At 62.1% G+C, this 229,730-nt stretch carries 216 protein-coding genes and 6 pseudogenes (2 of these 222 cut by a window edge); 116 read left to right on the top strand and 106 right to left on the bottom strand.

Going from position 1 to position 229,730, the window contains the following annotated elements:
• Positions 1-46: the 5' portion of an NAD(P)/FAD-dependent oxidoreductase gene (locus tag EHW12_RS27665; protein ID WP_003942969.1), read on the bottom strand. The gene continues 1,322 nt to the left of window position 1, outside the view; only the first 46 of its 1,368 coding nucleotides appear in the window; its start codon is at positions 44-46; the stop codon falls past the left edge of the window.
• Positions 47-170: 124 nt separating this feature from the next.
• On the opposite strand from EHW12_RS27665, the gene EHW12_RS27670 reads away from it, so the two are divergent.
• The 3 genes from EHW12_RS27670 to EHW12_RS27680 all read left to right on the top strand — a co-directional run bounded on the left by EHW12_RS27670 (position 171) and on the right by EHW12_RS27680 (position 4,269).
• A complete protein-coding gene (locus EHW12_RS27670; RefSeq protein WP_003943104.1) occupies positions 171-1,061 on the top strand; it encodes a LysR family transcriptional regulator in 891 nt (296 codons plus the stop codon).
• Between the two features lie 93 nt (positions 1,062-1,154).
• Complete coding sequence (locus EHW12_RS27675) at positions 1,155-2,618, top strand: benzaldehyde dehydrogenase (protein WP_007730539.1); 1,464 nt, start codon at positions 1,155-1,157, stop codon at positions 2,616-2,618.
• Between the two features lie 154 nt (positions 2,619-2,772).
• Entirely contained in the window at positions 2,773-4,269 is a 1,497-nt protein-coding gene (locus EHW12_RS27680) for an MFS transporter (RefSeq protein ID WP_202426560.1), read from the top strand.
• A gap of 27 nt (positions 4,270-4,296) precedes the next feature.
• Here the strand turns inward: EHW12_RS27680 and EHW12_RS27685 are convergent, their stop codons facing one another.
• Together EHW12_RS27685 and EHW12_RS27690 are read right to left on the bottom strand one after the other, a co-directional pair.
• Positions 4,297-5,160, bottom strand: coding sequence for an SDR family NAD(P)-dependent oxidoreductase (locus EHW12_RS27685; RefSeq protein WP_007730535.1), 864 nt, complete (start codon positions 5,158-5,160; stop codon positions 4,297-4,299).
• Positions 5,161-5,207: 47 nt separating this feature from the next.
• Complete coding sequence (locus tag EHW12_RS27690) at positions 5,208-6,095, bottom strand: SDR family NAD(P)-dependent oxidoreductase (RefSeq protein ID WP_042921616.1); 888 nt, start codon at positions 6,093-6,095, stop codon at positions 5,208-5,210.
• Positions 6,096-6,336: 241 nt separating this feature from the next.
• Here EHW12_RS27690 and EHW12_RS27695 point away from each other — a divergent pair, with 241 nt between their 5' ends.
• A complete protein-coding gene (locus EHW12_RS27695) occupies positions 6,337-6,684 on the top strand; it encodes a hypothetical protein (protein WP_007730530.1) in 348 nt (115 codons plus the stop codon).
• On the top strand, positions 6,677-7,327 hold the full coding sequence (locus tag EHW12_RS27700) for a Dabb family protein (protein ID WP_030536113.1): 651 nt from the start codon (positions 6,677-6,679) through the stop codon (positions 7,325-7,327). Before EHW12_RS27695 ends, EHW12_RS27700 begins: the two co-directional genes overlap by 8 nt.
• Positions 7,328-7,332: 5 nt before the next feature.
• Here EHW12_RS27700 and EHW12_RS27705 read toward each other — a convergent pair whose 3' ends face one another.
• Complete coding sequence (locus EHW12_RS27705; RefSeq protein ID WP_007730522.1) at positions 7,333-8,259, bottom strand: alpha/beta hydrolase; 927 nt, start codon at positions 8,257-8,259, stop codon at positions 7,333-7,335.
• 280 nt (positions 8,260-8,539) lie between these two features.
• Between EHW12_RS27705 and EHW12_RS27710 the strand changes: the two genes are divergently transcribed.
• The gene (locus tag EHW12_RS27710; protein ID WP_007730520.1) at positions 8,540-9,262 is read left to right on the top strand and encodes a helix-turn-helix domain-containing protein; all 723 of its coding nucleotides are present in this window, start codon (positions 8,540-8,542) and stop codon (positions 9,260-9,262) included.
• 121 nt (positions 9,263-9,383) lie between these two features.
• Here EHW12_RS27710 and EHW12_RS27715 read toward each other — a convergent pair whose 3' ends face one another.
• Both EHW12_RS27715 and EHW12_RS27720 read right to left on the bottom strand, forming a co-directional pair.
• A complete protein-coding gene (locus EHW12_RS27715; RefSeq protein WP_081604840.1) occupies positions 9,384-9,965 on the bottom strand; it encodes a PadR family transcriptional regulator in 582 nt (193 codons plus the stop codon).
• Between the two features lie 138 nt (positions 9,966-10,103).
• Positions 10,104-11,369, bottom strand: a complete 1,266-nt coding sequence (locus EHW12_RS27720) for a cytochrome P450 (protein WP_007730518.1) — start codon at positions 11,367-11,369, stop codon at positions 10,104-10,106.
• A 368-nt stretch (positions 11,370-11,737) separates the two neighbouring features.
• Between EHW12_RS27720 and EHW12_RS27725 the strand changes: the two genes are divergently transcribed.
• Positions 11,738-12,784: an NADP-dependent oxidoreductase gene (locus EHW12_RS27725; RefSeq protein WP_030536117.1), complete on the top strand. Its 1,047-nt coding sequence runs from the start codon at positions 11,738-11,740 to the stop codon at positions 12,782-12,784.
• Between the two features lie 61 nt (positions 12,785-12,845).
• Here the strand turns inward: EHW12_RS27725 and EHW12_RS27730 are convergent, their stop codons facing one another.
• Positions 12,846-13,931 carry a TerC family protein gene (locus EHW12_RS27730; protein WP_003942925.1) on the bottom strand — a complete coding sequence of 362 codons (1,086 nt, stop codon included), beginning with the start codon at positions 13,929-13,931 and terminating at the stop codon, positions 12,846-12,848.
• A gap of 225 nt (positions 13,932-14,156) precedes the next feature.
• On the opposite strand from EHW12_RS27730, the gene EHW12_RS27735 reads away from it, so the two are divergent.
• Complete coding sequence (locus EHW12_RS27735) at positions 14,157-14,504, top strand: hypothetical protein (RefSeq protein WP_003943172.1); 348 nt, start codon at positions 14,157-14,159, stop codon at positions 14,502-14,504.
• 4 nt (positions 14,505-14,508) lie between these two features.
• On the opposite strand, the gene EHW12_RS27740 is transcribed toward EHW12_RS27735, so the two are convergent.
• On the bottom strand, positions 14,509-15,741 hold the full coding sequence (locus tag EHW12_RS27740; protein ID WP_042451555.1) for a helix-turn-helix domain-containing protein: 1,233 nt from the start codon (positions 15,739-15,741) through the stop codon (positions 14,509-14,511).
• 148 nt (positions 15,742-15,889) lie between these two features.
• On the opposite strand from EHW12_RS27740, the gene EHW12_RS27745 reads away from it, so the two are divergent.
• Complete coding sequence (locus EHW12_RS27745) at positions 15,890-16,717, top strand: SDR family oxidoreductase (protein WP_003942902.1); 828 nt, start codon at positions 15,890-15,892, stop codon at positions 16,715-16,717.
• On the opposite strand, the gene EHW12_RS27750 is transcribed toward EHW12_RS27745, so the two are convergent.
• From EHW12_RS27750 to EHW12_RS27770, 5 genes are all read right to left on the bottom strand, one after another.
• On the bottom strand, positions 16,718-17,929 hold the full coding sequence (locus EHW12_RS27750; protein ID WP_042921490.1) for a helix-turn-helix domain-containing protein: 1,212 nt from the start codon (positions 17,927-17,929) through the stop codon (positions 16,718-16,720).
• A 37-nt stretch (positions 17,930-17,966) separates the two neighbouring features.
• Positions 17,967-19,520, bottom strand: a complete 1,554-nt coding sequence (locus EHW12_RS27755) for an acetyl-CoA hydrolase/transferase family protein (protein ID WP_007730514.1) — start codon at positions 19,518-19,520, stop codon at positions 17,967-17,969.
• Positions 19,521-19,602: 82 nt separating this feature from the next.
• Positions 19,603-21,246 carry an AMP-binding protein gene (locus EHW12_RS27760; RefSeq protein ID WP_050656917.1) on the bottom strand — a complete coding sequence of 548 codons (1,644 nt, stop codon included), beginning with the start codon at positions 21,244-21,246 and terminating at the stop codon, positions 19,603-19,605.
• A 14-nt stretch (positions 21,247-21,260) separates the two neighbouring features.
• On the bottom strand, positions 21,261-22,139 hold the full coding sequence (locus EHW12_RS27765) for a crotonase/enoyl-CoA hydratase family protein (RefSeq protein WP_241199060.1): 879 nt from the start codon (positions 22,137-22,139) through the stop codon (positions 21,261-21,263).
• Positions 22,140-22,184: 45 nt separating this feature from the next.
• Positions 22,185-22,778 carry a TetR/AcrR family transcriptional regulator gene (locus EHW12_RS27770; RefSeq protein ID WP_007730510.1) on the bottom strand — a complete coding sequence of 198 codons (594 nt, stop codon included), beginning with the start codon at positions 22,776-22,778 and terminating at the stop codon, positions 22,185-22,187.
• Positions 22,779-22,902: 124 nt separating this feature from the next.
• Between EHW12_RS27770 and EHW12_RS27775 the strand changes: the two genes are divergently transcribed.
• The gene (locus EHW12_RS27775; protein ID WP_125052232.1) at positions 22,903-23,556 is read left to right on the top strand and encodes a nucleoside/nucleotide kinase family protein; all 654 of its coding nucleotides are present in this window, start codon (positions 22,903-22,905) and stop codon (positions 23,554-23,556) included.
• A 14-nt stretch (positions 23,557-23,570) separates the two neighbouring features.
• Here the strand turns inward: EHW12_RS27775 and EHW12_RS35935 are convergent, their stop codons facing one another.
• The 5 genes from EHW12_RS35935 to EHW12_RS27795 form a co-directional block, all read right to left on the bottom strand.
• Positions 23,571-23,705 (bottom strand): hypothetical protein, encoded by a 135-nt coding sequence (locus EHW12_RS35935; RefSeq protein ID WP_003942853.1) that lies wholly within the window; start codon positions 23,703-23,705, stop codon positions 23,571-23,573.
• Positions 23,706-23,932: 227 nt separating this feature from the next.
• Positions 23,933-25,378: an aminobutyraldehyde dehydrogenase gene (locus tag EHW12_RS27780; RefSeq protein WP_125052233.1), complete on the bottom strand. Its 1,446-nt coding sequence runs from the start codon at positions 25,376-25,378 to the stop codon at positions 23,933-23,935.
• On the bottom strand, positions 25,375-25,737 hold the full coding sequence (locus tag EHW12_RS27785) for a cupin domain-containing protein (RefSeq protein ID WP_125052235.1): 363 nt from the start codon (positions 25,735-25,737) through the stop codon (positions 25,375-25,377). Before EHW12_RS27785 ends, EHW12_RS27780 begins: the two co-directional genes overlap by 4 nt.
• Before the next feature lies 1 nt (position 25,738).
• The gene (locus tag EHW12_RS27790) at positions 25,739-27,343 is read right to left on the bottom strand and encodes a N,N-dimethylformamidase beta subunit family domain-containing protein (protein ID WP_125052237.1); all 1,605 of its coding nucleotides are present in this window, start codon (positions 27,341-27,343) and stop codon (positions 25,739-25,741) included.
• The gene (locus EHW12_RS27795; protein WP_125052239.1) at positions 27,340-28,794 is read right to left on the bottom strand and encodes an APC family permease; all 1,455 of its coding nucleotides are present in this window, start codon (positions 28,792-28,794) and stop codon (positions 27,340-27,342) included. The genes EHW12_RS27790 and EHW12_RS27795 overlap by 4 nt, the downstream gene beginning before the upstream one ends.
• 248 nt (positions 28,795-29,042) lie before the next feature.
• Between EHW12_RS27795 and EHW12_RS27800 the strand changes: the two genes are divergently transcribed.
• The 3 genes from EHW12_RS27800 to EHW12_RS27810 all read left to right on the top strand — a co-directional run bounded on the left by EHW12_RS27800 (position 29,043) and on the right by EHW12_RS27810 (position 31,748).
• Positions 29,043-30,089 (top strand): LacI family DNA-binding transcriptional regulator, encoded by a 1,047-nt coding sequence (locus EHW12_RS27800; RefSeq protein ID WP_125052241.1) that lies wholly within the window; start codon positions 29,043-29,045, stop codon positions 30,087-30,089.
• Positions 30,090-30,179: 90 nt separating this feature from the next.
• A complete protein-coding gene (locus tag EHW12_RS27805; protein WP_030536126.1) occupies positions 30,180-31,046 on the top strand; it encodes an alpha/beta fold hydrolase in 867 nt (288 codons plus the stop codon).
• 336 nt (positions 31,047-31,382) lie between these two features.
• Positions 31,383-31,748, top strand: coding sequence for a hypothetical protein (locus EHW12_RS27810; RefSeq protein ID WP_007730475.1), 366 nt, complete (start codon positions 31,383-31,385; stop codon positions 31,746-31,748).
• 137 nt (positions 31,749-31,885) lie between these two features.
• Here the strand turns inward: EHW12_RS27810 and EHW12_RS27815 are convergent, their stop codons facing one another.
• Together EHW12_RS27815 and EHW12_RS27820 are read right to left on the bottom strand one after the other, a co-directional pair.
• Positions 31,886-33,220, bottom strand: a complete 1,335-nt coding sequence (locus EHW12_RS27815; protein ID WP_050656991.1) for an MFS transporter — start codon at positions 33,218-33,220, stop codon at positions 31,886-31,888.
• Positions 33,220-34,935, bottom strand: a complete 1,716-nt coding sequence (locus EHW12_RS27820) for an amidohydrolase (RefSeq protein WP_030536127.1) — start codon at positions 34,933-34,935, stop codon at positions 33,220-33,222. Before EHW12_RS27820 ends, EHW12_RS27815 begins: the two co-directional genes overlap by 1 nt.
• A 224-nt stretch (positions 34,936-35,159) precedes the next feature.
• Between EHW12_RS27820 and EHW12_RS27825 the strand changes: the two genes are divergently transcribed.
• From EHW12_RS27825 to EHW12_RS27855, 7 genes and pseudogenes are all read left to right on the top strand, one after another.
• A complete protein-coding gene (locus EHW12_RS27825) occupies positions 35,160-36,062 on the top strand; it encodes an Lrp/AsnC family transcriptional regulator (RefSeq protein ID WP_125052243.1) in 903 nt (300 codons plus the stop codon).
• A 78-nt stretch (positions 36,063-36,140) separates the two neighbouring features.
• Positions 36,141-36,797 (top strand): FadR/GntR family transcriptional regulator, encoded by a 657-nt coding sequence (locus tag EHW12_RS27830; protein ID WP_125052245.1) that lies wholly within the window; start codon positions 36,141-36,143, stop codon positions 36,795-36,797.
• Positions 36,794-37,597, top strand: coding sequence for a class I SAM-dependent methyltransferase (locus EHW12_RS27835; RefSeq protein WP_047269371.1), 804 nt, complete (start codon positions 36,794-36,796; stop codon positions 37,595-37,597). Before EHW12_RS27830 ends, EHW12_RS27835 begins: the two co-directional genes overlap by 4 nt.
• Before the next feature lie 125 nt (positions 37,598-37,722).
• Positions 37,723-38,205 carry an acyl-CoA thioesterase gene (locus EHW12_RS27840; protein WP_030536130.1) on the top strand — a complete coding sequence of 161 codons (483 nt, stop codon included), beginning with the start codon at positions 37,723-37,725 and terminating at the stop codon, positions 38,203-38,205.
• Positions 38,206-38,250: 45 nt separating this feature from the next.
• Positions 38,251-39,531 carry an NAD(P)/FAD-dependent oxidoreductase gene (locus tag EHW12_RS27845; RefSeq protein ID WP_241199061.1) on the top strand — a complete coding sequence of 427 codons (1,281 nt, stop codon included), beginning with the start codon at positions 38,251-38,253 and terminating at the stop codon, positions 39,529-39,531.
• A 69-nt stretch (positions 39,532-39,600) separates the two neighbouring features.
• The gene (locus EHW12_RS27850) at positions 39,601-39,924 is read left to right on the top strand and encodes a DUF6292 family protein (protein WP_125052249.1); all 324 of its coding nucleotides are present in this window, start codon (positions 39,601-39,603) and stop codon (positions 39,922-39,924) included.
• 80 nt (positions 39,925-40,004) lie between these two features.
• Positions 40,005-41,425: pseudogene (locus tag EHW12_RS27855) on the top strand (DUF2252 domain-containing protein).
• Between the two features lie 4 nt (positions 41,426-41,429).
• Here EHW12_RS27855 and EHW12_RS27860 read toward each other — a convergent pair.
• Positions 41,430-41,687, bottom strand: a complete 258-nt coding sequence (locus EHW12_RS27860; protein WP_007730463.1) for a WhiB family transcriptional regulator — start codon at positions 41,685-41,687, stop codon at positions 41,430-41,432.
• 19 nt (positions 41,688-41,706) lie between these two features.
• Positions 41,707-42,237, bottom strand: coding sequence for an HNH endonuclease (locus tag EHW12_RS27865; protein ID WP_125052251.1), 531 nt, complete (start codon positions 42,235-42,237; stop codon positions 41,707-41,709).
• A gap of 335 nt (positions 42,238-42,572) precedes the next feature.
• On the opposite strand from EHW12_RS27865, the gene EHW12_RS27870 reads away from it, so the two are divergent.
• The gene (locus EHW12_RS27870) at positions 42,573-43,583 is read left to right on the top strand and encodes a GntG family PLP-dependent aldolase (protein ID WP_007730456.1); all 1,011 of its coding nucleotides are present in this window, start codon (positions 42,573-42,575) and stop codon (positions 43,581-43,583) included.
• A gap of 1 nt (position 43,584) precedes the next feature.
• Here the strand turns inward: EHW12_RS27870 and EHW12_RS27875 are convergent, their stop codons facing one another.
• Both EHW12_RS27875 and EHW12_RS27880 read right to left on the bottom strand, forming a co-directional pair.
• A complete protein-coding gene (locus EHW12_RS27875) occupies positions 43,585-44,439 on the bottom strand; it encodes an LLM class flavin-dependent oxidoreductase (protein WP_125052253.1) in 855 nt (284 codons plus the stop codon).
• On the bottom strand, positions 44,436-45,299 hold the full coding sequence (locus EHW12_RS27880) for a patatin-like phospholipase family protein (RefSeq protein ID WP_125052255.1): 864 nt from the start codon (positions 45,297-45,299) through the stop codon (positions 44,436-44,438). Before EHW12_RS27880 ends, EHW12_RS27875 begins: the two co-directional genes overlap by 4 nt.
• 54 nt (positions 45,300-45,353) lie before the next feature.
• Here EHW12_RS27880 and EHW12_RS27885 point away from each other — a divergent pair, with 54 nt between their 5' ends.
• Positions 45,354-47,039: a dihydroxyacetone kinase family protein gene (locus EHW12_RS27885; RefSeq protein WP_164490603.1), complete on the top strand. Its 1,686-nt coding sequence runs from the start codon at positions 45,354-45,356 to the stop codon at positions 47,037-47,039.
• 101 nt (positions 47,040-47,140) lie between these two features.
• Positions 47,141-48,763, top strand: coding sequence for a long-chain fatty acid--CoA ligase (locus tag EHW12_RS27890; RefSeq protein WP_042451581.1), 1,623 nt, complete (start codon positions 47,141-47,143; stop codon positions 48,761-48,763).
• 86 nt (positions 48,764-48,849) lie between these two features.
• On the opposite strand, the gene EHW12_RS27895 is transcribed toward EHW12_RS27890, so the two are convergent.
• Genes EHW12_RS27895 through EHW12_RS27905 form a run of 3 tightly spaced genes read right to left on the bottom strand, consistent with a single transcriptional unit; the run spans position 48,850 to position 51,473 of the window.
• Entirely contained in the window at positions 48,850-49,476 is a 627-nt protein-coding gene (locus tag EHW12_RS27895) for a TetR/AcrR family transcriptional regulator (RefSeq protein WP_064443586.1), read from the bottom strand.
• 13 nt (positions 49,477-49,489) lie between these two features.
• Positions 49,490-50,251 (bottom strand): 3-hydroxyacyl-CoA dehydrogenase, encoded by a 762-nt coding sequence (locus EHW12_RS27900; RefSeq protein WP_125052259.1) that lies wholly within the window; start codon positions 50,249-50,251, stop codon positions 49,490-49,492.
• A gap of 28 nt (positions 50,252-50,279) precedes the next feature.
• Complete coding sequence (locus tag EHW12_RS27905; protein ID WP_125052261.1) at positions 50,280-51,473, bottom strand: acetyl-CoA C-acyltransferase; 1,194 nt, start codon at positions 51,471-51,473, stop codon at positions 50,280-50,282.
• A 368-nt stretch (positions 51,474-51,841) separates the two neighbouring features.
• On the opposite strand from EHW12_RS27905, the gene lanKC reads away from it, so the two are divergent.
• Entirely contained in the window at positions 51,842-54,424 is a 2,583-nt protein-coding gene (lanKC, locus tag EHW12_RS27910; protein WP_125052263.1) for a class III lanthionine synthetase LanKC, read from the top strand.
• Here lanKC and EHW12_RS27915 read toward each other — a convergent pair.
• Both EHW12_RS27915 and EHW12_RS35940 read right to left on the bottom strand, forming a co-directional pair.
• Entirely contained in the window at positions 54,421-55,428 is a 1,008-nt protein-coding gene (locus tag EHW12_RS27915) for an IS481 family transposase (RefSeq protein ID WP_125050654.1), read from the bottom strand. The two genes, lanKC and EHW12_RS27915, sit on opposite strands and share 4 nt — an antisense overlap.
• A gap of 751 nt (positions 55,429-56,179) precedes the next feature.
• Positions 56,180-56,314: a hypothetical protein gene (locus EHW12_RS35940; protein ID WP_256082940.1), complete on the bottom strand. Its 135-nt coding sequence runs from the start codon at positions 56,312-56,314 to the stop codon at positions 56,180-56,182.
• Between the two features lie 484 nt (positions 56,315-56,798).
• Between EHW12_RS35940 and EHW12_RS27920 the strand changes: the two genes are divergently transcribed.
• On the top strand, positions 56,799-57,785 hold the full coding sequence (locus tag EHW12_RS27920) for a hypothetical protein (RefSeq protein WP_125052265.1): 987 nt from the start codon (positions 56,799-56,801) through the stop codon (positions 57,783-57,785).
• A 62-nt stretch (positions 57,786-57,847) separates the two neighbouring features.
• A complete protein-coding gene (locus EHW12_RS27925) occupies positions 57,848-59,086 on the top strand; it encodes an HNH endonuclease signature motif containing protein (protein WP_125052267.1) in 1,239 nt (412 codons plus the stop codon).
• 141 nt (positions 59,087-59,227) lie between these two features.
• Here EHW12_RS27925 and EHW12_RS27935 read toward each other — a convergent pair whose 3' ends face one another.
• Positions 59,228-60,130 carry an SDR family oxidoreductase gene (locus EHW12_RS27935; protein ID WP_081305497.1) on the bottom strand — a complete coding sequence of 301 codons (903 nt, stop codon included), beginning with the start codon at positions 60,128-60,130 and terminating at the stop codon, positions 59,228-59,230.
• A 217-nt stretch (positions 60,131-60,347) separates the two neighbouring features.
• On the opposite strand from EHW12_RS27935, the gene EHW12_RS27940 reads away from it, so the two are divergent.
• From EHW12_RS27940 to EHW12_RS27955, 4 genes are all read left to right on the top strand, one after another.
• The gene (locus EHW12_RS27940; protein ID WP_003943163.1) at positions 60,348-61,355 is read left to right on the top strand and encodes a diiron oxygenase; all 1,008 of its coding nucleotides are present in this window, start codon (positions 60,348-60,350) and stop codon (positions 61,353-61,355) included.
• Between the two features lie 33 nt (positions 61,356-61,388).
• Positions 61,389-63,116, top strand: a complete 1,728-nt coding sequence (locus EHW12_RS27945; protein WP_125052269.1) for an FAD-dependent oxidoreductase — start codon at positions 61,389-61,391, stop codon at positions 63,114-63,116.
• A 212-nt stretch (positions 63,117-63,328) separates the two neighbouring features.
• Positions 63,329-63,805, top strand: a complete 477-nt coding sequence (locus EHW12_RS27950) for an OB-fold domain-containing protein (RefSeq protein ID WP_037126255.1) — start codon at positions 63,329-63,331, stop codon at positions 63,803-63,805.
• On the top strand, positions 63,802-64,992 hold the full coding sequence (locus tag EHW12_RS27955) for a lipid-transfer protein (RefSeq protein WP_125052271.1): 1,191 nt from the start codon (positions 63,802-63,804) through the stop codon (positions 64,990-64,992). The genes EHW12_RS27950 and EHW12_RS27955 overlap by 4 nt, the downstream gene beginning before the upstream one ends.
• 30 nt (positions 64,993-65,022) lie before the next feature.
• On the opposite strand, the gene EHW12_RS27960 is transcribed toward EHW12_RS27955, so the two are convergent.
• On the bottom strand, positions 65,023-65,829 hold the full coding sequence (locus EHW12_RS27960; protein WP_125052273.1) for an alpha/beta hydrolase: 807 nt from the start codon (positions 65,827-65,829) through the stop codon (positions 65,023-65,025).
• Between the two features lie 99 nt (positions 65,830-65,928).
• Between EHW12_RS27960 and EHW12_RS27965 the strand changes: the two genes are divergently transcribed.
• Positions 65,929-66,945 carry a helix-turn-helix domain-containing protein gene (locus EHW12_RS27965; RefSeq protein ID WP_231915874.1) on the top strand — a complete coding sequence of 339 codons (1,017 nt, stop codon included), beginning with the start codon at positions 65,929-65,931 and terminating at the stop codon, positions 66,943-66,945.
• Here the strand turns inward: EHW12_RS27965 and EHW12_RS27970 are convergent.
• Both EHW12_RS27970 and EHW12_RS27975 read right to left on the bottom strand, forming a co-directional pair.
• Positions 66,930-67,688, bottom strand: coding sequence for an ankyrin repeat domain-containing protein (locus tag EHW12_RS27970; protein ID WP_007730406.1), 759 nt, complete (start codon positions 67,686-67,688; stop codon positions 66,930-66,932). The two genes, EHW12_RS27965 and EHW12_RS27970, sit on opposite strands and share 16 nt — an antisense overlap.
• Positions 67,688-68,398 (bottom strand): FadR/GntR family transcriptional regulator, encoded by a 711-nt coding sequence (locus EHW12_RS27975; RefSeq protein WP_039973154.1) that lies wholly within the window; start codon positions 68,396-68,398, stop codon positions 67,688-67,690. The genes EHW12_RS27970 and EHW12_RS27975 overlap by 1 nt, the downstream gene beginning before the upstream one ends.
• A gap of 216 nt (positions 68,399-68,614) precedes the next feature.
• On the opposite strand from EHW12_RS27975, the gene EHW12_RS27980 reads away from it, so the two are divergent.
• From EHW12_RS27980 to EHW12_RS35500, 6 genes are all read left to right on the top strand, one after another.
• The gene (locus tag EHW12_RS27980; protein WP_125052275.1) at positions 68,615-70,057 is read left to right on the top strand and encodes an aspartate ammonia-lyase; all 1,443 of its coding nucleotides are present in this window, start codon (positions 68,615-68,617) and stop codon (positions 70,055-70,057) included.
• Complete coding sequence (locus EHW12_RS27985; protein ID WP_030536152.1) at positions 70,054-71,499, top strand: amino acid permease; 1,446 nt, start codon at positions 70,054-70,056, stop codon at positions 71,497-71,499. The genes EHW12_RS27980 and EHW12_RS27985 overlap by 4 nt, the downstream gene beginning before the upstream one ends.
• Positions 71,500-71,514: 15 nt before the next feature.
• Positions 71,515-72,477 carry an asparaginase gene (locus tag EHW12_RS27990; protein WP_125052277.1) on the top strand — a complete coding sequence of 321 codons (963 nt, stop codon included), beginning with the start codon at positions 71,515-71,517 and terminating at the stop codon, positions 72,475-72,477.
• A gap of 175 nt (positions 72,478-72,652) precedes the next feature.
• Entirely contained in the window at positions 72,653-75,352 is a 2,700-nt protein-coding gene (locus EHW12_RS27995) for a LuxR C-terminal-related transcriptional regulator (protein ID WP_083056301.1), read from the top strand.
• 14 nt (positions 75,353-75,366) lie between these two features.
• Positions 75,367-76,026, top strand: a complete 660-nt coding sequence (locus tag EHW12_RS28000; RefSeq protein WP_241199062.1) for a hypothetical protein — start codon at positions 75,367-75,369, stop codon at positions 76,024-76,026.
• Positions 76,023-76,187 (top strand): hypothetical protein, encoded by a 165-nt coding sequence (locus EHW12_RS35500; RefSeq protein WP_241199063.1) that lies wholly within the window; start codon positions 76,023-76,025, stop codon positions 76,185-76,187. The genes EHW12_RS28000 and EHW12_RS35500 overlap by 4 nt, the downstream gene beginning before the upstream one ends.
• Here the strand turns inward: EHW12_RS35500 and EHW12_RS28005 are convergent.
• Genes EHW12_RS28005 through EHW12_RS28015 form a run of 3 tightly spaced genes read right to left on the bottom strand, consistent with a single transcriptional unit; the run spans position 76,179 to position 79,264 of the window.
• Positions 76,179-77,879, bottom strand: a complete 1,701-nt coding sequence (locus EHW12_RS28005) for a SulP family inorganic anion transporter (protein WP_003942854.1) — start codon at positions 77,877-77,879, stop codon at positions 76,179-76,181. The two genes, EHW12_RS35500 and EHW12_RS28005, sit on opposite strands and share 9 nt — an antisense overlap.
• The gene (locus tag EHW12_RS28010; protein WP_058226844.1) at positions 77,876-78,589 is read right to left on the bottom strand and encodes a GAP family protein; all 714 of its coding nucleotides are present in this window, start codon (positions 78,587-78,589) and stop codon (positions 77,876-77,878) included. Before EHW12_RS28010 ends, EHW12_RS28005 begins: the two co-directional genes overlap by 4 nt.
• Before the next feature lie 15 nt (positions 78,590-78,604).
• Entirely contained in the window at positions 78,605-79,264 is a 660-nt protein-coding gene (locus EHW12_RS28015) for a GAP family protein (protein WP_007730384.1), read from the bottom strand.
• Between the two features lie 258 nt (positions 79,265-79,522).
• On the opposite strand from EHW12_RS28015, the gene EHW12_RS28020 reads away from it, so the two are divergent.
• Complete coding sequence (locus EHW12_RS28020) at positions 79,523-79,735, top strand: hypothetical protein (protein ID WP_003943015.1); 213 nt, start codon at positions 79,523-79,525, stop codon at positions 79,733-79,735.
• A gap of 95 nt (positions 79,736-79,830) precedes the next feature.
• On the opposite strand, the gene EHW12_RS28025 is transcribed toward EHW12_RS28020, so the two are convergent.
• Positions 79,831-80,247 (bottom strand): hypothetical protein, encoded by a 417-nt coding sequence (locus EHW12_RS28025; protein WP_003943077.1) that lies wholly within the window; start codon positions 80,245-80,247, stop codon positions 79,831-79,833.
• Positions 80,248-80,392: 145 nt separating this feature from the next.
• Here EHW12_RS28025 and EHW12_RS28030 point away from each other — a divergent pair, with 145 nt between their 5' ends.
• A complete protein-coding gene (locus EHW12_RS28030) occupies positions 80,393-80,866 on the top strand; it encodes an SRPBCC family protein (protein ID WP_051649717.1) in 474 nt (157 codons plus the stop codon).
• 54 nt (positions 80,867-80,920) lie between these two features.
• On the opposite strand, the gene EHW12_RS28035 is transcribed toward EHW12_RS28030, so the two are convergent.
• Entirely contained in the window at positions 80,921-81,592 is a 672-nt protein-coding gene (locus EHW12_RS28035) for a cation transporter (RefSeq protein ID WP_238704792.1), read from the bottom strand.
• Entirely contained in the window at positions 81,592-81,936 is a 345-nt protein-coding gene (locus tag EHW12_RS28040; RefSeq protein ID WP_063315505.1) for a metalloregulator ArsR/SmtB family transcription factor, read from the bottom strand. The genes EHW12_RS28035 and EHW12_RS28040 overlap by 1 nt, the downstream gene beginning before the upstream one ends.
• A gap of 124 nt (positions 81,937-82,060) precedes the next feature.
• Between EHW12_RS28040 and EHW12_RS28045 the strand changes: the two genes are divergently transcribed.
• Positions 82,061-82,831 carry an acyl-ACP thioesterase domain-containing protein gene (locus EHW12_RS28045; protein WP_003943026.1) on the top strand — a complete coding sequence of 257 codons (771 nt, stop codon included), beginning with the start codon at positions 82,061-82,063 and terminating at the stop codon, positions 82,829-82,831.
• Here the strand turns inward: EHW12_RS28045 and EHW12_RS28050 are convergent.
• Positions 82,822-83,418, bottom strand: coding sequence for a CHAP domain-containing protein (locus tag EHW12_RS28050; protein ID WP_030536161.1), 597 nt, complete (start codon positions 83,416-83,418; stop codon positions 82,822-82,824). The two genes, EHW12_RS28045 and EHW12_RS28050, sit on opposite strands and share 10 nt — an antisense overlap.
• A 131-nt stretch (positions 83,419-83,549) precedes the next feature.
• Here EHW12_RS28050 and EHW12_RS28055 point away from each other — a divergent pair, with 131 nt between their 5' ends.
• From EHW12_RS28055 to EHW12_RS28070, 4 genes are all read left to right on the top strand, one after another.
• A complete protein-coding gene (locus tag EHW12_RS28055; protein ID WP_007730367.1) occupies positions 83,550-84,065 on the top strand; it encodes a toxin-antitoxin system HicB family antitoxin in 516 nt (171 codons plus the stop codon).
• A gap of 65 nt (positions 84,066-84,130) precedes the next feature.
• Complete coding sequence (locus EHW12_RS28060; protein WP_075834742.1) at positions 84,131-85,006, top strand: DUF4097 family beta strand repeat-containing protein; 876 nt, start codon at positions 84,131-84,133, stop codon at positions 85,004-85,006.
• 14 nt (positions 85,007-85,020) lie between these two features.
• Positions 85,021-85,962, top strand: coding sequence for a daunorubicin resistance protein DrrA family ABC transporter ATP-binding protein (locus tag EHW12_RS28065; protein WP_007730361.1), 942 nt, complete (start codon positions 85,021-85,023; stop codon positions 85,960-85,962).
• Positions 85,959-86,750 carry an ABC transporter permease gene (locus EHW12_RS28070; RefSeq protein ID WP_054780764.1) on the top strand — a complete coding sequence of 264 codons (792 nt, stop codon included), beginning with the start codon at positions 85,959-85,961 and terminating at the stop codon, positions 86,748-86,750. The genes EHW12_RS28065 and EHW12_RS28070 overlap by 4 nt, the downstream gene beginning before the upstream one ends.
• On the opposite strand, the gene EHW12_RS28075 is transcribed toward EHW12_RS28070, so the two are convergent.
• The 3 genes from EHW12_RS28075 to EHW12_RS35510 all read right to left on the bottom strand — a co-directional run bounded on the left by EHW12_RS28075 (position 86,705) and on the right by EHW12_RS35510 (position 88,339).
• Positions 86,705-87,499, bottom strand: a complete 795-nt coding sequence (locus EHW12_RS28075) for a 2-phosphosulfolactate phosphatase (RefSeq protein ID WP_125052282.1) — start codon at positions 87,497-87,499, stop codon at positions 86,705-86,707. The genes EHW12_RS28070 and EHW12_RS28075 overlap by 46 nt on opposite strands.
• A gap of 12 nt (positions 87,500-87,511) precedes the next feature.
• On the bottom strand, positions 87,512-88,099 hold the full coding sequence (locus tag EHW12_RS35505) for a transglutaminase domain-containing protein (protein ID WP_265154287.1): 588 nt from the start codon (positions 88,097-88,099) through the stop codon (positions 87,512-87,514).
• Positions 88,100-88,168: 69 nt separating this feature from the next.
• Positions 88,169-88,339, bottom strand: a complete 171-nt coding sequence (locus EHW12_RS35510; RefSeq protein WP_241199065.1) for a hypothetical protein — start codon at positions 88,337-88,339, stop codon at positions 88,169-88,171.
• A gap of 88 nt (positions 88,340-88,427) precedes the next feature.
• Here EHW12_RS35510 and EHW12_RS28085 point away from each other — a divergent pair, with 88 nt between their 5' ends.
• Complete coding sequence (locus tag EHW12_RS28085) at positions 88,428-89,441, top strand: ABC transporter substrate-binding protein (protein ID WP_231917411.1); 1,014 nt, start codon at positions 88,428-88,430, stop codon at positions 89,439-89,441.
• On the opposite strand, the gene EHW12_RS28090 is transcribed toward EHW12_RS28085, so the two are convergent.
• A complete protein-coding gene (locus tag EHW12_RS28090) occupies positions 89,416-90,708 on the bottom strand; it encodes an MFS transporter (protein ID WP_007730351.1) in 1,293 nt (430 codons plus the stop codon). The two genes, EHW12_RS28085 and EHW12_RS28090, sit on opposite strands and share 26 nt — an antisense overlap.
• A gap of 132 nt (positions 90,709-90,840) precedes the next feature.
• On the opposite strand from EHW12_RS28090, the gene EHW12_RS28095 reads away from it, so the two are divergent.
• On the top strand, positions 90,841-91,962 hold the full coding sequence (locus EHW12_RS28095) for an endonuclease/exonuclease/phosphatase family protein (protein ID WP_125052284.1): 1,122 nt from the start codon (positions 90,841-90,843) through the stop codon (positions 91,960-91,962).
• Here EHW12_RS28095 and EHW12_RS28100 read toward each other — a convergent pair.
• On the bottom strand, positions 91,933-93,012 hold the full coding sequence (locus EHW12_RS28100) for an alpha/beta fold hydrolase (protein ID WP_125052286.1): 1,080 nt from the start codon (positions 93,010-93,012) through the stop codon (positions 91,933-91,935). The genes EHW12_RS28095 and EHW12_RS28100 overlap by 30 nt on opposite strands.
• A 106-nt stretch (positions 93,013-93,118) precedes the next feature.
• Here EHW12_RS28100 and EHW12_RS28105 point away from each other — a divergent pair, with 106 nt between their 5' ends.
• A complete protein-coding gene (locus tag EHW12_RS28105) occupies positions 93,119-93,721 on the top strand; it encodes a TetR/AcrR family transcriptional regulator (protein WP_241199066.1) in 603 nt (200 codons plus the stop codon).
• Here EHW12_RS28105 and pip read toward each other — a convergent pair.
• Positions 93,709-94,668, bottom strand: a complete 960-nt coding sequence (gene pip / locus EHW12_RS28110) for a prolyl aminopeptidase (RefSeq protein WP_007730337.1) — start codon at positions 94,666-94,668, stop codon at positions 93,709-93,711. The genes EHW12_RS28105 and pip overlap by 13 nt on opposite strands.
• A gap of 101 nt (positions 94,669-94,769) precedes the next feature.
• Between pip and EHW12_RS28115 the strand changes: the two genes are divergently transcribed.
• The 10 genes and pseudogenes from EHW12_RS28115 to EHW12_RS28160 all read left to right on the top strand — a co-directional run bounded on the left by EHW12_RS28115 (position 94,770) and on the right by EHW12_RS28160 (position 110,360).
• A complete protein-coding gene (locus tag EHW12_RS28115; RefSeq protein ID WP_003942982.1) occupies positions 94,770-95,228 on the top strand; it encodes a hypothetical protein in 459 nt (152 codons plus the stop codon).
• A gap of 4 nt (positions 95,229-95,232) precedes the next feature.
• Complete coding sequence (locus EHW12_RS28120; protein ID WP_125052288.1) at positions 95,233-95,829, top strand: hypothetical protein; 597 nt, start codon at positions 95,233-95,235, stop codon at positions 95,827-95,829.
• A gap of 84 nt (positions 95,830-95,913) precedes the next feature.
• Positions 95,914-96,528, top strand: coding sequence for a TetR/AcrR family transcriptional regulator (locus tag EHW12_RS28125; protein WP_030536169.1), 615 nt, complete (start codon positions 95,914-95,916; stop codon positions 96,526-96,528).
• A gap of 15 nt (positions 96,529-96,543) precedes the next feature.
• A complete protein-coding gene (locus EHW12_RS28130; RefSeq protein WP_125052290.1) occupies positions 96,544-97,404 on the top strand; it encodes a 3-hydroxyacyl-CoA dehydrogenase in 861 nt (286 codons plus the stop codon).
• Positions 97,405-97,588: 184 nt separating this feature from the next.
• The gene (locus tag EHW12_RS28135) at positions 97,589-98,632 is read left to right on the top strand and encodes a ParB/Srx family N-terminal domain-containing protein (RefSeq protein WP_081558593.1); all 1,044 of its coding nucleotides are present in this window, start codon (positions 97,589-97,591) and stop codon (positions 98,630-98,632) included.
• 182 nt (positions 98,633-98,814) lie between these two features.
• Positions 98,815-104,282: pseudogene (locus EHW12_RS28140) on the top strand (glutamate synthase-related protein).
• Between the two features lie 33 nt (positions 104,283-104,315).
• A complete protein-coding gene (locus tag EHW12_RS28145; protein ID WP_125052292.1) occupies positions 104,316-106,112 on the top strand; it encodes a sulfite reductase subunit alpha in 1,797 nt (598 codons plus the stop codon).
• Between the two features lie 46 nt (positions 106,113-106,158).
• Positions 106,159-107,052 (top strand): hypothetical protein, encoded by an 894-nt coding sequence (locus EHW12_RS28150; protein WP_125052294.1) that lies wholly within the window; start codon positions 106,159-106,161, stop codon positions 107,050-107,052.
• Positions 107,053-107,181: 129 nt separating this feature from the next.
• Entirely contained in the window at positions 107,182-108,813 is a 1,632-nt protein-coding gene (locus EHW12_RS28155) for an ABC transporter ATP-binding protein (RefSeq protein ID WP_125052296.1), read from the top strand.
• Entirely contained in the window at positions 108,813-110,360 is a 1,548-nt protein-coding gene (locus tag EHW12_RS28160) for an ABC transporter ATP-binding protein (protein WP_125052298.1), read from the top strand. Before EHW12_RS28155 ends, EHW12_RS28160 begins: the two co-directional genes overlap by 1 nt.
• 72 nt (positions 110,361-110,432) lie before the next feature.
• Here the strand turns inward: EHW12_RS28160 and EHW12_RS28165 are convergent, their stop codons facing one another.
• Complete coding sequence (locus EHW12_RS28165; RefSeq protein ID WP_099697262.1) at positions 110,433-111,590, bottom strand: acetyl-CoA C-acetyltransferase; 1,158 nt, start codon at positions 111,588-111,590, stop codon at positions 110,433-110,435.
• Positions 111,591-112,245: 655 nt separating this feature from the next.
• Here EHW12_RS28165 and EHW12_RS28170 point away from each other — a divergent pair.
• Complete coding sequence (locus tag EHW12_RS28170; RefSeq protein ID WP_050655001.1) at positions 112,246-112,626, top strand: hypothetical protein; 381 nt, start codon at positions 112,246-112,248, stop codon at positions 112,624-112,626.
• Positions 112,627-112,722: 96 nt separating this feature from the next.
• Here the strand turns inward: EHW12_RS28170 and EHW12_RS28175 are convergent, their stop codons facing one another.
• From EHW12_RS28175 to EHW12_RS28180, 3 genes are read right to left on the bottom strand one after another with little or no spacing between them, the layout of a single operon-like run.
• Positions 112,723-113,808, bottom strand: a complete 1,086-nt coding sequence (locus EHW12_RS28175; RefSeq protein WP_125052300.1) for an ABC transporter substrate-binding protein — start codon at positions 113,806-113,808, stop codon at positions 112,723-112,725.
• A 54-nt stretch (positions 113,809-113,862) separates the two neighbouring features.
• On the bottom strand, positions 113,863-114,156 hold the full coding sequence (locus EHW12_RS35515) for a siderophore-interacting protein (RefSeq protein WP_346774218.1): 294 nt from the start codon (positions 114,154-114,156) through the stop codon (positions 113,863-113,865).
• Positions 114,096-114,692: a siderophore-interacting protein gene (locus EHW12_RS28180; protein ID WP_241199068.1), complete on the bottom strand. Its 597-nt coding sequence runs from the start codon at positions 114,690-114,692 to the stop codon at positions 114,096-114,098. Before EHW12_RS28180 ends, EHW12_RS35515 begins: the two co-directional genes overlap by 61 nt.
• 173 nt (positions 114,693-114,865) lie before the next feature.
• Here EHW12_RS28180 and EHW12_RS28185 point away from each other — a divergent pair, with 173 nt between their 5' ends.
• From EHW12_RS28185 to EHW12_RS28195, 3 genes are all read left to right on the top strand, one after another.
• On the top strand, positions 114,866-116,449 hold the full coding sequence (locus tag EHW12_RS28185) for a helix-turn-helix domain-containing protein (protein WP_125052302.1): 1,584 nt from the start codon (positions 114,866-114,868) through the stop codon (positions 116,447-116,449).
• Between the two features lie 157 nt (positions 116,450-116,606).
• Complete coding sequence (locus EHW12_RS28190; RefSeq protein WP_125052304.1) at positions 116,607-117,722, top strand: agmatine deiminase family protein; 1,116 nt, start codon at positions 116,607-116,609, stop codon at positions 117,720-117,722.
• 36 nt (positions 117,723-117,758) lie between these two features.
• Positions 117,759-118,331: a TetR/AcrR family transcriptional regulator gene (locus tag EHW12_RS28195; RefSeq protein WP_054825073.1), complete on the top strand. Its 573-nt coding sequence runs from the start codon at positions 117,759-117,761 to the stop codon at positions 118,329-118,331.
• A 3-nt stretch (positions 118,332-118,334) separates the two neighbouring features.
• Here the strand turns inward: EHW12_RS28195 and EHW12_RS28200 are convergent, their stop codons facing one another.
• Complete coding sequence (locus tag EHW12_RS28200) at positions 118,335-118,991, bottom strand: TetR/AcrR family transcriptional regulator (protein ID WP_125052306.1); 657 nt, start codon at positions 118,989-118,991, stop codon at positions 118,335-118,337.
• A 167-nt stretch (positions 118,992-119,158) separates the two neighbouring features.
• On the opposite strand from EHW12_RS28200, the gene EHW12_RS28205 reads away from it, so the two are divergent.
• Genes EHW12_RS28205 through EHW12_RS28230 form a run of 6 tightly spaced genes read left to right on the top strand, consistent with a single transcriptional unit; the run spans position 119,159 to position 126,936 of the window.
• On the top strand, positions 119,159-120,547 hold the full coding sequence (locus tag EHW12_RS28205) for an NAD(P)-binding domain-containing protein (protein WP_206434793.1): 1,389 nt from the start codon (positions 119,159-119,161) through the stop codon (positions 120,545-120,547).
• Positions 120,544-121,698, top strand: coding sequence for a serine hydrolase domain-containing protein (locus tag EHW12_RS28210; protein ID WP_125052310.1), 1,155 nt, complete (start codon positions 120,544-120,546; stop codon positions 121,696-121,698). The genes EHW12_RS28205 and EHW12_RS28210 overlap by 4 nt, the downstream gene beginning before the upstream one ends.
• Positions 121,695-122,735 carry an NAD(P)-dependent alcohol dehydrogenase gene (locus EHW12_RS28215; protein ID WP_125052312.1) on the top strand — a complete coding sequence of 347 codons (1,041 nt, stop codon included), beginning with the start codon at positions 121,695-121,697 and terminating at the stop codon, positions 122,733-122,735. Before EHW12_RS28210 ends, EHW12_RS28215 begins: the two co-directional genes overlap by 4 nt.
• A 19-nt stretch (positions 122,736-122,754) precedes the next feature.
• Positions 122,755-124,416: a class I adenylate-forming enzyme family protein gene (locus EHW12_RS28220; protein ID WP_125052314.1), complete on the top strand. Its 1,662-nt coding sequence runs from the start codon at positions 122,755-122,757 to the stop codon at positions 124,414-124,416.
• Entirely contained in the window at positions 124,413-126,158 is a 1,746-nt protein-coding gene (locus EHW12_RS28225) for a hypothetical protein (protein ID WP_125052316.1), read from the top strand. The genes EHW12_RS28220 and EHW12_RS28225 overlap by 4 nt, the downstream gene beginning before the upstream one ends.
• Positions 126,148-126,936 carry an SDR family NAD(P)-dependent oxidoreductase gene (locus EHW12_RS28230; protein ID WP_030536188.1) on the top strand — a complete coding sequence of 263 codons (789 nt, stop codon included), beginning with the start codon at positions 126,148-126,150 and terminating at the stop codon, positions 126,934-126,936. Before EHW12_RS28225 ends, EHW12_RS28230 begins: the two co-directional genes overlap by 11 nt.
• A gap of 1 nt (position 126,937) precedes the next feature.
• Here EHW12_RS28230 and EHW12_RS28235 read toward each other — a convergent pair whose 3' ends face one another.
• The 3 genes from EHW12_RS28235 to EHW12_RS28245 all read right to left on the bottom strand — a co-directional run bounded on the left by EHW12_RS28235 (position 126,938) and on the right by EHW12_RS28245 (position 129,280).
• Positions 126,938-127,417, bottom strand: a complete 480-nt coding sequence (locus EHW12_RS28235) for a carboxymuconolactone decarboxylase family protein (protein WP_125052318.1) — start codon at positions 127,415-127,417, stop codon at positions 126,938-126,940.
• Entirely contained in the window at positions 127,414-128,538 is a 1,125-nt protein-coding gene (locus EHW12_RS28240) for a dihydrodipicolinate reductase (RefSeq protein WP_125052320.1), read from the bottom strand. The genes EHW12_RS28235 and EHW12_RS28240 overlap by 4 nt, the downstream gene beginning before the upstream one ends.
• Positions 128,539-128,599: 61 nt before the next feature.
• Positions 128,600-129,280: an NUDIX hydrolase gene (locus tag EHW12_RS28245; protein ID WP_003943269.1), complete on the bottom strand. Its 681-nt coding sequence runs from the start codon at positions 129,278-129,280 to the stop codon at positions 128,600-128,602.
• A 78-nt stretch (positions 129,281-129,358) separates the two neighbouring features.
• On the opposite strand from EHW12_RS28245, the gene EHW12_RS28250 reads away from it, so the two are divergent.
• The 7 genes and pseudogenes from EHW12_RS28250 to EHW12_RS28275 all read left to right on the top strand — a co-directional run bounded on the left by EHW12_RS28250 (position 129,359) and on the right by EHW12_RS28275 (position 139,404).
• Positions 129,359-131,296: an O-acetyl-ADP-ribose deacetylase gene (locus EHW12_RS28250; RefSeq protein WP_125052322.1), complete on the top strand. Its 1,938-nt coding sequence runs from the start codon at positions 129,359-129,361 to the stop codon at positions 131,294-131,296.
• A gap of 269 nt (positions 131,297-131,565) precedes the next feature.
• A complete protein-coding gene (locus tag EHW12_RS28255) occupies positions 131,566-132,708 on the top strand; it encodes an Ig-like domain-containing protein (protein ID WP_030536192.1) in 1,143 nt (380 codons plus the stop codon).
• Between the two features lie 29 nt (positions 132,709-132,737).
• A complete protein-coding gene (locus EHW12_RS28260) occupies positions 132,738-134,483 on the top strand; it encodes an Ig-like domain-containing protein (protein WP_207624044.1) in 1,746 nt (581 codons plus the stop codon).
• A 104-nt stretch (positions 134,484-134,587) separates the two neighbouring features.
• Positions 134,588-136,711 (top strand): phospholipase C, phosphocholine-specific, encoded by a 2,124-nt coding sequence (locus tag EHW12_RS28265; RefSeq protein ID WP_125052324.1) that lies wholly within the window; start codon positions 134,588-134,590, stop codon positions 136,709-136,711.
• 194 nt (positions 136,712-136,905) lie between these two features.
• Positions 136,906-137,547, top strand: a pseudogene (locus EHW12_RS35945) (cellulase family glycosylhydrolase); the annotation flags it as partial.
• Positions 137,548-137,591: 44 nt separating this feature from the next.
• On the top strand, positions 137,592-138,245 hold the full coding sequence (locus EHW12_RS35950; protein WP_277426213.1) for a cellulase family glycosylhydrolase: 654 nt from the start codon (positions 137,592-137,594) through the stop codon (positions 138,243-138,245).
• A gap of 97 nt (positions 138,246-138,342) precedes the next feature.
• A complete protein-coding gene (locus EHW12_RS28275; protein ID WP_125052326.1) occupies positions 138,343-139,404 on the top strand; it encodes an alpha/beta hydrolase in 1,062 nt (353 codons plus the stop codon).
• An 8-nt stretch (positions 139,405-139,412) separates the two neighbouring features.
• Here EHW12_RS28275 and EHW12_RS28280 read toward each other — a convergent pair whose 3' ends face one another.
• On the bottom strand, positions 139,413-139,739 hold the full coding sequence (locus EHW12_RS28280; RefSeq protein WP_019745900.1) for a helix-turn-helix domain-containing protein: 327 nt from the start codon (positions 139,737-139,739) through the stop codon (positions 139,413-139,415).
• Positions 139,740-139,795: 56 nt separating this feature from the next.
• Here EHW12_RS28280 and EHW12_RS28285 point away from each other — a divergent pair, with 56 nt between their 5' ends.
• Positions 139,796-140,680 carry an NAD(P)H-binding protein gene (locus tag EHW12_RS28285; RefSeq protein WP_064443562.1) on the top strand — a complete coding sequence of 295 codons (885 nt, stop codon included), beginning with the start codon at positions 139,796-139,798 and terminating at the stop codon, positions 140,678-140,680.
• Between the two features lie 61 nt (positions 140,681-140,741).
• On the opposite strand, the gene EHW12_RS35955 is transcribed toward EHW12_RS28285, so the two are convergent.
• Both EHW12_RS35955 and EHW12_RS28290 read right to left on the bottom strand, forming a co-directional pair.
• Positions 140,742-140,870 (bottom strand): hypothetical protein, encoded by a 129-nt coding sequence (locus tag EHW12_RS35955; protein ID WP_003943237.1) that lies wholly within the window; start codon positions 140,868-140,870, stop codon positions 140,742-140,744.
• Between the two features lie 179 nt (positions 140,871-141,049).
• On the bottom strand, positions 141,050-141,622 hold the full coding sequence (locus EHW12_RS28290) for a TetR/AcrR family transcriptional regulator (protein WP_030536196.1): 573 nt from the start codon (positions 141,620-141,622) through the stop codon (positions 141,050-141,052).
• 53 nt (positions 141,623-141,675) lie between these two features.
• Between EHW12_RS28290 and EHW12_RS28295 the strand changes: the two genes are divergently transcribed.
• Positions 141,676-142,113, top strand: coding sequence for a DUF2867 domain-containing protein (locus EHW12_RS28295; RefSeq protein WP_064443560.1), 438 nt, complete (start codon positions 141,676-141,678; stop codon positions 142,111-142,113).
• Here the strand turns inward: EHW12_RS28295 and EHW12_RS28300 are convergent, their stop codons facing one another.
• Genes EHW12_RS28300 through EHW12_RS28310 form a run of 3 tightly spaced genes read right to left on the bottom strand, consistent with a single transcriptional unit; the run spans position 142,114 to position 146,011 of the window.
• Entirely contained in the window at positions 142,114-143,739 is a 1,626-nt protein-coding gene (locus tag EHW12_RS28300; RefSeq protein WP_064113578.1) for a sodium:proton antiporter, read from the bottom strand.
• Positions 143,740-143,777: 38 nt separating this feature from the next.
• Positions 143,778-144,443, bottom strand: a complete 666-nt coding sequence (locus tag EHW12_RS28305) for a YoaK family protein (protein WP_047272319.1) — start codon at positions 144,441-144,443, stop codon at positions 143,778-143,780.
• A 14-nt stretch (positions 144,444-144,457) separates the two neighbouring features.
• Positions 144,458-146,011 carry an MBL fold metallo-hydrolase gene (locus tag EHW12_RS28310; protein WP_003942885.1) on the bottom strand — a complete coding sequence of 518 codons (1,554 nt, stop codon included), beginning with the start codon at positions 146,009-146,011 and terminating at the stop codon, positions 144,458-144,460.
• A 244-nt stretch (positions 146,012-146,255) separates the two neighbouring features.
• Here EHW12_RS28310 and EHW12_RS28315 point away from each other — a divergent pair, with 244 nt between their 5' ends.
• The gene (locus EHW12_RS28315) at positions 146,256-147,233 is read left to right on the top strand and encodes an ABC transporter substrate-binding protein (RefSeq protein ID WP_003942949.1); all 978 of its coding nucleotides are present in this window, start codon (positions 146,256-146,258) and stop codon (positions 147,231-147,233) included.
• A gap of 34 nt (positions 147,234-147,267) precedes the next feature.
• Here EHW12_RS28315 and EHW12_RS28320 read toward each other — a convergent pair whose 3' ends face one another.
• Together EHW12_RS28320 and EHW12_RS28325 are read right to left on the bottom strand one after the other, a co-directional pair.
• Positions 147,268-147,753, bottom strand: a complete 486-nt coding sequence (locus tag EHW12_RS28320; RefSeq protein ID WP_042922885.1) for a hypothetical protein — start codon at positions 147,751-147,753, stop codon at positions 147,268-147,270.
• 71 nt (positions 147,754-147,824) lie between these two features.
• Entirely contained in the window at positions 147,825-148,703 is an 879-nt protein-coding gene (locus EHW12_RS28325; RefSeq protein ID WP_047272321.1) for an alpha/beta hydrolase, read from the bottom strand.
• 98 nt (positions 148,704-148,801) lie between these two features.
• On the opposite strand from EHW12_RS28325, the gene EHW12_RS28330 reads away from it, so the two are divergent.
• On the top strand, positions 148,802-150,760 hold the full coding sequence (locus tag EHW12_RS28330; protein WP_047272322.1) for a BTAD domain-containing putative transcriptional regulator: 1,959 nt from the start codon (positions 148,802-148,804) through the stop codon (positions 150,758-150,760).
• A gap of 4 nt (positions 150,761-150,764) precedes the next feature.
• On the opposite strand, the gene EHW12_RS28335 is transcribed toward EHW12_RS28330, so the two are convergent.
• The 4 genes from EHW12_RS28335 to EHW12_RS28350 all read right to left on the bottom strand — a co-directional run bounded on the left by EHW12_RS28335 (position 150,765) and on the right by EHW12_RS28350 (position 155,467).
• A complete protein-coding gene (locus tag EHW12_RS28335; protein ID WP_047272324.1) occupies positions 150,765-152,339 on the bottom strand; it encodes a carboxylesterase/lipase family protein in 1,575 nt (524 codons plus the stop codon).
• A gap of 25 nt (positions 152,340-152,364) precedes the next feature.
• On the bottom strand, positions 152,365-153,042 hold the full coding sequence (locus EHW12_RS28340; RefSeq protein WP_047272459.1) for a GAP family protein: 678 nt from the start codon (positions 153,040-153,042) through the stop codon (positions 152,365-152,367).
• Positions 153,043-153,116: 74 nt separating this feature from the next.
• A complete protein-coding gene (locus EHW12_RS28345; RefSeq protein WP_125052328.1) occupies positions 153,117-154,811 on the bottom strand; it encodes a two-component system, sensor protein in 1,695 nt (564 codons plus the stop codon).
• On the bottom strand, positions 154,808-155,467 hold the full coding sequence (locus EHW12_RS28350; protein WP_058226809.1) for a response regulator: 660 nt from the start codon (positions 155,465-155,467) through the stop codon (positions 154,808-154,810). The genes EHW12_RS28345 and EHW12_RS28350 overlap by 4 nt, the downstream gene beginning before the upstream one ends.
• A gap of 173 nt (positions 155,468-155,640) precedes the next feature.
• Between EHW12_RS28350 and EHW12_RS28355 the strand changes: the two genes are divergently transcribed.
• The 3 genes from EHW12_RS28355 (at position 155,641) to EHW12_RS28365 (ending at position 162,062) form a co-directional block, all read left to right on the top strand.
• Entirely contained in the window at positions 155,641-157,086 is a 1,446-nt protein-coding gene (locus tag EHW12_RS28355; protein ID WP_125052330.1) for an MFS transporter, read from the top strand.
• Between the two features lie 76 nt (positions 157,087-157,162).
• Positions 157,163-160,558 (top strand): BTAD domain-containing putative transcriptional regulator, encoded by a 3,396-nt coding sequence (locus tag EHW12_RS28360; protein WP_125052332.1) that lies wholly within the window; start codon positions 157,163-157,165, stop codon positions 160,556-160,558.
• Positions 160,559-160,676: 118 nt separating this feature from the next.
• The gene (locus EHW12_RS28365; RefSeq protein ID WP_042922891.1) at positions 160,677-162,062 is read left to right on the top strand and encodes an FAD-binding oxidoreductase; all 1,386 of its coding nucleotides are present in this window, start codon (positions 160,677-160,679) and stop codon (positions 162,060-162,062) included.
• Here EHW12_RS28365 and EHW12_RS28370 read toward each other — a convergent pair.
• On the bottom strand, positions 162,043-163,371 hold the full coding sequence (locus tag EHW12_RS28370) for a diacylglycerol kinase family protein (RefSeq protein ID WP_042451656.1): 1,329 nt from the start codon (positions 163,369-163,371) through the stop codon (positions 162,043-162,045). The two genes, EHW12_RS28365 and EHW12_RS28370, sit on opposite strands and share 20 nt — an antisense overlap.
• A gap of 140 nt (positions 163,372-163,511) precedes the next feature.
• On the opposite strand from EHW12_RS28370, the gene EHW12_RS28375 reads away from it, so the two are divergent.
• The 4 genes from EHW12_RS28375 to EHW12_RS28390 are packed head-to-tail and all read left to right on the top strand — an operon-like array spanning position 163,512 to position 165,484.
• Entirely contained in the window at positions 163,512-163,946 is a 435-nt protein-coding gene (locus EHW12_RS28375) for a hypothetical protein (RefSeq protein WP_125052334.1), read from the top strand.
• Positions 163,943-164,206, top strand: coding sequence for a hypothetical protein (locus tag EHW12_RS28380; RefSeq protein WP_007730221.1), 264 nt, complete (start codon positions 163,943-163,945; stop codon positions 164,204-164,206). Before EHW12_RS28375 ends, EHW12_RS28380 begins: the two co-directional genes overlap by 4 nt.
• On the top strand, positions 164,194-164,838 hold the full coding sequence (locus EHW12_RS28385) for a TetR/AcrR family transcriptional regulator (protein ID WP_054188290.1): 645 nt from the start codon (positions 164,194-164,196) through the stop codon (positions 164,836-164,838). The genes EHW12_RS28380 and EHW12_RS28385 overlap by 13 nt, the downstream gene beginning before the upstream one ends.
• Before the next feature lie 10 nt (positions 164,839-164,848).
• Complete coding sequence (locus EHW12_RS28390; RefSeq protein WP_064113567.1) at positions 164,849-165,484, top strand: DUF5701 family protein; 636 nt, start codon at positions 164,849-164,851, stop codon at positions 165,482-165,484.
• Here EHW12_RS28390 and EHW12_RS28395 read toward each other — a convergent pair.
• Positions 165,481-166,914 carry an amidase gene (locus tag EHW12_RS28395; protein WP_064113566.1) on the bottom strand — a complete coding sequence of 478 codons (1,434 nt, stop codon included), beginning with the start codon at positions 166,912-166,914 and terminating at the stop codon, positions 165,481-165,483. The genes EHW12_RS28390 and EHW12_RS28395 overlap by 4 nt on opposite strands.
• 68 nt (positions 166,915-166,982) lie before the next feature.
• On the opposite strand from EHW12_RS28395, the gene EHW12_RS28400 reads away from it, so the two are divergent.
• Genes EHW12_RS28400 through EHW12_RS28410 form a run of 3 tightly spaced genes read left to right on the top strand, consistent with a single transcriptional unit; the run spans position 166,983 to position 169,834 of the window.
• Positions 166,983-167,615, top strand: a complete 633-nt coding sequence (locus EHW12_RS28400; protein ID WP_234552371.1) for a TetR/AcrR family transcriptional regulator C-terminal domain-containing protein — start codon at positions 166,983-166,985, stop codon at positions 167,613-167,615.
• Positions 167,612-168,466, top strand: a complete 855-nt coding sequence (locus EHW12_RS28405) for an alpha/beta hydrolase (RefSeq protein ID WP_125052336.1) — start codon at positions 167,612-167,614, stop codon at positions 168,464-168,466. Before EHW12_RS28400 ends, EHW12_RS28405 begins: the two co-directional genes overlap by 4 nt.
• 57 nt (positions 168,467-168,523) lie before the next feature.
• Positions 168,524-169,834 (top strand): HNH endonuclease signature motif containing protein, encoded by a 1,311-nt coding sequence (locus tag EHW12_RS28410; RefSeq protein ID WP_125052338.1) that lies wholly within the window; start codon positions 168,524-168,526, stop codon positions 169,832-169,834.
• 83 nt (positions 169,835-169,917) lie between these two features.
• Here EHW12_RS28410 and EHW12_RS28415 read toward each other — a convergent pair whose 3' ends face one another.
• The 4 genes from EHW12_RS28415 to EHW12_RS34765 all read right to left on the bottom strand — a co-directional run bounded on the left by EHW12_RS28415 (position 169,918) and on the right by EHW12_RS34765 (position 173,256).
• Positions 169,918-170,616: a type 1 glutamine amidotransferase domain-containing protein gene (locus EHW12_RS28415; RefSeq protein WP_030537402.1), complete on the bottom strand. Its 699-nt coding sequence runs from the start codon at positions 170,614-170,616 to the stop codon at positions 169,918-169,920.
• Between the two features lie 139 nt (positions 170,617-170,755).
• Positions 170,756-172,189 carry a lipase family protein gene (locus EHW12_RS28420; RefSeq protein WP_125052340.1) on the bottom strand — a complete coding sequence of 478 codons (1,434 nt, stop codon included), beginning with the start codon at positions 172,187-172,189 and terminating at the stop codon, positions 170,756-170,758.
• Positions 172,190-172,334: 145 nt separating this feature from the next.
• A complete protein-coding gene (locus EHW12_RS28425; protein WP_081377511.1) occupies positions 172,335-173,027 on the bottom strand; it encodes a TetR/AcrR family transcriptional regulator in 693 nt (230 codons plus the stop codon).
• A gap of 58 nt (positions 173,028-173,085) precedes the next feature.
• Positions 173,086-173,256, bottom strand: coding sequence for a hypothetical protein (locus tag EHW12_RS34765; RefSeq protein ID WP_164490604.1), 171 nt, complete (start codon positions 173,254-173,256; stop codon positions 173,086-173,088).
• Positions 173,257-173,410: 154 nt separating this feature from the next.
• Here EHW12_RS34765 and EHW12_RS28430 point away from each other — a divergent pair, with 154 nt between their 5' ends.
• Positions 173,411-173,824 (top strand): hypothetical protein, encoded by a 414-nt coding sequence (locus EHW12_RS28430; RefSeq protein WP_003942828.1) that lies wholly within the window; start codon positions 173,411-173,413, stop codon positions 173,822-173,824.
• Positions 173,825-173,854: 30 nt separating this feature from the next.
• Here the strand turns inward: EHW12_RS28430 and EHW12_RS28435 are convergent, their stop codons facing one another.
• The 3 genes from EHW12_RS28435 to EHW12_RS28445 form a co-directional block, all read right to left on the bottom strand.
• Complete coding sequence (locus tag EHW12_RS28435) at positions 173,855-175,129, bottom strand: RNA polymerase sigma factor (protein ID WP_125052342.1); 1,275 nt, start codon at positions 175,127-175,129, stop codon at positions 173,855-173,857.
• Between the two features lie 2 nt (positions 175,130-175,131).
• Positions 175,132-175,560, bottom strand: a complete 429-nt coding sequence (locus EHW12_RS28440) for a YciI family protein (protein ID WP_007735729.1) — start codon at positions 175,558-175,560, stop codon at positions 175,132-175,134.
• Positions 175,561-175,721: 161 nt separating this feature from the next.
• The gene (locus EHW12_RS28445) at positions 175,722-176,315 is read right to left on the bottom strand and encodes a hypothetical protein (protein ID WP_125052344.1); all 594 of its coding nucleotides are present in this window, start codon (positions 176,313-176,315) and stop codon (positions 175,722-175,724) included.
• A gap of 210 nt (positions 176,316-176,525) precedes the next feature.
• On the opposite strand from EHW12_RS28445, the pseudogene EHW12_RS28450 reads away from it, so the two are divergent.
• Together EHW12_RS28450 and EHW12_RS28455 are read left to right on the top strand one after the other, a co-directional pair.
• Positions 176,526-177,379 (top strand): annotated as a pseudogene (locus tag EHW12_RS28450) (alpha/beta hydrolase).
• A gap of 9 nt (positions 177,380-177,388) precedes the next feature.
• Complete coding sequence (locus EHW12_RS28455; protein ID WP_241199069.1) at positions 177,389-178,468, top strand: helix-turn-helix domain-containing protein; 1,080 nt, start codon at positions 177,389-177,391, stop codon at positions 178,466-178,468.
• Between the two features lie 22 nt (positions 178,469-178,490).
• Here the strand turns inward: EHW12_RS28455 and EHW12_RS28460 are convergent, their stop codons facing one another.
• Positions 178,491-179,390 (bottom strand): LysR family transcriptional regulator, encoded by a 900-nt coding sequence (locus EHW12_RS28460; protein ID WP_125052346.1) that lies wholly within the window; start codon positions 179,388-179,390, stop codon positions 178,491-178,493.
• Between the two features lie 140 nt (positions 179,391-179,530).
• On the opposite strand from EHW12_RS28460, the gene EHW12_RS28465 reads away from it, so the two are divergent.
• From EHW12_RS28465 to EHW12_RS28475, 3 genes are read left to right on the top strand one after another with little or no spacing between them, the layout of a single operon-like run.
• Positions 179,531-180,937 carry an FAD-binding oxidoreductase gene (locus EHW12_RS28465; protein WP_125052348.1) on the top strand — a complete coding sequence of 469 codons (1,407 nt, stop codon included), beginning with the start codon at positions 179,531-179,533 and terminating at the stop codon, positions 180,935-180,937.
• Between the two features lie 14 nt (positions 180,938-180,951).
• Entirely contained in the window at positions 180,952-181,593 is a 642-nt protein-coding gene (locus EHW12_RS28470; RefSeq protein ID WP_058226800.1) for a histidine phosphatase family protein, read from the top strand.
• A complete protein-coding gene (locus tag EHW12_RS28475; protein WP_125052350.1) occupies positions 181,593-182,786 on the top strand; it encodes a winged helix DNA-binding domain-containing protein in 1,194 nt (397 codons plus the stop codon). Before EHW12_RS28470 ends, EHW12_RS28475 begins: the two co-directional genes overlap by 1 nt.
• A 5-nt stretch (positions 182,787-182,791) precedes the next feature.
• Here EHW12_RS28475 and EHW12_RS28480 read toward each other — a convergent pair whose 3' ends face one another.
• Genes EHW12_RS28480 through fepB form a run of 5 tightly spaced genes read right to left on the bottom strand, consistent with a single transcriptional unit; the run spans position 182,792 to position 187,621 of the window.
• Entirely contained in the window at positions 182,792-183,634 is an 843-nt protein-coding gene (locus EHW12_RS28480) for a siderophore-interacting protein (protein ID WP_042448187.1), read from the bottom strand.
• Positions 183,635-183,655: 21 nt separating this feature from the next.
• Positions 183,656-184,480 (bottom strand): ABC transporter ATP-binding protein, encoded by an 825-nt coding sequence (locus EHW12_RS28485; RefSeq protein WP_003943123.1) that lies wholly within the window; start codon positions 184,478-184,480, stop codon positions 183,656-183,658.
• Positions 184,481-184,504: 24 nt separating this feature from the next.
• Positions 184,505-185,560, bottom strand: coding sequence for an iron chelate uptake ABC transporter family permease subunit (locus EHW12_RS28490; protein WP_125052352.1), 1,056 nt, complete (start codon positions 185,558-185,560; stop codon positions 184,505-184,507).
• Positions 185,557-186,603, bottom strand: coding sequence for an iron chelate uptake ABC transporter family permease subunit (locus EHW12_RS28495; RefSeq protein WP_241199070.1), 1,047 nt, complete (start codon positions 186,601-186,603; stop codon positions 185,557-185,559). The genes EHW12_RS28490 and EHW12_RS28495 overlap by 4 nt, the downstream gene beginning before the upstream one ends.
• Before the next feature lie 4 nt (positions 186,604-186,607).
• Entirely contained in the window at positions 186,608-187,621 is a 1,014-nt protein-coding gene (gene fepB / locus EHW12_RS28500) for a Fe2+-enterobactin ABC transporter substrate-binding protein (RefSeq protein ID WP_007735706.1), read from the bottom strand.
• A gap of 105 nt (positions 187,622-187,726) precedes the next feature.
• Between fepB and EHW12_RS28505 the strand changes: the two genes are divergently transcribed.
• The gene (locus EHW12_RS28505) at positions 187,727-189,343 is read left to right on the top strand and encodes an AraC family transcriptional regulator (RefSeq protein WP_125052356.1); all 1,617 of its coding nucleotides are present in this window, start codon (positions 187,727-187,729) and stop codon (positions 189,341-189,343) included.
• On the opposite strand, the gene EHW12_RS28510 is transcribed toward EHW12_RS28505, so the two are convergent.
• A complete protein-coding gene (locus EHW12_RS28510; RefSeq protein ID WP_054826725.1) occupies positions 189,331-189,708 on the bottom strand; it encodes a VOC family protein in 378 nt (125 codons plus the stop codon). The two genes, EHW12_RS28505 and EHW12_RS28510, sit on opposite strands and share 13 nt — an antisense overlap.
• A gap of 100 nt (positions 189,709-189,808) precedes the next feature.
• Between EHW12_RS28510 and EHW12_RS28515 the strand changes: the two are divergent.
• The 3 genes and pseudogenes from EHW12_RS28515 (at position 189,809) to EHW12_RS28525 (ending at position 191,418) form a co-directional block, all read left to right on the top strand.
• A pseudogene (locus EHW12_RS28515) lies at positions 189,809-190,533 on the top strand (TetR/AcrR family transcriptional regulator C-terminal domain-containing protein).
• Positions 190,530-190,967 (top strand): hypothetical protein, encoded by a 438-nt coding sequence (locus EHW12_RS28520; protein WP_125052358.1) that lies wholly within the window; start codon positions 190,530-190,532, stop codon positions 190,965-190,967. The pseudogene EHW12_RS28515 and the gene EHW12_RS28520 overlap by 4 nt, the downstream one beginning before the upstream one ends.
• Before the next feature lie 88 nt (positions 190,968-191,055).
• Positions 191,056-191,418, top strand: coding sequence for a hypothetical protein (locus EHW12_RS28525; protein ID WP_241199071.1), 363 nt, complete (start codon positions 191,056-191,058; stop codon positions 191,416-191,418).
• Positions 191,419-191,425: 7 nt separating this feature from the next.
• Here the strand turns inward: EHW12_RS28525 and EHW12_RS28530 are convergent, their stop codons facing one another.
• From EHW12_RS28530 to EHW12_RS28540, 3 genes are read right to left on the bottom strand one after another with little or no spacing between them, the layout of a single operon-like run.
• Positions 191,426-193,063, bottom strand: a complete 1,638-nt coding sequence (locus EHW12_RS28530; RefSeq protein WP_125052360.1) for an AMP-binding protein — start codon at positions 193,061-193,063, stop codon at positions 191,426-191,428.
• 14 nt (positions 193,064-193,077) lie between these two features.
• Complete coding sequence (locus EHW12_RS28535; protein WP_003943225.1) at positions 193,078-193,542, bottom strand: MaoC/PaaZ C-terminal domain-containing protein; 465 nt, start codon at positions 193,540-193,542, stop codon at positions 193,078-193,080.
• Positions 193,543-193,556: 14 nt separating this feature from the next.
• The gene (locus tag EHW12_RS28540; RefSeq protein ID WP_007735697.1) at positions 193,557-194,927 is read right to left on the bottom strand and encodes an MFS transporter; all 1,371 of its coding nucleotides are present in this window, start codon (positions 194,925-194,927) and stop codon (positions 193,557-193,559) included.
• A gap of 219 nt (positions 194,928-195,146) precedes the next feature.
• On the opposite strand from EHW12_RS28540, the gene EHW12_RS28545 reads away from it, so the two are divergent.
• Positions 195,147-195,845, top strand: a complete 699-nt coding sequence (locus tag EHW12_RS28545; RefSeq protein WP_241199072.1) for a TetR/AcrR family transcriptional regulator — start codon at positions 195,147-195,149, stop codon at positions 195,843-195,845.
• A gap of 532 nt (positions 195,846-196,377) precedes the next feature.
• Positions 196,378-196,602 carry a hypothetical protein gene (locus EHW12_RS35530; protein WP_241199073.1) on the top strand — a complete coding sequence of 75 codons (225 nt, stop codon included), beginning with the start codon at positions 196,378-196,380 and terminating at the stop codon, positions 196,600-196,602.
• A 298-nt stretch (positions 196,603-196,900) separates the two neighbouring features.
• Here the strand turns inward: EHW12_RS35530 and EHW12_RS28560 are convergent, their stop codons facing one another.
• Together EHW12_RS28560 and EHW12_RS28565 are read right to left on the bottom strand one after the other, a co-directional pair.
• A complete protein-coding gene (locus EHW12_RS28560; RefSeq protein ID WP_050654955.1) occupies positions 196,901-197,428 on the bottom strand; it encodes a CinA family protein in 528 nt (175 codons plus the stop codon).
• A 77-nt stretch (positions 197,429-197,505) separates the two neighbouring features.
• Positions 197,506-198,654: a glutamate--cysteine ligase gene (locus EHW12_RS28565; protein WP_007735690.1), complete on the bottom strand. Its 1,149-nt coding sequence runs from the start codon at positions 198,652-198,654 to the stop codon at positions 197,506-197,508.
• A gap of 160 nt (positions 198,655-198,814) precedes the next feature.
• On the opposite strand from EHW12_RS28565, the gene EHW12_RS28570 reads away from it, so the two are divergent.
• Positions 198,815-199,120, top strand: a complete 306-nt coding sequence (locus EHW12_RS28570) for a hypothetical protein (protein WP_007735689.1) — start codon at positions 198,815-198,817, stop codon at positions 199,118-199,120.
• Positions 199,121-199,177: 57 nt separating this feature from the next.
• Here the strand turns inward: EHW12_RS28570 and EHW12_RS28575 are convergent, their stop codons facing one another.
• The 4 genes from EHW12_RS28575 to EHW12_RS28590 all read right to left on the bottom strand — a co-directional run bounded on the left by EHW12_RS28575 (position 199,178) and on the right by EHW12_RS28590 (position 202,849).
• Positions 199,178-199,447 (bottom strand): Rho termination factor N-terminal domain-containing protein, encoded by a 270-nt coding sequence (locus EHW12_RS28575; protein WP_003943161.1) that lies wholly within the window; start codon positions 199,445-199,447, stop codon positions 199,178-199,180.
• A gap of 87 nt (positions 199,448-199,534) precedes the next feature.
• The gene (locus EHW12_RS28580; protein WP_083058671.1) at positions 199,535-201,703 is read right to left on the bottom strand and encodes a catalase; all 2,169 of its coding nucleotides are present in this window, start codon (positions 201,701-201,703) and stop codon (positions 199,535-199,537) included.
• Positions 201,704-201,845: 142 nt separating this feature from the next.
• Positions 201,846-202,082: a CsbD family protein gene (locus EHW12_RS28585; protein ID WP_003943084.1), complete on the bottom strand. Its 237-nt coding sequence runs from the start codon at positions 202,080-202,082 to the stop codon at positions 201,846-201,848.
• A 302-nt stretch (positions 202,083-202,384) separates the two neighbouring features.
• Complete coding sequence (locus EHW12_RS28590; RefSeq protein ID WP_225320190.1) at positions 202,385-202,849, bottom strand: hypothetical protein; 465 nt, start codon at positions 202,847-202,849, stop codon at positions 202,385-202,387.
• A 281-nt stretch (positions 202,850-203,130) separates the two neighbouring features.
• On the opposite strand from EHW12_RS28590, the gene helR reads away from it, so the two are divergent.
• Positions 203,131-205,353 carry an RNA polymerase recycling motor ATPase HelR gene (gene helR, locus EHW12_RS28595; RefSeq protein ID WP_125052364.1) on the top strand — a complete coding sequence of 741 codons (2,223 nt, stop codon included), beginning with the start codon at positions 203,131-203,133 and terminating at the stop codon, positions 205,351-205,353.
• Here helR and EHW12_RS28600 read toward each other — a convergent pair.
• Positions 205,315-206,076, bottom strand: coding sequence for an IclR family transcriptional regulator (locus EHW12_RS28600; RefSeq protein WP_003942865.1), 762 nt, complete (start codon positions 206,074-206,076; stop codon positions 205,315-205,317). The genes helR and EHW12_RS28600 overlap by 39 nt on opposite strands.
• A 69-nt stretch (positions 206,077-206,145) precedes the next feature.
• Between EHW12_RS28600 and EHW12_RS28605 the strand changes: the two are divergent.
• From EHW12_RS28605 to EHW12_RS28625, 5 genes and pseudogenes are all read left to right on the top strand, one after another.
• Positions 206,146-206,972: pseudogene (locus EHW12_RS28605) on the top strand (fumarylacetoacetate hydrolase family protein).
• A complete protein-coding gene (locus EHW12_RS28610; protein ID WP_003943168.1) occupies positions 206,969-207,913 on the top strand; it encodes an acetaldehyde dehydrogenase (acetylating) in 945 nt (314 codons plus the stop codon). The pseudogene EHW12_RS28605 and the gene EHW12_RS28610 overlap by 4 nt, the downstream one beginning before the upstream one ends.
• A complete protein-coding gene (gene dmpG / locus EHW12_RS28615) occupies positions 207,910-208,938 on the top strand; it encodes a 4-hydroxy-2-oxovalerate aldolase (RefSeq protein ID WP_020909650.1) in 1,029 nt (342 codons plus the stop codon). The genes EHW12_RS28610 and dmpG overlap by 4 nt, the downstream gene beginning before the upstream one ends.
• Positions 208,939-209,097: 159 nt before the next feature.
• Positions 209,098-209,814: an NUDIX domain-containing protein gene (locus EHW12_RS28620; RefSeq protein WP_050794020.1), complete on the top strand. Its 717-nt coding sequence runs from the start codon at positions 209,098-209,100 to the stop codon at positions 209,812-209,814.
• Positions 209,815-209,833: 19 nt separating this feature from the next.
• Positions 209,834-210,286: a DUF6389 family protein gene (locus EHW12_RS28625; protein WP_063315456.1), complete on the top strand. Its 453-nt coding sequence runs from the start codon at positions 209,834-209,836 to the stop codon at positions 210,284-210,286.
• Positions 210,287-210,383: 97 nt separating this feature from the next.
• On the opposite strand, the gene EHW12_RS28630 is transcribed toward EHW12_RS28625, so the two are convergent.
• Positions 210,384-210,878: a DinB family protein gene (locus EHW12_RS28630; RefSeq protein ID WP_125052366.1), complete on the bottom strand. Its 495-nt coding sequence runs from the start codon at positions 210,876-210,878 to the stop codon at positions 210,384-210,386.
• 133 nt (positions 210,879-211,011) lie between these two features.
• On the bottom strand, positions 211,012-211,488 hold the full coding sequence (locus EHW12_RS28635; RefSeq protein ID WP_083058658.1) for a hypothetical protein: 477 nt from the start codon (positions 211,486-211,488) through the stop codon (positions 211,012-211,014).
• 141 nt (positions 211,489-211,629) lie between these two features.
• Between EHW12_RS28635 and EHW12_RS28640 the strand changes: the two genes are divergently transcribed.
• Together EHW12_RS28640 and EHW12_RS28645 are read left to right on the top strand one after the other, a co-directional pair.
• The gene (locus EHW12_RS28640) at positions 211,630-211,971 is read left to right on the top strand and encodes a VOC family protein (RefSeq protein ID WP_198402560.1); all 342 of its coding nucleotides are present in this window, start codon (positions 211,630-211,632) and stop codon (positions 211,969-211,971) included.
• A gap of 234 nt (positions 211,972-212,205) precedes the next feature.
• A complete protein-coding gene (locus tag EHW12_RS28645) occupies positions 212,206-212,577 on the top strand; it encodes an SdpI family protein (protein WP_125052368.1) in 372 nt (123 codons plus the stop codon).
• Positions 212,578-212,621: 44 nt separating this feature from the next.
• Here EHW12_RS28645 and EHW12_RS28650 read toward each other — a convergent pair whose 3' ends face one another.
• The 4 genes from EHW12_RS28650 to EHW12_RS28665 form a co-directional block, all read right to left on the bottom strand.
• Entirely contained in the window at positions 212,622-213,656 is a 1,035-nt protein-coding gene (locus tag EHW12_RS28650; protein WP_007735672.1) for a HEAT repeat domain-containing protein, read from the bottom strand.
• A gap of 13 nt (positions 213,657-213,669) precedes the next feature.
• Positions 213,670-214,335 (bottom strand): HEAT repeat domain-containing protein, encoded by a 666-nt coding sequence (locus EHW12_RS28655; protein ID WP_172827070.1) that lies wholly within the window; start codon positions 214,333-214,335, stop codon positions 213,670-213,672.
• 82 nt (positions 214,336-214,417) lie between these two features.
• Positions 214,418-214,888 (bottom strand): DUF2269 family protein, encoded by a 471-nt coding sequence (locus tag EHW12_RS28660; protein ID WP_003943264.1) that lies wholly within the window; start codon positions 214,886-214,888, stop codon positions 214,418-214,420.
• A 34-nt stretch (positions 214,889-214,922) separates the two neighbouring features.
• Positions 214,923-215,597, bottom strand: coding sequence for a DJ-1/PfpI family protein (locus EHW12_RS28665; protein ID WP_125052370.1), 675 nt, complete (start codon positions 215,595-215,597; stop codon positions 214,923-214,925).
• A 205-nt stretch (positions 215,598-215,802) separates the two neighbouring features.
• On the opposite strand from EHW12_RS28665, the gene EHW12_RS28670 reads away from it, so the two are divergent.
• The gene (locus EHW12_RS28670) at positions 215,803-216,747 is read left to right on the top strand and encodes a helix-turn-helix domain-containing protein (protein WP_003942841.1); all 945 of its coding nucleotides are present in this window, start codon (positions 215,803-215,805) and stop codon (positions 216,745-216,747) included.
• An 8-nt stretch (positions 216,748-216,755) separates the two neighbouring features.
• On the opposite strand, the gene EHW12_RS28675 is transcribed toward EHW12_RS28670, so the two are convergent.
• Positions 216,756-217,808: an ABC transporter substrate-binding protein gene (locus EHW12_RS28675; protein WP_007735664.1), complete on the bottom strand. Its 1,053-nt coding sequence runs from the start codon at positions 217,806-217,808 to the stop codon at positions 216,756-216,758.
• A gap of 162 nt (positions 217,809-217,970) precedes the next feature.
• Positions 217,971-218,642: a DNA alkylation repair protein gene (locus tag EHW12_RS28680; RefSeq protein ID WP_007735662.1), complete on the bottom strand. Its 672-nt coding sequence runs from the start codon at positions 218,640-218,642 to the stop codon at positions 217,971-217,973.
• Positions 218,643-218,788: 146 nt separating this feature from the next.
• Here EHW12_RS28680 and EHW12_RS28685 point away from each other — a divergent pair, with 146 nt between their 5' ends.
• On the top strand, positions 218,789-220,135 hold the full coding sequence (locus tag EHW12_RS28685) for an APC family permease (RefSeq protein ID WP_125052759.1): 1,347 nt from the start codon (positions 218,789-218,791) through the stop codon (positions 220,133-220,135).
• Between the two features lie 25 nt (positions 220,136-220,160).
• Positions 220,161-220,529, top strand: a complete 369-nt coding sequence (locus EHW12_RS28690) for a hypothetical protein (RefSeq protein ID WP_007735659.1) — start codon at positions 220,161-220,163, stop codon at positions 220,527-220,529.
• A 50-nt stretch (positions 220,530-220,579) separates the two neighbouring features.
• On the opposite strand, the gene EHW12_RS28695 is transcribed toward EHW12_RS28690, so the two are convergent.
• Positions 220,580-221,284, bottom strand: a complete 705-nt coding sequence (locus tag EHW12_RS28695) for an SDR family oxidoreductase (RefSeq protein WP_042448150.1) — start codon at positions 221,282-221,284, stop codon at positions 220,580-220,582.
• A gap of 108 nt (positions 221,285-221,392) precedes the next feature.
• Positions 221,393-222,727: an aminotransferase class I/II-fold pyridoxal phosphate-dependent enzyme gene (locus tag EHW12_RS28700; RefSeq protein WP_241199074.1), complete on the bottom strand. Its 1,335-nt coding sequence runs from the start codon at positions 222,725-222,727 to the stop codon at positions 221,393-221,395.
• A gap of 79 nt (positions 222,728-222,806) precedes the next feature.
• Between EHW12_RS28700 and EHW12_RS28705 the strand changes: the two genes are divergently transcribed.
• Positions 222,807-223,433 (top strand): FMN-binding negative transcriptional regulator, encoded by a 627-nt coding sequence (locus EHW12_RS28705; RefSeq protein ID WP_125052372.1) that lies wholly within the window; start codon positions 222,807-222,809, stop codon positions 223,431-223,433.
• A 39-nt stretch (positions 223,434-223,472) separates the two neighbouring features.
• Here the strand turns inward: EHW12_RS28705 and EHW12_RS28710 are convergent, their stop codons facing one another.
• Entirely contained in the window at positions 223,473-224,369 is an 897-nt protein-coding gene (locus EHW12_RS28710) for an SDR family oxidoreductase (protein WP_007735622.1), read from the bottom strand.
• Positions 224,370-224,652: 283 nt separating this feature from the next.
• On the opposite strand from EHW12_RS28710, the gene EHW12_RS28715 reads away from it, so the two are divergent.
• Complete coding sequence (locus EHW12_RS28715; protein WP_075834849.1) at positions 224,653-225,618, top strand: hypothetical protein; 966 nt, start codon at positions 224,653-224,655, stop codon at positions 225,616-225,618.
• A 92-nt stretch (positions 225,619-225,710) separates the two neighbouring features.
• Here EHW12_RS28715 and EHW12_RS28720 read toward each other — a convergent pair whose 3' ends face one another.
• Positions 225,711-226,319: a TetR/AcrR family transcriptional regulator gene (locus tag EHW12_RS28720; RefSeq protein ID WP_007735618.1), complete on the bottom strand. Its 609-nt coding sequence runs from the start codon at positions 226,317-226,319 to the stop codon at positions 225,711-225,713.
• A gap of 77 nt (positions 226,320-226,396) precedes the next feature.
• On the opposite strand from EHW12_RS28720, the gene EHW12_RS28725 reads away from it, so the two are divergent.
• Positions 226,397-227,080: an SDR family oxidoreductase gene (locus EHW12_RS28725; RefSeq protein ID WP_125052374.1), complete on the top strand. Its 684-nt coding sequence runs from the start codon at positions 226,397-226,399 to the stop codon at positions 227,078-227,080.
• 25 nt (positions 227,081-227,105) lie between these two features.
• Here EHW12_RS28725 and EHW12_RS28730 read toward each other — a convergent pair whose 3' ends face one another.
• Both EHW12_RS28730 and EHW12_RS28735 read right to left on the bottom strand, forming a co-directional pair.
• A complete protein-coding gene (locus EHW12_RS28730; protein WP_125052376.1) occupies positions 227,106-227,510 on the bottom strand; it encodes a DUF4259 domain-containing protein in 405 nt (134 codons plus the stop codon).
• A gap of 109 nt (positions 227,511-227,619) precedes the next feature.
• Positions 227,620-228,705 carry a PQQ-dependent sugar dehydrogenase gene (locus EHW12_RS28735; protein WP_125052378.1) on the bottom strand — a complete coding sequence of 362 codons (1,086 nt, stop codon included), beginning with the start codon at positions 228,703-228,705 and terminating at the stop codon, positions 227,620-227,622.
• Positions 228,706-228,883: 178 nt separating this feature from the next.
• On the opposite strand from EHW12_RS28735, the gene EHW12_RS28740 reads away from it, so the two are divergent.
• On the top strand, positions 228,884-229,730 hold the 5' portion of the coding sequence (locus EHW12_RS28740; protein WP_164490605.1) for an MFS transporter. 362 nt of this gene lie beyond the right edge of the window; the window shows 847 of its 1,209 coding nt (coding positions 1-847); the start codon lies at positions 228,884-228,886; the stop codon falls past the right edge of the window.

Below are 229,730 nucleotides of genomic sequence, written 5' to 3' on the forward strand. Positions count from 1 at the left end.
GTCCAGTCGCGTCGATGTCAGCGCGACCCGCAGCTGTTCTATCCACAACAAATCTCCTCAACCAAATTGAAAGTATGACTATTACGGTATGGACTGATCATGGGTCGGGTCCAGCTAGCTGGAGTATTCGCAAGACTGTTATCTCGATTGCTCATAAGTAAGCTGTCCTCATGGACTTCCGCCAACTCAAGTACTTCCTCGTCGTGAGCGAGGAACTGAGCTTCAGTCGCGCTGCCGAGCGCTGCTTCATCTCGCAGTCGGCGATCAGCCATCAGGTCGCCCGACTGGAGAAGGAGCTTGGCGCGACACTCTTCGAACGCTCGACCCGAGCCGTTCGCCTTGCCCCGGCAGGATCGCGACTCGTGCCCATTGCGCAGCAAGTCCTCAGCCTCGAAACGATGGCCTACTCCGTCGCACGCGACCCACGAGCCCGGATCCGGATCACCGGAAACATGAGCTTCGCCGCTCAGACGCTGGACGCCATCGCACACGTGCGCGAACTTCATCCGGACCTGGACGTCGAGTTCGTCATCAAGAGTTTTGCCCACCGCATGGACGCCGTAGCCTCCGGTGACGCCGACATCGCGCTGATTCGCGGCGGCGTCGACCGCCCCGGACTCGAACCCTTGGACCTCGGCGTCGAAGATCTGCTGGTCGTCATGTCGAGCCGGCACCCCCTGGCCGGCCAGCAAAGCGTCGACCTCAATGATCTGGCCGCATACCCCCTGCTCCTGCCGCCGCGCCAAAGCCAGGTGCTCATTCACAAGGTGGTCGAGGACGCGTTCCGCGAGATAGATCGACGCGTCCAACTGGGCCCTGCAATTCCGAGCGATCACACAGCCACGCTGGACGTGATCACCAACCCGCGCGCCTGGACCCTGCTGTATTCGATCACCGCAGGCGAATCTCCACGCGCCGGCATCAGCTTCATGCGAGAATCGCACGGCCGCTTGCGAATTCCCGTCTCGGGAGTGACCCGCAGCGGCGCCACCCACTCGACCGAGTTCGCCGATCTGATCCAAGCGCTCAAGGACGCCATGAATCCGTCTTTCACTGAGTGAAAGTGCGATGGCGATCGACTCCCCTCACGGAGAAACGTGGTCCACAACCATGTGATGCGGCGCGCGGTTGCATCCCTTTACCGAGGAGCGGCCATGACGCGTTTGCTGAGCGAACCTGTGTGGGAATCGAAGATCTTCGACGGCGAATGGGTTCTCGGTAGCGCCGACGATCGTATTGTCGTCGAACCGGCCACCGGCAAGCAGTTGACGACGGTCGGCATGGCAACACCAGACGACGTGGCAGCCGCTGCAACAAAAGCTACTGCCGCTCAGAAGGATTGGGCAGCAAGGCCGTACACCGAACGAGCCGCCGTTCTACGCCGCGCCGGTCAACTGTTCGAGCAGTACGCCGACGAAATCGGCGAATGGGTAATCCGCGAGGCCGGCAGCATTCCCGCCAAAGCCGGACTGGAAACCCACACCGCTGCCGAAGAGTGCTACAACGCAGCAGCTTTGGCCGCACACCCCATCGGCGAGGTGCTGCGCTCGGAGCAACCGCGGCTGAGCTTCTCTCGTCGCGTCCCCGTCGGCACCGTCGGCGTCATCGCACCGTTCAACTTCCCGATCATTCTGTCGATCCGTGCAGTCGCTCCCGCACTGGCACTGGGCAATTCGGTGATCCTCAAGCCTGATCCGCGCACGGCGATCTGTGGCGGTGTGGTTCTTGCCCGCATCTTCGAAGAAGCCGGTCTGCCTGCCGGAGTGTTCGGCATGCTGCCGGGTGGCGCTGACGCCGGTGAGGCAATCGTGGTTCATCCGAGCGTTCGCGTCATCGCATTCACCGGGTCGACCCGGGCAGGACGCGCTGTCGGTGAACTGGCGGGCCGCCATCTCAAACGAGCACACCTCGAACTCGGGGGAAACAACGCACTGATCGTCATGGACGACGTCGACCTCGAAAAGGCCGCATCTGTAGGCGCTTTCGGATCCTTCATGCACCAGGGGCAGATCTGCATGACCACCGGCCGCCAGCTCGTCCACGAAAGTATCGCCGCCGACTACACCGCACTCCTTGCCGAACACGCCGACAAGCTTCCGGTAGGCGACCCGTTCACCGGTCAGGTCGCACTCGGACCCATCATCGACGCCGGACAACGCGACCACATCCACTCCCTGGTCACCGGAAGCATCGCGGCCGGAGCAAAACTGGCGGCCGGCGGCACCTACGAGGATCTCTTCTACCGGCCCACCGTGCTGGCCGACACCCCACTCACCGCGCCGGCATTCGCCGACGAAGTCTTCGGGCCAGTCGCACCGGTCACCTCCTTCGCCACCGTCGAACAGGCCGTCGCCATAGCCAACGATTCCGAGTACGGACTGTCACTGGGCATTCTGACCTCCGACGCCATGCGAGGGCTCGAGCTCGCCCAACAAATCCCCACCGGCCTCGTACACATCAACGATCAGACCGTCGGCGACGAAGCAGTCATCCCGTTCGGCGGTATGGCGTCTTCGGGTAACGGTGGCCGCGTCGGCGGTATCGGCGCAAACCTCGACGCCTTCACCGAAACGCAGTGGGTGACTGCGCAGAGCGCACTCCCGGTCTACCCCTTCTAGTCCGGAACACGCCGAGTTGGTCCTGAATACACCGAGCTGGCCCCAGGGGCTCACTGACCAGCATTGACGGGATCGATCTCGCGGACTTACCATCCAGAGAAAATTACTTCGGCACATTAAGCAATTTCTCTTGTAATTCCCGAGAAGGACCCACTTGACGAATTCAGTGACGACCGACAGCGCTGCGCAGCCAACGGTCCACGACACCCCGGATGTATCCGTCGTAACATCGCCGCGCCGCGAGGCCGTCATCATCGGGGCGCTCAGCCTGGCCGCGATGATCGTCTCGATGATGCAGACACTGCCCGTCCCGATTTTGGGGCGTATTCAGTCCGATCTGGGCGCATCCGCGGCCGGCATCAGTTGGGTGACGACGGCGACGTTGCTGTCGGCCGCCGTTTTCACTCCCCTGTTGGGCCGCTACGGCGATCAGCACGGCAAGAAGCGCACGCTGGTCGGCGTTCTGGTCGTCATGGTCATCGGTTCGATCGTCGCCGCACTGGCACACAATCTGCCACTTCTCATCCTCGGACGCGTCCTCCAGGGGACCGCCACCGCCATCTTCCCGCTGGCTCTGTCGGTCCTGCGCGAAGAGGTCCGCCCACACAAGCTTCCCGGCGCGATGGCATTGGTCAGCGGAACTCTCGCATTCGGCAGCGGGCTCGCCCTCGTAGCCACCGGACTTCTCACATCGGCTCCGGATGCCGACTACCGCAACGCCTTCTGGATGGCCACCGGGTTCGCGTTGCTTGCCCTCGTCGCCGTCATCACGCTGGTTCCGGCAACCAAGCACAAGAGCGGCGGGCGCGTCGACGTCATCGGCGCGCTGAGCCTGGGCGCTGCACTCCTTCTGCTCCTGTTGTCGATTTCGCAAGGCCACCAATGGGGTTGGTTCTCACCCGTGACCATCGGTGTTTTCCTGGGCTCGATCGTGATGTTCGCAGTCTGGGTCTGGATCGAGAAGATCGTCGACGAACCACTGGTCGACATGCGAATGTTCGTCCACCGGCCCGTGATGATGGCGAATCTGGCGGGGGTCATGCTGGGCTTCGGAATGTTCGCCAACTTCCTGGGCATCTCCTATCTCGTGCAGCTTCCCCACGCCCTCACGGGATACGGATTCGACGCCAGCATTCTGCGTGCGTCGGTGGAATTCCTGCTGCCGGGTGCGATTGCCTCGCTGATCGCAGCACCGATCGGTGGGCGGCTCATCAGAGTGCGTGGGCCACGCTTCGTCCTGGGACTCACCGCCATCTGTGGTGCGGTGCCGTTCGCCTGGCTCGCGTACGACCACACGCACACCGCGTCGGTCATCGGTGCCGGCATCGTGATCGGCGCCGCCGTGAGCCTGGGCTACGCGGCCATGCCCGCGATCATCATGTCGAGCGTTCCGCGACACCAGAGTGGAATAGCCAACGGCATCAACTCGATCTCCCGTTCCACCGGCAGCGCCATGGGCAGTGCAGTGGTGACTACGATTCTCGCCTCGATGACCATCGCGAACCTGCCAGAGGGCGTATCCGCTCTGCCCAGCGAATCCGCCTTCACCGTCACCTTCGTCACTGCCGCCGTAGCTTTCGCTCTGGTCGGCCTGGTGGGTTGGTCAGGCCTCCCCAAGAGTGCGTCGACGTCTGTCAACGGCAGCGCGTGAACAGGCCTGCTCCGAACAGCTCCGCATTCACGAGATGCCCATGCGTGTGAGCATTGTGCGAGGATCGGCGGGAGGTAGCAGGTCTCGAAGCTGAGCGGCTCGGCGGTCGGTGAACTGCCGACACGCGTCGTCGTCGGAGAACACCCAGAAGTCCCCACGCGCTATTGCTTCGGTCATGTGCTCGGCGGCATCGAGCGGGTCGAGTCCGGATTCGACGTTCGCCTGTTGCATTGCATCGAAGACAGCGTTTGCCGTGACGTTCGTAGTCGGCGCGTCACGCTGGGCCGCACGAAAGATCTCACTCCGGATCGAGTGTGGAACAACAGCACTGACCTGAATCGGAGAGTCGACCAACGACAGATCTTGGTGCAAGCTCTCGGTCATCGCCAGCACCGCGAACTTACTGACGATGTACGGTCCTTGCACCGCGGCGCTGTTGATCCCGCCGACAGAAGACAGATTGGCCACACACGCCGGCTTACCCACCTTCAACATCAATGGCACGAAAGCACGAAGGCAATAGAAGACGCCGTCGACGTTGATCTCCATCAACCGTCTCCACCGCGCACCACTGACTTCCCACAGCAACCCGGCCGTCTCCACTCCGGCATTGTTGACCAGCAACTCGACGCTGCCGTGACGATCGAACACATTGTCCGCCATCCTCTTCACGGCATCTGCATCCGCTACGTCCACTCCATGGACGTCAGCCCTCCCACCGGCCGCGCGAATGTCCTCGGCGACGAGCGACGCACGCTCCTCGTCGATGTCGGCAACTACCACCGTCATTCCCAGCCGCGCAAGGTGTCGGGCGAACCCTGCACCGATACCGGCCCCCGCACCGGTCACGACGGCCGTGCCGGTACCGAACCGGCGTTCAGCGTGGGACATCTCCACTCCTCGGGTTGTGTCGCCGAAACTATTGCTCGACAAAGACTTCAGATTCCTTCGGGCAGAATGTTGGGATTGCACCACGTCGGTGGCTCACGTCTGGGCATCAGCCCTTGCCCGTCGAGCGCCTTCACGACCAGATCCTGATACCAGGGAAAATGAAGACTGAACGCTACAAGGCCGGTCCGCTCGGCCGCGGGAAGAGAACACATGGCCAGTACCGTCTCGGCAAGATACTCGACGGGCTCGGTTTCGTATCCATCCGGAATGAGTGCGTCGGCGCCGGGAGTCGAGATCGCAGTGGAAGGCCCCACCGAGTTGACCGCGATATTGTCGTCCAGCACCTCCGCGGCGAGGCCCTGTGTGAACCTGTGCAGTGCTGCCTTCATCGACGCGTAAATCACGTCACCCGACGTCTTGTTGTAGTCGCGGAAGGGCCTGATCGGATTCAGTCCCGTCGAGGAACCGATGTTCACGATCCAGCCTGCGCCGCGCTCTCGCATGTAGGGGATGGCTGCCTTCGACAGGGCGAACGGCGCGCGAATGTAGTGGTCGAGGGTCCGATCGAACGTCGCCAGCGACATCTTCTCGATCGGCGCGTAGTCGGCAAACCCGGCATTGTTCACGAGGATGTCGATACCTCCGGTCCGCGAGACGACCTTCTCGATCAATCCGTCGCGAGCCTCGGAATCCTCGAGATCGGCCGGAATGGCAAGTGCACGACCGTGTTGCGACTCGATCATCTCGACGGTCTCGGACAACGTACCGCCGATGACGACATTACTGTCGGCACGGACTGCCGCGGTAGGCCGAGTCGACCGTGCGGTGACGACCACGGTTGCCCCCTCTGCCGCCAGTCGCCTGGCGATCGCCCTGCCGATGCCTCGACTGCTCCCGGTCACCAGCGCGGTCTTCCCTACCAGCGAGTGATTCAACTGCTCCTCCAAGGCTCTTCCACTTCACGACATCGAACACATGACGTATGTGTTCGACCTGAGTTCGACTGCATTTCACGCAATCGTTGTCCGCCATGTTGCATCATCCGATTCTGTTGCACAGCAACGATTCCCGCCTGACGGGAGGTGTCGAAATGCCGGGCACATGACCAAATCCGCTATCTCCCGCTGTGTGAGATCGAAAGCATCACAACGGGTTAGGGGAAAGTAATCTTCACCAATGGCAGATGAAACGCTCTACGTGATCGATCGGATAGTCACGAAACCGGGATGCGGTCGACAGTTCGTCGACGCGCTACTCGACCAGTATTTGCCGAGTGCACAGCGTCGCGGCATGACACTCGCCGACGTACTCGTCAGCCCTCCGTTGTGGTGCGATCAAGACCCGAACACCTTGACCGTCACCTGGACGGTCGACGGCACGGCCGGCTGGTGGTCGATGACGCGCCAGGGCCGCAGAGACTCCACCCTCAGGCAGTGGTGGGATGCAATGGCTCCGCTCATAATCGAACGGAGTCGCTCCATGGCCGCCGCAGCAAAGGACATCGAAGGACTGAGCAATGTATAACGTGACAAGAGTCGTGCACGCCGCCAACGGGGCGGGCGCCGACGAGTGGACCGCTGCAGTGAAGAACATTGCCGCAGTTGCCGAATCGTCGAACGCGCTGCGTCGTCTCGTCTGTACGACACTTCCCGGCGTCATCAACGGCGGAGATCTGATCGTCCATCTTCAGTTCGAAGACGAGATGGCTTGGCAGACAGCCCGAGATGCGGTCGACGACAGCCTGCGCTGCGCCGCCGTCGACCACTTCCACGGTGCCGAGTACTCGTCCGGGACCACGGGACGTTCCGGCGCCGAAGCCGCCGGTCAGGTGTACCGAGCGCTGTTCATCCGGGTATCCCCCAGCACACCCCAGGACGTACTCGAGGAATTCGAACGGGATCTGCTCAGGATGCCTACCCATATCTCGTCGATCTGCGCCTGGCGTCTCAGCCGAGTCGACGCAGCGATCGGGCACACACCATGGACTCATGTCTGGGAGCAGGAGTTCACCGACCTCGGCTCACTGCAGACCCAGTACCTCGATCATCCGATTCACTGGGCAGTGGTGGACCGGTGGTTCGACCCCGAATGTCCCGAGGCCGTGGTCCACGACAGAATCTGTCACACGTTCGGCAATCTCACCGAGAGACTCCTGACAGTGAAGTGATCTGCCTACTCGCTACCGAGCGCCTCGCGCGTCATCGCCCAAAGCTTCTGTCGCGCAGGCTCGGTCAGTGACAAAGACGGAATAGTGAGGAAGCCGTGGAACAATCCTTCGAAGCGATGATGGCGCACCGAAACGCCAGCCGTCGCGAGCATCTGCGCATACGCGTCACCTGACGAACACGGCGGATCGAGTTCGGCTGTCACGACGACAGCAGACGGAAGACCGGCGAGCGTCTCCGCACGCGTAGGAATCACACGGGCGTCGTCGCGACCTTCAGGCGCGTACTGCTGCCAGTACCATTCCATCGCTGCGGTGGTGTTGTAGTGACCCGTGCCGTAGAGCCGATACGACTCGGTTTCGAAGTCGTCGTCGATCACGGGGTAGATGAGAACCTGAAGGGCGATTTCCGGACCACCCCGATCCCGAGCGGCAATAGCCACGGTCGCCGCGAGGTTCCCTCCCGCACTGTCGCCCACAAGTGCGATTTTACCTGCGTCGGAACCGTATTCGGCAGCATGCTCGCTGGCCCACGCCACCGCGGCGTAGACGTCGTCGTGGGCTGCCGGTGCCGGATGCTCCGGCGCCAACCGATAGTCGACGGCAACCACTACTGCGCCGACTCCCTGCGCCATCGATCGACAGAATTCGTCGTGACTGTCCAGATCGCAGAACACGAAACCGCCCCCGTGAGCGAAGACCACGAGGGGAACGTCGTTCGAGGTTCCATGCGGACGAAAGACGCGAATTGCCAGATCTCCACCGGGACCGTCGATTACGTGATTCTCGACTGAAAGCATGTCGGGAAGACCCGTCAGCGGCGCACGTCGGTTCCGAATCAGAGTTCGTAGCTCCGACGGCGGGACACTGGTGACATCCGGGAATCCAGCGTTGAGGGTTGCAAGCATCGTGGTGACTTCCGCTTGAATCGTCATATCGTCTCCTGGTCTCTCAGCCCGGCGGGTGGCGCTACGTCTGCGCCGGCATCCGCGTTTGTCCACTTGGCGTGTGATCACGTCAACGTAGATCGCCCACCACCAAGCAAGGAACCCGCTCTCCCGATCAGTGGTCCGTTTCCGCCGACGAGCACCGGAGGCGTCCGATCCACAGGGTGGCCTTCTTCACAAAGCAGAAAAAACATGTCATCATTCCTAATCGAAATAGCCTTGTCCAGGGCAGTTGTCCAACTTGACTACGGGATAGCAGAGGGAACACATGTCGCTCCAGCTCGAGGTCGATCCCGCAACGCCGAACGCCTTCCTCGACCGAGTCTCTCTGCTACTGGATGCGTTCGGCGGTCGAGATCGTCTCACCCTCGCCGAGATTGTCCGACGAACCGGGCTTCCAAGGTCTTCAGCCCACCGCATACTCGACCATCTGGTCCAACTTCGGTGGCTGCACCGCAGCGGCCGCGATTACACGCTCGGGTTGCGGCTCGTGGAACTCGGCTCGTTGGCCGTGTACCAGGACAGACTTCACTCAGCTGCGCATCCGCACCTGTACGAATTGCACCGGCGTACCGGACTGATCGTCGAGATGACGATTCTCGACGGCTCAAATGTGGTGTGCCGCGCCCACATGGCAGGTCGTTTCGCCAGCATGATTCCGAATCGGATCGGTTTCAGCACACGCGCAGACGGAACTCTCGTCGGCAGGGTCCTCCACACCTTCAACAACGAGCGAGGAGAGGCGGCCGACGAGGTCCGAAAAACCGGCGTGGGATACGGCCGTGACACGCCGATCGACGGATTCGGCACGATCGCCACTCCGATCGGCCCGATCGGCGTCGCGACCTCCGCGCTGTCGATCTGCGGACCGCTCCGACAAATGCCGCTCGACGAGCGGAACTCGCCTCTCACCGGGCTTCTTCGGGAAACAGCCGCTTCCCTGTGGCGAAATGCGGGCGTCCGGACCACCGAAAGCATGCGAGCTCAGTAGGCACGAAGACTAGGCACGAAGATTGGGCACGAAGACTAGGCACGAAGATTGGGCACGAAAACCTCGACAGCACAATTCTATTGGCGTGGGGCAGAATCTGGGGAGTTGTACCTCCGCACGCTCAGATCAACTTCCAACTACCGGCATTGACGGGCTGCGGCAAGCCGAGAGCGTTGGCGTCGCCTTGCGCGAATCGAGCGGCGGCCTCATCGATGTCATCGAGCAACTGAGCGGCGAGGTCGATCTCCATCTGAAAATGGCGGCCTATCCATCGCAGACTCATCTCGGTAAATGCCCAGGCGGGTTCATTCTCCGAGTTATCGGCGTGTTCGATTGCATTGAGCTTCTTTGCCTCGAGGTTGTCGATGTGATCGAGCACTATCGACTTGAGCTGATCGGGGTCGTTGAGGTGGCCGACCCACAGTCTCAACATCACTCCATGTTTGAGAACGGGGGTTTCGATCTCCGATCGGCGTGACCATGATCTGAGAGCCTCGATACCGGATTCGGTTATCGTGAACACTCGTCGACGACGCCCACCCGATTCCGAAACCTCCCGCGAACTGACGAATCCCAGCGTTTCCAGCTTTTTGAGCTCGGTATAGACCTGGCTCACCGACGGGCTCCAGTAATAGAACCCGATGCTCCAGTCGGCCCAGCTTTTCAGATCGCTGCCACTGAGTTCTTCTCCGAATGTGAGCATTCCCAGCACTGCCCAACTTGTCGCGGGCAATGCCGGGTAACACGCAGTTGCGGGATCAGGCACCGGCCCAGACTAACAAGACGTCGACCATCTGACACCGACTTGCCCACCGAGTGGTCTGTTCACGAATTCGTGCAATCAGAAAAGGTTCAATCGCAGTTCGGAGACACCGCGGATAAAGGCCGTGCCACCCCACGTCACTCCACCGTCGACGAGCTCGGTCTTCGGCGCTTTGTCGATCAACGCATTCAGGATGGTCTTGATCTCCAGCCGGGCCAACCACGCACCGAGGCAAGCGTGCGCACCGTGACCGAACGTGATGTGGTCCCGGACATTTGACCTCGACCAGTCCAATCTGTCCGCGTTCGGACCGAATCGAGTTTCATCGCGGTTTGCCGACGCCAGCCACGTCACAATGTGATTTCCGGCCGGAATCACCGCATCTCCCACCGCGTAATCCTCGGGAGCAATGCGAATCATCAACTGCGCCGTCGGCTCATAGCGCAGGACTTCTTCTACCGCGTGATCGAGCAGTGCCCTGTCGTCGACGAGTCGTTCCCACTGATCACGATGGCCCATAAGTGCATTCATGGTGAGACCGACCTGATTGACTGTGGTGTCCAGTCCGGCGATGACCAAAGTCTGCACGGTAGCGGCAACTTGATCCGGCCCGATTATCTCGCCTTCGTCGCCGGCGGAGATGAAGTCCGACAGGATGTCGTCGCCAAGATTGTTGCGCTTCCAAGCGATAACGTCCTGAAGGTGTGCCGAGAAATCACGTTGAGCGGAAATGTAGTCGCTGGTCTGCTCGGCAGTCAGAAACGGATCGAGTAGGTTGAGTCCCTTACGGGTCCACTCGAACATCGTATCGGTGTCGGCAGGTACGGGGATACCGAAAATTTCGCAGACAAGGCGAATCGGTAGCGGATGAGCAACTTCCGTCACCAGCTCGATCTCGGAGCCCCGTCCATGATCGGCAAGCAACTCGTCGACGATTTCCTTCGCCCGCGCGTCGTAACGCTTGATTGCCCTGGGCGTGAACGGGCGCGCCAGTAGCTTGCGCAATGCCAGATGGTCCGGCGGATCCAGCTTCGACAACGATGGGCGCAACAAGTAGGCGTCGCTGCCACCGGCCGCCTTGATCCGCATATTGCGCGGTGCCTCGAGTGCATACTGTTCCGACGAACTCAGCGACTTGTCCGCCAGTGCGCGTTTCACGTCGTCGTAGGCGAAAAGCATGTATACGCCATTCGAATGCTGTTGTACCGGAGCAACTTCTCGCGCAATCGCGTACCGCGCGTACGGATCGGACAGGAAGCCTGGCTCCGTTGGATCGACCAATCCCGTTCTGAGCCAATCCGTTGTGTCATGAACCGCACGCTCCGAACCCACCGGCGAAGTCATAGTCAACCTCTCGTCCTCGACAAAATCACTCACACAAGATCTGGCAGATCATTGACGCCCTCGTAAAAATCCACAGCCGAATACCACTGGTGACGAGCGTCAGCGCTGCGCTGAACTGAACTGCGCAGAGCTTCACAGTCGGACTACGAGGCAACCAACAAACCGCCCGCTGTATGGGAAATGAAGTCGCGCTCCGGACGTCGGGTTGCCACATTCTCACTGAGCGGGCGGGAAGGTGCGCTCCTTGCTGCTCGAGGACAGAATTCCCAGACGTCTTCGCCGTGAATCAGTAAGGCGGCGAGATCAATTCCGGGCAATCGTCCCGAGAAGTGATGCGAACCGGTGTCGAAGCAGATTGGAAATTGCGCATGACCGAATATGTGAACCGCGCTGTGCGAGTCGTTCGAGCTCCCCGCGGCTTGCCTGTCGTAGAAGATTTTCGGATCGACGAGGTTCCGATCCGGCCGCCCGCGGACGGCGAAGTTCTGTTCCGCGCCCACTATCTTTCGATCGATCCGGCGATACGAAGACGCCTACCGTCCACCAGCTCTGCCCCCGGGCCGTTGGGAGCTGTTGCCGGTATCGGCGACGTCGTCTTGGCTGGAGTAGTGCCTGCGCACTCCGGTTTGGACGGCATCGCAGTCGGCGAAGTGATTTCTTCGCGGCATCCTGACTTTGCGGCAGGTGATTTGGTTCGAGGCGGCACGCACTGGCAGGTTTATCACACAATCAAAGGCGCTGCCCTGGACCGCATACCGAGGGAGAATCGAGCTTCCCTAGGAGATGAACTCGGAATTCTAGGACAGCCAGGATTTGTCGCACACTGCGGAATGCGGTTGGTCGCCGACGTCCGAGAGCGAGACACAGTCGTGGTTTCGGCGGCCGGCGGAGCAGTCGGCATGGTTGCAGGCCAAATCGCGAAGCTGGCGGGCGCCCGGGTGATCGGAATCGCCGGGGGTGAGAAGACCGAATACGTTGTGGAGGAATTGGGGTTCGACGCCTGCATAGATAGGAAGACGGCGAACATCGGCGAGCAGTTGGACGAATTGTGTCCGAAGGGCGTCGACGTCTATTTCGACAACGTCGGAGGCTCGATCACGCGAGCGGTTTTCGATCGCATGGCCGATTTCGGAAGGGTCGTCGTGTGCGGAATGATCAGCGAATACAACCAGGATGAAAGCGAAGTCGGGCCTCCCCTACGCCCTGTACTACGCAAACGTCTACGCATCGAAGGGTTCGTCTGCTACGACCACTACGACCGGTACCCGGAGTACCGGGCGTGGGCGTCCGCTCGAATCGCCGAAGGTGGACTGCGCTACCGCAACGATGTCACCGAGGGCATCGAAAATGCCCCAGCGGCCTTGATCGGGCAGCTTTCGGGCCACAACCGGGGGAAGCAGTTGGTGATGATTTGACAAAGGGAGACCACACGTCGTTGTGTGGTCTCCCTTTTCGATTCGTTCAGCCGATCAGGCGTCAGCCTCTGGGCCGAGCATCTACCTTGTCGTCATCGTCGTCGCGCTCGCCGGTTGCGAGCTGGACGCCGGATTTCTCGATGCTGCCGTCAGCACCTGACTTCTCGAGGTCGATCGGTGCATCACCGGTCGCAACCTCTTCGGCCTCAGGCTCTTCCGGTAGCGGCTTCTTGAGACTCAGGATGATCGAGCCTGCCAACACCACGATGATCACCGCGAGGCTGACCAGTGAGGGAATCTCGGGGATCGACGTGCTGATCACCTTGTGGCTGGCCTGCATGATCAGCTTCACGCCGATGAAGGCGAGGATGATCGACAGACCCTTGGACAGGTAGTGGAACTTCTCGAGCAGGCCCGAGAGCAGGAAGTACAGGGCACGCAGACCCAAGATCGCAAACGCGTTGCTGGAGTAGACGATGAATGGATCGTCACTCACTGCCAGCACTGCCGGGACACTGTCGACTGCGAACACGAGGTCGGCAGCTTCGATGGCGACGACGACGGCGAACAGTGGTGTTGCGACGCGCTTTCCGGCTTCCTTGACGAAGAACTTGGTTCCTGCGTATTCCTCACGGACCGGCATGATCTTGCGCAGCAAGCGAACCGCCAGCGAGGTTCCCGGATCGAAGTTCTCGTCGTCGTCCTTGAGCAGCTTGTAGGCGCTGTAGAGCAGGATGGCGGCGAAGACGAACAGAACGGCCGTGAACTTGCTGACCACGGCAACGCCGGCGGCGAGGAAGATACCGCGGAAGATCAGGGCGCCGATGACACCGAAGAACAACACGCGGTGCTGGTATTCACGGGGCACCTTGAAGTAACCGAAGATCAGGGCGAACACGAAGAGGTTGTCGACGGAGAGGCTCTTCTCCAACAGCCAGGCCGTGGTGAATTCGACGCCCGAGTTCACCCCCAAGGTCAGGGTGACGACCACCGCGAATACGAGAGACAAACCGACCCAGAGTGCACTCCACCAGGCCGCTTCCTTGAAGCCGATGACGTGCGCGCCGCGGTGGGCGAGCAGGTCGATGAGCAACATGACGACGATGACTGCGGCGAACGCGGCCCACGCCCACATGGGAACGTTCATCGCTGACCACCTACCCGAATGGCACTGATGACTGCGGTCACGGGGAGCTCCTTCACTGGGTTCGGACGGCCGTCTCGCCGTCTTCTCCAGTGTTCCTTGCCGACTTCTATCCATCCCGGTCGAAATATCGACGACTTTCACATCTGAAGTTGCCGAAACCATGCAATCTGAGGGTGTTGCGTCCGAAACCGCCGCTGGACGGCATCTTGTTCTAGCCTGGCAAGCATGAGCACCTCGTTGTACTACTCCGCCGTCCGCACCACACCGCTGACCGACGACGAGAAGGCCGAAGTCGACCGACTCATCGCCGTCCACAACGACGAATTTCCGTTCGACTACGAGGTCCTGGACCTCTATCCGTCGGATATCCCCAACACTCTGCTCAACGGTTCGACAAAGATCTCGAGCGACCCGACCGAGGTAATCCCTTCGCTCGTCTACTGGTTCAACGCTCTGACCGAACTCCGGCGAGCGGTGCCCGACGCAGACTGGGACGTTTCACTCGACGACACCCCCGCCGATTGGGATGACAGCTCCGGCTATTCGCTCCCCGGGCTCGACGACATGCAGTAGCGAGTCACGGGTTCGCCAGGAGGGCGGCTCCGTAGCTCTCCAGCGCGATGAGCGCCAACTCTGTTGGCAGCCGACGCTGGTCCACGCTGCGGTCTAACAGCTTTTCGGCCTGATCGAGTCGATACCGCACGGTGTTCTTGTGCAGACCGAGCGCCACGGCGGTAGCGGCTGCAGTGCAATTGTTCTCGTAATAGACCCGAACGGTGTCACGGATACGCGTCGTGACACCGTCCGCGCCGGCGAGGCCTTTCAATTCCCGAGCCACCAACGCACGCAGTTCGTCCAGATCTTCGGTGAGCAGACAGGGAACCTGAACATCTTCGTAGACGGTGACCCCCGGCGAACCCGTGGAACGGACCGCGATGCGCTGCGCGGCGAGAGCCTCGCGGTGACTGCGCGCGAATCCTTCCATTCCGTAACCGCTGGCCCCCACCGCGACACGAAGATCCGAATTCCGAGCACGATCGAGCGCCGCCCACTCATGGTCGTCGAAATGCGCGACCCACGACCACACCTCGCGCGCCCCCGAAGGCAGCGTCAGCACGCGCTCGGCATTCGACTCGTCCACAAAGGAACGCGCATACGAGTCCAATCGGGCCAATACGTCGGCGGCCGGATCGGTGTCGTCCGTCCAGAGAACAAACGCAGTGTGGTGGCGCCGCATCGGGTAGTCGAGAATCTGCGACACCTCATCGGAGTGAAGTGCTTCGCCTGCGACAATCGCGTGCACCGTCTCGGACCGACGCGCAAAAGCGCCGCGCGCCAAGCTCTCACGCTCCTTCGCATACGTTGCCACCAACAATTCGGTGGTCACTTCCAGCCATCTCATCGCCGAACCCCACACTCGGACCAGAAGTGCGCGCTTGAGTTCCGGACCGATCGGGAGTGCTTCTATCGACTCGTCGACGAAGCCCAGCATCGCGAGGCGTCCGGCACCGTAGATCTTGAGCAGGACTCGAAGATCCATACCGCGCCTGGCAACGGTGAGTGCAAGCGCAACCGACTCCGGCGGCGGCGTGACCTCCTGGGAACCGCCCGCGATCGCGGCCACGATGACTCGAAGCTGCGCCGCAGTGCTCGCATCCACATCGCGTCGTAGCTCCCGATCACCCGCCACTTCAGGATTGGCCACCGCAATGGCGTCGTCGATGCGTTGAACGAAACCGTCGATCACCTCCGGCTGGAGATAGATGGGCGCGAGATTTGCAATCCAGCCGTCCAACTCCGATGTGTCCATGGCGCCTCCCCGACTTGTCACCCTGATTGTGACTTAGTCACAAATCTATCGTCCCACTTCGGCCAAGAAGCCCTAGCAACCCGGTTTCGACTGGTCCACAATCACATCTCACTGCAACCAACCCCTATCTTTGGAGACGCTGGAGTAAATGAACAAACCTTTCGACGGTCAGGTAGTGGTCATCACCGGCGGCGCCCGGGGCATCGGATACGCCACCGCGAAGCGGCTGATCAGCCTGGGTGCGACGGTCGCGATCGGCGACATCGACGAAGCCACTCTCGCGCGAGCAGCCAAGGATTTGGGCATCCGCACGTTCGGGCGCCTCGACGTCACCGACCCCGCCTCGTTCTTCGACTTCCTCGACACCGTCGAAGGTGAACTCGGCCCGATCGACGTGCTGGTCAACAATGCGGGCATCATGCCGGTCGGACGGATCGTCGACGAGGACGACTCCGTGACCAGACGCATCATCGAGATCGACGTCCTCGGCGTGATCACGGGAACCAAGCTCGCATTGCGACGGATGCTTCCGCGCGGACGTGGACACGTCATCAACATCGCTTCGCTTGCAGGCGAACTCCCGTGCCCCGGTTTGTCGACGTACTGCGGCGCCAAGCATGCGGTGTTGGGCTTCACCGATTCTGTCCGCAAGGAAGTTCGTGGCACCGGAGTTCACATCTCGTCCGTGCTGCCGACGCTCACCAATACCCAACTCACCTCGGGCACTTCGGGAATGAAGGGATTCCGAGAGGTTCAGCCGGAGGAAATCGCCGAAGCCGTCGTCGGCTTGATCACCAAACCGCGCCCACGCGTACGCATTACGCGGGTGTCCGGGCTGCTCGTGCAGGCACAGGGCTTCTTCCCCCGGCGGCCGTACGAGGCATTGAGCCGACTGTTCGGCGTCGAGACGCAGTTTCTCGGCGACGTCGACACCGCGGCACGTGCTGCCTACGAAGAACGCGCCCGCGCAAGCTGATCAGGTCAGCTCGGTGGCCGGCCAGTCGAGCAGCTTCGCACCCAGTACGGCAGCGTGGAGCGCGAAGCTGTCGTTGGGATCGTTGACGTTCTGACCGGTGAGTTCACGGATGCGGTCCAACCGGTACGTCACGGCGCGGACGGACAAATGCAGGTCTCGGGCGGTTTTAGCCGTATTGCCGCCGGCGGAAAAGTACGCGAGCAGTGTGTCGATCATCGGTCCAGCGCCACCACGCGCCTCGAGCAGCGGTGTGAGAAGGGTGTGGATCAGGTCGGTGACCGCCGGTCTGTCGTTGACCAGAACCCGGTAGACCAGCAGGTCACGAGCATCGATGATCGGTGCGGTCAACGACAGGCGCTGCGCCAGGTCCAGTGCGTCCAGCGCCTCCCGGTACGACGCCACCACGCCCGAAGCGGTGGTTCGAGGGCGCCCGACAGCGATCTGCCACGTGCCGTCCAAAGGACGCCGCTGCAACTGCACTCGCCCGTCGTCATCGGTCCCCGGCCCGAGAGCCGACCGAATCCCTGCCAGCACGTGGTCGACGGCATCGCGATCCGGCGCCGCGAAAACGACCACCAGTTTGCCGCTCTTGCTGGCGACCAACGCATCGGCGTCACCCTTGCTACCCAGAACGGCACGTTCGACGGCGCGCACCAAAGGGTTGTCGTCGGTGAACTCACGGGCGGCGGTCACTACCGCCACGGCATGCGGACCACTGAGGTGGAGACCGAATCCTGAAGCGCGATCCAACAATCCGACGACGTCAGCGCCGCCGGTCAACAAGTCGTCGACGAACTCGCGGCGTGCCGATACCTGCGAGCGGACCAGAGAACGTCTGGCCAACTGAAAACCTTCGGCCAGTTCGGCGACGGCATCGTCGACGGCACGCAGCATCACTTCGCCGGCCGCGACGACGGCGTTCGGATCCGATTGTGCCGCAATAACAGCAGGCAGTTCACGCCACAGACGCCAGGCCGAGGAGAGATACAGATCGAGCAGGGCTCGCAGGGCGACACCCTGCTGCGCTGCTTCTTCCCCGCGAGCGCGGAAGCGGTGCAGCTGACGACGCTGCAGCGGCTTCCCCTCGCATACGGCGACACTGAGCACGTCCAGGAAATCACCCAGCAGTTCGACGGGTAGGCCACCGGCGTCATCGGCCCCCGCCGCGGCAACCCGGCGTATGGCGTCGTCAGGTACCCCGGTTCGGCTCACCCTCGCATTCTCTCACTGCCGGCAGCATTGCCTGGCGTCACGAAAGGCGCATCGAACCCGTGTCGATGTACCGCTGATGGAACGAGAATGCCTCGCCCAGGATGTGCGGCGTCTGCCCCGCACCCGGTTGAGCGTCGGCGCGAGCGATGTAATCGTGGAGCAGTGGCCGGAACTCCGGGTGAGCACACTTGTCGACGATCAGGCGCGCGCGTCGCCGCGGCGACAGACCGCGCAGATCCGCCAACCCCTGCTCGGTCACCAACACCTGAGTGTCGTGCTCGGTGTGGTCGACGTGCGGAACCATCGGCACGATCGCCGAGATCTCACCGCCGCGGGCCGTCGACGGGCTCAGGAACATGGACACGTAGCCGTTGCGGGCGAAGTCCCCCGAGCCGCCGATTCCGTTCATGATCTTCGTCCCCATGACGTGCGTCGAGTTCACGTTGCCGTAGATGTCGGCCTCGAGCATGCCGTTCATGGCGATGATTCCGAGCCTGCGCACCACCTCCGGGTGGTTGCTGATCTCCTGCGGACGGAGAGTGATGTGGTGGCGGTAGAAGTCGATGTTCGCGGTCAGTTCTTCGATGCCCTCTTCGGTGAGCGCCAAAGCCGTCGACGACGCATGCGCGACCGTTCCGTCCTTGATCAGCTTCAGCATCCCGTCCTGGATGACCTCGGAGTAGCAGGTCAGGCCGCGATACGGCCCCCGATCGAGCCCTCCGAGCACCGCGTTGGCGACATTGCCGATGCCCGCCTGCAGCGGAAGCAACGTATCGGCCGGCATCCGTCCGGCGCGCACCTCGAAGTCGAAGAATTCCAGGACGTGGCCGGCGATCGCCTCACTGACGGCATCGGGTGCAGTGAGAGGGCTCGCGCTGTCACGGCAGTTGGTCTCGACAACGGCCACAACCTTCGTGGGATCCACTCGGAACGTGGTCTGGCCGATCCGGTCCTCGACACGAATGATCTCGAGCGGCTTGCGATGCGGCGGCAGCGCGGTGCCGTAATAGACGTCGTGAATACCTTCCATCGCCTCGGGCACCCACGAGTTGACTTCGAGGATGACCCTGTCGGCGACGTCCAGCCAGGTCTTGTTGTTGCCAATCGACGCGGAGGGAATCAGTTCCCCCGATTCGGTGATACCGGCGACCTCGACCACCGCGACGTCTACGTTGCCGTAGTAGCCCTCCCACACCTGCTGAGCCACGTGGGAGAGATGGATGTCCACGTAGTCCATACGACCGTCGTTGATCCGGCGACGTGCGGTGGCCTCGGACTGATACGGCATGCGCAGCGCGATTCCGTCGACCTCCGCGAGCAGCCTTTCGGTCTCGGTGGACACAGAAGCGCCGGTCAGGAGATTGATCGTGAAGTTCGATCCGTTGCCGCGGGTCCGGTGAATGCGCTCGGCCAGGGCCGGAATGACAACCTTTGGTGTACCGGCGCTCGCGAAACCGCTGATCGCGACGGTGTCGCCCGGGTTGATGAACTTCACGGCGTCGGACGCAGACATCACCTTAGACGCAAACGCTGTGGCGCGAATGCGGTTGGAGGTGGCGTTGTGTCCGGTCTCACCGAAGGTTGAACTCACGGCACCAGGATAAACAGGGCACGTCGAAGCGATTTACGGGGATAACCCAGACAGAATCGCTCCGACGTGCTATGTGCACCGATCAGTTGACGACGCCGTACACGCCTTCGCCGACCAGGCTCGCAATTCGATATTTCTGGATCTTGCCCGACCCTGTCAGTGGGAACGCCTCCGCGCTGAACCACTCCTTGGGCGCCTTGTGGCGCGCCAGTCGCTCGGTGCAGAACTCGACCAGCTCGGCGGCGGTCGGTTGGTCGGACTCGTCCTTCCAGCGGATGACGGCGACAACTCGCTCACCCCACACCTCGTCGGGCACACCCACGACCGCCACGTCGAGAATCTTCGGATGTGTGAAGATCACGGACTCGACCTCACGCGGATAGATGTTCTCACCGCCGCGGATGATCATGTCCTTGAGGCGGCCGGTAACCCGGACGTATCCACGTTCGTCCATCGTCCCCAAATCGCCGGTATGCAACCAACCGTCCTTGTCCACGGTGTCGGCCGAAGCCTCCGGATTACGGAAGTACTCGGTCATGACGAGGTACCCGCGCGCGCAGATCTCGCCTTGTTCGCCGAGCGGCACGCTGTCCCCGGTCACGACGTCGGAGATCTTCACTTCGACCTGCGGCAACGCGAGTCCGACCGTCTCCGACTTGTCTTCGTGGGTGTCGGCCGGGCTGGTCTGTGTGATGACGGGGCTGGCCTCGGTTTGTCCGTAGACGATGCTGAACCCCGCCCCGAAGGCCGACTCCACCGTGCTGACGAGTTCGGGCGGGACCGACGACCCGCCGGATACGACCACCGAACAGGCCGAGAAGTCGCGGCTCGCGAAGCTGGCGTCGTTGATCATCGCGATCAGCATCGTCGGCACTCCACTGACCACGTCAGCGTGAAAGCGTTCCGCCGCATCGAGAACCGCAGTCGGATCGAAGTACTGGATCAGGCCGATGGACATTCTTCGCTGCGCGGCGCCGAGAACCAGGATGCCGCACCCGGCGGTGTGGAACAGCGGCATGGCCGACACAACCGAACCCCGCTCAGGGAATCGGCCTCTCCGACTCACAAAATCGGCATTGTTGACCAATCCGCGGTGATGCAACAGAGCACCTTTGGGAACTCCGGTGGTTCCCGACGTGTACTGGATCTGCGCATTGTCGTCAGGCGAGACTTCGGGCAGAGCGCCCCGTTCGCCCGCCCAACCTCGAACCTGGCGATCCCACTCCTCGAAGTTGACTGCAAGAACTTCTTCTCCCGAAATCGAAATCGCCTCGGATGCAACCGCTGCCATATCGCCACCGCGAAACTTTCCGGTGTGGAAGAGCCCCCGAGACTGGGACTGCGACAAGACGTACGCCAGCTCCTCCGCACCCAACGCAGGATTGGCGGTCACCAGAACCATCCCGGCGAGCGCGGCGCCGTATTGCAGAATCATCCATTCCGGAACGTTCGGAGCCCAGACGGTGATCCTGTCTCCGCGATCGAACTGGGACAAGAGGTAGTGCGCACACCCCTCCGCTTCGTCCAGCAGTTGCGCGAAGGTCCACGTGCGATCGGTTTCAGCCGCCCCGGAAAGCGAATGCGATTGCGTCGGAACCACTTCTCTGATTGCAATCAGATTCGGCGAGTCCGCGGCGCACTCTCGCAGCAGCCCACCCACCGTTTGCTCCTCTATCGGGTCAGACACGTCAGCGGGGAAGTACGACGTTTCGAGAACACTGCTCATCTCACATCCACTTTCTATCGAGGAGGGGTGTCGGACGCGGGGAGCGGCCCGCCTCCGTCTGGAATCTTGCGTCCGGAATCGCGGTACTGAACCGCGGCATGGAATCCGTCGCGCTCGGCAAAATCCTTGAACCAGCGCCCCTCCGGGGAGTGACGCGTAATTCCGTCGAACAGGGTTGCCAGTACCTGGGTGCCTTGCAATCCCATGTTGTCGTACGCCTGGTTGATCATCATCTTCTGCATGGCCAACTGATTGAGCGGAACACCGGCGATGCGATCCGCCAACGCTTCCACCGCCGAGTCCAATTCGTCGGCCGGCACCGCTTCGAGCGCCAATCCCCAGTCAGCCGCAGTGACACCGTCAATGGTGTCTCCCGTCAACAGCATTCGCTTGGCACGCTGGGCTCCGAGCCGGTACACCCACATCGCCGTCGTCGGGCAACCCCACACACGCGCAGGCGGGTATCCGATGCGAGCGTCGTCGGCCATGATCACCATGTCGCAGGACAGCGCGATGTCACTCCCACCGGCAATCGCATATCCCTGAACCTTGCAGATCGTCGGCTTGAGCGATCGCCAGAGCGTGAAGAAGTCGTCGGTGTTCTGCTTCATCCCGCGAAAGTCCTTGATGGGGTCCCAGACCGGGCCCTGGTTCCACTTTCCGTCAAGGTCGCCTTCGGCAAACTTCTTGAGGTCGTACCCGGCACAAAACGCCTTGCCCGCACCTTGCAAGACGATCACACGGACCTCGTCGTCGTCATTGGCTGCTGCCACCGCGTTTCGAATGTCCGACGGCATCCGGTCGTCGATCGCGTTGAGCCGATCGGGACGGTTGAGCGTGATATACGCTTTACCACCGGACGTCTCGTACTTCAGGGTCGCAAAATCCGTCATCATCGGTCCTGTCGACAGAGCGCGCCTCGCTCGGAACGAGTTGCGCTAGTTCTGGGTGAGGAGCAGGCGAACGACGCCTGCCCATTGACTGATCGAACGACGCGCAGACGCGTCGCTCTTCTGCACTGCCCGGGACAGCGCCAAACCACGGAGCATCAGCACCGTCAGATCTGCAATCTGCGAATAGTTCTCGGAAGCAACAATTTCGGGACCGAAAGCGTCGTGGACAACTCGCCGCAGATCCCGTCCGGCGATTCGCTCCGATTCCCGGAGCACCTCGGCCAACACCGGATCCGTCCGCGCTGCGGACCACAGTTCGAGTTCCGCTTGAAATGGCGGCTGAGTCAACGCCGAATACAGAGCGGAGATCGAGTTCTCGATCGTGTCAACCGACGAATCCTGCCGAGACATGGCAGCTCTTACCGCCACCTCGTTCCGTACGACGATGTTCGACACCAACGCCGCAGTGAGCTCCTGCATGTTCGGAAAGTGGTGCAGCAGAGCGCCCCGACTGACTCCGGCAGCGGTTTGCACCGACTGCGCCGTCAGAGATGAATAACCGTCCGCTATCAGTAAATCCGTTGCCGCATCGAGAATCCGGTGGCGCGTCGCTTCGCGCTGCGCATCGCGCAGGGTCACGGTCTCACCTCCAACTTCTCGAGTGGCATGGATCACAGTTTCACAGTCCATTCAGACTGTCAATGGCCGAAAGCCTCCGGCGTACTCTCGATGCACCGGCCCTTCGGACTGATCGGAGCAACACGTGACGACCTCACCGCCGACCGTCTCGCTGACGCTCGACCAACTTGCTTCACGCGCTGCTTCCCTGATCACCGACGACGGTCGGAGAATCCTCGGCATCACGGGCGCACCGGGAGCCGGAAAGTCGACGGTGTCACAGGCAATTGTGCGGAAATTAGGTTCTCGTTGCTCCATCGTCGAGATGGACGGTTTTCATCTTGCCAATCGGGAACTCGACCGACTCGGCAGGCATGAACGCAAAGGCGCACCGGACACCTTCGACGTCGACGGCTACGCGGCTCTACTACGCCGACTCCGAGCCTCGAACTCGACGGTCTATGCTCCGGTCTTCGATCGCGAATTCGACGAATCAATAGGCAGCACAACGGCTGTCGATCCATGTACACCGCTGATAGTCACCGAGGGGAACTATCTCCTCCTACCCAGTGGTGGATGGCAGGAAGTGCGAGCAGCACTCGACGAGGTCTGGTATCTCGACGTTCCGGAGGAAACTCGGACGAAGCGCTTGGTGAAACGCCACAGCCGCTTCGGAAAGAGTTCCGAAGCGGCTGCAGAGTGGGTGAAACGGGTAGATCAGCCGAACGCCGAGTTGATCAGCGCAGTCAGGCCACGCGCGGATCTGATCGTCAGAATCGAACGGTCCGAGCCTCAGTGATGTCAGCTGAAAACCTAAGAACCGCCGCCGGTTCCGAGAAAAGTGGCCAGCCCGGCAACTCCGGCGATTCCGCCGAATATCGCCGCCAATGCACCGGCGACGGTGATAACGCTGTCGAGCGCTTTGAGATCGGTGTCGGATGAACCCATGGCAGTCTCCTGGAGTCGGAATTGAAAGTGGGGTTGAATGTGCGCCGAAGTGCGCAATGTTGCACACGTCACTTTACCGGCATTCGCGACCCGAATCAACGAAAATTCTCTCTAAACATGTTGCACTGCAACATATTTAAACAGCAGCTTGCAGGTCCACCGAGGCACGACGACGGCCACCGTCCCGCAGCGCGGGCAGGTGGCCGTCGTTGGATATTGCCGAGGAGTCAGACGCTCGTCACATGCATGACGTGCTTGGCCCTCGTGTACTCCGCCAGTGCGAGCTCCGACAGATCCTTGCCGTAACCCGACCCGGCGAAGCCACCGTGAGGCATCTCAGCGGCGAGCATTCCGTGGGCTCCCACCCAGACGCAGCCGAAGTCCAGTTCGGCCGTCATCCTCATCGCGGTGCCGTGGTCGGACGTCCACACGCTCGACGCGAGAGCGTACTTGGTCCCGTTCGCAAGTTCGATCGCTTCAGCCTCGGTGGAGAACGACTGTACGGTGACAACCGGCCCGAATATCTCTTCCTGGACCAGCTCATCTTCCTGCTGCACCCCGGAAATAACAGTCGGCAGATAGAAAGACCCTGGTCCAGCTGGCTTTCCCCCGCCAATACATACGTTCGTATTTACTGAGCGTCTCTCTACCAACTCCGCCACTCGATCACGGTGAGCGCGGCTGACCAGGGGGCCGAGACAATCGCCCGATTCCGGTCCGCCCAACCTCAAGTCCGCGGCCGCAGCCGTCAACTTCTCGGTGAACTCCTCCGCAACCTCCTCTTGAACGAGAATCCTCGTCGCAGCGGTGCAATCTTGACCGCTGTTGTAAAAGGCTCCGGCAACAATCCCCGCGACTGCGCCGTCGAGGTCCGCGTCGGCGAAAACAACGGCGGGTGCCTTGCCTCCGAGTTCGAGATGCAACAGCTTGACGTCTTCCGATGCGGCCTTTGCGACCGAAATCCCCGCTCTCGTCGATCCCGTCAGCGCAATCATCCGAGGAACCGGATGAGCGACGAGCGCGGCTCCGGTATCGCGATCGCCGCACACTACGTTCAACACCCCGGGCGGATAGATCTGCGCTGCAAGCACTCCCAGCATCACCGCGGTTTCCGGCGTCTCCTCGGCCGGCTTGAGCACGAGGGTGTTTCCCGTCGCGAGTGCCGGCGCGATCTTCCAGACCGCCATCATCAACGGGTAGTTCCAAGGAGCGATCGCACCAATCACGCCAATGGGTTCACGTCTGACATAAGACGTAGCACCCTCCGTGTACTCCATTGCGGCAACGCCCGGCAGAGAGCGGGCAATACCCGCGAAGTACCGCAGAAAGTCAACACACTGCGGGATCTCGTCGTCTCGCACCTGCCTGAGAGGCTTGCCGGTACTGCGGCATTCGACCTCGAGGAAATATTTCGCGTTTGCTTCCAGCGCGTCCGCGAGGGCCAGCAGCAACTCCTGACGGCGCGCAGGGGTGGACCGGCGCCAGGACCGCGCAGCCTTCTCGGACGAACGGCAGGCTCGGTCGACGTCATCGGCGGAACCGACGGCAGCACGGGCGTATACATTGTCGGTCACCGGATCGACCAGCACGGAAAGTCTACCTGCCGGGCTCTCGCACGTTCCGTTGATCACGTGACCAAACGCTGCGACAGTCATCGAAGTTTCCACCGTCATGAGCGCGATCCGGGGAGCGCGACGAAGAACTTCTTCGACGGCTCAACCGTCTCCCAGGTACCGCGAAACGACTGCGGCACGAAAAATGCTTCCCCAGCGGAGAATTCGCGACGGTTTCCATCGAGGTCGATCAGCGCCACCCGGCCGCTGATCATGATACAGACCTCGTCGTACGGATACGGGTCGCACAAGAGCGTGCCGGGCTCGCCTTCCCAACCACCGCCGAAGTATTCCCCGTTCGGATCTCCGAATGACCTCCATTCGGATTCCGACCAGTTCGGGCTCGCGTCGTCACCCCACTCCGGGATGAACCGCGTCCCCTGCCCTGGCCCGAACGTTCGAATGTCGTTGACACTCATGTCATTTTTCCTTCGTGTTGGAGCTGGAAATTCGTGCAGCAAACAGATTCAGTACGTTTGCAGTTATTCGTTCGGTGAACGGATCGTGATGGATCAGCCCGTTCACCCATTCGGTGGAACCTGCGTTGAACACGGAGCCGAGACCTCGCTTGTGACAGGCGACCATTCCCGATCCGTATTCGAGATCACGAAGGTGATCTGGAGGCTCACTGCCATAGAAGCATTCGATGATTCCCTGCACTTCGGCGAAAGGCGCACCGATCGGAACTTTCCCGTTCCATTTGTCCCGCGAACCCGAAACTGCCGGCGCCATCGCGATGATCTCCAGATCCTCGGGAGCGCCGTCGACGCCGGTCGCATACGGCTGGCCCTTCCGGAACGTGAAATCCACGCCGTCCATCTCGAATCCGGCAACACAGATCGGGGCGATCCCGAAGTTGTCTCCGTAGTACAGGTCGGTTCCGTTCAACGCCCAATGATCCGGCCGGTATACCGTGAAACCGCCCGAAGACCTGGGAGTTGTTGCACCGTAACGATTGTAGACACCGGCCATGCCGGTCAATCCCATCGTCCACGCTCCCGGTCGGGCAACCTCGGGCGAATCCCACGCCGTCGTCACCCGGGTCGGGTCGACTTCTCGCATCGGATCGTCGAACGGATTCTTGTAACAGACTTGTGCGTCGTTTTCGAGGCGTACCTGCCACAGGAAGTTCCCGCCGAATCGCGCCAGACCACCACCCTCTTCGACGAAATCATCTATGCGGTCACGCATCTCCCAGGACCAGTACTCGTCGTGACCGACGACAACTGCGCATGAATATCCATGCAGCGCTGACGGATCGTTATGCAGATCGTGTTGTGTCACGTGGTGGACGCGGAACCCCTGCTCTTCCGCCCAGACCGTGAACGGCCTCTCGTAAGTGGCCCAGAAGGCGTCCGCATGGTGACGCGAGTAGCCGTTCACCCACGCCCATTCGTACGGCGGGTGACGGGGTATCCATCCGATTCCCGGTGTGTCGGTGTGGATGTTGCGTGCTGCGCCCTCGGGTTTGCGCAACATCCCCCGCGCGACGGGACGCTGCGTCGAGGAAATCGGTGTCGGCACATCGCCGGAGCCGTCCGGAACACCTCGGTAGTGGTTTGCCCCACCCCAGTCGTTGTAGGCCAACATCGTGCTGGTGGTGTGAATGAGTACGAAGTCGGCATGCTCGGGTTCGCGCGCCTTGACGACGAAGAAGCCCTCCCGCTCAATAGTCACCCCTTCGTGGAGCATCCGGACCAGAACCAAGTACATGCCGGACGTCCACTTCGGATCTATCTCGACGGCAAGGGATTCCGACCACTCGCAGCCCACTGCATACGCGTCGGCAGGCGTCTGCTGCTGCTTGCCCGGCAGACCGACGTATTGCGCGACCTGTTGCGGCCGGGCGCCGTCTCGAACAATTTCGAGGTCGTATTCTTCTGCGGTGGTATGCACTCGGATCGAGACGGTGTCACCACCGAAGTACGAGAACCTGTCCGCATAGACCCATATCTCTGGAGCGCCCGGAACAATTCCGGGACGTTCGACCAACCCTCCGGGGACCGACCATGCGTATTCGCTCATGCCGACAACTCCTCGACCGAGTGTTCACGTACGCGCATCCCGCGGACCACGCCGAATGCGAAAGCCAACAGCAATGGCACTGCCAACAAGAAGTTTTGCGCGGTGGTCAACCCGGTCAGGTCACTCATGTTCATCAAGAGGTATCCGAGCGCGACGATCAACGCCACTGCAGCGAGCGAGGGTGCAATCAACCTCTGCCACAGACCTTCACCGCGAGAATCCTGCGAGAAGAACCTGAGCACGGCGACGGAAGTGAGAACCTGCAACACCAGCACACCGATGATCGTTGGTGTATTCGTCCACACGACTACTTGGGTGTACGGGTCTGCGGGCGTCAGCGCAAAGCCGGCGATTGCCGCGAATACCAGTGCGCCTTGTGTGATTCCGGCGACGCTCGGCGTTCCAGTGGTCGGCGAAACCCGTGCAAGCGCGGCAGGAAAGACTCTCGCGCGCCCCATGGTGAGCAGATAGCGACTGCAAGCATTGTGGAGGGCAAGGCAACCCGCGAAGAAGCTCGTGACGATCAACAGATGCATCACGTCGGTCATCATGGAGCCGGCAAATTCATTGTTGAGATCGAAGATCAGCTCGGACGGGTCACCGCCGAGTAGGTCGCCCATCCGACTCGGGCCGACGGCCTGCACGATCACCCAAGCACAGAATGCGTAGACCACGGCCAGAACAGTGACTGCTGTGTAGGTCGCACGCGACACTGTGCGTTTGGAATCGACAACTTCCTCGCTGTAGATCGCCGTTTGCTCGAAACCGACGAAGGAGGTGAAGGTCAACACGAAGACGCTCGCCAGTCCGGCTGTCATGAAGGTCGACGGCGAAAAACTGTCGAGCGACAGTCCTTCGTGGCCGCCTTTCAACAGAACCGCCACACAGAAGACTGCGAGGACGCCGAGCTCGAGCGCCATCAAAACGGCCAGCACCTTCGCGCCGATATCGACCCTGCGATATCCCACCACCACGACCAGAACTGCGACCGCCAATGCGCAGGTGTAGACGGAAACGGTTACTCCCAAGAACAACTCGATCGTCGACGAGAGAAAGATGCCGCAAGCGACGACGAATCCGATCTGGCCACCGAGATAGCCGATGTAAGCCAGCACAGAGGCGCCTGCGCCGACTGTTTTTCCGAGCCCTTCGGTGATGTAGGCGTAGAACGCGCCCGCGCCGCGGATATGCCTGCTCATCGCCGTGAAGCCGACGGCGAACAGTAGATAGACGATCCCGGGAACGACGTACCCCACCGGAAGCGCAGCGCCGGAAACCATCAGGCCCAGTGGCGCGAATCCCACCAGGATCGTCAGTGGCGCCGCTGCGGCGATGACGAAGAAGACCAGATGACGGCTGTTGATAGTTCCGGCACGCAGGCCCGAGGATGACGTGGGAGAACCGGATTCAGAATGCATTCCTGCACCGGGAGGGTCGGTTTTTTCGGTCATGGGGAGGCTCCGCGAGTTAAGGCAAGTATGCGCCTGCCTGGTCAGGTTTCCCGAGGTTCGCCCGAATTTCTCTCGACGTTCGCCCGGTGTTCCTAAGAGAGTGCCGAATCGTTTCATCAGTGTCAATACCTGCGCTGAAACGATTCGACGATTTGCTTTGAGGTGCCCCTTAGCGGTGCACGCAACATGCCGAAACGATTGATCGATAGGCTGGAGACAAACCGACCAACGAGTAGAAACGATCCGCAGTGGCTACCCCTGTTTCGCCGACGCTTCGTGATGTCGCCAACGCCGCCGGCGTCGCGGTGTCCACGGTCTCCTATGCACTCAACGGCAAGGGCCGGGTCGACGCGGCCACTCGCGCTCGGGTTCAAGAGGTTGCCGACCGCCTTGGATACCGTGCCAATCGGTCGGCCCAGAATCTCAGGTCGGGTCGGACTGCCACCCTCGGGCTGATGCTCCCCGCTCCCGACCAACTGTCATCGGCCGAGTACCTCAATTTCGACTGGTACGGGCGCGTGGCGACCGCCGCGACCCAGGCTGCATTCCACGTCGATCACTCACTCCTCCTACTGCCGTCGATGAAAGATCCGAACGGACTGCGGCGCATCGAGATGGACGGCGTACTGGTCGTCGACCCGATGGTCGACGACCCGCGCGTCGAAGTTCTGCAGAAGATCGGAATCCCCTCTGTCGCAGTGGGTCCTGGACAATCCGGGCAGTTCGGATACTCCACCTCACCGGACCTCGTCTCCACCACGGAGACTCTTCTGAACCACCTCGCCGAACGTGGCGCAAGGGACATTTTCGTCCTCACTCCCGGAATGCATTCGGAGTGGACCCGCGCAACGACTTTCGCTTACTTCGAGTGGTGCCGCGCCCGAGGCGTGGCACCACGCACCAGCGAGGAATTGACGTCGTTTCCGGGCGCCAGCACCGTCGGAGGCCTCATCGGGGCCGCGTATGCGGCCACCCGCGAGGCCCTCGACTCCTCGACTCCGCCTGACGCGATCCTGTCGTTGATTCTCGGTTGCGCCCCGGCAGCGGCGCGAGCGGCCCTCGATCTCGGGCTGTCGATTCCGGGTGACGTCTTGATTGCACAGGACAGTGACGAACCCGCCCTGCTGGTTTCCCAGCCCCCGATCACTGCCTTCGACTTCTTCCCCCAAGAACAGGCGGCAGCGGCCGTAGATGCACTGTTGGCTCTGGTCAACGGTGACGAACCCCCAGTTCAGAGCTATACGCGTAGCGAACTCCGCGTGCGAGCGAGCACGGCCCATTCGCTCACACCATAAATTCACCTGGCACCGATAGACTGATTTCCGAATTATCGTCCGTCGCCTGCCGAGAGGAATCAGGTCATCGCGCACCGCTCCCGCGACCGCTTGGCCGGGTATCTCGCCGTAGTGCTGGTCTGTGCACTCGCCCTCCTCGCATCTGTCAGCAGTGCGACCGGCCTCGACCGCGACGTCGCTCCGGTCCGCATCGCCTACGCCGCGGCCGCAGACACTTTCGGCGATCTGTATCTTCCAGAAGGATCGGACGGTGACCTGCCGGTCGTCGTACTCATTCACGGCGGTGGATGGGCCCAGAAGAGCAATCTCGAATACGCGGGCGCGTGGGCAAAAACCCTGACCCCGTACGGAATTGCGGTCTGGAACATCGAATACAGACGCGTCGGCGGTCAGGGTGGTTGGCCGACCACGCTCTCCGATACCGTTACGGCCACCAACGCTCTGGCCGGCATCGTTCAGGAAAAGGCCTCCGGGCGACTGGATTTGAGCCGTGTACACATCGCCGGCTACTCCGCGGGTGGACAACTTGCCGCCTGGGTCGCATCGCGATCCCAACAGGGTGCAGACGCCCCGGAACCAAACCTCTCGGTGCCGGTTCGCTCGACGACGATCATGGCCGGCGTCTTCGACATGACGCTCGCCGCAACCGCGGGCAAAGATCGATTTGTTCGAAATCTTCTGGGCGGCATGCCTACCGATCATCCCGATCGCTACCGCATCGCATCACCGATCGAGCACCTCCCCACCGGCCTCCCCGTCACGGTGATCCACGGACTCGGAGACAAGGTCGTGTCGGTCGAACAGAGTCGGCGCTATGCCCGTGCCGCCCGAGCAGCAGGCGACGTGGTCGATCTGATCGAACTTCCCGGCGTCGGCCACGGCGAGTTCGGCAACCCGACGACCGACGCCTGGGCTACCACCAAGCAAGCAATAATCGGCCACATAAATGCCTCTTGAGCAGGTAATACGGGCCACAGCGCTCTCAGCCGCTCGAAATAGAATTAGCTGAAACTCAATCGATGACGTACGGTGGGGTTATCAGAGGGCAGCCGTCAGTCAGGCAGCCGGTCGCTTCGCCCGGAACAACAGTTCCAGTATTCGTTCCAGGGGCAGACTTCCAGTTCGGTGCAAATCCGCGCCTTTGATCACTACGCACTTTCATCAGTCCCGCAGATTGTTGACCAGGCCGAAGGCTCCGACGGAGTCCGCCGCCAATCGCGTACCGACTGCACCAGTATCAACATGCGCTACACACCGCACGGGCCCAAAGACCCTGCGGTTCAAAGGAATACCTTGATCAACACCATGATTCACCCCGACGACACGAACAACCAGACGAACAGCAACTCGACGAACGGTCTACGGATCCCGACTACTTCGGGCCGGATCCGCGAGCGCGGTATCGAAATCGTCTGCACCCTCTACCGTTGCAGCACCGACGAAGCCGCCGAGCTGTTGCTCCGACATTCTCAGACCAACAACCTCAAGGTCACCAGCCTGATCAAAGCGCTTGTCGCCCTGATCGACGAAGACACGTCCGGCACTGGTTACGGAAGCAGTAACACGCTGGCGTCTCACTTCTGGCTGCGTGAGATCAGAAATCTCAGCCAGGCCCACCGACGCAGCGATCATTTTCATCGCCATCTCGTCGGCGCGTAACCGGCGCTGAGCGACAACTGACCTGAAACGACAGCTGGGGCAGTACACGGAAATCGTGTACTGCCCCGGCTGTCGTGTTTTCAGTTGTCAGGCGGAAGCCGACTCTCGGCAGTCAGGCGGAAGCCGACTCTCGGCAATCAGGCGGAAGCCGATTCCTTGTTCAGGCCCTGCTGAGCACTGTCGGTATCGGTCGCCTCGTCCACGTGCTGCGGAGCGAAGAGCAGGCACACGATGCTCAGGATGCACATGCCGATCAGCAGTGCGATGACCGGCCAGATGCTGCCGGTTGCCTTGTACATCAGCGTCGACACCAGCGGTGACAGTCCGCCGAAGATAGCGCCTGCACCTTGGTACGCCAACGAGATGCTCGTGTAGCGGGCCTGCGGCTTGAACATCTGTGACAGAACAGCGGCGATCGGACCGTACGTGGCCGCCAGCACCAGTCGCATGACAGCGAAGGTCAGGAAGATCAGGAACACGGATCCGGATTTCAGCACCAGGAACTGCGGCGCTGCGAGAATCGCGACTGCCGCAAGGCCCCAGATGACGACGCGGACGCGTCCCACCTTGTCGCCGAGCCACGCCACGCCGAGAGTCGCGATCAATTCGACCACTGCAGCGACACTGAGCGCGTTGAGAATCAACGTCTCCGACAATCCGACGTCGGGGTCGGTTGCGTATGCCGTGATGAAGGTCGTCACGAGGTAGTAGCCGCCGACTGCGACGGGCAGAATGCCGATGCCCAGGATGATCGGGCGCCAGTTGGTCACCAGCGCGTACTTGAGCGGGAGCATTTCCGGTACGTCCGCGGACTTCACCTCGGATTCGAAAACCGGGGACTCTTCGACCTTCAGGCGAACGACCAAGCCGACGAGGATCAGCAGCGCCGAGCAGAGGAACGGCAGTCGCCAAGCCCACTCGCGCAGAGCGTCGTCGCCGAAGGTGGAGAGAATGCTGAAGAAACCTGTGGCCAGGAGCGCGCCGGCCGGGTTGCCCAGCTGAGCGAAACCGCCGTAGAAGGTCTTCTTGTCCTCGGGTGCATGCTCGACGGCCATCAGGACCGCGCCGCCCCATTCGCCGCCGACGGCAAAGCCTTGGACGAAGCGGAGCAGTACCAGCAGTAACGGCGCCCAGAACCCGATCGACGCGTAAGTGGGCAACATGCCGATGAGGAACGTGCCTGCACCCATCAGCGTCAAAGTCACCACCAATGCGGTGCGTCGGCCCATCTTGTCACCGACATGGCCGAACACGATTCCGCCGAGCGGGCGAGCGAAGAAACCGACGGCGTATGTCGCGAACGCCGCCGCAACGCCGGTCAGGCGGTCGGTTCCGGGTGGGAAGAAGATGTCACCGAACACCAGGGCGGCTGCCGTGGCATACACGTAGAAGTCGTACCACTCGATAGTTGTACCGACGAAGGCTGCAAATCCCGCCTTGCGGGCCTTCACGATCTGTTGCTCTCGGTTCATTACTTTTCCTCGGTGGTCGAAGTGCTCGACAATAGGTGGTTATGACCTGAATGTGCGAGTTCGCCGTCGATCCAGGTCTCTCGGACCTCGATCTGCGCAATCGCGTCGGCCGGAACCTCGAGGGGATCCGCGCCCAGAATGACGAAGTCGGCCCGCTTGCCGACCGAGATGCTGCCCAGCTCTGCTTCGCGGCCCAGCGCACGCGCACCGTTGAGGGTGTGAGCCTGCAATGCCTGGTCGGCGGTGATGCGGAGTGCATCGGAGCCGAGCTGATGGCCCTGACGCGTCACACGAGTAACGGCTGCCTGAATTGCTTCGAGCGGCTTCGGCTCTGCGACGGGGGCGTCGGAGCTGATGGTCACGGGAACTTCGGCAGCGATGAACTCGCCGAGCGGGTTGAACCGCTCGCCCGGAGTGCCGATCGCAGCGGTGACGCCCTCGCCCCAGTTGTAGTAGTGCTGTGGCTGGTTCACCGGGTAGACACCGGCCAGGTTCATCCTTGCGATCTGCTCGGCCGTCGGGAGTCCGCAATGCTCGATGCGGTGACGAGCGTCGGCGTCGGGGTGAGCCTTCTGCGCAGCTTCGATGGCATCGAGCACCATGTCGATGGCGGTCGGTGACTGAGCGTGCGTGGCGGTCTGCAGACCCACCGAATGTGCCTTGGCAATCAGCTCCGAGTAGTCCGCCGGCTCGTGGTAGAGCTGCCCGGTGCGGCACGGGTCGCCCACGTAGCCGTCGGGGAAGTATGCGGTCCAGCCTCCGAGTGTGCCGTCGGCGTAGAACTTGATGCCGCCGAACGCGAGCCGCGAATTGCCGAAGGCGCCGTGCATTCCCGTGTCGATGACGTGATCGAGGAGGTGGCTGAGCATGTACATGCTGACGCGGGTCTTGAGCTGATCCTGCTCGGCCAGACGCAGGTACATGTCGAATTCACGCCGGGTCACCTGGCAGTCACCGATGGTGGTGACGCCACCGGCCAGGAACTTGTCCTGAGCGACCGACAGCTGGCGAAGGTGCTCTTCCGGCTCGTCCTCGAGATGGAAGTTGGGGCCGTGATGGCCGACCTTCACTCCGTTGACGCCGGTGAGAATGTTGCACGCGGCGTCGGAGAGCTCACCGGTGAGTTCGCCGTCTTCATCTCGGAAGAACTCGCCACCGGCCGGATTCTCGGTGCTCGCGTCGATACCGTGCTTGTCGAAAGTGAAGGAGTTGACGACGCCGCCGTGACCGCTCGCGTTCATGAGGTAGACCTCGCGATCGGTGGCCACCTGATCGAGCTCTTCCTTGAGCGGGTGACGCCCTTCGATCAGGTTGCGGTGCTCGTAGCCGTATCCGCGAATCGGGACGCCCGCAGGTGCTGTGAGCGCCGCTTCCTGAAGTAGCGCAATGATTCCGGGGATGGAATGTGCCTTCTCCGGCCCACAGTCCACCCAGCTGAGCATCTGCCCGTACATCAACGGGTGTGCATGTGGATCGACGAAGCCGGGGACGACGGTGGCGCCGTCGAGTTCGACCACCGCGGTTGTGCGAGTGCTCAGCCGACGCGCCTCGGTGCGGCATTCCTCGAGCGTTCCCACCGCTGCAAAGCGGTTTCCGAACACCAGGAACGCTTCGGCTCCCACCGTGCTGTCGTCAACGGTGTGGATCTTGGCGCCGGTGAAGATCGTGCCGGTGGCGTCGAGAGGCGAGGCTTCGTGCGTGTGCAACTTGCGCATGGTGGTCCTTCGTCGAGATGGTGGTGCAGGTCACTGCGTGTTGAGCGAAAACTACGCCCTGACCTGGAGCTATGCAATGCATCAAAGTTTCAGACCAGGCGGTATACAACTTTTTTGTATGAGTTTTCGAGCATTTCTGCACTTATCCACATCATCCATGGCCACATGCGACTGTTCTAATAGGAAGCTCATACAGAAAAATCTCTGGAAAAGTTGGGGCAACCATGACGCTCGATCTCGATTCCAAGCTCATTGCCGCACTTCAGCGCAACGGGCGAGCGACGTACCGCGAACTGTCCGTGGCGGTCGACGCCCCACGAGCGGCGGTGTCCACCAGAGTGCAGGCGCTACTCGACTCGGGAACGGTGTCCGTAGTGGCCGTCGCGCACCCCGAACTTCTCGGATTGAAGGCGCTTGCACACGTCTCGATCGCAGTGTCCGGACCGATGACCCCGGTGCTGGACGCGTTGATCGCATCCGAGGCCGCCGTCTACATCTCGGCAGTCAGCGGGCAGTACAACGTGATTGCGGAACTTCGGGTGCCCAGTCACGACGATCTGTACCGTGCCATCGCCGAACTCCGCTCACAACGTGGCGTTCGATCCGTGAGCACGCTGGTCTACGTCGACGTCATCAAGGGAATCTTCATGCCCGAGACCGCTTTACAAGCCGATATCCGACTCGACTCGACAGATGTCGCGTTGATCGAACTGCTCGAGCGCAACGGGCGAATGCCCTTTCTCGAGCTGGCCGAACACACCGGACTGTCGCCGAGCGCCGTGCGCAACCGGGTCAATCATCTGATCGCGAGCACGGCACTGCGCGTCGGCGCTGTCGTCAAGCGGCGAGGTGGTGGCCGAACGCTGGCGATGGGCATCGGCGTCAATCTGGGCTCACGGGACGACAACGCGGTATCGGAGATCGAGTCGCTGCCCGGAATCGAATTCCTCGCCCGGACCCTCGGACGATACGACGTGATCGCGACGGTTGCCGCCAACTCCTCGAGCGACCTGCATGCGCTGTCCGAACGAATCCGCGGGATCGACGGTGTCAGCGGCTTGGAATCTTGGGCACATCTCGAGGTATTCAAGGAGCACTACGCCCGCAGCCTGGACGTACGCGGGTAATTTCCGAGTCATTGACCCACTTGGTCGGGCACGCTAACCTCGATCAAGTCATTGACCCACTTATCCGAGGTGACATACATGGCCGATTCCGGACGCAAGGTAGACATCGTCGCCGCGGCGATCGAGGAGGCGATCTCGACCGGTCGATGGCCCGTCGGATCGAAACTCCCGCCGGAGACCGCATTGGTCGAGGAATTGGGAGTCGCCCGAAACACCATGCGCGAAGCGGTACGGGCGCTTGCCCACGCCGGAGTTCTGTCCGTACGCCACGGTGGCGGCGTGTACGTCATGGCGGCGTCGCCGGTCGAAGGATTACTCGGGCGCCGGCTCGCCAGAGGTGACGTTCTCGACGTACTGAGCCTGCGACGCGGACTCGAGGTCGAAGCCGCGCGACTTGCAGCGCAGCGCCACACCCCCGAAGATCTCGCGCGGATACATGCAGCCTGGAATGCCCACCCCGGTCACGTCGGCGGCTTCACTGTCGAAGCCGGCATGGCCTTGCACCTTTCGATCGTCGAGGCGTCCCACAATTCCGCACTGATCGACGTCTACCGGGGAGTCCTTGCCGCCGTGACGGATTCGCTGTCCGCCGTCAGTGTCGGTCCAGGTTTCCACGTCGACGAGCACCGACCCTTGATCGCTGCCATCGAGGAACGCAACCCCGGCGAAGCAGCGCGTGCGGCAGGCGCAGCGCTCGATACGGTCATCGACGCAGTCGAAAGGAGCTTGTCGTGAATCGGGGAAACTGGAACGGTGCGGCATATTCCCCTCTTGCCGAACAACTCTCACCTGCATCGACAGAGGCGCTGCGCTCGATCGGGCACGTGAGCACGGCGTACGACGTCTGCGCCGGAACGGGGAACTTTACGCTCCCGGCGGCCCAGTCCGGGATCGCGGTCCACGCACTCGACCTCTCCGCCAGCCAGCTGGAGGTCGCGCGCGAACGCTGGATTCCTCGCCCCGGAACTACCGAACCCACTTTCACGATCGGCGATGCACAGTCTCTGCCGTGGTCGGATTCGAGCGCCGACGCCTGTGTCAGCATCTTCGGGATCATCTTCTGTCCCAACCCTGCGATCGCCCTCGCAGAGATGATGCGGGTGACCCGCCCGGGTGGAAGCATTTGTGTCGCAACGTGGTCGGAGAACGGGTGGGCAGCAGCACTCCGAAGGGAGGCCGCCTCTGCGTGGAATGGCATCACACCACTACCGACGACATGGTCGAGCCCGAGCGAATTCGAGAAGGCAGCAGCTGGATTGGAGTCGGTGAGCTCGGCCTCGCACCTGCTCGAGTGGCAACTACCAGCCGGTTCGGATCCCGTCGAGGAACTGTGCGACCAGGCGCCGGCGTTGAAGAACTTTCGCGAGGCGGTTCGAGGCGCAGGGAATTGGGCTTCGATGTCAGCGCACCTCCGCTCGGCGCTCGCACCCTGTCTCAGGTCGAGCGCGGCCGGCCCCGTCGCCACCAGCGAATACGTCCTCCACACGGGCACTGTCCCGAACTCTGACACCGCGCTCTTCCGAACGCGCGGGTAACCCTCTTTGCCGGATACGGTCTCTTCACCGTCCACCGAACCGAAGAGGCCCGCTTGATGTCTGAATCGAACCCCCTACCTGAATTGAAGCAAGCATCGCAGCAAGCATCGAAACAAACCTTGTCCATGTCCGTCCTCATGACGCCGGACATGTCAAACTTCTCGGGCAACGTGCACGGCGGAACGATTCTGAAGTTTCTCGACCAGGTTGCCTATGCGTGCGCGAGTCGATATGCCCAGACCTACGTCGTGACTCTGTCGGTGGATCGTGTGGTGTTCCGCGAACCGGTGCATGTCGGCGAACTCGTCACGTTCAGCGCTTCCGTCAATTACACCGGGCGCACCTCGATGGAAATCGGAATTCGAGTCGAAACCGAAGACATTCTTCTCGGAAAATCTCGCCACACCAATAGTTGCTATTTCACGATGGTGGCGATGGGAAGCGACGGGAAACCGGCTGAGGTACCCCAACTCCGGCCGACCGGAACAATCGCCAGGCAGCGATTCGAGGCCGGGCGACGGCGTCGTGAACTGCGCAGAGAGAACGAGCTTCGTGAACAGTCCATCCGGGCCGCAGTTCGGGACTTAACGCCCGAACACGATGACTGAATCCAGTCATATTTAAGTTATAACCTTATGCATTAAGCTGATCGAGTGACTTCGAAGGCACGGGAAAAGTATGACGTTGTGATTGTCGGCGCGAGCATCGCGGGATGCGCGGCCGCCATCATGTACGCCCAGCAAGGTCTGCGGATAGCGCTTCTCGACGCTCGCTCCGACATCCGGGCGCACAAAGTCCTGTGCACTCACCACCTGCAACCGTGCGGTGCCCCGATCTTGCAACGACTCGGCGCCACGGAAAAACTGCTCGCCCTGGGAATGGTGGAAACCGTTCCGACATTCTGGACCCCTTGGGGAGTGATCACCCCTGACGCGGCAGAGAACTCACCGCCACCTGGGTTCAACGTCCGAAGGGAAACTCTCGACCCCCTACTGCGCCAACTCGCGAACGACTACCCGAACGTCGACCTTCTTCTCGGGTATCGTGTTTCCGGACTGCTGACCGAGAACGGCACTACTGCAGGCGTCTACGGCACCGAACAGGGTTCGGTCTTCACTGTCGAAGCACGATTGACCGTCGGAGCGGACGGCAAGGATTCGACCGTCGCACGATCCGCTCGTTGCGACTCCGTGACTGCATCCAACGGGCGTTTCAGCTATTTCGCCCAACTCTCCGGACTCGAACGACCCGGCGGAGAAACGTCCTTGTCGTGGTTCATGGATCCCGACGTCGCCTATCTGCTCCCCAACGACGGCGGAATCAGCGTGCTGGTCGTCTTCCCTGCCCTCGACAAGCTCGGCTCGTTCGCTGACGACCTGTCTACTGCTTTCCTCGAGTACGCCAACGCATTACCCGGCGCTCCGCTTGTTCGGCGAGAGCACATCGTCGGGAAGATCGTTGGTACCAAACACTTCTCCACAACCCTCACCGAACCCGTAGGTAACGGGTTCGCACTCATCGGCGACGCTGCGGCAACCAACGACCCGTTGTGGGGTATCGGATGCTCGTGGGCACTCGAGACCGCTCAGATGCTGGTCGATGCGACCGTGCACATGCTGACGGAGACGCCGGCAGACACACTCGACTCACATCGGAACGTGAACGCTGCATTGACCGAATACCGTAGCGCCAGAGCGAGTATGACGAATCACATCGACTACATGAGTGGTTACGCCGGTGGGCGAAAGTTCACCGCGATCGAACGTCTGCTCATCTCCGCGGCCACCCACGACCACGACGAAGCCCGAAGGTTCTACTTGTTCGGTTCCCGGTTGATACCGGCCGAACAGTATCTCTCGACTCGCTCGGTCGCGCGGGCAGCACAAAAACATCTCAGGCACCGTCTGCGTCGTAGATCTGTGGCCGGGACGTAATCTGACAAGCGTTTTTTCGGCGCCGGCAACGGGGAACCCTCCGATCGCAACCGAGCCGGAGGAGCGACCATGCGTGCACACATCGCCATTCCGAGTGAATCGACTTGTCACAGGTACGTAGTCGCCGTCGCCAGCTCCACCTTCGCCGAATCGGTCATCTGGTGCGACGGCCCCGCGTTCGACGCAGTACTCGTTCTGAGCAGCGAGATTCCGCAGCACAGTGGCCACCGAGCCGTACTCGCCTGGAATCACTACTTCGGGTGGGCGCTCGGCGTGGAAACCACACCGGATGCGTCGTTCGCCGTTGTCGAATGCCTCGGTATCGGGAGAATGCCGGATCCTGAACTGTGCGCCGACCGCGCTGTCGAGTTGATTGCCCAGGCGGGTAGTTAAGGAACTCGTCGCGCGGCGCACAATCCGGCGGGCATAAGATCGAGCGCGAGTTTCGCACGCCCGACGAAAGAGAGCCCGACATGGACCCGCTGAACAGGCCTGCCGGTCAGCTGGCTCTCGAGAACGAACCGGACGGCAGGGCGACTTTGCGGGCGCGTCAGACGCCCCGCAGTGAGCGTCGCAAGATCGGGAAAGGCCTGCGCAAGCGAGTGGCGCGATCGTCGCTCGGCGACTGGACGCCCCCATCCGATCGACGTGACCCGGTCGATCAGGTCAACACGGCACACGAGGGAAGACTCGACTGGTTGGTTCCGATCCGTGTGGGGCGAATGGTCGCTTCGCCATACGGATTCCTGCGCGGTACCGCCGGATTGATGGCAGAGGACATGGCGCAGCTGCCGTCCACCGGCATCACTCCCGTCATCTGTGGAGATGCGCACGTCGGAAACTTCGGGTTCTACGGATCTCCGGAACGCGAACTTGTCATAGACCTCAACGATTTCGACGAAGCACATCCCGGCCCTGGGAATGGGATCTACGAAGGCTGGCTGCGAGCATCTGGGTGGCCGGTCGGCAGAACGGTCTCACCGAAGCTCAATGCGAAACAGCAACAACCTCGTGTGTGTCCGCGTATCGCCTCCACTTGGCGAAGCTCTCCGAGCGTCCGCTGTTCGATCGCTCCTTCGACCGGGTCGATCTCGACGGACTCACCGACCACGTCACCGATCCTGGGTTGCTGGCCGAGATCAGGCGCGCCGCGGAGCGCGCCCGGCGGCGTACGAGTGACCATGCGGTGCCGCGGTTCACCGTCGAGGATCACGGACGGCGCCAGTTGGTCGAGAACCCGCCGCTCACAACACGACTCACGCCACAGGACACCGACTTCCTCCTGGAGGGTCTGGACGAGTATCTCGAAACCCTTGCACCACACTGGCGCCGAGTCGTCTCGGGATACAACGTCATCGACGTCGCGCACCGGGTTGTCGGAGTCGGGAGTGTCGCTCTGCGCGCCTATGTGGCCCTGTGCGAAGGGAGCATCCCGGACGACGTCATCTTCTTGCAGCTCAAGCAGGCTCGCCGATCCGTCGTTGCACCCTTCGTGCACGGTGACTCGGCCTGGCACGACCACCAAGGACGACGCGTCGCGGAATACCAGCAGGCTCTCCAGACAGTCAGCGATCCACTGCTCGGGTGGTGCACCGTGGACGACCGCCAGTACTACGTCCGTCAGTTCCGGAACATGAAAGGTTCTGTGGACCTGAACAATATCGATGCAGCAGCCTTGACCGACTATGTCGCGATCTGCGGTCGCCTACTGGCCAAGGGACACGCACGAACCAGTGGCGCGTCACTGATTTCCGGTTACCTGGGAACCTCGGACACGGTCGACACCGCCCTCACCCGGTTTGCTCGGCTCTACGCCGATCAGACCGAGCGTGACCACGACGCTCTGTGCCGGGCGGTGTCGGCCGGCACGATCGCCGCGGAGCCGGGAATCTGATCCCTCACGCCGCGACAATCCTGCCCTGCTCGAACTTCACTCCACCCCAGATTCCGGTCTGACCAGTGGCAGAGGCGAATTCACGACACGAAGCCACAATCGGGCACCTGTTGCACACGTCGGTCGCGTAGTCGTATCCCTCGGACGGAAAGGGAAACCACCGGTCCGGCTCGGGGTCTCCTCGGCATTCCGCCTGCCACCACGTCCGGTCGTCCGAGATCGGCAAAAGCTCAGCCAAATTGGAGATTTCGTCAGCGCACATCACTGGCTCCCTTCGACTGTCACGTCCGACTCAATTCGCGCCAGATCTTCTGCTGCACTTTCTCGATGCGCCGAGGTGCCTTCGGCTCCCACAGCAGCCGCATACCGGCCTCGGCCGGAGTGCGATCCGCCTTGCGCTGATTGCAGGAACTGCAGCACGCCACCAGATTTCCCCACGTGTTGGGCCCGTTACGGCTTCTCGGTTGGACGTGGTCGATGGTCGTTGCCCGGGCGGCGCAGTACGCACATTGACGACCGTCCCGGTCGAAGACACCGGCAAAAGTGGCCCGACTGGAATCGGTGACCGTCACCCGGTGAGCAACGTACACGTACTCGGCGAGCAGGATCGTCCTCGGCAGTGGGATTTCGACGTGCTTGGAGCGCACCGGAAATATCGGGGTCACGTCTTCGGTGGACTGCGCGGAGCCGGTGGCGATCAGGACGACCGCACGATCGGCGCTCACTTCACCGAGGTACTCGTACGTGGCGTTGAGTACCCGGACGGGGCGGTTCATCCAACTGTGAGCAAGTGCGCGGTTCGGGTTCCGCATGAGAGTTCTCAGTTCGTGTCGAGGAGTGAAACTCCTGGACACGAAGACGGGTCAGGAGCAAATGCAAGAAATGGGGAACGGCATATATCCAGCGCCGCTCTGTTCCCCGAATGCGGGATGGGAAATACCGCGGGGTGAGTGCCCGCGCAGGTGCAACGCTTGCTTCCAGTCGCGCATGCCTGTCCCCTTCCACTTCTTGTTCTCGTCACCGGCGATTGCCGGCGCTCATCATCACACGGAAGGCATCCTCAGCGATATCGATTTATCAGGCCGGAAGAGCCGTCCTGGAAATACCGCGGTTTGACGCCGGAACACGCGGCTTGATCGAATGAGCCATGACTTCGTCGTACATCGACCTACGCTCGGACACCGTCACCAAGCCTGATGCGGAGATGCGGAAGGCGATGGCCGACGCCGAGGTCGGTGACGACGTCCTCGATCACGACCCGACCATGGCGGCGCTCGAGGAAGAGGTGGCGCACACTCTGGGTTTACCGGCGGCACTGTGGGTGCCGAGCGGATCGATGGGCAACCTGATTGCGCTGATGCTGCACCTTCACCGCGGCGATCAGTTCCTGGCACCGGAACACTCTCACGTCTTGGGCTCCGAATTGGGCACCGCTGCCTGGCTCGCCCAGGGAATGCCGATGGCGTTGCCGCACGACGGCGGACCCGGACGTCCCACCCCCGAGACTGTCGTGAAGGCGGCGGGCTCCCCCGGCCCGTACTTCGCGTTGAACACCACGCTGCTCTGTCTCGAGAACACTCATAACTTCGCCGGCGGTGCCGTCATGAATCCGACCGAATGGACGAAGCTGGTCGACGCAGCGCGATCACGCGGCTTGAAGATTCACCTCGACGGCGCCCGTCTCTGGAATGCCGCTGTTGCACTCGATGTTTCGCCCACCGAATTGACTTCCGGCGCCGATACCGTTCAGGTGTGCCTGAGTAAGGGACTCGGTGCGCCGGTCGGCTCGATACTCGCCGCATCACCCGAATTGATCACCGAAGCCCGAAGGATCCGCAAGATGCTCGGCGGCGGCGTTCGTCAGGGCGGAGTGCTGGCCGCAGCCGGCATCGTCGCGTTGCGCTCACAAGCTCGCCTCTCCGACGATCACGACAACGCGCAGCGCCTCGCGTCGGGGCTTCGTGAACGCGGTTGGGCCGTCGACGAACCTGCCACCAACATCGTTCTGGCCGCGACAGCCGATCCGTCGGTCACCGTTGCTCAGCTCGCCGCTGTCGATGTCGGCGCGGTCACCGTTGCCGGGAAGGTTCGGTTCGTGACACATCGCGACGTGAGCACTGCCGACATCGACGCGGTTCTGTCCAGAGTAACCTTCTGAACTACGCCACCAGGGGTTGAACCTCCTGCGCGACAAAGCGAATGAACTCGCGGACATCCGGCTCGTCAACAGTCGGTTGGAGTGCCACGGTGGTTGCACCTGCTGCAACCCATCGCCGTGTTGCTGCCGCGACTTCGGCCGCGTTGCCCACGGCAATCGCATCCTCCGGCGACTCGCTACCGGACGCTGCGGCCTCGGCAAGGGCGCGCTCACGACCGCCGGAACCGAAAGCACAGATGACGTAGACGACGACCTCGTGATCCGACGCCCCGATGTGAGCGATCGCCCGACGCACGCCGTCCGGGGTCGTCCCACCCGAGAGCACGGTGCCCTGCGCCAACTCGCCACTGAGCGCCAAAGTCTTTGGCCCCGTGGCGCCGACGAGCAACTGCGGCACCGTCTCCGGTGGCCACGCCAGCGTGACGTCCGTGAGATTCACGTATCGACCGGACACCGTCACCGACTCACCGCCCAGTAGCCGCTCGACTGCTCCGAACTGCTCCCGCAGGAGGGTCAACGGCGATTCGGCTTTGGCCCCGATCTGCCGCATCCAACTCTGAACGCCGTGACCGAAGCCAACCCGTAGTCGATCCGGATGAACTCTGGCCAGCGCTGAAATCTCCATCGCCGTGATCGCGGTGTTGCGCATCGGGGTCGGCAGCACACCGATCGCCACACCCACACGATCGGTCTCAGCCAATACAGTTGCAGCAGTGGCTATTCCTCCGCCGAAGAAGCAGTCTTCCCACAACCAGACCTCGTCGATACCGACTTCGTCTGCATACCTGGCATGTCGAACCAGATCTTCCGGAGATTGCTCCGGGCGCACGACGACGGCAATCCGTGCGGCGCTCATGCCGTCACCAGAAACGCGGCGATCTCGTCGGCGGTTCGACGGCCCTGTTCGCGGCCGAGTTCGGCTGCGGGGCGCCTGGTTGTCGGTGAAAGCGAGTTCGTTCCGATCGCTTCGACGACGGCGTCGTCGGCGAAGACAGGCAGCACGGGCAAGGGCGTCATCACATCGATTTCCCCTCGTAGACTGCCGCCCAGAAGATTCGGGGCGGGGTCGGCTGCGGGTGAAAGAACCACGACCACATCGCAGTCGGCAGCCAGATGAACATTCGAGCCACTCGCCATTCCGCCGTCCATGTACCGCTCGCCCTCGATCACGACTACCGGCCACACCCCTGGTACGGCGCAACTTGCTCCGACTGCGTCGATCAGTTCTACGCCGTCAGCGTTGCCGAACACCCTCAACTCACCGGTCTGTGCGTTGATCGCCGGGATGCGCAACTCCCGGTCGGGCCACAACCGATTGGGCAGCCTCGCCTCGATGACCGCGCGACGCACGGCAGGTTCGACGGTATCGGCTCTCATCGCTGCTTCGCCGAGCAAACGGAGCTGCTCGGCCCGGTCCTGCGATCCTGCGATCGCGTCGACGAACATCTGACCGAGTACCTCGACATCGACCTTCGGGTCGATTTCGCCGGTCGCCTCCGCTGTTTGTGCGTCGAAAAGCTCTTGCAGTGTCACGCCGCTCGCTATCTGAGCGCTCACCGTGGAACCTGCGGAAGTGCCGATCAACACGTCCGCCGTCAGCAGCGCAGCGGCAGTGTCCGGTGATTTGTCCTGAAGGCCCAACAGAAAACCTGTTTCCCAGGCGATTCCCGCAACGCCGCCACCGGCAAGTACCAACCCCAATTTCACGCCGTCCACCTCTCGTCGATCGTGATCCGTGCCCGAAGTCGACGTTAGACCTACTCTGAAGTGATGTTCATGCGCAGCGCAAAGACATTTGTTCCCGACGCACTCCGTGGTTTGATCGCATCCACCGACGACATCGCGTGGAATCCCGACCCTGGGTACCTCACACGCGCAAGGCCACTTCCCCGCGGACGGGTCGCGCTCGTCTCCGGCGGCGGTTCAGGCCACGAACCCATGCACGCCGGATTCATCGGCGAAGGAATGCTCACAGCCGTCTGCCCCGGATTGGTCTTCAGCTCACCCAATGCACTTCAGATCCACGAGGGGTCCAAGGCTGCCGACGCCGGCGGCGGCGTCCTTCACATCGTGAAGAACTACACCGGCGACGTGATGAACTTCGGTATCGCCCGAGAGTTGCTACGCGAGGACAAGATCGATACGGACGTCGTCCTGGTCGACGACGACGTCGCGACCGAACGCGCAGACGGCAGTGGCCCGGGGCGACGCGGTACTGCGGCAACCATCGTGGTGGAGAAGGTCTGCGGCGCATCCGCCGCCCGCGGCGACGACCTGGCCGAGGTGACCCGGATCGGACAACACGTCGCGCACTCCGCTCGGAGCATGGCCGTCGCCCTTCGCCCATGCACTTTGCCGGGGGCTGACGAGCCGTCGTTCGACTTGCCGGCGGGTCAGATGGAACTCGGTATCGGCATCCACGGCGAACGCGGCACAGAACGCGTGGACGCCCTGCCCGCACCGGAATTGGTGCGGCGGCTGACGGACCCGATCATCAAGTCCCTGAGTCTCGCCGAAGGCGACCGCGTCATCGCCGTCGTCAACGGTCTCGGCGCCACCCACCCGCTGGAGTTGCAACTTCTGTTCGCCGAACTCGGAGATTATCTGGACGAACAGGGAATTCACATCGAGCGGACACTGATCGGAACCTTCGTCACTGCATTGAACATGGCAGGCGCGTCCATCACCCTTGTTCGCACAGACAAAGAAATCCTCGAATTATGGGACGCACCAACAAAAGCGCCCGCCTGGCCGAATGCTATAGCGCGTGAGTACACCGGCATGGGCACGCGCGAATCTTTCGGTCCCACATTCACACCCGACACCTCACGCACCGCCGAAAGCAGCTTCGTCGGAAGCTGGATTGCGGACTGGGCCGAGAAGGTACTGGATCAGGAACCGGCACTGACCGATCTCGACCGACGAGCGGGCGACGGCGATTTCGGGACCAACATGGTGGCCGCACTGGATCAACTCGACATCTCGGCGATCCGTGACACGTACTCCACCGCAACGATATTCGATGCAGTCTCACAGGCGTACCTCGGCCACGCCGGTGGCACCTCCGGCGCATTGTTCGGCATCTGGTTCCGGCATTTCTTCCGCGTTGCCGCAGACTCGGCGGACTCCGAACTCGACCTCGGCGCGATCGCGGCTGCAGCGCGAGCGGGACTCGACAACATCACCTCGCTCGGCGGCGCACGCGTCGGCGACAAGACGATGGTCGACGCGATAGTTCCGGCGGTCGAGTCGTTGGAGCGATCCGTGAGCTCGGAAGCCGATCGAGATGCTGCGCTGGCGAGCGCAGCGGAAGCCGCAGCGGCCGGGGCGGAGTCGACCGAAACCATGCTCGCGAACCGCGGACGTGCAAGTTTTGTGGGCGAAGCCGCTCGCGGAGTAGTCGATCCGGGAGCGCTACTCATAGCGTGGTTCTTCGCCAGTGCAGTGGGTCACTAGCGAGCACTTCGGGGCTGTGACTAATCTGGCAGCCACAGCACATCGTTTGTGACGACCCGTGGGCAAAAGCACCGGTCTCACACACCACACAGGAGCAGCCCATGCTGAGCACCATGCAAGACGCCCCCCTCTCCATTGCTCAACTTCTCCGCCACGGTGCCTCCGTTCACGGCGCCTCCGAGGTTGTCACGTGGACCGAGTCCGGCCCGCGCCGTGTGTCCTACGCTGACGTCGGCAAGCGCTGTGCTCAGCTTGCGCACGCCCTGCGCGGGCTCGGCGTCGAGGGTGACGAGCGAGTCGCCACGTTCATGTGGAACAACTCCGAGCACCTCGAGGCGTACCTGGCGATCCCCTCGATGGGCGCTGTGCTCCACACCCTGAACATTCGTCTGTTCCCCGAGCAGTTGATCCATGTCGCCAATCACGCCGAGGACCGCGTGATCATCGTCGACCCGTCCCTGATTCCGCTTCTCTCTCCGCAGCTTCCGTCGCTGACCACCGTCAAACACATCGTCGTCACCGGCTCCTCCACTGCAGGACTCGAAGCTCCCGAGGGAGTGCAGGTTCACACCTACGAGGGCTTGATCGCCGATCAGCCCACCGAGTTCGACTGGCCCGAGGTCGACGAACTGAGCGCTGCCGCAATGTGTTACACGTCCGGCACCACGGGTGACCCCAAGGGCGTCGTCTACTCCCACCGTTCGATCTACCTGCACTCCATGCAGGTCTGCATGAGCGACGGCCCCAACCTCGCGCAGGGCGATCGTGCACTCGCCGTGGTGCCTCAGTTCCACGCCATGTCGTGGGGACTTCCCTACGCCGCGTTCATGATCGGCGCCTCGCTGATCATGCCCGACCGCTTCCTCCAGCCTGCCCCGTTGGCTGCGATCATCGCCAGCGAGCAGCCGACGTTCGCCGCGGCCGTACCCACCATCTGGCAGGGCCTGCACCTCTACCTCGAGCAGAACCCGCAGGACATCTCCTCGATGCGTGAGGTTCTGATCGGCGGCTCCGCGGTACCGCCCGCCCTCATGCACGCATTCGAAGCCGATCACAACGTCTCCGTCCTGCACGCCTGGGGCATGACCGAAACCTCCCCGCTCGGATCCGTTGCCCGTCCGCCGGCCGGTGTCACCGGCGACGCGATGTGGAAGTACCGCTACTCGCAGGGTCGATTCCCGGCATCCGTCGAGGCGCGTCTCATCGACGACGACGGCAAAGTTGTTGCACACGACGGAGTTTCCGTCGGCGAACTCGAAGTGCGCGGCCCTTGGATCACCGGGTCGTACTACGGCGTCGACGCGGAAGACAAGTTCAACGACGGCTGGCTCAAGACCGGCGACGTCGGATCCATCACGGCCGACGGCTTCCTGAGCCTGTCCGACCGCTCCAAGGACATCATCAAGTCCGGCGGCGAATGGATCTCCTCGGTCGACCTCGAGAACGCCGTCATGGGTCACCCCGACGTCACCGAAGCTGCCGTCATCGGCGTGCCGGACGAGAAGTGGGACGAGCGCCCGTTGGTTGCGGTTGTCCTTCGCGCCGGTTCCGAAACCACCATGTCCGAACTGCAACAGTACCTTTCGGACAAGGTTGCCAAGTGGCAGCTGCCCGAGAACTGGGCCGTGGTTCAGGAAGTCCCGAAGACGAGCGTCGGCAAGTTCGACAAGAAACGCCTTCGCGCCGACTACCACGAGGGCGGACTCGAAGTTACGCGACTCTGACACGGAGTGAATGTCGAAGTCTGAATACTGAAGGTGGGCAACAGGTTTTCGACCTGTTGCCCACCTTCGTTCACGAGCGAGGCACTTTACGGCCGATAGCCGACCGTGCGAAAAGCGATGTCGACGTACTTCTGCGCCAATTGCGACGGCGACATCGGACCGCCGGTCTGGAACCAACGCGGCAGTGACTGCGCCATACCGAGTATTGCCCGGACGGTCTCTTCGGTATCGGTGACCGCGAAATCTCCCGATGCCACACCGTCGTCGACGATCCTGCGCATCAGCAACTCGAGCCGCTTACGACTGGCGGCGTACCGACTTCGACTTTCCGGTGAGACATGCCGGATCTCGGTGTCCAACGCAGCGTGCCGCGACCGGTGGGTCATATAGAGAACAATCGCCTCCACCACCAAGGCGAAGCGTCGTACCGGATTTTCGCCGGCCTCCGCTTCTGCCGCTTCGGTTCTGGTATTCAGCTCACTCATCGAGATCTCGAACAAAGCGACGAGAACTGCCTCTTTGTTCGCGTGGTGATAGTAGAGCGCGGGAACGGTTACCCCGACACGATTGGCAATCTGGCGCACCGTCGTGCCGTGGTAACCGTTCTCGTCGAACAGCTCGAGCGAAGCCGTCAGGATGTCGGTCATCACCAGCGGCGGGAAGGACCTCCAGTCCACTGCCACCGAGCTCACCGACTCCACCTCGCCAGTCATGTGATAGCCGAAATTACCGCGGTGCCATACGGATTGCACCGTCGAGGCGGATCGTCTCACCATTGAGCATGGGGTTGGAAACGATGTGCGCAGCAAGCGCGCCGTACTCGCTGGGATCACCCAGGCGAGAGGGGTGAGGCACCTGCTGACCCAACGACGCCTGGGCTGCTTCGGGCAGTCCGGCCAGCAACGGGGTCTTGAACAAGCCGGGTGCAATGGTGTTGACGCGGATCAGCAGCGACGCGAGGTCACGGGCGATGGGAAGCGTCATACCGACGACGCCGCCCTTCGACGCGGAGTACGCAGCCTGCCCGATCTGGCCGTCATACGCTGCGACCGAAGCGGTGTTGATGATGACGCCGCGTTCACCGTCGATCGGCTCGGTCTTCGAAATACGTTCCGCAGCAAGACGAAGGACGTTGAAGGTGCCGATCAGATTGACGTCGATGACCTTCTTGAACGCGTCGAGCGGGAAAGCGCCCTTCTTGCTGACCGTCTTGACTGCGTTGCCGATTCCGGCGCAGTTGACTGCCACGCGCAGGGGTCCGAGGGACTCGGCCACGTCGAGTGCCGCGGTGACCGCAGCCTCGTCGGTGACGTCTGCAGCCGCGAAGCGGACCCGGTCGCCAAGTTCCTTGGCGATGGCTTCACCGTTGGACGACGAAAGGTCGATGATGACGACGCTGGCACCGTCGGCAAGAAGGGCTTTGGTGGTGGCCAGACCGAGGCCGGATGCTCCACCGGTGACGACGGCGACGCTGTCGTTGACGATCATGAGAGTTCCTTTCGAAAGGTTATGTGTTTCAGATGCGTTCGATGATGGTCGCGTTGGCCATGCCGGCGCCCTCGCACATGGTCTGCAATCCGTAGCGGCCGCCGGTGGCCTCGAGGTGGTTGACCATCGTGGTCAGCAGGCGAGTACCCGAGGACCCCAGGGCATGGCCGAGTGCAATCGCGCCGCCCCACGGGTTGAGCTTTGCCGGGTCGGCGCCGAACTCGTGAGCCCAGGCGAGCGGTACGGGAGCGAAGGCTTCGTTGACCTCGTAGGTGTCGATGTCGTCGATGCTCAGACCCGCGCGAGCGAGCACCTTGTGGGTGGCTGGGATGGGTGCGGTGAGCATGAAGATCGGGTCATCGCCCGCAACGGAGAAGGAATGGAAACGAGCTCGCGGCGTCAGCCCCAGCTTCGACGCCATTTCTTCGCTCATGATCAGTGCTGCGGACGCGCCGTCGGTGAGCGGCGACGAGTTACCGGGAGTGATCGACCACTGCGCCTCGGGGAAGCGCTGCGCGTACTTCTCCGAGTAGAACGACGGCTTCAAACCGGCGAGTCCCTCGGCGGTAGTAGACGCGCGAACCGTCTCGTCGACGATATGCGAGACGGTCTCACCGGCGGCGTTGGTCACCGAGATCGGCAGAATCTCCTTGTCGAAGAGCCCCTTCGCCGCTGCCTCTGCTGCCCGCTGGTGGGACTGCGCGGAGAATGCGTCGAGAGCGTCGCGGTCAAGCTTCCACTTGGCGGCGATCAATTCTGCAGAGATTCCCTGGTTGACCAGGCCTTCGGGGTAGCGAGCCGCGACGCCCGGACCGGAAGCGTCCTTCCCCATCGTCGTGGTACCCATCGGGACACGACTCATGGATTCGACGCCTGCCGCGATCACGATGTCGTAGGCCCCGGCGATCACGCCCTGCGCCGCAAAGTGCGCAGCTTGCTGACTTGATCCGCACTGGCGATCAATCGTGGTGGCGGGTACCGACTCGGGGAACCCTCCCGACAGGACCGCGCTGCGGGTGATGTTGAGTGCCTGCTCACCGGCCTGTCCGACGCAACCGCCGATCACGTCGTCCACCAGGGCGGGGTCGAGGCCGTTTCGCGAGGTGATGGAACGCAGAACGTGGGCCATCAGTTCGACAGGGTGCGTCCCGGACAGTGCGCCGCCCGGCTTTCCCTTGCCGGACGCGATCCGGACTACATCGACGATCACTGCCTTGGTCATCTTCGTTCCCTTCGAGGACGTGCATTGCTGGGGCGGTCCGGCACCCGAGTTTCGTGGCGCCGGGTACCGGACCGAGATCGAGGGAGCACCCTGACTTAGCGCTCGCTAAAGAACTACCACCGACTTGATCCTCTCGTCAAGAGGGGGCCTCCGAACTCGAAACAAATGTGGCCGACTAAAAGCTGGGCGATCAGTGACCTCGCCTGGCCCACGCCATTCATTAGTACTTTCGAATGATAGGTTTTCAATCTTCGCCCGAAATGTCCGGAATCGGATAACCTTCCGCCACAAGCAATCCAAGCCACAGGGGATTCGGGGCGTGGCACCAATCGATGACAACCGCAGGGGGACTGACTGGGAGGTTTGGCGTGGACCTGCGATACGTTGCCTTCACGCGTGCCGACCCGCATTTCTACGACCGAATCAGAACGGTCACCCGACCAGATACATCAACTGACCAGCACTTTATCCCCGCGAAGTCGGTGGATTGGTCGCTCTGGCGGCGCGGTCCCCAAAGTGGACCGTGGACCTACTTCCAACCGCCCGACGGTCTGCTGCCAGAACAAGGATGGAAGATTCACTGCTCCGCTACCCGAGCCAACGCGCAGGAGCTGCTCGATACCGTTTCCGTGTATTGCGGTCACAATCATGTGCCGTTCAAATTTCTTCGGACGGCAGCAAACCTCATGTTGTCCAACAGCAAGCAGGCCAATCGAACTTCCAGCGGAAAATTCATCACGATCTATCCGGCGGATGGTGTTGCCACACAACGTGTCATCACCGAACTGGACAAGCTTGTCGCCGGTGCCGACGGGCCGTACATCCTCAGCGATGTGCGATGGAACCGGGGACCGCTCTACTTACGGTACGGCGCGTATCTGCCCATGCAGACCTACGATTCATTCGGCGATCGCGTCCCCGCAATTCGGCGTCCTGACGGATCGCTCGAACCCGATGTGCGCGGCACTTCCTTCAGAACTCCGGACTGGGTACAAATCCCGGACTTCGTTCGCGCGCAGCAAGACAAGCTGAAATCACATGACGAATTCCCCTATTCGATCAATGAAGCCCTGCACTTCAGCAACAGCGGGGGGATCTACTCCGCGTTCGACGACGCCGGCATCGATCTGGTCATCAAAGAAGGCCGTCCCTTTACCGCCCCGGACGCCAACGGCCGGTACGCAATCGACCGCATCCGTAACGAGTACGACAAGTTGACTCACCTTGCCGACAACCCGTACGCACCTTCTGCGATCAGGTTGTTCGAGCGCGAGGGACACCACTTCCTTGTCACCGAGCGCGCCGCCGGCACTCCCCTGAATCAGGAAGTTGCGCTCCGCCACCCACTGATACGCGCGGACCAGACACTCAGTTCCCGAACGGAATACAGAACCTGGGCACTCGACATTGCACAACAGTTGACTACCGCAGTCGAGAGCTTCCACAACGCCGGAATCGTTCATGCCGATCTTCACCCTGGCAACGTCATGTGCTCACCGTCCGGTATTCGGATCATCGACTTCGAGATGGCCCACAACATCGACGAGCATCCGCCCCGGTCCACCGGAGCCCCCGGATACACAGCACCTCGACAGTTGACAGGAATCGCGGCGGATCGATACTCGTTGGGATGCATCGAGCTGGGACTCTTTGTCCCACTTACTACATTGTTCCCTCTCGATTGCAACAAGATTCCCGAACTCATCGACTATGCGATGTCTCGATTCGATCTTCCTCGTGCCTTCGGTGCCTCGCTCTATTCGATGCTCGACGTACAGGCGCCGGAACCGGAGAATCGCCCGCATCGTTGGGACACGTCGCCCGGGGAAAACCTGCAACGGGCGGCCGCTCTATTGCGCTGCGGCATCCTCGCCTCGCTTGATCTCTCCCGCCCTGATCGACTCTTTCCCGGTGACATCGCCCAGTTCGAAGTGAACGGCTACGGCATTGCTCACGGCTCGTGCGGAAACCTGCTCGCCGATGATCTTCCCACCGACACCTTGGAGTCAGTCCTGGAATGGACTGAACATCAGGTTGATTCGGATACGCAACCACAGTTCGGTTTCTTCGACGGGCTCGCGGGTGCGGTGCACACCTTTCGGCATCACGGGCGACATTCGACAGCCGACAGGTGGGTCGAGACTTTGCGTCGAGCCCCACTCGACGACATCGACTCCAGCCTTTTCAGCGGCCTTTCCGGAATCGGTTGCCTCCTACTCGAGGAATCGGTTTCACGACCGACTGTGTCACCCACTCTCGCTGTCGTGACCGAGACTCTGCGCGAACGAATTTCAGCTGCTCGCTTGCATGTCCGCGACGCCGGCGGAACACCTTGGGCAGTGGCCGGCCGAGGTGGGCTGATGCGGGGACCGAGCGGACAAGCACTGTTCTGGACTCGCCACTACGAACTGAGTGGTGATCCTCGATCGCTGGAACACGCACGCCAGCTCGTCGACATCGATCTGTCTGTGATGTCGATGTGCCCTGACGGGTCGATGCAGCTGAGAGAGGAGCGCCGGACGATGCCGTATCTCGGATCCGGGTCTGTCGGTGTGGGCCTGGTACTTCTACAACTTCTGCGCCATGTCGACGAACCGCGTTACGCAGCTGCGGTGCGTGCGATATCCCGCGCCGCCACAGTCGAATTCACTGCCCAAGCCGGACTACTCAACGGGCGAGCCGGGCTGATTCTGTTTCTCAGCGAACTCTCCAAGACTCCATACGCCGGCGCCGATTGTGAACAGACGCTTGCACAGCAGTTTCAGCTTCTGGGCTTGCACAGCCTCAATCACGCAGGAGGCCTGCACTTTCCAGGTGAACAGAACCTGAGACTCTCGACAGACTGGGCAACCGGATCTGCAGGAATACTGGCGTTGCTCCGACATACCGGCTCGGCACCTGCCCGACAGTCGTTTCCACTGATGTGCGCGTCGACCTGCCACATCGCCTAGTTGTATGAGGCACGGACGTTAGTTACGCGGTGCCGGCGGTAAGCGGCAGGCGGTCGTCCTCCGCGTGCTGAATGCGGTCGGTGATAATTATAGTGAATGTTCCACACCTCGACGGCAGTGCGCCGCTCGGCTTCGCTGATGTATTCGCGGGAGTACAGCAGTTCTTCGGCGAGGATGCGGTTGTAGCGCTCCACTTTCCCATTGTGTTTCGGCGTGTACGGCTTGATCCGGTAGTGCCGCGCTTCCCGCAGTGAAGCAGTGAAATCTGCTGCCCGATAGCATGATCCGTTGTCGGTGATCACGCGCTCGATCCGGGTGATGCCGTGCGCCGCGAAGAAGAGTCGGGCGTTGTTCATGAAATCGATGGCTGTCGCGGCAGTTTCGTTGTCTCTGGCCTCGGTGTACGCCAAACGGGTGTTGCCATCGATCGCGGAATGCAAATAGGTGTAGCCGACGCGGCCCTGCTTGTTCTTCGTTTTCCGACGTTGTGATCGTTTGGCCTGCTCGGAACCTCGCCCGTGGACGCGCCAACCTCCGCCGTCAGGGATGCGGCCGACCTTCTTCACGTCGACGTGCACCATCTGACCAGGCCGTTTCGCGGCGATGACCTGGGGTTTGCGGTTCGTTTCGCCGTTCGGGTCGATGAACCGGCGGCGATTGAGACCAAGATCCCGCAGGAGTTTCGTGACCGTCCGGCGAGCGATGACCGTTCCGTCCATTCGGAGTTCGAACGTGATGCGCGCGGCCGACCATTTCCGGGTCCGGCGCATCGCTTCGATCTCGGCCACGATCTCTGCGGCGGTGGCGGTGGGTTGATGGTTCGGTGCGCTGGATCTGTCTTGTAATCCCAGTTCACCGTATTTGCGGTACCGGTTGACCCACGTGGAGGCGCATTGTCGGGAGATGCCCATTTCGGCGGCGACGTGGGCGATCGGACGAGTGCGGCACCGCTCGATGAGTCGTCGTCTTCCCTCCACAGTCAGCGGAGCATTACGGTGTGTCACAGGGCTGGTCCCTTTGCTGTTGATGGTCTGTTTCGCAACTTCCATCCTGCCGCGAAGGGCCAGCCCGTCTACTTCAATCCAGCGTCAGCAACGTCCATACCCACAACACCTAGTTGTTCGGAAAGTTATCACCTCGGAAGATTGGAGCACAGAAGCATCAGGCCAAAAATCTGAAATGGAATCAGCACCGCAAGCAAACTCGATCGATCAAATCCATCGGCAAGAACGCCGATCAACAAAGGAAATGACAATGGACGCTATTCTCTCCCTTCAAGATCTGTCAGTCGCCGCCGGCAACGTCGGAGATGCCGGCCAACTCGAGCAGAACGCGGCAATCAGTTCGCTCAGTTTCTTCTGCCTCTGACCTCAGGCCGATACCTCGGAGCAAGTCCGGGGTATCGGCTTTTACAATCCATATCGAAAAGAAAATACGGGTCGCCGCGTCGACTATCGACGATGCGACCCGTATTGCAATGTCATTCCGCGCTGAACGAGGGAATCATCATGCTTCCCATCACTGCCAAGCCGCTGACATCTCGAAGCGAACCCAGAGCATTACTCAAGAAAGAAAAAAGCATCAGATACTCACCTCCTTAAGCTGCGAGTTGGCGGATCGGAAGGTCATCCCTGCACCCACCCGTCGCTCGACAATGCAGTCAGCATCTCGAAGAAGCTGACGTGGATCGCTGACAGTGACCCGGTGAAAAGACCAAAAACATCTTCCAAGGAACCCATTTTCGCCCTCCCTAATCTATTTGAACGGATTGAACGGGACGTCGAGGCCGAAGTCCACGGAGAGCGCGAAAGGCATTGTGATGATGGACTTGAAAGCAGTCAGCATCATGGGCAAGAGCGCCGAAACCGAACCCAGATCAGATGAATTCATCTCACATCCTCCTATTCGCTCGAGATTCCGACGAGTCCGTCGATGACGACTCCACCGGCATCGATTGACCCGTAGGCGAAATTCAGAATCGCCTGCAAGAACGGAACTAACATTTCCCACTCCTTCGCAACGGACATTCGCATGTCGTCGGTACTATTATCCGTCGCCCGTATTGCGGGATCTGGGGCCGAGCGATCACGATGTGGATGTAACCGTAGACAAAATCCTAGAACATGTGCCAGTTTTTGCGCTTTATTTCAAAGATCCCACCTTAAGTAGGATATTCGACGATTTACTCATAGGTGAACTCGTACTTAAGTCCTACACAAAATGTCGAAATCTGGCGGTTCCGCGTGGCAGGCCCATTACAGAATGAACGGTATCGTTTCATCATGGAACGCATCCACACTTCACCGAGCTGCATTCGCCGATGATCTACGCGACCTGGCGGCAATGCCGAGGGCAGATCGTATGGTCACTGGCGATGATATTCCTCCTGATCCTGACAGCCGCACTTTCAGGCTGGTTCGTTCAGCGTTCGGGCGAGAGTTGGGACTTCGGCGACATTTGCTCACGCTGGTACGACGGAGGTGGCAGTTGCCGTGCCGACACCGCTCTCACCTTGACGACGCTTCTCGTACTCCTACTACCGTTCGCCTCAGGAATGCTGGTCGGCGTCACCACATTCGCCCGAGACTTCGAGCAGGGTCCCGAAAACCTCGATTTTCTCGAGTCCACCAGCCTTGTTCGATGGTATTTCTTGCGGGTCCTGGTGGTCTTCGTTCCCATCACCCTTGCGATGGCAGTCCTGGGCCTGGTGCTCGGCTGGACCCAGACGCTTGGCCGGGGACAGGCGGCAACAAATGAAGCCACCTCGTTTTCCTTGATGGAGTTCCCCAATTTTCAGACGACGGGAATCGTCGTCGGCGCCTACACCTTTTTAGCAATGACTACCGGCAGCGCAGCCGCATTGCTCATCCGCAACACCGTCTTCGCGATGGTCATGACTCTTCTCGCGTTCTTGATCGTGCCCGTCGCACTGAGCGCGACGATGCGCGAGCATTACTTGGCCCCCGACACTGAAGTGCAACCCATCGACGGACTGGCACGTGCAGCGGAATATGCACCGTCGCCGTATGAAAATCTCGACTCGAGGTGGGTCATCGATGCCGGCTTCGCCGATACGGATGGCAACATGATCGACGCCGATTACACAATGTGCTGGGGCTCAGACAATTCCGATCGCAAGCAGCAAGACCTCGAGGTCGACAACTGCCTTCGAGAACAGGGAATCGATCACTATGCCGTGATCTATCACCCACAGAGCCGGTACTGGCAATTTCAGTTCATCGAGACTGCCGTGATGCTGTTGTGCTCCGGGTTGATGGTGGCGCTCGCACTCGTCGGCGCACGTGGACTACGTCGGCGACCCGCCTATAACCGACTGTCCGAAATGTCGAAATCGATTTGATAGCAGCAATTTTCGATCCACATTCTCTTGTGTTCGAAACTTTGTTCGATTATGCTTTCGGCATGGACAGTCGGGATGCGTGGCAGCTGGATGGCGAGGGCCTCAAGGGGGAGGTTCTGGATCTGGTGCGTGTCCGGCACGAGTTGCAGTCGCGGTTGGTGTTGCTGATCGTGGAGATGTTTTCCCGTGAGGTTCTCGGTGGGAAGGGTTTTCGGGCGATCGCGCAGTGGTTGCATGGTTCGACGAATTTGGAGATCGGTGAGTGCAGTCTGCTGGTCGGGTTGGCGCGGTTGTTGATGCTCGAACCTGTTGTCGCGGATGCGTTTCATCGTGGTGACGTGGATGCGTTGAAGGCGCGGCAGGTGGCGTCGTTTTGTCAGCATCCGCCGAAGAACATGACCCTGGCGGATGTGGACAAGGCTCGCGGGATTTTGTTGTCGTTGGCGTCGAAGAACATTGCGGATTGCGATGCGGTGCGGGCGGCGATTCGGCGGATCGAGAAGCAGTACGGCAAGCGTGAGGACGGGGTCCCGGTCGGCGAGGATTCGGAGCGTAACGAGTTCTACGCCTCGAAAGGCTTGTACGGGCGGGTGACCGTGAAGGGCGACCTGGATGCTGTGAACGGGGCACGTCTGATCACGTTGTTGTCGAGTCTGTCGGCTCCGACGCCGGAGAAGGACGGCGTGAAGGACGCCCGTACGCCGGCGCTACGACGGGCGGACGGGTTCTGCGAATTGTTGCGGCGGTACGAGCGGGCGGGGTTGGGTCCGATCGAGGGCGGGGTGAAACCGCACATCACGGTGACTGCGTCCGCGAAAGACATGACGGACCTGCAAGCGTTGAAAGACCTCTTGCCGTCGACTCAGGAACTGGGTTTCGCGTGGACGGATTGGGTGGGCCCGATCAGTATCGATACCGCGCGGATGTTGGCGTGCGACTGCACCGTGACGCGAATTTTGTTGGATGAGAACGGTGTTCCGCTCGACTGCGGCAAGGAAGCGAGAACAGCGACGGTTCCGCAAAGGCGAGCACTGGCCGTCCGGGATGGCGGGTGCGCGTTTCCGGGGTGCGGGACTCCGTCGGGGTGGTGCGATGCCCATCATATTGTTCACTGGAACGATGGTGGCCCAACAGATCTCGACAATCTGATCTTGTTGTGCGGTCATCACCACCGGACGATGCACCACACGGAATGGCGGGTGGAGATCGGACCGGATCGAAAGACGGTGTTCTATCCACCGATGTCGATCGATCCGTATCAACAGCCGATCGGCGGGAACAGCCCACCCACAGCGGCGTGAATCGCGACAATCGAATACATCAGCACCGGGGACGAACCATGCCCCGGTGCTGGTGCACGTTTCTGGTCAGATCCCAACCCCTCAGATCCCAACCCCTCAGATCCCAACCCCTCAGATCCCAACCCCTCAAATCCCAGCCCCTCAGATCCCGGCCCTTCGCACGAGAGCGTCAGTGGCAGAAGGGGATACAACGTCAATCGCTCGTAACAGCCCCGCGTACCGCGGATACAGCTCGACGGGACGCGTATTGATCGCCCTCAAGATCCACGATGCAGCTTGATCGGCCGTCAGCGCCGGCTGGCTCACGTAATCCGCCGTCGGCGCGATCATCGGTGTTCGTATGAGTGGGAATTGCACTGTGGTGACATCGACACCGGTGCCGTGACATTCCGCGCCGAGGCTTCGGCCGAAGGCACTGAGAGCAGACTTCGACGCGTGATAGGCGCTGAACCTGGGCATCACCCCGGCAGTAACTCCCCAGGTTCCGACGTTGATGATGTGTCCGGACTTCGCCTCGAGCATTGCGGGCAGTAGCCGCAACGTCAGTCTTGTCGGCCCGAAGTAGTTCAGCGCCATGGTGCGCTCGTAGTCGTGGAATCGGTCGACCGAATCCAATGCGGTACGCCGGATCGAGCGACCCGCATTGTTGACGAGGATGTCGACCGACCCGAATCGATCCGCGATCGTCTCCGCGAGTTCGTCAACGGCTTCACCGCGGGAGAGGTCCGCAGGCACGATGTGTGCCCATCCTCCCCTGCGGTGAATCTCGTCCCGTACGTGTTCGAGGTTTTCCTCACCGCGCGCGACCAGGATCATCTCGGCTCCCCGACGAGCCAAAAGATGAGCTGTCGCCTCACCGATCCCTGACGAGGCTCCCGTCAGGACGATGGTCTTGTCGGAAAGCGTGACGCCGCGAGACGGAACAAGGGAGCGCAGACGCGTCGGCGGTCTCAATGCAAGATTGCTGAGAATCGATCTGATCACGTCGGCCTCGGTTCGATCTTCGCGTGCGATTCGGTGCGAACCCGTCCCTGAACAGCCCACTTCGGACGCACCGCGGAAATTACTCAAAAGTAAGTTATGGCGCCGTTTCGGCCGTGTCAAGAATTCGTCGGGATTTAGGAGTATCTGCCACTAGCTTTTCCTGATACCTCGGGTTACATTAAATCCAGACCGAGTGCCAGCGATCACACAACCGGCCCTCGATTCCACCGAACACCGCGAGAAATACCAGCGGTGACCGAAACGAAGAGGAGACGCCATGACGCTCACATCGCCGCTCGACAAGCGCGGAGAAGCATCCGACGACTCGTACAACGAGACGCTTCGACTCCTGTCCGAGGGCTCGGTGCACAAGCACTTCGACCCGTACCTCGACATCGACTGGGACTCCCCCGAGTTTGCCGTCGTCCCGAACGATCGCCGCTGGATCCTCCCGGCCGAGACTGACCCGCTGGGTGCACACCCGTGGTACCAGTCGCAGTCCGAGGCCAGGCAGATCGAAATCGGCATGTGGCGCCAGGCCAATGTCGCGAAGGTCGGTCTCCAGTTCGAGAACATTCTGATCCGCGGCATGATGCAGTACGTCTTCTCGCTGCCCAACGATTCGGCCGAGGCGCGTTACTGCACGCACGAGTCGGTCGAAGAGTGCAACCACACGATGATGTTCCAGGAGATGGTCAACCGCATCGGTGCCGACGCTCCCGGCATGAGCCGTCCGATGAAGATGCTTGCACCCTTCATCCCCCTCGCTGCGGGTCCGTTCCCCGAACTGTTCTTCGTCGGTGTCCTCGCCGGTGAAGAGCCGATCGACCACATTCAGAAGAGCATCCTGCGCGCCGGCGGCCAGATTCACCCGATCATGCAGTCGGTCATGGCCATCCACGTAGCCGAGGAAGCGCGTCACATCTCGTTCGCGCACAAGCTTCTGAGCCGTCGCATCCCGCTGATGTCACGCCCGAACCGGTTTGTCCTCTCGCTGCTGTTCCCGATCGTCATGCGCATTCTCTGTGACGCCATCGTCATCCCGCCGAAGTCCTTTTGGAAGCAGTTCGACATCCCGAAGTCCGTGAAGAAGGACCTGTTCTGGGATCTGCCCGAGTCGCGCCAGACCCTGCGCAACTACTTCGGTGACGTCCGCATGCTGGCCACCGACACCGGTCTGATGAACCGTGCCTCGCGCCTGGTGTGGAAGGCCTGCAAGATGGACGGCCGCGCATCACGCTTCCGTAGCGAACCTCACCGCAGCTCGCACAACGCCGCCGCGTAGCTCCCGGACAGTCGAGATCGGACTCATAGCGCCATGCCACACGTAGTCACGCAGTCCTGTTGCAGCGACGCCTCGTGCGTCTACGCCTGCCCGGTCAACTGCATCCATCCGACGCCGGACGAGCCGGACTTCCTCACCGCCGAGATGCTGCACATCGATCCGCAGGCCTGCGTCGACTGTGGCGCATGCGTCTCGGCCTGCCCGGTCGACGCCATCGTCCCCGAGTCGAAGCTGACCGACCCGCAGCGAGTCTTCCTGTCCATCAATGCGGACTTCTACAAGGAAGAGCGACCCAGGCCGCTTCTCGCCAAGGTCATCCCGGCAGCCCACGTCGACAAGGGCCGACCGCCGTTGCGCGTTGCGATCGTCGGTTCCGGACCGTCGGCGATGTACGCCGCGGACGAGTTGCTGACTCAGCCTGACGTGCAGGTCAACGTCTTCGATCGCCTTCCTGTGCCTTACGGCTTGGTTCGCGCCGGCGTTGCTCCGGACCATCAGAAGACCAAGCAGGTCACTCGCTTGTTCGACAAGATCGCCGCACAAAAGGGTTTCGAGTTCTACCTCAACGTCGAGATCGGCAAGCACATCTCGCACAGCGAACTGCTCGAAAATCACCATGCGGTGCTCTACGCAGTCGGCGCTTCGTCCGACCGTGGTCTCGGCATTCCGGGCGCTGATCTGCCTGGCACGGCCTCGGCCACCGACTTCGTAGCCTGGTACAACGGCCACCCCGATCACGCCGACGACGTCTTCGACCTTTCACATCGCCGCGCGGTCATCATCGGAAACGGAAATGTCGCGCTCGACGTCGCTCGCATTCTGACGGCCGATCCCGAGAAGTTGGCCGGTACCGACATCTCCGCTCACGCACTCGCCGCTCTGCGGAAGAGTCGCGTCGAAGAAGTTGTCATCGTGGGTCGACGCGGAATCGCGCAGTCCGCGTTCACGGTCCCCGAGTTCACCGGCCTGATGGCACTGCCGGACATCGAACTCTCTGTCGGACCCGACGACATGGTTCTCGACTCGGCCACCGAAGAACTGGCAAAACGCGGCGAGCTTCCGCATGCCGTCGAGCAGAAGTTGCGTCTCCTCGAAGCACTGAAGAACCGCGATCACGTCGACGTCGGCAACAAGCGCATCACGTTGCGCTACCTGCTCACACCGACCTCGATCACCGGCGACGATCAGGTCAGCGGAATCGAGTTCGCTCGCAACGCTCTTGTCGACGCCAACGGAACCGTGCAGATCGAAGCAACCGGCGATACCGAGACCATCGATACCGGCTTGGTCCTCACCTCGATCGGCTACCGCGGAGTGCCCATCCCCGGCGTCCCGTTCGACGAGCGTGCGTCGGTCATTCCGAACGAGAACGGCCGAGTCCTCGAAGCTCCGAACGGTGATCCCGCCACCGGGGTCTACGCGACCGGTTGGATCAAGCGCGGACCGAGTGGGTTCATCGGCACCAACAAGTCCTGCGCGCAGGAAACGATCAGGATGCTCGTCGACGACTTCAACGACGGACGCCTGACCAACCCGGTCGCCGACGACTCCGCAGTCGATCGTCTGGTCCGGGCGCGACAGTCCGACGTCGTCGACCGCGAGGGCTGGCATGCCATCGACAAGGCGGAACTGGAACGCGGCGCTGCGCACGACCGTGTCCGCGAAAAGGTTCTGGATCAGGTCGAGATCACCTCCATCCTCGACGCTGCGTCCCGGGTGAAACCGGCGCGTCGATTCGGTCGACCCGTTCGCGCTCGCTGATCCGCTACAGGTAAACAGCTACTTTCACGCACACGGCCCCGCCTGCAGACTCGTCTGCCCGGCGGGGCCGTCTGCGTTCCGGCAGCGTCCCACTCAGCGAAAATTTTTGCCCGTCAGCGGCCGAAATCGTGTAATACTGCAACCTGTTCCAGTAAGCGGCACAGCGGGCCCACGATCCCCCGGATCAGGCTCGCCAACCAGATGAGGATTGCATGAGCGAGACTGCAACGCCGGCGCCGAACGGGAGTGTGACACCTGCAGTAGAGGGTTGGTTCACCACCGGCGACGAACCTGCTCTGATCGGCACGAAGTGCCAATCCTGCGGCACCATTTCCTTCCCTCGTGAGGCGACGTTCTGCAAGAACCCGAGCTGCTTCAGCGAGGAGTTCGACGACGTGGAACTCTCCCGTAGCGGCACTGTCTGGTCGTACACCGACGCGCAGTACCAGCCCCCGCCGCCGTACATCCCGCGCTCGGATCCGTACGAGCCTTTTGCTCTCGCAGCAGTCGAACTGCCCGAGGGCATCGTCATCCTCGGCCAGGTGGCCGACGGATTCGGCGTCGACGATCTCAAGGTCGGCAATACCGTCGAATTGGTTGTCGAGCCGCTGTACACCGACGAAACCGGAGTACGTACGACGTGGCGCTGGAAGCCTGTCGCCGCAGCTGATCAGGAGTTGCAGTCATGAGCAAGGACGTCGCAGTACTCGGTGTCGGTATGCACCCCTGGGGCAAGTGGGGGCAGTCGTTCGTGAAATACGGCGTTGCGGCCGCTCGCGCCGCGCTCGCCGATTCGGGTGTGAATTGGCAGGATGTCGACTTCATCGTCGGCGGCGAGACCGTCCGCAACGGGTACGGCGGATACGTCGCCGGAGCCACCTTCGCGCAGGCACTCGGCTGGAACGGCGCTCGCGTCGCCACGTCGTACGCCGCGTGTGCGACGGGAGCCCAGGCACTCGACACCGCTCGCGCACGAATCCTGGCCGGCCTCAGCGAAGTTGCCCTGGTCGTCGGCGCCGACACCACGCCGAAGGGCTTCCTCGCTCCCGTCGCCGGTGAGCGTTGGGACGACCCGGACTGGCTGCGCTTCCGCCTCATGGGTATGAGCAACCCGGCGTACTTCGCGCTCAACGCGCGTCGTCGCATCGACCTCTACGGCGCCACCGCGGAGGATTTCGCCAACGTGAAGGTCAAGAACGCCAGGCACGGGCTGAGCAATCCGAATGCGCGCTACCGCAAGGAAGTCACCGTCGAGAACGTGTTGGCCTCCCCCGTGGTGTCCAATCCCCTTCACCTGCTCGACATCTGCGCGACGTCCGACGGCGGCGCCGCAATCTTGCTGACGTCGATGGAATACGCCCGCAAGATGGGCATCGCGGAACCTGTTCGCATCAAGGCTATTTCGACGGTCACGCCGACGTTCCCCCAGACGATCATGGACATGCCGAACTTCTCCACCGATTCCAGTTCCGCCGTTCCCGCTCCGGAGCGCACGTTCAAGGAATCCATCGGCTACGCCGCATACGAAGAAGCCGGGATCTCTCCCGAGGACGTCGACGTCGCCGAAGTCTACGACCTCGCTACCTCCGTGGAACTGGACTGGATCGAAGACCTTGCCCTCTGCAAGCGGGGCGAGGCCGAGCACCTCCTGCGTGCGGGTGACACCAGTATCGGAGGCCGCATCCCGGTCAATCCGTCCGGCGGTCTCGCGTGCTTCGGCGAAGCCGTTCCCGCACAGGCACTTGCGCAGGTGTGCGAGCTCACTTGGCAGCTTCGTGGACAGGCCGAAGGCCGTCAGGTCGAAGGCGCCCGCATCGGTATCACCGCCAACCAAGGTCTGTTCGGACACGGCTCCTCGGTAATCGTTTCCGCCTGACCCTGTTCTACTTTCGTGGCGGTCGCACACTCACCCGTGAGCGGCCGCCACGATCACGTCTGCCACTGCCCCTGGCCGGGAAACCAGCGAGGCATGGGAGGTCGGGAGTTCGCTGGTGTTCGCGCCCATCCGGTTTGCCATGAACCGCTGCGCCGATGCGGGGATCCCGCGATCCTCACCGGCAACCAGATACCAGCTCGGTGTGTTCGCCCACGACGGTGGCCCGCCGAGCTCGAGGTTCGCCCACAGAGCCGCAGACTTCTGATGCGCCAACATCGTTGCCGCTGTCTCGTCGGAAACATCCTGAGCGAAGACGGAATGGAAATACTCGTCCGTGACGTAGCCGTCGACGTTCTTCCCGCCGATCGCGTGAGGATCGTCGACGATCTTCAATCCCAGAGCCGGAGGAAGCAATTGGCTGCCAGGAAACCTGATGGGATCGATCGTGATCTGCACCGGCTCACCCTGAACCGGAGCAAACGCCGCGATGTACACCAACGACTGCACCTTCGGGTCGTGAACATTGGTGATCACCGCGCCGCCGTACGAGTGTCCGACGAGCACGACAGGTCCGTCGATGTCCGCAACCGTCTTCTCGATCACGGACGCGTCGTAAGCGGGCCCGCGTAGAGGATTGTCCGGCGCCACGACGCGATAGCCACGCGAACGTAGGTCGGCGGCAACGCCGTCCCAACTGGTCGCGTCGGCAAAAGCGCCGTGGACGAGAACGACGGTTGGCTTGGGGCTCGCCACCGCAGCGCCGGAGCCGAAGATCACTCCAGCCGCGACTGTCATGAGTAACGCCAGAACTGCGGTGAATACACGTGAGATCTTCATGCGTTTCCTTCACTCTCGTCGAAAAGCGAGAAACTGCGGTAGGCCGGGACACGCCCGTTTCGATCCTAGAAATACCTGCTGCGACGGACGTGACTGTCCGTGCAGACTTTTGAGCTCACACTGCACAACTTCTGGTTGAGCGTCCGCATCGCGGGGTATCAGGGCTGCATGGCTTTGCTCCTGGATACTTCCGTGTTGGAGCCTGACCAACGCGCGGACGCCTTTGTCGACGCGATGGGTCGTGCCTCGGTCCCGTGTGCAATCCACTTGGAGAACCCGGAACGGGTGAGCGCGAGAATGAACGTGTGGAACCTCGGTGCAGCATCACTGTTCCGCTCCGAGTCGACCGGTATGCGGTTGACCCGAACACCACGTCACGTCCGGTCCGCGTCGATGCCCGTCCTTGCGATTGCCCTGCAGGAGATCGGGATCGGCCATCTAGATCAGCACGACGAACAACGCAGAGTGCCCGCCGGTGAGCTGTTGATGACGGACCTGACGTCGACCTACGATTTCTCCTGGCCGGGAACGGGCGCTTCCCAGTGCCTCTACGTTCCGATGGATCGGCTGGGACTGCCGATCGACACCGTGCGGGACGCAGCTACCCGGCCTCATCACAGCAATCTGTACCCCGTGATGATCGCGCACGTTCGTGAATTGTTCCGCAGCGCCGCTCTGTTGGAGACCGATCCTGCCGCCGAACAATTGGGCGAGGCCTCGATCGAACTCGCACGTGCTTTGGTCGCTTCGATCGCACATGCGAATCCTGACGCATCCGCTCCGAGATCGTCCCTTGCCATGACTTCGATCCGTCGATACATCCGTGAACACCTTCACGATCCGACACTGAACCCCGCACGAATTGCTCACGCCCACAACATCTCACTGCGACAGCTGTACAAGATCTGCTCGGACAACGGCTTTCGGATCGAACAGTGGATCATCACCCAGCGCCTGCAGAAGGCTCGGGACGAACTGGCTCGACCCGCTACCGTCGATCTGCCGATCGCGACCGTTGCGCACCGGGCGGGGTTTGTCGACGCCGGACACTTCAGCCGACGCTTTCGACAGGCCTACGGGCTGAGCCCGACTCGTTGGCGTCAGCTCCGCGATTGAAGCAGCGCCACAACGTCCGACTGACCACGACTTTCGGCATTGTCCAACGCGGTCTTCCCCGATGCATCGCGGATCGAGGGATCTGCCCCCGCGTCGAGAAGCTGAGTGATCACGTCGATATAGCGCGCCGAACCATCGCCGTACACAACGGCTTCGAGTAGCGCCGTCCACCCGGGATCGTTGATGTGATTGACCGGAACCCCGGCAGCGATCAGCATCCGGACGGTCTCGACATGCGCGTGTTCACTCGCCGGAATCAGCGCCGTACCGCCGTAACGGTTCACGCTGTCGACGTCCGCGCCGTGGGCGAGCGTGAGCGCCAGAATCTCGTTCAAACCCTCGGCTCCGGAATACAGGAAGGCCGAATCCTGCATGGAGTCCTTCGCGTTCACGTCAGCGCCGGCAAAAATCAACGTAGAAGCCGCAGCGACGGCGTTGTTCTTGGTGGCCTCGACGAGTGGAGTCCGTTCGCCCTCGCCGCGCGCTTCGATGTTCGCGCCGGCAGTCAGGGCAGCGGTAACAGCTGCGGGATCATTGCGGTCCACAGCATCGAAGAGCGCGCGTTCGGATTCCGGCGTCGATGGTGGATTTACACCCGTAGGCGGTACAGCTGCCGTTGTTGGTGCTGACGCCGCGGTTGTCGGCGTCAGCGGGGTGTCGGACGAACTGCAGCCGGCCAACGCTCCGGTCACCGATGCCGCGAAGATTGCGCAGGCGAGGACAGACTTGCGCGGCCGCGCCATCACAACGAATCACTTTCTTGGACAAGTGTTTCGAGCGTCATCCTGACGGCGTCCAGGTGTTCGGCCATCGCCCTGGAGGCGTGGTCGTAACTCCCGGATGCAATTCCTTCGACTATTCGTTCGTGTTCCTCGTTCGACTTTTCCTGGCGACCGGCAACAAGATTGAGTGTCTCGGACTGCCTTGTCAGCGCTTCACGGATATCGACGATTACCGACTCGAAGACCCGATTCCTACTGGCTTTTGCAATCAGTCCGTGAAATTGGGCGTCGAGTGCAACCCATACGAGCGGATCGTCCTCGTCACGCATCTGCTGGACCAGTCCGCGGAGGGCTGCCAGTTCCTCCGCTGTGTGCCGTTGGGCAGCCCACCCTGCGGCCGGAATTTCAACATGCGGCCGCGCTTCGACCAACTCGTTGGCCGCGTAGCTGCCGAAGTCGAGGTCTCGCGCTATCGAATCGCTGACGACGAAGGTGCCGAGCCCGGATTTCGTCTCGGTGAGCCCGAGGGCATGGCACGAGCGCAGGGCTTCACGGATGACCGATCGACTGACCCCGTGTCTTTCGGCCAGGGACGCCTCGGACGGGAGACGCTCTCCGACTGCCAGTTCGCCGGAGGTTATTGCGGCACGGAGGTCGGCGAGAACCGCCTCGGCAGCACTCACCCGAGAGGCGACGGGTCGCCTGGTGGCCCAGCTGTCTGACAGGTTCATGCCGTCATTGTTGCGACTGCCGAAGACCCGCGTCAAACATCGCACTTGATGAAGGGTTGACGTGCCGGAGTGAGCGAGGTAACAATTACACCTGTCAGACAGCCTGATAGCCCGATAGCTGGGCGGGACTACTACTCGACCGTCAGCGCTGCGATCCCGAAATACACCCACCGCGCAGAGTGATGCTTGCGCGAAGAGACACGAGGAATTGATCAAGTGCTCGAAACGCGAACAGAACACGATCTGCTCGGCGATCGCGAGGTTCCAGCCGATTCGTACTGGGGTATCCACACCTTGCGCGCAATGGAGAACTTCCCGATCACTGGTCGAACAATCGCCACGAACCCGCATCTGATCCGCGGCATCGCTTACGTCAAGTGGGCCGCAGCCAGCGCAAACGAAAAGCTGGGCATCCTCGACCGCCCGCGCGCGGAGGCCATCTCACAGGCATGCAAGGAGATCGTGGACGGGCGGTGGCACGAACAGTTCGTGGTGGACGTCATCCAGGGTGGCGCCGGCACGTCGACGAACATGAATGCGAACGAGGTCATCGCCAATCGCGCGTTGGAAATCCTCGGCCACCAGCGCGGCGACTACGAACGGCTTCACCCCAATGAACACGTGAACCTGAGCCAATCGACCAACGACGTCTACCCCACGGCCGTGAATATCTCGACGATCTTCGCGATCGATGACCTGCTGGATGCACTTCTTACACTCCAGAACGCATTCACGACCAAATCTCTTCAGTTCGCCGACACAGTGAAGATGGGACGCACCCAACTGCAGGACGCCGTGCCGATGACCCTGGGTCAGGAGTTCGGGACCTACGCGGTCATGATCGAGGAGGATCGGGCGCGTCTGGCTGAGGCCGCTCTTCTCGTTCACGAGATCAACCTCGGTGCGACTGCTATCGGCACTGGCCTCAACGCACCCGCCGGCTACGCCGAGGTGGCCTGTTCCGACCTGGGCGCACTGACCGGACTGCCGCTGGTGTTGGCAACGGATCTTGTCGAAGCGACCCAAGACGTGGGCCAGTTCGTCCACCTCTCCGGCGTCCTCAAGCGGGTCGCTGTGAAGTTGTCCAAGGTGTGCAACGATCTCCGGCTGCTCTCTTCGGGCCCGCGAGCCGGATTGAACGAGATCAATCTTCCACCGGTGCAGGCAGGTTCGTCGATCATGCCGGGCAAGGTCAATCCTGTCATTCCCGAAGTCCTCAATCAGGTCGCGTACGAAGTCATCGGCAACGACGTGACGATCACGATGGCTGCGGAATCCGGTCAGCTCCAACTCAACGCTTTCGAGCCGATCATCGTGCACTCACTGTCCGAAGGAATGCGACACCTCGGTGCGGCTTGCCGCATTTTGGCGGACCGGTGCGTACTCGGCATCACGGCTAACACTGAACTGCTGCGCGCCCGAGTCGAAGACTCCATCGGCCTCGTCACCGCGCTCAACCCCTACATCGGATATACCGCGTCCACTCGGATCGCCCAGGAGGCGTTGATTTCCGGGCGTCGCGTCGCCGATCTCGTAATCGAAGCCGGCCTGCTCGACCGCGAGGAACTCGATCGGTTGCTCAGCCCCGAACATCTCGCCAATCTCCGCGTTTCGGGGGAGAAGCCTCATGCCACCGCTGTTGCGGAGGAGGTTCGATGACCGTCGAACGGGAAGAGACAGGCCGCGCCGAAGTTGCCACTGAGGAGGATCTCGGATATCAGAAGGCGCTCGGCCCCAGACAAATTCAGATGATCGCGATCGGTGGCGCGATCGGAACCGGCCTTTTCATGGGGGCGGGAGGGCGACTACAACAGGCGGGCCCGGCCTTGGTTCTCGTGTACGCGCTGTGCGGATTCTTCGCGTTCCTGATCCTGAGGGCGCTCGGCGAACTGGTGATGCACCGACCGACTTCCGGATCCTTCGTTTCCTACGCACGCGAATTCTTCGGCGAAAAGATGGCTTTCGCTGCGGGCTGGTTGTACTGGATGAACTGGGCAATGACTGCCGTGGTCGACGTCACGGCTGTGGCGTTGTACATGAACTTCTTCAAAAAGTACTGGGCGCCACTGGGACACATCGATCAGTGGATGTTCGCTCTGATCGCGGTGTTGCTGGTTCTCGGACTGAATCTCGTGTCCGTAAAAGTCTTCGGAGAGTTGGAGTTCTGGTTCGCGTTGATCAAGGTCGTGGCCTTGACCGCATTCCTCGGGTTCGGTGTCTATTTCGTACTCTTCGGCACACCCATCGAAGGGCATTCCTCCGGATTCAGCCTGATCGCCGACAACGGTGGGCTGTTCCCCAACGGAATACTGCCGGCAGTCGTGGTGATTCAGGGCGTCGTGTTCGCCTACGCTTCAATTGAACTCGTGGGGACCACGGCTGGAGAGACCGAAAATCCCCGGAAGGTGATACCCAAGGCGATCAACACAGTGATCATTCGGATCCTCGTCTTCTACGTGGGGTCGGTCCTGCTGCTCTCGCTGTTGCTCCCGTACACCGAATACCACGCCGGTGAAAGTCCATTCGTCACATTCTTCGGTTCGATCAACATCCAAGGCGCAGATGCGATCATGAATCTGGTCGTTCTCACGGCGGCGTTGTCTTCCCTCAATGCCGGGTTGTATTCGACCGGACGAATACTCCATTCGATGGCGACGGCCGGTTCGGCGCCTGCCTTCGCTGCCAGAATGAACAAAGCCGGAGTGCCGTACGGGGGAATCGCACTCACCGGCGTGGTCATCCTGTTCGGCGTCGGGCTCAATGCTGTTGTCCCAGCGCAAGCCTTCGAAATAGTCCTCAATCTTGCGGCACTGGGCATCATCAGTGCATGGGCGGTAATTGTGCTGTGCCAGTTGAGGCTCTGGCAACTTGCGAAACAAGGCAAAGTCACTCGCCCTGCCTTCCGCATATTCGGCGCACCGTACACCGGGATCGCGACACTGGTCTTTCTTGCGGTCGTTATCGTGTTGATGGCATTCGACAACCCTGTTGGAACGTGGACCGTCGGATCCATCGCGATCATCGCACCGCTCTTGATGATTGGTTGGTACGCCGCCAGGAATCGTATTCGCGAGTTGGCCATCCACCACCCCGCAGCTTGACGTGAAAGGACCACAGTGTCGAAAGTCGCAGTTGTCACTACCGGTGGCACCATCGCCAGCACCCGGGATGCGCATGGAATCAGCCGGCCCGCAATCACCGGTGCAGATCTGGTCGGCACAGAGCAGACCGACATCGAGCTTCGAGTCGTCGACGTGATGTCGAAGGACAGCTCGAGCATGACCTTCGCGGACATGGATCGTGTTCGCGACGCCGTAGCCGATCAATTGAAAGATCCCGAACTCGACTCGGTGGTCGTGCTTCACGGCACCGACACGATGGAGGAAACTGCGTTCTTGTTGGACCTGCACCACGACGACCAACGCCCGGTGGTCTTCACCGGCGCGCAGCGCACTTTCGACCATCCCGAATCCGACGCTCGTTCGAATCTCGCCGCGGCGATCTCAGCCGGACTGGACATCTCGTCACACGGGCGTGGTGTCCTCATCGCCTTCGGCGGTTCGGTCCATCCAGCCGCAGGTACGCGAAAGTCCGATACGACGGCACTCGATGCCTTCCGCCGCGTGCACATCGATCCGCTCCTGCTGCGTACTCCCGAACCATTGCCGTGGCATCCGATTTCGGACACCCGCGTCGACATCATCGCCGTGTATCCCGGGGCAGACCGCGTACAGATCGACGCCTGCGTGCACGCCGGGGCGCAGGGACTTGTTCTCGACGGACTCGGTTCGGGAAATGCCAATCCGACGATAGTCGAGGCCGTACGAGACTGCGTAGGCGCTCACATTCCGGTAGCCGTGACAACTCGGGTGCCCTCGGGGCCAATCTCCCCGGTTTACGGTGGCGGTGGTGGCGGGCACGACTTGATCGCCGCAGGCGCTGTATTTTCCACCGATCTTCGAGCCGGGCAGGCACGTGTACTTCTGGCAGCCTTGTTGTCAGATCCGGATCTCGTGGGCCTGGAAAAGGTATTCGACCGCTATTCGAGGTTTGCTCGCACCCCGCCGTTCGGGCGGTAGAACTGGCGACACCATTCATTGTTCGAAATTCACTCCGCTAAATCAGGGACTTTGGTCCGAATATTCGACTTGGACGCTTATTTGGTGTCCGAATTGGGTAGTTTCACATCATCTAACTCGTTCAAAATTTCGATCCAGCGGTCACGTCCAGTGCAGCCAGTCGAACAGGAGTCGGATGAGCAGCCCATTTCGTGATGCCGCTGCAGTAACGCTCGACGCGTCTCACCGCGTCGGGCAAGCGCACGTGCCAGGCGCCGCACTCAACGGTCGTTTTCACCCGCCAACTGCCGTGAAAGGACTGGTCGCGCGTCCGCGCCTGCACCGCAAACTCACCGCATCCACTGCCACCAAAGGCTCAGGCCCCGGGCCTGTCGGGTTGCTCTCGGCTCCGGCCGGTGCGGGGAAGACCCTACTTCTGGCCGATTGGGCTCGCGAATATTCTCGAGCCTCCCCTGATGTTGCGTTGGCCTGGCTGACGTTGGCCGAGCGCGACAACAACGTGTCGATACTGTGTGAATCCCTCGCCGAGGCGATCGCGACCTCCGTCGATGCGGCCGGCCAGAGGCTCCCCGTGCAGACCGGATCCAGGCCGCCCGTCGAGCAGTGGCTCGCGCACTTTGCGGAAACCCTCGAAACGCACGAGCGCCGAACAACGTTGATCCTCGACGACGTTCACACCCTCCACGATCCGATGTCGATCGGTCTCCTCGATCGGATACTCACACAGACCCCGGGCAACCTGTCGATTATCGTTGCCGCCCGCTACGAACCACCGCTCACGTGGCATCGTCTGGCTCTCGACGGCCGACTCACCCGCTTTGCATCCACCGATCTCGCTTTCGATCGCTCCGAGATCACCGCGATATTCGGCGAGTACGACATCACGCTGCGCGACGACGAACTCGCAATCGTCGAGAACTTCACCAAGGGGTGGGGCGCCGTCGTTCGCCTGACCGCCGCGTTTCTGGCCGGCCGCAGTGACATCGGCGATGCACTGAACGAGTTCACGCACACACCCCGCCCGATCGCCGACTTTCTCGTCGACGAGGTACTGACGTCCTTGCCCGAACATGTCACCTCGTTCATGTTGCGAACATCGGTGGTCGATTCTTTCTCCGCCCAACTGGCGGAAACTCTGACGGACTCGAACGCTCTATCCGAGATCGACTCGCTGATTCAGTTCAACTTCCCCGTGACCCGTACCGATTCCGCCGACCACACAACGTGGTTCAGCTATCACCCTCTCTTGCGCGAGCACCTTCGGGCAGAGTTCCGTCGCGTCGATCACGTCGAGAGAAACCGCGTACACCTGCGAGCAGCAAGCTGGTTCGAAAGCAATCACTTCGAACTCGAGGCGCTCGAACTCGAGGTGTCGATCGGAGACCCACACCGCATTCTCGCGTTTCTCGAACGCTGCGGGCTGGGCCTCGTACTCGACGGGCACTGCGGGGACGTCGTGCGAGTCCTGGAATCGGTGTCGACGCAGGTCTCGGAATCCCCGATCACCCGACTGGTGCTGGCGGCGGCCGCCCTCCACTCCGGTGACGTGACCTCGGCGACCACGTGCCTCGATCTTCTCGAGGCAACTCATCCACCGATTGCAGAAGATCCATTGTTCCTGGCGATGAGCCTGGAAATCTCCTGCGTTACGGCGACTTCCGACAACGAGCCGCTGGCGGCACGTCTGGAGCGGCGCCAGAAAAGCACCCACTCCGACATCGAAGCCTACGCACACATGGAATTGGCGACGGCACACTTACTGCGACGTGAGTTCGACAGGGCGACTGTCGAATACACTCAAGCCGTCGCACTCGGGACAATACGGGGCAGGGCGCGATTCGTCTTGAAGTCGCTGACCGGACTGGGCTACGTAGCTTCTCTCAGCGGAGACATCGGGGCGATGAGGGCTCACTCCGTCTACGCTCTCGACTACGCGGTCGAACATCGCATCACGACGACTGCGGAGTACGAGTTGTCCGCGTCGGTGGCCGCCTTTGCCACATATCTCTGCGCTTCGAGCGAACTCCCGTACCGCATCCCGACAATCGGAAACTACCGGAGCACAGACGTTCTCGGCGCCAGCGCGCCGGTGTTCGGGTGGCACTCCGTCGTAACCTTCGGCCTTCACAGTCTCGACGGCTCGACCGACCGACGCTCGACCGCCGCCGATGTCCGCGACGCGATGCTCAGCGCGATCGAATTACGTACCTTCGCGTTCGCGACCTTGGCTCTTCTACCACCCGTCGTCCACGCATGCCTTTCCGTCGGCGAGGTGGAATGGGCAGCGAGACTCGTGCGTGACGCAGCCGATCAATTCGGAGAAACGTCGGAGATACATCTCGCACGGGGTGCCGTCGCCTTCTCGTCCAACAAGTTCGCGGAAGCACTCGTCGAAGTTTCCGAAGCTCTCGGGTCCTCCGAAATCCCGTTGCTCGCACATCACGTCTACGCCTGGACACTCGAAGCCGGGATCCACGCTGCAACAGGTCACGAGCGCAAGTCGTTTCGCTCCCTCCACAAAGCGCTGCGCGCCGCGGAAGCCGGTAGCCTGCTACGCCCCTTCCTCGACTACGGCGCATCCCTGCGGCCGGTGTTCGACGAGTTCAGTGGACATTTCGGCGATCAGGAAGCATTTGCCGAACAGGTACGTAGCCGCATTCGCCCACAAGAATTGGTGAGTGCACCGATCCTCACGCCAGGCGAATACACCGTGCTCCGTGAACTGGCTTCCGGAGACACCACCGAGTCCATTGCCGACACGCTGTTCCTTTCCGTCAACACCATCAAGACGCATCTTCGCGGGATCTATCGCAAGTTGGAAGTGAGCAACCGACGCGACGCGCTCAAGGCTGCGCGACGCGGCGGACTCATCTGAGCAAGACTGCTTCCATGCCCCCGAAGCTGTATTCCGATACGCGCGATCGATTGACCGTGTGGGCGAGACGTACACCCAGTCGACGGTTGGCGACTGATGCAACCATCGGGGTCTTCGAAGTCGGGCTCGTGGACAGCGCCATGACTTTGGCGGCCCAGGCCTTTACGTCATTGCTCCCGGTCATGATTGCAGCGTCGACCTTGGAGAAGCTGAAGCCGTTGGCTGATGCCGCCAAAGACGACCTCGGCGTCCAACTCCCCGACACCGTATTGACCAGTACCTCTACCGCGGCAGCGTTCGGGATTGTCGGCTTGCTCATGCTGCTGATCAGTTCCACGTCCTACGCTCGCGCTCTCGGCCGGATGTACGGACGGATCTGGAGCGTGCCGACGGCGACACTCCGTCAGGCGTGGCGGTGGTTCGCGGTAGTGTGCGTCGTGGCCGCGTCGGTGGTCGGTGCGGCCCTGTGCCGTGAACTGAATGGTGTTCCGGGAGTAGGCAGAGTCCTGGAGTTCACAGCGGTCTACGTCGTGTGGGCACTCGTGTGGACAGCCGTGCCCATGCTGCTGACGGCCAATCGCATGACCACTCGAATGTGCGTCGGGTCAGGATTGCTCACCGCGACGGGCCTGACCGGACTGCACGTGGCCGGCACTCTTTTCCTCCCCGAATGACAAAGACGTCGCAGGACGAGTTCGGTCTTCTGGGCGTGATGTTCACCGTCATCGGCTGGCTGTTCATCTTCTCGGCCATCGTGGTTGTCGCGTCGTCGATCGTCGGATCAGTGGCCAAAGATTCCGGTCCCCTGGGAATCTGGCTACGGACATCACGCTGAGGTGTTGTCTCGACCTGCAAGCGCTTGCGAGACGGTCGGATAGACGTCGACCTTCAGCGCGCCCTGGTCGGCACCGGACAGAACGTCGCGGAACTGCCCGATGTCGCGTGCCACTCGGAAGCTCACATTTCTGCGTGCCAACGAATCTCGAAGCTGAGCCAACATCTGCGCAGCGCTGACGTCGATGAACGGTGACGTCTCGGCGTCGAGAACGACCATGGTGGTGCCGGCGGTCACCAGACCGGTGATCTGATCACGCACGTGATCGGCATTGGCGAAGAACATCCCCGCTTCGACCCTGACCACTACGACGCCGTCGAGTGTCTTCAGATCAGGATGCCCACTGATGTCGACCCAGCGCGTGCCGTCCTTGGCCAGAGCGGCCACGTGCGGTTTGGAGACCCGATACAGGAGCAGCAACATCGAGACGGCGATTCCGATGATCAGACCGGGCAACGTGTCGAAGAGGAGAACCCCGAACATCGCCGCGATCGCCGCCGCGAAATCGGCCCGGGCAGCGTGCCCGTAGATACTGCCCAACCTCTTCGTCCACACCCGGTACAGCGCTGCGAGGGAGGAGAAATCGACCAGTTCGATCACTGCTGCGATGACCACAGCCGAGAGCGTCGCCTCTGGCAACTTCTCGAACAGGCCAGTGAGAAACAGCAGTGTCACCAGCGTCAGTGCCGCGACCACCAGTCCGCTGACCTGAGATTTGGCGCCCGCTCCTCCGTTGACAGCGGTCTTCGACAGGCTGCCGTTGACCACCATTCCCGAGCAGAGACCCGATCCGAGATTGGCCGCACCCAGTCCTGCCAGTTCACGATTGGCGTCGATGGTGTAGCCGGCCTTGGCCGCGTATGTCTTTGCAGCGCCAAGACCTTCGGCGAAACCGATGAGCAGAACGCCGACCGCCGGTCCGACCAGGTCGAGGTAGTCCTCAGCTCCCACACCGTTCGGCAGGCCCATCGACGGCAGGCCCGAGTCGATGTGTCCGACAATGTCGATGCCACGATCGTCGAGGCCGAACAACGCTACTGCGGTAATGCCCAGCAGCACGACGAGGAGCGAACCCGGTACGAGCGGAAGCCATCGCTTGACGCCCAGGACCATTGCCAGGCTGAGCAATCCGATGATCACGGTCGGTAGGTCGACCTCACCCAGTTCCTTCACCACTGTCCACGTCTGGACGAAGAAGTTTCCCTCACCCTTGTCCACGCCCAGGAGTTTGGGTACTTGACCGATGATGATCGTGAGCGCCAGACCGACGATGAATCCCTTGAGAACCGGCTCGGAGATGAAGGACGCGATGAATCCGAGGCGCATGAATCCTGCGAGCAATCCGACGAGCCCGGTCACGATCGCCAATGCCGCCGACAGCGCGATGAATCGGCCGTCGTTTCCTGAAGCCAATGGCGCAATCATCGCCGCGGACAACGCTGCGGTCGCCGACATCGGCCCGACGATCAGATGGCGCGAACTGCCGGCTGCTGCGTACAGAATCAATGACGGAACCGCAGCATAAAGCCCGACCACCGGCGGAACTCCGGCGATGGTGGCGTACGCGAGCGCTTCCGGAACAAGGACAGCCCACACCGTAAGGCCCGCAATGATGTCGGGGCGAAGCCAAGCGCGTTGATAGTCGGACAACGATCCGAAGACCCACCAGGTCCGCGTGTGCGGAGCACTCATAGTCCTTGCACCCCTTTACTGATCTGCATCGCCGCGATCAGGACGAGGAGCCCGACGTTCAGCAAGTGCGTGTTGGTGGCTATCCAGGTGCGGATCTTCAGCAGCGGTTCGGTTGCCTCGTCCTTCTTGATCAGCAGGAGGGCAACAGGTACCGCGACCGAGGTCACGGACACCAGCGAGAAGATCACGGCCGAGACGATCTGCGACGTCGGTGCCACAGTGCTGAGACGAAGGTTCATCGCTGCTGCGATGGCACACGACATGTCGATGGGGTTGAGAACGAACAGCGCGAAACCGAGCACACCGGATCGCATTGGTTGGAAGTGCTCAACCGATTGCAGCATCTTCGGCAGCTGAGGGGCCGCAGCCACAACGTCGCCAGGGACAACTGCAGCCGCCATCGCCTGAACCCCGCGACGACTGCGTGAGTAGACGAACCAGGCACCCGCCAGCAGAGTTGCCCCGAGAACGAGATGGATGATGGGCACCCACAGCGGAGGGTGTGTGCGCTGATGAACCTGGAGTGCGGTCAAGATGACGTACGAACCGGCCAGCGCGACAACTATTCCGAGATACCACCCGATCAGGTACGCAATGCTGTTGATACGCGCTCGTTCGGAAAACAGTACGGCCACAACGGCGACAACCGCCAGCGGGCTCATGATGATCCCGAGCGCCAGCGGGATCTGTTGCAGTAGCAGCGATCCCATAACTACCTCCAGTTGTCAGAGACCGCCGATGCCCTTGCCGATGAGAACAACACCGATAACCAGGATCAACACACTCATCACCGTGGCGTTGTTTTCCTGCAACCACACCTTCAGCTTGGCCAGCGGACCACGCAGTCGCTCCGCGGCAACGAGGTAGCCGATCACGGGCACGCACACTGTGCAGGCCGCGATGATCGTGAAAACCAGAATGGCGACAACAACTTCTCCGGAGCCCAATGACGCGGATCCGATCGAGATTCCGGCCGCGATACACATCATCAGATTCTTCGGATTGATCGCAGCCAGAGCGAAGCCCAAGCCGAGGCCTTTGACAGCGGTCATGTCATCGATGGCGTGCATCCACTTCGGGGTTTCGTGCTCGCCTCCGCGTCCGCGCCATTGCTTGACTCCGAACGCAAGAAGCAATACACCCAACGCCAGCTTGATCCACGACACTGTCGCTGACGGATCACCTTCGGAGTCACCGAGCTTGCTGGACAGAAGCACGAAGATCACGGTGGCGACGACGATTCCGAGTATCCAGCCCAGCGCGAACCCGACGCTCGTGCTGCCGGCACGCTTGGACAACAACATCAAGATTGCCGCGATGATCGGGATCGGCGATACCGCAACGCCGACCGCGAGGGGTAACAGATCCCCGATGACAGATCCCATGCCGACCTCTTCTCTCTCCCGGTCGACACTAGGGGTGGCGACTCTACGGAGCCTCACACAAAAGGGATGAACGGACCCGCGACGACATTCACCCGTAGGGGATGACGCCCCGAGCGCGTACGGGAGTAAGACTGGATCCCACGGATGCGGAGTCCTGGATCGGGCAGCGACGCCGATTGCACTTGACGACATGCGATTTCGAGGCTCGGAGCGCTGCCTTCTCGAACCTCATGGCCCTACGAAATGGAGCGGATACTGATGAATGCTCCCACTCGGTATCAATTCCTCATCGACGGCGAAGTGTCGGACCGCGTCAAGGCCGCATTTCCTGAACTCAGTGTCGCCAGTGCCGCCGGCGGGTTCACCAGTTTGTACGGACCCGTCGCGGACCACACGGCTATGCGGAGCATCATGGCCCGTCTCGATTCCCTCGGCCTGACCGTCGCCGAAATGCGTCGACTCCCAGACTGATCCGAGCCACACCCTGTCGAAATGTCCCACGCACGAGCGATGGTCCCGACCGAGTCGACTCGGTCGGGACCAACTGCTCTCGGGTTGTTCGGTGCCTAGACTCTGTCCCTGTCCCAGGTCGCGACCGCCCAGATCACAACGACATCGAGCGCGATGACCAGGATCGACCACAGTGGGTAATACGGCATCCACAAGAAGTTGGCGATGATCGAGAGCGACGCAATGACGATTGCCGCCGCCCTGGCCCACACTGCACCGGTGAAGAGGCCGAGGGCCACCACGATCCCGATGATGCCCAAGATGATGTGGATCCAACCCCACGTCGTGATGTCGAACTTGTACGTGTAGTTGATACCCACGACAAACAGATTGTTGTCAGCAACGGCCGCGATGCCCTGAAGCAGAGCGACAATGCCTGCGGTGAGCAGCAGAATTGCTGCTGCAAACGTCGTACCTACCGCGAAACCCTGCCGGACAGGGTGATTCGCGGGTTCCCGCGGTGGAGCAGTCATCAGCGTTCCTTTCGACAGAATGCACTTCCCTTACTCAGTCTCGAGGGGCTGGAAGGCGAAAACATCACCCGTCGCGGATGAACCGCAGGTCACCGACCCGTACCCGTTTGCCGGGATCGCAAACCAATGTTGGCAGACTGGCACTGTGCAACACACCGTAGTCGTGATCACCGATATCTATGCTCCACCGGCGGTGATCTTCGATCTCGAACTCGACATGGACGAACACTCGGCCTCGCTCCGCGCAACAGATGAGGTGGCAGTCACGAGTACGGGTAGATCGACGCTGGGAGAGGGCGACGAGGTGTCGTTCACTGCTCGGCATCTCGGGTGGAGATTCTCGATGACAAGCCGGATCACGCAGTACAACCGTCCGTACTCGTTCACAGACGAGCAGGTCCGCGGCCCGTTTGCCGCAATGCGGCACGAGCACGTCTTCGACGTTCAGCCGGGTGGGTGGACGCGGATGCATGACCGCTTCACGGTTACGGCCCCCTTCGGAGTGCTCGGACACCTGGCACTGAGGTTGGCTGTCGGCCCGTATCTGCGGCGCCTTCTCGAGCAACGCGCCGCGCACATCAAGGGCCGCGCAGAAGTCGGCACGCCTTTCATCGAGTGAACACCCGCTCTGACGCACCGCAGCGAGTGCTCACTCGACAAAACCTGTGTTCACTCAGCAGCAGTCGCACTCGTCACCGCTCTCGGGCACAGCCACAACCGGGCAGCACGGATCACCCTTCCACGCGTTGATGCCTTCTTTCACCGCGATGACGGCGATGACCAGTGCCGCAATCGGATCCGCCCACGACCAGCCGAGCAGCGAGTTGAGCAGCAAACCGACCAACAAGACAGCAGAGAGGTAAGTGCAGAGCAGCGTCTGCTTCGAATCCGCGACCGCCGACAGCGAACCCAACTCCCGACCGGCTCGGCGTTGCGCATAGGACAGAGCCGGCATGATCGCCAAACTCACCGCAGCCAAGAGTATTCCGACGCTCGTGTGCCGAGCTTCCCCCAGACCGAACAGCGACCGAATCGCGTCGAACGAGACATACGCAGCGAGCCCGAAGAACGAGAATGCGATCACTCGCAGTGCCGCCTTCTCACGGCTCGTCGGATCCGGCGCCGAGAACTGCCAGGCAACAGCTGCCGCCGAGGACACTTCGATCACCGAATCGAGGCCGAAACCGAACAGTGCTGCGGACGACACCCGTGTGCCCTCCGCCAGCGCGATGATCGCTTCGACGACGTTGTAGCTGATCGTGATCGCCACGAAGATGCGAATTCTTCTCGACAAGAGCGCACGCCGGTCAGTCGAGAGCCCGACACCGTCAACGGGCGCAACCATCAGCAGCACCCCTCTGATTCGCTGTCCGGGCAGTACGACGGATCCACCGCGAGTACGACCCCGAGCAGGTCGTCGAGGGCCCGACCGATATGTACATCGGCGAGTTCGTATCTGGTCCGGCGCCCTTCCGGGACGGCCACCACCAAGCCGCAACCGCGCAGGCAAGCCAGATGATTGGACAGCTTCTGCCTGGTCACAGCCAGTGTTTCAGCGAGGTCGGACGGATACCGGGGCGCGGTCTTCAGTTCGAGCAGTATCCGTGTCCGAGTCTCGTCGGACAGTGCATGCCCGAACCTCGCAAGCACCGCCACGTTGGTCACCACATCTACGCCCGCGATATCCATACGTGCGACAGTACATCGAAAACTGGATTCAGAAAACGATGAACTCCGATGGTTCAAGATCCCACCATCGGGTAACGCAAGCGTGAAGCCACCCAACCAGGCGAACACCGGGAGCCCACATCCGATGAACCGTACAAAAGTCGACGACCACGTAGCGATGGCCGAACTACCGACAACCGGAAGCATCTTCCAGGCCTCGTGGCCGGTGCGTACGGGTGACATCCACACCGACAAACAACTGCGCCTCGACGCGATCGCGCGCTACCTCCAAGACGCGGGCTTCGACAATCTCGTCGACCGCGGCGCCATGGATACACACCCGCTGTGGATGGTACGAAGAACGGTGATCGATGTACTCGAACCGGTCGTCTGGCCGGATCGAGTTCACCTGCAGCGCTGGTGTTCAGGCCTGTCGAACAAGTGGTGTTCGATGCGAGTTCGCATCAGATCCGATGGCGGCGGGTTGATCGAAACCGAGGCGTTCTGGATCAACATCGACCCGAAGACGGGAATGCCGGCATCCATCAGTGAGAAGTTCACCGCCGCCCTGGCATCGACGGCCGTGGACCAGCATCTTCACTGGCGTCGGTGGATCGACCCGACCCCGGACACGACGCCGTCAGCGGATACGCCATTCCCGTTGCGCTCGAGCGATTTCGACCCCTTCGATCACGTGAACAACGCAATCTACTGGCAGCCCGTGGAAGATGCGCTGCCCGACAGATTACGAAGCGGGCCCTTTCGCGCGATCCTCGAGTACACCCAGCCCATCAAGAGAGGTGAGCAGGTGAGCGTGCGAACCGGCACGAACACTCTGCACATCGACGCCGGTGACGAGGCACGTGCGTCGGCGCGGTGGTTCGCCTTGTCTCCGAAGAGCAACGATCAGGGGTGAAGTTTTCCGAATCCCACGACGGCAGAGTCGGATTGCCAGTCCAGATCATGAACCCGCACCTTGCCGAACTCGTTGCCGCCAACCGTGATCGCAGAGTTGCCGTCCACTGCCACAACGATGTTGGTGTGCTGACCGACCCATCTCGAACTGTCGTAGATCACCACATCACCCACGTTCGGGGTGTACCCGCTGCCGTTCTCGGCGTACGCGCCGATCCCTTGGTAATACTCCTGCAAGGTGTACACCCCCGGGATGCGCCAACTTCCGGAGTTCGGGTTGGACAACGGTCGACCCGCTTCCCTCATGATCCAGCTGACAAAGTCGGCGCACCACTCTTCGTCGATGCCGTCGGAATAGAAGGTGCCCGGACGGTCCTGCTCATGCTCGGATTGCAGTAGCTCGAGCACCCGACCTTGATCAGACGTGAGCGCACTCGCGTCCACCGCCGGGAACTCAGCCGTGTCCCAGGGCAGGTACCGCGATGGTGCGATCGCGACCACCACCACCCCAACCACGATCACGACGCCGAGCACCCCGGCAATCCAGAGCACGATGCGGCGTCGGCGGTTCGATTCGGCAGGACTCACCCTTACGAGTGTGCCAGCCTGCCGCGGACCGAATCGCCAACCACCCCGATGACCTGGCAATTCTCACCAAATTCACACGAATGTGCCACCAAACTATTGCGGTGGCACCAAAGTGGTGCCATAGTGATGCCATGGACTTGACACCGTACGTAGACAACCTTCGCCACGAACTCGCGGTGGCGGCCGAAGCAGGCGGAGAAGACGCAAAGGCACTCGCCGATCGTTTGACCGCACCGCTGGAATCAGCAGTGCGACTCACCCTTCTCGACGCATTGTCTGCGGCAGCCGCCGAGATCACGCGTGACCTCGCCCCGGGTTCGGTGGACCTGCGCCTGCGGGGACGCGAACCCGAATTCGTGGTGGCACCAGCCATCAGTGAACCGGTTCCAGCCCCCGTCGAAGAGGACCCGACTCCGGCACCGCGCCCCGTCACGGAGTCCGACGACGCCTCGATGACTCGAATCAACTTGCGGCTGGGGCAAGACCTCAAAGACCGGATCGAGGCGGCGGCCCGGGAAGCCGGTATCTCCGTCAACGCGTGGCTGGTTCGCTCGGCTGCAACGGCTCTGGAAGGCGGCGCGAACAGAAGCACTCCGAGACAGCGCACGTCCCAAGGTTCCGAAAGCTTCAGCGGCTGGGTGCACTGACACCGGCTTCATCTTTCGCACCACCCTCTTTCATCAACCGAGACAACCTCATCGGGAGTATCACCATGCCTACATTCAGCACACCTGACCCCATCACCTTGAACTTCGACGTGGCAGTCGCACAAATCCGGATCACGGCGAGCAGCCGCAACGACACTGTCGTGGAAGTGTTGCCCAGCAACTCGTCTCGCGAGGTCGACGTTCGAGTCGCCGAACAAACGCGCGTCGAATTCGCAGGTGGCCGGCTGCAGATCAAGACTCCGAAACAGCGCGGCCTCGGCATCTTCGGGAAGACAGGATCTGTGGACATCTCCGTTCAGCTTCCCTCCGGCTCGGAACTCGAAGGCACTGCCGCAGTTGCCAACCTCCGTAGCGAAGGCACTCTCGGACGATCACGGGTGAAGGTTTCCGCGGGCGATTGCACACTGGAAACCACCGGGCCGCTCAACGTCAGCACCGGGGCCGGCGCGATCATCGTCGAGCACGTGGCCGGTGACATCGACACGAGCACCGGGTCCGGAAGCATCCGCATCGGCCGCGTCGACGGCAACGCGGAGGTCAAGAACTCCAACGGCGACATCAACATCGGCACGATCACCGGCGCACTGAAGGCGAAGACCGCCAACGGCAGTGTCGCCGTCGAGCACGCCGAATCCGACGCGAGCGCCGCAACCGCCAACGGCGACATCCGTTTCGAGACCATCGAGAGTGGAGTCGTATCCGCCAAGACGGCCGCCGGGCGAATCCATATCGGCGTTCGATCCGGAACCGCCGCACGATTCGACGCTCATACGTCCTTCGGCCGCGTCGACAACCAGATGAATGCCACGCACGGTCCGGCTTCCACTGAACGCCGGGTAGACGTCCGGGCACACACCAGTTACGGCGACATCGTCATTCGACGTTCGGAGCCCCGAGAAGAATCCAACAAGAAGATCTAGCGAAAGGAACGCTGATGTCCCGTAAACCAGCCATCACCGCGACGGGCCTGAAGAAGGCCTACGACGACAAGACGGTACTGGACGGAATCGACATCTCCGTCGACCGCGGAACCGTCTTTGCGCTCCTCGGCCCCAACGGCGCCGGCAAGACCACCATCGTGGAAATTCTCTCGACCCTCGTTCCGGCAGACGGCGGCAACATCCGCATCGCCGGGTACAACCCTTCCGACGATCCCGACGCGGTGCGTTCGCGCATCGGCGTCACCGGGCAGTTCTCAGCGGTCGACGACTATCTGTCCGGTGAGGAAAACCTTCTCCTCATGGCCGACCTGCACCATCTCGGCAAGGACGAACGTCGAACGCGCACTGAAGAACTCCTGAAGAAGTTCGATCTGATCGACTCCGCGGACAAGCTGGCGTCGACCTACTCGGGCGGCATGCGTCGACGGCTCGACCTGGCAATGACGTTGATCGGACGACCGGAGATCATCTTCCTGGACGAGCCCACCACCGGCCTCGACCCCCGAAGCCGACGCACCATGTGGCAGATCATCCGGGAGTTGGTCGAGGGCGGTGTCACCATCTTCCTCACGACCCAGTACCTCGAGGAAGCTGATCAACTGGCCGACCACATCGCCGTCCTCGATCAGGGACGGATCGTCGCCCAAGGTACGGCAGCGGAACTCAAACGGCACATCCCCGGCGGCCACATTCGTCTTCACTTCTTCGACCGAGATCAGCTCGATTCTGCTGCAGCTGTTTTCGACGAATCATCACGTGATGATGCCGCCTACGTCCTCCAGGTCCCCAGCGACGGGGGTGTCCGCTCGCTGCGCTCTCTTCTCGACCAACTCGACGCTCACTCGATCGACGTCAAGGAACTCTCCGTGCACACACCCGACCTGGACGACGTGTTCCTGACTCTGACCGCCACCGAAAGGACCGACGCGCGATGACCACCATGACGCTTGCCTATCAGGACTCGAAAACCATGCTGCGTCGCAGCATTCGACACATCCTTCGATATCCGTCGATGACGGTGATGCTCGTCGGAATGCCAGTCGTTTTCCTACTGCTGTTCGTCTACGTGCTCGGCGGAACGCTCGGGAACGGCCTCGGCCCCGGCGGTGGCGGCCGAGCCGAGTATGTCAATTACGTTGCACCGGCGATTATTCTGATGACCGTGGCATCAGCGGCACAAGGTACTGCCATCTCCGTCGCAACCGATATGACCGCCGGGATCATTGCACGATTCCGAACGATGGCGATCACGCGCACGTCCGTCCTGACCGGTCACGTTCTCGGCAGCCTCCTTCAGACGATCGTGAGCCTCGTTGTCGTCATCGCCGTAGCGATAGCCGTCGGCTTCCGGCCCACTGCAGGCTTCGTGGAGTGGGCCGCGACGTTTGCACTCCTCGTCCTGGTCTCCATCGCCATGATCTGGTTGTCGGTCGCCTTCGGCCTCGTCAGCAAGAGTGTCGAGACGGCCAGCAACCTTCCAATGGTGTTGATCCTCTTGCCGTTCCTGGGAAGCGGCTTTGTCCCCACCGACTCGATGCCGACCGTGTTGCGATGGTTCGCCGAGTATCAGCCGTTCACTCCGATCATCGAGACTCTTCGAGGACTTCTTCTCGGCGAAGCCATCGGAAACAACGCGATACTCGCGATCGGATGGTGCGTCGCAATCACCTTCCTCTCCTACCTCTGGGCACGGAGTTTGTTCAACCGACGCCCGGTGCGCTGACCTCGAAACACACGATCTTCGAGAACAGGTACGGTGTCGCTGTCGTCGAGTTCCGAGGCGATGGCGACGTCGTGTGGAAACCCCATGGCGATCAACTCACGTCCTGAGGCACAGTGCCGCAGGCGGTCCTCGTACGAATCCGCCACCGCCGCCCACGCATCCGCCGCCATCCGAGCCTCGGGCGATACGTGGCCGTCCCAACCAGCAGCGGTCAGCGCCGTGACAACCGCACCGGCACCCCACAGATCCTCCACCGCCGGGCGCAACTCTCCACCGGGCCACTTCTCCCCGGATGCGACTATCGCAACCCGCGATCCCGGACCATGTTCGTGCACAATCCAATCCGCGACGGCATAAGCGTTCCTCAAGGAAGCGCCGACACACACCGCAACCTCGGACGCCAACGCAAACGCGATAGTCGACCCGTTCGGCGACGGCAGCACCAGCCGACTTGGCGCCTCGGTCTCGCGAATCGTCTTGGGAGACAGACTGATCTGACCCTCTCTGGCCACACTTCGCCGTACAGCCAGAACCGCATCGGCATCACGCGCGTAGTCGACCGCACTCTCGTCATTCCAGGAAAAGGGAAGTACGTCGATTCCCGCGTCGGCGGCAACGCTCAGCGTCGTCGTGAACGAGAGAACGTCTACCACCACTGCCACATCGACGCCGGCAGCAATCGCTTCGGCGCCGCGCAACCCCCAGTCGAATCGAAGTCCGTAATCGAGTTGGCGATGCTCCGGATTCATCGCACCAGCATCTCAGAAACGAATCAGCTTGTCCGGCACGCGCAAGTCATCGTGCTCGTACAGTGCTCGCACGGCAACGGGATCGTCGGCGGCGCACACCGCGGCGACATCGTCCAACAGTAGGTCGTAGTCGGCGCCTGTCTTTCCGTCGTAGGCGTCCGTCATACGACCCCACTCGTCCCACGGCAGAGTTTCGACCTTGTTCATCGCGGCAAGATCCTTCACTGCGTTGCCGCGGATCTCGGCCGGCCCCCAGTTCTCGGTGCCGTACACCCCGAACTGGGACCCGTCGATCACGCCGCGTCGATACGCCAGCCACGCCTCACCACCACTGAGGAATTCTCCCGGCTGCAGGTTATGGGCGTGAGGAAGGACGTTTTGTCCGAGGATCTCCGAATCGATGCGGATCCACCGCTTGCCGGCGTCGTCCCAGTACTCGGTGATCCAGTGGTCCACGCCCTGTCCCGGTTGAAAGTAGGTGGCAAAACCACAGCGGACGCGAGCGGCAATTCCGCGATAGCGCAGAAACGCACAACTCAAAACAGCAAAGTGCCGACAGGTTCCGACGAGCCGCTTGTCGGGTTCTCGGGCGGAGGTCACCGGTGCCGGATCGAGCGCAAGCAGGCGTTGAAGCAGAACGCTTGCCGGCCGGATCTGGTTTTCGTCGAATCAGTCGGTGGGCAGATTCAGCGACCGTGCATCGGTGGGTTGGACCACCAGGTACGGCACTACCCGGCATATTTGCATGGGGTCGGTGGGGAGCGACTCGAGGGCGAGCATGTCCACCCCGTCGATGCGGGTGAACGGTCCTGCTGATGTGTAGTCGAGAACCGCCGTCATGGGCGGAGGTTAACAAACACTGCCGACACAGCAACTCCACTATGGTTAGGGTCCCATAACCATGAAACCCGAGGTTGCCGTGAACCCTATGTTGAGCCGCCGTGCCATGCTGTCCGTCACCTTCGCAACAGCAGCCGGTTTCGCCCTTGCTGCCTGCGGCGACAGTGCGAAAGACGAATCCACTCCCGGCACCGAAGGTGCTCACGCCGAGGTCAACGCCTTCCCGGTGACGATCGACCACAAGTTCGGCTCCACCACCATCGAGCAGGCACCCAGCCGCATCGCAGCGGTCGGTATCGGCGACGCGGACGTTTTGCTTTCCCTCGGGCTGACGCCCGTCCTGGTCCCGGTGTGGAAGGGATCGACCGACGACGGAATCGGCGTCTGGGCCGACTCCGCAGTCCAGGGCGCCGAGCCGACGCCATTGGCCAACGCCACCACCGATTTCGACATCGAAACGATCGTGGCTGCAGCGCCTGACCTGATCATCGCCGTCAACAACGCGATCGACGAGGATCTGTACAAGCAGCTCAGCGCCATCGCGCCGACGGTGCTGCACGCCGCCGATCAGACGGATTGGGTTCTGCCCTGGCAGGAAGTCACGACCCGCATCGGTACGGCTGTGGGCGTTCCCGCGCAGGCAAAGAAGGAGGTCCAGGAAGTCGAAGACCTCATCGTTCGCACCCGCGCGGAGAACCCCCAGTTCGAAGGCAAGACAGCAGCTCTCGTCATTCGCTGGAGCGACGGAAATCTGCGAGCGTTCAGCCCCGAGGCAGCGCGGGCTCAGCTGCTCACGCAATTGGGATTCACGGCGCCTGCCGCACTGAAGGATCGGTTCGCGGGCAAGCTGAACTACGAGATCTCCGCCGAGAACTACGACCTCCTCGAGTGCGACTACCTGCTCTTCGACAACTACGAGAAGGCTCGCGCCGAGATGGAGTCGCAGCCGGCGTTCACCAATCTGAACGTGGTCGAGACCGGAGGCCTGATCAGCTTGGACCCCATCGTCAGTGACGCGGTGTCCATGCCGAACCCACTCACCATTCCGTTTGTGCTGGAAGATTTCGTCGCAAAGATCAATCAGACGATCGCTGGTCGATAACTTTCGTTCGGCCTGACCACACCCACAACACCACAGCCGACACGGCCACGCAGAGCGCAACGATCACCCATGGTGACGCCGGCGCTGCGTGGCCGTTGTCGACGAGGTCGTACACGAATCCGACTCCCACGGTTCCCAGGAGCGCGAGCAGACCGCCGATCGTGTTGAGCATGCCGAAGTGCGCTCCGAGGTTGCTTTCACGACCGAGGATCGCGATGGTGTCTCGCATCGGCGGCACCATCAACATCTGTCCCAGGTGCAGCAGCCCGATCCACACCGCCAGACCGACTATCTGCGTCGACGCCGAAGCTGCGGAGTCGACGCCGGTGACCAGCGGAACCAGGAACGACACCGAAATGAGCACAAGCCCGAAGGTGATCGCGCGCCGATGCCCGATGCGGTGGGCAACCGCGACCGTCGGTCCCTGCCCGACGATCACCAACACCGCCGCGCCCACGTAGAACCATCCCAGCGCCGACTGCGAACCGATTCCGCGCTCGAGCTGTTCCGGAAGCATCAGGTACAGCTGGCTGTACGCAACCAGCTGAAAACTGCAGAGCGTCGCGAAGAGCAGAAAGTTGTTGTTGGTCAGGACACTTCGCCAGACGTCGCGCAGCGTATAGGTCGACACCGGGCCGTCGTGGGCATCGCCCGGTCGGGGGAACCAGATGAAGAACCCGACCCACATGATCGCGAAGAGCAACGCGGCGCTCGACGCCGTCCACGAGAACGGAAACATCAGGAGAGCAGCTCCCAGCGCCGGACCGATCACTGTTCCCAGGCGGCTGCACATCTGTTCCACTGCAAACAAATCGGTACGACGCATAACTCCGGCGGACTCGAGTTCGCGTCCGTACTCCGCGTTGGCCGACTCCACTGCGGGCGCGAAGAGCGCGGCAGCAAAGCCGACCAGGAGCACGCCGACGATCACGGCGCTCATGCTTTCTGCCAGACCGAGCATCAGAAAACCGACTACACGAACGGCTATGCCCAGCAGGATGATCGGACGCTTGCCGAACCTGTCGGCGAGGCTTCCACCGATGAAGAACATGCCCTGCTGACTGAACATCCGCAATCCGAGGACGAGGCCGACAATCCAGGCCGCAAATCCGAGGTCCTCCGAAAGGTGCACCGCCAGAAAGGGGACAACCAGATAGAACCCGATGTTAAACAGCACCATCGAGAGGAGGAGCAGCTTCACCACCGGCGGCAGGACACGAACCTTCGCGAAGGTCTTGTTACCGGGGAAACGCTCACTGAGTACCACGATCAGAAGACTATTGCCCGCACGGCGTTCTGTGGAAATCTGCCATTTTACAATTGGTTAACTGTCCGTTTAGGTAGCGATGGTAATCATCTTCCGGGGGTTCGAGCACACGACAACGAGAGCCGGGATTTGATGAATGGATTGACGCGCCGCCAGATGGTCAAGGCGATGGCGGTAGCCGCGGGCACAGTCACCGCGAGCGCATTTACATTGGGTGCCAATACCTCCGTCGCGGGGGCGAGCCCCGCGCAGGAGATCAAAGTGCTCTCCCTCAACACCTGGCACGGCGGAACCAAGATCAACGGTGGCCTGCAGCTGATCGCCGACATGATCATCTCGACACAGGCGTCGATAGTTCTCCTGTCGGAAGCCGGCACTGCGACAACTGCATTGGCCGACATGCTGACCAAATCAGGAACCACCTTCTACGGAGCAGCGTCCTCCGACGTGGGGATTCTCTCCAAGTTTCCGATCGAGGAAACAGCCGACCTGAACTCGATGATCAAGGCAGTCGTGACGGTCGACGGCAAACAAATCGCTGCTTACTCGGCACATCTGGCCTACACGTCCTACGCGACGTATCTACCGCGCGGATACGGCGCGGGTGTTCCCAAGCCCGGAGAGTTCTCCGAGTTCGGCTGGAACAAGATGCCGTCCGGTCCGGTCACGGACCCCGAGACGGTTCAGCGTGTGAACGTCAATTCGGGACGACCCAAGGCAATTTCGACGTTCGTCGACGATGCGGCAAAAGAACGGGCCAAGGGCAGATCCGTCATCCTCGGTGGCGATTTCAACGAACCGTCGGCCCTGGATTGGACCGACGGCACGCGAAATCTGTTCGACCACAACGGTGTAGTCGTTCCTTGGGAATCCACCCGCCTGCTCGACCAAGCCGGATTCGTCGACGCTTACCGCAGTAAGTACCCGAACCCGGCCACACACCCGGGCTTCACCTGGCCGTCCGACAATCCCGACGTCGACACCTCACAGCTCACCTGGGCACCCGAGGCAGACGAACGCGATCGGATCGACTACATCTTCGCCGATCGCGCTTCGGACCTGAAGCTGGGATCCGTCGGGATCATCGGCCCGCGAAAGACGATCGTGCACAACCAAAGAGTGGAAGAGAACTCCCAGGACAACTTCATCGCTTCGCCGACGCCGTGGCCGACCGATCACAAAGCCGTTCTTGCGACGTATCGTTTTGCCAGCTTCGGCGGCGGATCATCGACCGGTTCGTGGAGCGGTTCCTGACAGGGCATCTCGTAGCCAGTCGATCATCATCGGCGTCAACTCGGGCAGCTTGGTCACTGCGCAGTGCCCCGCATCCGGGATGACGTGTACCTGAGTGTTCGGGCGCTCCTCGAAGAGGGTGGTGTCCGAGAGCGGAATGTGAACGTCGTCGGCCCCGTTGACCACAAGCATCGGGGTCCGGCCGTCGTCTGCGGTCATCAAGGCACTGCGATCGAAAGCACGCAGACCCTGTACCAGTGCATCTTTGGTTGCCGGCGCATCGAAACCCAGTGCGTTTCCGACGATGTCACCCATGCCGTAGACCAGGCGCTCCGCGTTCGCGGTCTCGAACGCGCCCTTGACCGGAGCGCCGATGTTGATCACCGCATCGACGGCGCCGGTCAACCCCGACCGCACGGCGAAGTTGCCACCGAAGGAGACTCCCAGGTGTGCCACCTGGCCATTGCCGAGGGCGCGAGCCGTCGCCACCAGTCCGTCGATCACCTCGTCACCGAAAGCGTCGAGAGGAACCGGTGATTCACCAGTTCCCGGCTGGTCGAAGGCAACAACAGTCACTCCGGCGTTCTTCGCGAACGCACTGACCAACGGATGCATGTCCATCTTCCAGCCGTCGACGCCGCCGCTGAGCAACAGGGCGGGCGCATCCGCGTACCTTCCGTCCACGGAGAGAATGTGTACCGGTAGCTCGATCTCGCCGGATCGGTAGGGCAGGGACAGGATTCGACGCTCGAACTCGAGCCCGAATCCCGGTGCTGCCTTGACGTATTCGTCCACCTGATTCTGCAGGGCCCGGCGCCGCGAATCGTTGGCCAGGACGGGGAACTTGGCGATTCCGTAGATCATCGCCGCGAGTGAATGATTGCCGTCGGCGGAGTACTTTGCTGCCAACGCCGACCACTCGTACGACCAACCACCCGGCGCGTCGGCCCAGGTCGAGTGGATGGACGCGCGCAGTTCCTCGAGATCCGAGACGGGGAGCCCGAAGCTCAGAAACTGTCCTGTGCGCTCTTCGAAGAGGCCTCGGTGATCGACAGGAAATTCGTATGACATGGGAAAACACCCCTCAATTCATCTCTAATGCAACGATCAGTTGCATTAGCTCAGTGAACCACGTGCCTCCAGCTAACACAACACCTTGTTGCGATAAGGTTGGCTCATGACTTCGACACCACAACGGCCCGGAGGGCGTAGTGCCAGGGTGCGCGAGGCCGTCCTGGCAGCCACGGCGGCCGAATTGTCCGAACGCGGATTCGCGGCGATGACTATCGAGGACATAGCCGCCCGCTCCGGAGTCCACAAGACCACGATCTACCGGCGGTGGAGCACGCTGTCCCAGTTGGTGGCCGACGCGGCGATCGAGGTATCGGCAACCACCGTCCCCATCCCGGATACCGGTTCCATCGAATCCGACCTGCGCGAGATGGCCAGATCGATAGTCGCACTGGTGACCAGCGAGTCGGGCGGCGCGTTGGTGGCTGCACTGTTCTCCGACGCGGTCCGCACGCCCGAGGTCGCGAGACTCAAGCGCGAGTTCTATTCCGCACGTTACGAACTGGCAGACATCGTCGTTAGCCGAGCAGTCGAGCGCGGGGAGATCTCCGAGAAGGTCTCGGCCGCTGATCTTCTGGCGGCCGTCGCCGCACCCATCTACTATCGCCTGCTGGTCGCCGATCTACCCGTCGACCAGTCGGTTGCCGATCGTGCTGCTGCCGGCGCGCTCGCTGCGGCCCGCGCCGGGGCACTCGATCAGGCCGAATGAGCCAGTGAATTCAGCGCTTCCACGATTGCCTCGTTGAATCCGCTGCCGCCATGCCCGGCGCCGTCGAGTACCACCAACTCACTACCCGGCCAACGCCGGTGGATCGCCCAGGCAGTGTCGAGTGGCCCGGAAATGTCATACCGTCCGTGCACGAGAATCGCGGGAATCTCAGCGAGACGGTCCATTCCGTCCAATATCTGATTCGGCGCCAGGAAGCAGTCGTTACCCCAGTAATGCGTAACCAGCCTGGTCATCACCCGGCGGAAGTCCGGATTCTGGTATCGAACACTCGGAGTCCACCCCGGCATCAGCGACACGTGCACGTCTTCCCAACGGCACCACTGCAACGCGGCATTCTCGCGCACAACAGGATCCGGATCGGCAAGCAGTCGCGCGTACGCCGCGGGGAGGTTTCCGTCACGCTCGTCCACCGGCAACGGCGCCACGAACTCTTCCCATTCACGCGGAAATACCCGGCCCATGGCACGGGTGATCCACTCGATTTCGACCCTCGTCCCGCCGGTGATCGCGCCCAGGGCCATCGCTTGCACCCGCGCGGGAAACGCCTGCGCGTACACCAGACCCAAACTCACGCCCCAGGAAAGTCCCGTCACGATCCATCGCTCGATACCGAGATGCTCACGAAGACGCTCGATGTCTTCCACAATGTGCGCCGTGGTGTTCACGGTCAGATCGACGTCCGGACTGCTCGCTAGCGGAAGACTGCGCCCACAGCCTCGCTGATCGAACAGAACTGCGCGAAAGACTTCGGGATCGAAGAAACGCCTGGCGCCGACAGTGCATCCCGAACCGGGACCGCCGTGGAGGTAGAGAACCGGAATGCCCGCAGGATTGCCGACTGTCTCCCAGTACAGACTCTGACCATCCGCCACTTCCAACAGACCGGACTCGTACGGTTCGACGGGCGGGTACAGGACAGCAGTCATAGGCGGTGATTCTTCCATCAAGCTGCCTACTCGAGTAGGCAGCACGCGGCCGAGCAATGGCCTAGCGTGGACAGGACACCACTGCGACGGGAGTACACCAGATGCGTGATGGGTTCAGGTTGCCGGGATACGGCGGCGCCGCAGTCTTCCTTCGCAGTCATGCGGTTCCCGCCACTGTCTTCGAATCCGACGTGCCCACACTCGTTTTCGACGTCGGACTGCTCAGCCCCGACCGCTTCAATCAGTATCTCAGCCGACATACGGACGACGGATTCGTCGAACGGCTGGCGGCGTTCTTCTTTCACGCGGCCGCAGACTTCCATCCCGAGAAATCGCTTCCGGCGTTCACCGACGAACGACTCGGGCTGATGATCTCGGTCTGTTCCAGCACCGATCGAGAGGTGGAACTCGACTTCTCACTCGCCGAGGATCCCGAATCGGAGGACACCGAACGCGACGAGATGACCTTCGAGACAAGCCGAGTCGTCCTCGCAACCTCGGCGCAGACGGTTTCTCGACTGACCGGTGGAGTAACCACCCACTTCGACGGGGAGTTGTAGAGACATGGGTTTTCTCTTCGAGGTTCTCGATTTTCCCGAAGGCAGTCGGATGACCGATCTGTGGAACAACACATGGGCTGAGCCGGCAATGGGCGAGGAGATTGCCTCCGGCCACTTCATTCATCTGGGCGACGATCAACACGTCGACGTCGAGACCGATTTTCTCAGTAGCCACCTACCGTTCAACGTGGCAGGCTTCGGTGGAGTCTTTCCCGACGGCAAACCTTGGATGTTCGTCATGCAGAAGGCGCCGGCGGACCTCGCGACCAGGCTTCGCGGCGAGGACGATCCGCACTCACTTCTGCGCGGATCACTCGACCGCGCCATGTCTTTCAACCCTGATGCACTGGTGGCCGAGGAATTGTCCTGGAGGCACGCCGATCTGGTGAAGGTGTACGACGAAGAGGGAATCCCTGTGGTATCCGTCGCGGGTTGGTCGGTTGCGGATCTCCTGCGTGGCCTCTTGGCGCAGTGTTGCAACGTCGAACTTGCCGCCGTCGTCGCCGGATACCCAGAGTGCGCCTATCCCGAATCGGCGCATGCGTGCGAAGCGGACGTGTTCTCCGACGTGTTCGCCGGTTGGGTCAGCGGACTGCGGTGATGTGACGGAGGAGACTCCACCCTCCCGACATTTCGGAGTAGACTCATTTATGAGCGTGATCCGAAATGGAACGAGGTGAACGGGATGACGAAGCCGGACCAAGAGCTGGGCCGTCGTGAACGCAACAAACTCGAGAAGCAGACACGCATCTTCGACGCCGCTGCCGAACTGTTCGCGGAAAAGGGCTACAGCGCAGTCACAACTCAAGAAATTGCCGACCGCGCCGATGTAGCCGGCGGCACTCTCTTTCGTTACGCCGCAAGCAAAGCCGAGTTGCTGCTCATGGTGTACAACGCGGAATACCGCAAGCAGATCGAATTGGGAGAAGAGCGTGAAGCCAAGTCGACCGGCACAGAAGATCGTGTACTCGAGCTGGTTTCACCCCTGCTGATCGCAAGTCGCCGAAACGACGAGAACACCGGCATCTACCAACGCGAGGTGTTGTTCGGTGAGCCCAGCGAGTGTTTCCGGGCCGAAGGCCTGGAACTCTCGCAGCGCCTGCAAACGCGGATTGCGCAAATCTTGCACGAGGCACACCCCAACCACACCACCCGAACCACCACTGCAGCGCGAACGATTTCCAACGTGCTGCACTTCGAAATAGCCCGCGCGGCATTGGACCGGATCACGGCTGACGAACTCACGAACATCGTTGCCGCACAGGTCCGATTGACGCTTGCCGGACTACCCACCGAATAGGATTGAGGATCGAAAATGACTGAACTGAAGCAGATCACCGTTCTGGGTACCGGAGTTCTCGGCTCACAGATCGCCTATCAGACCGCCTATCACGGCTTCGACGTCGTCGCGTACGACATCAACGTCGAGGTCATCGAAAAGGCCAAGGCTCGGTTCGACTCGTTGGCCGCGGCCTACAAGGCCGAGAACATCGAGGGCGCCAAGGAAGGCAAGGCTGACGAAGCGCTGCAACGTATTACGTACTCGTACGATCTAGCCGAAGCCGTCGCCAAGGCCGACCTGGTCATCGAGGCAATTCCCGAGGACATCGCCATCAAGCGCGACACCTACGAGAAGCTTGCCACGGTTGCTCCGGAGCACACGGTGTTCGCCACAAACTCCTCGACGCTTCTGCCGAGCGATCTCAAGGAGTTCACCGGCCGCCCCGAGAAGTTCCTCGCACTGCACTTCGCAAATCACGTGTGGGTGAACAACACTGCCGAGGTCATGGGCACCGAGTCCACCGACCCCGCCGTGTACCGCGAGGTCGTCGAGTTCGCGAAGAACATCGGCATGGTGCCGATCGAACTCAAGAAGGAGAAGGCGGGCTACGTACTCAACTCGCTCCTGGTCCCGCTCCTCAACGCGGCCTCCGACCTGCTGATCGACGGCATCGCCGATCCCGACATGGTCGACAAGACGTGGCGTATCGGCACCGGAGCCCCGTTCGGCCCCTTCCAGATCATGGACGTTGTCGGGTTGACCACCGTCTACAACATCTCCTCCCAGGGCGGCGAGAAGCAGCGCGAATTCGCCGACTACATCAAGAAGAACTACATCGACGAGGGCAAGCTCGGCGTTGCTGTCGGCGAGGGCTTCTACAACTACAAGGGCTGATCAACTGCAAGGCTGATCAACTGCAAGGCTGATCAACCAACCGGCTCACCGCGCGGTGGTTACGACGTGAATTCACGTGGTAGCCACCGCGCGGACGTCTGTTGTCAGTAAGTCCGAAACCACCCTGAGCGATTGTGACGCAAGCTTCTTCACGTGCGAACCCATCATCAGGAGAGATCCCCACATGCGTCGTTCCGCCATCTCGGCACTCACAACACTGGCACTGCTCGGCGCCGGAACATTGGTCAGCACACCCGCTGTCGCCGCTCCCCTCGCGTGTGGCGGAATCTCCACCGGTTCGTTCTCAGGCTCCACCGGCGGATCGGAGTACCTGTGCGCCAAGGAAGGTGATCTCCTGGACGTGCGCATCGGCGACGTTCACGCGACACAACCGTCCCTCGGCTACGACGAGGTGTACTACAAGCTCGGGCGATACACGCTCGGAAAAGACACGATCAACAAGAAGTTCGACGACTGGTGTGAGGCGAACGGCCAGATCCAGGCCGCGACCGCTACTGCGGCGTCGACACTGAAGGACCCGTCGTCCTTCACCTGCCAGCTCCCGGTGGGTCAGGAAACCGCGGAGAGCATCGCGCCCATGAAGACCGTGGTCGTCGGTCCCCGCGGCGATCTCTATCTGACCGACGGTCACCACACCCTCACGTCCTTCATCGAGACGGCCGACGGCGGTCCCGACCTTCACGTGCGACTGCGGGTTCTCGGCAACCTCAGCGGCTTGAGTGAAGGTGCCTTCTGGACCGAGATGGAGAAGAACAAGTGGGTCTGGTCGCGTGACGTCGACGGAAACCAGGTACCGGTCCAGGCTCTGCCGAAGAGCGTCGGCCTGGCCAACTTCGCCGACGACAAGTACCGCAGCTTGATGTACTTCTCCCGCGACATCGGATTCGCCGCGGGCACGATTCCGTTCCAGGAGTTCTACTGGGGCGCCTGGGTCCGCGACACCGCGCCCGTCGACCTCACCAACTGGAATCGCGATGATCTCTCCAGCTACCTGGGCACCGTGAAGTCGGTGACCAAAGCACAGACAGCGTTGACGGGCGATGCCGTCGTCGACAGCGGATTCACTGCCACCGATCTTGGCGTCCTGTCGGCCTGGAACGACGGCAAAGCCGAGTCCAAGGGCGAGTTCGCAAAGCTGTCCAAGCCGTACACAGACGACAAGCCGGGCAAGATCGCCTACGCACTTGCCTACAAAGCAACCCTCTGACCTGCTCAGATCCAAGTCACACCAAGCAGACTTGACTAAGGTAAGCCTCTACTCAGTAGTCTGAACCCATTCGGGTGCCGCTTCATCGAAGCAGCGACGCCCTGCCCTGACGGAATACATGCCGTCGTATCTGCCCGGTCGAACAATCTCCGGGCAACCAGGACAGGGAGAAGGTTGCTGCAGTGAGCACGTCCATCGTCGGTTTGTACGACCCCGCAGATGACAAGAGCAGTTGCGGGGTCGGGTTCATCACGCGCAAGGACGGCGTGCAGACCCACGATGTCCTGATCAAGGGCCGCGAAGCGCTCTGCTCGGTTCCGCACCGCGGCGGTATGTCCTCCGAGGGCGTCGGCGACGGCGGCGGCGTCTCGGTGGACCTCTCCCTCCGGTTCTTCCGCAAGGTAACCGGGCGCTCCGACCTTCGCGCCGGACGCTTCTGCGTCGGCAACTTCTTCCTTCCGGACGACGACGCCCAGCACGCTCGCGCTGCCGCCCTGGTCGAACGTGAACTTCTCGATCGCGGTTTCACCACTCTCGCAGTGCGCGACGTCCCGGTCGACAACTCGGCGATTCGGCCGGCCGCGATCGCGCATCAACTTCCGGTCAGGCAGTGGATTTTCGAGGTGCCCACTCCTCGCCCCGAGCCTGCGGTAGTCGATCGCCTCGTGCACGAAGCTCTGCTCGCCATCGAGGCAATCGCGTACAACACCCCTGCACTACGCGGGTTGTACCCACTCTCGCTCAGCGCGCGAACTCAGGTTCTCAAAGGTCGCTTGAACTCCGACGAAGTGATCCCGTACTTCCGCGACCTGGTCGACCCCGATCACGCCGTGCACACGATGTACTTCCATACGCGGTTCTCGACCAACACGGACCCGCATCCCACGATGGCGCAGCCGTTCCGGTTCATGGCTCACAACGGAGAACTGAACACGGACAAGAAGAATCGGCTCTCCGAAGCTGCTGTCGCCAGTGCAAAACGACGTGCGATCGTCCGTCCGCCCGGCCAGTCCGACAGTTGCCGACTCGATCAGACCCTGGAAGCTCGCGTCATCGAGGACAGTGTCGACCTGGTGACGGCTGTGGTCTCGATGATGCCGCCGGCCTGGGAAAACGACACCACTCTCTCCCCCGCAGTGCGTGCGATGTTCGAGTACTTCTCGCTGTACGAGGAGAAGAACGACGGACCGGCAGCGCTGGTGTTCGGCGACGGCACCATCATCGGTGCGCGCCTGGATCGCCTCGGTCTGCGTCCACTACGCACGATCGAGACACACGACTACGTGTGCGCATTCTCCGAAGCCGGACAGATCGCGTTCGCACCCGAGACGGTGATTCACCGTGGCCGCGTCGAGGCCGGCGGAATGTTGTACTTCGATCATCGCGATCGCCATACCTACACTGCCCGCGAAGCTCTGGAAAAGATTGCCGCTCAGCGCGACTACCAGTCGTTGCTGGAGCAATCGCGAATCCTGATCGAAGACATTCCCGCCGTGCCAGCGGAGAAAGTCAGCTCCCCGACCCGTTACAACGGCACCTTCGAGGTTCATCAGCGCTACATGGCGTACTCCCTGGATCAGGAAAGTTTCAAATTCCTGATGGATCCGATGCTCACGCACGGAGCCGAAAAGGTCTCCGCCATGGGTTACGGCAACGCCATCAACGCATTCAGCGACCGCGAAGGCGGTGTGGCACGTTACTTTTCGCAGCGATTCGCCCAGGTAACCAACCCTCCCCTCGACAGCATCCGTGAAGCGGACGGTATGACCCTCCGGGTCGCATTGGGTGCGAAGATGTCCCCGGACAGGGCAAGCAGATCGTCATCGCCTCGCCGATCCTCGGGCACCTGGACATGCTCAAGATCCGCGAACAGAACCACACTCCGCACCGCCGCTTCGAAATGCTCTACCCCGCCGAGGGTGACGCGCAGGCAATGGTCGACGCGATGACCGCGCTCGGCGATGCTGTTGTAGCCTTCGCGGCCGAACAGGGCGGAATCGCAGTCCTGACCGACCGCCACGTATCTCACGAGCGCGCAACACTTCCCGCGATCATGGTCGTCGGAGCATTGAACCAACGCCTCATCGACGCGGGCCTGCGATTGCGCGTCTCTCTCATCGTCGAGAGCGGCCAGATCGAGTCCTCACACCACGTTGCGGCCGCACTCGGTTTCGGCGCTTCCGCCGTCTACCCGCTGTCCGTTCAGTTGCGAGCCGAGGAGAAGTTCGCCGCTGACCCGGATGCCGCGTTCCGACGCTTCGCGAAGGCCGCCGAGAAGTCCCTGATGAAGACGATGGGACGCGTCGGTCTGTGCACCGTCGAAAGCTACATCGGCGGAGAATTTTTCGAACCCAACTTCCTCGATACGTCCGACCCTGTTCTGCGCCAGTGGTTCCCCAACATGAAGTCACCGGTGGGTGGCGTCGGTTTCGACACCGTCGCGGTGACCTCGAAGCAGTGGCACGAGCGTGCGAGCGCAGTCGGGGGCGAGAAGGATCTGCCACTGCTCGGCCTGTTCAAGGAGCGTGCAGACGGCGCAGGGCATTCGTTCGGTACCACCGCGGTCCGTAAGTACGTCGAACTCACCGAAGAGAAGATCGCGTTCGACAGTCCCTCCGGAACAGAACAATTCGAGGCTCTTCGTCTACTGCCGCTCGGACGGCTCGACGACGCCTTCCGCCTCGACGCCGGGGCATACCGGGCGACGAGCTTCGACCGGTTGACCACCGAGCAGATCGACGACTTCGACATCACCGCCGGGTACCGGGACTTTTCCACTGTCATGGCTGCGGAACGATCGCGTCGTCCCGCCGCGTTGCGCGATGTCATCTCCGTGCCCGGTGATGTCACATTTGCGGTGACGACAGCCGAGTTCACCGACCAGATCAGCCGATTCTCGGTGCGCGGCAATAAGACGATCGTGATGCGTGGAATCCGGTGTGAATCTGCCGCGGACGGCCGGTACACACTTAGCCTGGACGGTCCACTGGCCGACGACACCGCTCGGGTGGTAGCACTCGGCGATGCTCTTTCCGTCGCCTTTGCCGACGACGTCACCATCGAGGCCACCGACCCGGATCTGGTGCTGAATGCAACCGGTATTGCGGCAGAGTTCCTGTCCAAGCTGAGGGTCGCACCGGCAGGTGTACCTCTCTCCGAGGTACAGAGTGCAAGCGACATCACCCCGAAGTTGGCGTCGGGTGCCATGAGCCATGGCGCACTGAACGCTCCGGCGCACGAAGCCGTCGCGCACGGCACGAACATGGTCGGTGCGATGTCCAACAGCGGCGAAGGCGGCGAACACCTTTCGCGCTACGACACGATTCGTGCATCGCGCATCAAGCAGTTTGCATCCGGACGCTTCGGAATCTGGGCGGGCTACCTCGCCGATCCGATGCTCGAAGAGATCGAGATCAAACTCGGCCAAGGCGCAAAACCCGGTGAGGGCGGGCAGCTTCCGGCCGCCAAGGTCACCGTCGACATCGCTGCCGCCCGCGGCGGAACGCCCGGCGTCGAACTGGTTTCGCCGCCGCCTCACCACGACACGTACTCCATCGAGGACCTCGCTCAGCTCATCCACGACTGCAAGGCAGCTCGCATTCGGGTGATCGTGAAGTTGGTGTCCTCGGAAGGAATCGGCACCATCGCCGTCGGTGTCGCCAAGGCCGGCGCCGACGTCATCAACGTCGCCGGAAATACCGGTGGCACCGGCGCAGCTTCGGTGACCAGCCTCAAATACGCGGGTCGTGCGGCCGAGGTCGGTATCGCGGAGGTCCATCAAGCTCTGTGTGCCAACGGACTTCGCCAGAAAGTCGTTCTGCGATGCTCGGGCGCGCATCAGACCGGCAGCGACATCATCACTTCCGCCCTACTCGGCGCAGACAGCTTCGAGTTCGGTACGTCGGCGCTGATGATGATGGGCTGCGTCATGGCCAAGAACTGCAACATCAAGTGCCCCGCCGGTCTGACCACCAACCCGGAACTGTTCGACGGCGATCCCCGCGCGATGGCGCAGTACCTTCTCAACATCGCTCACGAAACTCGGGAACTGCTCGCGAATCTGGGAATGCGGTCCCTTCAGGAAGCGCGGGGTCGAACGGATCTCCTGCATCTGCTCGATCACCCGTCTATTGTCGGCAATCTGAAGCTGGACGCGATGTTCGAGTCCGCCCCGGACATCACCATCGACAATCCTGTGTACCTCGAACGTGAGTACGCGCTCGACGAGAAGATCATGGACGAGGTTCGTACGGTGTTCTTCAACCGTGGCGAGGCCTCGGTCGCCGTGTCCGGACCTGAATTCGCCGAAGGTGCACTGCACCTGGGTAACCGGAACAAGAGCGTCGGTGGTCAGTTGGCGATCGACCTCGAACGCGAACTCAACTACGGAGCGGCCGGCCTTCTCGCTCCGGGAGTACTGACCGACGAGCGTGGGCGACGCTACCTGGCGCCGGGCAGCGTGCGCGTCCTGACGACCGGATCTGCGGGCCTGTCGTTCGGCGCATTCTGCAACGACGGCATGCACCTGGAACACACCGGGACATGTAACGACGGCGTAGGAAAGAGCATGAGCGGCGGCGTGATTGCCGTGCGCAGCCCAGGCGGCGGCTCCAGTGACGCCGGTGGAAACGTGTTGATCGGCAACTTCGCGCTCTTCGGCGCCACCGGTGGACGAGTGTTCGTCGAAGGTGAAGCAGGCGATCGCTTCGCAGTTCGCAACTCCGGCGCCAGTGCTGTCGTCGAAGGTGTCGGAGACTTCGCCGGCGAGTACATGACTAACGGTGCTGTCGTGAATCTCGGCGAGTTCGGCAAGGGTGTCGGCAACGGCATGAGTGGTGGCTTCTTCTACCAGTACGACCCTCGTGGCGAATTGGCACTGCGAGCAAGTACCGATTCCGTACTGCTGGGTTCGATCACCGCTGCGACCGACCCTCTTGCCGCCGTCCACAACCACGCAGTACAACTCCTGCTCGAACTGCATGTGGAGGCAACGGGATCCGCGCTCGGCACCCGACTGCTCGAGAACTGGGAAGTCGAACAGCACTCGTTCGTCTACGCGATGCCCAAGGCACTGATGCTCTACCAGGACAGTGATGCAATCCTGGCTGCGAAGTCGCACAAAGAGCTCCTCGAAGAATTGGCGTCCGCCATCGCAGCACGTCAGGTCCGCACCTTCAAACTCGCAGTGCGCGACGGGCGCCCCGCACTGAACGGAGCAGTCCCTGCCTACGGCGAGACCGATACGGCGACGATGTATGCGCTGCTCAGTGAGTACACCGTGCTTCACTTCGCGCAACAACTCGCCACCGCCCGCACGCCGGGTGCGTCCGGACCCGACGATCCAGCAGTGCAGAAAGCGGCCCGAAACCTGGTGCTGACCGAGGACTTCGCCCTCGTCCAGCACTTGGTCAAGTACTCGAAAGAGATTCTGGCCGACTACGACGACGAACAGTTGGCTGCGCTGATTGCAGCCAAGCGGGTCGACGACTACAAGCAGGCGCTGAGCCTACGCAACGTGTTGGCCATGGACAGCCCGGCGACGTACGGGTGGATTCTGTTTCAAGACAACAAGAATCGGGACAAGCTCGGATCACTGCCGAACTTCGACGAACTGTTCGCTTCGCGCACGATCCCCGACCTGGTGTCCTGACCTCCTCCCCCGAAAGTAGGTGAGCTTCAAATCATGGAAATCCCGTACATCCCCGAATACGCACCGTTCACCGGCGACCAGCGCGCGTGGCTTTCCGGATTCCTGGCCGGTCTACACTCGCGAACTGTCATGTCCGGTCAAACCGGTACTGCAACAGCGACAGTGGAGAGAGCTGCCGGCGCAGCCGTGCACATCCTTTACGGAAGTCAGACCGGCAACGCGGAGTCCTTGGCTGAAGACGTAGCCGCAGCTGCTCGTGCCCACGGTCTCGAACCACTTGTCGCGAGTCTGGACACCGTGGATATCAATGCACTTTCCGCCATGCGCCGGGTGCTCGTCATCACCTCCACCTACGGCGAGGGCGAGATGCCCGACAACGCGCAGCTGTTCTGGGATGCAGTCGAATCCGAGAGTGCGCCCCGGCTGGAGGGTCTCTACTTCGGAGTACTCGCACTCGGTGACACCAGCTACGACGGGTACTGCCAGTCGGGAAAGAACATCGACGCCCGCTTCGAAGCGCTCGGCGGGACCCGGGTTGTCGACCGCACCGATTGCGACGTCGACTACGAGGATCCGGCGGCCGAGTGGATCGTTCGGGCCGTCGCTGCGGTGGCCGGTGTCGACGGTGATGCGGTGGCCGGTGTCGACGGTGATGCGGGGGCCGCTGCCTCGCCGGTTGCGCCCGCTCAGACGAAGACCAAGTCCCAGTGGACTCGCAAGAACCCCTATCCTGCAACCGTCCTCGCCAACCGGCTGTTGTCCGGCGAGGACTCAGCCAAGGAAGTCCGCCACTTCACCTTTGCGCTCGGCGAGGACGGTCTGGACTACGAGGCCGGAGATGGATTGGGCATCCGCCCGATCAACGACCCCGCCCTCGTCGAGGCGATCATCCATCAGCTCGGTGTCAGCGGCGATTACGTGGTTACCGCGAAAGACGGCTCGTCCGCACCGTTGGACCAGGTGTTGACCAGCGACTACGAGATCTCCATTCCCTCGCGCGATTTGATCGAAGACATCGCCCGACGCAGCGGCGACGCCGAACTGCAGCATATTCTCGACACGGAAGATCGGGAAGCGCTCGATGCGTGGCTGTGGGGCAAGGACGTTCTCGATCTCCTCCAGTTGGACAACAGCATTCGCCTGAATCCCGAGGATCTGCTTACACTTCTTCGCCCGCTGCAACATCGGGTCTATTCGATCTCCTCCAGCCCGCTGGCCCACGACGGCACCGTCCATCTGACGGTAGCGAGTGTGCGCTACCGCTCGGGCGAGCGGGACCGCGGCGGCGTCTGCTCGACGTACCTGGCGGACCGCGTCGGCGAAGGCGATCGGGTCGGAGTTTTTGTCTCCAAGAACAATTCGTTCCGCCTACCCGCCGATGACGCTGTTCCCGTCGTGATGATCGGCCCCGGAACCGGCATCGCACCCTTCCGCGCTTTCCTGCACGAGCGTCGCGCGCGCAACGCGTCGGGGCAGAATTGGCTCTTCTTCGGCGATCAGCATCAGTCGAGCGACTTCATCTACGAGGACGAGTTGAACGGGCTGACCCGTGACGGTGTCCTGACTCGCCTCGATCTGGCCTTCTCGCGCGATCAGTCCGAGAAGATCTACGTCCAGACTCGTATGCGCGAGCAGGGCCGAGACTTGTTCGACTGGCTCGAAAACGGTGCGCACATGTACGTCTGCGGCGACGCCACTCGGATGGCAAAGGACGTCGACGACGCATTGCACGAGGTCGTCGCCGAGCACGGTGGGTTGGATGCGGACGCCGCCGAGGATTACGTCAACAACCTCAAACGATCGAAGCGGTACCTAAGGGATGTCTACTGAGATGTGCCCGCACCGTGGCGAATGTCGTTGCGCAGCTTTGGCACGCATGTCGGACCTGGACGCACTGCTTGCGCGTCCAGGATTCCGCGGCGGACTGATCGACACCGCACCTGAGGTAGTCGGCAAAATGCTGCCACTCTTGGACGACGCCGTAGCAATCACCGTTGCAGGTCCGGTGGCTGTCAACGACTCGGGCAAGTACTCCGTTCCGACATTTCCCGGCGATCCGTTGGTCTGCGCGCCCGGGCTCGTCTCTCTACGTTTGAACGTTGCCTCCCTCGGCTCGGTGGTGACCACTGAAGCAGGGCAGCACCTACCGCCGACGCTCCGCATGTTCGACATCCACGGATCAAGTTCACACACCACGTATTTGACCCCGGCCTCGGATCGTCTCGCCTTCGAAGCGATGCGAACTGCGCCGAGCACTGCGAGGGAAACAAGCCCTCCCATCCAGACATCGAATACGCCCGCATTCTGGGCCGAAGCCGATCAGCTGACACAGCTCGACTTCATCCTCGCGGACGGCGGCAGCGAACGTCGTAGCGGCCTGGTCGCTCTGGGCGCCCTCGGTTACCGGCGAGTCGATCCTCACCTCATGGCTGCCGGGATGGAGCACCTGTCCTACCACCAACTGCCCGTCACGACCGTCGTCGCCGGGAACGGATGCCTGCAGATCCACCGTGGTGACCTCGACGCCGCAGCCATGTTCGGGGGGACGCTGACTTTGGCGTCCGACACCTGCCGGATGATGATCGACCTGAATGGTGTCTCGGAGTGCTGGCTGACCCGCACCCACGGCGTTCACGGCCTGACCAGCTCGATCGAGATGTACGACTTCCGCCGCAAATGCGTGGCAGTCTTCACCCAAACGGGTCCAACCGAACCCGCAGTCATGGGCGTGTGGGAAGACGTCATGAGTTCCATCTCGGCCGCATCCTGACACCGACGGATGCTGGGCAAGTGTAAGAAATCGGCGTACGGCGATAACCACATGGAGCCATCGACCCCTAACCTTAGGTCTCGGTCATTTGTCGTGCCTGCACTCTGACGCTGATTCAAGGAGTTATCCATGCCCCGCCCTCTCGTCGAACCGTCGCTGGTCCCGGCCTTGCGCCCGGCGCTGCCTGCATTGGCTGCCGGGGTCGTCGCGGCCGCAGCGTCGGGGGTCGCGATGCTCGGGGCGCTCTGGTGCGTCGTGCAACTCATCGGTGAACCGTCGATGAGCTGGGCCGGGTGGGCATGTGCGCTCTGGCTCGTGGGCGTCGCGCTCGCTGCCACATCGTCGTGGCTCTCGCACCACGCGGAATCGCTTTTCGAGGCAAGGGTTCGCCGCCAACTCGCAGCCCACCTCGTTCGCCTACCGGCAAGCACGCTGTCCCGCTACAGCGGAGACGCACTGCGGAGGCTCGTTTCGGACGACATCTCGGCGCTGCACCATATGACTGCGCACCTACCGGCCGAGTTCGCCACACTCATCGTGGTCCCCGCGGTCACGATCGCGGCGTTGGTTGCCTCAGCCGGCCCCGTGGCGCTTCTCGCTCTGGCTCCCGGCATCGTGGCAGCTCTGTTCTACCTGGTCGTGATCCCCCGAATGGCCGCTCGGCACAGCGCCGAAAGTGCAGATGTCATGGGCGACATCGTGACTGCCGTGGACGACTATGCCCGCGGCATCCGCGTCTGCCGGATCTACGGCGCGCAGACCGGCGCTGCCGCCGACTATGCAGAATCGACAGCACGGTTCACCCGGGGAATGCAGGAGCGCGTTCGACTCGTGGCTACCCCTGCGGCCGTCGCCGTTGCCCTCATGCAGGCGACGGCGACGTTCGCGATCGCCTGTGCCGTCGGATTCCACTGGGATGCAACGACGTTGGCCGCCACCATTCTCTTCAGCCTCGCAATCGTGACACCGGCCCTGCGGCTCGGGCACGGCCTCGACTACGTCGCTGCTGGACGCTCTGCTGCGGGCCGGCTCGCCGCTGCCCTGGACGAACCCACCCTCCCTGCCGGTGAAGCGCCAACCGTTCCGGCCTCGAGTCCCTCCGATCGACTGGAGATCGTCGACCTGACTGTCACGATCGCGGACCGCAGAGTCGTCGACGACGTCACGCATGCATTCCGCCCAGCCGCGATCACTGCGATCACGGGACCGAGTGGAGCAGGCAAGACGACGCTCCTGAAAGCATTGGCCGGCTTCGAGATCCCGGAACTGGGTACCGTCCGCTACACAGGTCGTAGCATCACCGCGATCGACGAGAACCTGCGGCCACAGTCCATTCTGCTCACACCCCAGGGCGCAGACGTGTTACCTGCCACGGTGCGCGAGAACATCGCGCTGGCCGCCCCCGATGCAACGGACGCGGAATACACCGCCGCACTACGCCGGGCACAGATCGACGCCCGCCTCGACGCCCACGCAGCTTCACTCTCCGGCGGAGAACGTCAGCGAGTCGGGATCGCTCGGGTGTTCCTCTCGCCCGCAGCAGTACTGCTGCTCGACGAGCCGACCAGTGCACTCGACGATCGGACAGCGGCAGAACTGCTGAAAGAATTGCGGTACCTCGCGCACGACGAAGGAAAGACGGTCGTGATCGTCACCCACGACCCCGCTCTTGCAGACGATGCCGACGATCGAATCGACCTCGGCGGTCGAAACGTGAACGACGCCGCGTCGCACAATGCAGCCCTGACTAGAGCCGAATAATGAACAGCGCCAATGCAGTCCGACGACGCTTGATCACCATCGGACTCGGTTGGGTGTCCGTCGCTGTCCTCGAAGCGATCGCGTACACCACCCTCGCGCTCTCGATCGCTGATCACCGGTCGCCGGTTCTCGTCCTGGCCACGGCCACCATTGCTCTCTTCGTGACCGTCCTGGTCTCGCGGGGCGGTTACTTCACCGGGGCTCGACTCGTCGGCGATCTCTACGACGCTCTCGGCGATGCCTTCGCCCGTGCGAAACTGTCCTGGTTCACCGACGACAACCGGGCACTGCTCGCCACCGTCGCCGGGCGCGGAATCCCGTCGCTGATGAGTGTTCCCGCGCACCAACTTCAGACCTTCCTGGTTGCACCGCTGATCCCGCTGCTCCTGCTTCCTGGGATCGCGGTCGTCGCGGGGCCAGGTGTCATGCTGCTCGTCGGTGGACTGCTCGCCGTGTCGCTCGTCGCTCAGACGCTGGCCCAACGTGCGCTCAGCCGAGCGGACGAGCGCCGACACGAAGCCGAGCTCGCAGCAACTCAGTCGACACTCGAGCTCACCGACCACCTCGAATTACTGCGTACGGCAGCCGGTCCCACACGTTCCGTCGAACGAATCGAGCGAAGCTGGCGGAATCAGGAAGCCGCGCTTGCACGGACCAATCTCGCCGCGGCACCAGCGACATTCATCTCGGCGATCGCCACCATTGTGCCGCTGGCAGGTGCAGTGATTTTCCTCGCCGCCACCGGATTCGACGATCCCGCAGCCGCTCTCGCGCTTGTCATCCTCACCGCCCGCGCCGCTGCGCCGCTCGACGAACTCGCCCTGGCCGGAATCGGAGTCAACGAGCTGCGCGCAACGGTTCGCGACTACCGCACAGCGACTTCGGCTCCCGCACTGGCCGAGCCCGCACCCCGGGACGCCGCGCGCCCTGTTGGAACTGACATCGAGGTCGCCGGGGTAGACCACGCTCCGGTTCTGCGCGGCATCACCGCGAAGATCCCCGCGGGTGAGCGAGTTCTCGTCGCAGGACGCTCGGGTACGGGGAAAAGCACCCTTCTCGGGCTGCTCATGCGCTTCGACGATCCTGACCAAGGCAGCGTCACTCTGGGCGGAGTTTCATTGCGCGACTTGCCCTACGACGCTCTGGCGGCACATATCGGCTACGTGCCGCAGGACCCACTCGTGTTCTCGGGCACCCTCGGCGAGAACATCGGACTGGGAAGACCGGGCGCTACCGAAACCGAGATCGAGGACGCCGCCAGGCGCGCTGCCCTCGGCGCCGTTCTCGACCGCTCGACGCTCGGCATTCATCAGGACATCGGACACCAGGGTGCCGCTCTCTCCGGTGGCGAACGTCAGCGGGTGGCGATCGCTCGCGCCTTCCTCAAAGACGCTCCCGTCCTGGTGCTCGACGAAGCCACCTCGGCCCTCGACGAGGCCACCGAGCGCCGTATCGCCGGCGCCGTGCGGGAATTGGCGGCCACCGTCTTCGTCGTCACCCACCGTGACCCCGCCATCTGGGAGCCCACCCGCACGATCACCCTCTGACATCGCTTGTCTTACACGCGTGGATACATTGCCGGTCCCGTCGCACCCAGGTGATGACCGCAGTCGGCGATTTCAGCTCAGCCGCTCGATGATGGTGACGTTCGCGGTCCCGCCACCCTCACACATGGTTTGGAGTCCGTACCGTCCATCAATGCGGTCCAACTCGTGCAACATCGTGGCGAACAACTTGGTGCCAGTGGCCCCAAGAGGGTGGCCCAATGCGATTCCACCACCGTTGGGATTGACCCGGGAGGGATCTGCACCCGTCTCGATCAACCAGCTCAGAACTACCGAAGCGAATGCCTCGTTCATTTCTACGGTATCCATCTGGCCGATCGCCATGCCGGATTTCGCCAGTGCATACTTCGTCGCGGGTATCGGCGCCGAGAGCTGCAGCATCGGATCGTCGCCGCGCACGCTCATATGATGAATGCGCGCACGTGGCTTCAATCCATGAACCTCGAGCGCCTTCTCGGAGACGATCAGGGCCGCTGATGCGCCGTCACAGATCTGCGAAGCCACAGCAGCCGTCAGCAACGAGCCATCCCTCAATGCGGGCAGTGCAGCCATCTGCTCCATGGATGTCTCTCGTGGGCATTCGTCAACGACGCATTGGCCCAATGACACTGTCTCACGCTCGAATCGGCCGTCTGTGATGGCAGCACGGGCACGCTGATGCGATTGCAGTGCCCATTCCTCCATGTCTTCACGGCTGATACCCCATTTCTTGGCAATCAGGTCGGCGCCGACGAACTGTGAGATTTCGGCCTCGCCGAATCGTGCTGCCCACCCCCGGGACCTACTGAAGGGCGTGTCGAATCCGTACTCGTTGCCGGCACGCATCGCCGCCGAGATAGGAATCGAGGACATGTTCTGCACACCGCCGACAAGCACCACATCTTGGGTCCCGCTCATGACCGCTTGCGCTGCGAAGTGGACGGCTTGCTGTGAAGATCCGCATTGTCTGTCGACTGTCGTTCCTGGGATGTCCAAGGGTAGGCCTGCTGAAAGCCAGGCGGTGCGGGCAATGTTGCCCGATTGCGGCCCGATAGCGTCGACACAACCGAAGATCACATCGTCGACGGCCATCGGGTCCAGTCGAGTGCGGTCGAGAATCGATGTGATCACGTGGGCCCCCATGTCCGCTGGGTGCTCTCCTGCGAGCGAGCCGTGCCGTTTACCCACCGGAGTGCGGAGCGCATCGACGACATAAGCCTGAGGTGCAACCATACGAACTCCTTCGAAATCGAGCTTTGTCGGGCTTTCGATGTCGCACACACTCTAGCGATCAAGCATTTGTTTGGTAGATGAAACGTGATTTCGAGACCCGCAGCCACCACCACAGGATTGGTCTCCGCACTTCTATCCAACGAAATCCACTGCTGTCGCAATCATTCGACAGTTCGAGGCTCGACCCCCCAAACGCGACTTGGCTGCCCACGCCGCAGACCCCTCACGCCAGCGTGAAACGGCGAAAGATGCGAGAACAGCTGCGGGAGTGCATCTTCGAGCGGAACGAGCGCATCATCCATATCCATTGCCTTCCCTGAGAAATCGTTCAGCCCGCCTTGCGAACAACACCAGCTTTGTCGAGCTACACCGCAAGCCGGCTGGCCGATGGCTGGGAAGTTAGTACTTTCGGTGGAGCCCAGCATGATTGGGCTATTCACCGCCCAATACAGGCTTCGTATACCGATACGCGTTGCAGGACAACGATTCTACAAACGGTCACGCACTCAGCGATTCACGAACCGCCGCTGGCTCGAAAACTGGATCCCCTTGCGGTAATTGCGCTCCGGGTAGAGCATGGGCACCACACCGTCTTCGATTACCGGAGGTTACCGTGACGAATCTCGTACGCCGATTATCTGCCTGCGTATCCATAGTGGCCGTTTCGGTTCTCGCGCCCGCAGCCGTTGCCTCCGCGGCGGTCACCGTTCCGTTCCAAATCAACCCGGCGCCTTTCGGGAACCCAAACGGCAGCTTCGACGCACCCCCCGTCCACTGTGTGGCGGTAGTCGGCGAACAACCTGGCACGGTGACGATCACCGGCGCCAAAGACGAGCGGTGGGGTTGCATGCTTTCGACGGAAGTGCGCTGGATGAACCTCTCGACAGGAGCCTCCGGCTCCGGTCGGCTTTCTGGCGACAACCAAGGAACCCCGGGAGAGGCAACCCTGCAGACTGGAGCCGGGCAAGTTGCCGTCGCCATATTGCCTGCCGCCGGACCTGTCACCCCGGGTTTCGCAACCTTCTTCGTCCCATAGGCAACCCTCAAACCCGGGACACCTGCTGTACGAACGACCCGTCGCCACACAATCGTGTGGCGACGGGTGAGTGCTTTCCGTTCTGCAGTTGCGTGCCTACAGCTTCGCGCTGATGAGCGGCACGATATGTTCAGACGCCCACATCGTTCCGATCGGGCCACCGCTCGTGATTGCCCACAGAACGTCGCCACCGTCGGCGGTGCGCGGAGGCAGGGCGACCCAACGACCGGAGGACACCGCTCCCAGCGCTTGGAAGAGCTTCCCGCCGGTCAGCTTGTCGAAATCCTCCTCGCTGCCGGCGGCACTGCGGCCGATCAGCAGGAAGTCCGCATCGATGTTCTCGAGAAGTTCCTCGCCGACAGTGCTTTGGGTGACGAACTCTTGTGCACGCGGGTTCTCGGCAAAACCGAGCTCGCCCAAGAAAGTTGCCGGAGCCGAGCCGGGAGCTGAAAGGTACTGCAACCCGTTGCCGGTTCCGTAGAAGATCGCCCAGGTTGCAGTCAAGCCAGTGAGTTCAGGGTTCTCCTGACGCACCTTCGCAAAGTATTGATCATGGTCGGTCACGATCTTTTCGGCTGCCTTCGAGAGGTCGAGTGTCTCGCCGAGTACGCGGATCGATTCCTTCCACGGCACGAGCATCCGCGACTTCGTGTCGGGGCTCGTCACCACCGGTGCGATGGAGGACAAACGTTCGTAGTAATCGCCCATCGACAAACCACCCAGGCCGTCGGCCCAGCCGACGGCGACGATGAGGTCAGGTTCGCTCGCGGCGATCGCTTCGACGGGAAGTGTGCCGCCCATCGCGAACTCGAAGGTGTCGAGATCCTCTGCGCCGTAAGGCAGCAAGTACGACTGGGAAGCCGACTCCTTGACCATCGACGAGGAGAGAACGGGTTTGACGCCGAGCGCGAGGAGCATTTCCGTGTCGACGGCATTGGGGACGATTGCGGCAACCCGCTCCGGGCGCTTCTCGAGAATACTTGTACCGTAGGGCGATTCCAGGGTCAGCGGGTAAGTAGTCGTTCCTTCCGCAGCGGGAAGGGCGTTCCCCTCCGAACCGGGAGTGGACGCCGTTTTCGAGTTTTCGGCCGAGGCCGAGCACCCGGACACAAGGAGCGCTGCGGCGAGCGCGGCCCCTATCAGTCCGATGATCCGTGATCGTCTGGTGCGCAGGACTGTCATTTCTGCCTTTCGGTGTTATCGAGCGCTTCGGTCTTACCGAGCGATGGAGCCGGGTCAGGAATCTGTGCGCACTGTGTCGCTGCGTTTCCAGTAGCCGGTGAAATCGATGTCGGTCTTCGCAATTCCTCGATCACGAATCAAATGACGCCGAAGCGAGCGAATCGTCGCCTGTTCGCCTGCAAGCCAAGCGAATACGCGTCCGTCAGGCCATTCGACAGCACTGACCGCGTCGAGCAACAAAGCAGTAGTGCCGGGCTCCGCCCCGTCGCGTGGCAACCACGTGACACTCACCCCGGGCAACTCGCGCACCGATTGAATGTGAGCCGAGTCCGCAATTTCGACGAACACATGCCCCTGGCATCGGCAGGCAATTCCTCGAGCAGACGTGCGATCGCAGGTAGCGCCGTCTCGTCACCGACGACGAGCAGATACTCGCAATCTTCCGGGAGTCCCTGCGATACAGAGGGACCCGCGATGTGCATTCGGTCGCCCGGGCCGGCGTCGCGCGCCCAGGTGGTAGCAACTCCACCGCCGTGAACGACGAAATCGACGTCAAGTTCCCTTGTTCGCGGATCGTAACGGCGCACGGTGTACGCGCGGGCAAGTGGACGGCGTCCCGCTGCGAAAGTCACAGTGCCGTCGACTATCACCGGCAAGACCGGATCGGTTTCGCCAGGATAGGCGAACAACAATCGGAGGTCGTCGTCGAAGCCGGTGCTGACGAAGGCGGGCTCGGCAAAGCCGTCGGGGTTTGTGAAGGTGTCGAGCTGCGCTCCGGTGAGCGTCACTCTCCGCATGCCCGGCGTCACGTCTGTCACCCGACGTACCTCGAGTTCACGCAAGGTGACTGAGTACGCTGTTGTCGGACGGGTGTTTCGGGGCACGGAAAGACTCCTCGGAAGCGCACAGACGGGGGGGTTCGACCCACGCTCGATCACGGCGGAAGGGCCATTGAATAAAGCTAGCCTCCCCTAATCGGCTACGGTTATCCGTGCGTGCCGACTTCTTACACTCATCGGTGGCTGCGTGAGAAAGCATCTGAATCGGGAGGGCATACGTGGGACCACGGTTGGTGTTCTCCGCGGGCGAAGTCCCCGAGATCCCCGCGTCCCGACTCTCCTCGATCGCGAATGCACGTGAGCCACTGCTCTTCTGGGTACACACCGGACACGCGGAACTACAGATCGGCGACCGCACCCGCAGCGTGACCGCTGGGGCGGCAACCTGGGTGCCCGCGGGAATCGCCTACAGCATCCGAGTCGACCCGGGAGCGGTCGCGTTTCCCATTCCGATGCCCGCTGCCGACCTGCCGCCCACGTTGAACCGGATCATCGATTTCGAGATCCCGGCAGCCTGGCAGGACTGGCTCGTCCACCAGTTCGCGCACAACTTGGGATTTCTGCGCGGTGGGGCGACTGTGGGAGCCGGACTACTCGAGCTTGTCGCGGGGGCCCATTCCAACGACGCCGACGCTTCGGTGTCGTACGCCCCACCGAATTTGCCACGCTCGGCCGAGACCCTCGAGATCGCTCGCACGCTTCTACGGACGCCAGCCGACGACACGGAGCTTTCCCAGTTCGCCCGGCAACTCAAGATCGGCGTCCGCACCCTGCAGCGCCGATTCACGGAGGAGACGGGGTTGCCTTTCGCGCGTTGGCGCACCTCGGCCCGGATCGCGGCAGCAATCGCATACCTGAACTCCGGCCGCGAAATCGGATGGACGGGTGGGCAGGTCGGATTCGCGACGCCCGCGGGATTCACCCGTGCCTTCCGTGAACACACCGGTGTGACACCCAGTGACTACACACGTGCAAACCAAGGCTCAGCGCCGATCCATGAGAACGAGACCTTGGCACAGAGCGTCGCACTCTTGTCCGAGGAAGGCGCCCACTCAGGCTCGGCGCCGATACCGCCGACGATTCCCGCAAGCGGAACGTGGGCCAGGGTCAACAACTTTCACGTCATCGTCTGGATCTACCGAGGCTCCGCCCGGGTCGCTTTCGGCGACCGAACCTGGAATCTGAGGCGGGGCGACGCGATGTGGCTTCCCGCGGGAGTACGCAACAGCGTCGAGATCGCGGAGGGTTCGCTTCTACTTCCGCTCGGATCCCAGCCTGGCGACTCTCCCGTCACTGCACCGCCGCCACGAGTGCTGCACTTCGCGCGCGAAGCGGAGGCGTATCTGTTACACACGGTCGTTGCGAATTACACCCTTCTGCGCCCCGAAATCCATGACCCAGCGAGGATCTCGAGGCTGATCCGAAACAGCGCGGCGACGCGGACACCCGGCGGCCGAACCGATCCTGTCGAAACGATCCTTACCGCACTCCGCGTGGACCCCACCGATTCGCGCACGCTGCCGGAGTGGAGCGCTCGACTCGGCGTCGACGAGGGCCTGCTCCACAAACGCTTCGTAGCGGCCACCGGCCAGAGCTTCCCGCGCTGGCGCGGTCAGTTGCGGATGACCCTCGCCCGCGCTTACCTCGAGGAGGGCTTCTCGGCCGGAGAGACCGCCCGTCGACTCGGCTACGCGCACGCGTCCGGATTCACCAAGGTCTTCATCGGTGCCCACGGCATGTCGCCCCGGGACTACCAGCGCCGCGGATGGCGGGGAACGGTCGAAGGACTCATCGACTCGTGACCTTCCGACGGATGAGTCCTTCGATCCGTCGTGTCGCCCGCCGAAACGGTCTCGAACTGGCACTACTTCCTTGACTAAATTTTCAGTCAAGGTTTACGCTCCATGCAAGCAGGACGCGGACCGGGCGCGCACGCACACAGCACAAGGAGTCACCGCAATGCAAAGACGTCGGTTCATTCAGGCAGGCGCCGCTGCGCTCAGTGGCCTCTTTTTGGCAGGTTGCGGCGATTCCGACTCAGCCTCGCGCGGGAGCAATGGAGACGACGATCTTCGCGAGTGGGTGATGCCGGAAGAGGGTGATCCACACAAGCGCACCTGGATGGCGTTCGGTGCCAGCGAAGCGATCTGGGGAGCAGCCCTCCTGCCCGAGGTCCAGCGCAACCTCGCGACGATCGCGCAGACCATCGCGCAGTTCGAGCCCGTCTCGATGCTTGTTCGTTCCGAGGAACTGGACTTGGCTCGCTCCCTCGTCGGCCCATCGGTCGAACTGATCGCCGCGCCTCTCGACGACCTCTGGATGCGCGATACCGGCCCCGTATTCGTGAAAGGCAACGGGACCAAAGCGGGTATCGATTTCAACTTCAACGGTTGGGGCGAGAAGCAGGATTTTGATCAGGACGGCCAGGTCGCAGCTTTCGTTGCCGCCCGCGCGGGAGTCGAATCATTGCCTACCGACCTGATCCTCGAAGGCGGCGGCATCGAGGTCGACGGCGAAGGCACAGCCATCATCACCGAAAGCTGTGTACTCAACAACAACCGCAACCCGGGATGGTCGAAGTCGGACGTCGAAGCCGAACTCGGCCCCCTGCTCGGTCTCGACAAGATCATCTGGCTACCGGGAATCGCCGGCAAGGACATCACGGACGGCCACACGGACTTCTACGCCCGTTTCGCACGCCCAGGTGTCGTGGTCGCAGGCCTCGACACAGACCCGGAGTCGTTCGACCACGACGTGACCGCACGTCACCTCGAGATTCTCCAGAACGCGACCGACGCACAGGGACGGAAGCTGGAAGTGGTGATCCTCGAGGCGCCGGTCGCGATCAGGCCCGACTTCGAATCGGACGATTTCGCAGCCGGATATATCAACTTCTACGTATGCAATGGGGCGGTCATCGCACCCGAGTTCGGTGACCCCGAGGCCGACCAGGCCGCCAGAAGTGAATTGGAGCGCCTCTTCCCCGACCGCCGTGTCGTGCAGATCAACATCGACGCCATCGCCGCGGGTGGTGGCGGCATTCACTGCACCACCCAGCAGGAACCCGCGGACTAGAAACCTGTCCCGACCACCCTCGTAGAATTCGGACTCGTGTCGAACCGCCAAACGCAAATCTTGGAAGCAGCAGTCCGCGTCATTGCCCAACACGGCGTACGCGGGCTGAGGGTGGAGACGCTCGCTGCCGAGGCCGGAGTGTCGACGGCACTCATCTACTACCACTTCCAGAACCGTGCAGGTGTGCTGCGCCGGGCCCTCGATCACATCAACGATCGCGCCGCGCTGTACACCGAAAGTGCCTTCACGGAGACAGACCCTCGTGCGCAGCTCGAGCAGATGCTCCTGCTGGAGTTTCAGAATTCCCCGAAGATTCGGGAGAACAGCATCGCCTGGGGTGAACTCCGGGCAAGCGCAGTCTTCGCCGACGAGCTGCGCGAACCCCTAAGCACCACGACGCAAGAGTGGGCAGACGACGTCGAATCCTTGATCCGCCAAGCGCAGGATGCCGGGCTCGCTGATCCGAAGGCAAGCCCGGCCGACGCCGCCGAGCGACTCACCGCCCTGGTCGAGGGTCTGAGCGAACGCTGGCTGAGCGGCTCGATCCCCATCGAACGAGCCCGAGAACTGCTCACCGGCGCGATCAGTGTGGAGATCGATCCGAGCTAGCCTCTACCGCTCGCCGACGCCCTTCGATTCCGGAGACAGAGCCGGGAACCAGATGTCGGTCAGAACTTCGGCCGCCTGCATCCGAGTCACATCGATTGTCCCCTGCACGGCCCAGCGTGTGAAAAATCGCTCCAACTGACTCACAAGCAATTCGACGCGCAACCTCGCCTCGTCATGCTGTTCCACCGGCCACCGACCCAGATACTTGGGCATGGCATTCGGTAGTTCGGTCATACCGTCTCGCGCTGTCTCGCGGAACTCCGGTTCGAGTGCCACGGCCTCGTCCCACGCCGGCAGCAGGCGCTTGTTCTCGTCGAACCAGTCGAAGGCACGCTCCAGCCACGCAGTGAACTCCACGCGAGAGTTCGTGTCGAGAACCCGATCGAGATCGATGTAGAAAGCGAACGCACTCGCCGCCATCCCGGCCGCGCCGATCGTCTTGAGCATCTCCACCTTGCTGGCGAAATGCACGTAGAACGTGGCTCTACTGCATCCGACGACCGAGGCGATGTCGTCGACCGTGACAGCCGCGTATCCCCGTTCCTCGAACAGAGTGCGTGCGGCGTCCACGAGTTTGGCCCGCGTCGCTCGTTTCTGCTCGTCGCGAAGGGTTCCCCGCCTGTTCCTCGGGCCGTCCGTAGTCGTGCTCACGTCGCCCACCTTGCTCGCATTTCAACCTCCTGGCAAATCACCGACTCACCGTCATCAAAAAACATTGCGTCATTCATTGACACAACGTCAGCGAATGGCGCACTATGACTCAAGTCACTTCTCGGGCTTCGATTCTTCTTCGCGCACGCCCGAGACAGAACAGAAAGCGATGGCGAATGAGCCCCTCCCCCTTGCCGAGCGTGTGCATCATCGGCGCCGGGCCCACCGGAATCACGACGGCCAAGCGAATGAAGGAATTCGGAATACCCTTCGACTGCTACGAAGCGTCCGACGAGGTCGGCGGAAACTGGTACTACAAGAATCCCAACGGGATGTCGGCCTGCTACCAGAGCCTGCACATCGACACGTCGAAGTGGCGCTTGGCATTCGAGGACTTCCCGGTCTCCGCTGACCTTCCCGACTTCCCGCACCACTCCGAACTCTTCCAGTACTTCAAGGACTACGTCGAGCACTTCGGACTGCGTGAGTCGATCATCTTCAACACCAGTGTTGTTGCCGCAGAACGTGATACAGACGGGCTGTGGACCATCACGCGCTCGGACGGCGAAGTTCGCACCTACGACGTCCTGATGGTCTGCAACGGACATCATTGGGATCCCAACATCCCGGACTACCCAGGTGAGTTCGACGGGGTCCTCATGCACAGCCACAGCTACAACGACCCGTTCGACCCGGTCGACATGCGCGGCAAAAAGGTAGTCGTGGTCGGAATGGGCAACTCCGGCTTGGATATTGCCTCCGAACTGGGCCAGAGATACCTCGCCGACAAGCTCATCGTGTCGGCTCGCCGTGGAGTCTGGGTACTGCCGAAATATCTCGGCGGTGTACCCGGCGACAAACTGATCACCCCGCCCTGGATGCCGCGTGGTCTACGACTGTTCCTGAGTCGTCGATTCCTCGGCAAGAATCTGGGAACGATGGAAGGCTACGGTCTGCCGAAGCCGGACCACCGCCCCTTCGAGGCCCACCCCTCGGCCAGCGGCGAGTTCCTCGGACGCGCCGGGTCAGGCGACATAACCTTCAAGCCTGCCATCACCAAACTCGACGGAAAGCAGGTTCACTTCGCGGACGGCACCGCCGAGGACGTCGACGTGGTCATCTGCGCCACCGGCTACAACATCAGCTTCCCCTTCTTCAGTGATCCGAATCTGCTGCCGGACAAAGACAACCGATTCCCACTGTTCAAACGAATGATGAAGCCCGGAATCGACAACCTCTTCTTCATGGGACTCGCGCAGCCGATGCCGACGCTCGTCAACTTCGCCGAGCAGCAGAGCAAGCTCGTCGCGGCCTACCTCACCGGTAAATACCAACTGCCGTCCGCGAACGAGATGCAGGAGATCACCAAAGCCGACGAGGCGTACTTCCTCGCCCCCTATTACAAGTCACCACGCCACACGATTCAGCTCGAGTTCGATCCCTACGTCCGCAACATGAACAAGGAAATCGCCAAGGGCACCAAGCGTGCTGCGGCCTCCGGAAACAAGCTACCTGTTGCCGCGCGTGCAGCAGCACACGAACTCGAGAAGGCGGATCACGCATGAGCCTGGTGAACGGTCACTGCGACAACGAGTTCGACGCCGTCCGCACCGCCTTCGAGGCTCAACTCGAATCCGGTGAAGAACTCGGCGGCTCCGTTGCCATCACCGTCGACGGAGAATCCGTGGTCGATCTCTGGGGCGGGTACGCCGACGAATCCCGTACCACTCCATGGGGCAGCGACACCATCGTCAACACGTTCTCCATCACCAAGACCATGACGGCCCTGTGTGCGCTCCTGCTGGTCGAACGCGGCCAATTGGACGTGTACCAGAAAGTTGCTCACTACTGGCCCGAATTTGCGGCAAACGGTAAGGAAGACATCGAAGTTCGCCACCTCCTGTCGCATACGTCTGGCGTCTCCGGTTGGGAGCGCCCGATCGAACTGACGGACATCTACGACCTCGAGGCGTCCACCGCTCGCCTCGCTACCCAGAAGCCTTGGTGGACCCCGGGTACGGCGTCGGGCTATCACGCGATCAACTACGGCCATCTCGTCGGTGAGGTCATTCGTCGCATCGACGGGCGAACTCTCGGCAGGTTCTTTGCCGAAGAGCTTTCCGGTCCACTGGGAGCCGACTTCCATATCGGCACGTCCGCAGAGCATTTCGGTCGAATCGCCACCATGGTTCCGCCGCCCGCGTTGGAGTTCGACCTGTCCACGCTCGACCAGGACAGCATCTTCATCAAGACCCTGACCTGCCCACTGCTCGACTACCCCGAGGTCAACACCGCACCCTGGCGGGAAGCCGAGATCGGCGCAGTCAACGGCCACGGCAACGCACGTTCTATCGCTCGGGTCCAATCCCTGATCTCGAACGGTGGTGTGCTCGACGGCCGGAAGCTGCTCTCGCAGAGCACCATCGACCTGATCTTCGAGATCCAAGCCGACGGTATCGATCTCGGGATCATGACACCACTCAAGTTCGGCATCGGCTACGGACTGCCACATCCGGTTACCGCGCCACTGATTCCCGACGGACGCACCTGCTGGTGGGCAGGTATCGGCGGCTCGATGCTGGTCAACGATCTGGACCGACGGATGACCTTCGCCTACGTCATGAACAAGATGGCACCGGGTCTGATCGGATCCGACCGCAGCAACGCCTACCTGAGCGCCGCATACAACTCCGAGGTCAGCGAGGTCAGCTCATGAAGGCAGCCCAGCTCATGGGGCCCGGGCTCCTGGAAATCAACGACGTGCCGGTCCCGGAGATCGGCCCGTCGGAACTACTGATTCGGGTGGGCGCAGCGGGAATCTGCCACTCCGATCTCCATCTCCTGCACTTTCCGTACAAGATGCGCGAAGAACCGCTGACAATCGGCCACGAAATTGCCGGAACGATCGAAGCCGTCGGGAGTGGCGTCGACGGCCGTTCCGTCGGAGAGCGTGGCGTCGTCTACCTCTGTTGGTCATGTGGACAGTGCCGAGAATGCATGAGCGGCAACGAGAATATGTGCCTCGCCGCTGGACGCACCGCGATGCCGCCCTGCCCCGGACTCGGTCCCGAAGGCGGGATGGCCGAGTACGTCAAGATCCCGGCTCACTCCTTCGTACCCATCGGCGACCTCGACTTCCTGCAGGCCGCACCTCTCGCCGATGCGGCACTGACGAGCTACCACGCCATTCGCGGTGCCCGCGAACATCTCCAGCCCGGTGCCACCGCCGTCGTGATCGGCGTCGGCGGACTCGGTCACGTTGCAGTACAGATACTTCGCGCAATCAGTGCCGTGCGCATCATCGCCGTCGATGTCGGACAGGATCAACTCGATCTCGCCAAACGTTGCGGCGCCGACATCACGCTCGAATCGGGACCGGACACCGCGCAGCACATCCTCGACCTCACGTCGGCCAGAGGCGCAGAAGTCATCTTCGACTTCGTCGGTATCGACGCAACTGCACAGATGTCCGTTCAAGCGGTTGCGCCGAACGGCGCGTATCGCATGGTGGGCCTCGGAGGCGGAAACCCCGGAATCACTGCCGAAGCTGCCGGCGGACCAGGCTGGCCGTGGGGCGCATCGATCCGGAAGTCCTACGGCGGCACCAGAAACGACCTCGTCGATTCCATCGCCCTGGCACAGGCCGGTCTGGTAACGGTAGAAGTAGCCCGCTTCGACCTCGCTGATGCCCGCGACGCACTCGACCGTCTCGAACACGGCAAGGTCACCGGACGCGCAGTGCTCGTACCCTAATCTTCGAAAGGCACTTCACGTGACTACTTCCGCTGATACACAAGCATTCATCGCGTCCGTCATGGCCGGGCTGACCGGCCCCGGTGGTCCTTTCGAGATGCAAGTCGAGGATGTACTGGGCAGTTCGATGCCCGTCATGAAGAACCGCGACAAGGCACTCGGCGACGTGCTCGCTGCATCCTTCGACTACGGATCACGCGACTACCTGGTGACCAAGGACCGACGCTTCAGCTACCTCGAGCACGGCGAGGCCGTAGCAGCATTGGCGACGGCGCTGCGCGAGCGGTACGGCGTCCGCAAGGGTGATCGGGTCGGCATACTTGCTGCCAATACGCCGGAATGGGTGATGACCTTCTGGGCGGCTCAGTCCCTCGGTGCCATCGCCGTCGGATTCAACTCGTGGTGGGTGGCCCGCGAGGTGGCGTACGGCATCGATCACACCACCCCCACAGTGGTGATCGCCGACGCCAAACGCGCGCAGATTCTTTCCGAACTGAACACCGATGTTCCCGTACTCACGATGGAAGAAGATCTACCTACCTTGATGGAGAAGTATTCGGGATCGACACTGCCCCGTACTTCCGTCAACGAGGACGATCCGGCCGTCATCCTGTACACGAGCGGAACCAGCGGCCGCCCCAAGGGGGCTGTTCACAGTCACCGAAACGTGTTGGCCGTCATCGACTACCACCGCTACAGCGATCGCCTCGCTGCGGCGTTCACCGGCAAACCCAGCGACGGCCGACCGAGTGACTTGCGGTATCTGCTGACCGCGCCGCTGTTTCACATTGCAAGCCTGCATAACCTGGCGATCCCACGACTCGCGACGGGCGGAGCGGTGGTCATCCATCAGGGCGCCTTCGACGTCGACGAAGTCCTTTCCCTCGTCGAACGCGAGAAGGTCACAAACTGGGCGGTGGTCCCCACCATGGCAACCCGTCTCCTCGAGTACGGCAGTCTCGAGAAGTACGACCTGACCTCACTGAGCGCCTTGGCGCTCGCGTCTGCGCCGTCATCTCCGGCCTTGCAGGACCGACTGCGCGCACGACTGCCTTTTGCGCAGCACACCTTGGTCGACAGCTACGGGCTCACCGAATCCTCCACCGGCATTTCAGTTGCCACACCACCGGAACTTGCCGCGTTCCCCGGAACTCTCGGCCGGCCGATCATCGGGGTGAGCGTGGAGGTGCGCGACCCCTTCGGTGTTGCAGTCCCCGACGGCGAGGAAGGTGAGATCTGTGCGCGCAGCGCCTATGTGATGTTGGGGTACTGGAACGACGAGACCGCGACTGCAGCCGCTATCGGTCCTGATCGATGGCTCCGAACCGGCGACTTCGGAGTATTCGAGGACGGCCGACTCCGCCTGACGGGTCGCCGATCCGACCTGATCCTGCGCGGCGGCGAGAACGTCTACCCTCTCGAAATCGAGCAGACCATCGACGAGCATCCCGCCGTACTCGAATGCGCTGTGATCGGCATTGATTCGGCAGACCTCGGCCAAGAAGTTGCAGCCGTCGTCGTTTTGCGGAGTGAGGGAGCCGCCGGCGAAGAAGAACTACGCGACTACGTCGCCGAACGACTGGCTTACTTCAAGGTGCCGGTGAAGTGGAAACTGAGCACAACTCCTCTGCCCCGCAATGCAACCGGAAAAACGATACGTGCAAAGGTGGTTCTCTCATGACCTACGACGCCGTGATCAACAACGGTCTGTGGTTCGACGGCACCGGGGCCAAACCAGCTGTCCGCAATCTGGGTATCCGCGATGGGTTGGTTACTGCCATCTCCCTCGATCCACTCGACGAAACCGACTGTCCCCGTGTCATCGACGCCAGGCGCAAGTGGGTGATCCCGGGCATCGTGGACATCCACACCCACTACGACGTCGAGATCCTCGAAGGCCCGACACTGAGCGAATCGCTCAGACACGGGGTCACGTCGATCTTTGTCGGATCGTGTTCCCTGTCCACCATTCACGCCAGCCCCTCCGACGCGGGTGATCTCTTCGGCAGAGTAGAGGCAATTCCGCGTAAGCACGTCGTCGACGCACTCAACCGTGCCAAGACCTGGAACTCTGCGAGCGAGTATGTTGCTGCACTAGAGGCGCTTCCGCTAGGTCCCAACGTTGCAGCCTTCATCGGACACTCCGATATGCGGGCCGCCGAGATGGGACTGGATCGTGCTACCAGGAAGGACGTCCATCCCACAGACGCCGAACTCGCGTCGATGGAAGCACAGTTGACCGAAGCTCTCGACGCAGGATTCGTCGGGATGTCCAGTCAGCAATTGTTGTTCGACAAACTCGACGGCGAGACCTGCCGCTCACGCACGCTGCCGTCGACGTATGCAACCACGAAAGAACGACGCCGACTCAATGCGATCCTGCGCCGTCGGGGACGGGTATTTCAGGCCGGACCTGACCTCTCCAACCCGATGAGTACCGGAGCGATGGCGTTCTCCAGCGCGGGTATCTGGCGTAAGCGACTCAAGACGAGCATGCTTTCGGCGGCCGACATCAAGTCCAACAAGTTGGCCGTGGTGATACTCGGCCCACTGGCACACTTGGTCAATCAACTCGGCGGCGACCTGCGCTGGCAGCACCTGCCAGTTCCCTTCGAGGTATATGCCGACGGCATCGACCTGGTTGTCTTCGAGGAGTTCGGATCCGGCGCTGCAGCACTGCATCTGACCGACGAGATGGAACGCAACGTCCTCATGCAGAGCGAGGATTACCGTCGACAATTCCGCAAGGACTACGACCAGAAGTTCGGTGTCAAAGTTTGGCATCGCGATTTCTTCGACGCCGAGATCGTCTCCTGCCCCGACGAATCCCTGGTCGGCAAGAGCTTCGGGCAGGTCGGCGTCGAACGTGGCGGCCTCCACCCTGTCGATGCATTCCTGGATCTGGTCCTCGAACACGGCACGAAAGTGCGTTGGCGCACAACCATCTCGAACCACCGGCCGGAGGTTCTGGACAAGTTCGCCCAGGACAATGGCGTCCAACTCGGGTTCTCCGACGCCGGAGCGCATTTGCGCAACATGGCGTTCTACAACTTCGGCTTACGCCTACTACGACGTGTCTACGATGCCCAAAAGGTCGGCCGTCCGTTCATGACCGTCGAGGCAGCGGTGCATCGTCTCACCGGTGAACTCGCCGAGTGGTACGACATCGATGCCGGACACCTTCGATTAGGTGATCGCGCCGACCTGGTTGTGATCGATCTCGCTCATCTCGACGATTCGCTCGACACTTATGCGGAAAGCCCGGTTGTGGAGTACGACAACCTCTCCCGCATGGTCAATCGCAACGACCAGACCGTCACCGCAGTGTTCGTCGGCGGCGAGTACGTCTTCGGCGACGGAGAAGCAGCACCCGTTCTCGGCAACCGCCGAACCGGAAAGTTCTTGAAAGCAGGTGCCCATTAACACGTCCAGATTTGCCGGGAAAACAGCAGTCGTCACTGGAGCAGCATCAGGTATCGGTGCAGCCATCGCACTAAGGCTTATCGACGAAGGCGCACAGGTAGCTGGAATCGACATCGCTGCAGAGGGTTTGAAAGAGATAGCCTCCCAGCACGGCGGGGCCTTCCTCGCCGTTCCCACTGACGTCACCAAGGAATCCGATGTTGCCGAGGCCCTTGCCGCGGCGGCGGCGGAATTCGGCGGTATCGATCTGGCTTTCAACGTTGCCGGTGCGTCGAGGGTGGGGCAGATCGTCGACCTCGACGAGGCCGACTGGGACTTCACCATCGACCTGGTGCAGAAGGGCGTCTTCCTCTGCACCAAACATGAAGCGCGGCATATCCGAGAGCACGGTCGCGGTGGTGCGATAGTCAACGTGTCCTCATTGAACGCGCACGTGCCGAGCCCCTACGGGAGCGCATACGCGACAGGCAAAGCCGGAGTCGAGATGTTCAGCAAGAATGCCGCGATCGAACTGGCTGCGTCGGGGATCCGGGTCAACGCAGTTCTACCCGGCCTGGTCGACACGCCACTGGTCGCGCCGGTCATGAACTACGAACCCGCCCGCGACATGTTTCTCAGCCGAATCCCCATGTCCCGAGCGGCAACTCCCGACGAGATCGCGGGCCCCTGCCTCTATCTCGCCAGCGACGACGCCTCGTACATCACCGGAACCAGTCTGGTCGTCGACGGCGGCTGGGAGGTCTCGAACTACCCGGATCTGACGACGCTGGGCAACTAGTTCAGTTACCGGGCAACACACATTGAGTATCGAGGCCGAGGACGTGGTTGAGCCGGCCGAAGGCCAACCACGATCCGAGGCACATGCTCAACTCGACGATTTCTCGCTGGGAATAGTGAGCGGTCATACGTTCCCAGAACTCGTCGTCGAGTCCGTGGTGGTCGAGGGCGTATCTCTCGGCGTATTCGGCAGCGAGGCGCGTCCTGTCGTCGAAGGCATCGGTGATGCGCCAGTCGGTGACAGACTGATCGAACGTCGACTCCACAGTCTCGCCGTCACGCTCGGTGCGCCAGTCCTGACAGAAGATGCACCCGTTGATCTGAGCGATCCGGAGCCTGGCCGCCTCGAACTCACGGAGGCCGAGAGTTCCGTCTGTGTAGACCTTTTGGGAGAACCCGGCGGCCGCGGGTCCGATGCCGGGGACCATCTCTCCCCACACGTAGCCGATCGGATTCTTGCCTTCGGGTATGTCGATATTCATGTGAGTACCTCCGAGTTTCGGGCACCGAACTTGCCGACGCCGGGTGTGAGCGGAACGTCCAGCGCGTCGTAGAGACCGGGTTCAGCCTGACGTAGCCAGGGAATTGCGTTGACGAGACGTCCTACGGCCGTGGCATTTCCACCGGCCGCGCGGTTTCCACCTTCATCGGTGGCTTCGACGTTGATCTCGATTCGTGGTCGTCCTTCGACGATCACCTTGTGCGCGCCGTCGCCTCCGTCTGGCGGGAACGGCCAGTCGCGGGCACAGGACGGATGAATACGCGTGACGTGTTCGATCACGATCAGGGGTTCCCCGCCGACGATTCCCTGAACCTCGAATCGCAGTGCGCCTTGGGTGCCGACCGCGAACTCCCCCATATGTTCGGTCGACACGGTTTCCTCGAGCGGGCGGCGCAGCAAGGTCTCGCGGATCTCGTCGAGTTCCACCCCGAGTGCCCGCGCGATGAGCCGAATCTGCCCGCCCCAGACCATGGTGGGTACGGTCGGCGCGACCATGGGAGGTTCGTAGTCCATCGGCTGACCCATCCCGATCAGGTAGCGGACAGAATCCGGCTGTTCGTAGGTCGTGTAGTCGAAGATTTCCTGACACCGGATCTGGTCGATTGTCCCCGCGAGCCCGCTGACGAGAATCGGCAGGATGTCGTTGCCCCAGCCTGGGTCGATACCGGAGACGAACAGAGCGCCGCCGCCCGCCTTAGCAGCAGCTTCGACGGGATCACGAAGTTCGGGAGGCGCAGATTTCGGGTCGTACAGCGCATATACGGACGGCGTGACCACCACAGCTCCGGCGGCCAGTGCCCGCGTGATGTCGGCAACCGCGTCGTCGGGCCGAATGTCGCCGGACGCCGCGTAGACCACCGCGCCGGGAGACGCTGCGAGCACGACATCGGCGTCGTCGGTAGCCGCGACGCCCAGGTGCACTCCCAGATCGGCGAGGTCACCGGCGTCTCGCCCGACCTTCTCGGGGTTCGCAACGATGACGCCGACAAGTTCGAGGGCCGGATTGGCTGTCACAGCGCGAATCGATGCACGCCCGACGTTGCCGGTACCCCACACGACAGTCGGAATCTTGGACTCGGCTTCATTCGAAACTGCACCCATCAATCGGACATTACCCAGCTCAGCGCGTCAGGTCAGCAGAACTGCAAGAATTCGTTTCACTTCATCCGGTCAAAAATGCCATTGCCTGCGCAGTCAGTGCGCCGTCACCCCGCCTCCGGTACGTCTCGGCGGGTCGGCCGTTACCTGGTCTGCTCATCTCGCCGGTACTTTCGAGCGCGTCGAACACCTGCCGGCGGAAGCTGTCCTTCTGGAACGGACGATCGAAGATCACCTCGTAGAGTCCCCGAAGTTCGGCGACGGTGAACGTCCCGCCCGACAATCCGTCCGGATCCACGTACGACGCATACCTCGTGCGTAGGTCCGTGACCGCGAGTCGCACCATGTCGGCGTGATCGAATGCTAGTCCGCTCACTGCCTCGTCGTCGTACACATCGACGAGAAGCGCCGAATCGGGCAGTGCCGATTCCGGTAGGCAAGCCGTGTGTGCGACCGACAAAACCCATCCACGGTCGTCGCGGTCCGGTCGGTCGAAGATCGCCAACTGGTGGAAGCTCGTCTGGGCCAACTCTGCCTTGACCGACAGGGCACGATCGGCTGCGGCCGTGAGCAATTCGCGTTCGTGCAGAAATGTTCCCGGTAGCGCCAGCGCACCGAGACGGTGCCGAACCACCAGAACTTTCAGAGATCCACCGCTGTACGTCAGCACCGCGACGTCCACTGCCACAGACGGACGCGGATAGTCCGTCAATCCCTTGCCGCTCGTGTCTGTCCATTTATTCACCCTTGCATGTTATCTCAAACATAATCTATGGTTAGCGCAAAGTTGATCAAACGATCATCGCGAACCGAAGAGGTGGCTATGAAACTCACCGCACAGCAGTCCGATCGAGCGGCCGGCGTTCTGCTCGGCACCGCAGCAGGAGACGCACTCGGCGCCGGCTACGAATTCACCTACCCGAAGGCCGAGGTCACGATCGACATGATCGGTGGCGGCCCGTTCGACTGGGCGCCGGGAGAGTGGACCGACGACACCTCGATGGCAGTTGCGATCGCCGAGGTGGCCGCTACCGGAATCGACATCGGAAGCGCTGACGGTCTCGATGCCATTGCAGCACAGTTCATCCGGTGGTACGACTCGAAGCCCGCGGACATCGGCAACCAGACGCGAGCAGTGTTGTCCGTCCGCTCCGAAAGCGCAGCGGCGATGGCGGATCGTGCGCGGGCGATCAGCGGCCGCAAGGCCGGCAACGGCTCGCTCATGCGGACTGCTCCCGTCGCCCTCTCCTACTTGGACGATGCAGAAGGTGCCAGGTCGGCAGCGCACCGGATCAGTTCACTCACGCACGACGACCCGCGTGCCGGACAGGCGTGCGAGTTGTGGACCCATGCCATCCGCCATGCCGTTGTCGCCGGCAACTTCGACGGTGTTCGCGGCTTCCTCTCCGTTGCCGATCAGGACGTCGCCGAATACTGGGGCCCGCTGCTCGATCAGGCCGAAACCGGGAACCCGCAGGACTTCTCCAAGAACGGTTGGGTGGTGCATGCACTTCAAACTGCTTGGTGGGCAATCACTTCCACGGACAATGGCGATGCTCGCCACCTCCAGTACGCATTGGAAGCAGCAGTAAGAGCCGGCGGGGACACCGACACGACGGCGGCCATCGCGGGTGGCCTCCTTGGCGCCCGCTGGGGAGCGTCGGCGGTTCCCGCCCGTTGGCGCCGAATCATGCATGGCTGGCCGGGATACCGTTCCTCCGATCTGATTCGCCTGGCAATAAAGACCGCTCGCGGCGGTACCGACGACAAGAACGGATGGCCGTCGACGGCAGAACTCGACTACTCGAGGTTTCGCGGAACCCACCACCTGACGACGCACCCGCACGACGACGGCGTCATGCTCGGCGGCGTCGATGCGGTGTCCACTGCAGACTACGACGCCGTGGTCAGCCTGTGCCGCATGGGAACACGACAGGTCGCTCCTGATCACGTCGAGTTCTGGTTGGTCGACGACGGTCACGATTCCAACGCCAACCTCGAGTTCGTTCTCGACGACGCAGCGCGCACCGTCCAGGCGTTGCGGGCCGAGGGAAAGCGCGTACTCCTCCATTGCGTTCAGGCGCACAGTCGCACGCCGTCGGTTGCAGCGCGATACTCGATGTTGATCGGACGTGACCCCTACGACGTACGCTCGGCTATGCCGTGGGCTCGCCCGAAGCGTGAACTCTGGAACACGGCAGTCGGAAACGCGTCCGTCGGACACACAGCCGTCGGATACACAGGAGGATCCATGCCCGCTATTACAGTCGTCGAAGGTGACATCACGACGCTGACCGTCGACGCCATCGTCAATGCGGCCAACTCCAGGCTCCTCGGCGGCGGCGGTGTCGACGGCGCGATCCACCGTGCCGGGGGACCGGAGATCCTGAAGGCTTGCGAGGTATTGCGCAACACCAGCCTTCCCGACGGCCTGCCGGTGGGTGCGGCCGTAGCCACCACCGCCGGAAAGCTGCACGCCAAGGCCGTGATTCACACCGTCGGCCCGAGGTATTCGCGCTCCGAGGACCGTTCCGGTCTGCTTCGGTCGGCGTACACCCGCAGCCTCGCCGTGGCCGACTCGATCGGCGCCCGTACCGTCGCCTTTCCGTTGATCTCAGCAGGGGTCTACGGCTGGCCGAAGGAAGATGCCGTCCGACAGGCCGTTTCAGCGATTCGCGCGGCGAAGACCGAGGTCGAGACGGTCACACTGGTCGCATTCAACAAGGAGACGGCAGACCTGATGCGCCGCGCGATCGCCTGACCGTTTACCGGGCCCACTTCACGCCACGTTAAAGCACTGCAGAGCGGTCGGAGAAGTGGAGAAATTTCACCGGTTGGACGTTTGTCCAACAATTTGTCCGAATCGCATATTCTGCGGCTCGCTCTGTGTTCTACTCCTCTCCAGGGTTTGAGCTGGTGGTGAGCAAACGACGAGACGTATTCGATTCTCTGTCAGCTCGAGGCCGGTTCCCGGACCCGGCTTCAAGCCGAGAGCTCGATCTTGTCGAGCGCTACTCAAGGAGAATGTGAATGGTGTCGACGTTGATGCGCCGAGGAGTGGGGGTGGCCGCGTCGTTGACCGGATGCGTTGCCCTCGTGATCGGCGGAGCCGGAGTCTCGTCCGCCGCTGATGTGGACCTTCCGTTCACGGCATCGTGCCACGGGTGGCAGTTCCCCGGACCGATCACGCACAACGAGACGCGTGATTCCGGCGTCACGATCAGTGCGCCGGCCGTGGTCCCGCCGAACTCCACCTTCACATACCGCCTCGCGCCCAAGCCGATGACGGTCCCCAAGGACGGTTACGACCTCAGGTCCGTCGTGAACTGGACGCGTCTCAAGTTCGATTTCGACATCCCCGCAGGCACCTCCTACGTGGGGGCGCAGATCGTGGCCGGCACCAGCTCGAATCTGGGTGGGGTCGCCCCGACGATCACGCGGGTGAACGATGCCGGTTCACCCGATCCGAATGGGACGCATCTTCGTATCTCCGGCAACAACATCACGGCGGGCAACGGACCCAACACCGACGACAACGGCGGCGGCGGAATCGAGGTCGGTGGAGGAAAGACGTTCCAGCTCCCGGCAGTCGACGTCACCGTCACGTCAGGGGCTGTGGGAACCCAGATCAAGCCCATGCTGCGCGTGTCCGACTCCAACTCGGGTTCCTACGACAGTGCCGCCAACTACCTGACCTTCCTGCAGCAGGAGACCCTGCTCGGCGGCGTCAAATACTGGCTGACCACCAATTGCTCACCACGCGACAATCGTTCGGCCGGATTGAACGCCGGCGGCCGGCCGCTCGCCGTGATCAACGTCGACTCCAGCCTCGCTCAGACACAGACGCGAATCGACGCACCCGGTAAAGCTGTCGTCGGTGACTCCGTGGAGTTGACGGCAACGGTCACTCCGTGGCCGTCGGGAGGAACAGTGCAGTTCCGCGACGGAGGGGTTGACCTCGGCGCTCCGGTGGCCGTCGTCAACGGCGTCGCGAAGGCCAACCGCACGATGACAACAGCGGGCGACCACAACATCACGGCGTACTACACGGGATCGGCCGGTTTCATGGAGTCGATGTCGGGCGCCGTGACGATCAACGTCGTCGAACCGTCCGAGCCCGAGCCTGGCACCGGTAGCCTCGGCAGCCTTGGTACCCCCGGATTCGGGTCGTGAAAACTGTGAACAGAAACCAGGATTCGACGATGAACTCGAAACTCCTACGCGGCTCTGCGATTGCAACCGTCTCGGTACTGGCCGGCGGCTTGTTCTCCATCGTCGGCGGCGGGATCGCCTCTGCTGCCCCCGAGACCAAGAGCGTGGCCTTCACAACTGCATGCCATGTGCGCGAGATGGACGGTGTGGCAAGCCCGATCACGTTCAACGAGACACTCGGCTCGGGAGTCACCATCACCGCGCCGACCACCGCGGCACCAGGTGAGACCGTCACCTACCGCGTGCAGCCGAACGAGATGAAGACAAACAGCGGCGGCCATGCCAGCCGTGGAGTCGTGCATTGGGCCCGGATCAAGTACGACTTCGACATCCCGTCCGGCGTCGAATTCGTGAGTTCCCAGCTTGTGGCGGACAGTGCGTACGGCCTCGGATCCGACAGTGCCACTCCGACAGTCACACGGATCGACGACGGCGGTAATCCATCGGCATCCGGTACGCACCTGCGTATCTCCGGATCGAATCGAACCACCGGAAACGGTCCGTCCTCCGCAGTTCGATCGAGTGACGGCATCATCGTCGGTGCCAACACCAAGTTCCGACTCCCCGCAGTCGACGTCACGGTCAAAGCTGGTGCGGCCGGTACCGAGATCAAGCCTTCGCTGAGGGTTTCCGATCCCGGTTCCGCCAACTACGACGACGACCGAAATGCGCTCACATTCGTCCAGCGCGAAAAGGATGTCTTCACAGTCAACTACTGGGAGCGCTACAACTGCTCCCCGCGGGACAACAGGAACTCCGGCCTCAACGCCGGTGGGCAGGCCCTGACCACCATCTACGTCAGCCAACCGACAACCACCACAATCCAGATGCCCGGCTCGATCCAAGCCAGCACACCGACCGAGCTTGTCGCAAAGGTGGATCCGGCTCCGGTCAACGGAAACGTGCAGTTCAGGGTGGACGGCGCCGACGTCGGTACACCGGTCACTCCGGGCGCCGACGGCACTGCCCGGCTACCGCATACCTTCTTCACCGCCGGAACCGCGCGGGTCTCCGCAACGTTCCAGGGAGTCAACGGATTCCAGAGTTCCAACTCGACCGAGGCAATGGTCACGGTGACTGCCGCACCTGTCGTCAAGCAGACCGACACTGCCGTGAACGTTCCTACCGATGCGAAGACGGGCATATCGGTGTCGCTGAGGGCGCAGGTCACGCCGACACCCGCCGGTGGCACTCTCCAGTTCAAGGACGGCGCTGCAGATATCGGCGCTCCGATCCCGGTGGGCGCTGACGGCAAAGCCACTCTGGAACATGCCTTCACCTCGGCTGGATCTCATGCCGTCTCGGCCTACTACTCCGGCGCAACAGGATTCATGCCGTCGATGGCATCCGCTCAAACGGTCACCGTGTCTGATCCCGCACCGTCCGATGTCACCACCTCGACCTCACTGGCAGCTCCCGCGACGACCAAGCAGAATGTCGCGGCAGAACTGTCCGCGACGGTCACCCCCAACCCCGGCGGGGGCTCGGTTCAGTTCTACGACGGCGACCAACCCATCGGACAGCCCGTTGTCGTCGGAGTCGATGGAGTGGCGCGACTGACGCACACTTTCGCATCGACGGGCGATCATCGGATCAAGGCGTCATACGCCGGGCGAAGTGGATTCACACAGTCCGCGTCGGACGAATCCGTCGTCAAGGTTTCTGCTGCGCCTGACGACGGCGGGAACGGCGGTTCGGGCAGCCTCGGTTCACTGGGCGGTCTCTTCGGTTCCTGATCGAATTCTTCTCGACGCTGTTGCCGCTGCACCGATTCGGAGCAGCGGCAGCAGCCTGTTGCGGCCGTGGTCATAGAACTGATTGATTTATCGATGGAGCACAAGTGTCCAGGAATTCTCTTTCTCGACGGTCGTTTCTCGCCGCCGGGGTCGGTGCAACTGCAGTCGCCGCTACTTCCCTTCTCCCGCCGTCGCTTCAGCGTGTACTGGCGACACCCGTCAACTCCGGCGGGCTCGATTCGATCGAGCATGTTGTCCTCGTCATGCAGGAGAACCGATCTTTCGATCACTACTACGGCGCACTGAGGGGTGTTCGCGGATTCGGGGATCCGAATGCGCTGCGTCTGCGCGGCGGCCACAGCGTCTTCGAACAACCCGGTCCTACCGGTCCTGTGCTCCCCTTCCCCATCCGCGATTCCGCTGCGGCGCAACGCATGGACACCCAGAACGTGGCCGGACTCGACCACAGCTGGGCGGGCGGACATGCCGCACTCGCCGACGGCTGGCACGACGGTTGGATCGCGGCAAAAACCAGTACGACAATGGCGTACTACGACCGGCAAGACATCCCGTTCCATTACGAACTGGCGGACGCGTTCACGATCTGCGACGCCTACCACTGCTCCGTACCGACATCGACGAGCCCCAACCGGAACTATTGGGTCTCTGGATACACCGGATACGAGCCACTTTCGCCTAATCCGACCGAGTCGGTCCTGCCTTCGGATCCGCCCGGCCCCGAGGGAAGAGCTGTAACCAATGCGGCCTATAACCCCTGGCACGCCGGCTACGGATGGACGACGGTTCCCGAGCGGTTGCAGTCCGCCGGCATTTCCTGGAAGACCTACCAGGAGTGGGACAACTTCGGAGACAACAACCTCGAATACTTCACTGCCTTCAAGAAAGTGGCGGCAGGACTGCTTGGTCGGCCAAGCCTGCTCCCCTACGAACTGCAGACCTTGGCCGGGTTCTATCTCGCCCTGCCGTCGATGCCGGCGCCGGTCCAGGACGCAGCGGTACTGGCCCTCGAGAATGCTGCAGACCAACTGTCGCCTGCTGATCGCCAACTCTACGATCGCGCACTGTACCGATCCCGGCCCGGCACACTGGCCGCCGAGTTCAGGAAGGACGTCGAGTCGGGCCGACTGCCGCAAGTCAGTTATCTCGTTCCGTCCGAGGTGGATTCGGAGCATCCATCGGGTTCGTCACCTGCGGCGAGCGCAACACTGCTCTATCAAGTACTCGACGCCATCGCGTCCGATCCGGATCTGTGGGCGAAGACGGCCGTGATCGTCAACTTCGACGAGAACGACGGGTACTTCGACCATGTACCGCCACCTCGACCGCCGCGCTCGGTCGAAGCCGAATGGGTCGGCAATCAGCCGCTCGGTCTCGGCCCGCGGGTGCCGATGACGATTATCTCGCCGTGGACTGTTGGCGGTTTCGTTTGTTCACAAGTATTCGACCACACGTCCGTCACGCAGTTCCTGGAGACGCGGTTCGGAATCACGCAACCGGAAATCGACCCGTGGCGACGCACGGTGAGTGGCGACCTGACGTCGGCGTTCGACTTCGCCAACCCGCGTAGCCGGCCGACGTTGGCGCGCCCGCAACCCACACCGCCGCTGGAACCGCGATGGACGCCAACACCTCCCACCGAACAGAGAATGCCCCTGCAGGAAAGCGGCACTCGACCAGCACGGGCCCTTCCCTATCAGCCCGACGCCTACACGACGGTGAACCCGGAAACCGGCTCGTTGACGGTCCATCTGGTCAATGCCGGTGCCGCATCAACTCACCTGGCCTTGTACCCGTACGCAGGTGAGTTCGACGAGCCACGGCATTACGACCTCCTGGGCGAGGTCGATGACACCGTTGCGCTCAGTGATCGCGTCTACAGCCTGACCCTGTTGGGTCCCAATGGTTTCAGGCGCGAGTTCAGTGGAGCTACAGACAGTGCGGCAGCCTCGCTCGACGTCTCGACAACCATCGACGCAGGGACGCGCGCGCTTGTACTGACCGCGAACAATTCCGGAAGTCATGCACTCTCCGTCGACGTCGACGGAGACCGACGGAAGCTCGCTGCCGGCGCACGCGGCCGGTGGGCGGTGGCGTCGGTGGACGGCTGGTATCAGGCCATCGTGACGGTCGACGAAGATCCTGAATTCAAGCGCGTGCTCGTCGGACACATCGAAAACGGGCGGACCAGTGTAAGCCAACCGACGTGAATCGACACCGAGCGTTCAAGCCCAGGGCCGAATCCCCATTCGGACAAGTCAATCCATCCACACACCCAGAAGGAGTTTCCGTGCGTCGTATCCCGCTCTCAGCACTGATAGTCGCGGGCTCACTGATACTGGGCGGCGGAATTGCCGCGGCTCAGGGCAGCCTGCCCACGTCGGGGAGCGCCGATGGCACGTCGGTGCCACCGTCGTACCTGACCGACGACGCCGGGCGCTCCCTGATCCTGCGAGGGTTCAACACGGCGTCGAGCGCAAAGAGCGCACCCGACGGCATGCCGAAGTTCACCGAAGCCGATCTCGAGCGCGAACATGCCGACATGGGAACAAATTTCGTGCGTTTCTTGATCTCCTGGCGTTCGGTGGAGCCAGCGCCGGGACAGTACGACCAGGAATATCTGGACCGCGTCGAGGACCGGGTCAGCTGGTACGCCGAGCGCGGCTACAAGGTCATGCTCGACATGCATCAGGACGTCTACTCCGGCGCGATCACACCAGAGGGCAACAGCGGCAACGGCGCCGGCAACATCGGCAACGGCGCGCCGGCCTGGGCGACCTACATGGACGGCCTTCCGGTCACCCCTCAAGACCGCTGGGAGCTGTACTACGTCCAACCCGGTGTGATGCGTGCATTCGACAACTTCTGGAACACCACCGGCCAACATCCCGAACTGGTCGAGCACTACGCGAACGCCTGGCAGGCGGTGGCCGAACGTTTTGCAGGCAATGACACCGTCGTGGCATACGACCTGATGAACGAGCCGTGGGGCGGTTCCCTCCAAGGCCCCGCCTTCGAAGGTGGGCCCCTCGCTGCCCTGTATCAGCGAACCACCAACGCCATCAGGGAAGTTGATCAGGACAGCTGGGTGTGTGTGGCCCCGCAGGCCGTCGGCGTCAACCAAGGTGTCCCAGCGGGCTCACGAAGATCAACGACCCACGAGCCGGCGAACAGCGAATCGCCTACTGCCCACACCTGTACCCGCTGCCCCTCGACCTCGGTGACGGATACTCCGGCCTCTCACGCACACTCACCGACGCGACCATCGACACCTGGCGCGACAGCGTCGAACACATCGCAGGCAACGTACTCGGCGGCGTTCCGATCATTCTCGGCGAATTCGGGCTCGACACAACACTGCCCGGCGCAACCGACTACATCGACCGCGTCTACACGACCGCCCGAGAACTCGGTGCGGGTGTCTCCTACTGGTCCAGTGATCCAGGTCCTTGGGGCCCGTACCTGCCGGACGGATCGCAGACACTCCTCGTCGACACCCTGAACAAGCCATATCCGCGAGCCGTCGCGGGCACACCCACCGAATGGTCCTCGACCGTTGACCGCCTTCAGCTGACGTTCACCCCGAACCCCGCAGTGACGGCACCGACCGAGATCTACCTACCCGAAAGCGGCTTTCCCGGCGGCGTCGACGTCGCGGGCGCCGACATCGTGAACTGGAACCCCAAAGCCGTCTTCTCACAGTGGAAACCGCGGACGACGCGGGCCCCGTCACAGTCACGGTGACGCCGGCAAGCTGATCGCGAGCGTCGAGATTCCTGGATATTTGTCCAGTTCTTTCGTAACGTACAAGCGACGGGTGATCGGCCGACGGAAGGCGAGTATGTCCACGGAGAAGATGTCTGTCCAAGATCGTTTTGCGCGGGTGGTGCTCGATGTCGTCGGCGCCTTACCGACCGGCGCGCAGCGCATTCTCGGTGGCAAGCCGAAGGAGATCGACGGGCAGACTCTGCACCCCGAGATCCAGCTTGCGCTGAGATTGCTCTCAGCGGTCGAAGGTACGAGCTTCGAGCATCTTCCGGTCGAAGAGGGACGGGCTCAGATCGACGCCGAATCGCGACTGTTCGGCGGTACGCCCATCGACATCGAGACGGTACGTGACCTCGAGATCCCGGCCGGGGATCACGCGATTCCGGCTCGGCTGTATCGCCCGGCCGGAGTCTCAACGCCCGCTCCACTTTTGGTGTACTTCCACGGCGGCGGGTTCGTCCTCGGCAGCCTCGAGAGCGGCGACAGTGTGTGCCGCTTCCTGGCCCGCCACGGCGAGGTCAGTGTGTTGTCGGTGGACTACCGGTTAGCACCGGAGTTCCCGTTCCCCGCCGGGGTCGATGACGCCGTCGCCGCATTCCGGTACTGCGTCGAGCATGCCACAGAGCTGGGTGCAGATCCGAAATCCATTGCGGTAGGCGGAGACAGCGCGGGTGGGAACTTGGCTGCCGTCGTCGCGCAGTCCACGACCGAAGACGACGTCAAACCAGTATTCCAACTGCTCTTCTTCCCCTGGGTGGACCTTTCGTCGAAGCGCCCTTCGCACAAGATGTTCGGCACCGACTTCTTTCTCACCGACGCCCAACTCGACTGGTATGCAGCCCATTACCTGTCGGGCGGCGCTTCGGCTCTCGACCCGCGAGTCTCACCGCTGCTCACTCCGGACCTGGCCGGCCTACCGTCCGCGTACGTTGCCGTCGCCGGTTTCGACCCACTACGCGACGAGGGTGAGGAATACGCGAACCGGCTGCGAGAGGCCGGAGTCCCGGTTGCACTCAGGCGTCACAGTGGATTGATCCATGCCTTCGTCAACACCACCGGTGTCGGCCATACCGGTCAAGATGCGATGTTCGAGGCCTGCGGCGCTCTGCGGGTTGGACTTTCGGGCCCGCACTGAGGGCAGGGTCACGAAACGGGGAGTGCCAGATCCGCCCACTCGACCATCGCTTCGAGCACGGAGCGCAGTTCCATCCCCGTCGCGGTGAGTTCGTACTCCACTCGCGGCGGCACCTCGGCGTAGGCAGTCCGGGTCACCAGATCGAACTCCTCGAATCGCTTGAGCCTGGCGGAAAGTGTCCTGGGACTGATGCCGGGCAATGCGCGTCGTAGTTCCGTGAAGCGCATCGGGCCGTGCGTGAGCTCACGAACGATCAGCGTTGCCCACGGTCCGTCCAGAACCAGCAGAAAGCGCGCGACGCCGCACTCCGGAAGCACGTGACCTGATTCACTCATCGATTCCCCATTAGTTCACTTGAAGTAACTGGTTCCCAATCTGAACTATAGGCGTCATGACTTACACAGTGCATGGCGCCACCGGCGCACAGGGTTCTCCCGTTCTCGCGGGATTGGTCGCGGCTCTCGCCGGATCTACAGGTGCCGAAGTCCGAGCAATCACCCGCAACCCTGACCAGACGTTCGAGGGTGCGAACACCGTCGTCGCGGACAATGCGTCAGCCGACTCTCTCGCCGATGCTTATCGCGGGGTAGACGGGGTGTTCTTCCACCTGCCACTCGCCGGTGACACCGAGACGCTAGCTGGTTACGCCCACAATGTTCTGGCAGCAGCAAGAGTGACACGTCCTTCGCGGTTCGTGATCTCTACCAGCGGCACGGTGACCCGCGACGCTACTTCGCCGCTTGCCGGTCCCAACACACCCGTTCTCTCCGAGCTCGTCGACGGACTCCACGCCGAAGGTATCGCGGTGACCGTCCTGACCCCGCGTTTGTTCCTCGAGAATCTTCTTCTGCCCACCGTGCTGTCGGGGGTGAAAGACGAAGGGGTCCTGCGTTACCCACTGCGTGCCGATCTCGCGGTCGCATGGAGTTCACATCTCGACGTCGCTGATGCAGCCGTTGCGGCCCTGACTCTCGACGTAGCACCGGACGCGGTCGACATCGGACAGATTCCGGCGATCACCGGCATCGAACTCGCCGAGGCATTCGCCGAACACTTCTCGCGCGCGGTAACTTTCGAAGCCGTGACGCCCGATGCCTTCGGTGCGTCGATTGCGCCGATCATCGGAGGGGGCGCAGCAGCCGGGGTTTCCCAGCTCTACACGGGACTCGAATCTGCCGACAGCGTCGCGTTCGACTCCGCGACGGGTTCTGCCGTTGCCTTGGGCATCGTCGCCCGCAGCACCCGGGCCTGGCTGGTAGATCTCGGAGTGAACTGACCGGAGCAACGCAATCGGCCGGCTCCGCGAAGTATCGCGTGGAGCCGGCCGATTTCCGGGGTTACCGGTGCGTGCGGGTCTTCAACTGGCGGTTCAGCTGCCGACTCCCGAAGTCCAGACCGGCACCGTCACTGGTGGCCAGCACGGTGAGTCCAGCGGCGACCAGCAACGAAATAAGCACAACGCTCATGGTGAGTCACCTTTCTTCCTGTCGTGAAACGGTTTTGCGCCTCCGGGAAATGTCGACATATCCGGCACCCCACTTCAGCTGACCTCAAAGTATCTGTAACTATGGGTTACGCGCAATGTGTGGTCCCTCACCTGAAAGCGCAGGGTGATGCGCAGATCACGCTGCGTTCGACGGCGGACTTACCTGGCCAGAACCATGTTCACGAACTCGTCGGCGAGCGCCTGAGCGTCCGCACCGCTGCCAGGAACCACATCGGGCGCACTGTGTACCAATTGCATCTGCCCCAGGTACATCGAATAGGCAAGTACGCCACGATGTTCCGCTTTCTGCCTGCCCATCCCCAGATCGACCAACAACGTCACGATGTACGTAACTCGACGCTCGGTGACACGTCGAACCGCCGCCGAAACCAAAGGATGGCCGATCCCGGCAAGCAGTTCCAACTCCGCACGGCGACCGGCCAATCCGGTCGTGACCGAATCCACCAGACGACGCAACCTCACCTCCGCCGGTTCACCAGAGGACTCGACGGAGGAGATCAGTCTCTCGGTTGCCAAAACTTCCCACCGGCCGAGCGCAGCTTGCAGCAATTCGTCGCGGTTGGCGAAGTGCCAATAAAAGGAACCCTTGGTCGATCCGAGCGTGCGCGCCACCTTTTCCACTGCAACTGCATCAGGCCCATGGCTTGTCAGAGCCTGGAAAGCTGCATCGATCCACTGGTCGCGAGAGAGTCGGGCGCGGGCATTCGTCACCTCCGTACGGTACCGTGTGGGTAAGTTCCATACGGCACCGTACGGAGGACGAAATGACACTCGCTTTCAAGGCAATGCCTGCACCGGACTGGGCAGAAGCCACCACGATCACCATCCCGTCTGTTCCGACCCATACATCCGAGGAGTGGACGCAGGCAGTCTTCGACGTCAGGAATGTCCCCGCACCCGTCCTCGCGATGTTCTGGCTCAGGGAGCGGATAGTCGGACTGCTCGGCATCGCCAAGGGACGCCCCGACACCTTTGCCGTCGACAAGATCGCCGACGGCGAGGCCCTCATCGAAGCGGACGAGAAACACCTACGATTCGTCGCCTCGGTTCAGGCCGACAACGACGCCGGCCTCCTGCACGTCGTCACCGCCGTGGAGCTGAAGAACCGCGCGGGCCGAATCTACTTCGCACCCGTTCAGGTACTGCACGGCGTGATCACGCGGGCAATGATGACGTCCGCTCGAAAGAGACTGTGCACGTGATCAACCGTCCGGACCGCCCTTGAGTTCGAGGCTGATCTGATCGGCATCCAGCGCGGCAAGTGCCGATCCGAGCATCCGTGCGTCGAACACGCCATCGTCACGTGCGTCGAGCAGTGCCTGACGCTGCGCGTCGATCACGTCGAGGCGGATCCTCTTCTTCGACCGACCCTCTGGCGGAACGACACTCGCAGCAGCATCTTCGAGGAGGTCGAGCAACCTGCGATGCTCGTCTAGTTCGGATTCGGTGAGGTCCTGCGCTGCCGGACCGGTCGCCACTACGACGCGCCTCAACGTTCCTCCCTGAAGGATCAACGAGCCTGCTGCCACCAGGAACGCAACCAAGATCAGGAGCGATCGACTCGGGGTGTCTTCCGGCAGAGTCTGCGCTGCAGCCAGAGTGACCGCCCCGCGCATGCCGGCCCAGATGACGATCGTGCCTTCACGCCATCCCAACGGCGCAGCAAGGTAGTAGTCGATATCGGCAACCGTCCGCCGAACCCGAACCTTGAACCTTTCCATCTGATTCGCCGAAGGTGCCCGGCGCCTGCTGCGTCGTTCGTCTGGCGGGTAATCCTCGGGATTGTCGAGGCGATTCGCGATGTCGGAGAGTCTGGGTTTCATGCGTTCACGAAAATTCGCCCGCGCTTGGAGCGCTCGCAGGAGCGGGGCCACGTACAGAGCCCGCACCAAGATCGTGAGGAACAGTGCACCCGCCGCCACGAAGACCGCCGTGGATATGCCCTCGTGGTCGACCCGGACATCGTCGACTATCGACGAGAGTTCGAGGCCCATCACCAGGAAGATCGCACCTTCGAGGACCAATTCGACTGTGCGCCAGTTCTGGGAGTCGGACAACCGGTGTCGCGGTGACAGCTTCCGAGGAGCGTCGTAGCCGGTGACGAGCCCGGCCACGACTGCAGCAACCAATCCTGACGCACCCAACTCTTCGGCGGGGATCGCCGCCAGAAACGGCACCGTGAACGAGATGACCGTGTTGACCGTCGAATCGGTGACACGGGCGCGAACCATCAGGTTGACCTTGCCGACGACAACTCCGATGACCGCGGCCACGACGACGGCAAAAGCGAACTTGCCCAACACACTCCACAGCGACACCGATGCGGCGGCCCCGGCGATGGCAGTACGCAACAGAACCAGAGCGGTGGCGTCGTTGAGCAGGCTTTCGCCTTCGAGGATCGACACCACCCGCGGCGAGACCGGGAGTTTCTTGACGATGGACGTCGCGACGGCATCCGTCGGGCTCACGATCGCACCGAGTGCAATGCCCCACCAGATACCGAGTCCTGGTATCACCCAGGAGAAGAACACACCGAGAACAAGCGCACTCACGACCACGAGCAGAACGGAAAGCCCACCGATGGCACCGAACTCACGCCGAAACTCCATCGACGGCATCGAGACCGAGGCGGAGTACAGCAGTGGCGGAAGCACGCCTGCCAGAATCCATTCCGGGTCGATGTCCACTGCTGGGACAAATGGTAAGAGGCTGACAACGATCCCGGCCATCACCAGAATCAACGGTGCTGCGACTCCGATCCGCGCTCCGAGCGTCGAGGCCGCGACGATTCCGAGCAGTCCGAGCACCACAATGATCAGAGCATCCACTGCTTCCCCCTGTACCCCGGATTTGTGTCTGGCTCTTTCTACACCTTTGCCGGAGACGGGGGCGAGACCCGCCACGCGACGGCGATCAGAACAACCGTGAACGCCGATGCGGGCCACAGAGCGTGAAGACCGATCCACCGATGAACGAGCGCACCGACCACCGCGCCCGCGATCAACCCCGCGCACATCCCGAAGTGCTGCAGCCACGCCCACTTCGGGCCACCCAGAAAGGCTCCGGTCAGACGCTGGCCCATCTTGACCAGCGCACCGGTCATGTACGTGACACCGATCGTCACCTCGCCGTCGCGCTGGAACACCGAGTTGACGGCTCCCATCGCCAAGGCCATCGCCGAGATCGCGCCGGGGGTGACGTCGAGGCTGCTCATCACCGAACCGATGGACAGCAGCCCGGCTACAACCGCGAGCACCGTGACCTTGCGAGCCCGGACCGAATAGCGCTCCGTGAAGTGGGTGACGACGGTTCCCAGCGCGATTCCCAGGAGGAAGAGCACGATGATTCCGCCGGCAACTCTCGCGGTCGACCACACCCCGTCGGCAAATGCGACGCTCGCCTGCGTCATGTTGCCGCTCATGAACGAAACGAAAGGCCCACCGAGCGTGATGAATCCGAGCGCGTCGACGTAACCGGCCAACCCGGCGAGCGCTGTCGCCAGGCCGATCAGCGACCTGCTGTATCCCGTCACCCGACGAGCTCGGTTCAGCTCAGCTTGCTGGTGCGCAGCTCGTGGCCCTTGGACGTCTTGCAGCGGCCGGTCTCGAGATCCCACTGCCAGCCGTGCAGATCGCAGGTGAGGTTGGTGCCGTCGACGACACCGAACTTCGACAGGTCCGCCTTGAGGTGGGGGCAACGACGCTGAATCTCGTACCCGCCCAACTCGATAGACGCGCTGTCGTCGTGGGCCTCGGCGAACCAGCCGTCGGCGTACGCGATGCGCTCGTCGGTGAGGCACTTGAAGAACGTGTAGAGGAATTCGTTGTACCCACCGATGCGCCACGCCGTGAAGCGTGTCGACAGGAAGATGGTGTTGACCCAGTCGGGCTCGTCGTCGCGCAGAACGGTGCGAACCAGTTCGGGAGCGATGCGGAAGCCGTAGCGGTACTTACCTTCTCCGTCGATGGGCTCACGAACGATCCGCTTCGGGAAGTCGAGAACGACCGTCTCCTCTCCCATCACGAGTCCGACGGGGTAGCCGATTCCGTCGCAGATCAGATCGGACTGAGCCATGATCGGCTCGAACTTGGCCTTGAGACCGTCGAGCAGCGGCTCGCCTTCGGCCGGAGCCCACGTGGCCTTCTGCGCGGCGATGACCGGTGCCATCTTCTGCGCCATCTTCTCGATGTACTCGGCCTTGTTGGAGAAGATCTTGTCGACGTCTGCGTCCGGGATGGGATGCGTCAGCGCGACCTTCTCGCTTCCGCGAAGTTCGACGGCCGAGCCGGGGATCATCAGCAGACCACGATCGTTGCCGTTGATGCGCATCTGCTCGAGGAACGTGATCTGGTCGGGGAAGATGTTTCCCTCGTCGCCGTGATCGTCGTTGAGGTAACGCAGGTCGTCGTCGAGGAAGACCGGCGGGCCGGCCGACGGAACAACCCAGGCAGCGTCGACCTGGGAGATGTAGTTGCGGCAGCGGTCCATGCCGCGCTGACGCTTCTGCTTGCCGAAGTTGCGCTTGGTGCCCTTCGGGATGTCGTAGACCATCGGGTACCAGATCGCGCCCGAGTACTGCAGCAGATGGATGTCGACCTTCCCGAAGGCGTCGGTCAGCGGGTCCAGGTCGACGGGCCTGGCGTCGTTCATGTTGAAACAGGTGGTTTCCCCGTCCGAGACGACGAGGCCCGAGTCACCGATCGGACCGTCCGCGGGAGCGCGCAGAGCGATGATCATGATGTCGAGATCGCCCTTGGGACCGCTGACGGTGTGCTTGACGGAGTCTTCCGTCTCGAAGAACTTGTGGAAGCCGAGCTTCTCGAGTTCACGCTTGAGGTCCGGCACCGGGTAATCGGGGAGCAGGACTGTGGCGTCCTTGTTGACGTGCGCGATCAGATTCTTCGGATCGAAGTGGTCCTTGTGCAGGTGCGAGACGTAGAGGTAGTCGCAATTGCCCAGCGCGTCCCAGTCCAACTCTGTGTTGTCGGGGAACGGCACCCAGGACGCAAAATACGTCGGGGTCACCCATGGATCACACAGGATGGATCCGGCCTCGGTCTGGATGTGAAATCCTGCGTGGCCGACGCTGGTGATCTGCATTGCAACCTCCGAAATCGTACTGCTGGTCAACTCAGCATAGTCGGCGCGATCAGGGCCAAATCGCGATCGAGGAGGCGGCCGGTTGTGACGTCATGCACGTCAGAGGTCGAAAGTGGGTTGTGAATCAGACCTGCCGGTGACGCGGACAACACTCTCTGTGCTGGCGTGTTCGCCGTATTTCTTGGCGTTCGCGGGAGCTGTTTCAGCATTCCCGAAGACAGCCCCTAAGGCTAACCTAACAAGCATGACTCGACTCCTTTCTCCCTCCACGACCGATCGCGACTACTGGGCGATCGTGGACAACCTGACGCGACGCGGTTTCTTCGGCGTCGGCGCGGGCGTCGCTGCGGCCGCGTTTCTCGCCGCCTGCGGCAGCACGGAAAGTTCGACGCCCGAGAACGCGGAGACCTTCGAGTTCACGCGCGGCGACGAGAAGCTGATCATTCCGACCGACCCGCAGAACGTCGTTGCCCTCGATCCGCGGGACGGCCTCGAATTGTCGATCCTCGCCGGATACCCGGTGACCGCCTACCCGACCGGCGCAGCCGAACACCTGCGCCGTGAGGTCCCGGATGCCACGGGTGTCGAGATCTTCGCCGAAGGTGCTTCCGATCCCAACTTCGAATACATCTCGACTCTCGGCGCCGACCTTCTCGTCCTCAGCGCCGGCTGGTGGGACACCGGGTCGTACGGCAACGACCGGATGCAGCAGATCGCACCGGTCCTGCCCGTCGGCAAGGACTTCACCCCGGAGTGGCGGAAGGTCATGTCGGACTTCCTCACCGGCATCGGGCGCAGCGATCGCGCCGAAGAAGTACTCGCCGAGTACGACGCCCATGTAGCTCAGGTCCGCCCGACCGTCGAACCGCTGATGGCCGGCAAGAAGGTTGCCTTCGTCGCCGCCGCGGAGGATCAGATCGCGTGGTTCCAGAACGATTTCCGCACCGCCGTCGCCGAGGACCTGGGATTCGAGGTGCTCCGTGAAGGCCCCGACCTTCGCGTGATGCTCGGATCGGAGCAGTTCAACCGTCTCGAAGAAGCCGACGTCATCTTCGCCTTGGATCGCAGCGCCTCCGGCAGCGTGTACACCTCGCCGACGTGGCAGCGTCTGCCCGCCGCGCAGGCTGGTCGAGTGATTCCCTTCGACTACTACAAGGCCGCGGGATACGCCTTGACCGCCAAGGTTCTCGTCGACGACTTGGCGGCCGGGGTCAAGCGGTAGAAACCCGACCTTCGTCAACCCGACGGGGCCCCGATCATTCGGCACCGGCGGCTCGTCCTGTCACGCGGTCCCGAAACTCGCGGAACGCTTGGAAACCACCGGTGAGCGCCCGCGCCAGTTCCTCGGCGCTGTCGACCCAGACGACGTCCTCCAACTCGGAAACGTCGTCGGGCTCGTGATTGCGCTGGGGAACGAGAAACGTCGGGTCACCCTGAGGGTTGACGATCAGGAACCCAGCCGCCGCGCAGAGGTCGTAGACGAACGCGCACTCGGCAGGCGACAGCGTCGCGTGGAAGATTCCACCACTGAGTGGATCGCTCTGCTCGAGCGAGTCGAGATGAAGGTCGGAGAAGGCCCCGTCGATCGTCAATGCCCTGTCGTCACGGTCGACGATCTCGCCTCCGTACGGGCTCTCGACCACGCGCAGCCCGTGCTGATCGAGGAAAGCGGCGACCGCCGCCCGATCAACATCGAGTTGCACGTCCTTCGTCACCCGCATGAAGTGCAGCGAGAAACCCATCGATCCCCCTCGTCCATTCGCGACGCACGTGATGCGCTCGCCAGTACCTCGACAGCCGAGAAGCGTCAAAACTACCTCTCGAGTAGGGTCCGGATCGCCTCGACCACTTCGGCAGGCGCCTCTTCTGCCATGAAGTGACCTGCGGACAGCGTGCGGTGCTCGAGATCGGGCGCCCACGCTTTCCACAGGGCCTCGGCGTCGTAGCCGAGCATCGAGCCCCAGTCCTGCTGAATGACCGTGACCGGCATGTGCAGTTGGTTGCCCGCCTCCCGATCGGACTGATCGTGTTCGATGTCGATGCCTGCCGACGCCCGGTAATCGGCAACGATCGACGGCACCGCCTCCCGTGAGGCGCGCAGGTATTCCGCCCGCACGTCTACCGGAATCGCTTCGCGGTTCTGCGTCCACACGTCGAGAAAGTACTCGAAGAACGCATCGGCGCTGGCGCTGATCATCTGCTCGGGAAGACCAGGTGGCTGAGCCATGAGATAGAGATGGAACGCCACAGCAGCATTCGATCCATGCAGGATGTCCCACATATCCAGGGTGGGGAGCACGTCCAGCGAGCCGAGTTGCGTGATCACATCCGGATGATCCAGCCCCGCTCTGACGGCAACCAGTGCGCCACGATCGTGGCCGACGAGGGCAAACTTCTCGTGTCCCAATTTCCTGGCCACCTCGACGATGTCGGCAGCCATTGTTCGTTTGGAGTAGGTGTCCGGGGTTTCCTCGACCGGTTTGTCGCTGGCTCCGTATCCGCGTAGATCCGGGCAGATGACGGTGTGATCCGACGCCAAGGCAGTGGCTACGTGACGCCACATGAGGTGAGTCTGAGGGAAGCCGTGCAGAAGGACGAGTGGTGTTCCGCTTCCGCCGACCGCGACGTTGAGCCGCACTCCGTCTGCTGTGGAAATCTGCTGGTAGTCGAAGCCTGGAATGGTGATAGTCATCGATCGCTCTCGTTAGTCGGGGTGATGGCAGGTCGGGGTGATGGCAATCAGCTTCGCCGCAGTCGATGAGCGTTCGATGAGCGCGATAGCGTGGGGAAATGCGAGACCACACATTTGAAGCCCCGGCTTTCGGAGTGCTCGGACCCGTGGTCGCGTGGAACGAGTCTTCACACCAGATCGATCTGAAGGGTCCACGACACCGAGCGGTCCTCGCTCGTCTCGTCGTCGCCCGCGGACGTGTTGTTCCCGTGGACGTGATTGTCGACGACCTCTGGGTCGATCCTCCGTCCGGCGCTACCAGCGCAATACGTACGTTCGTTTCCGCATTGAGGCGTGCGCTCGAACCGGATCGCGCGCCGCGAAAGAAGCCGAAAGTCATTGTCACCGAAGGGCCCGGTTACGCCTTTCATGCAGCACCCGACGCGGTCGACGCTTGGGAATTCGAAAGACTGGTGCGAGAAGCCGCAGATTCGACGCCGGCGCAATCACTCGAACTGCTCCGAACCGCGCTGCAGCTGTGGAGAGGGCCGGCCTACGCGGAGTTCGCCGACGAGCCTTGGGCCCGAACGGAGCGATCACGCTTGGAGGAACTGCGTCTGACTGCCGTCGAACGCTTGGCATCCGCGCAGCTCGATCTCGGGCGAGCTGCCGAAGCGATTCCCGATCTGGATGCCCACGTGACGGAACACCCTTGGCGCGAGGAGGGTTGGCGACTACTCGCTCTGGCGCTGTACCGGTCCGATCGTCAAGGCGATGCTCTGGCAGTCCTACGTCGCGCACGGAAGTTACTCGCCGAAGAGTTGGGCATCGACCCTGGTCCACGACTGAACGACCTCGAGTCCGACATTCTCCGCAGGGAAACCCGCCTGGATTCTGCAGGGGCAGAACAGATCTTCAGTCAGGTTTCGGCAGCGTACGACCGGACCGTAGCGGCAGGATCGAAATCGAGATTGGAGTCAACCGTCGGCCTCCTCCGAAGTTTGGCAGTTGCGGGCGGAAGCGGACTCGAGATTGCCCGAAACCAACGACTGACAATCATCGGCGCCGCTGAACAATTGGACGACGTCGAACTCACCGCGCGGATCATCGGCAATTACGACGTGCCCGGGATCTGGACGCGATCCGACGATCCTCGGCAGGCTACGCAGATCGTCGAGGCCGCTCAGCGCACTCTCGATCGACTTCCGGCCGGCAACGAACCCGCTCGGGCGAGACTGTTGGCGACAATCGCACTCGAATCGCGCGGACTGCCCGGTCATCACGGTCTCGAATGTGCCCGTGCCGCAGTACAGATCGGTCGCGCTCTCGACGATCCAGGGCTCCTGGCCTTCGCTCTGAACGGATTGTTCATGCAGACGTTCTGGACTACCGGTCTGGCCTCCGAGCGCGACGACATCGGCCGTGAACTGGTCGACCTCGCCATTCGACACGGCCTGGCTACCTTCGAGATCCTCGGCCATCTGATCCGCATGCAAGCCCTCAGCGCCCTTGGGCAATTCGATGCAGCCGAGCTACATGCCGAGACGGTTGATCGATTGGCCGGACGTCACGAACGCCCGTTGGCAGCGGTGTTCACCACCTGGTTTCGCGCTATGCGTACTGCCGCTGCCGGCGCGGAGGCCGCGCACTGCGAGAAGCTGTACGAAGCTGCGGCGGTCAATCTTTCCGATGCCGGCATGCCGGGTCTCGCGGACGGCATACTCCCTCTCGCAATTCTCGCCCTCCGCGTATGGCGGGGACTGCCGGCGATTTTCGACCCGACCACGCAGTGGGGCCCCTACGAACCCTGGGCCCGGCCACACCTGCTCATCGCACAGGGGCAGACGAACGAAGCAGCGAAGGCGGTCGAGGCATTGCCGGACCCGCCCGAAGACCTACTCTCCGAGGCACTGTGGTGCTTGACTGCCGCAGCGGCGACTGCAGTCGGCGACCGTCGAGTCAAGGAGCGTGCGCGAGCGGCGCTCCTACCTGCCGCCGCCGAAATAGCCGGCGCCGGAAGCGGAATGCTCACCGTGGGACCCGTCTCGCACTACCTGGCCGAATTGGAGCAGGGCTGAACCGTCAGGTGAATGCAATCACCGTCTCACCCCACGCCTCCCGGATCTCGCGGTCGAGATCAGCGACGACGGCATCGCGTTTGTCGATCAACAGTGTCGAGCGTGTGTCGGTGTCGTAAGTGGGCCACCCCGGGTCCGCACCCAGTTCGCGATCGTCCCCGGCGTCGTAATCGCCTGCAGCTCTGGCAAAGTCCAACCACCTCGCCTGCATGCGCTCAGAGACATGACGCGCCGCGCTCAAGCCACCCAACTTGTAGGTAATGTCTCGTGCCCCGTGGTTGATGTTGCCGAAGACGTAGGCAAGTTCGGTGCCGTGGGTCGCACCGATCTTCAGCGCCTTGAGCATCGGCGGCGCGTAGTCGAAGCGATACAACCACGTCGGCGCAACCTTGCTGTGAGCCTCGGCGATCCACAACGTAGGCAGCCGGAATCCGAAATCACGGGTCAAACCGAGACCGGCGCCCAGCTTGGACAGTCCCGAATACGCGCCTTCGATTTGAGAATGATCCGGTAGCTCGAGTCCTGGATGCTCGTCGGCGATCTCCGCGAACATCGACGTGATCACGACGGGATCGATCGGCATCAACGGCGACTTCATCATCCGGAAGAGCGAAGATTCGTCCTTGTTGGTTCCGATGATCAGCGGAATCGGGTGTGCATTGCCGTGACGGAACGCGCGCACCGGGTAGTCAGGGAGCAGATCACCGTCGACGATCGGCGCGAACGCCAAAGTGCCAGGCGTCTCCTGGGGGACGCGAGCAAACAGTTCGTCTGACGGCCCGATCAAGTCTTCGGCAGACGTGGACCGCAACAGACCCAGATCGCCTCCGCCGCTGAAGATCTCGAGGAACAGCTTCGCGACGATCTCACCACGTTCACTACCGTACACCGAAGTGGCGGGCGAACTTTCGGCAATAGCGCGATGAAACAGGCCGCGAGCGGACGGGACGGTCATCAGCGTCGTCACCGCGCCGCCACCTGCCGACTCGCCGAACAACGTCACTTTGTCGGGATCGCCACCGAAAGCCGCGATGTTGCCTTGAACCCATTGCAGCGCTGCAATCATGTCGCGGAGAGCGACATTGGGCTCGAAGGTATGTTCACTCGAATTGAAGGACGAGAAATCGACGAAGCCGAACACACCGATGCGGTAGTTGATCGAGACGACGACAACGTCGCCGTTCTCAGCCAATGTGGTTGCGTCGAAAAGTGGTTGGCTGGACGCTCCGCGGAAATACGCTCCGCCGTGAATCCAGACCATCACCGGTTTACCCGGCGCATCAGAACCGACGGCGCCCGGTGCCCACACGTTGAGGAACAGGCAGTCTTCGTCCATCGGAACGTTCTCACCGAGCGGGATCATCGCGAGTCGACTTTGCGGCTCACACGGCCCGAATTCTGTTGCGTCCTGGACCTCGGTCCAGGGCTTCGGCGGAACCGGCGCGCGAAATCGCAGCGGACCGACCGGAGGTGCCGCGTAACGAATCCCCTTCCAACTCGACACCGAGCCTTCCGTCGATCCTCGAACCGGCCCGTACGTTGTCTCGACTACCGGCGCTTCGCTGGGTGTGATCGTCATTCGATTTCTCCTCGAAAACAAGTTGCTACTTCGACAGGGCTTCGACAACGTGCGAGAGTTCCAATGCTGCCAGCATCAGGAACAAAACGGTCATGATTGCTGCATTGTGGCGGATCAGAGTGCTTTTGGTGGCGCTCAGTGCATCGGTCACCTTCGCCGAGGGCACGGCAGCCAATGCTGACAGCACGATCAAAGCGATGGACGCCCCTACCGCGAACAGGACGGAATACGCGATCACTGATACCCAGCCGAGGTGCCCGCCACCGATGATCGAACCTGCCTTGAGTTCGAGCGGCAGGTTCTTCGCGTTGGATACGGTCAACAACAGTCCCAGGACCGCAGCTTTGCCCGGTTGCATCGAGTCGATCTGCGCCAGCCACGACGGCATCGCCGGCTCGGCATCGTCTTTCGGACGGCCACGCCAACTCGAGTACGCGAGCGCCAGAAAACCGACAGTGAACACGACGGCGAACACCGTCTGGACGGTATGCGCGCTGCCGCTGGACTTCGATTCCACTCCGGTGGTCGAGAGTGCCGTCGCTGCTGTGATCGCTGCCGCGGCCAGCACGATGCTCGCGGTGTACGCGAATGCATTTGCCTTCGCCCGAGTGGACAGCAGGATCGCGATGATCGCAACCAGAGGAATCGGGCTGATGACGACGCCGGTGGCGAGTGGGATGAGCTGCGCAGTAATCGATTCCATTTCTGCGACCGTACAAGCGGCCAATCCGGCCATTGGCGAAACGTTCGGCCTCCACGACATCGCCACTCACGGTGTCACAGAAGCACGGCTGTGAGGACCACCCGGTCTTCCTCTTCGACAAGTTCGAGGGACGTTACCGTACCGGCGAGCGATTCAAGCCCGATCCCTGAGTCCCGTGCCACCGGCATCCGACCCGGCGAACTGATCCGCACTACTACCGCCCGAGCATCGGCGAGTGTCACCTCGAGGAAGACGGGCCCTCCTGCACCGTGTTTCACGGCGTTGGTCAGTCCCTCCGACAGGATCTCCACCACGCTGTCGAGCCGAGCGGAGCCGGAACCGATCACCGCCCAGACTTCGTCGTCGACGTGACTGACGACCGGAATTGCGTAGCGCCACACCGTGACAAGATCATCGATACGCTTTCGGGCATCGGAGTCAGCCGGCTGATCGGATGACGCAGACAGGTCGCTTTCCAAGCCGTCGAGAATGTGGGCAATGGTTGCCGCAACATCGACTGGGCGACCGGCAACGGCGCCCGAAGACCATGCGGCCGCTACGAGTTCGCCCTGCACCGACGAGTGCAACAACCTGGCCAGTCCACGTCGGGTGTGCATGAGCTCGGCATGGATACGAGCTGCATCGAGCGCTTGCCGGCTCAGGGCACTGCGGAGTTGACGCTCCTCGTCCTGACGCTGCGTATCCGCAGCCCTGATCAGGCAGACGGACAGCGCAACCAACGGGTAGACGGCCATCGACGAGAGATAGAAAGTCGGGGTACGGCCGAACACCGTCAGGAGCAGCCACGTCGCGGTACTGCTGATCAGCGCACTCGAGCAGTACACCGCAGAAAGAGTCGCGATCCGTCTCAGAGGGCCGTCTCCGCTGCTGACAACTCGGCGAGCGCACGCATTGCCACCGACGAAGAGCCAGAAACCGACGCCGAGCTGGACCGCCGTGAACGTCACGCCGTAAGTCGTGAGCAGGTAGACGGTCACCAGTGCCGTGTACGCGAACACCGGTACGTACAGTGGCGCCGGTTCAACACTGCGTACGACGCCGATCAGTCGATCTCTCGCCGTCAGCCGCACAGTCGGCGTCGGTGATTCGATCTGGGGAACCTCCCGGAACAGTCGATGACTCATCGGGCGAACCACGTCGTCGGAGATTCGCTTCAAGAGAGCTGCTCCTCGCACTCCCTCGAGTTCCGTTTCAGCAACCGCGTGCATGACCGTCTCGATACTGCGCTCGAGCTCTCGCCGACACTGCGCACGGGTTTGGCCGAGGCGGAATCGATCCCGGGTCTGTTGGAGTTGGACGGCGGCCCCGGCAACCTTCAAACTCCGTTGCAGCGCGAGGCGGTCGCGGAGAGCGCTTACCAGTACGGCGGTCAACGACAAGAAGACAACGCTGCACACGACGTTGAGTGCCACACGGACGAGCATCGGTCTGGGGTCGACGGGGAGTTCGAGCGAGCGGGTGATCGCGTCGAGGACGAACGGGCGGATCGCGCCGATCACTGCGAACAGGGCCAGGGCTGCGAGCTGCGATCGGTGTGCTGCAAGAACAGCCCTCGCCATCAGCAGCATCAGCCCGACGACGCAGTGGGTCGCGAAGGCGCCGACTGCCATCACGCCTACTTCGCGCACCCCGGTACACAGGTAGTAGTTGGCCATCACGGTCACCGCGAACGGCAGCGTCAGAATCCAGGACCACTTGGTGACGATGTTCCGATCACCGAGTCGAAGCCACCACTCGCGCGGGTTCACACCGAGTCGGTCACTTCGGGCACACCGAAATGGCGGATGAAGATACTCGCAGCAAGCACTCGCGGATTGGTGGACGAATCGTGCGTCAATCCCAGGCTCTCGAGAGTGCGCGCGATGAGCTTCTCCACACCTCGGATCGAGGACCCACGATGCGCTGCGATTGCGCTGTTCGACCACCCGAGCGAGATGTAACGCAGAAGATCGAGCTGTGATCTGGTGAGGCTCGACAAGGCGGAGTCCGGATCACTCCCGAGCGCCGGTGGCTCGGTTTCCGTCAACGCGGCCTCCACTACGCCGATCAACTGATCCGCCGACTGGACAGCCGCCTTGTCCACGAACAGCGATTTCGGCGGCACACCCGCAGAACCTGGCGCTGTCGATGCGTTGGGGTAGTTCGTCAGGAACACGATCGCGCAATGCGGAGCCTTCACGGTGACGATGTTCGCGAGATCGACGCCGTTCGGCCGCACGCCAAGGTCGATGTCCGTGACCAAGAGGTCAGGATCGAATCCGTCGAACTCCGTGAGCGCTTCGACCGCCGATCCGGCCGTACGGACCACGAACCCGGCGTGTGTGAGCGTGTCACCGACGAGCGCACGCATCAGTGGTTGGTCTTCCACCACCAACACCCGTCGCACCCACTGGCTGGTCTCCATGACCAGAGATTAACCGTTGGGAGAGTGCGTATTCGACCGAGCAGGTGGTGACGGATTCCGAGTAACACGGCAGTTATCAACCATGCGGGTTCCAAGCATTTCGCCCGATATGTCCCAAGCGTCGGAGCGCAGGGTGTTCCGAGTACACACCCCTTCGACCATCAGGACGGGCCATGACCGCACCGATCACCCCGAAGAACACCGCAGTACGACGAGCCACTTTGCTGGCAGTGTGCGTGAGCACCGCAATGCTCATGCTCGACATCGCCGTCGTCAACACCGCCCTGCCGTCGATCGCATCCGATCTCGATACCGGAGTCAGCGCCCTGCAATGGGTGATCGACGCGTACACGCTGGCATTGGCGACGGTGGTTCTCAGCGCCGGATCGTGGGCAGACCGACGGGGTCGACGCCATGTTTTCATCATCGGCATTCTGTGGTTCACCACGGCATCTCTGTTCTGCGCTCTGGCGCCGAACATCTGGGTGCTCGACCTCGCGCGGGCCGCTCAGGGTATCGGCGGTGCCGTACTCTTCGCCTGCTCACTTGCCTTGCTGGCGGACGTGTTCGAGAAGGGTCCCCAGCGCGCGACTGCTCTGGCTGCATACGGCGCCACGATCGGGGGCGCGTTTGCCGTCGGCCCACTGGTGGGCGGGTTGCTCACCGAGTTGTTGGATTGGCGCGCAATCTTTTTGATCAACGTTCCGATCGGGTTGATCACACTGGCGATGACGGTGCGGTGGGTTCCCGAGTCACGCGATCCTCGGCCTCGCCGCGCGGACGTGCCCGGGCAGATTCTGGTGTCCACCGGCCTGGCAGCTCTGGTGTTCGGTTTGTTACGCGGTAACGAGGATGGGTGGTTCGAGCCGCAGCCGATGATCGCCGCGGTGATCGCCGCGGCCGCCATGATCGGTTTCTCCCTGCACGAGCTTCGTACCACCGAGCCCATGCTGCCCCCGCATCTGCTCGCCAATCGGGCCTTCGCCGGAGCGCAGATCGCAGCGTTCTCGATCTCCGCCTCCCTGTTCGCGGTGTTCGTCTACACGACCATCTACCTGCAGAACGTGCTGCATCTGTCTCCCGTGGACGCCGGCCTGGTGTATCTACCGGCGACGATAGCGATGTTCGTCGTCGCGGGCGCCACCGCGAAATTGGACGGGCGCATCCCCGTCTCGGTCTCGTTGACGTGCTCGCTTCTACTCGTCTCGGTAGGGCTGGTCATGATGACCGTCGTCGACGTGACGAGTTCGCCGTACGCGATACTTCCCGGATTTGTTGTCGCGTGCGTGGGGGCCGGGGTGTTCAACCCCGTCATGAGTGGGTTGGTTCTGGGCGAAAGCACTTCGAACCATTCCGGATTGGCCGCAGGGATCAACGACGCGTTCCGGCAGACCGGCATCGCAGTCGGGGTTGCCGTGCTCGGCGCCTTCCTTCCGGCGCAGTCGATGCTGCCCGGCGGACCACCGGACGACTTCGTCGGTGGACTTCGGTTGGCACTGTTTGTCGCAGCCTTCATCGCAGCTCTCGGTGCGTTGGTCTGTGCGGCGACGCTGCGCACTACCAGCGTCAACCAGACTCTTTCCGAGGAATCCGAGCAGATGTTGACGAGAACTAGTTGACCGTTTTGTCCTGCATGTATGAATTTCGCTCCTTAGAATCGAACCGTCCTGCGTCCGCAGGTACGAGGGGAAACGGATGATCTATCGACTGCTCGGGCCGTTGGAGGTCGCACGGGGTCCGGCGACGAGCGACGTGATCGATCTGGGCCCTCGAAAACAACGAACGGTCCTTGCCGTTCTACTGCTCAACCGTGGTCGCGTCGTCTCCACCGACCGGCTGATCGATGCTCTCTGGCACGACGACGCACCGGCGAGTGCGATGGCAAGCATCCAGGCGTATATCTCCAACCTGCGCCGAGCGCTACGCGTCGAAACCGGTACGGCGTCACCGATAGTGCGTCAATCGCCTGGCTATGTCCTCGACGTCGCTCCGGCAGACGTCGATCTGTCGGTGTTTCTCGACGACGCCGAAACCGCGCGACAACACGCTGAGAACGAACGGTGGCAGGAGGCTTTGACGACCGCTGACCGTGCCCTCGCCTCGGTCCGGGGGCAGCTTCTGGACGACCTGAACGACGCGCACTGGGTGGAGGTGGAAGCCGCAGCCTTCGAGGAAGTGCGGACCGAGTGCCGGGAGACCCGGATAACGGCGCTTCTGGCTCTCGGGCGCCTGGCACCCGCGCTGGTCGAAGCTGCTCAACTCTGTAGCGAGTACCCGTTCCGCGACCGGACCTGCTGGCTGCGAATGGTTGCCCTGCATCGGGCGGGCAGGTCACCGGAAGCCTTGGAACAGTTTCGATTACACGCGTCTCGGCTCGACGCCGAGCTGGGACTGGAGCCCGGCGGGGAGCTGACAGCATTGCAAGGCTCGATCCTGCGCCACGCACCCGGCCTGGCCGCCTGGCCGCGCACTCCGGGATGGACGGGGGCCGAACAAGTTTCGGTCCCGGCTTCTCCCCCAGCCGTAGCAGCGATGCCCGAGACGGATTCCTCACGCTTGTTCGTCGGGCGCGACGCTCAGACGACTGTCGCCGACAAGATGCTCGACGACGTTCGCCGTGGCTCGCCTCGCTGGTTGATCTTGACCGGCCCCGCCGGCATCGGCAAGACACGATTCGCCGAGGAGTGTTCGTCGAGAACAACGTCCATTCGAGGAGCCACCGTCTGGGCACGTTGCCCGGAGGACGACGGAACGCCGCCGTGGTGGCCGATCCGCCGACTGGTTCGGGAACTCGGAGCCGACGCCGATTTCGTATTGACGCCGCCGACGGACATCGATCCGGACGAAGCGAGATTTGCCGTCTACGAACGGGTTCGCACCACCATCGAAGCTGCGGCGAAAGATGCACTGTTGACCGTCGTCATCGACGACATTCAATGGGCCGATCCCACGTCCCTTCGTTGCCTGACCTACCTGGTCGGCGCAATGACCAGTGCCAGAGTCTGGTTCGTGTCGACGCTCCGAGACTCGGAAGTCGGGTCGGCAGTGCGCAAGTTCGAAGAAGCCGTACTCCACGGCGAAGGAAACCGAACCATGATTGTGCCGGCGCTCGCGCAGGGCGAGGTTGCAACACTCGCAAGGTGCGTCTCCGGGGACACGCTCGACGACGCGGAGGCGCGAACCCTGGCGGAACGAACCGGCGGCAACCCGCTGTTCGTCTCGGAGTACGCCAGGCTTCCCCGGAACGAGCGACTGGGCGACGGCATCCCCGTCGCCGTTCGATCTGTCCTCGGTCGACGGCTTGCTGCAGTGGAACCGGCAGTGTTGCACGCTCTTCGGGTTGCCGCAGTTATCGGCGACGCCATCGAGGTGTACACACTGGCCGCAGCCACCCGTCTCGATGTCGACACTCTCGCCGACCATCTCGACGCGGCTGCTGATGAACGAATCATCGTCGCGGACTCGGCAAACGGCGGTTACGTCTTTGCTCACGGCCTTCTCCGAGACGAAGTCCTCGAAGCGATACCCACGCTTCGTCGCCAGCGGATACATGCCCGAGTTGCCGAAGTGCTCGAAAATTCCTCCGATCCGGACCGGCTGAGCCGCCGCGCGCAACATCTGATGTCGGCACTTCCCCTGGTCGATCCACTCGTCGTTCTGGAGGCATGCACGGCTGCAGCTCAGGATGCGACCGATCGGTGGAGTTCGGAGACCGCGGCCGAGTGGTGGGAGGCAGCTGTCCGCGCGTTCGACTCACTTCCGGTGTCCCAGCAATCCGCTGACGATCGGGACGACCTGCTGGTGGCCAGAGTCGAGGCCCTCGCCCGCGCAGGTCGAGGGCAGACAGTTCTCGACGTCGTCAATGCCGGTCTCCTCGAGGCTGTTCGGGAGGGGCGAACCTCCGCCGTCGGACGATTGGCAGGCGCATTACTTCGGGCCGCCGGTGCGTGGCCGTGGGTTTCCTACGGTACCGATCCGGGACCACTGCTCGAACGGCTCGCGGCGGTCGAGCCCTTGGTCGAGAACGACAGGTCAGCTCACGCACGGGTTCTTGCTGCGCTGGCGGTGGGAAGTTGCTACCACCCCGAAGCCGAGATCCCGAATCGATGGAGCGCCCGTGCTCTCGACATCGCCCGCGAACTCGACGATTCGGATGTGATCGCGGACGCGCTGCTCGGACGGATTCTGCTTTTCTCCGGAGTCGCGGTGCACAGCGCGGAGTCCATGCGCCTACTGCGCGAGCTTTTCGAACTGCCGCACCAACAATCGCGTGTCGACAGCGTCGTCGCACACGCCGTCGCGAGCATGACGGAGATGAATCTGGCCAATGTCGATGCTGCCGTCAAACACGTCAGGCAGGGGATCATCGGCTGCGAGCTACTGAGACTCCCGGTGGTTCGGGTCCAATTACGTTGGATGGAAGCAACTCTCGCCGAATGGTACGGAGACTTCGCGCAAGCCCGCCGGCAGTACGAGACGGCCAGGCAGATCCATCTGCAAACGGAGTTGTACACGGCTGGCAGCGCAGATCTGGCGTTCAACACTCTGGAGTGGGAGCGAGGTGCGTTGGCAGAATCTGATCCCGGTGTCGTGGAACCTGATTCGTGGAACATCGCCATCGACGCCGCCCGAGGCGAGCGCGACGCCACTTCCGAAGGCATCAAGAAGTGGCTGATCAATCGCGGGCCACAGACGTGGACGACATTGGGACACCAGACACTACTTGCACGCGTCGTGGCAGATCTGGAACTGGTCGAATACGCCGACACCTTCATCGGCCTTCTCTCGCCACACACCGGCTGCATCGCAACGGTAGGCCATGTCGGTGAACTGGGCTCGGTTGCCGAAGCCTCCGCGCGTCTGCACGCGCTTCTCGGTCACGTCGAGCAGGCATCGACTCTCCTGGATCAGGCCGAGAAGATCGCAACTGGCTCCGGCGGAGCACCAACACTGCTGCGCTGTCGACTGCTTCGGGCGCAGCTCCGAGAGCCGTCCGCCGAACGTGAACGGGAGCTGACGGAAGTGGCGGCCGAATCGGAGACACTCGGCATGCGGGGCGTAGCTGAACGAGCGCGATCGACATGGCCCTGAACTGCGAGAATGCGCTTGGATAAAACTTGGATCCGCTCGGGATACATACGTCAAGAACCACCCAAGCCTGTTCGGACATCCTTCCCTTGACCGAAAGACGGATGAGGAAAGGAAGACCATGAACCTTCAGACCCCCACGCTCGACGCCGCGGTCGAATCACTGCGCGCAGAGGTGACCGGCTCCGTTTCCCTGCCTGGCGAAACGGGATACGAGTTGGCGATTCCGTGGAATGCAGCGGTTCCCGTCGCGCCTGGCGCTGTGGTGGCAGTCGAGAGCGCGCAAGACATTGTCGCAACGGTGCGATTTGCGGCGAAGTTGGGTCTGCGCGTCGGTGTTCAGCGCACCGGCCACGGCGCGGTCCCTCTCGGCAGTGACGTTCTCCTCGTCCACACCGGCAGGCTCACGGAGTGCGTCGTCGACCCCGAAAACCGCACTGCCCGAATCGGCGCGGGCTTGATCTGGCAGGACGTCATCGACGCTGCCGCACCCCACGGCTTGGCGCCACTGGCAGGTTCTTCACCCACGGTCGGAGTCGCCGGCTTCCTCACCGGCGCCGGCATCGGCCCGATGGTGCGCACGTACGGGCTCTCGTCGGATCACGTTCGTTCGTTCGACATCGTCACCGGCAGTGGCGAACTCATTCATGTCACCCCCGACGAACATGCCGAATTGTTCTGGGGGCTACGCGGCGGCAAGGCCACACTGGGCATTGTCACAGCCATCGAGATCGACCTACTACCGGTCACCCACTTCTACGGCGGTGCACTCTATTTCGACGGCGCAGATGCAAGCGCGGTCGCGCACGCCTGGCTGGACTGGGGCGCCGACCTGCCTGAGCACAGCTCGACCTCTCTTGCCTTTCTGCAACTTCCACCCCTTCCACAGGTTCCGCCACCGCTGGCCGGCAGGCTCACCGTCGCGGTCAGATTCGCAAGTCTTGCCGAGGAATCCGATGCCAAGTCACTGATCGACCGAATCCGTTCAATCGCAACGCCCTTGATCGACGCAGTCGGTGTGCTGCCTTATGCCGCCCTCGGGGCAGTGCACGCCGATCCCGTCGACCCGATGCCGACGCACGAATCCACGGCATTGACCAACGAGCTGTCACACGAGGCCGTCGACGCATTGCTGGCCGCTGCCGGCCCCGGATCCGGTTCACCCCAAACCGTCGTCGAATTACGTCTCCTCGGGGGCGCCCTCGCACGGGAACCTGAGCACCGCAGCGCCTTCTGCCATCGGGACGCTGCCTTCTCGCTGTTCACCGTCGGAGTTCTTGCCCCACCGATGGTCGACGCGGTAGTCCCGCACGCCGAGACTCTCGGACGAACGATGGCGCCATGGACGAACGGGCATGCACTGCCCAACTTCGCGCCGAGCGTCGACCCGGAGAAGATCGCCCGCACCTACGACGAGGACACCGCTCACTGGCTGAGCGCTTTGGCGGACACGCATGATCCGCAGGGAGTCCTGGCCGTCGGTCAGGTCATGCGCCGGATCTCCTGAACTTCGCCAACTCTCGCAACCGGACCAGATCCCAGGCGTGCCGGGGGCGACGGATACCCGGTCGATCTCGGGGGACTCTGACCCTCAGCGCCTGCGGACTGACCGTGCACCTGACCGGAGTTGGCATCACCAGCGCCTCGCCGTCGACGCCGACCGGAATCTCGTCGGTGTCGGCGTCGACGATCACCTCGAATCCGGTGCCCTGAGCCAGACCGTGTTGATGCGCCCTATGGAGCAACCCGATGGCCTGACGGGCACTGCTGACGGAGATCGCGACGATTCCGAGAGTGCCCCTGTCCAATCGCGGCCGATGACCGAGCCCCGCCAGGTCGTTCATCTCGTACGGGCCGTTGCTGACCAGCACAGCCTGTGGACCCACCGCGGACACGCTCGGGGAGCGCGCGGTCAGCACCGCTCCGGCACGTCCGGCGAGGAGATCCGGGAGCATCTGCAAGAAGGTGCTGGTCTTGGCATCGCGGTACTCCGGACTCTGGACTACCTCGGCGTACGCCCCGAACGATGCGTTGTTGACGAAAGTTCGACCGCCGACATTTCCCAGATCCACCGTGACCTCGACGCCGTCGACGAGCGCGTCGAGGCACCGAGATGGATCCTCGAGATCGAGCCCCAGATCCGCGGCGAAGTGGTTGCGCGTTCCCGCGCTGACGACGAGGAAGGGCAGGTCGTTTTCGGCCGCGACAGCAGCAACCAGTGCCTGTGTTCCGTCGCCACCGGCCACACCGAGTAGGTCGGCGCCGTCCGCGACCGCCTGCCTGGCCAAGGCCGTCACGTCGATCTTCTCGGGCCCCTCGAGCAGTGCGACCGTGGCCCCCCGTTCCTCGGCCTTGCGTTTCAAGTCGAACTTCTCGACCTTGCCACCACCGGAGTTCGGGTTCATCACCAAGAACGGCTTGACGGGCGGCGGTGCCGGTCGCTCGACAACCGGCAATTCCTTCTCCTCCCCCGCCAAGGCGGTGCGAGCGCAGATACCGGCTACGACGAACAACCCGATCGCGAGCAGCACCACCCACAGGAGTCGTTCTCGGACCAGGAAGGTGAGCACCACGATCGGCGTCAGAACCGCCACGGCCAACGAGAGCCAGCGGAGGAATCCGCGGGTCGTCAGAAACCAGTACACGGCCACGACGCACACGACCACCCCACCGATTCCCAGGATCAGCATGGTCAAGGTTTTCAGTCCGGCGAAGATCAGGAGCACCGCGACTGCAAGAACCAGGGCCGCGAAGGCTGCGCGCGCCAACCAACTCTGTTTCGACGAGGGCCGATCCGTGTGGGCAGAGGTCGTCATCGAGCCACCTCCCCGCGATTGTCATTTCGACCGGTACTTCGACGCTATCCCTTCGAAGCAGGCCAGTCACCTACCGGCAAGAATCTCGCGATCGCGCACTGCTATTTTATGACGACACCTCGTCATAAAAAGGAGTAGCCGTGACAACACCGACGCCCGAAGCGTGGGAATCCGCCGAAGGAACCCTGACCGGCATTCGGAAAGCCGGACTCCACGGACTGCGTTGGACGGCCTGGTTGGCCGGCGCGACAGGTCTCGCGCAATTGGTGTCGATCGGACTGAACTTCACCGACACTGTCAGCGGAATCGTTCCGGCCACGTACCCGCCTGTAGATGTGGCGTGCAGCGTCGTCGCGCTCGTTCTTCTGGTCGGCCTGCTTGTCGGCCGCCCCAACGGTCCCGCGATGTTGTCGAGTCTCGCCCTCCTCATGGCCATGCTGATGGCGCCCACCCTTCACAAACACGCACCCGAGTCGCTCTGGCTGGCGGCGGCACACGCCGTCTCGGTCGTCGCCGTCATCACGCTGTCCGTGATGACTTCGCGGTTCTCCAGTGCCGAGTTGGATCGGTCGTGACACCGGATTCACCCCTCTCGCTTGCAGCTGAGGAATGGATCACTGATCTCACTACCGCGGAGATGGAGCGATTGCGCAAACGCACGACGCTCACACTCGCCGAAGAGCAAGAGGTCTGCCGATCCGTACGCTCGATCGCGCAGCAGATGATGCTCGCACCCGTCTCGATGTGGCAAGGTGATCCGCGCCTTGTTGCGGACCTGTTCGACCTCCCCGTGACCGTGAATCAGACCCAGGAGGATCGACCATGCCGAAGTTGACCGGTGGTGCGACAACCGCTGAGCACAAAATCGCCACCCGAGAAGCCATGTTGGACGCGTTCATTCGCGAACTTCACGAGCAGGGCTGGCAGAACGTGAAGCTGCAGACGGTGGCCCAGGCGGCCGGCGTCTCGCGGACAGCGGTGTACAACTACTTCCCCGACAAATCCGCGTTACTGCTCGCCTGGTCCACCCGCGAGATGGATAGATTCCTACTCCTGGCCGAGCGTGAACTCGCGGACCGCGAGAATCCTGTGGACCGACTCGAAATCCTCGTCAAACTGACACTCGTCGAGTTCTCACTGCAACGATTCACAGGAATCGCGTTGGTCGAATTGTTGTCAGCGCAGGATCGCGAAAGTTTCCTCGAACATATTGTCCCGCTGTCGGTTCTGGTCGAACAGCTCGTCCAGGAAGGTGTCGACGCCGGTGTCTTTGTCGATTCCGATGCTGCCGCATCCGCGCAACTCATCCTCGCCTGCGTGGAAAGCCGACGCCCGATGCTCATGGCCGGCGACCGAGTGGACGCCGTCGTAGCGACCACCGTCCCGTTCATCATGCGCGCGTTGGGCGTTGCGTGGCCGACTTCCCTCGCGGCCGAACCCTCCGATCGCTCTGCTCACGATCGGTAGGATCGCAGATATGCATTTCGACCTCCCGCCCATCGATCAGCAAGCCGAGCGATTGATCGAACTCGGTGTTCACGAGATGGCCGGACTTTCTGCCGGCGATGTCAGGGAGGCCGCAACCGGGCACGGTGATGTCGGACTACTCACCGTGCACGAAAAACTGGCTCCGGCTTCAGTTCTGACTCCGCTGCTCGAGCTCGAGAACAAGCGCGGATTCATAGTCGTCGACATGGCGGACGTCGATCTGTTCACCCCCACCGAGCAGTCAACGCTGCCCGAAAGCCCATTACATCTGCTCAGTGGAGTCGACCGCGGGGATCACCTGGCCAACTGGAGCCCGGACGAAGCATTGCCCGCAATCGTCGACGCAGACCGTACGCCGCTGACGCTTACCGAAGGCATCCACTGGCTGTTGCAGCGCCCCGACATTCTCGAACGCGGAAAGTGTTTCATGACCATCGGCTCCCGACTGCGCAAACCTGACGGATCCTTCGACACCAGAACTCCCGCCGTGTGGATCAGCAACGGAACCGGTCGCGACGGCAAAGACAACCGCAACGCCCCGAAAGTCGGGTGGTGCTGGTGGGGTAACCGCCACACGTGGTTGGGGTTCGCATCGGCGAGCGACCGGGTACCGCTCCCGAACTAGAGCACGGTTGCGCGGTCGAATCGGTACCGATCCTTCCACGGCATCTCGGCCTCGAGCATTGCAGCGGCAGAAAGTAATTCCGCGTCGCAACCCCATTTCGCCGAGATCATCACGCCGAGTGGAACGCCGTCTTCCGTCCAACCGAGTGGCAGACTGATCGACGGGAAACCGGTTGCATTGGCGACGACGGTGTTTCCGGTGAAAGCGACCATGTCGATCAGTTCGGTCGCGGGATCTTCGTCGTTGCGCAACTCCCCGATCGCAAGCGGCGGCTTCGTCACAGTCGGAGTGACAACAAGGTCGGCGTCGGCGTAGTCGAGACTCCATCGCCGCGCCCAGGCCTGAACAATACCGATTGCCGCGGCCAGCTCACCCGAAGACACCTGGTTTGCTTGAACTCGCAAGTGCTGCACTATCGGACGCAGAAGGTGTTCGTACTCCTCCGGGATCGGCTTGGTTCCCGCCAAAGACGAGAACATCTTGACGAAAGCATCGATGAAAATGTCATCGCGAGCCTGCGGTCGCTCGAACACGTTGTGACCCAGACCCTCCAACACAGACCCAACCTTCGATACAGCAGCCGAGAGCTGCGCATCCACGGCTCCGCCGGAGACCGATCCGTGAGCAAGAGCGACGGTCAAGGGGCGAGCCCGAACTCCCCCGGCCTGTACGACGAACTCTTCGAACGACTTCGGCCGAGACGGGTGGATAGTTCCGGCGCCAGGTCGCGTCGCCAGAACGTCCAGCAGCGCAGCGGTATCGCGAACTGTCCGGGCGATCGGCCCCTTGCTCGCAAATCCGAAGTTGTCATGCCCCGCCACGCCCATCGTGATCAAACCGCGGCTCGGCTTGAGGCCCACCACTCCGCACGTACTTGCCGGCGAACGCAACGAACCGGCGGTGTCACTTCCCTGCGCAAACGGCACCAGACCAGCGCCGACGGCGGCAGCAGCGCCGCCACTGCTGCCGGCGGCACTCCGCGTGCGATCGAACGGACTGCGAGCAGGCGGAGCGACTTCCGGCTCGGTGTAACAGGCTGCCCCGAACTCGGGCACCGTCGTCTTACCGATGTCGATCAACCCACCTTCTCGGATCGCCTCGACGATCTCGTCGTCAGCGTCCGGCACGAAGTCGCGAAAGAGCGCCGATCCGAAGGTCGTGCGAATGCCGCGCGTTGCATCGAGGTCTTTGATTGCCGTCGGAACGCCGAACAGTCGCGGAAGGGGCCCGGCGTCCCGCTCGTCCAACCTGCGCTGCGCTTGTTCGGCGAGGGCGACTGCGTGCTCCCCTGCGATCGTCGTGAAGGCGCCGACGTCATCGGAAGTGGTCGCACGGTCGACGAAGTACCTGGTGACTTCGGGAATCGAGACCTGTTTGGCGGCGATCACACCGGCAAGTTCGACGGCGGACAGTTGATGGAGATCGGTCATCGGGCAGCGCTCCTTGGAGGTCGATGGACACTTGTAATTTCGATACGCGTATCGCTATTGTTGTCAGCATGGTATCCGAATCCACCAACTCTGCAAGGGCTGGTCGACCAAAAGCATTGAGTCACAGACAGATTCTTGATGCCGCGGCAGAGATCGCCGATACGGACGGCCTGGATGCGGTGTCATTTCGAGTGCTCGCCGAACGACTCGGCATATCGCCGATGTCCGTCCACCGCACAACCGGCGGTATCGACGCCTTGAGGCGAGATCTGATCTCGACTCTCGTAGGCGAAGCCGTCTCGTCGATCGACTGGCCGACCGACTGGCGCGGGGTTGCCCGCACGTTCGCCTACGGCCTCCACGATCTCCTGATGCGCCATCCCCTGGTCCTGGAAGCCCATCGGCAGGCATCACTGGAAGCACCCGGGGCCGACGATACCGCCCACCGAGTCGTGAGCGCCCTTTCCTTGGCCGGCCTCGAGGACGAGCAGGCCACGTACGCATACGGCGCGCTGCATGATTTCGTCACCGGACACGTCGCAATTCAATTGGGACGCGGCGCTTTCGACAGCGCACCTGCCGATCGACGCGAGGCATCGGTGTTCGCACTTCATCACGATCCCACCCGAAGGTTCGAGTTCGGAGTCGCCCTCATCCTGGACGGTGTGGCGTCGATCGCGCAGCAAGGAACCACATCATGACGAGCAGCGTGACCACAACCGAAATTCGCGACGCGTCGGGGCGTCGTATCGCATTCTGCGAGTACGGCGATCCGACTGGCCACCCGGTAGTCGTGGCCCACGGATCACCTGGCAGCCGATACGAAGGGCTCTCACTCCACAACGCGTCTTCGACGGCAGGCATACGGCTGATAGTCCCCGATCGACCCGGCTTCGGACGCACGGATCCGTACACGGACAAGGGATTTCATTCCTGGGACGACGACTTCGTCACCCTGGTCGATCACCTCGAGTTGGGCTCGGCCACACTGATGGGTTTCTCCGGAGGCGGCGGTTACGCGCTCGCAGTCGCTGCAGCCGTTCCCGAACGAGTCTCGAAACTGGTGCTGGCGTGCGCCATGATCCCCGGGGCACCGCGAAATACTTTGCGACGCAGAATAAAACTGGTATCTGCGTTGTACTTTGCCGCCAACTGGGCTCCCCGTGTGGCCGGCGCAATGCTCGCAGGAACCGGAGTGTTCTCCAAGCTACGCAGCGACTCAGTCTCGATCTGGCCGGCCGCCGATCAGGCCGTCATGACCGACGAGGTACATCGCCCCGCTCTCCAGTTGGATTCATCCGAAGGGATCGCACAGGGCGGATCCGCAGGGGTTGTCGACTTGGCTCGGTATCGCCACGAGGTGCCTGGACTCTTCCAATCGATCTCGGTACCAACGGTTTTCCTACACGGAACCGACGACGGAAACGTACCCATCGAAGTAGCCCGCTGGGCACACTCGCTGATTCCCGACTCTCGCTTCGAAGAGATCAACGGAGGCGGCCATCTGTTCGTCGTCGCGGACCCCACTCCGCTCATTCGCGCCCTCGCCTAATTCCCCTTGACTCGAACGCATGTTCGAGTATTCTTGGGGAGGGGATCGGGGGATTCAATGAGCGTCTTGTTGTCGGATGTGGTGTCTGGTTCTGCGGTGGGGTTACGCGGACGGTTGTGGCGGTTGACTGCTGCCGAGTTGCGCGCTGCTGCTGTCGAGGCGAGTGCGGAGATTCTGCGCCTGGAAGCCGTTCGAGTGGCCGTGGTCGACGAACTGTCGTTGCACCCGGATGATCAGGTGATCGCCAGCCGCGGGGTGGGTGCGTGGTTGGCGGCGAACACGATGCTGCAGGTTCGGGACGGGAAGAAGATCGCCGCGTTAGGTGCAGCTTTGCGGCCGTTTCCGGCGGTGGCTGCTCGGTTCGATGGCGGGGACTGCTCCTTCGATCATGCCGTGTTGATCGTGGCGTTCTGCGAGTCACCACCGAAAGGCATGCCGGAGGAGGCACTCCCTCGCTGTATCGATTTGTTGTTGGCTGCGGCATCGGGGGTGGAGGCGACGACCACGAAGGTGCGGAACGTGATCGCGACGTTGGAGAGGTTGTTCGAATCGGATGAGATCCCGCCCGCCGAAGACATCGACCGGAACGAGCTCCGGATCGCCTCGACATTGAACGGTCGAGTGGTGGTGCGCGGCGATTTCGACGCTCTCACCGGGGAGATGTTGCTGTCGGCGTTGTCGAATCTGACGATGCCAACCCCAGCACCGGATGGGACGCCGGATGCCCGGTCGGCGGCGAAACGCACCGCGGACGGGTTCACCGAACTGATCCGGCGTTATCTCGATTGCGCCAAGACTGGTACCGATGGTGGTCAGCGTCCGCATGTGAACGTGCACATCAATGCTCGTGATTTGGCTGAGCATCGGGACTGTGCCGCACAGTCTTCGGATTCGGGTGATGACGGCTCACTGGAGCCGGCCGATCTTGATGTCGGGCACATGCCCTGGCTCGGACCGCTGTCCGTATCGCAGACCAGACTCCTCGGGTGTGACTGCTTCCTCTCCACCGTCCTGCTCGACGATCACGGCGCGCCCTTGGATGCGAAACCAGGAAAGAGGTTGGTCACCGCCGAACAGCGAGTGGCGTTGATCGCCCGAGACAAGGGCTGCGCCTTCCCCGGCTGCACATGCGTACCCGCCTGGACCGATGCGCACCACATTAAGCACTGGGCCAACGGTGGCCCGACGGAGATGAACAACCTGGTCCTGCTGTGCCGTTCACATCACCGACTGATGCACCGCAAAGCCGGGTTCGTCGGCAAATGGGAAATCCGAATAGGCGCCGACAACAAACCCTGGTTCATCCCGCCACCCTCGATCGACCCGCAGCAGCACCCGCGACCGGCGAACACCACCTTCAAAACCTGAGAGGTCAAACCTCTTTGGCGACAACAGAACACGGACCGAGCACCGCATCGAAGGAGACCTCGATGCGGCGCCAAAAGACATGCTCAGCCCAAATCGGCGACAATCCGCTCGGCGAGAGGCCGTGACGACGCCGGATTCTGACCGGTGTAGAGCTTGCGGTCCACCACGACATAAGGCGACCACGCCTCAGCCTTCGAGAATTTGCCGCCCAATTCGCGTAGGCGAGTTTCGAGCAGCCACGGAGCCTTGTCCGCCAGACCAGCCTGCGTCTCCTCTTCGTTGGTGAACGCGGTCAGCTGATAGCCGTCGAACAGCCAGCTTCCATCGGGTCTCTGGGCCGGCAGGAGTGCCGCCGGCGCGTGACAGACCGCCGAGACCACCTTGTCCGCGTCCAAGAAGTTCACGAGAAGCTCACCGAAGGATGCCGACACCGCAAGATCCTCCATCGGTCCATGTCCACCCGGTACAAAGACCACGTCGTAATCGGCAGCATCGGCGTTCTCCAAAATCTCCGGCGAATCGAGCACCGGCTGCAGATCGGCGATGTACTTGCGCATACGGTCGGCGCCTTCTTGCCCGCCGTTCACCTCGGGCGCCAGGCTTCCCTCGTCCACAACGGGAGCTTTACCGCCAGGCGTCGCGATCACGATCTCGTAGCCGGCGTCGACGAAAACGCGATGCGCCTCGACCAGTTCTTCCGCCCAGTACCCGGTCGGGTGGGGTGTTCCGTCCTTCAGCGTCCAGTGATCTGCAGAAGTGACCGCAAACAACAGCTTTGTCATCGCGCAACCTTTCGTCGGTAAAAGGAACCCATTGGTGACAAGACACCATCTTCAAGGCCCGATCAATGAAATAACGTCCAGTCAGTGCAACACGCTGCCCTTGTGAGAATTCCTCACCACCGCAGAATCACGTCACCCGTCAGGTCCCGATCGGCTTGCCGAACAGTCCCGCGACGAGTTCACCAACCGCATCCACCCAGACTGGCCAGGTCCTCTGATCAAGCGCCATGGATCCAGCGTCGAAGGTGCTGCATCCCTGCTGACCAGGCACACCAGCGAACCGATCGCGAAGCCACAGTAGAGCACTCGGCAAAGCGACGACTTCCATGCTGACATGCTCACTGAAGTGGTCTCTGGTGTAAACGACACTCGCAGAAGGATCTTGGCAATAGGTATCGACAAGTTTGTTCACCGGGCCAACAGGCACCAACCAGTCGGGATTCGACTGATAAATGTACATCGGCACGTCAGGAACCGACTTACCCATGGCAGCTCGGGAGAGCGCAGCTCTCACCGTGGGGTGTTGGACGGGATCTCCCGGGACATCGAGGAAGCCCTTGATGTTGAGGAAGGGCACTGCAGCTGACGTCCAGAGCATGCACAGGTTGCCCTTGGCAGCGAAAAGCGCTCGGCCGGAAGGGTTTATGTGCTGATCGATGAAGCCTGCAAGTTCAGGATCTTCTCGGCTCACTCCGATTACACCGGCAGCGACGATCCCGGCCCCGAGAGCGTTGTTGGCATTGTCGAGCAAAGCGCCGAGATCCGCGGCAACACCACCTTCGGCGACTCCGACGATATTCAGTTCCGGCGCGTACGCCTGCCGTATTTCAGCTGCGTGACCGGTAGGAATCGATCCACCCGAGTAGCCGAGCAGCCCTACGCGAGTTGACCGCCCTTGCAGCTCCATGGGTTCGAAGTTCTCAGCAGCACGAATACCGTCGAGCGTGATCCGGGCCGCGACGGGGCCGGAGGCGAAGGAAGAATTGGGTCCCTGATGATCGGGCACCGACAATGCCCAACCCTGCGCCAGTGCCGCCTGCACTTCGAGGAATTGAGCCCCACCGGTCGCAGCGCCCGTCACCAGCCACGGCAACGCGCCTTGCTGCATGACATACGAAGGTGCGCAGTAGTTTCCGAGTGAATCCTCTGCCATCTGAAAGGACAGCAGCGGGCGCGGGCCTCCATCGCGAGTGTCGCCACGCGGCTTGATCACTGTGGTGACAGCAGGAATTGCCTCGCCCGCAGCATTATTGGATCGATACGAGATCTGCCACGCATCCACGTTGGTCGGAATCAGGTTGAGAGTACCGAGATTCACCGCACGAGCGGCGATGATCTCACCCGGTTGCTTGGATTCGACGACCTCGACAGGCGGTTCATAGAAGGCCTGGTCCAGTTCAGGCAAAGGCGGTGCAACCGCAGGCGGCAGGGCAGGCTGGACCTGAATTTGGGCGGGAACACCTTCGTCCGGTGCCGCTGAGGCAGGTGCCGAAAGTCCGATCTGCCCGATTACTGCAATCACGGCAATCGCGAGGCCCCCGCATTGTCGGTCAGTTGTCCAGCGTCGTCCCATACCAATTCCTCCCCGGAAAAGCACAGATTGCCTTGTGTTGCCGCAGTTCTCATCACGAGCACACAAGTTAGATGCGAGTGTCTAACACATTGAGGACGAGAGTAGAGCGTTGTGGGCCGGATTACAATCCCCTGGTGTTCGTGACCTATTCGTCGGTGTGAAGGGGCGCGTCGTCGATCAACGCATTCAAGAGCACCGTCATCAGATCGACCAGTACCGACACGGGAGGACGAGGCTCCGCAGTGCTCCACTGGTGCACCAGCGCGGTAAGCGCGCCGATGAAGGCGGTGGACGCCCACCGGTAACCACCTGGCGGTTCGTAATCTTCGCCCACGATCCCTTTGATGATCGACTCGAAAAATGTTGCCCAGACCGAACGTTGGTCCACACGATGCTTTTCCACCCGGGGACTGACACCTACGACGTCGATGAAGGCAACGTGTGCGCGTCGTGGGTCACTTCCGACCGACTCGACGAAGGCGGCCATGGCCGTCGCTGCCTTGTCACGGAGATTGACCGAAGGCTCTGCATCGAGTGCGTCGACCATTGCAATTCTGGCGTCGAGTTGAATCTGGTCATACAGCGCGAGGAGTAGATCCTCGCGACTACCGAACTCGTCGTAGAACTGCCTTCTGGCCAGACTCGCGGACGCGCAGATATCCGCCACCGAACTTCCGGCATACCCCTGGTCCGCAAACACGCTGAGAGCAGCATTCAAAAAGAGAGAACGGCGTTCGGCCTTGCGAGCCGCGACCGACCTTCCGCCGTAGTTTCTGTCTGTTTCAGCAATTGCCACGTCTGCCAGAGTATGCGGCATCGCGCCGCACACAAAACGCATCTGACCTGCTGCAAAGTTCCTTCACCACCACTACCGGCGCACCGGCACTGCAGCACGATCAGGCCAATACGAAGGCCACGGCAAAAAGTGTCCAGGCGGCAGCGAGAACCGTTGACGCCGCAGCAACTGCCCCGGTCACGGCAGGTCGAGTGCTGCGGTTGCGCGCGGCGATGATCCCGACCGTCATCAAAGTCAACGCCACCAGGAACGACAAAACCACGATTTTCACCAGCAACCCCTTCGACGACGGTCAACAGAACCGGAGACTATTTAGATAGTACACAAATAAATCGTGCATTAATTAAACTCAAAGTCCGTCAGGGAACTCTTGACAGAATTCAAGAGCGCCTGTCAGGCTGGTCCTGACGAAAGGAGAACTTCTCATGGAAGACCTGATCGAACGCGCCCTGACTGCGAAGATCGAGACCGCCGCGATCACCACGGTCAACGCCGCGATCACCGAGGCCGGCACTCAGGCAGACAAGATTGTCGGAACAGATCCTTTACCTGGTAGCCCTGAGTGGGAGGCAGAACAGGACACCGACATCCCGGCGCAGCGTCAGATGGCGTGGCAGTTGGCCTGTTTCCGGATTCAGCTCGCCGCGGGTATCGATTCGACGGCAAGCGTCATGAGCCTGCGTAGATTCGGCGCAACATGGTCAACCATCGGCCGCGCTGCCGGAATGACCCGTCAGTCCGCGCATGAACGGTGGGGTCGACGTGTATCGGACATGCTCGATCCCTACGGAGTCGGGATGCCGCCCATGGTGCCGAATGATGATCCGACTCAGCCCTGACTATCAATCGCGCGACTAACGATCGCGTCACTACCGATCCGGCAGCAGCGCATCTGCTTTCGCGACCAGCACAGCGCGCTCACGCTCGTTCCCGGCCAGACGAGCCGCTTCGAGGAGTTCGGTTCTAGCCTCCTCGGATCGGCCGAGCTGACTGAGCAACTCCCCCCGAACGCTGGGAAGCAGGTGGTAGTCGGCCAGTTCACCTGAAGCGACAAGCTTGTCGACGAATTCGAGCGCAGGGCCAGGACCGTATGCCATGGATACCGCCGCCGCATGATTGAGGTCGACCACGGGCGATGGCGCCAGTTGCGCCAGAGCCTCGTAGAGGATGACTATCTTCTTCCAATCGGTGTCTTCGAAAGTTGCTTCTCGCGCATGACATTCGGCAATCGCCGCCTGCAGGCCGTACGGGCCTCGTCCACGCCCGACGGCGTCAGCTCGTTCCAGCGCGGCAAGCCCACGCGAGATCTGTAGGCGATCCCACCTCGTCCGATCCTGGTCAGCCAGCAGGATGGGTTCACCGGTCGAGGTTGTCCGAGCGCCGAATCTCGAGGCTGTCAGCTCCATCAAAGCGACAAGGCCGTGTACCTCGGACTCCCTGGGGACCAATTCGGCGAGTATTCGCGCGAGCCGCAGAGCCTCAGCACTGAGCTCCGCCCGCATCCACTCGTCCCCGGAACTGGCTGCATAGCCTTCGTTGAACACCAGGTACAGCACTCCGAGGACCGCGCTCAATCTGCTCGAAAACTCTTCTCGCCCTGGAACTTCGAAAACCGCTTTCGAGGCGGTCAGCGCCTTCTTCGCGCGGACTATCCGCTGCTGCACCGTCGCCGTCGGCGTGAGGAACGCTTTCGCAATCTCTTCCGTGGTCAAACCGCCCACCACCCGAAGCGTCAACGCCACCTGCGCTTTTCGATTCAACACGGGATGGCAGGCGATGAACATCAGGCGAAGGACATCGTCGTCGATGCGGTCCGGATCCCAGCTGACGTCGTCGAAATGTGAAGCGTCGTTCTCGAGTTCACGCGCAAAGTGGGCGTAGCGCTCGTCCAACCTCTCACGTCGTCGCCACCCGTCGATCGCTCGTCGTGTCGCCACAGATGTCAGCCAGGCAGCGGGGTTTCTCGGAACCCCCGTCGCGGGCCACTGCTCGACGGCTTCGAGCAGAGCCTGCGCGGCCAGATCCTCGGCGAGATCAAGATCTCCGACGGTGCGAGTCAACGTGGCGACAATCTTCGCGGATTCGATACGCCAGACCGCGTCGACAGCCTTTCTCGTTTCTTCTCGCACCGCCTCGTCGGTCATGGTCAGCCTGCGACCGGACGATCGGTACCGAGCTCTTCACGCCAGCCTGCCTCTTTCTGGATGTACTCGTTGTCCTGATCGAAGTCCGACATCTCGCTCACGCGGCGTACCTCGAGCTTGCTTCCCGGCCCGAGCGGGCAGCGCTTCGCCCATTCCAAGGCTTCGTCTTTGGTCGACGTCTGAATGATCCAGAATCCCGAGAACAACTCCTTCGTCTCCCCGTACGGGCCGTCGGAGACCAGCGGAGGATCGGACTCGAAATCGACGATGAATCCCTCCTCCATCGCCAGTCCCTCACCGGCCAGCAAGACACCTGCCTTGATCAGGGACTCGTTGTACTGCCCCATCGCCGCGATGATCTCGTCGAAGTCCATGTCCTTGGATGCTTCGATAGCCTCATCGGTGGAACGCATGATCAGCATGTACTTCATGAGAATCTCCTTCGTTCGTGGACCGCTCTGTTCGGTCCCTCTGCTTACACGTCGAACGGCGCACTCACCGATCGACAAACTTCCGAAACAATTTTTCCGAGGACATAACCGCCGGTCGCGATACGCTGCCCACGGTATCGGCGGACGGGCCGTCGGGCCGGTCAGAAGTCGAGAAATCCCGGCACGACTTCGCGAACGAGCCCGGTCGCGTCAGAGCTCCCGTAGAAATACACCGACCCGTAACCGAATAGGTACTCCTCTACGAAATCGGGGTGGGACTCGGCAACCACCGGCCACCCCTCTTCGTTGATCTGGAACAGGAAGCTGTGTCCATCTGCCTCGACGGCATCGGCGTAGGACGGTTCGTTCTGAATGAGCACCGGTTGCGGAGCTATCCACACCAACGGCATCACCTCGTCGTCCGAGGGAATCCTGATCAACGCCGCGCTGCCAAGGCCCGCATGGCTGCCCGCCGATTCCGCACTTCGTGACGACGAGGGGTGCAGGACTGCCCTGACCCCGATGTCCGGGTATTCGAGGTCGTCGTCGCCGATGGAGAAACCTCGACGGATGAAGATCGAAAGCTCTCGCACGCCGAGCCACGGCGCCGTGTGTGCCTCGAGCGTCAGAAGGTACTCGTGCGACCGCAGAATCGCCTGACCAGCGAAAACCTGCGGAGGTCGTCCACCAATCCGTGCCCCACTATTCGAATCGCTCGAACCCACCCCGAGATGTACCCTGTCCACCGGCGTCATCCTAGGGAGATCCGACGGGTGTCGGAGGGAGACTCTCCGATTTCCTACAATCCGCTGGTGACGTAGGCCACAATCAGGCTCGATGATGGGTGCATGACAACATTCCCGACTCTCGACCCCGAACTCGCCGCGGCACTCACCATGCTCCCGAAGGTGGACTTCGCTGACCTCCCCAACGCACGGGCCACCTACGACGCTCTGGTCGGCACCATGTTGGCCGACCTGTCATTCGACGGAGTCACGCTTCGTGAACTGTCGGCACCCGGCCTGGACGGCGATCCGGAAGTCACGATTCGTTTCTTCACCCCGGACAACACTGCCGGCCCTGTCCCCGTTCTGCTCTGGATCCATGGCGGCGGATTCGCAATCGGCACCGCAGAATCCAGCGATCCATTTTGCGTCGAGGTGGCGCGGGAACTAGGATTCGCCGTTGCGAACGTGGAGTACCGCCTCGCCCCCGAAACCCCCTTCCCCGGCCCGTCGACGACTGCTACGCCGCACTCCTCTACATCCACGCCCATGCCGAGGAGCTGGGGGTCGATACACGCCGCATCGCAGTGGGAGGGCAGAGCGCAGGCGGTGGACTGGCCGCAGGCACTGTCCTCAAAGCCCGTGACGAGGGCGTTGTGCCCGTGGCCTTCCAATTCCTCGAAATCCCTGAACTCGACGACCGCCTGGCGACGGTCTCGATGACGAACTTCGTCGACACCCCCTTGTGGCACCGCCCTAACGCCATCCTGTCGTGGAAGTACTATCTCGGCGAGTCGTATTCCGGTCCCGAAGATCCTGACGTGTCCATTTACGCTGCGCCGTCCCGGGCTACCGACCTCACCGGCCTGCCGCCGACCTACCTGTCCACCATGGAACTCGACCCGCTCCGCGACGAAGGAATCGAATACGCCCTTCGGCTGCTGCAAGCGGGAGTCAGCGTCGAATTGCACTCCTTCCCCGGAACCTTTCACGGGTCGGCACTGGTCGCGACCGCCGCGGTCAGCGAAAGAGGTGCCGCCGAAGCCCTCACTGCGCTCAGGAGAGGGTTGCGTTCGCTCTCGCCGGTCTCGTAGCGTTGCGAGATGCAAGGACTGATGTACCGGCTTGCCGAGCTCGATGCAGACTCGGCAGGCCTGGTACGTGTCATCGATTACTTCGACGCCCTCGTGCGGCACGGCTCCGACACCGCGTCTTTGCTTCGTGCGAGCGCGCAGTTGGCGGACTGCGTCGTGGGTATCGAGATCGTCGAGCGCGGCAGAAGCAAGAAGAATTTGCGCCGTTGCGATCCGCGCGGCCGATGGTCACCCGATCCTCAGCTCCCACCGAGCATGACCAGAAACATTGCCGTAGACGACGAGGTTCTCGGAACGGTATGGATCGAACGACCCGGGGCCAGCTTGCCACTCGACGAAATGCTCGTCGACCGGATGGCCCTGACCGCAGCGATAATTCTGCAACCGCGACGCCTGCCTACCGAAGCCGAGCACACTCGAAATCTGTTGTTCCCGATGGATGAACTCGCGGTGCTCACCTCCTGCGCCGGTCTCGGTATCGAACCCCATACCCCAGTCCGTGTAATGGCAACCAAGGCAGTCTCAGGCACGGCCGAAGGTGCTGCACACCTTGTCATTTCGCCAGATTACAAACCTGGCAAAGCCACTGGGATAGACGCTGACGGCGAGTATCTGAATCTCGTGACGGGTTCGTTCGCGGCGACACCCGAGCTGTCCGAGGCCGCGCTGTCGTCATTCATTCGCGCCGGAATATCTTTGACTGCTCCCGCTTCCGAAGTGAGCACAATACTGAGCACTGCACGATTCGCTCGAGCACAGGCGTCGGCAACAACACCGATCGTGAACGCCGACAATCTCGGCGCCCTCAACCTCCTGGCGCCGGGACCACACATCGATCACTCGCGAATACCGGATCTGGTTCGTGCCGAAGAGATCGGCGACACCAAACAGGGATTAGAACTACTCGAAACCTTGAGGTCATACCTGCAGTCCGGAACCTTGAGGGCCGCAGCCGATTCCATGCATCTTCACCACAGCAGCGTCGCGCACCGATTGGCGAAACTGTCCCAGCACGTCGGATTCCACGTCGACGCCATCGAGAACCGAGCACGCGCAACGGCCATGATGCTGGTCCTCGATGGCGGATAGGACCCACCGCGCATCACAGGCACTACGCAGTGGTTGACGATCTTTCGCGTTCAGCGAGCGCAACAAACGGCGCAAGCGCCGGATTCGGATTATCCGGGCGGTAGGTCACTGCCACGTCGAGAGTTGGTTGCTCACCGGCGATCTCACATAGATGGACACCCGGGATGCGGAGCATCCGCGCTCTGCCCTGGGGGATCGGCGCAATACCCACCCCGTCCGAGACGGCATACAGCACCTGCTCGTCGTCGGCCTCGAATCGAACGATGCTGGGCGCCCCGTTTGGCCAAAGTTGTTCGAGCGTACGCAAATACATCCCCGGGGCGTTGGCCTCCGGCCAGAACACAACGGGGACATCCACCAGATCTCCGAGTTCGAGCGTCGCTCGATCTCCGAACGGATGATCCACGGGAACAGCGACCAGGATAGGTTCGGTATCGAGGACGATCAGGGGAAGTTCTCGATCGTCTTCATCGAGCGGCGGGCGAACAACCGCGATGTCGACGGCTCCGGTTCGGACGAGGTCGACAGTCTGCGCCGAAGTGCCACGATGAACGACAACTTCGACGCCCGGGTAGAGCCTTCGATAGGTGCTGACCAGATCCGCGACTGCGCCGCCCGCCCACGAACGGGTGTACGCGATGCGCAGTTCTCCGTCCACACCGCGCGCGGCCAACCGAATTCGTTCGACCGCCCGGTCCGCACACCCGATCAAAAAGCGCGCCTCTCGTACCGCCACCTTGCCGGCTTCCGTGAAGGTGAACTGCGGACCCCGACGATCCACCAGCGGAACTCCGAGTTCGCGCTCGAGAACCTTGATCTGCTGACTGAGGGCCGATTGCGCGACGTGGACGTTCGCAGCGGCTCGAGTGAAGCTCCCATGATCCGACAGAGCGATCAGATAACGGGCACGCTGCAGGTTCATACGGCGATTATAAGAAAAACAGATGGTGGTGTCACTACTTGGTCTTGGACACGGCATCACCTGAGGTCGGAGGATCGAGTTCACGTTGATCCACCGTCTGTCTCCCGAAAATTGTCACCCGAACGATCACAAGGTTGCACATGAATCCCCGAGCACTCACTGAACCTGCAACAGACGCGAGGCTTATCGACGCCCTCGCAGAGATCGTCGGCCACACGCATGTCCTTACCGATCCCGAACTGATCGAGGGCTTCACACGTGACTGGACGGGACGTTGGATCGGCGACGCGATCGCGGTCATCCGCCCCGGCAACACCTCGGAAGTGTCTGCGGTTCTTCGAGCATGCTTCGACGCGGGGGTTCCCATCACACCGCAAGGCGGCAACACCGGACTGGTCGGTGGTGGGATCGCCTCGGCTGGGTCCGTGGTGCTGAGTACCAGACGTCTGGAGACGATCGAAGCCGTCGACCCCATCGGTCGGACAATCGCAGCCGGCGCCGGCGTGACCGTTGCTCGCGCCGACCTGGCCGCATCTGCACACGGTCTCCGCTTCGGAATCGATTTGGCATCAAAGGAATCCGCAACACTCGGCGGCATCGTCGCAACCAACGCCGGTGGGACGCGCATGGTCCGATACGGAAATACACGCGCACAGATACTCGGTATCGAAGCCGTGCTCGCGGACGGTTCGGTGCTGAGTAGATGGACTCCACTCGTCAAAGACAATGTCGGATACGATATTCCAGGACTTCTCGCCGGCAGCGAGGGAACGCTCGCAGTCATCACCAAGGTCCTGATGAAGCTGGTCACCCCGGCGACCGACACCCAGGTCGTGCTCGCGGGTGTACGCGAAGTCGATCAAGCGCTTCATTTGTGTAATCGCGTGCGTCAGAGCGGATTGACCGTCGAAGCCGCCGAGATCATGACCGACGACGGCATCTCCCTCGTCTGCGCACACACCGATGCCCGTCGCCCGTTCGGCACCCCTTCACCGATGTACACACTCATCGAGGTGTCATCACCGCGCGAAACGGAAGAGTCGCTCCTCGAAGTACTCTCCGACTCTGCCGACCTCATCGAGGACGCGACGGTCGAGCCTGGGCCGGCTCGAAAACTGTGGACTCTGCGGGAAAGCCATACCGAAAGCATCAGCGCGTCGTCGACGACGCCGGTAGTCAAGCTCGACATCTCCGTCCCCTTGTCCGTGATGGGAATGTTCATCGACAACCTCCGAGAAAGCCTGGCACAACGATTCCCCCTCGTGCGGCCAATCCTGTTCGGGCACTTCGCCGACGGAAACATTCATGTGAACCTTCTGGATGCCGAGCCGAGGGTCGCACACGAACTGACCGATATGGTGTTCCGACTCGTCGCCGCCCACCATGGAAGCATCAGCGCCGAGCACGGGATAGGCCGCGCGAAGTCGCCGTGGATATCGCTGGGGCGCACTGAAACCGACATCGCCGCAATGCAGTTGATCAAATCGTCCTGGGATACCCGTGGAATCCTCAATCCTGGAATACTGTTGCCGGAAAAAGTCGGGTAAGCAAAAGGGGTCTCATGCAGGATCTTTACGTCGTCACTCATCCTCATGCCGAACACACAGCGCAGGACGTAGTCGGCGGTTGGCACAATTCGGTTCTCACCCCCGCTGGTCGGCGCGATGCAGGTTTGATCGCCGAAGCACTGAAACGACGACGCACCGGAACTTCGCGCGCGGTCCGCATCACCTCGTCCGACCTCGAACGGTGCACCGAGACATCCACGATCATCGCCCGGACACTCGATGCTCCGGCGACAACAGACACTCGATTGCGCGAAATCAGCTTCGGAGAAGCCGAAGGACGCCCGAACTCGTGGCTGGCCCAGCGCCAGGTCCCGGCCCCTGACAACAACCGCCTCGATCACCGTGGCCCCGTTGCCGGTGCCGAGACCCGCCGCGACATCGCAGCAAGGGTTCACGAATGCATGCGCGAACTGATGGACGATCTCGATCACGATCACATCGTCGTAACCCACGGCTTTGCACACACATTCGTCGTCTCCGCCTGGCTACAGATTCCCGTCGACGCCGCAGGATTTGCGACCTTCGCGACCGCCCCGGGTGCAATCACACATCTCCGACACGACGACTACTGGCGCAACCGAACCCTCGCGCAACTAGCTGATACGACGCACCTGGACTGTGGCACGATGGCCTGATGCGCCATGTCTCCGACGACGAACGCCGTGCTCGCATAGGAGTACGTCATGCGCTGGAGCCAATGTTTCACGTCGATTCGCCGGAAGCTGCCACGCGGGCGATGACGGTACTGCACGCCACCGAGTCAGCGACGGTCTATCTGTCTTGCTGGGCGAGGGTTCGGTCCGTGGACGCCGCCGACGTCGACCGCGCCCTGTACGACCAACGCAGTCTCGTGAAGCAATTGGCAATGCGCCGCACACTCTTCACCTTTCCCTGCGACTTGCTGCCGGCCGCGTGGTCGAGTGCGTCCGCCCGCGTCGCGAACACCGAGCGGGCACGAATGGCCAAGGATGTCGTCAAGGCCGGACTCGCCGTCGACGGCAACGACTGGCTCGATCGCGCACGGACGGAAGTGCTGAAGTTGCTCACCGATAGGCCTGAAGGGCTTTCAGCGGTAGAGATTCGTCAGGCCGTGCCGATGATAGACGTCAAGGTCGAGGGTTCGGCAGGTGAAATCTGGTCGGCACCCAGGGTTCTCACGCATCTCGGGGCGACCGCAGACATCATGCGCGGCACCAACACCGCACGCTTCCCCGTCTCACGCCCACTGTGGACTCTCACTCGACACTGGCTCGACGACGCCCCCGTCGATCTCGAATCTGCAGACGGCTATCGAGAAATAGTCCGCCGTTGGCTCTACACCTTCGGACCGGGCACGGTAGACGACATCGTCTGGTGGCTGGGCTCGACGAAGACGGTCGTCCGGGCCGCCCTCGCCGAACTCGACGCCGTTGCAGTCTCACTCGACGGAGGCGACACCGGCTGGTTGCTACCCGATGACGTCGCCACGGTGCCTGATCCAGGTCCTTGGGTGGCACTCCTACCGGTGCTCGACCCGACGATCATGGGGTGGAAGAACCGTGACTTCTACCTCGGCCCGCACCGCAACCAACTCTTCGACACCCGCGGTAATGCCGGCACCACCGCTTGGGTCGACGGTCGCGTCGTTGGGTGCTGGATCCAAGACGAAACCGGTGTGGTGCACGTTCGATTGCTCGAGACCGTGTCAGCTTCTGCGCGACGTTCTCTCGATGCCGAGGCGGCGCGCCTCACCGAGTGGCTGGGCGGCGTCAGAATCGGCACGGGGTACGTCTCACAGGCGATGAGGCACGACGTTCCCGAACCTCCCGCCGGCACTAGTGCCCGGTGATAGCGTCAGATACCGATTGCCAGATCGTCGATGTCTGCGAGCGTGCCGCCGTTTTCGAGGATGCTCGTGTAGTTCCGAAGTCTGTTCTGATCTATCTCGGTAGTGCTGACCCCTCGCTTCCAGTACCCGAAGACAACTACATCGTCCTTCGCCAGGCCGACTGTCTTGCGGAAATGCGCTCGAATGGCTCGCATCTCGTCCCGTTCCCCGGCACCCCACACCGCGTAGTCTCCTGGGTTTTCGAGTTCGACGGCGTACTCGGCGAGGCCATCTTCGACATGGTGCAGCTCGAGGCCGGGGATCACGGGTAGTTCCGCGAAAGCCTCGGCGTCACCGGTGGCGACCCAGCCGACGCCGGTCAGTCCCTCGGGCCACTGAAGCAGAATCGAATAGAGGGCAGGTATCGCGGTATCGTCGGCGAACAGTGCGACGCGGCGCCCGGCGATCTCGGGAACGAGGAAGTGCGGGCGAGGACCGGTGAGTGAGAACGTGTCACCCACACGCAGGTCGGCGGCCCACCTCATCATCGGGCTGGTGTGGCCGTGCAGCACTACGTCGAAGGTCATCGAACTGCTCGGCGCGTTGCAGGTGCGCACCGTGTAGACGCGAGAGACGTCGCCGTACTGCGGACCGAGCTGGATGCGAAATGCGACGTTGGGCCGCAACCAATTCGGGTCGTCCGCCGACGAAGTCAACTGGACGGCGATGCGCAAGATGCTCTCGGTCGGCCGTTCGACGCGTTCGACGACGGCAACCACGTCGTTGAGACCGCGGTCGTGGTCTTCTCCGCGTGGCGCCTTTGCCGACGCAGACGTTTCAGTTTCTTCAGGTCGAGATGCGGTAGTCATTGATATCTCCTGATCGGTGGTTCAGTTGTGGACGGGTAGCTGACTGACAGGTCTTCGATCACGCGGAACAACAAGTGGCCGTCCGGTTTCCGGGTCTTCGAGAACCAGCGCCTCGAGGTCGAAGACTTCGCGCAGTAACTCAGGGGTGAAGACGTCCGAGGCACTGCCCTGCATGACAATTTTTCCGGACCGCATGGCAACTACGTGCGTGGCATATCGGGCCGCGAGGTTCAGGTCGTGCAGGACCGCGACCAATGTTCGACCGGACTGGTGGAGTTGGGAACAGAGGTCGAGAACCTCGATCTGGTGGGCGATGTCGAGAAAGGTGGTCGGTTCGTCGAGCAACAACACCGGGGTGCGCTGCGCAAGCGTCATGGCGATCCATACCCGCTGACGTTGTCCCCCACTCAGCTCGTCCACCAATTGGTCTGCTGCATATCGCATTCCGACTTCATTCAGGGCCTCGGAGACAACATGCTCGTCTTCGGGTGACCACTGGCGCAGCATGCTCTGATACGGATATCGGCCGCGGGATACGAGGTCTGCGACACTGATCGCTCCAGGCGAGAGCGGGGACTGTGGCAACAGGGCGATTCGCCGGGCGACTTCTTTGGTTCGATAGGACCGAATATCGTTACCGTCGAGCACAACACGACCCGATCGAGGTGTGAGCATTCTGCCGAGCGCACGCAACAATGTCGACTTGCCACACCCGTTCGGTCCGACGACGACGGTGAACCCTCCATCGGGGATCTCGAGACTCAACTCGTCCACGATGGTTCGATCGGCGTACCGTAGTTCGATCTTCTCGGCGCGCAGCCGCGATGTTGGGGTGGCAGTAGTCATGAATCTCTTTCGTAGCGAGTTTTTTCAGGCCTGACGAGCGAGCAGCCAGATCAGATAGGCACCACCGAGCAGACTGGTGACGAGACCGACCGGAGTGCGGAGACCGACCTCGACCGCTTGCGCGATCAAGTCGGCGCCCGCCAGCAGAACTGCGCCGAGGAGGAAGGAAGTCGCGACAAGAACACCGCTGCGCCGTGCCAACCGTCGTGCGATCTGGGGAGCGGCGAGCGCCACAAATGCGATGGGGCCGGTGGCCGCGGTCGCCGCGCCGGTGAGCGCGACCGCAAGCAGAATGCCGGCAAATCGGTATCGCTCCACGGAGATCCCGAGCGAGGACGCTGCGTCGTCGCCCATCTCCATCATGGTGACGCGCCGGGACACCACGACGAGAGCAGGAACGAGAACACCGGCGGCGATCGCAACACTGACCGCGTGTGGCCAACCGCGCCCGGTCAGCGAGCCGGCCGTCCACTGCTGCACAACGGTGGCGTCGTCGATATCCGCACGCACCACCAGGAACGACATCACGGCGCTCAGCATCGCGCCCACGCCGATACCGACCAGGACGAGTCGAAGACCGCCGCTGACTCCGTCTTTGCGTGCCAGCGCGTACACCAGAAGCGCCGTCAGCATGCCGCCGAGAACAGCGGCGCCCGCGGTCTGCAGTACCCCGCCTCCGAAGAAGACGATCTGAACCACGGCTGCAGTCGCAGCGCCGGTGGTGAAACCGATGATGTCCGGCGAGCCGAGAACATTGCGCGAAAGCGTCTGGAAAACCGCGCCGGCCACACCGAGGCTTCCGCCCACGCCGATCGCCGTGATCAGCCGCGGCAGCCTGCGATTCTGGACGGACCGAACCGCCGCTGGGGCGCCTTCGCCGTGCAGGGCACGCCATACTTCACCCAAGGACAGATCCAGGGTTCCATACATCAGCGTGGCAAACGAGAGCGCCGCCAATGCCGCACTGATTGTCACGGCTACGAACAGCACTCGCGGAACTATCCGCCACGAGTACGGCCCGATTCGAACCACCCAACCGCGGAACAGCGGTGGAACCGGCTGCGCTGCAATCGCGTTCACAGCGACGCCACCCGCCGCGAGCGAACGAGCGCAACAAACAAGGGTCCACCGAGCACCGCCACGGCGATCCCCGTCTGCAGATCTCCCGGCGCGGTGGCAACGCGACCGAGAACGTCGGCCAAGAGCAGAAATGCCGGGGCGACAACGAGCACGCACGGCAGAAGAAATCGCAGATCCGGCCCGACGACGCCGCGCACGATGTGCGGCGCAGCCAGGCCCACGAATCCGAGCGGTCCAGCCGCCGCAGTGGCGGCCCCTGCCAGCAGGATGACTGCGACAGCGGATCCGACCCGTGCGGGTCCGGTGCTGGCACCGAGCCCTTTGGCGACATCCTCGCCGAGCGCGATTGCGTTGAGTGGACGAATCAGCAACAACGACAACACGATACCGACGATGACGAAGGGCAGAACAGTGACGATCACGTCTCCGCCGCGGCCTTGCAACGAACCCACTGCCCAAAATCGGAACTGATTGAATGCGGCCTCGTTACTGATGAGAACCATGCTGGTGAGAGCCGTGATCGCCGTCGCAACAGCGGCACCGGCAAGCGCCATGCGCGCTGGGGTCGCGGCGCTGCGATGCGCCGACCCCAACATGTACACACCTACCGAGGCAACGGCCGCGCCGGCAAGCGCGAACCACAGATAGCCGCCGACCGAAGTCACCCCCAGATAGGCAATCGCAATCACGACTGCTGCTGATGCTCCGGCGTTCACACCGAGTAGTCCCGGATCGGCCAGAGGGTTGCGGGTGATCGACTGCATCAGCGCGCCGGCCAGTCCGAGCGCGGCCCCGACCACAAGCCCGAGAATTGTTCGAGGCAAACGTGATTCGATCACAATCAGGTGCTCGTTGTTACCGGCGTCGTAGGAAAGAACTGCATCGAGGACAGTGGAGACGGGGATGTTGCGTGAGCCGATGACGAGTCCGCCGACGGATGCCAGCACGATTACAACGATGGAGACGAGGACCAACAACCCCGCACGCGCGGCCGTCCCGGACCGCAGTGGCGCTTCGGTCCGGGACTGCGCAGAAACGCCCACGCGGTCATCCACCGAACGTGGACACCAGCGACTCGACCGTCTGCTTTGCACTGAAGTAGTCGAGACGGAAGGCTGCCGTTCCCATCGCGTATACCCGATCACCCTTGACCGCAGGTTGATTCGCAAGGAGCGGGTCGGCCGCGAGTTGCTTCTCCACGTCCTTGGGCCCCATCGAGACGGCAAACAGCGTCTGCGCCCCGTCTAGTGCGGCAGACATGTTTTCGGAGCTGACGATCGCGACGCCGGAGGCACCCCGCTTGTCCGGAGCGACAAACTGCTCGGCGGGCTCGGCATAGGTGAAGCCGAGCGAGGCCAGCAGATTGCCCTGCGGGCTGTCGGCTCGGAACGTCCAGACACCGTCGGCACCCATGTAGACCAGTGCCGTCACCGGCTGCTCGGGAAGTTTGATCTTCGCGGCTTGGGTGGTGACCCAGCTGTCGTATTCGTCGACGGTTTTGGCGGCCTCGCTCTCGAGTCCGGTGACAGTCCCGAGCTGATCAGCGAGCTCCTCCCAGGAGCTGGCGCCGTAGTCGAGAAGAACAGTGGGTGCGATGTCGCTCAGCTGTGAGTAGGCATCGAGTGTCGAGTCGCCGCCGTTAGCGGAGCCGATGATCAGATCGGGCTCGAAGGTCTCGATCGCGTCGAGGTCCAGCTCGAGATTTCGGTAGAGCACCGCGACGCCACGATCAGCCGCCACGCCCGACCACTGGGAGAAAAACCCCTGGTCATCGGTCATTCCCGACGGCGTTGTCGCCGCACTCGCGACCACCGGCGCTCCGATCGCAAGCAGCGTGCCGGTCAACGACGGCGAGGTGGACACGATCCGAGTCGGCTTTGCAGTGATCTCGGTACTACGGCCGCCGTGATCGACGGTGCGCGGCCAGCCCTCGGTGGCCCCGGAGGTTTCCTGGGTGCCCTCGGTTCCGGTGTCACTACCTGACGAATTCGAGCAGCCGGCAAGAGCGAGGGCGACGACCGCGGCGAGTACTGCCGCCGTCGGGCGTAGAGATCTGCGCATGAGTATGTGGCTTTCTGAAGATACGAGAGTGCGCCGCTGCGAACGCAGTCGGCAGAGGTAAAGTTAGCCATACTTAAGTCGCAAGGGTTGTCCAGGAGCGCCAACGTGTTACCACTATCGGGAAGGTCGGACGCAATCGACTTGGGGCCGATCCGCGCCTGCCGCACCGAGCCAAGCATCGGCCGCTCACCGCTGTTGTTCTGGGTTCTCGCAGGTAGTGGACGCGTCAGGACCGGATCGACCGTCTACGAGGTGCCGGCGGGCGAGTTGCTGTGGATCCCGGCGGGCGTGCGATATTCGATGGAGACGGACTCGGAATCCGTCGCGTTTCCCATCCTGCTTCCGCCCTCGAACGGCGTCAGCGCCGGGCCGGCTACCGTGACGCGTCTGCGCGTTCCGCCCGGATGGGAAGACAGACTGATCCACGAGTTCGTTCACAACCTGGGCTATCTGCGCGGCGACGCTGCACACCCGTCGTCCTTGTTCGAAATGATTACCCGGGCCGACGACGGGGCCACCTCGCTGCCGCAATTGCCGCAATCACGGGAAGCGTTCGAGATCGCGCACGCCCTGTTGCGAACACCTGGCACCGACGACACCGAGGCACAATTCGCGAAGCGTGCCGGGATCAGCATTCGAACGCTCCAGCGATACTTCGTGGAAGAAACCGGCCTCACCTTCACGCGCTGGCGGCTTCGAGCTCGGATCGCCGCGTCGTTGGAGTACCTGAAGCAGGACCGCGAGATCGGTTGGATTGCAAACGAAGTCGGCTTCGAAACGGGCAGCGGATTCACGCGTGCGTTCCGGTCCCAGATGGGAGAGAGCCCGAGCGACTATCGCCGCCGGGCCCTCTCCGGTCCAACCGATCGCAGCGTGGACACCGACAACGATCAAGCATTGGTCCGCATGCTCGCAGAGCCCAGGCAGCCCGGGGAAACAACGCCGCCGATACCGGCCAATGCGACGTGGCCGCGCGTCAACGGCGCCCACGTCGCCGTATGGGTCTACCGAGGCCAAGCCCGGGTGGACGTCGCGGACCGCAGTTGGGAACTGCGCACCGGAAAGGCCATGATTCTTCCTGCAGGCGTCCTCAATACCGTCACGGTTCCGACTGGTTCACTGCTTCTGCCGCTCGGCTTCCGTTCCTCGAACGGGTCGACCGTATCTGCCGACGCCCTCGAGACCGTGCAGTTCTCCCCCGCTGACGAGTTGGCATTGCTGCACACTTTCGTCGCCGCATACACGCCCTTGCGCCCGCACGGCCACGACAGTTCCGCAGCATTCGACATCATCGCCACCGGCCCTCTTGCACAACCGGTTTCGAACACCTCGCCCGCCGATTCGATTGCCACACGACTGGCAGCGACGATCGCCGCCCGGCCGGCCGACCCTCGCACTCTGGACGAGTGGGCGCAAGAGTTCGGTACCGACGCGGCCAGGCTGCGCCGGGAGTTCCGTATCGAAACCGGCACCACGTATCCGCAGTGGCGATCGCTTTCACGGATGACCCAGGCACGCACCCAACTCCAACTCGGGGTTGCACCCGGCACGGTGTCGAGGAACCTGGGTTACGCGCACCTGCCCGCATTCAGCCGAGCGTTTCGCACTGCGCACGGGATCTCACCGCAGCGCTTCCAAGCCCAGTCCGTCGAACGCGCCCTCTGGTTACGTTCTGTGCCGCGCGCCGCGGAGCCGAGCGCTCGGGTTCTTCACACCCACTGAACGAGTTGCCACACGATTCCGTTGGGGTCGACGAACTGGCAGTAACGCTCACCCCACGGTTCCGTCTCCGGCTCGGTGACGACGGAGGCACCTTCAGCAGCGATGCGGGCGAACTCGGCGTCGACATCGTCGACCACGAATGCAATGAGCAAGCCTTGACCGGCCGGACCTGCGACGAAGTCGGGCTTGAACGTCCCGAGCCCGGTGCGCAGGAAGACCACGTTGACCCCGGCATCCGGATGATTCAGGGAAACGAAGCCGTCATCGGCCATGGCCTCGGTGAAACCGAAATGGGTTGTCGCGAAGTCTGCCGATGCGTCGGTGTCGGCGACGTTCAAGGACAGAGCAGTGCTGGTGATTTTCATCGTGGGCCTCCCATGATCGATAAACCTTATGCAGTGCATACAGTATGCACCGTATAAGGTATACCACCGTTGAGGTATTCCCGATTTCTGGAGACGACTGATGGCCCGCGAACTGATCGACCTGCTCTGGCGCGATCACCCCCTCGCACCGAAGGGTGGCACCCGCGGCCCGCGAGCGAAGGTCACCACCTCACAGGCGGTCGGCGTCGCGATCTCCGTCGCGAATACCGACGGCCTCGACGCCGTGACGGTCCGCCGATTGGCCGCCGAACTCGGAATCTCGGGCATGGCGGTGTACACCCACGTCGGATCCCGCGACGATCTGCTGGTGCTCATGGTCGACGCCGTACACGGACACAGCCCACTCCTGCCGTACGGGAACATGACCTGGCGCCAACGTGTGCGTCGGGTCGCCGAGGAAGAACTTGCCCTCTATACGGAGCATTGGTGGCTCCTGGACATCTCCGATCAGCGCTCCGCGTTGGGTCCGGGAACTATCGCGAAGTACGACCACGAACTTCACGCCTTCGACGGCACGGGACTGACCGACGTCGACCGGGACTCCGCCCTGACATTTGTCGCCGACTTCGCCCGATCCTCGGCGCAAGCGCGGCGCCCTGACCCCCGAGCAGCCGACATGGCCGAGGTGTGGTCGTCCTGGAACCAGCGTCTGGCTGCTTATCTCGGCGACGACTTCCCGCTGGCGCAGCGAGTCGGAGGGGCGGCCGGCGAGGCCAAGAACTCCCCGTACAGCCCGAGGCGGCCTGGGAGTTCGGGCTGGACCGGGTACTGGACGCCCTGGACGGCCTCATTCACATCGAATGACATTCCTGCAATTCGTGGGAGACAATGTGTCCGTGCAGCGTTTCGGTTGGTCTCGACGGTCCGACGGCGACCCTTCGTTGTTCGAACCGCGAGAGCTGTTGCACGCCTACGAGAATCGATCGACCCGAGAGATACGAGATTCCGGCGAGCTTCTCATCGAGATTCCGCTGAGCGACGCGAGCATCGTCGAGATCACCGTTCTTGATGCCTCTGCGGGCTGGATCGACTCCCGCGTGCGAGGACTCTGCAGTTCACTGGACAAGATCGACCGCCGGGCTCAACGCGTACTTCGAGGGGGATTCAGCATCGGCTGGATCGAACTCGAATCGGAGCGCCACGGCGTCATCGACTACTGGGAAAACGGGGTCAACAACGAATACCCCATCTCCATCGTGTGGAACGGAAACTCCTGGGAAGAAGCGGCAAGCACCTAGCCTCGAAATCAACGGCATATATCCGCGAAGACGGGGTAGACGAGTAGATACCAGCGGCACATCGACTCAACTCCAGGCGTGGTGGACAATGTTTCTCAGCGACCAGTCAATTCGTCACCACACCCGCCGTTTCGGAGCAGCTCTGTCGCCTTCACACAAGTGGCCTCCGCCCACCGAAACACAGCGCATCGCACGCTGGAGTGAGCGGTCTGAGATGCTCGGCGCGCTGTCGGTACTCCTGTTCTGGGCTTTCGGCTTCGGCATCCTGCTGGGCGTCGGCGCGCTCACAACAGGAATCTTCGCGCTCCGACGTCACCCGAAGAAGTCTGGCGGGCATCTGCTCTCGAATGCCCGCCAGCTGCCATGGGATGCAATAGTCGGCCTCTTCACCGGATTCATCGGTCTGGCACTGAGCGGCTGGTTCTTCGTGGTGGTCCTACCCAACATGTAGCCCTCTGCTAGCCGAGTCCGTTCGCGGAGGTGGCCAGCGCTCGGAGTTCACGTCGGAGGATCTTGCCGGTAGTGGTGAGCGGCAAGCTGTCGATGAACGTGATCTCCCTCGGGTACTGGTAGAAAGCAAGGCGACTTTTCACGTGGGTCTGCAACTCCTGACGGAGCTCCTCCGAGGAGTTCGACCCCTCGGACAGTACGACAAAAGCGTGAACCGCTTCGCCGCGCAACGGATCCGGAACACCGATGACACCTGCCATGGCTACCTCGTCGTGCGAGAGCAGGCACTCTTCGATCTCTCCGGGGCCGATTCGGTACCCCGCGGACGAAATGACGTCATCGGCACGTCCCTGGTACCAGAAGTTCCCGGCGTCATCAGTCCGACCCAGATCACCGGTGTGAATCCAACCGTCGTACACCTTTTCATCGGTCTTCGACGGCTGGTTCCAATATCCGAGGAACTGTCCGGGATTGCCTGCCTTCACACAGATCTCGCCTACCTCACCAATCTCGACCGGCTCGCCGAGCGGATCGAGTAGGGCGATTTCGAAGCCGGGAAAGGCCCGACCCATCGAACCGCTGGCGGGGTTCCACTTCGAACGCGAAGTCCCGATGGTCAGATTCATTTCCGTCTGCCCGTAGAACTCGTTGACAGCTACGCCGAGAGTGCTCGCAACCCAGGCTTGCAGCGCGTCACCGAGTGCCTCACCACCGGTTCCCAATGCCCGCAGCTGAATACCACGCGCAGCAGTCTTGTCGACGCCGATGCTTCGCATCTGCTTGAGGGCAGTGGGCGGAATGAAGGCGCCCGTCACCTTGTGACGGCTCAGAATCTCGACCGCACGCGAAGGCGTGAATTTGTCGGGCGTCGCAACTACGGGGCACCCCAACGCAAGTGCGGGGAACAGTACGTCGAACAAACCACCGATCCAGGCCCAGTCTGCCGGCGTCCAGAAGACGTCTCCCAGCTGCGGAGCATTGTCGAACGCCGTCCGCATACCGGGCATGTGCGCCAGGAGAATTCGGTGCCCGTGGAGCGCGCCTTTCGGATTCCCGGTCGTCCCTGAGGTGTAGATGATGATGGCATGTGAATCGGGGCCCGTGGCTACCAGTTCACTACTTTCTGCGGCATCGTCGACGAGGCTGTGGAAATCGAGGATTTGCACGGGCGTCGAATCGGAGAGCCGATCGAGCCTTCCGACCACGATTACGGCTTCGAGACCCGGTATCTCACCGATTCCGTCGGCAACTCTTTCATAGCAGTCCTTCTCGACCACAAGAACTTTCGCGCCGGAGTCACGCATCCGATGTACTAACGCATCCGATCCGAACTTGACCGAAAGCGGAACGGTGACCATTCCGGATCGGAAGGCGCCCAGATGTGTCGCCAGAACCTCGATTCCCTGTGGGACCATCACACCGACGCGATCGCCTGAGACCAGGCCGAGATCCGCGAGCACGGTCGCGAACTTTCGGCTCATCGTGGCGACTTCACCGAATGTGTACCGCGCCCAGTGCCCACCGGTGTCTACGACGAGGGCCAGATCATCGGGATTCTGTACATCGACACATGCGTGCGCAATGTTGAAGTGCTCTGGCACAGCCCATTCGAAGTGTTCTGCTTCGAGGTCCTGCCACCATGACATATGCCGCCGAGAACTCACCGAGCACCCACTTCGAGGTCGAGGGAATGGGTCTCGCCTACCAGGAATGAGAATTCGCCGGAGAAGACAAGGTCTCCGTCTTGGTTGACGAGTGAGCCTTTCGACGTCACGATCGCGGTCTCACCGTCCGAGCGAGGGCGCACCGACAGCACTTCCGACACCGCATGCACCGAGTCGCCGAGGTAGGTCGGCCGGTGGAATCTGACCTGATCGAGCCCGTAGAAGCACTGCAGGTAACGGGGGTCCAACTCCACCAGACCGAGCAAGGTGGACAACATGAGGGCACCGTGGGCGATCTGGCGACCGAAGCGCGTCTGCTGCGCGTAGTCGGGGTCGAGGTGAAGGGGATGGCGGTCCCAGGTGAGGTCGGCGAAACTTCGCACATAGTCTTCGGTGACGACCCGCGGGTCCGTCACCGCAATGTCTCCGACAGAGATCTCTTCGAAACTCTTTGTGATCATTGAAGTTTCCTCTATTAGTTGACAACCGTGGAGCGTTGATCGACCGGCGGCAGATACGCCCCGTTGTCATCGATGTACATGTCGCGACTTCCTTCGTCGAGGTCGGTGTCACGGACGAAGTAGACGCTGATCAGCGAAATAACAGACAGGGCAGCGATATACACAGCGACCGCAAGCGATCCACCGGTTGCGCGAACCAACATGGCGGCAACCATCGGCGCGATTGCACCACCCAAGAGCACCCCGATCTGAAAAGCGATGGACGCTGCGCTGTACCGCACCCGTGCGTCGAACAGTTCCGCGATGAACGTCGCCTGCGGCCCGTACGAGATGCTGAGCATGAATGCGCCGACTGCCAATGCGCCGGTGGTGATCCAGAAGTTGCCGGTATCTATCGCGGCGAATGCAACGAAGACCCACACTCCCATGCCGGTGATGCCGACCATCAGGATCCGGCGTCGGCCGAATTTTTCGGACAGTTGACCGAAGATCGGAATGAAGATGACTGCAACGAGCGCGGACACCATGACCGCTCCGAGCATGAGGTTTCCGGACAGCAGATCGAACTGATCGGCGTAGGTCAGGCTGTAGGTGTTGAGGATGTAGAAGTAAGCGCCCGTGCTGATCATCGAACCTGCGGCAAGAATGATTTGACGAGGGTAGTTCTTGAACGCGTCGACCATCGGAATCTTGACCGCAGTGTTCTGCTGCTTCACGCGAGCGAATGCGGGAGTCTCTTCCAACGCGGTGCGAATGTAAAGCCCGACGGCGACCAACGCGATACTCAGCAGGAAGGGAATTCTCCACCCCCACACCAGGAATTGGTCCCCGGTGAGCGCCTTGGTGCCGAACATGACGGCCGTCGCCAGCAGAAGGCCAGCAGGCACACCGACCTGCGGCATACTGCCGTAGAAACCGCGGCGGTTCTTGGGTGCGTATTCCACAGCAGTCAGAACTGCACCGCCCCACTCACCCCCGACGCCGAAGCCCTGAATCAGTCTCAGCAATACGAGAAGAATCGGGGCCCACACACCGATCTGGGCGGAGGTCGGAAGGACGCCGACCAGGAACGTCGCTGCTCCCATCAAGAGAAGTGCGAGCACCAAGACCTTCTTGCGTCCGATGCGGTCGCCGAAGTGGCCCATCACAACACCGCCGAGTGGCCGCGCCAGGAAGCCGACAGCGAAGGTGGCGAAGGAAAGAATTGTCGCCAGCGCGGGGTCTGCGCCCGAAAAGAACAGCGGCGCAAAGACCAACGCGGCGGAGGCGCCGTAGATCTGAAAGTCGTACCACTCGATCGTGGTGCCGACCAGAACCGATCCGGCCACACGCCGCAGGGCAGGCCTGTCGACAGTTGCGGGAGATGGGGGATTCGCGTCGTTCATGTCATTGCTCCTTGTATGGAGTGCCCTGTTAGCTCTCGCACCGAGAGGGAGGCTCGACAAGGAGACTATGCAGTGACCCAGGGCACAGTCAAGCGTATTTCAATCGATCGATTGATTAGTTGAGATGCAATTTGCCAGTACACAAACAGCTATCAATCGACTGATTGACAGCCGGTCGATTTCGGCGGCGATGCTAGCATGATTGGGCAACCAACCGAAATGAGGATCATGGACCTGGGGCGCGTTCAACGGGCGGCAGTCACGCTGTTCGCGACGAAAGGATTCGCCGCCACCGGCATTCGTGAGCTCGGAGCCGAAGCCGGCATCAACTCGGCAACGCTCTACCACTACGTCGGCAGCAAAGAGTCACTGTTGGCCTCGATCATTCGGTCTTGCCTCGACGAGCTGACGCAGTCGGGAGAGCGGGCAATGCGCCGAAGCGCCGATCCCGTAGTCCAGCTCGCCGGCCTGGTGTCGTCACACGTCGGCATTACCGCCGTCAACCAACTGACTGCCCGCGTCGCCGAGTACGAGATGCGCGGGTTGACCGGAGACAACCGCATCGAGTTGCAGACCCTGCGCGACGAGTACGAGCAACTTTTCGGACAGATCCTCGAACGCGGACAACGCGTGGGCGCCTTCGACATCGAAGATCTGGCATTGAGCCGACTCGCGATACTCGAGATGTGTACCGGGGTCGCGCATTGGTACCGGCCCGGTGGGCGTCTCGAGTTGGAAGATGTCCAGCGATTCTTCGTCAGCACCACGTGCAAGCTTCTGTCGGTTCCGTCCGACGAACTGCACGGTGTGGAGTTCATTCACGACGTCCGAAAGCTGGACAGCGAGCCCGAGACTCAGTCCTCCGAGATCTGGGGAACCACTGCACAGAGCGAATTCGCGCGACAGCCCGAGCTTTAACCGCCCCTCGAAACTCCCGGCTCTGGTACGAACTGAACATGCAACTACCCGCGGACAGTCATGTTCACAGCGAGTGGTCGTGGGACACCGGCGGACCGCTGTCGCACGCATCCGGACGAATGCAACAGACTTGCGCGCGTGCCGATCCTCGACGTCGACGGCTATCTCGACAGCATCGAACGATGCCGACACCGTTTTCCTGAATTGCGGATACTCACCGGCGTCGAGTTCGGACAACCGCACCTGCACGAAGCGCAGGCGTCGCACCTCCTTGATCTCGGTGTCATCGACCGGGTATTGGGTTCCTTGCACACGCTCGAGGTCGGCGACGATCGGAGTGAACCGAACACTCTGTTTCGAAAGTGGAGTGCCGACGAAGTCATGTGGGCATACCTCGATGAGATCCCGCGTATGGTGGCTGGCTCTCGGACCTTCGAGGTGTTCACCCATATCGACTACGCGGTGCGCATGGCCGATCGAAAGTGCCGGACCTTTCGATCCCCGTCGATTCGAAGAGGGATTCCGAAATGCGATGCGCGCCATCGCCGACAGCGACCGGATCCTCGAGATGAACACCCGTCGGCTGTGGCCCTGGATAACCCAATGGTGGAGCGAAGAGGGAGGTAAAGCGGTGACATTCGGCAGCGATGCACATGTGCCCGAAGCTCTGGCAGCCAATTTTCCGGAAGCGACCGCGATGCTCGCGCACTACGGATTCCGTCCGGGTCAACGTCCCGAAGAGTATTGGACCCGCTGATCCGCCTGACTCCCAGACCGATATTTCCGTGAACTCGGGTTGTCGGAGACGGATCAACCCGCAATAGTCGATGTATGGATCGGTACAAAATCACGATGCCCGACGGCTCTTCGACCGAGGAACCTTTCAATTCCGACAAGGAAGCAATCACTTGCGCAGTGGATGCGAACCGAGGAGTCAGCAAGAACCTCGTAGTCGAAAAATACACGGCCGACGGTCATCTGGTTCCAACCGCGCAGGCGCCTGCGAAACACACAGGTCGTCACAAGAAGAACCGTTCGAAGAGTTGAAAACTCGACTAGTTCACAACTCTCGAACTCGGTGTGTGGCGACCGGATGCGTGACGCAGAAGTAGTTGGATCGCGTGCTCGACAGTTGCACCGAGGACAGCTTCGGGGTCGCCCGAGAAAACCTGCTTCTCCGTTTCGGCGGTCCCATGGTCGACGACTCCGAACCACACAGTTCCGGGTCGAACGTTCTCCTGGGTATCAGGACCGGCTTCACCGGTGACGGCCAGCGTTAGCGACGCACCCATCAGTGTGGCGGTGCTGTGCGCCATGACCCTGGCTGCCTCTTCGCAGACCACTGGCCCGTCCGGAACATGAAGTACGGAATGTTTCACCTCGCGGGTGTACGCGACGATCCCACCACAAAACCACGATCCGGCGTCCGGCGCCTTTCCCAGATGTGCGGCGATGTTCCCGGCAGTCAACGATTCCGCCGTCGCCACCGACAGACCGTGTTCCTCTACTGCCGCAGCCAATTGCCTGCACATATCGTCGAGATCCTTGCCCGACGGAAGCTCGGGTCGTGGATCGCCATTCATATGTTCCTCCTCCTGCAGTCCGATCGGTGACTTCGACAAGACATTGAAAGTTCTTGAATGCCCATTCCAACCGTGCCTTACAGTTCACTGCCCCCTTGCGAACTGCACCCTTCGAAAGTGCGTCGAGCGCACTCGTCGATCACATCAGCTACACGTGACCGACGCGTGAGTTGACGACGCTGCACGATCGCCCCGTTTCCGTTGCTGAACACCTTGTCCAAGGAGGCCGTGACCTGCTCGAATTCTCCGAATGCAGTCAACGCAGGTTCGACGTGATCCACCAATTGCCGAACCGCCTGGTGTGCAGTCAGCAAGCGCACGGATTCCACGTCCAGCGACCTCCCGTCGAGTCCGTCACGCGCCGCCCGCCAGCAAGCCGCGCGGAGTAGCTCGTGATCGACGGCAGGCGCTGCTTCACCTTTCGTGATCGCGGCGGATGCGGTACCGACGAGTGCCTGCACCAGTGTGGCCAGAGTCATCGTCTCCTCCACGGTGGCGGGCACGTCGCTGATCCGAATCTCCACGGTGGGAAGGTGATCCGACATGCGCACATCCCAATAGACCATGTGTGGATCGAGAATGACCCCTGTCTCCAGCATTGCTGCAACAGCATCTTCGTAGTGCGCCACGGACTCGAAGTAGGGCGGCGGACCCGAACTGGGCCATCGGCCGAACAGAACGTAACGCCAACTCGCATAACCGGTATCGCGACCGGCGCTGATCGGAGAGTTCGCCGTCAGTGCCAACAAGGTCGGTAACCAAGGGCGCAGATGGTTGATGATCTGGACCGATCGTTCTCGATCTTCCACACCGACATGAATGTGGCAACCACACATCACACCTTCGGTGATCGCTCTGAATTGACCGGCCATTCGCTGGTATCGCGACGTTTGAGTGATCTCGTCTACCGGCGGATCGTAGAACGGCGTCCCGACTGCGATGAGTTGACAACCCACACGGGCAGCGGCGTCGGCGGTGACGGCACGCGACTCACAAAGTTGATCACGAAGATCACGAATATGGTTTCCGATAGACGTGGACGTCTCCACCTGACAGCGCGTGAGTTCGAGTTGCAGCGAGATACCGAGTTCCCGCCCGGCGGCAGCAACCTCGGAGTTGCGCAGAGTGGGATGTCCAGTCTGCGGATCGCAGAGCAAGAACTCCTCTTCGACACCGAGAGTCGGTGTACCTACCGAGAATATGTCGGGAGTCGGCTTCGCGTTCATAGGGCTTCCTCGCACCGGTTTTCATCCACATCCGATACTTCGAGCGTACGACCTTCTACCCCTTTCGGCACTACTCCAACCGTTTCATCCAGTGGCCGATCGGGTAGTTGCCCTGTGAACCGACGACGAGCGAAGAATCGCAAGTCTTCATGAGCTCAGGATGGAGTGTGCCGTGACAAACGCGAGCGAAAGTTCACCGGTAGATGACGAACACACAAATCGATCGCACGTAGGGGAGGCAATCAGCGACGGTCGCAACTATCCCGGATACCTGCTGATCGGGCTGGGTCTGGCAACACTCGGATTGACCTTGGTGGCAGCAGGTTACGGATTTCGTGGTTGGGCAGTCATTGCCGGCGTCGTGTGCGTGGTGTCCTTCATCGTCGGAACACTGGCCATCTTGATGGAACACCGACGGGTCAAACGACTGGAAGGTCAGGAACTCTTCGATCAAGAAGGGCACTGAACCGACCGCTCGAGTCGTATTCTGCACAAGCAGAATACGACTCGAGCAGAACACAGCTCAGTGAGTGCGGAGTTGCTCGATCAGCTCACCCTTGTTCAGCTTCGAATAGCCGTGCAGATCGAGTTCCTTGGCACGTTTCTTCAGCTCGTCGACTGTCCACTCCTCGTACGGCGAGGATTGTCCGCCGGACTTGGCGACATTCGACCGCCCTCGATTGGCGGCCGCATTGGAGATTCGGGCCGCCTTCTCCTTGGAATCGCCCTTCTCGCGTAGCTCTTCGTAGAGTTCTTGATCCTTGAGTTGAGGTTGTGAGTCCTTGCGAGCCACTGTTTCGTCCCTTCACTCGTCTTCACTCCGACGGTGTGGCCGAACTGGCAATTCGGCCACACCGCAGGTTCGAACGTACGTCGGCACTCAGGATGTAGGCGGCACCTCGAAACGCCCCCACACGCGGTGCGTCTTCAGAAGCTGAGCCAGCGAGGCGAGCGCTCCTTCCGCGTCTGCATCGACGACGACTCCCAATGCAGACTCGTCGATACCGGCCGCAGCCAGCGCACTCATGCTCTCTCCCCAACCACCAATTGCCTTGCTGTGACGATACATTTCGTTCAGCAGAGTCTCCACCCGTGGATCCAACTTGCCCTCGCCGATCCGAGAAACGTCGCCGCTCAGCAGGATTGCATCGAATTCGATCGAACGAGCTGTGAGGTACGTTCGCTGCACCGTCACCGCGTCGTCACCGTCCCCGATGGTTCCGCCGTGCGGGCCGAGGATCAGCGGCACCATGCCGGCGTCGAAGATCTTGTCTCGAACGGCGACAACCGTTTCGAGATCGGAGTTCTCATCGACCAGTAGTGCGATGATCCTTCCGTCTACCGGCCATTCCGCACCAACCTGGGACAGTGCAGGGCTGAGCTCCGGATCACTCAACGGCTCGGTCGGTTCGGGAACCGGAAGGCCAAGCCCCCCTGCGACGATCGACACGAGACCCGCGTCGATATTCGCCAAGATGCCCAGATTCCGGGTCTTGATGTTCTCCTCGTAGCACTTACCCAATTCGAAGGTATACGCCTGCGCGACGTGCTCCTGCTCGACAGGGGAGAGACTGCGATAGAAGAGTCGAGCTTGCGAGAAGTGATCGTCGAACGATGCCGGCGCCTGCCTCACCTTTCGCCCTGAAACTTCTTCGGGCACCTCGATATAGGCCGCGCTCTCCGCCGAGGCCAAGAACGGGCACCCACCGTCCAACGAATTGGGATGGTACGGCGCAACTCCGGTATGTACACCGTCCTGATGAAAGCCGTCGCGAAGCATGTCGTTGACAGGCGCGTGAGGCCGGTTGATCGGGATCTGATCGAAATTGGGGCCACCGAGTCGCGTGATCTGGGTGTCGAGGTACGAGAACAAACGTGCCTGCAGGAGACGATCGTTGGTGATGTCGACACCCGGAACCAAGTGACCCGGATGGAATGCAACCTGCTCGGTCTCGGCGAAGAAGTTCGTCGGATTGGCGTCGAGTGTCATCGTTCCGATGACCTGAACCGGCGCGAGTTCTTCGGGCACGATCTTGGTGGGATCCAATAGATCTATGCCTTCGAACATTTCGTCTTGGGTATCAGGGAACACCTGCACGCCCAGATCCCAGGACGGATATGCGCCCGCCTCGATGGCGTCGGCAAGATCGCGTCGATGGAAATCCGGATCCACACCGCCGGCGATCTGCGCTTCCTCCCACACGAGTGAATGCACTCCGGCGGCCGGCTTCCAGTGGAATTTCACCAGATTCGTCTCGCCGTCGGCATTCACGAGCCTGAACGTGTGAATACCGAAGCCCTCCATCATGCGATAGGAGCGCGGGATGCCGCGATCGGACATGTTCCACAATGTGTGCGCCGTGGCCTCGGTGTGCAGCGACACGAAATCCCAGAATGTGTCGTGCGCGCTCTGCGCCTGCGGGATCTCGCGGTCCGGGTGGGGCTTCGCGGCATGGATGATGTCCGGGAATTTGATGCCGTCCTGGATGAAGAACACCGGGATGTTGTTGCCCACCAGGTCGAAGACACCTTCGTCGGTGTAGAACTTGGTGGCGAAACCGCGTGTGTCGCGTACGGTGTCCGCCGAACCTCGTGAACCCAGCACCGTCGAGAACCGCACGAACACCGGGGTTCGAGCACCGGAAGCGAACACCGATGCTTTACAGATGTTTTCGGCCGCGCCATTCGCCAGGAACGTTCCGTGTGCAGCCGCCCCGCGGGCGTGGACGACGCGCTCCGGAATTCGCTCGTGATCGAAGTGTGTGATCTTCTCACGCAGGTGGTGGTCTTGAAGAAGAGTCGGGCCGCGCTCGCCGGCAGTGAGTGAGTGGTCGGTCTCGTAGAGACGTGTACCGGTTGCGGTGGTGAGGTACTCCCCCCGCTGGCCGCGACCATTTCCCTTCACCTTCTCCTCGGCACCCGCGACGGTACGCACCTCCGGCTGCCGCTGGTCATCCTTGGGCGGCAACGGCTGTCGAGGCTTGACCGGCTCTTTCAGGTCCGGCGCTTTCGGGGCCGGTGCACCTGGGACGGACTGAGATGAAGGCATCGAACAGCTCCTCTTGATCGTCATGCTGGGCGCAAGAATCTTGTTACGCCTTATGTAAGTAGAGATTTCAAACTGAACGCGGAGCCACGACTCACCCCCGGCTGGGATCACTCCCAGGCCGAGGGTGACGAGTGCGTCAGGGCTATTGCTCGGACTTCTGTCGCGCTTCGTCCGCGGCCGCTTCTGCGCGAGCCTTCTCGGCTTCTGCCTCTTTCTTCGCGACTTCTCGCTGGCTTTCGGCCTTGTCCTGCTGGGCGCGGCCCTCTCGGGTCAAACTGTCGTTTCCGGAAACCGCACCCACGGCTTCCTTGGCCTTACCCTTGACGTCCTCTACGACGCCTTTGATTCCCTCGCTGGGACCGCTCTTGTCATCTGGCACGTTGACCCTCCAATACGTTTCGGATTGTTGCTCAGGAATCCCACACAGGTAGGAATCCCCCACAGAAGGCCCTACCCCGTCGAAATTCGCATAAACATCCGTGCACCGACACGCCGCAACGCGTACAAGAAGCGGCCACCGAGGGGAGTGCCGTTCACTCTCGTGTGTTATTCAGTGCTCATGAGCCAGTTACAGACCGATCCCCCCGTGGGCGGACCGCTGTCCACGATTCGCGCGCTTGCGCCCGACCTGGCTCCGATCGAGCGATGCGTCTCGAACATCTCAAATAGCAAACAGCATTCTCAGAAACTGTTTACCGGGCAAAGGAATTGGCGAGACTCGTTCCAGAAGGGGAAGAGGTCGGTGGTGGTGGCCGTGGGGTGGTCGATCTCGGCGAGAGTGTAGAAATCGAGAATCGTCCGCCCGGCGGTTGCGCTGACCTCGCATGCCTGCAAGCTCAGTTTCGCCTCCGCCACGAAGCCGATACTGCGGGCGAAAGGTCCGAGGGTCCCGGCATTGACAAAACCCTCGAGGTTTTGTCCCCACTGGTTGTAGTCCGACTGCAAAGCAAAGCTGCATGTTTCACCGAACAACTCGGTGCAGGTTGTCGGCTTCCCGCCGATCGTGTGAACCGTATCGGCGAGCTCGTGCGAAGTACCTTCGCGCGGTGATCCGGAAAGGAGAAGCAAGACGGCGACGGCCAAGGCAACCACCAGAAGGATGCTCGCGGCCGTTGCCAGTATCGCCTTCACAATCCCTCGATCCACGTAAGTTCATGAGGGGAACCGATTTTGGAACACCGGTTACTGGATTTGTACCCGTGACACTCGGGGTCCAAACATCGACCAGGCTGGGAGCCGTGCATCAGGCTGGGGGGTCGCGAGAGGATCTGTGGGAAAAAGCCGAGGGAGGATCGACACTCCCTTCCACTATCAATGTATATCGCACCGGGGGCCTTGCGGCAAGGCCCGGGTAGTGCCGCAAAATGGCTCTTCCGATCCCGCACGACCCACTACGGGATCGGAACAGCCAGCGGAAGTGAGGGCACGTGCCAACCCAGGGATACGAAGAAGAACTGCGATCCGAGCGGAACTATGTCGAGGCGCTCTACGCACGCCTCGATGCGGAGCGCGCCCGAGTCAAGGGCAGGTACAACACCGCTCTGCGCGGAAACGGCGAAGCACTCATGGAACGCGATGCCGAGGTGCGCGCGCTCGCCAAAGAGGTGAAGAGGCTGGACGTAGCCGGCAACGGCCTGTGCTTCGGCCGGTTGGACTCGCTGTCGGGTGAGACTTCGTACATCGGCCGAATCGGCCTTCTCGATGCGGACAACGACTACGAACCGGTGCTGCTCGATTGGCGGGCGCCGGCATCTCGCCCGTTCTACGTTGCCACCGCTGCAAACCCGGAGAACATGCGTCGACGCCGTCAGTTCCACACACGCAGTCGACACGTGGTCGATTTCACCGACGAGGTACTCGGGCGCCCTGACGGCGCAGAACACGACACCCACAACGATTCCGCCTTGCTCGCTGCGGTTAACGCACCGCGAGGTGAGGGCATGCGCGACATCGTGGGCACGATCCAGGCCGAGCAGGACGACATCGTCCGACTCGAACACCCCGGGGTGCTGGTGATCGAAGGTGGCCCCGGTACCGGGAAAACCGTCGTCGCCTTGCACCGCGTCGCCTACCTGCTCTACACGCAGCGAGAGCGAATGGAACGTCACGGCGTTCTCGTGGTTGGGCCGAACCCGGCGTTCCTGAACCACATCGGCCGCGTGCTGCCCTCGCTGGGCGAGTCCGACGTGGTGTTCATGACCACCGGTGATCTCGTTCCGGGTTTACGCGTCACCGCCGAGGACGCTCCTGAGGCCGCTGGGCTCAAAGGCTCGCTGAAGATCCTGGACGTTCTCGGCGCAGCGATTGCCGATCATCAGCGATTGCCCGAGAACCCGTTGTTGATCGAATTGGCGGACGTCACAGTGCGAATCGACGCCGAAACTGCGGAGTGGGCCCGAGAAGAAGCTCGTTCGAGCGGACTCCCCCACAACGACGCTCGCACTGTGTTCACCGAAATCGTCACCTGGGCACTGACCGAGCGGGCGATAGCGCGGATCGGCAAGGGATGGTTGACACGCAGTGACCGTGAAGCCTGGGAACAAGTGCGCGCAGATCTGACCGCAGAGTTGGCGGCGAATGACGCATTTGCCGCCGCACTCGACGCACTCTGGCCGATCCTGACACCGAAAGAGCTACTGACACAGCTGTTTACTTCGCCGGAACGCCTACGCAAGGCAGGCGCAGACGAGACACTGTTGCGCCGAGAGGGCGATGCCTGGACGGTGTCCGACGTTCCGCTTCTCGACGAATTGGTGGACATGCTCGGCCGGGACAAGCCCGTCGACCAGAGTGCCGAACGTGAACGCCGCGACGAAGCTGCGTATGCAGCGGGCGTGCTGGACATGATGATCAGTCGTGAAGACTTGATGGACGACGAGGATCATCTCCTCGCCCAAGACATGCTGTACGCCGAGGACCTGGCGGATCGTTTCGTCGAACGCGATACCCGGGAGCTCGCCGAACGCGCTGCTGCTGACCGAGACTGGACGTACAGGCATATCGTGGTCGACGAGGCACAAGAGCTGTCCGAGATGGACTGGCGAGTCCTGATGCGCCGTTGCCCGGACCGGTCTTTCACGGTGGTAGGTGATCTCGCGCAACGACGTTCACCCGCAGGTGCCCGATCGTGGGCGACGATGATGGAGCCGTACGTTCCCGGCCGCTGGATCTACCGATCCCTGTCGGTGAACTATCGCACCCCCGCCGAGATCATGAGCGTCGCCGCCGCCTTGCTCGCCGAGTTCGCGCCAGACGTCCAGCCACCCGAGTCCGTCCGCGCCTGCGGGATCGCGCCGTGGTCCAGACAAATATCCGCCGACGAACTAGCCTCCGCCATCGACGAATTCAATCAGGACGAGGCCGGACGCGAGGGTACGAGCGTCGTCATCGGACCTGCGAGTGTGCCCGGCGCTGTGCCGGTTTCGGAAACGAAGGGCCTCGAGTTCGATGCCGTGCTCGTCGTGGAACCGGAGCGAATCATCGCCGACGGCCCACGCGGTGCGTCTGAACTCTATGTCGCCCTCACCCGCGCGACCCAACGTCTCGGCGTCCTACACGAGGGGCCATTGCCGCACGCATTGACCGGGCTCGTCCGGGTCGGGACGGCCAGATCACCGCAATCGTTCGCGGCGAGCGATCGTGCTGTGTAGGCCTTCGGCAGCAGCGCGCACGTAGGACACCTGGCTCTCGGGGACGAAGCGACTGGTGGGACCGGTGACACTGATGGCCGCGACGGGTTTGTCATTGGTTCCGAATACCGGCGCCGCAACGCATGCGAGACCCGGCGCTGATTCCTCGCGCTCGAACGCAATACCGGTCTCGACCACTCGGTTCAGTTGGGTGTTGAGAATGCCGGGCGCAACAATTGTGTGCGGGGTCCGGCGCGTCATCGGCTCCGACAGCACCTCGCGGCGAAACTCGTTGTCGGAGAATGCCAGGAGCGCCTTGCCGATTGCGGTGCAATACAGCGGTATCCGGCCACCGGTCCGGGACGGCGAGTTGGCTTGCCGGTGTCCGCCGATCTTCGCGACGTATACGACGTCGTGGCCGTCACGGACCCCCAGGTGGACTGTCTCGTGGGTCCGCTCGTACAGGTCCTGGAGGAACGGCATCGCCATCTCCAGGAGGCTACGTTCGAGAGAGGCGAGCATGCCGAGTTCGAAGAGGCCGCCGCTGAGCCGGTAGCCACCGTCGATACGGTCGAGTAGCCGGTTCGCGACCAGTTCGTTGGCCAGGCGGTGCACCGTCGCCTTGTGCAGGCCCGTCCGCTGGACCAGGGTGGCCAGAGGCAACACGTGGTCGTCGGCCCGGAAGGCGCGCAGGATCGTCACCGCCTTGCCGAGTACGGTGTCGAGGTTTGCGCTGCCAGTCACCTCCCCAGCGTATCGCTGAGTGAGACAGTTCCCTGGCGCAATCTCGGTGCCGCGGCGAAAGTAGTGGCCATGAGCCAGCCCACGAATACCAGTACAGCTAGCGAGACCGACATCGCAGCTGCTGCGGACCGCCTCGCAGCCGCCATCGCGAGCGGCACTCCCTGCGCGCCCGTGCGCGATCTGATCGGCGCCGACGACCTCGCCGCCGCCTACGCCGTCCAGCGCCGCGTCGACGAAATCCGTCGGCAGGCGGGGCCGTGGTCGTAGGCCGCAAGATCGGCCTGACCTCAGTGGCAGTCCAGCAGCAGCTCGGTGTCGACCAGCCCGACCTCGGCGTGCTGTACGCCGACATGGAGTTCCCCGCCGGCGGCGCCATCCCCATGAGCCGTTTGATCCAGCCCAAGGTCGAAGCGGAAGTTGCCTTCGTGCTCGGTGCCGACCTCGTGGACGGACCGCTGGACAGTGCGCAGGTGCGCGGTGCGATCGACTACGCCGTCGCCGCGATCGAGATCTGCGACAGCCGCATCGAGTCGTGGGACATCAAGTTCGGTGACACCGTCGCCGACAATGCGTCCTCGGGCGTGTACGTCCTGGGAACCGAACGACGCACCCTCGACGAGGTGGAACCCGCCGGCGTCGTCATGTCGATGTCCGTCGACGGCACCGAGGTGTCCACCGGCGTCGGAACCGCCTGCCTAGGCGATCCGATCGAAGCCGTCGTCTGGCTCGCCCGCACTGCACGTGAGTTGGGGCAGCCGCTGACCGCAGGGCAGGTGATCCTGTCCGGCGCTCTCGGCCCCATGGCACCGGTCACCGCAGGCAACGTAGTCACCGTGACCGTCTCCGGGCTCGGTTCCGTCACCACCAGTTTCTCCAGCGAAGAGGACAACGCATGAGCAAGGTCAAGGTCGCGATCATCGGATCGGGCAACATCGGCACGGATCTGATGATCAAGGTGCTGCGCAACTCCGACTACCTGGAGATGGGCGCGATGGTCGGTATCGACCCCGCGTCCGACGGCCTCGCTCGCGCCGCGCGTCTGAACGTGCCGATCACGGCAGAAGGCGTCGAAGGCCTTGTCGGTCTGCCGAACTTCGACGAGATCGAGATCGTCTTCGACGCCACCTCGGCAAAGGCTCACGTGGCCAACAACGCGCGGCTGGCTCCCCTCGGCAAGCGCATGATCGACCTGACGCCTGCCGCGATCGGACCGTACGTCGTACCGGCTGTCAACGCGGACGAGCACTTGGACGCACCCAACGTCAACATGGTGACGTGTGGCGGCCAGGCCACCATCCCGATGGTTGCCGCTGTTTCTCGGGTCGTCCCGGTGGCGTATGCGGAGATCGTCGCGTCCATCGCCTCCAAGTCGGCCGGTCCCGGAACGCGCGCCAACATCGACGAGTTCACCGAGACCACGTCCGAGGCGATCGTGGCAGTCGGCGGCGCTCGTCGCGGCAAGGCCATCATCATCCTCAACCCCGCTGAGCCGCCGCTCATCATGCGCGACACGGTCTTCTGCCTCGTCGACGCACCGGACCCGGCTGTTCACGACGAGATCCGTCAGTCGATCGAGAAGATGGTCGGCGACGTGTCCGCGTATGTCCCCGGCTACCGGCTCAAGCAGGAAGTCCAGATCACCGAGATCCCGGCCGACCAGCCCGTCGAGACGTTGCTCGTCGACGGCAATCGCCCCACCCATCAGGTGTCGGTGTTCCTCGAGGTCGAGGGTGCTGCACACTACCTGCCTGCGTACGCCGGCAATCTCGACATCATGACGTCCGCCGGAATGCAGATCGCGGAGCGCATCGCCCAGCAGAAGGAAGCAACCAAGTGAGCAACCGCAAGATCTTCGTCCAGGACGTCACCCTTCGCGACGGCATGCACGCTGTCCGCCACCGCATTTCGCCCACCGACGTCAAGCGGATCGTCACAGCTCTCGACGCTGCCGGCGTCGACGCGATCGAAGTAGCACACGGTGACGGCCTCGCCGGCGGCTCGCTCAACTACGGCCCCGGCTCGAACACCGACTGGGAATGGATCGAAGCAGCGGCCGAGGTACTCGAGCACGCTCGTCTCACCACGCTGCTACTTCCGGGTGTCGGCACGATCAGTGAACTCAAGCATGCCTACGACCTCGGTGTGCGCTCGGTTCGCGTTGCCACGCACTGCACCGAGGCCGACGTCTCCGCGCAGCACATCGAAACCGCCCGCGAGATCGGCATGGACGTCTCGGGCTTCCTGATGATGAGCCACATGGCGCCTGCCGAAGAACTGGCCAAGCAGGCCAAGTTGATGGAATCGTATGGCGCGCACTGCGTCTACGTCACCGACTCGGGTGGACGTCTGGTGATGAACGACGTCGCGGATCGTGTTCGTGCATACCGCGACATCCTCGACGAGGGCACCGAAATCGGTATCCACGCCCATGAGAATCTCTCGCTCTCGGTTGCCAATTCCGTTGTTGCAGTGCAGAACGGCGTCACCCGCGTCGATGCTTCGCTTGCCGGTCACGGCGCCGGTGCCGGCAACTGCCCCCTCGAGGCCTTCATCGCCGTCGCCAACATCGAGGAGTGGGAGCACGGCTGCGACCTGTTCGCCCTGCAGGATGCCGCCGACGACATCGTCCGACCGCTGCAGGACCGGCCGGTCCGCGTCGATCGCGAAACCCTCACTCTCGGCTACGCCGGCGTGTACTCGAGCTTCCTGCGCCACGCCGAAGCTGCGTCGGAGCGCTACGGAATCGACGTTCGCACACTGCTGCTCGAAGCTGGACGCCGCCGTCTGGTGGGTGGTCAGGAGGACATGATCGTCGACATCGCGCTCACCCTCGCAGCGCAGGCGACAAAGGAAGCAGTCTGACGCGCTGCCGAGTTCGCTGACACCCGAGTCCCGCTCCCGTCTCCGGACGGGGGCGGGACTTCTCAGTTGGACTGAGAGTTTCCGCCGCGACGCCGCTCAACTCTGAAGCTGTTGTTGCCCAATAACGGCGAGGTGCCGATCTTCGCTACGGTGGATGACATGACCGAACCTGACAGCGACAGGCAGATACACCCGTCTGCAACGGCGGGATGTGCCGGCGTCGACATTCCGGACAGCCGGGGTCGCACCGGCCTCGACCGAACAGGTCTCGGGCTGCACGGTAATCCGAACGTCGAGGTCGAACGAGTCGAGGTCACCTCAGACGGTTGGCATGTGTTGCGTCGCAGCACCTTCACGTACCGGCGACGGGACGGCACTGTCGAGACACAGCAACGAGAAACCTACGACCGTGGGAACGGCGCGACGATCTTGCTGTACGACCCCGAACGGCGCACCGTCCTGTTGACGAAGCAATTCCGCTTTCCCGCTTACGTCAACGCACACCCCGACGGAATGCTGATCGAGACCGCAGCCGGTTTGCTCGATGCCGACACGCCGGAAGTAGCCATTCGGCGAGAGACGAGCGAAGAGCTCGGCGTCGCGATCGGCGAGGTGCAGCATCTTTTCGATCTGTACATGAGCCCCGGATCCGTCACCGAGAGAGTGCATTTCTACGCCGGCCGATACAGCCCGGCGGACAGAACCGGCAGTGGTGGCGGGGTGCCAGACGAAGGCGAGGACATCGAAGTCCTGGAGTTGCCGTTCGACACGGCACTCGACATGATCTCCGGCGGAGAAATCGTCGACGGTAAGACGGTTATTCTTCTTCAATGGGCGGCCATGTCGGGGGCACTGACTTCGAAGTCGATTGCCTGAATTTCTATATCCTGTGCCGATGGAACCTGCTGAGTACAGCGACGCGCTGAGGTCTGTCCTCGATACCGTGTCGGCGGTAGTGAGCGATCGACTGGCTGCGATTCACCACGCGGCAACCCCGCGCACCGAAGGGATCGTCATCGATGTCTCGGTCGATCAGGACGGCGAGGGAACATTCGGCGTATGGGCACGATTCGAGGGTCCTGACGCATTCAGCCTGAATCAGCAAATCGGTGACGAGAGAGAGCTATTCGGCGTGATCTGGGGCGAGGAAGGCTGGGAACCGCCGGTTCCGCATCGACCGCGAAAGTGGTCACGTGTGGAACTCGAGAAAGCTGTCGTCGGTGTCGTGGCCAAATGGATCGACGGGCTCATTCCCTCGGCCGCCACCGGACTAGCTTGGGAAGTAACGACTCCCGACGGAACTGTCGACGCTGTACCAGTGGGCGGTCGTGGACATCTGCCTCGATGAAGCGCGGAAGCTGTGGGCGGGATGGAAGACCTCACCGCCACGGTTGTCGTCCAGGATCTGCCACTTGTACCGACGGATTCTATCCATTGTTGCGATGTCACCGACCGGTCGCACCGTCGATCAGTTCGCGGAGGATGTCAGCGTGCCCGGCATGGCGCCCGGTCTCTTCGACCATGTGCACGAGCGCCCAGCGGACACTGGGAGCGGGTCGTTTCGCCCCCGGTCGCGGGATGGGCGCGGCAAGATCTGTGCATCCGTCGAGAACTGCGTTGGCACGCTCGACCGTCTCGCGATAGCGACTGACGACACCGTCCACGCTGTCTTCCGATGACGGCTGAAACGTCGCTTTCCAATCCGTCACGTTTTCTGCGAGAAACATCGATCGTTCGACAAAGATCAAGTGATTGACCAGCCCGAGCAAGGTTGTCCCCGACGGAACAATTGTGGTGCGCACCTGAGGTTCCGGAGCACCCTCGACCTTGGCAGCGATCGAATCACGCAAGTAGTCGAGAAACGCGCGTAGCGTATCGACCTCGCTGTTTCCGGCCCGGGGCGGTGGGGCATCACGGCGGCTGCGACGCGACGCTGCCATGGTGGTTCTCCTTCCTCGGTGAAGAACGACATAGAGGCTTCGTTCCTGGGTGGGCAGAAGCGATCCTTCCGAATTCACTCCGATCCCGCATCAAATTTTGCCGTTGCGGCAAAGGCAGGCTTCATCGCCGGTATCACCGCGCCGAATGCAGGTCGTGCACAAGTTGGGGCCTCCGCAACTTGCCGACCTCGAAAGGCCACCGCCGCAGCGGGTAGGCGAGACGAGCCACGAAGTAGTTGGCGTACTCGGCGACGCCGAAAGCCCACACCGCCACCACGCCCACAGCTCCGCCGGAGTGATCTGGTAGCCAGATGACAACGCCGAGAAGAGCTATCGCCAACAAGAGAACATCGAGGACCCGAAACACGCGGTAGAGCGCTGCGAGGCGGGCCGGCATCGGTGCCTGCTCGACCCAGCCTCGGGCAAGCAGCCAGTAGACACCTGCTTGTACGAGTATCACAAGCAGTGGGGCCAGCGCCGACCACAACGCAGCGGAGTCTTTCGGACCTTCGAGCCGAGGCATCACGACGCCGACAGCCACAGCGGCAAATACGGCCGCGGCCGCCAGTTCGCCAAGACCGAGGCTCAGGTACCTGCGTCGCAAACTCATTCGCCGTTGATCCACCACGCAAGAAACCCTATCCGCCGATCACTCCGCAGCGGGTGCGCAGCAGCTGCAGGGCTTTGCCTAAGATCGATCGAAAGGCAGTCACGTGTAAAGAGGTTGTGGTGTGTGATGGTGCGATTGGCCATGGTTACGTTCGATGCAACGGATGCCCGATCACTTGCCACCTGGTGGTCGGAGCGATTCGGCGAGGCGAGTACCGATGGTGACGAAGATTTCCTGACGGTGACGGCCCCGGATCTCCCACTCACTCTCGGTTTCCAACGGATCGATCAGGCTCGCAGCCAAAGGAATACGGTTCACCTCGACTTCGACCTCGAACCGCAGGATCCTCCGCGGGACGAGGTCGTCGCGACGTTTGTCGCGGCAGGAGCAGCCCACATCGAGCGCCATGAGTCGGGCGGATCAATTTGGGACGTGTTGGCGGATCCGGCGGGAAACCTTTTCTGCGTAGGTGATCCGCATTAGGGTCTGTCCGACAACCAGTCCGAGATCGAGTCCACTGCTCATCCGACAAAGCCTGAAAGTGCGTCACCCGATCAGCAGTACATACATTCGTTCGCATACAGTCGGACAAAGCCTGAAAGTGCGTCACCCGATCAGCAGTACATACATTCGTTCGCATACAGTCGGATGTGTCCCAGCGGCACCCCAGACTGGAATGTCCGCTGCGTCAACATCTGCCGATAGGGGGCTGGACGGATGGAATCGCCTGACTTACTGGGTCTGACGGTCTCACTGACGTCGTCGACGCTTATCCTCGCCTTCGTTGCTGGGCTCATGCCGCGACTGGTCGGTGATGAACCGAATCCCGTTGTCGGCATACGAACGAAGGCAACGATCTCGAGCCCCGAGGCGTGGCAATTGGCCCATCGGATTGCGTGGCCCCTTCTACGCCGGACGGTGTGGACAGCCGTAGTGGGACTGTGCATGCAGGTCACCATCGGTGTCGTGACAGGTTTCGGATCTGTGGTGTCGGCTGTCGCCTCAACAGTCGTGTTTCTAGCGGTGCTCCTTGTCCTGCTCTGTGCAGCGTTGAAGGGCAACGCCGCGGCAAAATCGTTGCGGCGCTGACCACCCGGGCCCGCATTTGTCAGAGGTGCCCTAGTTCTCCGATTTCAGTTCCCGATACGCGGTCGTTCGCGCCGGCGTGGTCCACGGTCCCGCATCGCGAGGATCGCCGCTGCCGTGGACGCGACCGTCTTGTCGTCGTCGCGTGTCAGCCGGGCGAGCGCTTCCCGGGCCGCCGCGCCGGGAATCTCAGCGAGTGCCTGCGTGATTCGCAACCTCGTCGGGGCGTCGTCAGTGCCGTCGAGCCCTGCCTGCACGGCATCGACGACCTCACCGCTTGTCGGTGAGTGCTCCGCGAGAAGACCGAGCACCTCTCCGGCCTCGACGTCGCGTCGCCCGTCGGCGACCATCTCGAGGAGAGCGGGCATCGAGACGGCCTCTCCGCGAGATCCGAGGGTGAGAGCGGCATCAGCGCGGACTATCGCGTCCGAATCATCGAGAGCTCGCTTCAGCGCCCGAGTTGCTTCCTCGGTGTGGATCCCGGAGATGGCCGACGTCGCGCGGCGTCGAACCTCGACGTCCTCCGATTCGAGCCCCTTCGCGAGACCTGCAAGGCCCGCACCTTCGGTCCTCGCCAACGCCCACTGCAACGCTCCGGCCACGTTGGCATCCTTCTCCGACAGGATGGCCTCGACGAGTGCGTCGACGGGCAACGCCGCATTTAGCTCCTGCGACAGGATCGCTTGCTGACGATGGGCAGCGAACTCGGATTCGAGTGCACGCAACAGTGAGACCATGCGTAGGACGTCGTCCCACTCCGAAGGGGCGCTGGCATCGACCCTTTCGAGTTTGGTCAGCAATTCCTCCTCCGCCGCGATCCGTTGCCGAGTGTGTTGCATGAGTTCACCCACCAAATCGGCCGGCGCGAAGTCGGGTTCGTCCAGTGCACGCTTGGCCTCGTTCAACGAGAGCCCCAACGTCCTCAAGCTCTCGACGTGGAAGAGTCGACGGATGTCGTCGGCGGAGTACTCCCGGTAACCGCCGGACGTGCGGCCCGTCGGCTTCACCAGTCCCAAGGTGTCGTAGTGACGCAGCATCCGTGTGCTGACACCACAACGCCGCGAGACCTCGCCGATCAACATCCGTCTCCCCTTCCTACGCGTCCGGGCCGATTGCCGCGACGCGCTTCGCCAACTCGTGAGAGAGTGCGAACCCACCGTCGGGGTCGTGCCAGAGTTGCTTTGTAGCATCAGCATGCGCCCGGACACGCGGATTCGGGCTCATACCGGCCGCGTCGAGCACCGGGAGTACAGCCTCGCCGAGCCCGGTCAGAGCACGGCTCAGACTGAGCTGCATCTGCAGTTCGCCCCGCCCGAGTTCGGTCGCCAGATCCGCTGCGAGTGCACCCTCGACTCCTGCCGGCACGAGTGCCACTGCGGCGCGCCACGCACTGCGCGCGACCTCGTCGTCCTGGTCGTGCACCAGCGCAGAGACCTCGGGCCACGCGATCGGATCGCCGATCTTGGACAAGGTGTGGAGCGCCTGACTGCGGGCTTGCGAACCATCGGACCCGAGCTCACGGATCAGCCTCGGCACCGTAATTTCGGCCGGCAAGCGGCACAATGCCCAGGTCAGCATGTCGCGGACGAAGAAGTCCGGCTCGACGGCGCACCGATCGATCAGGGCATCCGTCAGCTCAGGGTCCGGGCGCGTGCCGACAGCGAGCGCGGCGCGCAGCCGAACCGAGGGATCAGCCGCGGCCAATGCGTCGACGAGGTGAGCATTCTGCCCACCATGGTTGGTTGTGTTCACGACAACCACCTCCTTCGTCGACCATTGGAGTCCTTGTCACTGTGTCAAGGTCAAGCGTCGCTGTCTCCGACACGGGAAATATCGCCTCGGATCACACGCCGGTTGTCGATCCTGGCCGAAAGATCATCAGCACGACGACAACGACCCAGAGCAGATTGAAGATCCCCGTCGCTGTGCCCAGTCGACGGGTGAGCCGCGTTGCGACATCCACAACGGACCCGGTTCCTTCGATCGCCGCCATTGTCAGCCGTTGGGCGGGAAGCACGACCGCGGTGAGTATCACGGCGGCAACGACGGTGAGTGCGATCGAGGTGAGGATCCACAGGTCACCGAGCACTCCGAGATTGACGGCGGTGGCGACACCGAGCATCGGAACGACAACGCCGATCGTGGCATACACCCGAACGATGCGATGCAGCATGCCCGTCGTCGCAACACTGGCGCTGTCCGGATCGGCGAGCGCGGCGCGGCTCGCCACCGGGAACATACTCGCCGCCACAGCGACGGGGCCGATGGCAAGAATGGCCGCAATCACGTGGAGGGACAGCAGGATTCCGGTCATGGGATTTCTCGCGTTTCGGTACGCACAAGCGTATTCACGCAGCGTCCGGGGCGAAGGTGATTACAGGCTCGGCGCCCGTGGCCGACCACACCGTTCCACGACGCTCGTAGTCGAAGAGCGCTTCGACCTCGAGACTTATCCGGGGCCCGAGGCATCGTTCCAACAGGTACAGGCCAAGGTCGAGACCGGATGTCACACCGCCGGCGGTGATCAGGTCACCGTCGTCGACGATTCGCGCCTGGATCGGAATAACGCCGCCGGCCGCCAGTGCGTCCACGGCAAGATGGTGTGTCACGGCGCGGCGCCCTTCGAGAAGCCCCGCCATCGCCAGCGCCAAAGATCCTCCACAGACGGTCGCAACAAGAACACCAGGATCGTCGAGTGCACGCCGCATCATGACAGGCAGTTCGGTTTCCGTTGTGGCCGCGAGTCTTTCCGGCAAACTGGTGCCCGGCTGGTCCGCATCGGGTTCGAAGAGACCCGATGCTCCGGGAACGATGATCAGATCCGCGTGTTCGACATCGAGGGTTGCAGTGGCGGTCATAGCGAGTTCACCACTTCCGCTCAGGACGGTCCGAGGCCCCTCCGCACTGACGAGTTCGACACTCAACGCCCCACCGCTGGCGAGACCCCCGGCGTAGAGCACCTCATACGGACCCACGACATCCATGGGATCGAATCCGTCGAACAACACGATCTGCGCGTGCACTGCAACCTCCGATTTTGTGCGACGCGCTCCTGTGCGCTTCGCTGTTCCTACGACAGTAGGAGGAAGTTGACCCCTGCGGCGACGGCTGAAAGCCAACCTTCGACGGCTTTCAGCCAACCTCACATATTCTGTGAAATACCAGTTGAGAGGATATTTCACGACACGAGATCACAGGATCTCGCGCCACATACGCTACGTTTCAGACATGCATGACGTTGCAGTTCTCGCGTTGCCCGGAGTGGTGCCGATGGACCTGGCAGCACCCCTCGAAGTCTTCGGACGATGCAGGCTTCCCTCAGGCGCACCGGCCTACCGGACCGCCGTGTGCGCGCTCACCGAGGAGGTGGAGACCGGAACGTTCACGATGCGCGTACCGCACGGACTGTCACGTCTCGCCCAGGCCAGCACGATCATCATCCCGGGCACCGCCGATCTCGATGTGCCGATCGACCCCGAGATCATCGAAGCCCTCAGAACTGCCGCGGATCGCGGCACGCGCATCGCCTCACTGTGCGTCGGCGCATTCACCCTCGCCGACACAGGCCTGCTCGACGGACTTCGCGCGACGACGCACTGGGCGGCTGCGTCGGAGTTGGCGCGTCGGCACCCGGCCATCGACGTCGATGCCGCCGTTCTCTACGTAGACAACGGGCACGTCCTGACTTCCGCCGGCGCCGCGGCCGCACTCGACCTGTGTCTGTACATGGTCCGTCAGGACTACGGGTCCGCGGTCGCCGCCGACACGGCGCGGCTGAGTGTGATGCCGCTCGAACGTGCCGGAGGGCAAGCACAATTCATCGTCCACGAACCTCCCGTACCCAGCGGGACAACCCTCAGGCCGCTACTGAACTGGATGGAAGAGAACCTCGGGGAGCAACTCGACATCACGACAATCGCGGCCAAGGCAACGATGAGCACTCGCACGCTCAACCGCCGATTCCAGGAACAAATCGGTACGACGCCGTTGCAATGGCTCCATCACGCGCGGCTCCGCCAAGCGCAATTTCTGCTCGAGACTACCGACCACTCGATCGAACGTGTTGCGGGACAAGTCGGATTCAATGCCGTCACCACGTTCCGCGAACGCTTCCGAGACCTGGTCGGCACCAGCCCACAGCGGTACCGGACACAGTTTCGAACTTCCCGCTAGCGGGCCGGTCAGCCCTTGACGTTGCCGGCAGCGGTGTTCAGAACTGTGGCGACGTCGTCGAGGATGTACGGGATGGTCAGGACCGTCAGTCCGCCGAACGCGAAGTTCTTGTCGACGCTGAAGTCCTTGGTGGATGCCGTACGCCCATCGACGATCACCGGCTGAGCTGCCACCAGTGGCTCGGCGAGGAACGCGTTCAGAGAGTCCTTGTCGTAGGCCACCACGAACAGCACGTCAGACGCAATCAGCGGCGCCTGCTCGGTGCTCAGCTCGAAGTACACGGCCTCGGGATCCTTGGCGGGATCGGCCTGCTGGATCGTCGGCTCGTTCTTCAGACCCAGCTGCTCGAGGAACTCGACACGCACGTCGGCGTTCTTACTCACCGCGAAGGTGCTCGGACTGTTCGGGAGTCCGATGGTGACGGTCTTACCTTGCAACGCAGGGTTCTTCGCAGCCGTCGCGCTGATCGCGGCGTTGGTCTTGTCGATGAGCGTGCCGGCCTCGGCCTGTTTACCCAGCGCCTGACCAGCGATGGTCACCTGGTCCTGCCACGACGCGGTCCACGGCTCGTCCTGGAAGGAAACCACCGGCGCGATCTTCGACAGTGCGTCGAATTCCTGCTGAGTGAGCCCGGAGTACGGGGCGAAGATGAGATCTGGTTCAGCCTTGGCGAACTGCTCGACAGGTGCTTCGCCCGTTCCGTCACCCGACAACAAGATCGGCTGCTCGCCACCGAGCTTGTCGAGTGCCTCGGCGTCCCACTTCAGAATGCCCTGCGCGTCGGCCCCGTACTGAGGTCCGGAGAAAGTGGGCATCGCGACCGGGACGACACCGAGCGCCAGGAGGGCGTCCTGATTGGACCATCCCCAGGTTGCGACCCGCCTGGGCTCCTCCTTGATCTCGGCCGTGCCGAGGGCCGACGTGATCGTCACCGGGAACGCGGCGTCGACTGCGGATGAAGTCCGGGTGCTGTCTTTGTCGTCGGTGCTGTCTTTGTCGCCGTTGCTGCTGCAGGCCGCCATTCCGGCCGCCAGCCCGCACGCCGCCACGACGGCTACCATCCGGCGGACACGGCTGCCACCACTTCGTCGCTCTGACAGCCCTCGTCCCAAAATTCTCGCCACGCCAGGACCTCCCGGTCGATCGACCTGCTCAGACACCCCGAGCGGGTGACGGCGCCCAACGTAGCACGAAGGTAACCCTATCCTCAGTTGTCGTGCGCTCTACTTTGCCCTCTGTCGTCGCACCATCTCCACGATCCAGATGGGCGCAAACGGCGAGGTGCAGTTCGGTGGAGTCGGGTAATCCTCGAGCACCCGCAGTCGCTCACCGATCTCGATTGCCCGGGCGCGGTACTCGGCATGTTCGATCCCGATCTGAGCCAGGCAGTGATTCATCGCCCATTGCAGGCGGTCAGGAGCATCCTTCATCTCCGCCTCGATGACGTCGAGTAGCCCTGAAAGGTCAAGTCCCTCGGGCTTCTTCGCGACACGTTCGGTGGTCAGAGCCCACCCGGCGCTAGCGACCACAGGATCAGGGTCAGCGGTCCAGGCCACCCGCAACTCCTCGGCATGCGGGTTCTTCTTCACCACGTAATTGACGAGCCAGTCCTGCACCTTCGGAGTGCGGGCCTCTCGCAACATGACATCCAACTCGTCACGCTCGAACGCCTTCGGGCGGCAGATCAAAAGGGCCAACAATCGCGCCGCGGTATCGCCCGTCGCCCAAAGCTGTTGTGCGAGTTCCTGCTGAGTCTTCAATCGCTTCGCAACAGCGCGCAGTTTTGTGAGGTTCACACCGTGATCGTCACCGTGCTTCTCGTTCACCGCACGCGCCTTCGGATCTTCGAGAGCAGCCAACTCGTCCATCACCGCGGCAACCGTCGTTTCGGCCACTTCGTCCTCCAGTCACTACTTCTGCGATTCCCCTACAAGCAAAGCACGGGAAGGCGGGCGACCTACGTTTGAAACCTCGGCCAATGGGTACATGACTGCTCCTGAGGTGGCGGCACGCCACCATGAAGACAGGACGAACCTTGCATATGCGACGCGCCGCGGGTGCTGAGAACGTGGACGAAACCGCAGGCGGAGATGAAGACGGCGGTAAGAACGTTCTCACTCGGGCTATAACCGGCCCACTCCTTTTCGTGTTCATCCTCGGAGACGTTCTGGGTGCCGGCATCTACGCGTTGGTGGGCGTCATCGCCGGTGAAGTTGGTGGAGCCGTCTGGGTACCACTGCTCGTAGCGCTCGTCATGGCATTGCTGACAGCAACGTCGTATGCCGAACTGGTCACCAAATATCCGCGAGCGGGCGGCGCAGCCGTCTTCGCCCAACGGGCGTATCGGAAACCACTGATCTCGTTCCTTGTCGGCTTCTCGATGCTGGCGGCCGGCGTAACCAGTGCGGCGGGACTCGCCCTCGCATTCTCGGGCGACTATCTCAAAGCCTTCATCGACGTCCCAACCGTTCCAGCGGCGCTCGTCTTCCTGCTCCTGGTGGGACTTCTCAATGCCAGAGGCATCAAGGAGTCGATGCGCGCCAACGTCGTCATGACAGTCGTGGAGGTCACCGGGCTCGTCCTCGTTGTCGTCCTCGCTTGCATAGTTCTCGGGCGCGGCGACGGAACCCTGAGCCGCGTCGTGGAGTTCGACGACAGCCGATCGCCTGCACTCGCGGTGCTGGCTGCGGCACTCCTCGCGTACTACTCTTTTGTCGGCTTCGAAACGTCCGCGAACGTAGCCGAAGAAGTGAAGAACGTGAGCAAGGTCTACCCACGCGCACTGTTCGGAGCATTACTGACAGCCGGCGCCGCCTATGTCCTTGTCGGCCTGGCTGTCTCGGTGGTCCTGCCCGCCGACGAACTTGCCGCATCCTCCGGGCCACTGCTGGAAGTTGTGTCAGCTGCCGACGTCGGCGTTCCGCCTCGCCTGTTCAGCCTGATCGCGTTGGTCGCCGTCGCCAACGGCGCACTGCTGACAATGATCATGGCGAGCAGGCTGACATACGGGATGGCATCGGAAGGCTTGCTCCCGAGCGTCTTCGCTCGGGTACTGCCGCAGCGACGGACCCCCTGGGTGGCGATTATCGCGACCACAGCAGTTGCCATGGCTCTCTGCGTCACCGGATCGCTGTCAGCCCTGGCGGAGACGGTGGTACTCCTGCTGCTTTTCGTATTCATCAGCACCAACATCGCCGTCCTGGTTCTGCGCCGTGACGCAGTGCAACACAAACACTTCCGAACGCCGATCATCTTCCCGATCCTCGCTCTCGGTACGTGCGTTGCGTTGCTCACCCAGCAGAGCGCTGCGACGTGGTTACGCGCATCATTACTCTTGGCCGTCGGAGTAGTGCTGTACGCCCTCTCCCACCGCCGATCCACGAAGTGAGGTGCGATGTACAGGAGCCGGTGTGATGACCGACAGTTCTGACGCGTCAGATGTAATTCAGCGTCGAGAGCGAAAGATCAACAGGCGAACCCTGACGTACGGCGTGTCAGTCGTTCTGGCTACCGCGGTTTTGGTTATCGCGATCGTGTGGTTGGGCTCCCGGCGGGGCGAATGCTTCGGTACCGACACCTTGCTGTGCTCACAGAAGGATCGCCGACTGGCGGTCTTCGTCCCGAGCCTGATGTTGCTGCTCGGGACCGTGGGCGCGTTCTTGCGAGCCTCCCTGCGATTGCACCGCCTGCGGCGCCTCTACATCCGGCCGTACATGGCGTGGGCCTTGGCGGGCCTCACCCTGACGTATCTGACCGGAGCTTACTTCTTGATCGGGGTCTAGATTCTCTGAATACGTCTGTTCAGCAACCAGATTGAGTCGACAGCCGCAAATCAGAATCGCGGATCGTCGATCGCAGTGAGGACTACTTCCCGCACTGACGTCGAAGACGACAAACTCGAGATCGAGCGCACCGTATCCACAACGTCATGTACCGGGACCAGAGATCCCTCTCCCCTGGCGGCAGCGACGTCTCGGGGCACGTCGAGTCCGTCTTCTGTATTGAGATATCCGAGATGAAGGACAGTCACGGCGAGTCTGTCCTTCCGGTAGCCCTCTCTCAACGCGTCGGCAATGCCGTTGATCGCGAACTTCGATGCACCGAACGCAACCTCCGGCCTACCGCTTCGCGGGAGTCCCGAGGTGGACCCGGTCAAGATGATCCGAGGTCGAGGACGGCCGATCATTCTCGGGATCAGGCGCTTGAGCAGGAGAATTGTGGCCGTGATGTTGGCGTTGATCATTTCGAGCATTTCGACATCGGATTGATCTGTGAACGCATAATCGGAAGTGAAGGCATCCCCTTCCCAAATTCCGACGTTGCAGATCAGGGTATCTACACCACCGACAAGCTCCTGATCGATCGAATTCGCTGCCGTAACAGGATCGGTCAGGTCGGCTTCGATCCACTCTGAGACGTCGAACCCGTCAGGACGCCGACGCGATATGCCGAGAACTTCGTCGCCATCGCTCCTCAGACCCTCGATCAACGCACGACCAAGACCTCGGCTCGCACCGACAACAACCGCCCTCGCCACAATTACACCCTTCGTCGTCGCTCGAACCGATCCTATCGATCCAGCCGTCGCCGGTAGTTTCGTCGAGAAGCGAGAGACTCAGATTCGCACCGTAGTGCAGCTGGACAACTACGGGCTCGCCAATATTTCAGCCAGGGCACTGGCGAACTCGCGTGCTTGGTCAGAGGTGATGGTGGAGGCGGTCACACGAAGTGCCCGGTGGCACTGACCCGGCGTCGCCGAGAACTGACTTCCGTCCCGCACGAGCCAGCCAGACTCGGCGAGTCGCTCGACAATCGGTTCGGAATCCCGATCCAGCGGAACCCAGACATTGAGTCCGTCGAAAGTGTCAGGAACCTCGATATCATGTTCTGACAGTGCAGATTTCAGAAGGGTTCGGCGGCGCTCGTAGACAGCGCGAGCATTGGCGAGGCCGTCGATCACCGTCGGATCACTCAGCAGTTCAGCACTCAAGCGCTGCTGCAGGTGACTGACCCAGTTGGCGCCCGACCGGAGATGAGTGCTCAGCCGAATGCCGGTGTCGAGGTCCGAGGCGACCACTGCCACGCGCAGGTCGGGCCCGAGAAATTTCGACACGGAACGAACAAGCGCCCACCGCGTCGTGCTCATCGGAGCGAGCCGACAGTACCGATTGCTGGACACGGCAGAGAAGTGATCGTCCTCGATTACCAGAACGTGAGGGAACTCGGCCAGGATGCTTCCGAGAATCGCCGCTCGGTCGGCGCTCATGCTGACCCCGGTGGGGTTGTGCGCACGAGGGGTGCAAATAATCGCGCGCACACCACTTTCGAGAGCACGCAGCAGCCCTTGCGGGGTAATACCCGAAGTGTCGATGTCCATCGGTACCGCTCGGAAGCTGTTGGCTTTGAGCGTTCCGATGCTCGCCAGGAAGCACGGATCCTCGATCGCGACGGCGTCACCTCGGGTCAAATGAGCGGTCAACAGTCGCTCGACCGCGTCAACGGCACCGTTGGTGATGGTGATCGAGCACGGCCTTAGAACCTCGTCCTTGATCGAGGAACGTGCCCAGGAATCGAGTAGAGGCTCGGTGGCTGCGGCGCCGTACAACCGGGGCGTGTAAGTGGTCCGGTCCAACGAGGCTCTGAGATCAGGCAGCAATGCCGGATCAGGATTTCCGCTGGCGAGATCCACGCTGCCAGGAAGAGCGATACCGCCTTCTCCTTCCAGGAACGGTATGGCTCGCACGAAGCTGCCGCGCCGGCCCTGTGTCTCCACAACTCCCGCCGCCACGAGCAAGCGATAGGCTCCGGCAACTGTGTTCCGGTGAACCTCGAGATCGTCGGCCAAGGCCCGTATGGGCGGCAACGCATCCCCTGGAGCCAGTACCCCAGCACTGATGAGATTGCGGATGCCCTCGGAAATCTCGCCCGCTGTCCCGCGGACGACATAGAGCCTCACCTGGTCCGCCACAGTGCTGGTCACAGGCTCACTCTATTAGCACATGACAAAACCTCCACGCTGTGACACATTGTCACATGACAAAAAATCTGTGAGGAGACACATGATTCTGCCCGGACAATTCCGCCTCTCCGACGACGCGGTCGCCGACTCTCTCCACGCCGGTGGATTCGGACACCTGGTCACACCGGGCCCCGAGACCCTCGAAGTCACGTCGATGCCACTGCTGTACAACGCCGAAGGAAACGTGTTGGAGGGGCATCTCGCCCGGACGAATCCGCATTGGCGATACACCGGGACATCGGAGTCTCTGGTGATCCTCCCCGGCGCCGACGCCTACGTGAGCCCCGAGTTCTACCCGAGCAAGAGCGTCCACGGGAAGGTTGTCCCGACGTGGAACTACGAAGTTCTCTACGTCTACGGCCAACTGGTTGCGCACGACGACGAGCAGTGGCTGCGTGCGCACGTCACCGCACTGACAGCTCGACATGAATCCGGCCGTGAGAACGAATGGAAGGTCACCGACGCGCCGCCGCAGTTCGTCGATGCGCAGCTGCGAGGGATTGTGGGGATCGAACTGCACGTGGCCCGTGTCTACGGAAAAGCGAAGTTGAACCAAAACCGTTCCCCCGCTGATTGCTCCGGCGTCATCCGGGGTCTGGAGAAGGGCTCATTCTCCGAACGAGAGACCGCCGCAGCGATGGTCGCCGCGGGCCTCGACAACGGTTGACCGTTACGCCGTCGTCGTACGCCTTGTCTAGTCGCACATTCAGGTGAGCGGTTTTCCACCCGTCACGCCGATGACTTCCCCAGTGGTGTAACTGGATTCGCCAGAGGCGAGAAATACATAGGCGGGAGCAAGCTCGGCCGGCTGACCTGCCCGCCCGAGCGGAACGTCGTCCCCGAACGTCTCGAACTTCTCCTTGGGCATCGTCGCCGGAATCAGTGGCGTCCAAATCGGTCCAGGTGCAACGGCATTGACCCTGATTCCCTTCCGTGCGACATCGGCGGCCAGCCCCTTGGTGAAGTCGATGATGCCCGCCTTTGTCGTGGCGTAATCGAGCAGCTCGGGCGACGGGGACGCACCTTGGATGGACGAGGTATTCACGATCGTCGATCCGGGCTCCATCTGCGCGATCGCTGCCTTGGAGAGCCAAAATAGTGCGTAGAGGTTGGTTTTCATCACACGGTCGAATTGTTCGGTGGTGATATCGGCGATGCCGCCCATCTGCACCATCTGAAACGCGGCGTTGTTCACCAAGATGTCGAGTCCGCCGAGTTCACGCACCGCGGTTTCGACCAAAGCAGAACAATGTTCCTCGCTTCGGAGATCTCCCGGCACCGAGACGGCTTTGCGACCTGCCTCCTCGACCCAGCGAGCGGTTTCCCGAGCGTCCTGTTCTTCCTCGTCGAGATAACTCAGGACAACGTCCGCGCCTTCTCTGGCAAATGCAATCGCGACCGCACGTCCGATGCCCGAATCCGCTCCGGTGACAATCGCACGCCTTCCTTCGAGTCGACCGCTTCCTCGATAGGTGTTTTCACCGTGGTCGGGAGGAGAAATCATGTCTGCGGTGAGACCGGGGTGTGCGATCTCCGCCTGCCGCTCACGCACAGGAGCGGGGAACCGCGTGGTCGGGTCCTGCATTGCGTACTGGTCCGGCATATCGATACTCCTCGGGTGACGCAGTTTCTCGCGGGCTTCTGGATGGATGCACTGCACATGCCTCCTTCCCGCCGAATAGAAATCGAAACCTCGGGGTGGCCGGGATCTCACTCGTCCTGGCGCCGACGATCTCGGTGCGTCGAGCCCACTTGTTCGTTGTGGTTACTACGCGGTAGGTCGGGGTAGCCCGCGTAGCGGCGGTGGCTCCGCAACCCGCGGAGCACTCGTCGAGCAGAAGCTGAACATCACGTAAAGCACGCACCGACGAAGGGACGACCCCGATATGAGCAACTCCGAAACCACGTCCGCCTTGATCACCCAGTTACGCATCCTCCTCGGACTGACGCACACCGAGATCCAGGTCGCCGAAACGCGCGTCGCACAGGCCAGAACCGAAGCGGTTCGACGCGAACTCACGGAAAACGCAGAGAACGGCCGTGAAAGGGCGAGTTCCATCGAGTCCACGATTCGCGATCTGGGTGGCGTTCCGGAATTGGTCGGTCCGTTCCTCGGACGCGCGACAGCCGGAGTGAAAGCGATGGTCGAACAGGCTCAGCCCTTCGACGAAGCGGTATTGGGAGACCTTGCGCTCGAACATCAACTCCTCGACCGCTCCCGCTACCTCAAGGCCCTGGCCACTGCCGGCGGCGATCAGACCGTCGCGGCGTTGGCCGACCGCCTCATCACTGCACACTCCGCGACCGTGGACTGGCTCACGACTGTCTTGGCCGAAGAGGCACTCGGTGGACCGGCAGCTTTGCGCCGCACACCGATGCAAGCTGCCACCGGCGCGGCGATACGGCTGGTCAACGTTCCGGTCTCCTGGTCCACCCGCAGTCTCGACCGTGCCATCGACGCTGTTCGCACCTCACCGCCGGTACTGGGTGAGCTGATCAGCTGGGGCGCATATGCCGGTGACGTGACTGTGAAAACACTCTCGGCCAGTAGGGATGCGGCCATCGCCACGGCTGAGAAGGTCACTCGCCGAGAAGGTGCTGACGGTGCCGCCGACGTCTTCCGTTCGGTACGGAAGTCGAGTGGGCTACTCGACCCCACTGAACTTCCCATCGAAGACTTCGACGAACTCAACGTCACCCAAGCCGTCTCCGCCGTGAAGGAACTGACCGACGCCGCACAGGTGCGGGACATCGTTGCGTACGAGGAAGCGCACAAGAACCGACACGGCGTCGTATCCGCTGCCCAGGCAAGACTCGCAGCGATCGCCCAGGAAGTCGTCGGAATCAACTAGAGCGTTCAATCGACATATCGAGAGTCCGACTCTCGGAACCGCGAGAACTGGACCTCGTGAAAGCGGGATTCGCGGCCAGGGCACCCGAACCGTCAAGAAGATGACAGCGGCTCTCGAAGCCCTCTGATCAGTTCGACGCGCGCGGAATCGAGAATTTCCTCGGAGAGCGGGGAACCCTTGGTAGCTCGCGAAAGAACCAGTGCACCGAGCATGGTGGAGAGCCGGAGGAGACCGACAGCTTCGTCGTCGGCAAGAGCTGCGGCAAAATCCCCCACTCCCTCCGTGTAAACCCGACGGGCCTCGCTGTCTGCAGGCTCGCGCGCCATGTCGGCGGCGAGCGCAGCAGCGGGGCATCCGTCTGCCGGGTTGTCGCGATGCGCCACCGAGAGATAGGTATCGATCAAAGCTTTTCGGGCGGAGTCACGTTGCCCTGCATGCTCTTCGAGTCCCGCAGAGTGCAGCTGAGCCAGTTCCTTGAAGGCGTGGGTGGTCGCTTCGTCGATGAGAGCGTCCTTGGACGCGAACTGCTTGTAAAAGCCACCGTGGGTCAGCCCCGACGCCTTCATCAGGTCGGCGACGCTGAGGTGAGTGCCCTTCTCTCGGAACAGTCGGGCTGCGGTTTCCACGACGCGCCGACGGTTCTCTTCCGCTTGTTGCTGCGATACGCGGCCCATCACAACGCCTTCCAGTTTGGATTTCACTTGACATCTATCCTAGACGACACTTAGATTTGATTCATAATCTAAACGTCACGAGCAATCACAACTCTGGGAGAATCATGGACCTGAACAAGACGGTTGCGGTCGTCACAGGAGCCAATCGCGGGCTCGGACGCCATCTGGCTGCGGGACTCGTCGAGCGCGGCGCAAAGGTGTACGCGGCTGCGCGCAATCCGGAAACTGTCGATCTACCCGGCGTCATCCCCCTGAGGTTGGACGTGACGGACGCCGAATCGATAACCGCCGCCGCGCAAATCGCATCGGATGTGACCTTGCTGGTCAACAACGCAGGTATCTCTACCTCGGCGCCCTTGATCGGGGGCGACATCGATGACATTCGACGAGAGATGGACGTCAACTTCTACGGCCCGCTCGCCGTGACCCGGGCGTTTGCTCCCGTCATCGAAAACAACGACGGCGGAACAATACTCAACGTTCTGTCGGTGCTGTCCTGGTTCCATCCAGCCGCGCTCGGGTCTTACGCGTCGTCGAAGGCAGCGGCCTGGGCGATGACCGACGCCGTTCGAGAAGAACTTGCGCCGCGCAAAATCTCCGTATCGGCACTGCATGTCGCATACATGGATACCGACATGGCCGCTGGCGTACCCGCCGAACAGAAGATCGATCCTGCCGACGTCGCCGCGCAAGCACTGGACGGTATCGAAAGCGGGCTCGCCGAGATCCTCGCTGACAACACCACCCGGTACGTCAAGGGGAGTCTGTCCTCGTCGAACTCCGAGTAAGCAAGGGACTGCAAACGAGTGACGCTCACCCCACCGTTTTGAGGCTGGCCAATCTGCTCAGGATCGGTGCCCGCCAAGCTGCGAGGTCTTCCGGACCGTTCTCTTCCCACAACTCGTACAACTCCGAAGTGTCGCTGTCGGAAACTGCACGCTCGAGTGCGGTAAGGACCCAACTCTTCTGCTCCGGGCTCAAGGTGCTGACGTACCCGGCGGCGTCAATTCCATCCAGCTGCACAGGCTTCGCCGCAACGCCGTGCGCAACCGCAAGAATCTCGGCGACGGCGATTGCTGTTTGAGCATCATCGGCATCGAGATAACCGCCATCGGGGTGGCTAGCGTAATCGTCGATGTCGTAGTCACCCGCCTGTACTGCGCTGAGCAGGTCGCCCGCTACGTCGTTGTCGAAAGGTCCTGAACCCCAAGTCCCCATGCTGTCTCTCCGATCCGTACCCGGCGCACCTGTCGTAAAGATATTAGTGAATCACAGGCTTCGGCCAGGACCCTCGGGCTGGAAGTACTGCGTTCGCCGGAAATCGACATCAGCGCAACGGCACGCGAAGGATGCGGTCATCACCGGGGTTGGGGTCGCCACGACCGTCGGTGTTGTTCGTCAGTATCCACAGCGACCCGTCCGGTGCGACTACAACGTCACGGAGGCGCCCGTATTCGTCGACGAACTGCTCGTCGGCGGTCGCGGGATCGGTCAAGAGCACCGTGCGGAGTCGCTCACCACGAAGATTGGCGATGTAGATCGTGCCGTCGTGGATGGCGATTCCGCTGGGGCTGGCGTCGTCAGGTGACCATTGTTGGAGCGGGTCGATGAATCCGTCTTCACCCACAATCCCTTCGACCTCGGGCCACCCGTAGTTTCCGCCTGCTTCGATCCGGTTGAGTTCGTCCCAGGTGTCCTGCCCGAACTCGCTGGCGTACATCGTGCCGTCCTCGGTCCAGGCAATGCCCTGGGAGTTGCGGTGGCCGTAGCTGTAGACAAACGAGTTCGGAAATGGATTATCTAGCGGTACATCGCCATCCGGAGTCATGCGCAGAATTTTCCCGGACATCGAGTCGAGGTCCTGAGCTCTGTCTCGACTACCGGCATCACCGACGGTCACGTACAGCATCCCGTCCGGGCCGAACGCGATGCGACCACCGTTGTGGTAGCTGGCCGAAGCGAGCCCGTCGAGAATCGTCTCGGCCGGCCCGAGCGCGAATTCCCCCGGAGCACCGATGATGTCGAAGCGTTCGATCCGGTTCTCCCCGTTCGCGGTGAAGTACGCGTACAGGCGGTTTTCACGTACTGCGATCCCTAGTAAACCGCCCTCACCCCTGGGGCTGACGCCGTCGACGACTCCCACCTCGCGGCTGTTTCCGCCGGCGTCGAGTTCGAGGATTCGCGCGCTGTCGCGCTCACTGACAAGTGGTGTATCGCCGTGGAATGCGATCGACCAGGGCGCGTCCAAGCCGTCGGCGACGGTCTCGGGTTCACCGAAGGCCGCGGCGGGCGCCGATCGTGTTGTCGTGCTTGCCTGTGGACCGGGCCCCTCAGCGTCCTCGGTACTGCAAGCAGTCATCAAGGCCGAGACAAGCACGGCGGCGCCGAGCCCCCGGATCTGTCGTCGTGTCATGGGCGCGCCTCCCGGGTTCAGGCAGTCTTTGCGCCGACGGTAGCGCGCAATCGGCCACACCGGGAGTCCCTTCGAGTACCCCCAACGACCGGGACTCCCTCGCAGGCGACAGGCGTGATGCCCTGGACGGGTGCGCCACGACATGCGCGTCGTCAACAGAAAGAGAACTGACCACCTCATGATTTCCGCCCCGACCGTCGAAGAAACCGGCCGCCTGCCGCTCGTGATCTACGTGCTGGCCGTCGGAGTTTTCTTGATGGGTACAACCGAATTCGTCGTCGCCGGCATTCTTCCCGAGATCGCGGGTGACCTCGGTACGTCGATCGCGAACGTCGGCCTGATGATCACCGTCTTCGCGATCGGAATGATCGTCGGCACGCCGGCGATGGCGATCTTGACACTCAGGGTTCCTCGACGCGTGACCTTGAGCTCGGCGTTGGTTGTTTTCGCGATCGGACACGTCATCGTCGCGCTCTCGTCCAACTTCGGACTCATTCTCGGCGCCCGCTTCCTCACAGCCGTGGCGACGGGCGCATTCTGGGCAGTCGCCGCAGTGGTCGGAGCAAAAGCGGCCGGCCCGGCGTCTTCCTCGCGCGCGCTCGGCATCGTCTTGGGCGGAGGCATGCTCGCGAACGTCATCGGTGTTCCGCTCGGCGCTCTGGCCGGTCAGAGCATCGGGTGGCGTGGTCCTTTCTGGGCCCTCGCCGCCCTCGCACTCGTTGCCGCGGCCGTCGTCCACCGATTGGTACCCGCCGACACCGAATCCGGTGCGGTGCCGTCCTGGCGAGCGGAGATCGCGAGCCTACGGGACGGACGCATCTGGCTCGTTCTGTCCGGTTGCGCCGTCGTGTGCGGGTCGTCGCTGGCGGCGTACAGCTTCATCTCTCCGCTGTTGACCGAGAACACGGGACTTGCTGCGTCGGCAGTGCCGCTAGTGCTTGTCGGCTACGGACTCGGTGCGTTCGTCGGCTCCAATCTCGGCGGTCGACTCGGTGCGAAGCATCAGTACGGGGTCTTGTTCGTCT

This window comes from Rhodococcus sp. NJ-530 (assembly GCF_003860625.1).
GTDB classification, from domain to species: domain Bacteria; phylum Actinomycetota; class Actinomycetes; order Mycobacteriales; family Mycobacteriaceae; genus Rhodococcus_F; species Rhodococcus_F qingshengii.

Bases quoted from the DNA above. Each gene is read 5' to 3' on its own strand.
- EHW12_RS27670 (WP_003943104.1), top strand. From the start codon at position 171: ATGGACTTCCGCCAACTCAAGTACTTCCTCGTCGTGAGCGAGGAACTG.
- EHW12_RS27675 (WP_007730539.1), top strand. From the start codon at position 1,155: ATGACGCGTTTGCTGAGCGAACCTGTGTGGGAATCGAAGATCTTCGAC.
- EHW12_RS27685 (WP_007730535.1), bottom strand. From the start codon at position 5,160: ATGTCCCACGCTGAACGCCGGTTCGGTACCGGCACGGCCGTCGTGACC.
- EHW12_RS27695 (WP_007730530.1), top strand. From the start codon at position 6,337: ATGGCAGATGAAACGCTCTACGTGATCGATCGGATAGTCACGAAACCG.
- EHW12_RS27700 (WP_030536113.1), top strand. From the start codon at position 6,677: ATGTATAACGTGACAAGAGTCGTGCACGCCGCCAACGGGGCGGGCGCC.
- EHW12_RS27705 (WP_007730522.1), bottom strand. From the start codon at position 8,259: ATGACGATTCAAGCGGAAGTCACCACGATGCTTGCAACCCTCAACGCT.
- EHW12_RS27710 (WP_007730520.1), top strand. From the start codon at position 8,540: ATGTCGCTCCAGCTCGAGGTCGATCCCGCAACGCCGAACGCCTTCCTC.
- EHW12_RS27715 (WP_081604840.1), bottom strand. From the start codon at position 9,965: ATGCTCACATTCGGAGAAGAACTCAGTGGCAGCGATCTGAAAAGCTGG.
- EHW12_RS27720 (WP_007730518.1), bottom strand. From the start codon at position 11,369: ATGACTTCGCCGGTGGGTTCGGAGCGTGCGGTTCATGACACAACGGAT.
- EHW12_RS27725 (WP_030536117.1), top strand. From the start codon at position 11,738: ATGACCGAATATGTGAACCGCGCTGTGCGAGTCGTTCGAGCTCCCCGC.
- EHW12_RS27730 (WP_003942925.1), bottom strand. From the start codon at position 13,931: ATGAACGTTCCCATGTGGGCGTGGGCCGCGTTCGCCGCAGTCATCGTC.
- EHW12_RS27735 (WP_003943172.1), top strand. From the start codon at position 14,157: ATGAGCACCTCGTTGTACTACTCCGCCGTCCGCACCACACCGCTGACC.
- EHW12_RS27740 (WP_042451555.1), bottom strand. From the start codon at position 15,741: ATGGACACATCGGAGTTGGACGGCTGGATTGCAAATCTCGCGCCCATC.
- EHW12_RS27745 (WP_003942902.1), top strand. From the start codon at position 15,890: ATGAACAAACCTTTCGACGGTCAGGTAGTGGTCATCACCGGCGGCGCC.
- EHW12_RS27760 (WP_050656917.1), bottom strand. From the start codon at position 21,246: ATGAGCAGTGTTCTCGAAACGTCGTACTTCCCCGCTGACGTGTCTGAC.
- EHW12_RS27765 (WP_241199060.1), bottom strand. From the start codon at position 22,139: ATGACGGATTTTGCGACCCTGAAGTACGAGACGTCCGGTGGTAAAGCG.
- EHW12_RS35935 (WP_003942853.1), bottom strand. From the start codon at position 23,705: ATGGGTTCATCCGACACCGATCTCAAAGCGCTCGACAGCGTTATCACC.
- EHW12_RS27780 (WP_125052233.1), bottom strand. From the start codon at position 25,378: ATGACGGTGGAAACTTCGATGACTGTCGCAGCGTTTGGTCACGTGATC.
- EHW12_RS27785 (WP_125052235.1), bottom strand. From the start codon at position 25,737: ATGAGTGTCAACGACATTCGAACGTTCGGGCCAGGGCAGGGGACGCGG.
- EHW12_RS27790 (WP_125052237.1), bottom strand. From the start codon at position 27,343: ATGAGCGAATACGCATGGTCGGTCCCCGGAGGGTTGGTCGAACGTCCC.
- EHW12_RS27795 (WP_125052239.1), bottom strand. From the start codon at position 28,794: ATGACCGAAAAAACCGACCCTCCCGGTGCAGGAATGCATTCTGAATCC.
- EHW12_RS27815 (WP_050656991.1), bottom strand. From the start codon at position 33,220: ATGAACCGAGAGCAACAGATCGTGAAGGCCCGCAAGGCGGGATTTGCA.
- EHW12_RS27820 (WP_030536127.1), bottom strand. From the start codon at position 34,935: ATGCGCAAGTTGCACACGCACGAAGCCTCGCCTCTCGACGCCACCGGC.
- EHW12_RS27825 (WP_125052243.1), top strand. From the start codon at position 35,160: ATGACGCTCGATCTCGATTCCAAGCTCATTGCCGCACTTCAGCGCAAC.
- EHW12_RS27830 (WP_125052245.1), top strand. From the start codon at position 36,141: ATGGCCGATTCCGGACGCAAGGTAGACATCGTCGCCGCGGCGATCGAG.
- EHW12_RS27840 (WP_030536130.1), top strand. From the start codon at position 37,723: ATGTCCGTCCTCATGACGCCGGACATGTCAAACTTCTCGGGCAACGTG.
- EHW12_RS27850 (WP_125052249.1), top strand. From the start codon at position 39,601: ATGCGTGCACACATCGCCATTCCGAGTGAATCGACTTGTCACAGGTAC.
- EHW12_RS27860 (WP_007730463.1), bottom strand. From the start codon at position 41,687: ATGTGCGCTGACGAAATCTCCAATTTGGCTGAGCTTTTGCCGATCTCG.
- EHW12_RS27865 (WP_125052251.1), bottom strand. From the start codon at position 42,237: ATGCGGAACCCGAACCGCGCACTTGCTCACAGTTGGATGAACCGCCCC.
- EHW12_RS27870 (WP_007730456.1), top strand. From the start codon at position 42,573: ATGACTTCGTCGTACATCGACCTACGCTCGGACACCGTCACCAAGCCT.
- EHW12_RS27875 (WP_125052253.1), bottom strand. From the start codon at position 44,439: ATGAGCGCCGCACGGATTGCCGTCGTCGTGCGCCCGGAGCAATCTCCG.
- EHW12_RS27885 (WP_164490603.1), top strand. From the start codon at position 45,354: ATGTTCATGCGCAGCGCAAAGACATTTGTTCCCGACGCACTCCGTGGT.
- EHW12_RS27890 (WP_042451581.1), top strand. From the start codon at position 47,141: ATGCTGAGCACCATGCAAGACGCCCCCCTCTCCATTGCTCAACTTCTC.
- EHW12_RS27895 (WP_064443586.1), bottom strand. From the start codon at position 49,476: ATGACTGGCGAGGTGGAGTCGGTGAGCTCGGTGGCAGTGGACTGGAGG.
- EHW12_RS27900 (WP_125052259.1), bottom strand. From the start codon at position 50,251: ATGATCGTCAACGACAGCGTCGCCGTCGTCACCGGTGGAGCATCCGGC.
- EHW12_RS27905 (WP_125052261.1), bottom strand. From the start codon at position 51,473: ATGACCAAGGCAGTGATCGTCGATGTAGTCCGGATCGCGTCCGGCAAG.
- EHW12_RS35940 (WP_256082940.1), bottom strand. From the start codon at position 56,314: ATGAATTCATCTGATCTGGGTTCGGTTTCGGCGCTCTTGCCCATGATG.
- EHW12_RS27920 (WP_125052265.1), top strand. From the start codon at position 56,799: ATGATATTCCTCCTGATCCTGACAGCCGCACTTTCAGGCTGGTTCGTT.
- EHW12_RS27925 (WP_125052267.1), top strand. From the start codon at position 57,848: ATGGACAGTCGGGATGCGTGGCAGCTGGATGGCGAGGGCCTCAAGGGG.
- EHW12_RS27940 (WP_003943163.1), top strand. From the start codon at position 60,348: ATGACGCTCACATCGCCGCTCGACAAGCGCGGAGAAGCATCCGACGAC.
- EHW12_RS27945 (WP_125052269.1), top strand. From the start codon at position 61,389: ATGCCACACGTAGTCACGCAGTCCTGTTGCAGCGACGCCTCGTGCGTC.
- EHW12_RS27950 (WP_037126255.1), top strand. From the start codon at position 63,329: ATGAGCGAGACTGCAACGCCGGCGCCGAACGGGAGTGTGACACCTGCA.
- EHW12_RS27955 (WP_125052271.1), top strand. From the start codon at position 63,802: ATGAGCAAGGACGTCGCAGTACTCGGTGTCGGTATGCACCCCTGGGGC.
- EHW12_RS27960 (WP_125052273.1), bottom strand. From the start codon at position 65,829: ATGAAGATCTCACGTGTATTCACCGCAGTTCTGGCGTTACTCATGACA.
- EHW12_RS27970 (WP_007730406.1), bottom strand. From the start codon at position 67,688: ATGGCGCGGCCGCGCAAGTCTGTCCTCGCCTGCGCAATCTTCGCGGCA.
- EHW12_RS27975 (WP_039973154.1), bottom strand. From the start codon at position 68,398: ATGAACCTGTCAGACAGCTGGGCCACCAGGCGACCCGTCGCCTCTCGG.
- EHW12_RS27985 (WP_030536152.1), top strand. From the start codon at position 70,054: ATGACCGTCGAACGGGAAGAGACAGGCCGCGCCGAAGTTGCCACTGAG.
- EHW12_RS27995 (WP_083056301.1), top strand. From the start codon at position 72,653: ATGAGCAGCCCATTTCGTGATGCCGCTGCAGTAACGCTCGACGCGTCT.
- EHW12_RS28000 (WP_241199062.1), top strand. From the start codon at position 75,367: ATGCCCCCGAAGCTGTATTCCGATACGCGCGATCGATTGACCGTGTGG.
- EHW12_RS35500 (WP_241199063.1), top strand. From the start codon at position 76,023: ATGACAAAGACGTCGCAGGACGAGTTCGGTCTTCTGGGCGTGATGTTC.
- EHW12_RS28005 (WP_003942854.1), bottom strand. From the start codon at position 77,879: ATGAGTGCTCCGCACACGCGGACCTGGTGGGTCTTCGGATCGTTGTCC.
- EHW12_RS28010 (WP_058226844.1), bottom strand. From the start codon at position 78,589: ATGGGATCGCTGCTACTGCAACAGATCCCGCTGGCGCTCGGGATCATC.
- EHW12_RS28015 (WP_007730384.1), bottom strand. From the start codon at position 79,264: ATGGGATCTGTCATCGGGGATCTGTTACCCCTCGCGGTCGGCGTTGCG.
- EHW12_RS28020 (WP_003943015.1), top strand. From the start codon at position 79,523: ATGAATGCTCCCACTCGGTATCAATTCCTCATCGACGGCGAAGTGTCG.
- EHW12_RS28025 (WP_003943077.1), bottom strand. From the start codon at position 80,247: ATGACTGCTCCACCGCGGGAACCCGCGAATCACCCTGTCCGGCAGGGT.
- EHW12_RS28035 (WP_238704792.1), bottom strand. From the start codon at position 81,592: ATGGTTGCGCCCGTTGACGGTGTCGGGCTCTCGACTGACCGGCGTGCG.
- EHW12_RS28040 (WP_063315505.1), bottom strand. From the start codon at position 81,936: ATGGATATCGCGGGCGTAGATGTGGTGACCAACGTGGCGGTGCTTGCG.
- EHW12_RS28045 (WP_003943026.1), top strand. From the start codon at position 82,061: ATGAACCGTACAAAAGTCGACGACCACGTAGCGATGGCCGAACTACCG.
- EHW12_RS28055 (WP_007730367.1), top strand. From the start codon at position 83,550: ATGGACTTGACACCGTACGTAGACAACCTTCGCCACGAACTCGCGGTG.
- EHW12_RS28060 (WP_075834742.1), top strand. From the start codon at position 84,131: ATGCCTACATTCAGCACACCTGACCCCATCACCTTGAACTTCGACGTG.
- EHW12_RS28065 (WP_007730361.1), top strand. From the start codon at position 85,021: ATGTCCCGTAAACCAGCCATCACCGCGACGGGCCTGAAGAAGGCCTAC.
- EHW12_RS28070 (WP_054780764.1), top strand. From the start codon at position 85,959: ATGACCACCATGACGCTTGCCTATCAGGACTCGAAAACCATGCTGCGT.
- EHW12_RS28075 (WP_125052282.1), bottom strand. From the start codon at position 87,499: ATGAATCCGGAGCATCGCCAACTCGATTACGGACTTCGATTCGACTGG.
- EHW12_RS35510 (WP_241199065.1), bottom strand. From the start codon at position 88,339: ATGACGGCGGTTCTCGACTACACATCAGCAGGACCGTTCACCCGCATC.
- EHW12_RS28085 (WP_231917411.1), top strand. From the start codon at position 88,428: ATGTTGAGCCGCCGTGCCATGCTGTCCGTCACCTTCGCAACAGCAGCC.
- EHW12_RS28095 (WP_125052284.1), top strand. From the start codon at position 90,841: ATGAATGGATTGACGCGCCGCCAGATGGTCAAGGCGATGGCGGTAGCC.
- EHW12_RS28100 (WP_125052286.1), bottom strand. From the start codon at position 93,012: ATGTCATACGAATTTCCTGTCGATCACCGAGGCCTCTTCGAAGAGCGC.
- EHW12_RS28105 (WP_241199066.1), top strand. From the start codon at position 93,119: ATGACTTCGACACCACAACGGCCCGGAGGGCGTAGTGCCAGGGTGCGC.
- pip (WP_007730337.1), bottom strand. From the start codon at position 94,668: ATGACTGCTGTCCTGTACCCGCCCGTCGAACCGTACGAGTCCGGTCTG.
- EHW12_RS28115 (WP_003942982.1), top strand. From the start codon at position 94,770: ATGCGTGATGGGTTCAGGTTGCCGGGATACGGCGGCGCCGCAGTCTTC.
- EHW12_RS28120 (WP_125052288.1), top strand. From the start codon at position 95,233: ATGGGTTTTCTCTTCGAGGTTCTCGATTTTCCCGAAGGCAGTCGGATG.
- EHW12_RS28125 (WP_030536169.1), top strand. From the start codon at position 95,914: ATGACGAAGCCGGACCAAGAGCTGGGCCGTCGTGAACGCAACAAACTC.
- EHW12_RS28130 (WP_125052290.1), top strand. From the start codon at position 96,544: ATGACTGAACTGAAGCAGATCACCGTTCTGGGTACCGGAGTTCTCGGC.
- EHW12_RS28135 (WP_081558593.1), top strand. From the start codon at position 97,589: ATGCGTCGTTCCGCCATCTCGGCACTCACAACACTGGCACTGCTCGGC.
- EHW12_RS28145 (WP_125052292.1), top strand. From the start codon at position 104,316: ATGGAAATCCCGTACATCCCCGAATACGCACCGTTCACCGGCGACCAG.
- EHW12_RS28150 (WP_125052294.1), top strand. From the start codon at position 106,159: ATGTCGGACCTGGACGCACTGCTTGCGCGTCCAGGATTCCGCGGCGGA.
- EHW12_RS28155 (WP_125052296.1), top strand. From the start codon at position 107,182: ATGCCCCGCCCTCTCGTCGAACCGTCGCTGGTCCCGGCCTTGCGCCCG.
- EHW12_RS28160 (WP_125052298.1), top strand. From the start codon at position 108,813: ATGAACAGCGCCAATGCAGTCCGACGACGCTTGATCACCATCGGACTC.
- EHW12_RS28165 (WP_099697262.1), bottom strand. From the start codon at position 111,590: ATGGTTGCACCTCAGGCTTATGTCGTCGATGCGCTCCGCACTCCGGTG.
- EHW12_RS28175 (WP_125052300.1), bottom strand. From the start codon at position 113,808: ATGACAGTCCTGCGCACCAGACGATCACGGATCATCGGACTGATAGGG.
- EHW12_RS28190 (WP_125052304.1), top strand. From the start codon at position 116,607: ATGCAAAGACGTCGGTTCATTCAGGCAGGCGCCGCTGCGCTCAGTGGC.
- EHW12_RS28205 (WP_206434793.1), top strand. From the start codon at position 119,159: ATGAGCCCCTCCCCCTTGCCGAGCGTGTGCATCATCGGCGCCGGGCCC.
- EHW12_RS28210 (WP_125052310.1), top strand. From the start codon at position 120,544: ATGAGCCTGGTGAACGGTCACTGCGACAACGAGTTCGACGCCGTCCGC.
- EHW12_RS28215 (WP_125052312.1), top strand. From the start codon at position 121,695: ATGAAGGCAGCCCAGCTCATGGGGCCCGGGCTCCTGGAAATCAACGAC.
- EHW12_RS28225 (WP_125052316.1), top strand. From the start codon at position 124,413: ATGACCTACGACGCCGTGATCAACAACGGTCTGTGGTTCGACGGCACC.
- EHW12_RS28235 (WP_125052318.1), bottom strand. From the start codon at position 127,417: ATGAATATCGACATACCCGAAGGCAAGAATCCGATCGGCTACGTGTGG.
- EHW12_RS28240 (WP_125052320.1), bottom strand. From the start codon at position 128,538: ATGGGTGCAGTTTCGAATGAAGCCGAGTCCAAGATTCCGACTGTCGTG.
- EHW12_RS28250 (WP_125052322.1), top strand. From the start codon at position 129,359: ATGAAACTCACCGCACAGCAGTCCGATCGAGCGGCCGGCGTTCTGCTC.
- EHW12_RS28255 (WP_030536192.1), top strand. From the start codon at position 131,566: ATGGTGTCGACGTTGATGCGCCGAGGAGTGGGGGTGGCCGCGTCGTTG.
- EHW12_RS28260 (WP_207624044.1), top strand. From the start codon at position 132,738: ATGAACTCGAAACTCCTACGCGGCTCTGCGATTGCAACCGTCTCGGTA.
- EHW12_RS28275 (WP_125052326.1), top strand. From the start codon at position 138,343: ATGTCCACGGAGAAGATGTCTGTCCAAGATCGTTTTGCGCGGGTGGTG.
- EHW12_RS28280 (WP_019745900.1), bottom strand. From the start codon at position 139,739: ATGAGTGAATCAGGTCACGTGCTTCCGGAGTGCGGCGTCGCGCGCTTT.
- EHW12_RS28285 (WP_064443562.1), top strand. From the start codon at position 139,796: ATGACTTACACAGTGCATGGCGCCACCGGCGCACAGGGTTCTCCCGTT.
- EHW12_RS35955 (WP_003943237.1), bottom strand. From the start codon at position 140,870: ATGAGCGTTGTGCTTATTTCGTTGCTGGTCGCCGCTGGACTCACCGTG.
- EHW12_RS28295 (WP_064443560.1), top strand. From the start codon at position 141,676: ATGACACTCGCTTTCAAGGCAATGCCTGCACCGGACTGGGCAGAAGCC.
- EHW12_RS28310 (WP_003942885.1), bottom strand. From the start codon at position 146,011: ATGCAGATCACCAGCGTCGGCCACGCAGGATTTCACATCCAGACCGAG.
- EHW12_RS28315 (WP_003942949.1), top strand. From the start codon at position 146,256: ATGACTCGACTCCTTTCTCCCTCCACGACCGATCGCGACTACTGGGCG.
- EHW12_RS28320 (WP_042922885.1), bottom strand. From the start codon at position 147,753: ATGGGTTTCTCGCTGCACTTCATGCGGGTGACGAAGGACGTGCAACTC.
- EHW12_RS28325 (WP_047272321.1), bottom strand. From the start codon at position 148,703: ATGACTATCACCATTCCAGGCTTCGACTACCAGCAGATTTCCACAGCA.
- EHW12_RS28330 (WP_047272322.1), top strand. From the start codon at position 148,802: ATGCGAGACCACACATTTGAAGCCCCGGCTTTCGGAGTGCTCGGACCC.
- EHW12_RS28335 (WP_047272324.1), bottom strand. From the start codon at position 152,339: ATGACGATCACACCCAGCGAAGCGCCGGTAGTCGAGACAACGTACGGG.
- EHW12_RS28340 (WP_047272459.1), bottom strand. From the start codon at position 153,042: ATGGAATCGATTACTGCGCAGCTCATCCCACTCGCCACCGGCGTCGTC.
- EHW12_RS28350 (WP_058226809.1), bottom strand. From the start codon at position 155,467: ATGGAGACCAGCCAGTGGGTGCGACGGGTGTTGGTGGTGGAAGACCAA.
- EHW12_RS28355 (WP_125052330.1), top strand. From the start codon at position 155,641: ATGACCGCACCGATCACCCCGAAGAACACCGCAGTACGACGAGCCACT.
- EHW12_RS28360 (WP_125052332.1), top strand. From the start codon at position 157,163: ATGATCTATCGACTGCTCGGGCCGTTGGAGGTCGCACGGGGTCCGGCG.
- EHW12_RS28365 (WP_042922891.1), top strand. From the start codon at position 160,677: ATGAACCTTCAGACCCCCACGCTCGACGCCGCGGTCGAATCACTGCGC.
- EHW12_RS28370 (WP_042451656.1), bottom strand. From the start codon at position 163,371: ATGACGACCTCTGCCCACACGGATCGGCCCTCGTCGAAACAGAGTTGG.
- EHW12_RS28385 (WP_054188290.1), top strand. From the start codon at position 164,194: ATGCCGAAGTTGACCGGTGGTGCGACAACCGCTGAGCACAAAATCGCC.
- EHW12_RS28390 (WP_064113567.1), top strand. From the start codon at position 164,849: ATGCATTTCGACCTCCCGCCCATCGATCAGCAAGCCGAGCGATTGATC.
- EHW12_RS28395 (WP_064113566.1), bottom strand. From the start codon at position 166,914: ATGACCGATCTCCATCAACTGTCCGCCGTCGAACTTGCCGGTGTGATC.
- EHW12_RS28400 (WP_234552371.1), top strand. From the start codon at position 166,983: ATGGTATCCGAATCCACCAACTCTGCAAGGGCTGGTCGACCAAAAGCA.
- EHW12_RS28405 (WP_125052336.1), top strand. From the start codon at position 167,612: ATGACGAGCAGCGTGACCACAACCGAAATTCGCGACGCGTCGGGGCGT.
- EHW12_RS28410 (WP_125052338.1), top strand. From the start codon at position 168,524: ATGAGCGTCTTGTTGTCGGATGTGGTGTCTGGTTCTGCGGTGGGGTTA.
- EHW12_RS28415 (WP_030537402.1), bottom strand. From the start codon at position 170,616: ATGACAAAGCTGTTGTTTGCGGTCACTTCTGCAGATCACTGGACGCTG.
- EHW12_RS28420 (WP_125052340.1), bottom strand. From the start codon at position 172,189: ATGGGACGACGCTGGACAACTGACCGACAATGCGGGGGCCTCGCGATT.
- EHW12_RS28425 (WP_081377511.1), bottom strand. From the start codon at position 173,027: ATGCGTTTTGTGTGCGGCGCGATGCCGCATACTCTGGCAGACGTGGCA.
- EHW12_RS28430 (WP_003942828.1), top strand. From the start codon at position 173,411: ATGGAAGACCTGATCGAACGCGCCCTGACTGCGAAGATCGAGACCGCC.
- EHW12_RS28435 (WP_125052342.1), bottom strand. From the start codon at position 175,129: ATGACCGACGAGGCGGTGCGAGAAGAAACGAGAAAGGCTGTCGACGCG.
- EHW12_RS28440 (WP_007735729.1), bottom strand. From the start codon at position 175,560: ATGAAGTACATGCTGATCATGCGTTCCACCGATGAGGCTATCGAAGCA.
- EHW12_RS28445 (WP_125052344.1), bottom strand. From the start codon at position 176,315: ATGACGCCGGTGGACAGGGTACATCTCGGGGTGGGTTCGAGCGATTCG.
- EHW12_RS28455 (WP_241199069.1), top strand. From the start codon at position 177,389: ATGCAAGGACTGATGTACCGGCTTGCCGAGCTCGATGCAGACTCGGCA.
- EHW12_RS28460 (WP_125052346.1), bottom strand. From the start codon at position 179,390: ATGAACCTGCAGCGTGCCCGTTATCTGATCGCTCTGTCGGATCATGGG.
- EHW12_RS28465 (WP_125052348.1), top strand. From the start codon at position 179,531: ATGAATCCCCGAGCACTCACTGAACCTGCAACAGACGCGAGGCTTATC.
- EHW12_RS28470 (WP_058226800.1), top strand. From the start codon at position 180,952: ATGCAGGATCTTTACGTCGTCACTCATCCTCATGCCGAACACACAGCG.
- EHW12_RS28475 (WP_125052350.1), top strand. From the start codon at position 181,593: ATGCGCCATGTCTCCGACGACGAACGCCGTGCTCGCATAGGAGTACGT.
- EHW12_RS28480 (WP_042448187.1), bottom strand. From the start codon at position 183,634: ATGACTACCGCATCTCGACCTGAAGAAACTGAAACGTCTGCGTCGGCA.
- EHW12_RS28485 (WP_003943123.1), bottom strand. From the start codon at position 184,480: ATGACTACTGCCACCCCAACATCGCGGCTGCGCGCCGAGAAGATCGAA.
- fepB (WP_007735706.1), bottom strand. From the start codon at position 187,621: ATGCGCAGATCTCTACGCCCGACGGCGGCAGTACTCGCCGCGGTCGTC.
- EHW12_RS28510 (WP_054826725.1), bottom strand. From the start codon at position 189,708: ATGAAAATCACCAGCACTGCTCTGTCCTTGAACGTCGCCGACACCGAC.
- EHW12_RS28520 (WP_125052358.1), top strand. From the start codon at position 190,530: ATGACATTCCTGCAATTCGTGGGAGACAATGTGTCCGTGCAGCGTTTC.
- EHW12_RS28525 (WP_241199071.1), top strand. From the start codon at position 191,056: ATGTTTCTCAGCGACCAGTCAATTCGTCACCACACCCGCCGTTTCGGA.
- EHW12_RS28530 (WP_125052360.1), bottom strand. From the start codon at position 193,063: ATGTCATGGTGGCAGGACCTCGAAGCAGAACACTTCGAATGGGCTGTG.
- EHW12_RS28535 (WP_003943225.1), bottom strand. From the start codon at position 193,542: ATGATCACAAAGAGTTTCGAAGAGATCTCTGTCGGAGACATTGCGGTG.
- EHW12_RS28540 (WP_007735697.1), bottom strand. From the start codon at position 194,927: ATGAACGACGCGAATCCCCCATCTCCCGCAACTGTCGACAGGCCTGCC.
- EHW12_RS28545 (WP_241199072.1), top strand. From the start codon at position 195,147: ATGAGGATCATGGACCTGGGGCGCGTTCAACGGGCGGCAGTCACGCTG.
- EHW12_RS35530 (WP_241199073.1), top strand. From the start codon at position 196,378: ATGCGCGCCATCGCCGACAGCGACCGGATCCTCGAGATGAACACCCGT.
- EHW12_RS28560 (WP_050654955.1), bottom strand. From the start codon at position 197,428: ATGAATGGCGATCCACGACCCGAGCTTCCGTCGGGCAAGGATCTCGAC.
- EHW12_RS28565 (WP_007735690.1), bottom strand. From the start codon at position 198,654: ATGAACGCGAAGCCGACTCCCGACATATTCTCGGTAGGTACACCGACT.
- EHW12_RS28570 (WP_007735689.1), top strand. From the start codon at position 198,815: ATGGAGTGTGCCGTGACAAACGCGAGCGAAAGTTCACCGGTAGATGAC.
- EHW12_RS28580 (WP_083058671.1), bottom strand. From the start codon at position 201,703: ATGCCTTCATCTCAGTCCGTCCCAGGTGCACCGGCCCCGAAAGCGCCG.
- EHW12_RS28610 (WP_003943168.1), top strand. From the start codon at position 206,969: ATGAGCAAGGTCAAGGTCGCGATCATCGGATCGGGCAACATCGGCACG.
- EHW12_RS28620 (WP_050794020.1), top strand. From the start codon at position 209,098: ATGACCGAACCTGACAGCGACAGGCAGATACACCCGTCTGCAACGGCG.
- EHW12_RS28625 (WP_063315456.1), top strand. From the start codon at position 209,834: ATGGAACCTGCTGAGTACAGCGACGCGCTGAGGTCTGTCCTCGATACC.
- EHW12_RS28630 (WP_125052366.1), bottom strand. From the start codon at position 210,878: ATGGCAGCGTCGCGTCGCAGCCGCCGTGATGCCCCACCGCCCCGGGCC.
- EHW12_RS28635 (WP_083058658.1), bottom strand. From the start codon at position 211,488: ATGAGTTTGCGACGCAGGTACCTGAGCCTCGGTCTTGGCGAACTGGCG.
- EHW12_RS28640 (WP_198402560.1), top strand. From the start codon at position 211,630: ATGGTTACGTTCGATGCAACGGATGCCCGATCACTTGCCACCTGGTGG.
- EHW12_RS28645 (WP_125052368.1), top strand. From the start codon at position 212,206: ATGGAATCGCCTGACTTACTGGGTCTGACGGTCTCACTGACGTCGTCG.
- EHW12_RS28650 (WP_007735672.1), bottom strand. From the start codon at position 213,656: ATGTTGATCGGCGAGGTCTCGCGGCGTTGTGGTGTCAGCACACGGATG.
- EHW12_RS28660 (WP_003943264.1), bottom strand. From the start codon at position 214,888: ATGACCGGAATCCTGCTGTCCCTCCACGTGATTGCGGCCATTCTTGCC.
- EHW12_RS28670 (WP_003942841.1), top strand. From the start codon at position 215,803: ATGCATGACGTTGCAGTTCTCGCGTTGCCCGGAGTGGTGCCGATGGAC.
- EHW12_RS28675 (WP_007735664.1), bottom strand. From the start codon at position 217,808: ATGGTAGCCGTCGTGGCGGCGTGCGGGCTGGCGGCCGGAATGGCGGCC.
- EHW12_RS28685 (WP_125052759.1), top strand. From the start codon at position 218,789: ATGCGACGCGCCGCGGGTGCTGAGAACGTGGACGAAACCGCAGGCGGA.
- EHW12_RS28690 (WP_007735659.1), top strand. From the start codon at position 220,161: ATGACCGACAGTTCTGACGCGTCAGATGTAATTCAGCGTCGAGAGCGA.
- EHW12_RS28705 (WP_125052372.1), top strand. From the start codon at position 222,807: ATGATTCTGCCCGGACAATTCCGCCTCTCCGACGACGCGGTCGCCGAC.
- EHW12_RS28710 (WP_007735622.1), bottom strand. From the start codon at position 224,369: ATGCCGGACCAGTACGCAATGCAGGACCCGACCACGCGGTTCCCCGCT.
- EHW12_RS28715 (WP_075834849.1), top strand. From the start codon at position 224,653: ATGAGCAACTCCGAAACCACGTCCGCCTTGATCACCCAGTTACGCATC.
- EHW12_RS28725 (WP_125052374.1), top strand. From the start codon at position 226,397: ATGGACCTGAACAAGACGGTTGCGGTCGTCACAGGAGCCAATCGCGGG.
- EHW12_RS28730 (WP_125052376.1), bottom strand. From the start codon at position 227,510: ATGGGGACTTGGGGTTCAGGACCTTTCGACAACGACGTAGCGGGCGAC.
- EHW12_RS28735 (WP_125052378.1), bottom strand. From the start codon at position 228,705: ATGACACGACGACAGATCCGGGGGCTCGGCGCCGCCGTGCTTGTCTCG.